This window comes from Legionella sp. 27cVA30 (assembly GCF_024160945.1).
GTDB classification, from domain to species: Bacteria; Pseudomonadota; Gammaproteobacteria; order Legionellales; family Legionellaceae; genus Legionella_A; species Legionella_A septentrionalis.
In genome coordinates, this window is the sequence record NZ_JAMYXK010000001.1 from 57672 (window position 1) to 288357 (window position 230686).

Genomic DNA, 230686 nt, shown 5'->3' on the forward strand with positions numbered 1-230686 from the left:
CATGCATGTTGCGCGCACAGCGGTTTAATAGAAATTGCCCAACATTGGTCGGTAAATCAAACCCTCGCTTTTGCGCGCGGGCGATTAAAGTATTAATTTTATTGTCATCGCTTAATTCGTGAAGTTGCAATGCAAGCCCCCAGCTCAAGCGTGAGCGTAAATCTGGCAAAGAAATGGGAGTGTGTGCCGGCGAATGTTTTCCTGACATAATTAATACGGCGCTTTCATTATCGCGAACTCGATTGTATAGATGGAAAAGAGCTTCTTCCCAAGCACGGTCTTTTGCTATGGCATCGACATCATCAATACAAATGAGTTTTTGTTCTTCCAAACCATCAAGTACTTGCGGCCCCCATTCTTTTAAGAGATTTAAAGGCAAATAAATGGCGGCATGCGATTTGCTAGCGTGACAACATGCTTGCAAAAGGTGGGATTTTCCGCTTCCCTCTGTCCCCCATAGAAACAGAAAGCGTTCGTTGTGGCTTTGCATGATGGCTGTTATGTGTTGCTGCAACAAAGGATTGCCTTCCCAACAAAAATCCGTAAGAGTTGCTTCATCATTCAGTTGAATTGCCAGGGCCAATTGTCGATTCATGTCTGTGAGCCAAACAACGTGTTAATAATTAATCAAGCCTCGGGATGCCGGCTTAGATAAGCTTTTCTTCCCCAAGTCCAAACATAGTCAATGTAAGTGGCGGCAGTCGTAAAAGCCGTGAATAAGACTAATATTTCCGTGAGGTAGGGTGAAAAGTTAAAATAAGCCAACTCAAAAAGACAGAGAGTTACCAGCAGTAATTGCAAGGCCGTATTGAGTTTACTTAAAAAAGTAGGATTAAAACTAAGCTTGCGCTGAATAAGCCAATACCAAGCCAATACGCCAAAGGAAATAGTTAAATCTCGTAAGAAAACTAATGCGACTAGCCACCAGGGTAATTTACCGATTAAAGCCAAGGAAATAAAGCTGGATGCAATCAAGAGCTTGTCAGCCAGCGGATCAATAAAGGAACCGAATTTGCTTTGCCAGCGAAAATGTCGGGCAAGCCACCCGTCCAAGCCATCGGTGAGGCCTGCAGAAAGAAAAATATAAAAAGCACCGTCATACTCTTGTTGATAAAGAAATACCAAAAATGGTGCAATCAAAACCAAGCGAGCAATGGTCAGGGCATTAGGTATGTATTGTAGGATCATGGGGTAAAACGGTAATTCATATATTGTTTTCAATCAAGATAAATTATTCTAATTTTTTTTAAAAAAACCAGGTTTTTATAAACAGGTGCAAAAATTCTTTGTGTGGTAAATAATGAAATCCTTATGTAAATTTGGTATGGCAGGTAGGGAGTGATACAAACAGGCATCGTTTGTAAAGCTTAGCAGTGCGCCTGCATTCCCATGCTAACCCATCACGCATCTGCGGCCTGTTCTCACGAAATATACATTGACCCGGTTTTAAATCGCATGTGTAAGCAGATTTAGCTTGGGTGAGATGTTATTTCTCATCATTCTTACGGTAAATTATCGCCGTATTTCCGATTAATTGTACCAGTTCAGCTTGCAATTGTTCACACAATTCAATAGCCATGGCTTGGCGATCTTCTTTTTCCGCGCCATTAATTTTAACTTTGATCAATTCATGTGCGAGCAGGGCCGCATGTGTTTCCTCAATTACAGCCGGAGTCAATCCCTTACTGCCTATCAGGATAACGGGTTTTAAGTGATGAGCTTTTGCTTTTAAGGTTTGTTTGAATGCGGTATCCACGGTTTCCAATTCCCAAAATGCTTGCAATTGCAAGTTTATTGCTGAAGAAATAATTAAGGTGTTTTTTTGTCTTTTGAGTAAAATGGTAAATTATTGCACGTTTTGCTGGGAAAAGATAGCGTTTTTCAGTATGATATAAAGGAACTTCCATAACATAATGATGGGTTATGCCGCGCTCCAAAAGCAGTAAACGCTGGTTGCAAGAACATTTTGACGATATTTATGTCAAAAAAGCACAAATCGAAGGCTATCGCAGCCGCGCTGTGTATAAGCTTAAAGAAATTGATCTTAAGGAAAATTTATTAAAGCCCGGTATGACGGTAGTGGATTTAGGCGCTGCGCCTGGAGGCTGGACTCAATACGTAACCGAAAAACTGAAAGGCTCCGGAAAAATTGTTGCATTGGATATATTGCCAATGGATGCACTTGCGGACGTGCAGTTTATTCTGGGCGATTTTCGTGAGGATGAAATCCTGCAAGAATTACAACAAGTCGTGCCGAAACGTGGAGTGGATGTTGTTTTATCCGATATGGCCCCCAATATGAGTGGTGCAAGTGCAATTGATATCCCCCGGGCAATGTATCTGGCTGAATTGGCTTTTGATTTTGCTAGCAACATGCTAAAGCCTGGTGGCGTGTTATTGATGAAGATTTTTCATGGCAGCGGGTTTGATGAATTGATAAAAAATGCACGGCAACAATTTGCACAAGTGGTGATTCGTAAACCGTTGGCGTCCAGGGCACGTTCGCGAGAAACCTATTTGCTGGCTAAGGGCTATAATTTATAGTAACGTTATAATTCTTACGTCGTAAAAAATTACGTCACAAGAGAGGTTAAGACTTTGAACGATATGGTAAAAAATTTATTTTTATGGTTGATTATAGCCATTGTGCTCGTTTCTGTATTCAGCAACTTTGGCCCTCGTCATGCCTCCACTGAAAAAATTTCATACACCCAGTTCCTCAAGGAAGTGGATCAGGGGATGGTCAATTCAGTCACCATTGAAGACAGCAAGGTTATTCGTGGCGTTAATAAAAATAACCACCGTTTTGTGACGTATATGCCCATGCAAGACAGTGCTCTTTTAGGTGAATTGCTAAAAAATAATGTAGATATTAGCGGGCAGGAAAAACAGCAAGAAAGCTTTTTACTGCATCTCTTCATTAATTGGTTCCCTATGCTGCTCCTGATTGGCGTGTGGGTATTCTTTATGCGGCAAATGCAGGGCGGCGGCGGCCGTGGTGCCATGTCATTTGGGCGCTCAAGAGCCCGCCTGCTGGGTGAGGATCAGGTTAAAGTCACGTTTGCCGATGTGGCTGGCGTAGATGAAGCCAAGGAAGAAGTTAAAGAATTGGTTGATTTTTTGCGCGATCCAACGAAATTTCAGAAATTGGGCGGGCGTATTCCGCGCGGCGTTTTGCTCGTGGGTTCCCCTGGAACAGGTAAAACCCTGCTGGCGAGAGCGGTAGCTGGGGAAGCCAAGGTTCCGTTTTTTACTATTTCCGGCTCCGATTTCGTGGAAATGTTTGTCGGAGTGGGTGCATCGCGGGTGCGCGATATGTTCGAGCAGGCAAAAAAACAAGCCCCCTGCATTATTTTTATCGATGAAATTGACGCAGTAGGGCGCCATCGTGGCGCGGGCCTCGGTGGCGGGCATGATGAACGCGAGCAGACTTTAAACCAATTATTGGTAGAAATGGATGGGTTTGAAGGCAATGAAGGGGTGATTGTGATTGCTGCAACAAACCGCCCGGATGTGCTTGACCCCGCGCTGTTGCGTCCCGGCCGTTTTGATCGCCAGGTGGTGGTGCCATTGCCGGATATACGTGGCCGTGAGCAAATTCTCAAAGTGCATTTGGGCAAAGTGCCTATCGATACGAATGTAGACGTTCTTTCCATCGCCCGCGGAACCCCTGGGTTTTCAGGTGCTGATCTTGCCAATTTGGTCAATGAGGCAGCCCTTTTTGCCGCACGTGCTAACAAGCGTAAAGTAGGCATGCTGGAGCTTGATAAGGCCAAGGATAAAATCATGATGGGTGCAGAGCGCCGCTCCATGGTAATGGATGAAAATGAGAAAAAATTGACCGCATACCATGAGGCTGGGCATGCCATCGTAGGTTTGCTGGTGCCGGAACATGATCCAGTTTATAAAGTCACTATCATACCTAGGGGCAGGGCGCTTGGCGTTACCATGTTTTTACCTGAGCAAGATCGTTACAGCCACAGCAAACGCCGCCTGGAAAGTCAATTAGCCAGCTTATTTGGCGGCCGTGTGGCAGAGGAATTGATCTTTGGCGCCGACAGCGTGACGACAGGTGCTTCTAATGACATTATGCGTGCCACCGAAATTGCGCGTAAAATGGTTACGAGTTGGGGTTTATCTAACTTAGGTCCACTAACATTTGGCCAGGAAGAAGGGGAAGTATTTCTTGGCCGTACGGTAACGCAAAACAAGGAAATTTCGGATCAAACCGCTCAGCAAATCGATGAAGAAGTGCGGCAAATTATTGATAGAAACTATCAACGCGCCGTGAACATTCTTACAGAAAATATGGATAAACTGCATCTAATGGCAGAAGGCTTGATTAAATACGAAACGATCGATGTGAAACAAATTAATGAAATCATGTCCGGGAGAGTTCCATCCCCGCCTGAGGATTGGGACAGCGTGAAACTGGATAAAACACCTCCTTCCGGTGATTTTCAGGATAAGGATTCCTCGGTGAAGCTTGCTAAAAAAGCTGTGGATGATCCCGCCCGTGAGCATTGACAGTGTCATCAGCATATATTCTTTCTAGCTAATTTTATTGAGAATAAATTGTGAATAGCGAGCAGTTTCGTCTTTGGTGTAAGGGCAGTACTTTCCCCCCGGTTTTTCCCGCCCAGTCACACAAGCCATTGATCATGGGGGTGCTGAATGTTACTCCGGATTCTTTCTCGGATGGCGGGCGATTTCTTGACCCGATTCATGCTTATGAGCAAGCAATGCGCATGGTTGCAGAAGGTGCTGATCTTATCGATATCGGTGGGGAATCTTCAAAACCTGGAGCAGAGCCAATTTCCGCGGCCGAAGAGCTTAACCGCGTAATGCCGGTGATTGCACGCATACGAGCTGCCAGCGATGTCTGCATGGCAATTGATACCTATAAAGCGGAAGTCATGCGGGAAGCAGTGGCGGCTGGCGTTGGCTGCATCAACGACATCATGGGGTTACGCAGTGAGAATGCTTTAAGTACGGCGGCCACATTGGGCGTGCCTGTTTGCCTAATGCATATGCAAGGGCATCCTCAATCCATGCAAAATAATCCCAGTTATGCTAAGGATGTAGTTGCGGAAATTAATGATTTTTTTAAAGAACGGATGATTGCTTGTCAGCAAGCAGGCATTCCGCCAGAGTATTTGATTTTGGATCCAGGTTTTGGTTTCGGTAAATCTGTGCAACATAATTTAAACTTAGTCAAGCGTATGGCTGAGTTCCACCTGCATAAGCGCCCTCTCTTATTGGGTGTTTCGCGCAAAAGTACGTTGGGTATACTATTGAAAAAACCTGTTTCAGAGCGGCTGGTTGGAGGTATTGCCATTTCTGTATTTGCAGCTTTGCAGGGGGTTACTATAATCAGAACGCACGATGTGGAGGAAACGCGCCAAGCGTTACATGTTGTCGATGCCATTATTAAGGGAGGCATAGAAAAGGAATGAGTCAGCGTAAATATTTTGGTACCGACGGAATTCGCGGCCAGGTAGGTTTATCCAGCATTAATCCTGAATTCATTTTAAAATTAGGTTGGGCGGTCGGCAGGGTTTTGGCAAATGGAGAGCGCAAAAAAGTACTGATAGGCAAAGATACTCGTATTTCCGGTTATATGCTGGAATCAGCTCTGGAAGCGGGGCTGTCAGCAGCTGGAGTGGATGTAAAACTGCTAGGCCCCATGCCCACCCCAGCTATTGCTTATCTGACGCAAACGCTGCGGGCCAATGCTGGAATTGTCATCAGCGCTTCGCATAATTTATTTGAAGATAACGGCATTAAATTTTTCTCGGCAGATGGAAGCAAATTACCTGACAGCATTGAATTGGAAATCGAAGCTGAGTTGGAAAAAAAATTGCAAACCGTACCTTCTGTGCAATTGGGTAAAGCCAGCCGCATCACGGATGCTCCAGGGCGCTACATCGAATTTTGTAAGTCCACTATCCCTTCTTTAACTCGCTTGTCTGGCTTAAAAATCGTCGTGGATTGTGCAAATGGGGCCACTTATCACATCGCACCCAATGTGTTTAGTGAATTAGGCGCTGAAGTAATTGCCATTGGCGATAAGCCAGACGGATTTAATATTAATCAAGGTTGTGGCTCCACTGCTCCTGAAAGTTTGTGCAAACAAGTGGTAGCTACAGGCGCCGACATTGGCGTTGGCTTAGATGGTGATGGTGACCGGGTGGTTCTCGTAGATGCTGAAGGTAATTTAATCAATGGTGATCAAATTATTTACATCATCGCCCGAGATCGCCATCAAAAAGGCTTGCTGTCGGGAGGAGTAGTCGGTACCTTGATGAGCAATTACGGCTTGGAAAAAGCAATTGCCGCTATGGGGGTTTCTTTCTTGCGGGCCCAGGTGGGTGACCGCTATGTACTTGAGGCTTTGAAAGAAAAAAATTGGCGTATTGGCGGTGAATCCTCAGGGCATGTGGTGTGTCTTGACAAAACCACCACCGGCGATGGAATCGTCGCTGCATTGCAGGTATTAGCCATCATGGTGAAGCAGCAGAAAACCCTGCAACAATTGTGCGAGGGAATAACCATGCTGCCGCAGGCCCTGGTAAATTTAAAAACCGAGCATGCAGGTATACTGGCTAAACATGCATTAGTTTTGGATGCCGTACAGGCTTTGGATAGAAAATTAAATGGTGACGGACGAGTTCTTTTACGGCCTTCCGGAACAGAACCATTATTAAGAATCATGGTAGAAGGCCAGAATGGTTCGCAAGTACAACATTATGCCAAAGAACTCTGTGCAGAAATCAAACACATTGAAACGCAACTTAAAAACACGAATGCCATCGCGTGACTAAGGCTTTTGCCTTAAGTCGTTTGCGATGGTCTATGGCTGTTACATCAGCAGGCAGCCCCCCGATTTTTTTGATTGAGTTTTAGTCGTTGCATTGGTTTCTTCGCAAGGTTCTGCAAGATCATCAATTTTGGTGAGGGTGTGATGGTATTGGTAGCGTGTGCCGCAAATAATTTTTAAGCTTTCTTCCAGTGATAAAGGTTTTTCCTCCTGGGGGAAGAAAGTTGTAGAATTGTTGTTATGGGGGTGTGATTTACGCAGCGACATAGCTGCATCAATCACCCATGCGCCAGGGATTTCGACTAAGCCGATAACAACACTGGGAAGGCTTTCAGTTTTTTTATGTAATTTGTTATATTCGAAATTCATCACTTTAAACGCATCAAAAATACTTTGATTGATATCAATACCCTGCTCATAGTTTTGTTTTATAAGCTCACCTTGCACTTCGAGTTTTTTTCCCGAAAATTGCTTCACTACATTGGGGGCAATGATCACTTGTTTATTGTGGCCATCAATAACAATTCCATGATAATCAGCGACTTCCAGGCGTTTTACAATAGAACGGCCTAACTCTTTAGCCAAAGAAATGGCAAGGCTTGGCGCTTTGTCCAAGTTGACTTTAAGGGAGCGCTTTTGCACAACGAAGACATCAACCACGTCTTTTTTTATTAAATCAACAAATTGTTGCATTTCATTATTATGTACCATCTTGGTCGCATGAAAGAGGGCATAATCACCATTGGTTAAGCGTGCAAAAACGATTTGGCAAGGACCAAAATCATTGGAAAACAGGAATTTTCCCCGCTTGCATTCTCCAATCCCGACTTCATCACATAAATTAAATTTCGCATCCGAAGCTAATACAGTTTCAACGGCGGCGCGGATAATAAGGTTTTGTAATAGTGGCATTTGTGGGGAGGCCGTTTTTGCCAGAATTTTTTTTAAATTTTCTACCGCACTTTTATTGGGGAAATCATCTGGATTTAAAAGCAAAGGCTCCGCTTCTGCATTAACATAAAAAATCTGCCAATCTGTTTTTTTTATCAATGCAAAAGAATTGGGTTTCAATGGGGAAGGCAAATCGGCGGCAATCGTTAAATCTTCTCGTGCCAATGCATTGACTAGAACTTGCTGCGGTTTTGCCTGCAGTGAATTTTTTTCTTTCGCAGGGAAAGAATGGAAAAAATGTTGTTCTTGGTTCTTAAAATAGACATTTTGCATAAATTTATCCAAAAAGCAAATTGTATAAAAAATATTCAGAAAAATCAATTTTTATATTTTAATAAAAAAATACAGCTTTTTGGATAATTTTTAAACGGTTTCAAAAATTATTAACAACTGCCTGCAGTTAAAAATTTTAATCATAAGATAGTAAATTTCGTCAATACCGTGGTTGCATTCAGGCAACGTTATTTTATGAGGTAACAATAGTCTTTAGTTGTTAACATAGCCGAAACACAGGATTCTAATAAAATATGATCAGGACTAGAAATTTGTTAAACGATTACAGCAAATTTATTAACTTTTATGCTGGAGATATAAAAGGTACAGGTATTTGGCATTTAGAGATTTACATAACCTGTTAAATGTAAATTCCGGCAACAAAGCATTAGATCCCTACTCTCTATATATATGTAAATGCTGAATAAGAATTACAATTTTATCTAATTTCCCCAGCATGTAGCCATGCCACATTCATTCCAACTTTCTATGTTTCCCTGCTTAGGAAGTATAGAAACATTGTTCATCCGCTTCTATCCATGAATTTCCAAAATTATCGATTGCGAAGGGAGCGAATGATGCATTGCAAATACGGTAGCGGGTGGCGAAAAATCAAACGGCGCAAGATCGATTGCGTTACGGGTATTGATATCCCGGTAGATGGATGTTCATAGGCATGCACATCTGGATCATTGTATACATCAACAATGGCCCCTTGAGTAAGCGTGAGTGGGGTATGCAAATCCGGGCAGGCTACTGAGAATTCCACAAGATTTAAATTTAAGACAGCTGCTGCTAATTTAAATAAACGTTTATTTTCTTTACACATAGATTTGTCAATGGCAGTAAAAGAACCTTGTCTATTTTGTTTTACGACGCCAAGAATTTTTCCATAACACACTAAAACCCGGTACCAAGGCAAATGATTGTATGATTCCTCAACGATTACGAATTCCGAAAATTTAAAAAATTTGGCAAGTTGTGCTTTTAATTCAGAGGGACCGTCCGCCAGAAAACATTCATAATTTTCCTTGGTTTTATGAAGTGGTTTTAAAAGTAACGGATATGGGCAATGAGCAAGTTTGTTATTAAATAAACCATCATTAAACTCATTGACATGTACATCAATGGCTTTGGGGACGGGGATATCCGCATTTTCCAATAATTTGTTAACACAATAGTTATTGCGGCTAACATCGGTGCTGACAAACGAGTTGAAGGGGGTTAAGCCTTGATAAAAATAAAAATGTCTGTTGCCAAGAGAAATTCTGCAAGCTTGTATTTCCGGTAATAGTTGTGCTGGCAAATGCAATTTTAAAGCACTTTGATAATAACAGTTAACCTTGTTCATGCAAGATACCCAAAACCATTTTAACTTGTTTCTTATGCTACTGGATTTTTAAAATAATAGGAAAAAATTTGTACTATTATGTAAGTTATGGGGTTTAAGTGAGAATAAAATGCCTGTTACCGTAACACCAACGACCATTATATCCAAACCTGATAGCGCCAGCGTACACTCATCTTTTCTAGGCGCAAACCTTGCAAGTGGTTTTTTCGAAACCATTGGCAAACGAAATAGCCAGGAAGACGCCCTGGCAATCCATCAATTAGATGAAAAATTCGATGCACTCAGCCCGGAGCAAGCCCGGCAGCGCATGTGGACGGCGCTTAAAGTAATTGATCAAGGGGTCCGCGAGCAGCAAATTGAGGATGGTACTACGGTATCAACGACGCTTAGCGATAAAAAAGGCAATTTTATCACAGCGACTTTGGGTGATGCCGTAAGTTTCGCTGTTTTTTATGACCAACAAGGCAAGCCTTTGGGGGTGAAAAGGCTTAATGAGATCACTCATAAACCCGGTGATGAAACTGAACAAAATAGAATCAAAGAAGCTGGGGGTTTTGTTGCAAAAGTCTTTGGGGAATATCGGGTTGGGGGCCGCCTCGCAGTTGCCCGGGCGCTTGGGGATCATGAGTTTACTGGAGTTTGTGCCGATGCCCGCATCGACATTAATAACGTACAGGATCTGGCGGGTGAGCTTAAGCTTGATGTAAAGCAAATTGCCTCAATCCAAGTAATCACCACATGCGATGGTTTTACAGATGGGGCCGGGGCCAATAAGCAGTCAAAAGAAGAACATGAAGCTTATCTGCTGAAATGTTTGCAACATTTAGACGAGCCTGGCTTCCAGTCGCCGGATAAATTATCAAGAAAGCTGGCTTTGCAAGCGACAAAGGATGGTTCAGGGGATAATATTTCCGTTGCCATTGCCAATGTGGGGGAAAACGCATTTGCCTTAGGTGTATTTGATGGCCATGGCGGCAGTGAGGCATCATCTTATGCTGCGGAAAATTTTTCTAAAGTGTTAGGTTCTGTCGACATTGATGATTGTGTATAATCTGCGATAGAAATGACATGGTGGTTTTATGCTTACAGATGATGAATGGAACAGGATTAAAGATTGCTTACCAGGTAAGTCGGGGGATCCTGGTCGGAGGGGATCAGACAACCGGCTTTTTGTAGAAGGTATAATGTGGATGGCTCGGAATGGTGCAAGATATTTATAAAGAACGCAACCTTATCGAACGCATGTTTAATAAACTCAAACATTTTAGAAGAGTGGCAACACGATATGATAAACTTGCTCAATCTTTTTTATCGTTCATTTATATTGCTGCAACCGCCCTTTGGTTAAGATAAATGTCGACAGAACCTAGATGAGGTGTTTGCATTGAGCGAAGAAGAATACGCCAGGCACCCTCATGGTGTTGCTCAAAACCCTGAAATTTATGCCAGGGATAATAAAACTCCAAGTGTTACTCATAATGATGAAAAGCAGGTTTCTTTGCAGGATAAAAGCACTCTTTTTGACCTTAAGGTGGCAAGAGGGCTTAAAGATTTGGAGGAGGATATTGCCAAGCTTTCGGTGACCCAGGATTTGCCTTTGCTGGGACAATTGTTTGCAATGCGCAAGGATGAGCAAGAGGAAAACCTTCGTATTAATTTGGAGAAACTACGCGATGAAGGTTTAGACAATGCGGCAAAAGTAATTAAATACCAGAATTACATGTATGAAAAAGTGCCCAAAGGCTACAACACCAACATTGGGCTGATGGATAATCTGCATCAACGGTTTACTGATCGTGCTGCGGAAGTTTTGGCGGTTGCGCAGAATTTAAGCCCTGATGCAGAGGCGCAGCGGGTGGGGGCAGACTTGGCTGTGCTCATGCAGCAAAACATAAGCCCACTGGAAAAACTTAAACAATGTGAAAAATATTTAGACGAAACAGCTCCTAACAGTAATAGAAAAAACGGTGATATTTTTAAGGAAGAATACCGCGCTATTAAAGAATTGCAAGATTTAAAAGCGAAGGTGACGGCTGACAATCGAATTTTAGAGAAAACCAAGCGGGAAGAAATAATACAAATTGCACAACAAGCAGCCCAGTTGCTGGAAGGTTCTGCAACTACCCAGGACAAAATTAATGCATACAAAGATTTTCTGGCCCAGTCATCTTCTACTGTAGGTCAGGGATTAACAAATGGCGAGCTCATTAACCGGGAAGTTGAAAAAAACAAAAAACTTAACTGGGCTGTAGATGAGTTGCTTGAGATGACCAATTCTTATATAAATGCATTAAAAAGCAATCATAAGGATGCTAGTCACTTAGCACCTTTGCAAGGAATTTTATATGATCACAACCGCTCTCCTGAAGCGAAAGTCAGGGCATTTTTTTCTCCGGAAAATGAGAAAAATTTTGCCCTTATCAAAGAAGACACAAGTTTGGCAGGACGAAAAGTTTTATTTGGGCTTGCAGTTGTGGGCATTATACTAACCGGTGTGCTTCCGGGGCTTCTGCTTACAGCCACATTTCATGCTTTCGGGTACAAGTTAACTGATTTACTGACAGACCCACCAGGCCCTACGCAAACTTATAAAGAAAAACTGAGCGGAGTAAAAACTGCGTTGGAGCCTTATTTAAATGAGGGTGGCATTAGGCCTGACGAAAACAAAGAAGAGCAAGAACTGCCCCAACTAAATAATAAGTAGCCGTAGTGAACTACATCTAAATAGGGTTTGCTCGATGGAGATATTTTTATCTATTTTTCCACCTTATTTTCAAGCCATGTTATTTTCTTTGTTGAAATTGGAAAGCTCTTCGCGGCCTATTTGGCATTGACTACAAACTAGCAGTCAATCATTCCCAATATAATTCTTACCGGATCGTTTTACTTGAATTTTTATTATTTGCATTATGCCGGGTGTTTGTTAAGATGCTGCGTTACTCAATGCATGAATTTAAGGAATCACGAGGAAGCGTCATGAAGCAAACCATGGTCATGGGCAATTGGAAAATGAATGGAAGCGCACAAACCGTTTCCCAATTATTAAAAGACATTTTGCAAATTTTGCCTGGCAATATGGATGCGCAGTGCGTGGTATTTCCTCCCGCAATTTATTTACCTTTGGTGCAAAGCTTGCTTGCAAACACGAGTTTGAGCTGGGGGGCACAAAATGTTTACCCTCGGGAAGCAGGTGCCTATACAGGGGAGCTTTCAGCTCCTATGCTTAGAGACTATCATTGTCGATATGTATTGATAGGGCATTCCGAGCGCCGCCATTTATTTCATGAGGGTGAAAAATTTGTTGCGGAAAAATTCCACCATGTAAAAGATCATGATATGATACCCGTTCTTTGCGTAGGGGAGACCCTGGAAGAGCGAAAACAAGGTTTGACTGAAGACGTGATAACTCGCCAATTGTTGGCGGTTACCCAAAATGGCTCGCATGTGTTCAGGAATTGCATCGTTGCTTATGAACCTGTTTGGGCAATAGGCACAGGACAAACAGCATTGCCGGAGCAGGCTCAGGAAGTTCATGAATTTATACGTAGCTTCGTTGCTCAGTACGACCAAGAAGGCGCGCAAAAATTGACTATATTGTATGGGGGCAGTGTCAATGATGAAAATGCTCGCACTCTTTTCGCCATGCCGGATATAGATGGCGGTTTGGTAGGGGGTGCATCGCTTAATGCCCAACAATTTGTGGAAATAGTGAAATGTATCAATTAGTATTAATGGTTCATGTGGTGATTGCCATTGTGATAATTGGCTTGGTGCTGATTCAGCATGGCAAAGGCGCGGACATCGGTGCGGCCTTTGGTTCGGGCGCTTCCAATACACTGTTTGGCAGTCAGGGCACTGGCGGATTTTTGTTTAAGCTTACGGGTGGTTTGGCTTTGACATTCTTTGTCACGAGTCTGTCTTTGTCTTATATGGTTTCTTCTCAATATCAAAAAGCTGAGCAGCAAGCTATACCTAAGCAAGCTACACTCCCGGACAATAAAATTCCTGTACCTGTTGATGGTACAAAGCAATAAATAGTATTTCTATTTCCTCATCAAGGATGGTGTTGGAGCACGGGTGACTTTGTTACAGTCACAGGATGAGATGAGATTTGCCGAAGTGGTGGAATTGGTAGACACGCCGTCTTGAGGGGGCGGTGGCGAAAGCCGTGCCGGTTCGAGTCCGGCCTTCGGCACCATTATATGAGCAATACGAATGATGTTATCTGAATATTTGCCTGTTCTTGTATTTATCATAGTCGGACTGGGGCTGGGCGCTGTTATGCTCGGTGCTGGTTCTTTGTTATCCACCCACAAACCCGATCCGGAAAAAAACGCTCCTTACGAATGCGGATTTGAGGCATTTGAAAATTCTCGCATTCCCTTTGACGTGCGTTTTTACTTGGTTGCCATATTGTTCATCATCTTTGATCTGGAAACTGCGTTTTTCTTCCCGTGGGCATTAGTATTGCGCAAAATCGGCTGGTTTGGTTTTTCTGCAATGATGATTTTCCTTGGTTTGTTGGTGATTGGCTTTATTTATGAGTGGAAGCGGGGGGCACTGGAATGGGAGTGATGGCTGCTTCAGAACTACAAAAAAATGGTTTTGTTACCACGTCGGTCGATAAATTGCTGGGTTGGGCGCGCAGTGGTTCCATGTGGCCGATGACATTTGGGTTGGCTTGTTGTGCAGTAGAAATGATGCATGTAGGTGCGGCCCGTTATGATCTAGATCGCTTTGGAATTATTTTCCGTCCAAGCCCCAGGCAATCTGATGTGATGATTGTGGCCGGAACCTTATGCAATAAAATGGCGCCTGCGCTGCGCAAAGTTTATGATCAAATGCCTGAGCCCCGTTGGGTAATATCCATGGGATCATGCGCCAATGGCGGTGGTTATTATCATTATTCTTACTCCGTAGTTCGTGGCTGCGATCGCATTGTCCCGGTTGATGTCTATGTACCTGGCTGCCCGCCAACGGCTGAAGCCTTGTTGTACGGGATTATCCAGTTGCAGAATAAGATTAAAAATAAAGCCGTTATTGAGGCTTAGGTTTGTTTGTAGAAGGGTCTGGAAATTCCATTCCAAGAGTTTGTATTAAAACTCTCTTGTTGCCGGCAAAGTAATCCATACTGAAAATCCAGAAGGCAGCGAGCTCTGAGCATATCAAGGTATAAATACATGACAAAAAGTGAACGTTTAATTGAATCCTTACAAACTGAGCTGTCTACATCCCTGTTATCCATCGAAGAAGCTGTAGGGGAAGTTACGATTGAATGCAGCTTACCTTCGTTGCTGAGTGTTTTGCAGCAATTACGCAATCATGAAATGTTTGCTTTTGATCAGTTGATGGATGTATGCGCAGTTGATTACTTGCATTATGGCGAATATGACTGGGAAACCGAGTCGGCTACCGAAAGTGGTTTTTCCCGTGGCGTGGAACCTTTAGAAGCCAAAGCTTACGCATTAAATAAGCCCCGCTTTGCTGTGGTATATCATTTTTTGTCAACCATTAAAAACCACAGATTGCGCGTCAAAGTTTTTATTGAAGAATCCCATTTGGTTGTGCCATCCGTACATCATATCTGGAAAAGTGCAAATTGGTTTGAGCGTGAAGCTTATGATTTATATGGTATTTTATTTGAAGGTCACCCGGATTTACGCCGCATTTTGACTGATTATGGTTTTATAGGGCACCCATTCCGCAAAGATTTCCCTCTCATTGGGCATGTTGAAATGCGCTACGATGCCCAGTTGCAAAAGGTTATATATGAGCCTGTGAGCATCGAACCCAGAACTCTGGTTCCGAAGGTTATCCGCAGTGACAACCGTTACGTTGATACGCATCAAGGGGTGAACCATGATTGAGTTGCAAAATTATACCCTGAACTTTGGTCCGCAACATCCGGCGGCCCATGGTGTGCTCCGTTTGGTTATGGAGTTGGATGGTGAAACCATTGTCCGCGCAGATCCGCACATTGGTTTACTGCATCGCGCCACAGAAAAGCTGGCTGAAAGTAAACCTTACATTCAAAGCATCGGTTATATGGATCGTTTGGATTATGTATCCATGATGTGCAATGAGCATGCCTATGTGCGTGCTCTGGAAAAATTATTAGGCATTGAAGCGCCACTCAGAGCGCAGTATATCCGCACCATGTTTGATGAAATAACCAGAGTATTGAATCATTTATTGTGGCTGGGAGCCACCGCACTGGATATTGGTGCGATGACAGTATTTTTATATTGCTTTCGTGAGCGTGAAGATTTGTTTGATTGTTATGAAGCCGTGTCTGGGGCACGCATGCACGCTACATATTATCGGCCAGGTGGCGTAGCGCGCGATCTGCCTGATTCCATGCCGCAATATAAACCATCACGCTGGCATAATGAACGTGAAGTCGAGAAAATGAATGCCAACCGCCAGGGCAGTTTGCTGGATTTTTTATGGGCATTCACCGAGCGTTTTCCTCGTTGCGTCGATGAATATGAATCCTTATTGACCGAAAACCGTATTTGGAAGCAACGTACAGTAGACATCGGCGTAGTTTCTCCCGAGCAGGCACTGGAGTGGGGTTATAGCGGCCCTATGCTAAGAGCTTCCGGTGTAGCGTGGGATTTGCGTAAGAAACAACCTTATGCAGCTTATGATAAAGTCGATTTTGACGTTCCAGTAGGTAAAACCGGTGATTGTTATGATCGCTATCTGGTACGGGTGGCAGAGTTGCGTCAATCCAACCGCATCATTAGACAATGCATTGAGTGGCTACGCAATAATCCTGGTCCTGTCAAACTCGATGATAACAAGGTCGTGCCTCCCCGTCGCAGCGTCATGAAACATGATATGGAAGCGTTGATACACCATTTCAAATTGTTTACAGAAGGCTTTACCCTACCGCGTGGCGAAGTGTACAGCGCCGTAGAAGCGCCTAAGGGTGAATTTGGTATCTATTTGGTTTCTGATGGGGCAAACAAGCCCTATCGGCTCAAAATTCGGGCTCCCGGATTTGCTCATTTATCAAGTTATGATGAGATGGTAAGAGGGCACATGCTTGCGGATGGTGTAGCTATTTTAGCCAGCCAGGATATTGTGTTTGGAGAAATTGACCGTTAGGTTATGTTTTGAGCTTAATGTCAAAATGGGTAACGGCTTAAAACAGAATTATTTAATGATAGGTTTAGAACATGTCTGCTAACTCAGAAAAATTACTGCGGCGGCTACTCAGCAGTGAACGCATGCAAGAGATTGATGCCTGGATTGCTAAATATCCGGCTGATCAAAAACAATCAGCCGTCATGAGCGCGTTGCGCATTGTTCAGGAACAATACGGATCCTTGACTCAGGAACTCATGGACGCAATAGCTGACTATTTAGACATGCCACCTATTGCAGTTTATGAAGTAGCCACTTTTTATACCATGTATGAGCATAAACCGGTTGGCCGCCATCTGCTTAATGTTTGCACCAATATATCCTGCCAACTATGTGGTTCTGCCAAGGTAGTAAATTACTTAGAAGCGAAGCTTGGCATTAATCTGGGTGAGACTACGGCAGATGGTCGTTTTACGCTGCGCTCGGTTGAGTGTTTAGGTGCTTGCGTAAATGCCCCCATGATGCAAGTAAACAAAGAATATCATGAAAATCTGACGCCTGAAAAAATTGACAAAGTGTTGGAGGCGTGTGAATGAACATACCAGTGCATGCAAGATTATATCCATTGTTGCTAAGCATGTGCATGGCGGATAGAGGTGGTTGTCATGGTTGAATTAAATCAAGTTTGTTACCGCACATTCCATTTGGAGAAACCTTGGACTTTGGAAGCATACCAAAGCCTGGGTGGTTACAGCGCCTGGCGGCGGATTTTGCAAGAGCAGACACCACCCCAGCAAATCATTGAAGAATTGAAACGGTCTGCTTTGCGTGGAAGAGGGGGCGCCGGTTTCCCTACCGGGCTTAAATGGAGTTTCATGAATCGCAATTCCCCTATCCAGAAATACGTGGTATGCAACTCGGATGAAGGCGAACCTGGGACATGCAAAGATCGCGATATTTTGCGTAAAAACCCGCACCAATTGATTGAAGGCATGGCGATTGCTGGTTATGTAATGGGTGCTACAGTCGGTTACAACTACATCCGTGGTGAATTCTGGGAGCCTTACGAACGCACAGAAGCGGCTCTTAGAGAAGCTTATGCTGCAGGGCTTCTCGGTAAAAATATTTTGGGTTCCGGTTTTGATTTTGATTTATACAATCATTTAGGCGCAGGCGCTTACATATGTGGTGAAGAAACGGCCTTATTAAATTCCCTGGAGGGGAAAAGAGGCATGCCGCGCTTTAAACCACCGTTCCCAGCCAATTATGGTTTGTATGGTAAGCCGACCACCATTAACAATACGGAAACATTTGCCTCTGTGCCGGTGATTATGGAAAGAGGCGGCGAATGGTTCTTAAACTTGGGCAAACCCAACAATGGCGGCACGAAATGCTTCAGCGTCAGCGGTCATGTGAACAAACCGGCTAATTTCGAAATTCCTTTGGGTACCCCGTTTAAAGTATTGTTGGAGTTGGCAGGCGGCGTACGGGAAGGACGCAAGATCAAAGCAGTCATTCCTGGCGGTACCTCTATGCCGGTACTGCCGGGAGATGTCATGATGAATTTGGACATGGATTATGACAGCATTCAGAAAGCAGGTTCAGGCTTAGGTTCAGGGGCTGTCATTATTATGGACGAAACCACTTGCATGGTGGATGCTCTTTACCGCATTTCCGAATTTTATATGGATGAATCGTGTGGGCAGTGCACTCCCTGCCGCGAAGGGACTGGCTGGATGGTGCGCTTGCTGCATCGCATCAAACATGGACACGGCGAGCCAGGTGATATAGAAAAATTGGTTAATGTAGCGGATAACATCGAAGGGCGTACTATTTGTGCCTTGGGGGAAGCCGCTGCCTGGCCTGTACAAAGCTTTGTAAAACATTTTTACCAAGAATTTGATTATTTCATTAAACATAAACAATCAAGTGTTGTTGGTGCAGGGGAACCCTTGCATTTTTAATCCATCAAATTTGCTGCTGCGCAAGATGAAATAAGCTTGGCGCAGGACAGACTGATGTATAAGTATCAGGTATAAAGCAATAATGCTGCATACAACGGCACTAGCCAATATTAATGAGTAAAGTTAAGTCTATTTAAGAAGGTTTAATAATGGCCACCATTGAAATCGACGGAAAAACATTAGAAGTAGAAAACGGTAAAATGATCATCGAAGTTGCTGATGAGGCTGGAATTTATATTCCCCGTTTTTGTTACCACAAAAAATTGTCAGTGGCTGCTAATTGCCGTATGTGTCTGGTTGAAGTGGAAAATGGCCGAAAGCCAGTGCCTGCATGCGCTACTCCGATTACCAATGGCATGAAAGTATTCACCAAATCCGAAGAAGCCATCCGTTCACAACAAGCGGTTATGGAATTTCTTTTAATCAACCACCCCTTGGATTGTCCTATATGCGATCAGGGTGGAGAATGCGAATTGCAAGATGTCTCCATGGGATTCGGTGCAGATGGTTCAGAGTACGACGAGAGCAAACGTGCGGTTGCTGATGATGATCTTGGGCCATTAATCTCGACTGAAATGACTCGCTGTATTCACTGCACGCGCTGCGTTCGCTTCGGCGATGAAGTGGCAGGACTTCGCGAATTGGGAGCCACGAATCGTGGTGAAAAAATGCAAATCGGGACTTATGTCAAACACAGCATCACTTCCGAAGTTTCGGGAAATATCATTGATTTGTGTCCAGTCGGTGCTTTGACGTCAAAACCTTACCGGTTCACAGCCAGACCTTGGGAGTTGGTACAGCATGAAGGTGTAGCGCCCCATGATTGCCTGGGTTCTAATGTGCATTTGCATGTGCGCCGCAATCATTTAATGCGCGTAGTCCCTAAAGAAAATGAATTGATTAATGAAACTTGGCTTTCTGATCGCGACCGTTTCAGTTATTTAGGATTAAACAGCCCCGCCCGTGCCAGTCGCCCGATGATTAAGCGCGACGGGCAGTGGGAGCAGGTAGACTGGGAAGTAGCTCTTAAATTTGCTGCAGAAGGAATGAGCCGTGTTATCAAGCAGCATGGGCCGGAGCAGATGGCTGCATTTGCATCTCCTTCATCTACTCTGGAAGAGCTTTATCTTGTGCAAAAATTAATGCGTGAATTGGGTGTCCATAACTTGGATCATCGTTTACAGCAAAGCGATTTCCGCGATCAACACCAGCAAGCGGCCATGCCCTCCAGTTCATTACGTTATGCTGAAATTGAAAACCAAAATACCATTTTGCTCATAGGCTGTAATATTGATCGCGAAGTTCCTCTGGCAGGAATCCGGGTACGCAAAGCATTTCGCAATGGTGGAAAAATCTATGCCATCAATGTCATGGATTATGATTACCACTTCGATGTGGCGGAAAAAATCATTGCGGCGCCGCAAGATATCCCTATGCAGCTTGCCAGCTTGGTGAGCGCTTTGATAGGCGATCGCGGCGAATTGCCCGCAGAGGTACAAAAATTAATTATTGGCCTGACTCCGGATGAAAAGGTGCATACCCTGGCGCATGCACTTAGGCAGCCTAATGCAGCGATAATCACCGGTGCTATTTGTGAAAACCATCCGGATGCTTCTTTGTTGCGCACTTTGGTTCATATTTTGGAAACCATGGGCGGGGTACGAGTGTTGCGTTTAACCACGGGCGCTAACAGTGCTGGTGCATGGCTGGCCGGTATGCTGCCACATCGCGCTGCAGCTGCGAAAATGAGTGAACCTGCAGGATTGGATGTGCAAATGGCACTAAATGCCAAGTTAAAAGGCTATTTTCTAATGGCTGCAGAACCTGCTTTTGATTTTGACAATCCATATCGTACGCGGCAATCCATGTTGGCTGCCGAATTTGTCGTAGTGATGAGCGCTTTTCAGAATGAAGCCATTCAGGATTATGCAGATGTAATTTTGCCGATAGCGCCCTATGCAGAAACGTCAGGAACTTATATTAATGTGGATCACACTTGGCAAACCGTAAAAGGTGCTTTAGCACCCCACGGTGAATCGCGTCCTGCCTGGAAAATACTGCGCGTGCTAGGTAATCTTTTACACGTAAGAGATTTTGATTACCTTTCCTCAGAAGATGTGCTAAAAGAAATCAAAGAGCAGGCGGACATGATGTTAGAAACCCGCTATACGCCGTTTTACCCTGAATCTCTGCCGCAAGCACAAGAGCAATTGGTCCGCGTGGGCGAGTGGCCTTTGTATCGCTGCGATGCAATTGTGCGCCATGCGCTGGCATTGCAAGAATGCGCCGCCGCAGAATCTGCCTGCATTCATATTCATCCGAAAACTGCAGATAAGCTTAAATTAGATGAAACGGCTACTGTATCTCAGGGAGATATTGAGATAACATTGCCGCTTAAACGCGATGAGCGCATGGCCCCCGATGTTGTCTGGGTAGCAAATGCAATGCCTGAAACAGCAGATTTAGGCCATGCTTTTGCTGCAATAACTATCAAGCGCTAAGGTAAAAACATGCTACAAGATATCGGCATATTGCTGTGGATTATAATTAAAATTTTGGTAATTGTTGTACCATTGCTCCTGGCTGTGGCTTATTTGATTTACGCTGAGCGCAAGGTTATCGGTTATATCCAGGTGCGTGTGGGTCCTAACCGTGTCGGATTCCGCGGTTTATTACAACCTATTGCTGATCTTATTAAGTTGATTTGCAAAGAAATTATTATACCTACTCGTTCTAATAAATACCTTTTTATTATTGCCCCATTGCTTTCTTTAGCGCCTGCATTGGCAAGCTGGGCCGTCGTCCCTTTTCAGGAAGGTATGGTTCTGGCCAATATAAACGCCGGCGTATTGTTTTTATTTGCGATGAGTTCACTCAGCGTATATGGCGTGTTAATTGCCGGCTGGGCTTCAAATTCCAAATATGCTTTGCTCGGCGCTTTACGCAGTGCGGCACAAACGGTTTCTTACGAAATTTCGATGGGTTTTGCACTGGTGGGAGTATTGCTTGCTGCCGGTAGCATGAATCTTTCGGAAATTGTTTATTCACAACAGGGCGGTATCTTGCACTGGTGGTTCCTGCCATTATTGCCCTTGTTCATGGCATTCTGGATAGCCGGCATTGCTGAGACCAACCGCGCGCCTTTTGATTTGGTCGAGGGTGAATCTGAAATCGTCGCTGGTTTTCACGTTGAATATTCTGCGATAGGCTTTGCCCTGTTTTTCCTGGCTGAATATGCAAGCATGATTTTAATTTCAACCATCATCAGCGTTTTGTTCCTCGGCGGTTGGTTGTCGCCTTTTGAAGGCATCCCATTTTTAAATGACATCTTCTTCTTTGTTCCCGGGATTGTCTGGCTTTTGCTGAAGATTTCATTCTTTTTATTTGTTTATTTATGGATTCGGGCAACATTTCCCCGCTACCGTTATGATCAATTGATGCGCTTGGGCTGGAAAGTACTCATTCCTGTCACTATCGTCTGGGTTATTGTGACAGCCTTGATGGTGATAGCAGAAGTTAAGCCCTGGTTTTAAAGATTATTTTAAGTATTGACAAAGCAAATGAGCCGCTAATGAAAAATGCATATCGATACATTAAGCACTATATCCGCAGTTTTACACTGATAGAGCTTTTGGTTGGATTGGGAGTAACAGTCAAATATTTCTTCAAGAAAAAAATTACTGTGCAATTCCCTGAGGAAAGAACGCCGATTTCTCCACGCTTTCGCGGGTTGTTGGCTCTGCGCCGCTATGCAAACGGCGAGGAACGCTGCATTGCATGTAAATTATGCGAGGCAGTTTGTCCGGCATTGGCAATTACAATTGAGTCAGAGCCCCGGGAAGATGGCTCACGCCGCACCACCCGATATGATATTGATACATTTAAATGCATCTATTGCGGTTTGTGTGAAGAATCTTGTCCGGTTGATTCCATCGTAGTTACGCCTATTCAACATTATCACTATACAGAGCGTGGCCAAAATATCATGACGAAAGAAAAATTGCTTGCTGTAGGCGACTTAATGGAAAAACAATTGGCTGCAGATAGAAAAGCCGACGAAAAATACCGATAAATGAGGTAAAAAAATGCACGAATCATTGCTGCAATGGGTTTTTTATATTTTTGCTGGAATGTCTATATTTTCAGCACTAATGGTGATTACGCAAAATAATCCGGTACGTTGTGTGCTTTTTCTGGTGCTCACCTTCATCTTAAGTTCAGTTTTATGGATGCTAGCGGGTGCGGAATTCTTGGCTTTAATTTTGGTGCTCGTTTACGTAGGAGCAGTCATGACGCTCTTCCTGTTTGTGGTCATGATGCTTAATGTCGACATAGAATCCATGAAGGCTCATTTCATGAAATATTTGCCTTTTGGTTTAATGCTAGTGGCCTTGCTGGTTGCGCTTTTATGGGTTGCTATCCCGCAGGGTGCGTTTCAAACTGGTGTTGAAATGTCAGTAGCGGTAGACCGTGTGGTTAATGAAAGCCTGGTGCCTGCGGGAGATGCATTGCCCGAAAATATTTCAAACACCGAAAGCTTGGGCATGGTGCTTTATACCGATTATGTGTTTGCTTTTGAAATTGCTGCAGTTATTTTGCTGGTCGCCATAGTTGCAGCCATCACCTTGGTGCATCGCCGTCCCATGCGCTCGAAGCAGCAGAATGTCGTTCGCCAAATCATGACTAGACCTGAAGACCGGCTAGAGTTGGTTAAAATGAAGCCAGAAAATACGTAAGCTTTTAATAAAGTTAGTTTCTTGATTGAACAATGAGAATTAATCCTTGGGGAATTCTGCATGATACCGGTTACACATTACTTGATACTAAGTGCTATCTTATTTGGGCTGAGTTTAATTGGAATTATTCTCAATCGCCGCAACGTGATTTTATTGCTGGTTTGCATTGAATTAATGCTGCTTGCTGTAAACACTAATTTTGTGGCTTTTTCGCATTATTATGGCAGCCAGGCCGGCGAAGTCTTTGTCTTTTTTATTCTGACCGTAGCAGCGGCAGAAGCGGCAATCGGTTTGGCCATTGTGATGTTGCTTTACCGTAACCGCGGCAATATTGATGTAAACAAGATGAACCATTTAAAAGGGTAACAACGTGAGTATTTTACAGTGCTGTGTGATCATTGTTCTGGCACCTTTATTCGGTAGTGTGGTTGCTGGTTTTTTGCGTAAACAAATTGGCCGCTCTGGAGCCCATAGTGTTACCATAGTCGGTGTTGCCCTTTCTCTCGTATTATCCCTTTATGTCGCTTACATGATTCTTACAGGAGCAGCTCCTGCACTGAATATGAATTTGTACACTTGGGCGAATGGTGGAGCTTTATTCCCTTACAGTTTCAACATCGGTTTTTTAATTGATCCCCTTACCGTCGTGATGATGGTGATCGTCACTTTTGTATCCTTGCTGGTGCATATCTACAGCATAGGGTATATGGCGGACGATAGCGGCTATCAGCGTTTTTTCAGTTATATTTCCTTATTTACTTTCATGATGCTGATGCTGGTTACTGCCAATAACTTCCTGCAATTATTTTTTGGTTGGGAAGGCGTGGGGTTGGTTTCCTATTTACTCATCGGGTTCTGGTATGAAAAGGAATCGGCAATCCAAGGCAATTTAAAAGCGTTTTTGGTGAACCGTGTCGGTGATTTTGGTTTCATTCTCGGTATTGGTTTAGTGCTGGCTTACACAGGCAGTTTGGATTATGCAACTGTCTTTAATGGTGTAAGTTCCCTGGCTAATGAAAGCATGGAAGTATTTGCCGGACATCCATGGTCGGTTATCACCGTAACCTGTTTGTTGCTGTTTGTTGGTGCTATGGGTAAATCTGCACAAGTTCCGTTGCATGTATGGCTGCCCGAATCCATGGAAGGTCCTACTCCTATTTCAGCTCTTATCCATGCCGCTACCATGGTGACCGCTGGTGTATTCATGGTCGCGCGCATTTCACCCATGATTGAATATTCGATGACGGCTTTGAGCGTAGTACTAGTAATTGGAGCCACAGGCGCTTTGTTTACTGGCATATTAGCGTTGGTGATGAATGATATTAAGCGGGTTGTCGCTTATTCTACCCTGTCGCAGCTTGGCTATATGATGGTTGCTATGGGTGCATCTGCATTCAGTGCGGGTATTTTTCATTTACTGACCCACGCATGCTTCAAAGCATTGTTATTCTTGGCTGCCGGTTCTGTTATCATTGGCATGCACCATGAGCAAGATATGCGTAAAATGGGTGGTTTGTGGCGAAAAATGCCGATTACTTATCTAACTTTTTTAATCGGTACTTTGGCACTTTGTGCAATTCCTCCATTTGCCGGATTTTATTCCAAGGATACGATTATTGAAGCGGCGCAATTATCAGAAATTCCAGGAAGTGCTTATGCTTACTTTTGTGTCGCTGCCGGAGCAATGGTTACCGCACTTTATTCATTCCGCGCCTTGTTCATGACATTCCACGGTAAGCCGCGCATGGATGAGCATACTTGGTCTCACGTCCATGAATCGCCTTGGGTAGTTTGGTTGCCTCTGGTTATTTTAGCTATCCCTTCGATTATCCTGGGCTTCATTTTGTATATGCCTATGTTGTTTGCTGCCAATCCTTTGCTAAAAAGCTCGCTATTTGTCTTGCCGCAATACGATGTGTTGGCAAAAATTGCCGAAGAAGGGGTTTCGGCTTGGGAAGCTATCGCGCATGCTTTCGTTTCTCCCGTGTTTTGGCTGACATTAAGCGGTGTGTTGCTGGCCTGGGTGGCGTACGTAGCAGTTCCAACTATCCCTGCCGTGTTCGCCCGCACTTTTTCCTGGGTTTATAAGGTTCTTAAAAATAAATATGGTTTTGATGCATTCAACGATGTGGTTTTTGTAAAAGGTTCAAAAACATTGGGTCAAATATTTTACCGCATCGGCGATCAAAAACTGATTGATGGCATGATTGTAAATGGTTCGGCTAAAACAGTGAAATGGTTGGCTGTGAAAAGCCGGGTAATACAAAGCGGATATTTATATCATTACATTACAGTAATGGTACTGGGGTTGTTTGGATTCCTTTGCTGGTTATTGCTCGGCTAAGTATTGCGATTTAGGGTTATGTAACCTGGGCTAAAAATAAGGTAAGAGTATGCATCATTTGCTCAATTTGTTGATTTGGTTACCCATTATAGGCGGGGTGTTTGTTTTTCTAACTGGTGATGATAACAATCCGAATGTATCTCGGTATTTATCTTTATTTACGGTTATCTTAACCTTGCTGATTTGTATTCCGTTAATGGCTGGCTTTGATATTGATTCACCAGGTATGCAATTTGTAGAAGACATGGCGTGGATGCCTGCTTTGGGAATTCGTTACAGCCTGGGTATCGATGGTCTGTCTCTTCTCTTAATTATTTTGTCTATCTTTACCAATTTAGTTGTCATCTTGGCTACCTGGCACAGCATTAAAAAGCGTATAGGCCAATACATGGCGGCTTTTTTAATCATGCAGGGCTTGTTGGTCGGTGTGTTTTCTGCTCTGGATGCCATTGTGTTTTATATTTTCTGGGAGGCAACTCTTATCCCTATGTATTTGATCATCGGGATTTGGGGTTCTGATAATCGCGTCTATGCTGCTATCAAGTTCTTTTTATATACATTTCTTGGCTCTGTGCTCATGCTTGCTTCCTTTTTATATCTGGGATATTTGGCAGGCACCTTCAAAATAGAAACATTGTATGCAGTTAAATTGGGGATGACTGCGCAAACTTTGATATTCATTGCATTTTTCTTAGGTTTTGCTATCAAGGTGCCCATGTTCCCGGTGCATACCTGGTTGCCCGATGCGCATACCGAGGCGCCGGCTGGCGGTTCAATTGTTTTGGCAGCCATTTTATTAAAATTGGGCGCATATGGGTTTATTCGCTTTTCACTGCCTATTGTTCCGGACGCATGTAATCAATATGCACCGCTCATGGTGGCTTTGTCGTTGATTGCAGTAGTTTATATTGGTTTGGTCGCAATCATTCAGCGCGATATGAAAAAGCTAATTGCTTACTCTTCCATTTCGCATATGGGATTTGTCACCTTAGGATGCTTTGCCATATTCGCCATTGCTAAAAACGGCGGATTGCAAAATGCAGGCCTGATTTTGGAAGGGGCTATTGTTGTAATGATTTCACACGCGTTTATCTCAAGCGCAATGTTCGCTGGGGTAGGTTATCTTTATGAGCGCATGCATACAAGGCAAATTAAGGATTTTGGCGGTGTTGTCAATACGATGCCGGTATTTGCCTCATTTTTCATGTTGTTTGCCATGGCTAATGCCGGGTTGCCAGGAACGTCTGGATTTGTCGGTGAGTTCATGGTGATCCTTGGCAGCATGAAAGCTGGTTTTTGGGTCGCCTTTTGGGCTGCTACTACATTAATTCTTGGCGCGGCCTACACTTTGTGGCTGTATAAGCGGGTAATATTTGGCCCAGTAGCCAATGAGCAAGTGGCGGAATTGAAGGATCTTTCCGGTTTTGAGTTTAGCGCTTACGCTTTATTGGCATTCATGGTTATTGTCATTGGCGTTTACCCTAAACCAATGGTGGATTATGTACATCATACGGTAAGTTATACCTTAGCTCAGGCAGAAAAATCCAAGTTGTAAGCGTCGTAACTTTTCGCATCTAATGAAGGCTAATTGAAATGGTTGAATTATTGAATAACATTCATGTCGCTTTACCAGAAATGATCATTTTGGTAACAGCATGTGTGGCTTTACTCGGTGAGCTGTTCATGAGCCGCCGCTTTCCAGCTATCGTTTTTCTTTGCGCCAGTGCCGGATTACTACTGGCAGCCATAGTCAGTTTTGTCTTCGTGGGGCAGTTTCAAATTTTAGCCTTTCAGGGCCTTTTTATTAGCGACGATGCAGCTCAGTTAATGAAGCTCTTTATATATATATCTGTCTTTTTGTGCTTCTTTTATTCAAGGGACTACATTAAGGAAAGGCAAATTCCAACTGGTGATTATTACATTCTCGGGCTTTTTTCGACTTTGGGAATGATGACATTGGTGTCGGCTCACTCATTGCTGACGGTATATTTGGGACTGGAGCTTTTGTCTCTGCCTTTATACGCCATGGTGGCGATTCGCCGCAACAACAGCGATGCTTCGGAAGCAGCGATGAAGTATTTTATCATGGGCGCCATAGCTTCCGGCATGTTGCTGTATGGCATTTCGCTTGTGTATGGAGCTACCGGTAAACTGGATTTATTACAAGTTGCTAATGCGATTGCAGCAAACTGGCGGCAGGAAAGCGGCATGTTGTCTTTTGCATTGGTATTCATCATAGCAGGCGTAGGATTTAAATTGGCTGCTGTCCCATTTCATATGTGGGCTCCGGATGTCTATCAGGGTGCGCCAAGCTCCGTCGCTTTGTTTGTCAGTACCGCACCTAAAATTGCAGCAGTCGGCATGGCATTTCGCTTGCTTACCTTAGGGTTAGTCGACTTAAGCGCCCAATGGCAGCAGTTAATTCTTATCATGTCTTTATTTTCTGTAGGTATAGGAAATCTGCTTGCCATCGCGCAACCAAACATCAAACGCATGTTAGCGTATTCAGCCATTTCACATGTAGGTTATGCGCTGTTTGGCATTCTTGCGGCAACGGCCGAAGGTTATGCTGCTGCATTGTATTATGTATTGGTTTATGTGCTTATGTCTGCCGCCGCGTTTGGCATGATCATCCTGATGTCGCGTTCAGGCTTGGAAATTGAGCAAATCGATGATTTAAAAGGGATAAACAAGCGCAATCCTTGGCTTGCCTTTATGATGATGGTAGTCATGTTTTCCATGGCCGGCGTGCCTCCGACCGTTGGCTTTTTTACCAAATTATTAGTGTTAAAAGCTTTGGTTGATGTGCATTTAACCTGGGTTGCTACTTTAGGCCTGGTGTTCGCTGTTATCGGTGCATTTTATTACTTGCGCATCGTTAAAGTTATGTATTTTGATGATGCACAAAATCCGGCGCCCATTACTGTATCGGCTGCTACTAAAGCTGTGTTTTCTGTCAATTGCTTGGCGCTCTTATATTTCGGCATATTTCCTGGTGCGTTGATTGCAGCATGTGTCAATGCATTTGCTAGATAATTGGACAAGGGTCTGGGATCAAAGAGAAATTTTATTATTTATTGATGAATGACTTGCTAAATGAGCTAGTCGTGCGTATAATTGGCCTCAGTTGATGCGGGGTGGAGCAGCCTGGTAGCTCGTCGGGCTCATAACCCGAAGGTCGTAGGTTCAAATCCTGCCCCCGCTACCACTATAAAACAAACCCCATTTATGGGGTTTTTTATTATGTGCATTTGCAACAGATTTGAATCATAGCAATTTTCACATTCAGCACAAGATGAAATCAGGTGATGGACTTTGCATCCCTCGCAGTGGCTTGACACCTTCATAAGTAAAGGATCTTTTCAGATGAGCGTATAAGTTTACTTGGGCAAGTAACAAGGATGTCATTAACTATGAGATGTGTATGAAACAAGACGAAATTGAACAGCTAATTACACCGACCATAGAAGATATGGGATATATACTGTGGGGATGTGAATATCTTGCACAGGGTAAACATTCGCTCTTACGCGTTTACATTGATCATGACAATGGTATTGGTATCGAAGACTGCGAACGGGTCAGTCGCCAAGTCAGTGCCCTTCTCGACGTTGAAGATCCAATACCTGGTAATTACAGTTTGGAAGTATCATCTCCTGGCATACCAAGGCCGTTATTCCACAGTTGGCAATACCAAAATTATCTAGGCCAAGGCGTTCAAATTAAATTATTTAAACCTGTTGCCGGCCAAAGAAAATTCACTGGGATTATTACATCAGCAGACGAAACCCGTTTGGTGTTAACCATTGATGATGAAGCCCAGGAGTTTCTTTTTTCTAATGTTGCGAAAGCAAATTTGACAGTCTAGTGAGGCGAACAATGAGCAAAGAATTGTTATTAGTTGCTGAGGCGTTATCCAATGAAAAAGGGGTACGGAAAGAAGTTGTTCTTGAGGCAATTCAAGCTGCTTTAGAATCAGCAACACGGAAGCTTTATGGGATGGAACTGGGTGTTCGAGTGAAGCTTGACCCGCGGACTGGCGAGTATGAAACCTTTCGTTATTGGGATGTGGTTGCCGAAGACGAGGACGTTGAATTCCCTGATCGTGAATTGACTTTGGTGCAAGCTAAAGAGCGCAACCCCAGCATTGAAATAGGTGGTCGCATTGAAGAGCAAATGCCTTCCATTGAGTTTGGACGTATAGCTGCCCAAACAGCAAGACAAGTTATCGCACAAAAAGTACGCGAAGCTGAACGTCGGCAAGTTGTGGAACAGTTTATGAGTAAACTGGGACAGCTTGTTTACGGTACGGTGAAAAAAGTTACGCGCGATAATATTATTATTGACTTGGGTGGAAAGGCTGAGGCTTTTATGCCGAGGACGGAAATGCTTCCGCAAGAAATGTTCCGGCCTAACGACCGCGTGCGCGCTTATCTGTATGATATCATTGAACAAGCCCGTGGCCCGCAATTAATGGTGAGCCGTACTCGTAAAGAAATGCTTATCGAGTTATTCAGAATTGAAGTACCTGAAATTGGCGAAAACGTCATTGAAATTAAAGCAGCTGCGCGCGAACCCGGTAGCCGCGCAAAAATTGCTGTCAAAACGAATGATGGCCGCATCGACCCAATTGGTGCTTGCGTGGGCATGCGTGGTGCTCGCGTCCAAGCTGTCTCCAGTGAATTGGGCGGCGAGCGTGTTGATATTATCCTCTGGGATGATAATCCGGCTCAATTGGTTATCAATGCCATGGCACCTGCAGACATTTCATCTATTGTTGTCGACGAAGATACACATGCTATGGATTTGGCTGTACAAAAGGATCAATTATCGCAAGCCATTGGCCGCAATGGGCAAAACGTGCGTTTGGCCAGCCAATTAACCGGCTGGACGCTTAATGTCATGACGGTTGAAGAATTTGAAGATAAAAGTCAGGCAGAATCAACTAAAATTATAAAATTATTTACTTCGGCCCTGGATATAGACGAAGAAATTGCGCTGCTTTTAGTTTCACATGGATTTTCTTCTTTGGAAGAAGTTGCCTATGTACCGAAAGAAGAATTGCTAGCCATTAACGAATTTGATGAAGAAATCGTCGAAGAATTGCGCAGCCGCGCTAATGATAACTTGTTGACGCAAGCATTATCTTCTGGGCAAAACACCGTTAGTTCCGAGCTTTTGGCACTGGAAGGAATGACGGAAGAGTTAGCTGAACGCCTTGCCGCAGCAGGTATTACGACTTTGGACGATTTAGCTGAACAGTCAGTCGATGAACTTCTGGAAATAGCAGGAATTACAGAAGAAAAAGCAGGTGCATTGATCATGAAAGCACGGGAACCGTGGTTTCATCAGAATAAAGCATGAGCACCAAAGGTGTAAGTTGTGCAGTAATGCCAGGTTCTAAAAATTGCAGGTGAAAATAAGTGCTACTGCTCGCAAGAGCTCATTTTTATCCAGACTAGAACATGGCTAGCATAAACTTAATGTTTAAGAATTTAGAACGTAAGAGCGATCCCGATGGATGGCTGGATGAGGATTAAATTATGGCGGATGTAACGGTTAAGCAATTAGCACAAGTCGTGGGTATCCCTGTTGAGCGCTTACTAAACCAGTTGCAAGAAGCTGGATTATCTTTTACCAATGATGAGCAAACCGTAAACGAAGAACAAAAACGGATATTGCTAAATCATTTAAAAGGCAGCAACGAAGCACGTACCGCTCCCGAGCGGATCACTTTGCGACGCAAAAGCGTCTCACAAGTGACTTTAGGTCATGACTCGCATAGTGGTAAAACAGTAAACATTGAAGTAAGAAAAAAGAAAACTTACGTCAAAAGAAGCCTCTTGGAGCAAACAGCAGAATCTGAGGTGGAAGAACAAGCAGTGGAACTTGAAGTTCCCTTGGAGGAAACTGCTACAGTTACTCCTGAAGCGGAGGTTGTAGAAGAACCCGTGATGGGCGAAGAGCAAAGCCCCGTGCAGGCAGATGACGAGGCGCCAGTTCAAGCTGGTGAAACTGATTCTGCAACGGGTGAAAACCACATTGAGGAAGTGGTTGCAACAGCTGCTGCGGCTCCTGGCCATGTTGCTGAGAAAAAAGAAAAACCTGTTTCGCCTGAAGAAAGTAAAGCTGAGAAAGCGAAGAAAAAAGCGCCTAAAAATGATTTTGAAGACAAGGCTGAAAAAAGCGACTTTAAAAAAGGCAAGAAAAAAAGCAAATACCAGCCAGTTATTCACGATGACGCTGAACATGATTTAATGGTGCCAAAACGCCATAAGCCTAAGAAACGCAAAACTGAAAAATCCGATAAATATCGCGAGGCAGAAGAAGCTTTGACGCATGGATTTGCAATGCCTACCATGCCTGTTGTCCGGGAAGTATCCATCCCTGAAACCATTACAGTCGCAGAACTTGCAAAACGTATGTCTGTTAAGGCCGCCGAAGTGATTAAAGTCATGATAGGTCTTGGTGCCATGGCGACCATTAACCAAGTTATCGATCAAGAGACAGCGATCATCGTAGTTGAAGAAATGGGGCATATTCCGCGACCGCTTAAAGAAGATGCCATTGAGCAAAATCTCGGCGATGTATTGAGTAAAGGAAGTCATGAAGAAGCGCGCGCACCTGTGGTAACGATCATGGGACATGTCGATCATGGAAAGACTTCGTTGCTCGATTACATCCGCCGTACAAAAGTAGCTGCCGGTGAAGCAGGTGGTATTACTCAGCACATCGGTGCCTACCACGTGCATACACCGAAAGGAAATATCACATTTCTGGATACGCCGGGTCATGCTGCGTTTACCGCAATGCGTGCCCGCGGCGCCCAGGTAACCGACATTGTAATTTTAATTGTGGCGGCAGATGATGGTGTGAAACCACAAACCATCGAAGCAGTCCAACATGCGAAAGCTGCCAAAGTCCCTATGATCGTTGCCGTGAATAAAATGGATAAACCGGGGGTTGATCCTGAGCGTGTGATGAATGAATTGTCCAATTATGAAGTGATTCCCGAAGCTTGGGGTGGCGATACAATGTTCGTAAACATTTCTGCAAAAACTGGCCAGGGTGTGGACGAGTTATTGGATGCGATTTTATTGCAGTCAGAAGTTCTTGAATTAACTGCGCACACTGATGGCGCAGCCAAAGGGGTAGTGATTGAATCCAGATTGGATAAGGGACGTGGTCCAGTTGCCACTGTGCTTGTGCAAAATGGTACTCTGCACAAAGGCGATATTTTATTGGCTGGACTGCAATATGGACGCGTACGTGCTTTGGTTGGCGACAACGGCATGCCGGTTGAATCGGCAGGGCCTTCCATGCCGGTAGAGATATTGGGCTTGTCTGCCATTCCCCATGCTGGTGATGAAGCTTTGGTTGTTCCTGATGAAAAAAGGGCGCGTGAAGTTGCGCTTTTCCGTCAAGGTAAATTCCGCGATGTAAAATTGGCCAAGCGTCAAAAAGCTTCTCTGGAAGGCATCATCGACACCATGAATGCAGCTGAGACGAAAATTTTAAATGTGGTACTGAAGGCTGACATGCAAGGCTCTGTGGAAGCGATAGCGGATGCATTGGTTAAGCTTTCCACCGATGAAGTAAATGTTAAAATTATTGCCAGCGGTGTCGGCGGCATCACAGAATCAGACGTGCATTTGGCTATAGCTTCTAATGCGTTGTTAATTGGCTTTAACGTGCGCGCCGATGCTGGGGCAAAACGTCTGGCCGAAGTAGAAGGTGTGCCACTGCACTATTACAGCGTAATTTACGACATCGTGGATCAAGTAAAAGGTGCTTTATCAGGCATGCTTGAGCCAACCTTTAAAGAAGAAATCATCGGGGTCGCCGAGGTTCGCGACGTGTTCCGTTCACCCAAACTGGGTGCTATTGCCGGTTGCATGGTCATCGAAGGCACTATTAAGCGTAATAATCCTATTCGTGTATTGCGTAACAACGTGGTGATTTATGAAGGTACTCTTGAATCCTTGCGCCGCTTTAAAGAAGACGTGGCGGAAGTGCGCCAGGGATTTGAGTGCGGTATCGGCGTTAAAAACTATAATGATGTTAAGACGGGCGATTTGATTGAAGTCTACGAGACCATTGAAATCAAGCGCGAAGCATGATGACTTATTAACCCGTTCGGCGCTGGATATAAATCCAGCGCAAAACCCATAATCGCTGTGGTTGATAAGGAAAGAATATGAGTAATGATTTTAAACGTACAGACCGGATTGCCGAGATAATCCTGCGCAAGTTAGCGCATATTATTCAACAGGAAGTAACTGACCCGCGTTTGCCTAAATTCATCACGATTTCTGCTGTGAAGGTGTCCAAGGATTTAAGCCATGCAAAAGTGTATTTCACGGCATTAAACCATGAGCCTGAAAAGACTGTGCTGATTTTGAATACTGCAGCCAGTTATTTGCGTACTATTTTGGCAAAGACAATCAAGCTGCGCACCGTTCCCCAGCTTCATTTCGTTTACGATGAATCGATCGAGTATGGAAAACGCTTAAGCCGTTTGATTGACGAAGTTAATCCTGCAAGTGATGAAGACGAATAAAACAGACAAGCAAAGCATAAATGGCATCCTCTTGGTTAACAAGCCGTTGGGTTTGACTTCTAATGGCGTGTTGCAGCGTGTAAAACGTTTGTATAATGCCAAAAAAGCAGGGCATACCGGCAGCCTTGATCCTTTAGCCACAGGCATGTTGCCTGTTTGTTTTGGCGAAGCAACCAAATTTAGTCAATATTTGCTTGATGCTGATAAATGTTACGAAGTGACGGCGCGTTTAGGCATTAAGACCACGACTGGCGATACTGCCGGTGAAATGATTGCTGTAGTAAATGATTTTTCTATTCCACTGGATGAATTGCAGCATGCCTTAAAATTTTTCATTGGGACAACGCAGCAAACGCCTTCCATGTTTTCTGCTTTAAAACACCAGGGGACACCGCTTTATAAGCTTGCACGGGCGGGGATAGAAGTCCCGCGGCAACCACGAGATATTCACATTCAGGAAATTGAGCTTCTGCATTTTGATGGGGTGGAATTCAAGCTTAAAGTATTGTGCAGCAAAGGGACTTACATCCGTAATTTAATTGAAGACTTGGGCGATAAGCTGGGCGCGGGAGCTCACGTGACCCAATTGCACCGGGTTTATACGTTAGGGTTTAAAGATGAACCCATGTATACTTTGGAAAATTTGCATGCACAACCGTCTAGCGAACTTTGCCAACGCTTATTACCAATGGATCGCGCCGTATGGCATTTACCTAAATCATTCTTGCAGGCAGAAGAAGTAGGTGCCTTGCGACAAGGAAAAATCATAGGCACGGCTGAACGCATCACTGGGTGCATACGCTTGTATCAGCAAACGGATGCCCAGTTTTTAGGATTGGGGGAAATTCAGGACAAAGGATTATTAAAGGTAAAACGCTTGTTAGCTGCCGATGCAATACAATAAACGTACAATAAACCTATTTTTAATACTTGTTTCCCTGCTCTCACCTTGGTAAAATCCCACCTTTTGAAAAACAGACGTTGAACAGCTTCGTTTTTTTTGCTAAATTTTGTGAAAACTGATTGTACCTGTCCTGTGGATTAAGTTTTTTGCAATAAAATTTTAAAAATGCTGTACAATATCGGTTGAAAAATTACTTAGCCTATTTCCAGGAGTAAACAATGTCGCTAACGAGCGCACAAAAAGCAGAAATTATCAATGAATTCAAACGTGCCGATCAAGACACAGGCTCACCTGAAGTGCAAGTTTCTCTGATGACCGGTCGTATTAATTATTTGACCGCGCATTTTAAAGAGCACAAAAAAGATTTCCACTCTCGTCTTGGCTTGCAAGAATTAGTAAACAAGCGCCGCAAGCTTTTAAAATATTTGAAAAGAAAAGACCCTGCACGTTATTCTACTTTAATTCAAAGTCTTGGTTTGCGAGATTCCTATTGATTATCAGCAACCAAATGTATGGGGTTGATACAAGGAACGTTTTTTAACTAGAAAAGCGCAGTACTCTGCGCTTTTTTTTTCTATGCTAACTGCAGCTTATTTTGTGAGGTTTTTAGGTTAGTAAATACGATGAGCTTTTGGCAATTCGTTAAGTCTCTAAAAGCAAATGAATGTTCATCAAGCATCTTGCCCGGATGCTTTCTCAGCGTTCTGGATGATAAAAGCTCTTGCCTAATCACAATCTTCTGTAGGAAATAATTAAGAGGTAACTCACGTGGCTAAATATATAAAAGAAATACAATTCGGAAAACACACGTTGCGGCTTGAAACCGGAGAAATAGCCAGGCAAGCCGATGGCGCAATTTTTGCTACCATGAATGGTACGCAAGTTTTGGTAACCGTCGTTGGTAATAAAAATGGTGCCGAGAAAAATAATTTTTTCCCGCTAACGGTTAACTATCAAGAAAAAACCTACGCAGCTGGGAAAATCCCAGGAGGATTTAACAAGCGCGAAGGGCGGCCAAGTGATCATGAAACCCTGGTTTCCCGCTTGATTGACCGTCCTATCAGGCCATTATTCCCCGATGATTTCTACAATGAAGTACAAATTATCGCTACCGTGATGTCGCTTAATCCCGAAGTGCCAGCCGATGTCGTATCCATGATTGCAGCTTCTGCAGCTCTGGCAATTTCCGGTTTGCCCTTCCAAGGCCCCATCGGTGCAGCCCGCGTTGGCTACAAAGACGGTATTTATACTCTGAACCCAAGCTATAAAGAGCAAGAAACTTCTGAACTTGATCTCATCGTTGCAGGTACCGAGAATGCAATTTTGATGGTGGAATCAGAGGCACGTGAACTCAGTGAAGAAGTTATGCTGGGTGCCGTGTTATACGGTCATGAAATGATGAAAGATGTAATCAAAGCCATCAAGGAATTGGCTGTCGAAGCCGGTAAACCTGCCTGGGTTTGGTCGGCGCCGCAAATTGATACATCTTTATTGGCTCGCATTGAAGCATTGGGGAAAGCACCTATCACTGAAGCTTATTTGCTGAAAGACAAACAAAAACGTTACCAGCGACTCAATGAATTGCGGGAAGACATTACGATTTCTTTAATGCAGGAATATGAAGAATTGGATGCAACTGCGGCAGCCAGTTTAATCAGTAATCTTGAAAAGAATATTGTACGCAACCGTATTTTGGATGGTGAGCCACGCATCGATGGCCGCGATTTAAAAACTGTAAGACCTATTGCCATCCGCACCAGTCTCTTAGAACGAGTACATGGCTCTGCCTTATTTACCCGCGGCGAAACCCAGGCTATTGTGGCCGCGACTTTAGGCAGCGAGCGCGATGCTCAGACGCTGGATAAATTGGAAGGCGAGACCAAAGAGCGCTTTATGTTGCATTATAATTTTCCGCCTTATTCCGTCGGTGAAACGGGGATGGTAGGCAGTCCGAAGCGGCGTGAGATCGGGCATGGAAGATTAGCCCGGCGCAGTTTGGCAGCGGTGTTACCTGGCGCCAGCGAGTTTCCGTATGTTTTGCGCGTTGTTTCCGATATTACGGAATCGAATGGTTCAAGTTCTATGGCTACGGTATGTGGAACCAGTTTGGCTCTTATGGATGCCGGAGTCCCATTAAAAGCGCCTGTCGCGGGCGTAGCCATGGGGCTTATCAAGGACGGCGAGCGTTTTGCAGTTTTAACCGATATTTTGGGCGATGAAGATCACCTTGGCGATATGGATTTTAAAGTAGCAGGTACCGATACAGGGGTTACTGCACTGCAAATGGATATCAAAATCACCGGCATTACCAAGGAAATCATGGAACAGGCTCTTGAACAAGCCCTGGCTGGACGCAAGCACATTCTTAATGTGATGAAAAATGCACTGGCAGAACACCGCGATGAGTTATCGCAACATGCCCCAAGAATTGTCACCATGAAAGTGGCTGAAGATAAAATCCGCACCATTATTGGTAAAGGTGGCGCAACCATTAAAGGCTTGATTGACAGTACAGGGGTGTCAATCGATATCGATGACACTGGTGTCGTGCAATTGTTTTCCCCTAACGCCGATGCATTGGAAGAAGCACAGCGCCAAATTAAAGCGTTGGTTGCGGAAATTGAAGTAGGGCAAACCTACCGTGGCAAGGTGAGCAAAATTGTTGATTTTGGCGCGTTCATCAACCTCCTCCCTGGCAAAGATGGCTTGCTGCACATATCGCAAATATGCTCAGAGCGATCTCAAAAAGTTGAAGATGTGTTGCAGGAAGGCCAAGAGATTGAAGTGTATGTTGCCGGAGTAGATAAGCAAGGCCGGGTAAAACTGGAGTGGAAGGACAAGCCAGCAGCTCCGGTTAAGCAGCCTGAAGAAAAGGCAGCTGCAGAGGCTCCGGCAGACGCAGCAGAGCCAGAAGAACCGGCTTCAGAAGAATAACGGTAAAGCTTTTTCCCTGCATGCCACGAGCAAAGCTCGTGGCATTATCCCTGCGAAATAATCAAAATTACACACCCGCGTCGCTTGTTTATCTGACCAAACTTTGCCTACAGGTCTTATTTGACGTTCACCTTGTTCCACCCTTTCTCTTGTTAAGGCTTGCTGCATGGAACGTTAAAGCAAATTTTGCCGTAATACCCCAAAATATTACTAGAGAAATTTCACATTTTCTGGGAGGTTATTTGCAATATTTTAAGTAACGAGAAAAAATTGGAAGTATCAAAATATAGAAAATTTCAATTGTTTCGTTGGCAGGCCAAATTTGGCCATCCCAAATTTAGAATTGCTTGGAATTTTGCTAAAAACCATGCGGAATGCTGCGGTCCGAAAATTTTTATGTATTTTCGAAATGGACATCCGCATTGCCGCAGCTTACTGGGCCGCTTTTTAACGACGTATCCACAAGTTAAATGATATATTCGAAAAAATTTGGGCCAACTCAGATGGTGTGGATAAAGCCGACGGCCAAAAGCCTGTAGAAGGCTTTTGGCTTAAGTGAAATTTATCTGGCTCTAACGAATCAAATTTAAAAATTCAATACGGCTGCTTGAATTGCTGCGCATCTCACCAAGCATCACAGAAGTGGTCATCACCGAATTTTGTTTCTCCACGCCTCTCATCATCATGCAAAGATGTCTTGCTTCAACGACAACTGCTACACCGCGGGCACCAGTAATGGTTTCTATACAGTGGGCTATTTCACTGGTCAAGCGTTCCTGGATTTGCAATCTACGGGCAAAGTAATCGACAATGCGGGCAATTTTAGATAAGCCAATCACTTTACCATTCGGTAGATAGCCCACATGGCATTTCCCCAAAAAAGGCAATAAATGATGTTCGCACATCGAATACATTTCAATGTCTTTCACGATCACCATTTCACTCATATCGGATTCAAACAAGGCATCATTGATTACATCGCTTAATTCTTCCTGATACCCTTTCGTCAGGTAGCGTAATGCGTTGGCAGCGCGTGCTGGCGTGTCGCGCAATCCTTCACGGTTAATATCTTCACCGATTTCGTTCAGAATTTCTTTAAATAATTCTTTCATGATTCAACCTTTATAATGAAATAGCTTCGGTTTTTACATACCATTTGCCGGGAGCCACAGAGTCCAAATATTACGCACCATATCCGGAAATTTATTTACTTCTCTTTAAGAAAAAAGACTAATTTTAGCCCAATTGGTGCCGCAGGAGCAATGCGCTTCTAGGTAGAAAGGGGATTTCGTTTAAAAATTATTAACCGTCGCCTTGAAGCACTAAAATTTAATCTGCTATACCTTGAAGAAAAGGCCGCCCAATGCCAATGACTAATTTATTCCATAAGCTATTATTCGAGATTTTGCAGCCTAGAAAGGCGCTTCGCTCGGCCAGTCGCTATAAGAGAAAAGCCGATGAGGAATTGTATAAAAATAAATTTGAAGATTTAATACAAAGAAACCTATTATTTCGCGACTTTAGAAGAACAATTAATTCCATAAAAACTCATCGAAATTATAGTAAAAATAAAGTTTCTCTATCGAATAAGTCCTTATCATTATTTGTTGCATCTACTAGGGCGTGTTTTTAAAGTTTCAGCCACAGCAAAATACCTATTACAATTAATGCACCTAAAAACATGGCGGCAGTTTTATCATACCGCGTAGCAATTCTTCTGAAACCTTTTATTCTGTTAAAAAATCGTTCGACATGATTCCTTTCTTTATAAATATGGGAATCATGCTCAATAAAAATAATTCGATTCTTTTTACTCGGAATAACGGCCTCAACACCACGTTTCGCCAACTCTTCTCTAAATTCATTGCTATCGTAGGCGCGATCAGCCAATAAATATTCACTTTTATCTTCACCCAATAAATCTTTTGCTGTCTTTAATTCATGCTCTTGACCGCCTGTTAGGATAAATCCTAAAGGTAAGCCAACCTTTCTTTATAAATATGGGAATCATGCTCAATAAAAATAATTCGATTCTTTTTACTCGGAATAACGGCCTCAACACCACGTTTCGCCAACTCTTCTCTAAATTCATTGCTATCGTAGGCGCGATCAGCCAATAAATATTCACTTTTATCTTCACCCAATAAATCTTTTGCTGTCTTTAATTCATGCTCTTGACCGCCTGTTAGGATAAATCCTAAAGGTAAGCCAAATGAGTCAACTTTTGCATGAATTTTCGAGCTAAATCCGCCGCGACACCGTCCAAGTGCTTGATGTTCTTGACCACCTATCGCACCAGCGGCATGCTGATGCGCTCGAACGATACTACCATCCATCATGTGCCATTCGTGATCGCCATCTTTTTTTTAAAATTTCAAGTATTCCATTGAAATTCCCTTTTTTTACCCACCGGTTGTAACGACCATAAACACTTTGCCATTTCCCATAATCTGGCGGTAAATCTCTCCAAGGCGCACCCGTCCTGATTATCCAACAAACTGCCTCAATAAATAATCGATCATTTTCCCCATGGCGACCTTTAGGAGATGGCAGTAATTGTTCTAATTTGTTCCACATTTTGTCATCTTTTTTTTAAAATTTCAAGTATTCCATTGAAATTCCCTTTTTTTACCCACCGGTTGTAACGACCATAAACACTTTGCCATTTCCCATAATCTGGCGGTAAATCTCTCCAAGGCGCACCCGTCCTGATTATCCAACAAACTGCCTCAATAAATAATCGATCATTTTCCCCATGGCGACCTTTAGGAGATGGCAGTAATTGTTCTAATTTGTTCCACATTTTGTCATCAATAACAAATCTTGACATCCATTTGCTCCATTTTCACTATGGAGGCTTTTTATCAGATTTTTAATAGTTTGAAAAACTTTAAAAACACGCCCTAGTCAGTAAGCTTTATTGTATTTAATGTAATCTACAATCTAAAAGATATGGAATTAGTTTTCAAGCCATTCCCGTGCATTCACAATGCGTGCTTGCCGCTTTCTGAGTTGACACTTATTTTTAAGGTTGTCTCTGTAGGATTATTTTATGATAAGCTGCCAAGCCTATTCTTTTGAATGACAAACATGGAAAAATTAACCAGAGAGTTTTATGCGCGTGAGACCACAATTGTAGCGCGGGAATTGCTTGGAAAGTACCTGGTGCATAAAAAAGATGGCATTGAGCAGATCGGAAAAATTGTAGAAGTAGAAGCGTATTTAGGTATTAAGGATTTGGCAGCCCATTCTGCAAAAGGTATAACCAAGCGAACGGCAGTGATGTTTGGCCCACCAGGTTATGCATACGTGTATCTGATTTATGGGATGTATTATTGCTTCAATGTAGTAACTGAGACAGAAGGAGAAGGCACGGCGATATTGCTGCGCGCTATTGAACCTGTTAAAAATATCCAAGGCCGTACCCAAGGTCCTGGACTTTTATGCAGAGCCATGCAGATTGATAAAAGCTTATACGGCCATGATTTGTTAAGTGATGATTTTTATATTGCAAAAGGGTCAGAAGCAGAAAGAATTCACGTCATTTGCAAGCCAAGAATTGGGGTACATTATGCGAAGCACTGGGCAAAAAGGCTATTAAGATTTTACATTAAAGGCAATCCTTATGTTTCTAAACAATGATTAAGACAATGGAAAAAGGAGTCATTCATGAAGAATAACATCGAGCAATTTTTAACCTCCAAAGCATATGCAGTGGCGGGGGCATCAACGAACCGTAGTAAATACGGCAATAAGGTTTTGCGTTGTTATTTGCAACATAATATGACAGTTTATCCAATTAATCCCAGAGCAACTCTTATTGAAGGCGTGGTTTGCATTCCTTGTATAGCCGATTTGCCTGATGATGTGAAAAGTCTTTCGATTATCACTCCACCTGCAATCACTGAAAAAATAGTAGAAGAAGCAATTCAAAAAGGTATAAAAAATATTTGGATGCAACCGGGTGCTGAAAGCGATAAAGCCATTCAAGATTGCCTGGATAATCAAATTAATGTGATTGCAGAAGGGCCTTGTATTTTAGTTGTTTTGGGATTTAGGGAATTTTAAGGCCACAACTATCTAATCGTTAAGGGCATTGTTATAAGTAGGCTAAGCGGCGCCTAGCATAGACGACTTTTGCAAGGTGTCATTTATTGAATCATTTGATAAGGTATTATTATTTTCACTCTCATTTTTGGGAGCATCCTTAAAAAATTTGAAAAAATTTACTCCTGCTGGCTTACCGGCTAGCGAGCCGCATTTTTGCCTTCCTTCTGACTTTTCATCCATATTTGATTGGGAAGTGTGCTGATTTTCTTTTATCTTTTGCACTGCTTCTCGAGGGCCAGACAGTAATTCTTCCTTTTCTGCAGAATCAGCATTTTTAACAGCTGTTTTATGTTCCTCAAGGAAGCCGGAAATTTGTTGACTCGGAAACCCTGGAGCGCTTAGCTCTGCCACCATTGCCCGTACTTCTGGATATTTAATTAGATAAAGTTCTTTCCTGGCTTGTTGCAGGGACAAACGTTTAGTAGCGTCTTCTTCGGTTAGTTTTTGAATTAATTCCTTAAATGTCTGGCCATATTCTGATGTAAAGATCGAATGATTAAGATCGATAGGGTCCATGTTAGGCGAGCGCTTGCTTAAAAAGAAATACAAGTTTCTTCCTAACGTATAGGCATGAAATTTATCCGCATTTAATTGTGAAGGATCATTTTTCCCCTTGCTGTGCTGTAGGTAATAATCTAAATATTCCGGCGGAGCAAACGAACGAGTGGAGATAACAAACGAGCTGAAGGGATTTTTTTCTTTTAGAAGATAACCATCCGAATTGGTAAATAGAAAGGATTTGGTGTCTGCAATAATTAATTTATTTTCATCGTTTACAAGCCAGTTGGCATTTTTTGCATCTGGGAAAATGCACCCAGCCTCTTGAATCCGCAGCAAAATTTCACTCATTTGCATGAAGTATTCCGCTATTTGTGCAACATGCAAAGATTTATTTTTTTGTGCATCTAACGAGCCTTGGGCTAAGAATTCAGTTACGGTAAGGAAACGGACTCGTTTTTGCTCTGTATTTTTATCAGAAATAACCCCCATGCGCTCAATAAAACCTACCAGGATGGTATCGCACATGGATTGCAGTAAATAATCTCTGACTTCAGTGGAATTTAAGCGAAATTCAACTTTTAAAACCCAGGATTTATTATTTACTAAGTTGGTTACCTTATAATTTAATGAGTTGGCTCCTCCTAAGAATTGTATCTGATGTTCGCTTAGAAATTTCTTAAAAACCGATGCATCTTGGGCATGTTTTTTTCCTTTATATAATTTTTTAATGGAAGGTTCGATTAGTTTACGATCGCTATAAATTAAAATGTCCAGCAGCTTATTTATTTTTTTAGAAGTGAGAGTCCCAAGAATATTCACAATAGGGGGTATGTTATTTGCTGATGTGAGCAAAGGCGTATTGAGTTTCTTGGCTTGTTTCAGTACGGCATCTTCGAGAGAGGCTTGTGCAGTTGTTAATACGATGGATTTTTCAAAATGCGCAGGTTGAAATTGATCATATAATTTTCTGATTTTTTGTTGAATGGAGAGGAGTGATTTTTTTTTATTCTCTAAATCAGCGAGAGATATGGCGTTATAATTCTCAATAAGCTTGTTAATTTCTTGGATGAATTGTTCTGCCGCTTTATAAAATTGAAGATGGTTTAATGCATCCACATCACCCACTGGATAGGCATTTAGTTTTTTTATTTTTTCAGGTAATTTGGGATGCTTAATTTCTTTAAAAATTAATTTTAATTGCTGCACAAGTTTCACGATATCTACTAGCCTAAAAAACTTAAACCATTATAGATCAAACATCACGTATCATACCTATAACATTAATAATTAATGCAACAATTCAAGTTTGTAAGCAATCAAAAATAGAAGTAAAGTTGATCAATTGGTTGTTATTTTGTGCTATAATGAATTCTATTAATTCAATTGGAATTAAAAACAAACTATATTTTGAGGATTAGTATGAGAAAAATGTTTAATGCGCTTCTACTGGTTTTAATTGGCTTCATGAGCGCACAAGCCTATGCACAAAAGGTAATAAAACTGGCTCCTAAAGAATCTCGTTCACTTACGAACCATTATGCCTGGACACTAAACGCTACTTGTAACATTCAAGGCTCTGAATCTAAAGGGAAAATTCGAGTAAGTATTCTGTCTAACAAAGGAAAAATAAATGGGCAACATTTATCGCAAGGACAAGCACGCTCCTTAACAGTCAAGAATAATGATAATATTTCCGTGAGTGCGGAACCTGGAACAAAAGTTCATTTGATTAATTTAGGTAAAACGCCGGTGCAAGCTATTTGCTCAGCTTAATACCCGTATAAAACAAATCCACCATAAAGCAGCTTAGTCTGCTTTTATGTGTTTTCTCGTTTAAAACTTTCCCAAGTTGGTTTTTTTATCTGGACAAATGTAGAAATTTTTACCAAAATGCGGCTTCAATTTAAAGCAAAGGTTGCATTCATGAAAACAATAAAATGGTTATCCTTTTTTTTATTGCTGATTAGCAGTATTTCCATTGCTGCACCAAAAAAAGAAGTAAGCAGCCCTGATTTACCAATGCAAAAACAAATTCTTTACTATGTGAATGAATATCGGATAAAGCATCATCGTGCTCCGCTTAAATTAATGTCGACCATTTCGGTTGAAGCGGTCAAGCATAGTCAGGCTATGGCATCCAAACGCATTTCTTTCGGGCATCAGCATTTCAATGAGCGCATCAAACATTTGTATAAAGAATTTAAAGATAGCCGCGGTGGGGCAGAAAATGTGGCTTATTATAAACTGAATGCGAAAAAACTGGTGGATGCCTGGATAGCTAGTCCCGGCCATCGTAGAAATATTCTCGGTAATTACACTATAACAGGCATTGGCATTGCGCATGCGAAGAAAGGTTGGGCTTACTATACGCAAATCTTTTTAAATACCAGTGGAATACGAGGATAAATTTCAGAAAGGCCGGACTCAATGCCCGGCATTATATTTTTTACAGTGCGGCATGATCTATCTTTATCCTTTGATACAAATTAAAGGCTTTAAACGAATTATTTTTTTAGCCAAACCGGCTTGATGGGCCGTTTCGATGACAGAATGGATGTCTTTATAAGCGTGCGGTGCTTCTTCAGCCACACCTCGAAAAGAAAGACTGCGGATTAAAATACCTTGAGATTTTAATTGCTCAATCACCTCTTTTCCTCGCCACATTTTTTTGGCTTGATGGCGACTCATGGCACGACCAGCTCCATGGCAAGCAGAGCTAAACGACTTTTTTTCTCCCTCTGCAGTTCCTGTCAGCACATACGAAGCAGTGCCCATACTGCCGCCGATGATAACAGGTTGTCCAATGTCACGCAGAGAAGAAGGCAAAGCCATATGCCCAGGGCCAAAGGCTCGGGTGGCACCTTTACGGTGTACATACAAGGACATTTTTCTGCCCTCCACTTCATGGTCTTCTTTCTTACAAGTATTATGAGAAACATCGTATAGCAATTTCATTTGCATGCCAGGCATCAGTTCCTGGAATACTTCACGCATGAAATGGGTAATGATTTGCCGGTTGGCTAAAGCGCAATTAATACCTGCTGCCATAGCACCTAAATAATTTTTACCGGTAACGGAATGAATGGGTGCGCAGGCTAATTCTCGATCGGCTAGTTTAATGTGATGCTTTTCAGCCTCAAGGATCATCGAACGCATGTAATCTGTACCAATTTGGTGGCCCAGGCCGCGTGACCCACAATGAATGCTTATGACCACATCGTGTTTTTTTAAATTTAAATGAGAAGCAATGTGCTCATCATAAATCTCGTTGACTTCCTGGACTTCGAGATAATGGTTTCCTGAACCTAAGGTGCCCATTTCTTTTTTCTGCCGCTCCTTGGCATGCTCTGAAACTTTATCAGGCAAGGCCCCCGGCATGCAGCCGTTTTCTTCGATGCGCTCCAAGTCATTTTCTTCACCAAAACCCTCACGCACAGCCCATTGGGCTCCACCTTGAAGCATGCATTCCATGCTTTTTTTATTTAAGTGAATATGGCTTTGGCTGCCTACCCCAGCTGGGATACGCTTAAATAAAGCATTTGCAAGGTTTTCTTTTAAAGGGGCGAGTTCGGTCGTGGTAATCCCGGTAGACAAAAGCCTTACACCACATGAAATGTCAAAGCCAACGCCGCCTGCCGATACCACGCCTCCTTGTTCAGGATCAAAAGCTGCTACTCCGCCAATTGGAAAACCATAACCCCAATGCGCATCGGGCATGGCATAAGATGCACTGACGATTCCCGGAAGGGCGGCTACATTACAAATTTGTTCATAAACTTTTTCATCCATCTCTTGAATGAGTTCAGCTGAGGCATAAATTATTCCAGGAACTCTCATTTTTCCATGGGTTGGAATAAGCCATTCAAAATCATTTATTTTTTCTAAAGAAGATAATTGCATGTCTGCTCCTGAATTCATTTATCAAACATCAACCACACATTGCGCAATCCATTGCTTCTTTTTTTTAACTACATGCAATTCATTATAGGTTGCGCCTTTCACGTCAACTGCAGGTTGGTGTTTTAAGCGATTGATTTTCTCACCTTTAATCACTGCGGTTAAGTGCATGGCAGGTGTTATATGTACTTGAAATTCTGAAAATAACATCTGTCTAGCATCCATTTGAAAAATAATGGCGTTTAGCCAATCAATGAATAAAATTTCAGCGTCAGGCGCTTTACAATTGATGGTGATGGCAATAGCTGGCTGTATTTTATCAGGCTCAGTAACTACACAGGTAAGTGCTTTTGCTGCCATGGCGAATGCCTCTGCCAGGGTAGAACCCATACCTCTTATTCCCACATCAGCGCCGTGAGAAAAGTGCTCCCATTTTATAATCGTCATTTATTTCCCGGTTAAAGTGCAAAAAATTATAATTGAGCTAATTTTAGTAGATGTTTTATTGCAATTTCGAGTAGCTGTTTATTCCATTAAAACAGATAAAGGATGTTCAGTCATGGGCAAAAAATATCTTATAAATCCATTGGTACTTGCTGAAAAAGCTCCAGCTGATCCGCAATTGGATACATTTTATGTTTATCAGGATGAGAGCCAAAATTGGCATTACATGTTTAAAACCGAAACAATGTTTTTGCAGCGGATCATTGAATTAGATAATCTTGGTCAGCAGCTTATAAGTTTGCTGCAAAACAAAGAGGAGCTTCCCAAGGCAACCGAGTTGGAAGCAGTTTATTTGCTGTTGCAAATAAAGCGCGCCGATGAGCAACCTGTTTCAATTCAGTTTGATTATGCCGAGCACGTATTCATAGGCGAAGCAGTAAAAGAATTGTTTCAACGCAATCAAACTTTTTTTAGAGAATTTTTCCCCGAAGAGTTTTTTGATAAAGGGTTGATAAAATTGGAAAATGGCATGTTGCTTGAAGTAAGTGAATTCTATGGACTTATGGGGGATTTTTTTGGAATACCTGGCAAACCAATTTCTTTCGGTAAAGATCCAAGTGAGCAAAAGGATTTTTTTGCTGCTTCGTTTAAAACGTTCTCGCAATGCTCACCTGAAATCTTGAAGAAAATTCTCACCATTGGTGCGATTCAAAAATATGCAGTCCACATTGCCATGCAAAATTGCTCTTGCCAATCCAGGGAAATTTGTCAATGTCCTGAGCAAGCTCTGGAGGAAGTATCTTCCCTTACCAACAAACTTTGGAATGAAGCCACGGGTGGTTCTTATTCTTTTTATCTGTTTGAGCATGGGGATTATCTGAAATTATCACAAAGCAATGTGGATCATTTTGGTGTGAATGCAAAAGAAACTTATCAGGCAGGGCACGAATTAGCGCTGGAGTATATTAAAAAAATTGCGGAAGAAAAGAAGAAAGAAGCCCCCGATTTTAAGCTAATACAAGCATGGATGCATCATGTATTTGCCTTGGAAGGCTCTGCAGGTCATTTCTTGACGGATGCTTTTTCTACAGGGCACGTGCGCGTACCACGTCAGGAATTATATGAACTCAAAACCATTTTTGGCATACCAGTACCTGCAGTAATTACCGGCCTTTTCACATTAGTAATGCACAATGAAGATGGCAAAAACGGGCTTATGTTGACGAATGGGAGAGGAGAAACTTTTAAAGCATATGGCGACGATGCATTGTTAACGGGAAAAGGCGCGGTTACCTTTAAAAAAGTAACGACTGCCGCCAGGGCAGGGATGCAAGAAATTTTTTCGGAATTGAAAAAAATTTTCCATGAAAATCGAAACGAAGAAAAAGCATCAGTTATTGCAGACAGGAGCTCGCCCACCTGGGGTGGCGTGTATGATTTATTTCCAGTAGCAAAAGAAGAAAATAATGTAGGGAATAATGCCTTATTTAAAATGCAAAGCGGTAAATTGCTGCGCAGGAAAGATATCCACGATATTGCCTGCACTGAGTACATTGAAAACTGGTGGGTATGGACAACTTTTTTACTGCTTCTGCCACAGATATGGCAGTATGCTTTTGGTACTGCTGCGAGTGCAGGGGTTAATGAAGAAATCTTGCATGACGAGGCCATGTTGGAACAAACCAACAATGCCCGTATGATGCAAATCTTGTCGCAGAATGACAACGGCCCTAGAACTGCAGTGGCATTTAAGCGTATTGAATCACCAACGGATGATGTGATCATTCACGTCCATCAACCCGGTTTCGAGGAAAATTATCAAAATAATTTAGGTGCAACAGAGCTTAAGATATTAAAAATATGATTTATTTTATTAACAAGTTGCCATCCTGGAATATCATTTTTTTGCTGGATATCGCCGTAATGCGCTCCCCTGGCAAAATAATGCCAGCCAGATTTAAAGGATCAGATGCCGAAAGAATCAAGTTGCCAGTGGCTTGATTCTGACGTTTACCCGATTTGCTCATGGTTCTTATGGATTCTACTGCATAGGGCAGGGCGAATTGTTCGCCCACAAACCCATTTACAAAGCGGCCACCGCGGATCTCCCCGCGATCTTCAAGCTTTCTAAAAGCTGTTAGCAATTCTCGCCAGCTTGGGATAATTTTTTCCCGTGTTAACAGTTCGCGGAAAACAATGCCATAACGTTTCAGCAACACCCAGCAGGTAGCTTCCAAACGCCGTTCATGATCTGCTGATTTCTTAATATTCAATAAGGACCAACGTCCCATTGTTTCCGGAGCACGTCGTCGTTTCCCTAAGCGTTTGTGTGGATCAATTAAAGAACGTAAATTGTCAAAGCCATCAGCGGTGATCATGCCAGCAGCGACTAGTTGCCAAAGACCTGTTTCAATTTCAGCACGTAAATGGCCCAAATCTTGTACTATATCGATAAAAAAAGAAGCCCCGCTTTCCTGTAAGTAGGCATAAATTTGTTGGGCAACATGGCTTAAAACATGCATGTTTCTTTTATCGAGAGCAGATATCCCTTGCATCCAGTCTGATTCTTGTCGTATGAAAAAAGTAATAGGTACCACGCTGGTAGGCTGGATGCGTTTTTTTAAAGTATCTTCTTCTAAAGCAGTCATGGCTGGATGCATCGACAAGCGTCCCCAGCCAATTACCCCGGTAAAGCACAGACGGTCTAAATATTCTTTCTGATAGCCATGGATTCGTGAGGCAAATATTTGCTTTTCCCAGGCATTGGCGGGAATTTCAAAACCTTGCAATTGTTTGATGACTTCCAACAGCCCTTGTTCTCCTTTCAATTGGGTGCCGGGTGCAATGTGCTGCCAAGTTAGCAGCCACTGAAAAAATTGTTGTGATGTAACCGGCTCAATTTCTTTTCGCAATTTATGCAAGGTCAATTGATGTATTCGAGCGAGCAACCGGCGTTCGCACCATTCAATTGCTTCTCTTGGTGAAGTGGAAAAATGCCCGCGCAAGATCAAACCGGTTGCTTCTAATTGAATTAAAATTTGCTGCACTTCTTTAGGCGGTAAATCAAGTGTGGCGGCCAAATGCTCGGCACGCACAGGCCCAAGGTAATGCATCCAATTTTTAAGCATGCAAATTAATGCTTCCTCGCGTTCCAATTCCTTTTGTTGAATTTTGATTGGAGGCAAAATGAATACAGTTTCCGGATAAATAACTTGAAAGATTTTGGTTTTCTCTGCAGCTACCCAAAAGGTTTTATCATGACAGGTCGCTTCTACAACGCGATGAGCAGTTTTTAATTCATCAAAAAAAGTAAACCATTCCTGCATGACTTTTTGTTGTGCAGAGAAAGCAGTATGAACCGGCAGGGCGATCACAGTTTGCAAGACATCGTGCAATTCATCTGCATTACGAATATCAGGCCAGGTTTGCTTTTGCACTTCTGAAATAACGTCGGCATCCAGTTTTCCAGCTTCCTGGAGAATAGATTCTGGTAATACACGGCGTAATTCGACTGCGCGTGCTCTTCTTTCTTCAAGAGGGGCATCATCCAAAAATGCATAAGGGTTTGCATTTAAAATTTCATGCGAAAAAACGGAGGGCACAGGTGTATCGACTGCGATGCATTGGATGCTTCCATTTTCTATATTTTTAAGTACTTGGATTAATCCCTGCAAGTCTAGTGCTTCGGTAAGGGCATCTTTCATAGTTTCTTCAATTAAGGGATGCGAAGGCAGCTCAACATCCCTCCCTCCCAGATTATCCTGACATGCCGCCGCATCAGGGAAAACCGCCGCTAAAAGATCATCTGCTTGCATCCTTTGTATATTTGGCGGCACTTTTTTGCCGCCGCGAAATCGGACCAACGCTAACGCGCGGGTGGCATCCCAACGCCAGCGGGTTGTAAAAAGAGGGGATTGTAAAACTGCTTGCGTTAGGACATCGGCAACTGAGTTAGAATGCAGAAAATGAAATACATCAGCAAGAGGAAAACTGTGTTGTTCGGCCAATGAAATATTGATGCCATCGTCCGTTGCCGCAGCTTGCAATTCAAAATTAAACGAACGGCAGAACCGTTTGCGTAGGGCAAATCCCCAAGCTTTATTAATTCTCGCACCAAATGGAGCATGTATGATGAGTTGCATGCCGCCTGCTTCGTCGAAAAAACGCTCTGCAATTATGGTTTCCTGCGTGGGAACCGCCCCCAATACGGCACGCCCTTGCAAAATGTATTGCACAATTTGCTCTGCTCCAAAGGAATTAACCCCACATTGCTTGGTTAACCAACTTAAAGCTGGTTGGGCATCTGGATGATTAAGGTGTTCACACGTTAAATGGTTAGGCAATAAATCATAAATGGTTTTACGCAGCCTGGCGACTTGCAAGGATAATTCATCCGTACGGGCAGGGGCTTCACCGCGCCAAAAAGGTACCGTAGGCGGTGCTCCATGAGCATCTTCCACTAAAATTCTTCCTTTCGCACTCTCTACACGTTTAATTTGCCAGGATGTATTGCCAAGAAGAAAAATGTCACCGCGGTTACTTTCCACCGCAAAATCTTCATCCAGCGTACCAATCATCACTTCATTAGGCTCAACAATGACATTAAATAAGCCATTTTCGGGGATGGCGCCGCCACTGGTAATTGCAGTAAAACGGCTGCCGCGCCTGCCTTTAACCAGGCCATTGACTTGATCACGGAACAAATAAGAGCCATAGCGTCCTCTCGAACCGGCTATCCCTTCAGCCAACATTTCCACCAGGGCAGCAAAAGTTTTACGTGATAAATGCCGATAAGGAAATGCCCCTTGTACCAGATGGAATAAGTCTTCTTCTTTAAAATCTTCGGCAGCACAGGCAGCAACGATTTGTTGTGCCAAAATATCCAAAGGTTCTTCAGGAATAATTAATTTATCCAGGTCTCCTTCTTGAATAGCATGAACTAAAGAGGCGCACTCCAGGAGCTCATTGCAAGTGGTAGGAAAAATTTTCCCCTCGGAAATTCCACCATGCCAATGCCCGGCTCGGCCTATGCGCTGCAAAGCGATGGAAATTGCACGCGTGGAGCCAAGCAGGCAAACTAAGTCAATAGAGCCAATATCAATTCCCAACTCCAAGGAAGCTGTAGCCACCAGAGCTTTTAATTCGCCCTGTTTCAGTTTTGTTTCTACTTGTAGACGTAACTTGCGGGATAAGCTGCCATGGTGGGCGGCAGCTTGCTCTTTGCCTAGCCGTTCACCGAGATGATAAGCGACACGCTCAGCCAGTTTGCGGGTATTTACAAAAATGAGTGTGGAGCGGTTTTCACGTGCCAGCTCTGCAAGACGATCATAGATTTCATCCCATAATTCGTTGGAGGCAATCGACGTTAGCGTTCGGCCAGTAAGTTCAATGTTTATATGTAAAGGCCTGGTATGTCCGATATTGATGATGTTCGGTAAAGGCCGTTGACTGCCTGCAAGAAATTGTGCCACCAGCTCAATTGGTTTTTGTGTGGCGGACAAGCCAATACGAGTAATAGGTTTATGCACAAGTGCTTGTAGTCGTTCCAGTGATAAAGCTAAATGAGTTCCTCGTTTATTATTCGCTAAGGCATGGATTTCATCCACGATAACCGTGCGGACACTTTGCAAAATGCGTCGGCTTTTTTCCGCAGTCAGTAACAGGTATAACGATTCAGGAGTTGTCACCAGGATGTGTGGCGGTTTTTTTAGCATCGTTTGCCTTTCGCCTGCCAATGTATCGCCTGTACGTACCGCGACACGAATATCCTTCATGAAAAAGCCCCATTCCTCACCCAGTGAGTGAATTTCCTGCAAGGGTTGCAGTAGGTTTTTTTGCACATCATTGGTTAAAGCTTTTAGCGGTGAGACGTAAAGTACACTGGTTTCATCCAGTAATTCTCCGGTAATGGATTGCCGCACTAACTGATCGATACATACCAAAAATGCAGCCAATGTTTTTCCGGAACCGGTAGGAGCTGAAATTAATGTTGTCTGATTGGCTAAAATAGAAGGCCACCCTTGCTCTTGCGGGGCTGAGGGTGAAGTGAATTTATTTATAAACCAATCATGGACAAGCGGATGTGCCCACGCCAAATGAGCGGATGCATTAAGATTCATACAAAAAGTATATACAAAATTAAAAAATTTTGCGGTTTTTTTGAAAATTAAAATTATTTTTTTTAAGATGGAAAATGATTTTAATGTAAAATAAAGCCGTAAGGTTCCGGCTTTATTTTAGGATAAAATAGAATTATTTATTGAACTCAGGATAAAGCTTGCTGATAGGTTCGACAGCAGTTAGCATCGTATATTTTTTCTCATTCTTTGAAAAAACTCCGTGGCGGCTGTAAAGCGGAGTTTTAATTTGCGTTTCTAATAATATCTCTGCTTGTTCGCCGCCAATATATGAAAGCTCGAAGTTATTTAGATAAAACATAGCTTCTTCCATGGTCTTAATTTTTTGCGGCGGAGCTGCTGGGAAACCGATGCGCAATCCTGCATATTGTTTCTCCAGTTTCTCCAATTCTGCTGATATTTCCAAGGCAGATTCATAACTGATTAACTCAACGTTAGACTTCTTTTGTATTCTTTTAAATTCTTCTGCATCCATAGATGGAATTTGTATGGTGAAACGATGGCTCTGAAAATCAGGGTTAATATAGACAGGCCCGTAAAAAAATTTGCCATATGTTTTTCTTACCATAAATACATCATTATGATGAATCACACTTTTATCATCCGGATTGGATGTTACACCGCTCAACTCGCTTTCGCCGCTTTCTTCAGTAATATCCCAATCACGGTCGCTGGCAGCAGCTGCAGGCATCTTCCCGCTTTGTAAAGAGATTACCGATTCTGCTACATTGACATGGATTCTAGGTTGATTAGTTACGAATACTTGCCCGGAAAGAAGACCGGAAAATTTCTCGGCTTGTATGGAGTGTTTGCTTGTGGAAACATAACTGTAATCGCCGCTAAAAACGGTGGCAAATTCTTCTATGCTTTTATTTTTACCTTGCGGGGTGAAATAATCCAAGACATCCAAATCTTTTTTAACACGCACGCCACGATATGCAACAGCTCCATGGCAATATTCAATATTGGTATTCCCTACTAAATTTGTAAAGTGTTCTATGTTAGCCTGAATAGCGCTTATTTTTTTGTGATGTTTTTTAGAACCCAGTGCTTTTTTACTCTCGGAAAAAAATTTTTCTTGGCCATGTTTATATAAGGTTTTTGTTGTCTGAGTTACTTTAAAGCGCATGTCTATCTCCACTGCTAACAACTAATTTTCCTGCACAGGAAATAGAATGATTTTACTGACTAATTATTAAGAAAAAATTAAGAATTATTATTTATAGAAGAGTATTTAATGTGAAATAGAAAAATTATTTATTTTACAGGGCATAATAAGGCATAAATTCTATTTTTTAATTTTAAAAAAATATGTATTTTTTTAAAATTTTAGTGGAATATATTAACAGCCTTCTGATGCTGCTGTTGACTGATGGTGCCGATTGTTTTAAAATAAACCAATTTTTGTTTGCTTTACTAAGGGAAAAATATGCTTAAAACAGGAAGGTATGTTCCAATTTTTTGGAAAAAGATAAATCCTAAAACCGCAATTATTGCAATGGTTGATCCAAAGGATGCGACTTTTGAAAATTTCAGCAAGTTGGAAGCTCATTTAGCAAAGCTTCAGGTTAAATTTTTTGCTCCTAATTCTAAAGACGTTAAGAACACGATTGGAGTAACTAATAGCACGCCCTTTTATCTTGTAAATGGAGACGAAGGCGCCTTGGAAGCTGACATTAATGAAGCATTGCAAAAATTTGAAGCTGGCCAATAAGGAAGAAGAATTGCAGTAAGCCTTCCTTTTTTAAATAAATTTATTCTTCAGGCTGGTGTGAGTTGAGTAGTTAATTTTCTTGTTAAGCCTGACATGGATTGAAGGATAAAATTTGGGTTATCTTAGCGTCTCTTCCTTAAAATGCACAAAAACTTTAATTGAGCATTATCAGTCCCTGGCGCATCTGCCTGGTTTCGTTTTGCTGGAAAGCAGCGATAGGAAATCAGGGCGTTATGATATTTTAGCAGCATATCCTTATGAGATATTTTCGATGCCGCGCCATGGACGGGATAGCAAAGAAACTTTTTCCTGCCTTCAATCTTTATTGCCTGTAGTTGAATCTAATAGCGATTTGCCTTTTCAGGGAGGGGCTATTGGGTATGTTTCATATGATTTTGGTGCAGAATTATATGGAATAAATGCGTCGCCCCATGCATTGCTGATAAATACTCCATTGATGGAATTCGGTTTATATGATTGGGCAATTATTACTGACCATCATCAACAAAAAACTTACTTGGTAGCGGCAAATCAACGTGCTGAAACAGCCTCATTAATCAAAGAAATAGAGCACTGCTGGTATGGTCAGCAAACCCTTGTAAATTCATTTACCCTGGTTAAGGAATTCAAGCCTTTAATTAGCCGAGACGCATATCAAAAGGCATTTTGTGCGATTCATGAAGATTTGCGGAAGGGAAGAGCTTACCAGGTTAATTATACTCAGCCTTTTATAGCGCATTTTAACGGCGATCCCTGGGAGATGTATAAACGCATCAGCCGATGCAATCCTGTCCCTTTTTCTGCTTTTTTACGTTTACATCAGATGGATGTTTTAAGTTTTTCGCCTGAACGTTTTCTTTTAATGGACAAAGAAAGCTTATTAACTTCGCCCATCAAAGGTTCAGCAAGGCGCTCTCCCGATGCCAGCGAAGATACCCGGTTAAAAAAAGCTCTGGCTGTTTGCGAAAAAAATAAAGCTGAAAATGTGATGATTGTTGATTTGATGCGCAATGATTTGGGTAAGATTTCAGTACCGGGTACTGTGAACGTAAATGCATTATGCGAATTACAGAGTTATAATTCCGTCCATCACTTGGTCAGCCATATCGAAGCACAGTGCCGCCAGGATGTAAGCACAATAGAAGCATTCATGTCTTGTTTTCCCGGCGGTTCCATTACCGGTGCGCCCAAAAAAGAAGCGATGCGCATTATCCATGAGCATGAACCCTTTGCGCGCGGAATATATTGTGGCAGCATCGGTTATTTTTCCGCCCACGGCCGCTTTGATAGCAATATAGCAATTCGTACCGTTACTGCTAAAGAAGAACAACTTTATCTTGTAGCGGGCGGTGGTATTGTAATGGATTCAACCTGGGAGGATGAATATGAAGAATGCTACACAAAAATTAAAGCGATAGTATCCGGTATTTAACTGGGCAATGCCCCTAAGCTTTTTTGAATATTCTTTAGGGTTTGTTCTGAATACAAATAATCTTAAGTTGCTTACTGCTGAATGTATAGGGAGAGTAATCATGATATTTGTAAACGCTTAATTTTACGTACCAGTTTTTATTGATATTACCCTAGAATAAGTAACTGAAGCAAAGAAGGTGTATGAAACGTAATATTAATCAAGATGAGTTAAAAGAACAGGCAGAAAATATTTATGATGCTTGGGAAAGCTCTTGCAAATAATGACATTGAAGGTCTTTTATGCAGATGACGCATAAAAACTTATTGCTAGCAATTCCTTCACGATTGTCATTGGCAGGTCCAGCGCGATCATGCTCTGGATAATTTTGAGGCAACTATTTAATAAGCATTAAGATACATTGTGTAATCAAGAGCATGCAATTTTGGGGATAATATGGCTGCCAAGTATTGATAGAGCTTCTGGCGACGATATTGAATCAGAAATCTATGATCAATATAGCAATGGTTGCACACTCCTCTTTGATCTCTCAAGATGTATTTAATACCACACATCAATTTTGAGCAACCTAACCGAGTTACCCGCTTTAAAGCAAAATAAGCTAATCTACCTATGTATTGCCTAAACTATTTACAATTGAACATGTTAAGAATCGCATCAGTGATTGTATTGCAGGATGAAGCAGCCGCTTCGCTTGTTTTAACGAAACGCAGTGCCAATTTACGCATGCATCCTGGAGAAATTTGTTTTCCAGGCGGCCTTTGGGAACCTCAGGATCAAAATCTTTGGATTACTGCTTTGCGGGAATTGCAAGAAGAGTTAGGGATAGCTGCTTCTCGAGTCCGATTGCTCAAGGAGTTACCTTTAGAGCGAACACTCTCGGGAACGGCCATACATCCTTGGCTAGGCTCAATTTCCGCTTTGGAGCCCTACCTCATCAACGAAAATGAGGTTTCCGAAGTGATTTTCCTACCCATACAAGATGTTTTGAATCCTAAAAATTATCAGGAGATTGAAATTGCGCGATTTGGGCAGCGCCTTACTTGTTGCCAATATACTGCAAGCAGTGAGCATTTTATCTGGGGGGCTACTGCACGTATTATGAAACAGTTATGTTTGGCCGGAAAAGGAAACTTTTAGCTTCTTTCCGGCTCGTATGGAAAAGAGATAAAATAGTAGCGTCACCTCAAGGCACGTCTTAAAATTTTTCCTACATTTGATTTTGGTAATTCATTATAAAATTCAACGACTTTTGGAATTTTATACGCTGTCAAATGCTGCCGGCAATGAGAAATGACTTCATCCGCGGTTAAATTGGGATCGCGCTTGACAATGCATGCTTTAACTTTTTCGCTTGCATCTTCCTCCTGGACCCCGATAACGCCGACCTCGAGTACGCCTGGCTGCATGCTAATAACTTGCTCTACTTCATTAGGATAAACGTTGAAGCCAGACACAAGAATCATATCTTTTTTGCGATCCACAAGATAAACAAATCCCTTTTCATCAACTGTTGCAATGTCTCCAGTGCGTAAATAGCCATCTGGCCAGAAAACCAAAGAAGTTTCATCGGGACGTTGCCAATAACCGGACATGACTTGTGGGCCTTTGACGCATAACTCTCCTTTTTCACCTAATGGTAGTTCATTTCCTTCATCATTGCGGATGGAAATGGATGTTGAGGGAAGCGGCAAACCAATGCTGCCATTATATTCATCCAAATACATGGGATTAATGGTGACAGCAGGACTGGTTTCGGTAAGACCATAAGCTTCTAAAATACGTGATTTGGTTTTTTCCCGCCATTTTAGAGAAACACTTTTTTGTAGAGCCATGCCGCCAGCCAGTGCAAGTTTAAGGTGTGAAAAATCAATTTCATCGGATTTTGGATGGTTTAGCAGTCCATTGAATAAAGTGTTCACCCCGGTAATCGCAGTGAATCCTGTATGCTTGATTTCATCAATAAACCGCGACAAATCGCGGGGATTAGTAATCAAAATATTTTTTGCCCCCAGTCTCAAAAATGTAAGGCAATTAGCAGTTAATGAAAAAATATGATACAGCGGCAGGGCGGTGACGATGATTTCGTTTTTGCCAATGGCTGATGCGGAAATCCAGGCGGAAGCTTGCAAAACATTTGCAATCATATTGCCATGACTTAACATGGCTCCTTTGGCTATACCGGTAGTGCCGCCAGTGTATTGTAAAAAAGCGATATCATCCAAGGTAATGCTTACAGGCTTAAACTGGCTTTGAGCGCCTTGACGCAGTGCTGTTCTGAATTCTACAGAATTGGGGATCCGGTAAGCCGGAACCATTTTTTTAACGTGTCTTACGACGTTATTCACAAGAATGCGTTTAAGAAAAGGGAAAATATCCCCGATTTGCGTGATCACTACGTATTTTAAGGTGGGAATATGAGGTAGAGCCTTTTCAACGGTGTGAGCAAAATTGGCTAGGACAACAATGAGTTCCACACCGGCGTCATTCATTTGGTGGATGACTTCGTCGCTCGTGTATAATGGGTTGGTATTCACAACAACCATCCCAGCGCGCAGCGCGCCAAACAATGCAATAGGATATTGCAGTAAATTGGGCATCATCAAAGCAATACGCGTGCCCCTTTTTAAACGCAATTGCTGCAGATAAGTTGCAAACTGCAAGCTTAATCTATCCAGCTCCTCATAACTAATTCCAGATCCCATGTTAGTATAAGAGATTTGTTCTTTGTATTTGCTGCAAGACTCTTCAAATAATTCCACAATCGAAGAATATTGATTCATATTAATTTCATGAGGTACGCCTTGCTGATAATGCTGCAGCCACAACTTCTCCACGTTACTAACCTTCTGTTATTGACTCCTGCGTGCTAGTATAAACAAAAATGAGAGGGATGGATATTACGGTATGACCGATAATGTGTTGAAATCACAAGCATTTAAACTGAAAGGCAGGCTTTATACATTGACTGTTTTATCAGTTCTTGATACAAATATTGAACTGTTTGCAAAACAATTGATAGAAACGATTCATAAAGCACCACGTTTGTTTCACCAAAGTCCTGTAGTATTAGATTGCTCAGCAATTCACGCAGACCAGCTTGATTTTCAAGCATTATACCAGTGCGTGCGCGACCTGGGGCTAATCCCTGTGGCAATCCAGGGGGGAAATCCACGCTTGGAAATGCTGGCGCAATGCCAAAATATGGCGGTGTTAAAGGCTTCCTCTGATCATGATAAACCTGTACTGGAAAAAGTAATGGGTGCTCCCGCCATCCCGATTGAGGCGCCTAAAACCAGGTTATTGACGTCTCCCGTACGCTCAGGGCAGCAGATAGTTAGTAAAGGTGACCTGATTGTTACGGCTGCGGTGAGTCATGGGGCAGAATTGCTGGCTGATGGGAACATTCATGTTTACGGGCCCTTGCGCGGGCGTGCTCTGGCCGGGATTGATGGGAATAAACAAGCCCGTATCTTTTGTCAAACACTGGAAGCCGAGCTGGTATCCATTGCCGGATTTTATCGATTAAGCGATGCAATTGGAAACCTCTCAGGTCCTTGTCAAATTTTTCTTCAGGATGATCATATACAAATAGAGCCGTTATGACTTCAGCACATCAAGGGTCGGATACGGTAGCTGTATGGCTTTCTTCCGCAGATAAAGTTCCTAAAAAGCCAATGGAAGCCGTGTTTATATCTGATTTGCATCTTCATCCGGGGGATAAAAACATCTCAAACCGCTTTGCCTGCTTTATTGCCTGGGCTACGCATAATACTCGTGCAGTTTATATTCTTGGCGATTTTTTTCACGTGTGGGCTGGGGATGATGCAATCGACGCCTGGAGTTCTTCCATCATTAACCAGCTAAAATATTTAACTTCGCAAGGGGTTGCGGTGTATTTTATGCACGGTAACCGCGATTTTTTGCTTGGCCCACGTTTCGCCAAGGCAGCCAATGTGAAAATGCTTACAGAGCCTACTGTAATAACCTTGGGGGGTATGCGGGTTTTATTAGTGCACGGCGATCGATATTGTACGAAGGATCGCGGCCATCAATGGTTGCGCTGGTTAACGCGTAACCGTTTTTTCCCGGTTTTATTTTTGAAAATCCCTTTAGGTTTACGCAAAAAACTGGTTCACAGCATTCGCCATCGCAGTGAATACAATCGCAACAAATTGCCGGAAAAACTGGCTATTGTGTCGGCAGCTATGCTGAATGAAATGCAGGCTTTCAATGTACAAACGCTAATTCATGGACACATCCATAACTCTGGTTTGACCATTCATAAACACCAAGGAGCATACTACAAGCAGTATGTATTAAGCGACTGGGATGACAATCCCATGCTCATGTGCTATGATAACGCAAATGGCCTATTTTTTAAACGATTTCCGGAGACGCAGCATGCCAGCCAATGATATCTTAAAGAAAGAATTGGAGAATGAACTTATTAGAAAAGCGAAAGCAGAACTTGCAGAGCTTAGAAATAAGGAGCGCCAGGAAGAAATCGCTACCAAAGCAGGGGATCGTGAAGAAGCCAATGCTGCAGCGGATGAAAAATGGGCGGAAGTGGATAAAATAGCCGAAGAATTTATTCGTTCCAGCCAGCGTGGTTTTGATAATCCACTCTCCCAATGGTTGGATATTCTATTTTTATGTATGAAACTTGCCGAGGCAGCAAGGAAATCAAACCCTGTAAATAGCTTGCTAAACCAAGGGCTTGATCAAATACAAGGTTTAATTGGACAATTCCGTTATTCCAAAGACATGAAAAATGCCAATAGTTTTGCGGAAGAAGATCCGGAAAAACGCGCCCAGATTATGAAGGAATTAAACATCACTCTTCCCAGAATCCAGCATTGCGTAACCATGAATGATAATGATGAGTTAGAGCTTGGCAGTATCGTTGGCGAAAATGGCAAGCCGATTTTCGAAAATCCCCAACTTCAGCAATATGCGGAAAGACAATATGCAGCCCTCGTAGTGGCCTGGTTACAGACTCATGGCTACACGCGCACCAATACTGGTACTTTTGTGCATCAAGACCCGCCACATAGACAATTAGACCGTGATACGTTTGAAGCTTTACGCGATGACTTGCATGCCGGGTTAAATCAGCGAGCCGAAGAACAGTTTGGTTTAGAATTCGTCACCAATCCTTCATTAAGGCCTTAAGTACATCGCTTCCTTTATATCGGTATTCCGCTATGGAAGCGGAATACTGAATCGTTGCCGCAAATCAATTCATTTTCAATATCCAAAAACCGGTTTATTTTTTCGTCAACATCACTTCCATAAAGGTAGGCAAGATTTAGATAGTCCCGGAAGTGCCGCGCTTCGGATTTTACTAAGGTACTGTAAAACTTAACTAAAACCGGATCATTTAAGACTGAAAGCAACGCCTTAAAACGTTCGCAAGAGCGTGCTTCAATAATTGCACCGATGATAAGTTGCTCGCTCAAGCGTTCTTGGTTGCAGCGCGTGGTGACTTCTTTGTGCAAGCATTGTGCATAAGAAGACGGATGCAAAGGTCCAAATCCAAGATTTCGCTCGTGCAGTAACAAGAGTACTTTTTCAAAATGCAGTAATTCTTCGCGGGCAAGGGGAGACATTACATTGACCAACTCCTGTTTTTCCGGATACTTGCTGATAAAATTTATTGCAGTGGCGGCTGCTTTCCTTTCACAATGCGCATGATCAATCAGCAGCAAAGGAAGATTAGTTTGCGCATGTTCAAGCCATTCACCAGGAGTTTCTACTCGTAAAAACCGGGAAAGGGCGGTCAAATCATTCATGTTGGTTTCAATCATCATTGCACTACTCTTTGTTGAACTATCTTTACCCAGGCTCGCATTTTAGCAAGCGGTAGGTATATACTTCAGAGAGACGCATTATACCTGTTATGCACGAATTATGAATGAAGAAACAAAAGAACTTGATTTATCGCAGTGGTTGTCCACCTACGGAATTTTAACAGCAGAACGCATCCTTGAGCGCTTCCAAATTCATTTGCAACAAGAGGAACTGATCACCACGATTAAGAACCCCCGCAGTATTTACTATCAGCTTTTGCGTGTGCCATTGAAAAATGTTTTTAACGGAATCATTTTGCAGCAGGGCCATGACTATCAGGTTTATGCACAAAAATTATTTATTGATTATTTATTATCTGGTCAAAATGATAAGGCACCCGAGGCACCGGGCGCCACCATCCGGGAAGATATAGAAAACGAGCGCACCACCTTGGCCAAGTTAAACGATGAATTTAATGAGCAGGAGTTAGCACAGCAAAAACTCATAGCCGAGAGCCAGGCAAAATTAATTCATTTATCGCGGCAGTTGAAAAAATCTTTGCAGACAGTAACTGCAAAAATAAATGAAGTTTTAAAAAAGCATGACATTATTAAGGCCGAACAGACTGTGCAGCGAGCTATCCGCTTGGGCATTATCCATGGCGATGAAACCGATCTCTTTTCTGAAAAATCTTTTTTTTGGACTAAGATGGAAGAAGTTCTGCAGGTTTCTCTGCATAAAGAGTTGCGTCATGAATCTGGCGAATTGTTGAAAGAATTTGCCGCACACCGACTTGAGATTGACAATATTTTGGCTACTTATCTCGAGCAAACACAAGAAATGACTTTGTCGTTGCGTAATTACCGCAAGCAATTTTATGAACTCATTTTGCGTGCCACTGAACTCATAAAATTATTACCGGACTATTATCAGGATACGGCGAAGCAGGCTGAAAATTTAGCTGCGCTGGATTTTGATGGCAGCATCGGCGAGCAGAATAACTCGTTTTAACATGCTGTAACGCCTGCCTTTAAAATTGAGCCACTCAATGTATAAGTGATTTAGTGACAGGCTTGCCGGCAACCCATGACTTCAGCCTTAAGGGTTGGAATTTGCAATTTTGTAATTAAAATGAAGTATGTTTAATTACAACTGATGCCCAAGCTTAATATATCCCTTAATTTTCGTCCCTTCTGGTTGAAATTCGTGTATAATGCCGGCTTTTTAAAATTATGACTGGAGTTCGCCATGACAACTGAATTAACTTTGTCTATTATTAAACCAGATGCAGTTGCAAAATCTGTAATTGGCCAAATATATAGCCGTTTTGAGCAAGCTGGCTTGAATATTGTTGCTGCTAAAATGACGCATTTATCCCGCGAACAAGCCGAAGGATTCTATGCAGTCCATAAAGACCGACCTTTTTTTAATGATCTGGTTTCTTTTATGATTTCTGGCCCAGTCATGATTCAAGTATTGGAAGGCGAAAACGCCATTGCTAAAAATCGGGAAATTATGGGAGCAACCAATCCTAAAGAAGCGGCTCCTGGTACCATCCGTGCTGATTTTGCCGATAGTATTGATGCAAATGCAGTACACGGTTCCGACAGTTCGGAAACTGCTGCTCAAGAAATCGCATTTTTCTTTGCACCTGGCGAAATAAATAGAAGAGCTTAATCCGTTGATTTCAGAGGTAACGATGAGCGGGAAAATAAACCTCCTCAATTTTAACTATCCAATGATGCGTCAATTCTTAACCGACATCGGCGAGAAGCCTTATCGCGCCCAGCAATTGTTGCAATGGATTCATCAGGTAGGTTGTCATGATTTTTCGCAAATGAGCAACATCAGTAAGGCATTGCGGCAGAAGCTTAACGATGTGGCTGAAATTCGTTTACCTGAAATTACAAGTTGCCAGCAATCCAGCGATGGTACGCATAAATGGTTATTAAAACTGGATTGCGGCAATTGCATTGAAACAGTATTTATTCCGGAAACCAAACGCGGAACACTCTGCGTGTCATCCCAGGTTGGTTGCGCATTGAATTGCAGCTTTTGCTCAACAGCCAAACAAGGTTTTAACCGCAATTTATCGGTGGCTGAAATCATTGGCCAAGTGTGGCTCGCCGTGCGGGAATTATCCAGGCAACATGGCGCTCATGACAAGCGTGTTACGAATGTGGTCATGATGGGGATGGGAGAACCGCTGCTTAATTTTGATAATGTGGTGGCGGCAATGGATATCATGATGGATGATTTTGCCTACGGCTTGTCGAAACGTCGGGTCACCCTAAGCACCTCGGGCGTGTTGCCAGAAATGGAGCGCTTACGGGAACAAAGCCCCGTAGCTTTAGCCGTTTCTTTGCATGCTCCAAACGATGCATTGCGCAATGAGCTGGTACCTATTAATAAAAAATATCCCTTAGCGCAGCTAATGGATCTTTGCAAACGTTATTTCAAAAACGAATCCAAGCGTAAGATTACTTTTGAATATGTGATGCTAAAAGGGGTGAATGATCAGCCTGAACATGCTGCTCAATTGATTAAGCTTTTGCATAATGTGCCGGCTAAAGTCAATCTTATCCCATTCAATCCCTTTCCGATGACCCAGTATGAACGCTCGTCGCAAACAACCATCAATGCATTTAGAGACCAACTGCTCGCCAGAGGGATTAATACCACCACTCGCAAAACTAGGGGAGATGATATTGATGCAGCTTGCGGACAACTAGCCGGTTCAGTAAAAGACCGAACCAGCCGGTCTCAACGTTGGCAAAAATTGCATTTTACCCCTCAGGAAAAAAAAGAAGAATAGTCCATTTAGCCTGTTAAGGGCTAAGCTCTTGCGAATAGCGCAATATGAGTATAAAAAAAATACAAAACAGGTTGCAGATTCAGCCAGCAGAAATAAAAGATTATTTAACCATACAAAATATGGCTGGATTTTATATCTATGACCTTTCCCGTGAATGCGGATGGGCATGCTCTGATGATGGCCTTTATGAAAGTTTCGACTTTAAAGCATATTTGACAGAGCCGACCAGGAAGGCTTTCCTTGTGAGAGCGGCTGATGAATTGGCAGGCTTTATCTTATTAAATCAACAGGGATTTTACCCGGAAACCACATGGAATATGAGTGAGTTCTTTATCCTTGCAAAATTTCAAGGCAAAGGAATTGGCAGCTTGGCCGCAGCGCAAATTTGGCAAATGCACCAGGGGGCATGGGAAATTTCTGTTCTTCCTGAGAATCAGCGCGCTTTATCTTTTTGGCGTAAAACGATTTCCAACTTCACTGGTGGTTCTTATTATGAAGAACTTAAACACGTTGATTACGATCCATCTCAACCTAAACGGATTATTTTTTGCTTTAATACCAATGCGCATCAAGAGCAAAATGTTTTATGTAAATTAAATGACTGCAAGATTCAATTAATTGATAAAATTGCTGCAGCAACTGAAAAAAGAATGATGAAAGATTTGGTTGCCTATGAAACAAGCCATGGCATCGATGTTAATTACCAACGTTTTGCCATCACCATTTCTAATGAGGATGACATCATTTTTGGTGTTTTGCACGCGTATACTGCCTTTGCGGAAATTTACGTGGATGATATATGGATAGACAGTGCTTATCGTCATCAAGGATATGGCAGGCAGTTATTAGTGGCTCTTGAGAATCATTTTAAAGGCCAAGGGTTTAATAATATTAATTTGGTTACCAGTGCTTTTCAGGCCCCTGAATTTTATAAAAAATGCGGTTTCCAAGCGGAATTCACCAGAATAAATAAAAAAAATCCAAAGTTAAGCAAAACTTTTTTTGTCAAATTTTTTAATGAAAAGGAAGAAACTCAGGGTATTGTTAAATAATTGTTATGTAAGGTGGAGATTTATTTGCATAATTTATATTCATTAAAATATAAATTAATTTTGAGAGCTTCCTATTCACGGTTATAATGCCTTGAATTTCCAATAACAAGTGAGTCGATGTTGAAACTTCATTACCTGTTATTACTTGTCGGTTTATTATTAATTCAGGCTTGTCAGCAAAAGCCTGAGAGCGAAACACAAGCAGCAGGGTCAGGCAAAGAATACAATCGCAGCGACGCTGCTTCCTACAATGTGCAATTAGGGTTGGCTTATTTAAAGCAAGGAGACAGACCAAGAGCAAAGCGTAAGTTATTGCTTGCCATTGAGCAGGCACCTGACTCCCCCAGCGTAAATGCGGCCATGGCTTATTTTATGGAAAAAACTGGCGAACTGGAGGAGGCACAATCGTACTACCACAAAGCAATGGCATTAGCGCCTGGCAGTGGCGCACAATTGAATAATTATGGGACTTTTCTTTGCCGACAAGGGCAGTATCAGCAGGCTGAAAAGTACTTTTTGCAAGCGGTAAAAGATGTTAAGTATGAAAATACAGCCGGAGCCTATGAAAATGCAGGTTTATGCGCCATGGTCATCCCTGCACATGCAAAAGCCATCGAATATTTCGGTAAGGCTCTCGAACAAGATCCCTCGCGGAAACAATCATTATACGAATTGGTAAGACTTGAATCCCAGCAAAACCATAATGACCAGGCGCTGGCTTATCTGGAAAAGTATCCTATGCTTTCTTTGCGTGATCGAGTCCTACTAACATTGGCGGCTGATGTCGCTCACAAAACTGGAAAGATTGAACTTGAAGCAAGCTACAGAGCGCGTTTGCATCAATTAAATAATTTTTCGGACAATACCGGAGTAAAACATGACAATGACAGCGACAATGGATGAAATCGAAGAACGCACCCAGGAGAAACCCGGTGCACGATTAGCTTCCGTACGCCAGCAAAAAGGCTACAGCATTGAATATGTGGCTGGAAAGCTGCATTTGCGGGTACAAATTATCGAATTATTAGAAGCCGATGAGTATCAAAATATGCCCGAACCTGTGTTCATTAAAGGATATTTGCGTGCTTATGCTAAACTGCTGGAAATCCCGGGAGAACCTTTATTGGAAACGTTCAAGAGTTTATATTCTCCTGAACGTAAACCAGAGCGTGCGCTTTGGCAAAGCAAACGCGAAACCAACCGGGCAGAACGCGTGGTGCGTTGGTTGACCGCCTTGTTCGCAATAGGGGTTGTTACTGCCGTAGCTATTTGGTGGAATAAAAATAAAGATGATGAACGCATTTTCCCAAGCGCTAGCACGGCTGTGCGCCAGGAAACAGCTGCAAATAAGTCGGAAAGTGAAATACGATTAACTGATTTATCAAAAATGCGCTCTTTATTGTCTTCACATAATCTATACAGTGCAGTGGAGAAGCAGGGTGAGTGAGCGTATTCAAGCAATCCGCGGTATGAACGATGTATTGCCAGAAGAAACTTTCCTCTGGCGCCAATTGGAACAAATATTCAGCCAATGTTTGATGCAATATGGTTATAAGGAAATCCGTACGCCTTTATTGGAAAGCACCAGTTTATTTAAAAGAACGATTGGTGAAGTAACCGATATTGTAGAAAAAGAAATGTATACCTTTACGGATTTAAATGGTGAAAGCATTACATTAAGACCTGAAGGAACAGCCAGTTGTGTGCGTGCCTGTCTGGAGCATGGTTTACTGCATAACCAACAGCAAAAGCTTTGGTATTGTGGCTCTATGTTTCGCCACGAAAAACCACAAAAAGGGCGCTATCGCCAGTTCAACCAGTTTGGCGTTGAAGCTCTGGGCATTCCCGGTGTTGGAATTGAACTGGAGTTAATCGCTATTTGTAAGCGCTTATGGGAAATTTTGGGCATTTCTGCTGCAGTTGAGTTGCAAATCAATTCACTGGGCGAATTATCGGAAAGATTGGAGTACCGCGAAGAACTGGTTGCTTACTTAAATAAACATTTTGAACAGTTGGATGAAGACAGCAAACGCCGTCTGGATAGAAACCCATTGCGTATACTGGATAGTAAAAATCCAGACATGCAAGCCTTAATTTCACAGGCGCCCAAATTTTTGGACAAGATGGGTGAGGCTAGCCGCCAACATTTTCAGTCTCTATGCGATGGCTTAAAAGTCCTTGGTATTCCTTACACCATCAATCCTTTTTTAGTGCGTGGGCTTGATTATTATGGCCATACTGTTTTTGAGTGGGTAACTGATAAATTGGGTAGCCAGGCAACTGTGTGTGCCGGCGGAAGATTCGATAAATTAATCGAACATCTAGGCGGCAACCCAACTCCTGCGGTGGGATTTGCCCTAGGTATTGAACGCTTATTATTGCTGCGTGAAACCCTGTCTCTTAATCAGGACAAGGAAGCATTTCCAGATGTTTTTTTTATTGTTGTAAGCGAAGATGCTTTGCAACGTGCGTTAGTTTTGGCAGAATCCTTGCGTAATGAAAATCCCCGGCGGCAAATTTTAGTCCACACCGCGGGTGGAAGTTTCAAGAGTCAATTTAAAAAAGCGGATAAAAGCGGCGCACGCTTAGCCTTAATCTTAGGGGAAGACGAAATGGCGCAGCAGACGATAGGGATCAAAGACTTACGCCATCCTACAGAGCAGCAAGTGATCAAGCAAAAGGATTTGAATCAATACTTACAAAGCTATTTGCAGTAGCAGGAGAGAAGAATGTCAGTTTATATGACAGAGCAAGAACAAATAGAAGCAATAAAAAAATGGTGGCAGCGTTATAACGGGATCATAACCGTTATTTTTTCCGTTATTTTATTAGCTATTGCTGGCTACAAATATTGGAGTTGGCACCAGTCTAAAATTACGCAGCAAGCATCGAATGCCTACGAGCATTTAATGATAGCGTTTTCCAATCACGACAATAAAGGCATTCGAGCATATGCGAATCAGCTTATTCAAGAGTACAATGATACGATATACGCAGATGCTGCCCGCCTTACTTTAGCAAAACTTTTTATTGCTAAAGAGAAATATTCACAAGCACAAACGCAACTGCAATATGTGGCAGAGCATTCAAAAATGCTGGCGCTACAGCAGGTTGCTAAAATTCGTATGGCACGTTTGCTGCTTGCCGAAAAGTTATATGATAAAGCTTTAACAGCACTAAATCAGGTCAATGATGAAGCTTACACGCCTCTTATCAATGAATTAAAAGGGGATATTTATGCTGCGACAGGCCAGTATCCGCAAGCTGTTGCATCGTATAGAAAAGCAATGGATGAGGCACAGACTCAGGGAATGGGTAATCTATTTTTAGAAATGAAAACAAATGAATTGGCGGCATTGACTCACTCAATGAGAGGCGATGAAGCACTTCAAGCTGCCTAGTTTTGTTTTAATAAAGAGGCTTTTAATAGCCTCTTTATATTTTTAAAGACAACCACTTTCGTGAGGTTAGTAACACCAATGAATAAGCCATTTGCTGTTTTAAGTTTTTTTCTACTGTTGCAAGCCTGCGCTCAAGTAGATGATTACATGTTGGGTAAGGATAATACTCCTAAGCCAGCAGTTTTAGAGCCTATTCATCCCAGGGTAAAGTTGGTCGAAACTTGGTCCATCGCCAGCGGTAAAGCCGCCAAGTCGAGTATGTATCTTAAGTTAAAACCTGCAGTTGTTGGTGATGTAGTTTATACAGCAGATGCTGCGGGCATGGTGCAAGCTGTTGATAAAAATTCTGCGCGTGTTTTATGGTCAAAGCAACTTAAAAATGGGGTGATTAGTGGCCCTACAGTCGCTCGCGGCTATATTGCCTTAGGAACCAATGCTGCAACCGTCATATTGTTAAATCAAACTAATGGCGAGCAGTTATGGGAGTCTAAAGTTTCCAGTGATGCCTTATCCAAGCCTGTCATTGCAAATAATAAAGTTTTAGTCAAAACCATCGATGGCAATTTGTTTGCTTTTGGATTAACCAGTGGTGAAAAGTTATGGGTTTCCGATCATGGTGCCCCTCCTTTGATTCTCAAAGCCAGCTCTTCGCCTGTTATAGTAGATAAAGTGGCATTAGTCGGTTTTTCAGACGGGAAGCTCGATGCGATTGATCTTGATTCCGGAAGTCTCGTGTGGCAACGCGGCATTGCTTATGCCAGTGGTGCAAGTGATGTAGAGCGCCTAGTTGATATAGATGCAGATCCTATCGTGCGGGGAAATGTTGCTTATTTGGCTGGATATCAAGGCTATATCGGTGCCTTATCCTTAACAGACGGTCAATTTATTTGGCGTAAACCGGCTTCCACGTATAAAAATTTGGCCATGGATGCAAGCACGTTATATATGACCGATAGCGATGATGTAGTGTGGGCTTTCGATGCTCATAATGGTCAAGTCAAATGGAAGCAAATCGCGCTAAAAGCACGCAGTTTAACCGAACCTGTGCTTATGGGAAATCGTTTGGTTATTGGCGACAAAACAGGTTTCTTGCATGTCCTTTCGGCACAAACCGGGGAGTTTCTCTCTCGAACCCAGCTTGGGGGTTCTATTGATATTGCTCCTGCTGTATCAGGAAACAATCTGTACGTGATGACTGCTAACGGCAAATTAAATCGCCTCTCTGTGAGTTAACTATTATGATCCCTGTTATTGCCTTGGTAGGAAGACCCAATGTAGGTAAATCCACTTTATTTAACCGTATTACCCATACGCAAAATGCCCTGGTTGGCGATTTTCCGGGTTTAACCCGCGATCGACAATATGGTGATGCACAATTTGATGAGAAAGCGTTTATTGTCGTAGACACTGGCGGAGTTGGCGTTGATGATCTGGCTGTCGATGCATTAATGTCCAAACAATCTGAAATAGCCTTGCATGAGGCAGACACTATCTTTTTTATGGTGGATGGCAGGGCGGGGTTGACTGGAATAGATGAAAATATTGCCGATCGCCTGCGAAAATTGAGTAAACCCGTTTATTTAGTTGTAAATAAAACCGATGGATTAAGTGAGGATATTGCCAGTGCTGAGTTTCAAGCCTTAGGGTTTTCTGCAGTGCATGCCATTTCTGCAACGCACGGACGTGGCATCCACTCCTTGCTGAGAAATGCCACTCATGATTTCCCTGCCATTGACAGCAAAGAAGCAGATGCAGAAGAGCAAGCCATAAAAATTGCATTTGTAGGGCGACCCAATGTGGGTAAATCCACTTTAATCAACCGCATGCTTGGGGAAGAGCGGGTTGTGGTTTACGATATGCCGGGTACTACGCGCGATAGCATCGCTATTCCATTTACCCGCGACGAGCACCACTATGTTTTAATCGATACCGCTGGAATTCGCAGACGCTCTCGAGTAGATGAGAAAATTGAAAAATTTTCCGTTATTAAAACCCTGCAATCAATTAAAGAATCCCATGTTTGCCTCATGTTATTGGATGCAAAAGAAGGATTAACTGAGCAAGACATGCATTTATTGGGCTTTATAATCGAAGCAGGTAAGGCATTGGTTATTGCTGTAAATAAATGGGATGGACTGGATAGTGAACATAAAGAAAATATCCGGCAAGAACTGGAACGTCGTTTACCCTTCGTCAGCTTTGCCAAGACACGATTTATCTCGGCACTTCATGGCAGTGGTGTAGGGTTACTGTTTAAGGATATTGAGCAAGCGTATGCATCTGCCATGCAAAATTTTTCGACACCGATGCTGACACGTCTGCTACAAGATATTACGAGTCAACACACGCCACCATTGGTAAAAGGCAGACGCATCAAATTACGGTATGCGCATTCTGGAGGACACAATCCGCCAATCATTGTCATTCACGGCAATCAGGTAGACTCTTTACCAGACAGCTATAAACGCTATTTGGCAAATTCATTTACTGAGCATTTACGATTGATTGGAACTCCCTTAAGGCTTGAGTTTAAAGGCGGAGAAAACCCTTTTAAAGATAAGAAAAATAAATTATCTGAACGACAGGTCAAGCGCAAAAAAAGATTGATGAAGTTTGTAAAAAAACGTTCTTAAATCTCGCGCTGCTGGCTCACGCAAGCTATAAATGGCTGCTAAGTCCAAAGTTTGCGTGCGTTAATTATTACGGTCGGTTCATAAAATAACCCTGCAACATGGAGCGTTTATGCAAAAAAAACCAAACTTTATTTCCAAAGAAGAAATCTATGCAGGACATTTATCTTTCTATAAGTGCGCCCTGGAGATTCCTAGTTTAATTCCCGACAAAACAGCCATAACGTTACGTCGTGAAGTGGTTTCCAGTGCGGATTCTATCTCCGTATTACTTTATGCACCCCAAATAGATAGTTTTATTTTATGCCAGCAGTTTCGTGCGGGTGTTTTTTTGAATGAAGCCGATGATGATCCTTTTATTTTTGAATGTGTTGCCGGTACCATGGAGCCTGATATGCAGCCGGAAGCGCTTGCACGTAAGGAAATCTTTGAGGAAACTGGGTTAACCGTCGATAGCCTGGAAAAAATTGCTGTGATTTACAAAAGCCCGGGCATCATGACCGAAAAAGCTTATTTTTATTATGCCGAAGTAGATGGGGAAATTAAGAGTGGTTTTTTTGGTGTTGATGATGAGGAAATTAAAACCCATCTTGTCAAGCGAGTGGAAGCGTATAAGTGGCTTGACGACATGAAAATTCGTGATGCTTCTACAGCATTTGCCTTAAACTGGTTCCGCGCAAAAAAAGATAAGTCAAAATAAACGTTTCAAGGATTTCCATGCAACTTTGCCCGTGTGGTTCTAATAAAATTTACTCTGTATGTTGCGGTTTATATTTGGATGGTAAATTTATACCGGAAACTCCTGAGCAACTTATGCGTTCGCGTTATACAGCTTATTCTTTAGCCAATATAGATTATATAAAAAAGACCATGTGCGGCAAGGCATTAGTAGGTTTTAACCCGCTTGCGGCTGAGCATTGGGCGAAAAAAATTCTGTGGATTGGCTTGCAAGTCATGAACACACGGCAAGAAACTCCGGAAAAAGGTTATGTCGAATTCATTGCAACCTTTTTGGAAGAGGATAAGTTAGACTCAATTCATGAAATAAGTGAATTCCATCGACTTGAGGGCCGATGGTTTTATGTAGATGGAATGGCTCCTAATGTTTCTTCTGCTCCCTCCAAACAAAAAATTATGCGTAATCATTCATGCCCATGTGGGAGCCAGAAAAAATTTAAAAATTGCCATGGTAGTGTAGGAAGATATTAAAACTTTTGTAGACTTAGCATTAAACTTATTACTGTAATTAAATATTGCGCCACCTAAAGGAAGTTCAGACTATATCCTACCCATCTAAACCTTAAGCTGATGCCAGTGAACATGTCATAATTAGAGCTGAATCTGGTTTAGGACAAAGTTATCTTTTAAGACCATCTCTGGAGCATGGAAATATGGTGAAGGCAAAATATCTATACCTGCCACAAAATTTTTTACTTTTTACCCCAAAAACCTACTCTACCAAATGATACTTTAAAGGCTGTTTTGGCTTATCCTGAGCCGGTAAATACACAATATATTGATGCCTTGCAAGCTGTGGGTAAAATGGATAAGTTTATTTCCTGATTAAGCGAAAAAAGCAACTGGTCAAAGAGCTATCCGGTGGTCAATAACAAAAAATTTCTTTTGGGCGAGAAATACCACGCTTCCGGCAAATATATCCTGTATCTTTAGTTTCAAGATAGCGATTTACCCATGTTAATCTGGCTTTAATTTGCTGTTTCATAAAACAGGTAAATCAATTCGCGGTAAGATTATTTTTAGAAGTGTCTGTCAGGTCAAATTTAGTTTATAAATTTTTCCATCCAGATTTGTTTGCTATCCATCAAAGTTTGTATTGGGAGTACGTCCACAACACATTTTGCCCTGATGAGTTCGCTCATTATTATAATATTGCAGCCATTCGTCCAGATCTTTTTGCAACTCATCGATAGTTTCGTAAATTTTCTTACGAAATGTTACCTGATAAAACTCTTGTAAAATCGTTTTATGGAAACGTTCGCATATCAAACTTGACGGATATGGCCTTATAACAACTAATTTAGTTGCGGTACTCCTGAAAATATATCAACTAACTATAGTTGTTTAGGAATGGCAAAAATAGATAAATTGAGGAAACGATTTCTCAGTAAAGAAACCCCTCGTTATTTCCTCTTAAATACTTGATTATAGGCTTGAATCTATATAGTATTTAACCTATAATAAAAAGGAGAGGGTATGTGGTCAATAGAAACGACAGACACCTTTGATATCTGGTTTGATACTTTGGATGATATAGATAGGACTAACGTGTTGGCATCAATGATAGTATTACAAGAGAAAGGGCCTATGCTATCAAGACCTATGCAGACACTGTTAAAGGCTCTTGTCATAGTAACATGAAGGAGTTACGAGTCCAAAGTAAAGGTGATCCAATCAGGGCGTTTTTTGCATTTGACCCAAAGCGGAGAGGTATTTTATTGTGTGCTGGCAATAAAACAGGAAATGATAAACGATTTTATGATGAAATGATTCCAATAGCTGATCGTGAGTTTACTGCTCATCTGAAAAAGTTAAATAAGGAGTAATTATTATGGCGAGAACCCTTGAACAAATTCTTGCAGCAGAAAAACCAGGAGTGGTTAAAAAGGCACAAGAAAAGGCAGAAGAAATGTTGCTCAATATCCATTTAGCTGAGCTTCGCGAGTTGGTACAAAAGACTCAAGTAGATATGGCAAATGTTCTTGGCATAAAGCAGCCCACAGTCGCTGAAATGGAAAAGCCTGGACGTGATCTTAAGCTATCATCTTTAAAGCGCTATATTGAAGCAACTGGAGGAAAATTACGGCTCGATGTTGAGCTTCCGGATGGGACACATTATGGTTTTGCTATTTAACTGGAAAACCAACAGACAACGCGTTCAGTGAATCATTTAATGGCAGTTTTCGGGATAAATGTTTGAATAGCCACTGGTTTCTATCTCTTGAAGATGCTAAAAACAAAATTGAAGAATGGTGGCAGGATTACAATGATTTCCACCCTATTCTTCAGTGAACAATTTGACTCCAAATCAGTTCAAACAGAGGGTGTTAAGCGCCAGTTTTTCCAGGTAAGGCCGGAGCAGTTTTGGGGAGAGGATCAAATTAGAGGACAAGAGATTAATAAACTCGCTTCGTCCCTTATCCGCATTTTATCAAGGTTTGTTGTGGTTGCGCGACATTTATATTTAATACAGATTTAAATGGCACGGAAGACAGCTTCGGTTCTGATACCATACATCGCGCAAGGCTATCGAAACTACAGCGAAAAAGTAGTTATCTTTTAACTACGGATGCGGTCATTCTTGACACACACGTTTGCTTTCCCTCTTCATTAAAAAGATCAATTTGCCAGACTTGAGTCGTGCGTCCTAAATGAATTGGGCGAGTGATTCCTACAATTATGCCTTCCCTTACTGGACGGATATGGTTTGCATTGATTTCCAAGCCAACGCAATAATAATGCTCCAGATCAACTACGGCATTGGCTGCAGTACTTGCAATCGTTTCAGCTAATACTACGTTGGCTCCACCATGCACAATGCCTATCGGTTGCTTCGTGCGTGGTGTGGCTGGCATGGTTGCTTTTAAATAGTCATCGCCAATTTCAATAAACTGAATGCCTAAAAAATCAGCCATGGTATTTTTTCCGCGGTTTGTTAAATCGTCTAAAGTAAAAGGTTTAAACCAGATAGCCATAGATATCCTTAAAATCAGATCAATTAAGTGCTGGAAACAATAGCAAATAAACTATTTTCCTGCGAGAAACATTTAAAACCATGCTTCATCCTATGTTAGTCAAACTCTCTATACTCATAAGACAATGTGCGAGGAAATATGATGGATCATAAAAAAACTTGCTGCCAACATCAACATCCATCTCCTGCCAAATTGGAGGCAACAGATGCGGATACAATTTATGTTTGTCCCATGCATCCTGAAATTAGACAGGCAGGGGCTGGAAATTGTCCTATTTGTGGCATGGCTTTAGAACCTGAGCTATCAGGAACTCAAGACTTGGATGATCCAGAACTTAAAACCATGCGCCTGCGTTTTTGGGTATCTTTGTTTTTAAGCGTGCCAATCCTAATTTTGGATATGGGCAGTCATTTGTATGGGAATCTCATTTCGCAACCCATGTCTTTTTTGACGCAATTTTTATTGTCTATTCCAGTAGTATTTTGGGGCGGGGGGCCTTTTTTTCAGCGTGCCTGGCATTCATTACAAAATAAGCGGCTGAATATGTTTACCTTGATAGGAATGGGTGTGGGTGTGGCGTGGACTTACAGCGCTATCGCTATTTTTTTCCCGAATCTGTTTCCAGAAACTGTACGTAATCATGAAGCAGTAATCCCTGTTTATTTCGAAGCAGCTGCGGTAATTACGACCCTGGTTTTATTAGGGCAAGTGCTGGAGTTAAAGGCACGGGCACGCACAGGCGATGCCATACGTAATTTACTAAACCTCGCACCTGAAATTGCCCATCGCCTCCATAAGGGAGATATTATCGATATTCCCGTTGCTGAGGTTTGCAGCGGTGATTTATTACGGTTGCGTCCGGGTGAAAAAATTCCTGTGGATGGAGTGCTTGCAGAAGGAAAAAGTTATGTTGATGAATCCATGATAACGGGAGAACCCATGCCGGTAGCTAAACATCCAGGCTCAAGCGTAATTGCCGGCACATTGAATCAAAAAGGTAGTTTTACCATGAAAGCTTTGCATGTGGGTAAAAATACCATGCTCGCGCATATTGTGCAGATGGTGAGTGAAGCGCAGCGCAGTCGTGCTCCCATCCAAAAGCTTGCGGATCAAGTATCTTCCTGGTTTGTACCCATAGTCATATTAATAGCCTTTATTTCTTTTAATGCCTGGCTTTGGCTGGGGCCGAAGCCATCATTAGGGTATGCGTTGATGGCTGCAGTTTCTGTTCTTATTATTGCATGCCCCTGTGCATTGGGTCTTGCCACCCCAATGTCTGTTATGGTTGCGGTAGGTCAGGGGGCTCGCCATGGCATTTTGATTAAAGATGCCGAAGCTTTGGAAATTATGGCAAAGGTAGATACTTTGGTGATAGATAAAACTGGTACATTAACCGAAGGGCACCCGGAGCTGATGGATATAGTGGTTGCAAAAGATTTTGATACGCAAGAAATTTTGTCATATGCCGCTTCATTAGAAAGCTATAGCGAACATCCCTTAGCAAAAGCGATCATTGCCAAGGCCAAGGAAAAAAAAGCACCGCAACTTCCTGTGCAAAATTTTAATTCTGCTACAGGATGCGGGGTGATGGGAATTATTCACGGGAAAAAAATAATGGTTGGCAGCATGAAATTCATGCAGGAAGGTGCAAATAATTTTCAGTTTTTTTCAGAGACATTAAAAAACATGGCAGCAGGCAATACTTTGGTAGGTATGCTGGTGGATGAAGTTCCAGCTGCCATTTTCATTATCGGGGATCCAATTAAAACCAGCAGCCTGGATGCCATACAAACCTTAAAGGCACAACATATTAATCCCATCATGCTTACCGGCGACAATCAAAATGCAGCATTAAAAGTGGGGGAAAAACTTAAGATTGCCAAAGTCTATGCGGAAATGTTACCCAAAGATAAATTTCATATAATAAAACAATTGCAAGAGCAAGGACATATCGTCGCTATGGCAGGGGATGGCATCAATGATGCGCCAGCCCTGTCTCAGGCGAATATAGGGATTGCCATGGGTACGGGTACTGCCGTCGCCATTGAAAGTGCTGGCATTACCCTTTTAAGAGGTGATTTGAGCGGCATTACCAAAGCCCGGCTTTTAGCAGAAGCTACTTTACATAATATTCGACAAAACTTATTTTTTGCATTCGTTTACAATGCACTAGGCATACCCATTGCAGCCGGCATACTTTATCCATTTCTTGGTATTCACTTAAGCCCCATGCTTGCAGCAGGCGCAATGTCTTTAAGTTCTATATCAGTCATCATAAATGCAACTCGATTAAAAAGAATGAATCTGGCATGAAAATGAGTATGTTTCATGAAGAAGTTTTTTTATAAAGCTGGATTAGGTTCTGTCGACATTGATGATTGTGTATAATCTGCGATAGAAATGACATGGTGGTTTTATGCTTACAGATGATGAATGGAACAGGATTAAAGATTGCTTACCAGGTAAGTCGGGGGATCCTGGTCGGAGGGGATCAGACAACCGGCTTTTTGTAGAAGGTATAATGTGGATGGCTCGGAATGGTGCAAAATGGAGGTCATTGCCTGAGAAATATGGTAAGTGGTCTACAGTTCATAAACGATTTATACGTTGGTCCAAGAAAGGAATCTGGCAAATGATATTTAATACATTGGCCGTCGACGCGGATACAGAGTGGCTGATGATTGAATGGGCAGATAAGAGGTAGATGACACAAGGATGGCTTATTAATAACCGGTTTCTTAACCTTCGAATTTTAAAGGGAGACAACTAGCAAGAAGACTATTAATACCCCATATTTAGAGTTAGTAAGACATCGAAAGGAAAATAAATGTCTGCTTTTAAAAAAGCTATTTCTCAACTGTGTCAAAGTGTTAGGAATATAGTATTCGAAAAAGAAGGGATGACAAAATATAGAAAGGTTCTCTTATTTTTCATATCAGATGGTTTGTTGACATCAAGTGAAATTGATCAATTAAATTTTTTAAAAGAAAAATATTCGCTTAGTACGGATGAAATAAATAAAATACATAAGACTGTTTTGTCTAATTATTGGAATTTATTAATTTCGGATTCATTGATTACTGAGAAAGAAAAACAATCTTTTGAAGAGCTCTTAACTTATTTTTCCCTCAAGACGACAGATATCAATTTTTCTCAGGCTGATTTCAATAAATTCTATGCGCTTGGTCTTCTTGCTCATGGGGTTCTAGTAGAAATACCTAAAGAGAGTCATAACCTCAACATATGTTTTAATAAAGAAGAGGTTCTCCATTATGGAGAAGATGCTTTTTTATGTAGAATAAAAAAATCGATTGCTCGGATAAATTATTCGGGTATCTCAGGATCGATAAAAATAGTAAAGGGTCTTCGCTATAAGTTTGGGTCTTTTAATTTGGTGCAACAAGTCAATGAATATGTAACCCCTGAGGATTCGGGTGTTTTTTATATTACAAATCAAAGGATTGGTTTTTTAGGTGCTAAAAAGCAATTCACTATCAAGCATAGCAAAATTATTAGTTTCAATTTAAGTCAGGATGGTTTGTTAGTGTTTAAGGAGGGCAAGGAAAACCCTTATATCCTAAAAATGGATGATTATGAGGTGATAGCAGGTATTCTTTCGTTTATTGTCAATCATTAATGATGCAGGTGTTAACTAGCGTCGATCGATAAACATTCTGCTGGATTCTACTTTATCGTTTTTAAAATATATTATATAGCGTCTTGAGCCATCAGATGAAAATATATAAGTTTTACCTGTTTCATATTGATTCCCCCATCCTTCTTTTAAAATTGGAGCGCCGCATTGGGATATGACAAAATCAACTGAATCACCGCGCTCAATCAATTGTCCCTTGCAACGCATCCTGTCAAATCCGTATTCTCCTAATGAAAATGGTGAAAACAGGATTAAGCATATGAAGATTATCTTTTTCATAGCAACGCTCCTTTGCCTATCATTTAAAATTGTAGACAAAAATGCGCTAAAAGAGAGCTTCTTTTCAAATTGACATCACCCCTTTCCAAGAGCGAATTATAGATATTGTTGCGGGAAAGAATTATCATTACTCCGCAAGGATTAGGGAATAATAACGACAAGGAGCGTCCGACTAAATTGGAGTAGGTTTTACAATGAGTTATATAAAATCTTTTGCAGGGATTGCTCTGCTATCTTTTTCATTTTCAACATATGCTGGCGTCTGGGCTCCAACCGCTCATAGTCGAGCAAATTGCGCTGGCTTCAATGAGTCTATTACTTGGCACGCAGGACATTCTTACTATTGGAGAGTTGAAAGTCATCATTATCCTAGTGGTTGGTCGCGACCTGTTCATATTCTTAATACAGGAACTCAATATACGTGGAGAGCTGCTGCTTATCATGCCACTGAAGCTTATTCCAGCCGAGGTGATAAATGGTGGGTCAACGGCTACCACTTCTACTACCCTAACGGCAAAGAACGTTTGGATGTAATGACCAGTGTAGGGGATTGTAGTATTTATGATGGTTGGTGGGATTAAATTAAGTAATAAGGAAAATTATGAAGAAAGCTGTGTCATTAATATTTGCTTTAGGGGCCAGTATAGTATTTGCGGATCAAGCTGAAGATGATTTGAACGCTAAACGTATGGCGTGGTCAAAAGCTTACTTAGAGAAACAAGGGTTACCAACACCTGATGGCGGAGTAACAATAGTACCCGAAAAGCAAATGTCTAGCTATGATGAAAAAAAGGAAGAGCGTCTTAAATTCAAAAAAGATATTCAAAAGTTCGGTTATATTAAATCAGATAACCCTTCAACTAATCAGCTTTTAACGCTTTCAATTACTGCAAAGCGTGATTTGAAGGGGCATGGCAATGATAGCGATCCTGAGAGTACTCATCTTAAGAGAAGTATCCACGATTTAAAAATGGCATATACACCAACTCAGGTTCCCTCTTCCGTTGCTGATACATATATTGGAGCAGCACCTTATCTAACCTATTTGCAAGCTCAGGGATGGGTTGGCGCTATACAATTCTTCAGAAATAATGCAGTAGGTAATTGCTCTTTTAGTGAAAACAATGTGAAGTTAAGCCATGGGGCAATTGTTATTGCACAAGAAGACGTTCGTAGTGATGTAAACGGTAAAACTACAACCATTGAGGTTATGGGAACTCCAAATGCTGGTTTTACTTATACTGTAGAATGGTTCGATGATGCATTTTTTAGAAAAGTAGAATGCGCCAATAAAAAATATTCTGCTGATTTAACTAATTCAGTTATCAAAATTGCCCAAGCGATTGATAGTAATTAAAAATTAATCAATGTTATGAAATTTTGATAAAGCCTATTTCTCGTATCTCCATGGATTGTTGAGATACGAGTGATTATATGAATTATTGTAAATTTTTTCTTTTTAAAGCTCTAATCATAGTGGCATGGATTTCCAAAGAATCATTACACTTAATACCAACCCTTATAATGGACTCTAAGGATTGGTATATCCCGTATTTATTTTGTGAAAGATAACGTACCTTAACCATCTCAAATGGGTGCTATGGGAAAAAGACTCGCGGAGGAAGCCTAGAGTTTCCAAGCCTGCAAAAATTCCCGTGTATGTTGCAATACAAAAAGCTTTCCATATAGACTGTGTCCTTGAGAGATTGGAGAGCTGCCAAGGATTGATTTGCTATATAAGCTGCTTGTCTATCTTTTTAAACATACATCAAATTCGCATAGAGCTATCTACAGATATTGTAGATAAGTCATCTATTCTTATGGGTATGTCTATGGTGAATATCTGGGTAATGTTGGTGTGAGTGAGTCAACTCTTCATGCTGATGAGGATGTGAGTGAGGCTCTTTGCCATTCCAATGAAAGTCATGAGTATGTTGATGGTGTTTATCATGACAATGCGAATGATTATGAAATAAAGATTCGTGATGATGAATATGGCCATGACCCTCCGTTAAATGTATCCAGACTCCTATACCCATTAAAGTAGCGGCTATCCAAAACAATCCCGATGTAGTCTCATGAAAAAATAGGATAGCAATACCCGCGCCTATAAAGGGTGCTGTGGAAAAATAAGCTCCTGTTCTCGCTGTTCCAAGTCCTCGTAAAGCAAGAACAAATAAGACAAGACTGATGCCATAACCAAGAAAGCCTAACAGCAGGGTATAGCTAATACTAGCCAATGCGGGAACTGTTAATCCTATAAAAAATGCAAGACTTAAGTTTACTACTCCAGCGACAAGTCCTTTACTTCCTGCAATAAATATCGCATCAGCAGCTGATATTTTGCGGGTAAGGTTGTTATCTATCGCCCAGCATAAACACGCGCCGGTAATGCTTAAAGTACCTAACCAATTTTGTGGGGCCGTTTGTCTTGGCCAAGATAATATAACCCCACCTGCTATGATGAGAAGCATGCCCCAAATAATGCGGCGATCCGTGCTTTCCTTAAAGAAACCCCATGCTAGAACAGCCGTGAATACCGCTTCTAGATTAAGAAGAAGCGAAGACGCGGCCGCACTTGTATGAACTAGTCCAATCATTAATAAGGTTGGGGCAATCACGCCACCAAATCCAATACCGGCCAATAACCACGGCCATTCATTTCTTAATAAGCCTGAAGCACTCCAACCCCTATCTCTAATGAGACGTAAGAAACCTAGTCCGAGCCCACTCCCTAAATAAAGAAAAGCTGCGAGGAATAAAGGAGAAATATCATCAGTTAATTGCTTGGCAAATGGGGTGCTACCTCCAAATAGGAAGGCCGCTCCAAGAGCTGCTAATGTGGCTGAGGAAAAATGAGGCTTAAGCATATAGAACTCACTTATTACTTTAAGATATTAACTTAGTTTAGAGGATGTTTTATTTATTGTGAGCTCTTTTCATCGGCGCCGTTTGAAAACCTCATTATTCTTTAAATCGATATCTGTAACTCTTTGTAAAAGGTTAAAGCTTCCTATGTGGGCTTACGGGCGCTTTTACAAGGCTTTGACAACATACCCCAACTGGGTATATACCTTTAGGGGTATATTGGAGAATTGTTATGCCCAAATATCCAGAACATCATCATGAATTATCCCGACTTAATCGAGTTACAGGCCAACTTGAAGGCATAAAGCGGATGATTGAAGAGCAGCGCTATTGTGTTGATATTTTGTCGCAATTACGTGCTGTTCGTAATGCGGTAAAAACCATAGAGCTTGGTGTGCTTGAGCGCCATGTTTTAAATTGCCTTAATGAAGTGGCGTGTCATGGAGATCAGGATTCTCGCCAGAAAAAAATGAATGAGATAATGGCCTTGCTTAAAAAATATGATTGAGGTGATGATGAGCACACACAAACATGGTTCCAAGCCCCACAAAAAAGAACACAGTTGTTGCACCCATCAGCATCCGTATACTCCTGTGTCTTCCGTTGAGCCGACATTAGAAAATGCAATGTATATTTGTCCAATGCATCCGCAAATCCGTCAGCTCAAACCAGGCACTTGCCCCATTTGCGGTATGGCGCTTGAGCCTGAACAAATGAGTTTAACGGAGCAAAAAAATCCCGAGTATCATGATATGTTTTGGCGCTTTATTTTGGCCTTTATCGCCAGCATTCCGATTGTAATCTTAGCGATGGGTGAGCGCTGGTTGATTGCATCGATTCCAATGTCCGTATCCTTGTGGCTGCAAGCAATATTGGCCACCTTGGTGGTTTTAGGTTGTGGCTGGCCATTCTTCAAAAGAGGCTGGCTATCGCTTCGCTCACGTCGCTTGAACATGTTTACCTTAATTGCCTTAGGCACAGGAGTTGCCTGGGGGTATAGTTTAGCAGTTGTTATTTTTCCCCAATGGCTTCCCCTTCATTTGCAAGGGGATGGCATGATCCCGGTGTATTTTGAAGCCGCAGCAGTCATAACAACACTGGTGCTTTTAGGTCAAGTATTGGAGTTAAAAGCACGTGAACGAACAGGAGATGCCATTCGCGCGTTACTTCATTTAAATCCAACGATCGCCCACCGATTAAATGATGAAGAGCAAGAGGAGGATATTACCCTTGATGAGGTGAAGGTAGGGAATAGATTATTGGTGCGTCCTGGCGAAAAAATTCCCGTTGATGGGGAGGTGATTAGCGGTCATAGTGATGTAGATGAATCCATGCTCACTGGTGAGCCTATGCCAGTGGCAAAAGAAATTGGCAATCAAGTCATTGGTGGGACGTTAAATCAACAAGGCAGTCTTATGATAAAGGCCGCCCATGTTGGTAAAGACACATTACTTGCGCGTATTATCACACAAGTCAGTGAAGCACAACGAAGCCAAGCTCCTATTCAACGGTTAGCGGATTCAGTGTCAGCCTGGTTTGTGCCCATTGTTTTAGGAGTGGCAGTACTTGCGTTTCTCGTTTGGCTGGTAGTAGGACCTGAACCTTCCTTAAGTTATGGGTTAATTGCTGCTATCTCGGTACTGATTATTGCATGCCCTTGTGCCTTGGGACTTGCAACGCCTATGTCAATAATGGTTGGTATAGGGGAGGGCGCGCGACGCGGTATCTTAATTAAAAACGCAGCCTCTTTAGAACAATTACGAAAAATTAATACCCTAGTGGTGGATAAAACAGGAACATTGACACAAGGCCATCCTACATTAACCCAAATTATTCCTAGTGGTCATTGGCAAGAAAATGAACTTTTAAATCTTGCGGCCTCCCTTGAGCGTCATAGCGAACACCCATTGGCTAGAGCGCTACGTGACGAAGCAATGAAGCGCCAAATGCCCCTAAAAGAAGCTCGGGATTTTATTGCATTCAGAGGTAAAGGCGCGAACGCAAAAATCGATGATACGAGTGTTGCGATTGGCAATGCTCACTGGTTGTCTATTCGCGCCGATGAAATTCCTATTGCTGCGTTAAAAGCTCAAGAAGAAGGGGCTACCTTAATTTATTTAACCGTTGACAAACAGTTTGCTGGTGTATTTGTGGTGGCCGACCGTATTAAAGAATCCAGTCAACAGGCCGTTGCTTCTCTCATAAATAAGGGCATTCAAGTTATCATGCTCACCGGTGATAATGCCGCGACTGCCAAAGCGGTAGCCCAACAAGTAGGTGTTCAAGAAGTCATTGCTGAAGTGCTGCCCGATGAAAAAAGCGAGGTGATTCGCGAATTACAACAAAAAGGGCTTGTGGTCGCTATGGTGGGTGATGGGGTGAATGATGCGATTGCCTTGGCAAAAGCCAACATTGGTATTGCAATGGGAACGGGTAGTGATGTGGCGATTGAAAGTGCCGGCATGACCTTATTATCTGGTGATTTAAATAAGCTTTTAGAAGCCTATGAGTTATCCGTGCATACGGTAAAAAACATTCATCAAAATCTCTTTTTTGCTTTTATTTATAATGCACTGGGTGTTCCGGTCGCAGCAGGCGTTCTATATCCCCTTACGGGCTTATTACTGAGCCCGATGATAGCAGGCGCTGCCATGGCGCTAAGTTCCGTGTCGGTGATTGTCAATGCGTTGCGTTTGCGTCAGAAACTGACATGAGAGAACAAGAAACCACATAAAACAATGTAATTTAGGGACAGAATCTACATGATGAATCAAAACTGGAACTTAAAGTACTTTTTATTGGGTATGATGACTCTAATGCCCATTCTAGTGCATGCCAAACCTCCTTTGGGTCTTAAAGAGCTCACGCAGTTGGCTATTCAAAATAACAAGGATTTAAAAGCAGCGCGTCTAAATATTGCAATTGCCGAAGCACGTCTTGTACAGGCAGGTTTATGGTCTAATCCCAGCTTAAATATAAATAACAATGATGACAGGGTATTTAATAACGAAGGTGAGTATTCTCGCAGCATTAATTTTAATCAAGCCTTTCCTATTTCAGGGCGAATTGGCAGACAAAAAACGGTTGCTCGCATTGATATTCTTCGTGCTCATGCTGAGGTTTGTGAGGCGATACGTCAGCTCAGTGCAAAAGTTGCCAATGCTTATTTTGCAGTGGTCGTTGCGGAAAACCGCATGCAACAATTGAATTATTTGCAACGTATCAATCAGGAATTGGTGCGCGTTATTCATAATCGCTACCATGCTGCTGAAATATCTGAATTGGATGATAACTCTGCTCGCATTGAATACGCCCGCATAAAACAAGAAAAACAACTGCTAGAAAGCCGGCTAATTAGCCAATATACGCTCTTAAATCAGCTCATAGGCCAAGCCCCAAATTCACCCCTAAAGGTTGAAAAAACCATTACGATAGCAAACAAAATTCCTTCATTAAGAGCGCTCATTCCTCATGCTTTAAATCATCGGCCTGACCGACAAAGCTTATTGCTTGCAGGACATCGTGCCGAGGCCGATAGACGTTTGGCTCAAACCGAGCGCTTTGCCGATTGGAATGTAGGTATTGGCGTGCAGCAAGATAAAATAGTGGTGGAAGGCGCACCTCCCCAACAAGCTGACCGTACCTTAGGCATTTCTCTATCGATTCCACTGCCTTTGCTTAATCGTAACCAGGGGCGAATTTTAGAAGCAAGTGCTACAGGCACTCAGACCATGATGACCATTGATGCTTTAAATCTTGCTATTGAGACAGATGTAACCAGCAATTATGGGCAGCTTAATATACTTAAAACAAGTCTTATACAAACACAAGGAACTTCTCTTCGCTTAGGACTTCAAAATGTGAAGCTTGCTCGTGAAGCGTATCAAAATGGGCAAGTCTCTTTTCTTAACCTCTTACAAGTTCAGCGCCAACAAAACGACGTACAAATGGCCTATTTAACGACCGTAGAGCAGTATTTTCAATCCTATGTTGCGTTATGTGCAGCAATGGGAGCTCCTCATCCAAGCGGGTTTTGCTCTTATTTATCTTTCACTAAGGAAGTGACTAAATGATTCATGGATACCATAATAAAAGCGTGTGGTTTATTTTTTTAATAGGATTTTTTGTTTATTCCCCATGGCTGATGGCGCATGGGGAGGAAATTGAGGTCAGCACATCAGGTCCTGCACAATCTGTTACACTGACATCCGAACAAACCAAGATGCTCGGTATTGAAGTTTCTGAAGCCACTGCACGTCCAATTGTTGAGTTTTTGACATTAAATGGCCAAATTAAATTATTACCCAATGCGCAAGCGGACGTAAGCGTACGCATTAGTGGTGCGGTAACGGATATCATTGCCAACCTAGGGGATTTAGTAAGCAAAGGACAGGTTTTAGCTACCGTGCAATCTCGTCTCATTGGTGACCCACCACCCAGTATTGCAGTAAAAGCACCTATTTCAGGAGTAATTGATGCTCGTAATGTCAATTTAGGTCAAGCAGTAGAACCGAATACGGTTCTTTTTCACATCAGCAACCGTGAGCAATTACTGGCTATTGTCCAAGTGTATGAAGAAGATTTAGGCAAGATTAAGCGAGGACAGAACGTTAACGTCCATGTTTTAAGTTACCAAAACCGAATTTTTCCAGGCAAGGTTACGCTAATTGAACCCAATTTAGACCCTTTAACGCGGAGTGTGAATGTACAAATCAGTCTTGATAATAAAGAAGGATTACTAAAGCCTGGGATGTTCGTACGTGCCAATGTGGTTTTGCGCTTTATAGAAGATGCGCTTACGATACCTAATAACGCAGTACTTGAAATTGACAATTCCACTTTTGTTTTCGTAAAAAATGGTACAGCGTATGACCGAACGGTAGTTAGTCTTGGTGCTCGTGATGATAAGTATATCGAAATTAAAAAAGGCTTAGTGCCAGGAGATGAAGTAGTGACTCAGGGAAATCGAGAATTGTACGCCTTAAGCTTAAGCGGTGGCGGTACTAAAAAATTCGGTGATAAGGAGCCTCACTAATGTTTAATCGCTTAATCGCCTGGTCGCTTCATAACCGCCTTTTGATTTTAGCCTTAACGGTTGTGCTTTGTCTTTTAGGTGGTTACACCTTAAAACAAATGCCGGTGGACGTCTTCCCCGAATTTGCCCCACCCCAGGTGGTGGTACAAACCGAAGCGCCTGGTATGGCAACGCAAGACGTTGAAACGCTCATTACCTATCCTTTGGAAAGCGCCATTAACGGCACACCTGGGGTTGCCAGCGTACGTTCTAAAACTTCCGTTGGCTTATCGACAATAACGGTAGTTTTTGATGATAGAACTGATATTTATCGTAATCGGCAATTGGTTAATGAGCGTATTTCGCAAGTCAGTAACCGACTGCCACCGGGCGTTAATCCCCCAGTCATGCTCCCTGTTACCTCCGCTGTGGGCTGGCTTGTTAAATACGCCTTAATCAGTAATACAGCAAGTCCTGAAACCTTACGTACAATTTCAGATTGGACGATTAGGCCTAGGATTTTGGCGTTAGGTGGGGTGGCTTCAGTGGTATCTATTGGTGGGGAGGTCAAACAATACCAGGTGCGTTTAATTCCTGAGCGTATGCTTGCCTATGGTATTACCATTGAAGAAGTACGCCAAGCCTTAACTACCGCGAACCAAAATGTACCGGGAGCCTTTGTTCACCAGGCCGGTAGTGAGCTTGTGGTAGGAACAATAGGCCGAATCCAATCTTTAGAGGACATTAAAAAAACCGCCATTACGGTGCGAAAAGGAGTTCCCATCACTATCAATAACGTAGCAATTGTCACCTTTGGTGGAGAAATAAAGCGCGGAGATGGTGCGTATAATGCGAAGCCCGCGGTGATTGGCACGATTTCCAAAGCCTATGGTGCTGATACGGTGACAACGACAGCCAAAGTGGAGCAGGCTCTAAACAACATCAAAAAGACACTGCCCTCAGGTGTGGAACTAAAAACTGAAGTTTTTCGTCAAGCCAATTTTATTGAGTCTGCGATTCATAATTTAACACGCGCACTTTTAGAGGGTGCCATTATTGTCATTGCGATACTGTTTGTCTTTTTAATGAATTGGCGTGCTTCGTTTATTACGTTTCTTTCCATGCCCGTATCCTTTGTCATTGGTTTATTGGTATTGCACTATTTTGGCATAGGGATTAACTCCATGACCTTAGGTGGGATGGCTATTGCCATTGGTGAGGTGGTGGATGATGGTATTATTACGGTAGAAAATGTGGTGCATCGCTTAAGAGTGAATCGCCAAGAAGTGACTCCACTACCTGCCATTGAAGTGGTTTTTGATGCCGTGCTTGAGATACGAAGTTCCGTTGTTTATGCCACCATCATTATCAGTCTTGTTTTTTTACCCATTTTCTTTCTATCAGGAATTGCTGAGCGCATTTTTAGTCCTTTAGCTATTGCCTATATTGCTTCGGTATTGGGTTCGCTTGTGGTGTCAATTACTATGGTGCCGGCACTTTGTTATCTCTTATTAGTTCGAGGCCAAGAAAAAAAGGAAGATGCTCACGTGAGCTTGCATGCGTTGTCACAGCGCGAGCGTCATTATGGTGTTGAGCAAAAGACAGAGCAAAGTGCTGAGCCTGAAACACGTTTTGTCCTGTGGCTTAAAGGACATTTTTTAACTGCATTACACTGGTCTTTGGCACATCTTAAAACGGTGATTGCTATGGCACTGGCCGCTTTTTTATTTGCCTTAGCGTTACTTCCCTTTTTTGGCACCTCTTTTTTGCCCGAGTTTCATGAGGGAAATTTCATTGTGGCCATGAGTACTTTGCCGGGTACTTCATTAGACGAGTCAATGCGTTTGGGACAACAAGTGCAACAAGCCTTAATGCGCTACCCGCAAGTCATCTCAATTTCTCAACGGGCCGGACGAAGTGAGTTGGATGAAGATGCGCTACCCCCCAATGTCAGTGAATTTGACGTGCGTCTTGATTTTAATAAAGAAAAATCATTGCCACCTGATGAACTATTACGGCGCATTCGCGCAGATTTAGCCAATATTCCCGGTGCCGTATTTAATGTGGGGCAATTTATAGCACACCGCATGGATGAGGTCTTATCAGGGGTGCGTGCACAAGTAGCAGTGAAGTTATTTGGTGATAATTTATCCACCTTAAACGAGTTAGGACAATCGCTAGAAACCGTGTTGAAATCAATTCCTGGTGTAGTAGATATTAATAAAGAGCAGCAGATTAACGTACCACAAGTCGTTATTAAAATTGATCGTGAAAAAGCCACACGTTATGGGGTGAATGTAGGGCAGATTTCAGAAGATGTCCAAGTGCTTTTAAACGGGGTGAGTGTATCGAGTGTTTTAGAAGGCCAGCGTACGTTTGATTTATATCTTCGTATGGATAAACCAGGGCGCGATAGCATTAAAGCCATTCAAAACATGCTCATTGATGCCCATGGTCAAGCCGAAGGAAGCTTAGGCAAAATTCCATTGCGTGCAGTGGCTGAAATTAAAGTAGAACCCCAACCCTTTGCGGTTAACCGGGAAAATGTGCAACGGCTATTAGTAATTGGTTTTAATGTGCAAGGACGTGATTTAGGCAGTGTGATTGCACAAGTTGAGCAAGAAGTGCAAGAAAAAATTAAACTCCCTGCGGGATACTTTATTCAATATGGCGGTCAATTTGAAAGTCAGCAACAGGCATCCAAAGTGATTCTTACCTTTGGTGCTTTAGTTATTTTTATTATGATTATTTTGCTGCATAAAGCTTTTGGTACCTTTAGAGAAGCATTGCTGGTTATGTTCAATTTACCCTTGGCTTTAATTGGTGGGGTCATTTCTCTCTTTATCGCTAGTGGTGAGATGAGTGTTGCGGCCATGATTGGTTTTATTACCTTGTTTGGGATTGCTGCACGCAACGGGATTATTTTAGTAAGCCATTACAATCAATTACGTTTACAAGGAAAAACACGCGAGCAAGTAGTGATTGATGGCACGTTAGATAGGTTAGTGCCAGTGTTAATGACGGCAGCAACTGCAGCACTTGGCCTTTTCCCACTGCTTTGGGGCTCACCTGCCGGTAAAGAATTAGAACGACCTTTAGCCCAAGTGCTATTGGGCGGCTTATTGACATCAACCGTGCTTAATATGTTTGTGGTACCGACAGTCTATAATGCAATCGAACAATGGCGGGAAAAACAAACTCTTTAATAGATATACAACTAGGAGAAACACCATGAAGGAACAGCAATATATTGGAAGATCGGTTTGGTTTAGTTTGTTGATGAGTCTTTTTATTTTGATAACACCCTTAGAGTTGTTTGCTAATACATCCGAAATTTCTAAAGTAGCTATTCCTTCCACTATTGCTGATATTTGGAAAGCAATCGATGAACATAGTGCCGCGATTAATCAGGCATTAAAAGAAAACCAGTTGGCAACGATTCATAAACACGCATTTGCCATCCGTGATTTATTCAATGCATTGCCTGCCAAAAGCTTGGATTTATCCGACGAGCAGAAAAAAACACTGCAAAGTAATTTAAGTTATGTAGAACAGCTAGCAACACGCCTTGATAAATCGGGGGATGCCAACGATAAAGAAGGAACTCAGGCGAATTGGGATAAATTGAAAAAAATATTAACTCAATTACGCGCGCTCTATCAAATTTCACAGTCTAATTAAGGATTTCAAGTATGAAGTTTTCTTTTTGCTTTCAAGGAGTATTATTAAGTTCAATGGTTTTGGGACAGGTTCTAGCTAATCCAGAGCCTTTGCTTCTTAAAAAGAGCGAACCTACAGTGCTGTTGATTAAAAAATACCAGACTGAAGTGAATGGTAAATTCACTGACTTATTCCGTATTGAACAGCCCGATGGAACATGGGGATATAAGGGAATAAAAGGTCAAGTATTTGATGCGATTGTAAAAAATCAAACGGATAAACCCACCGTCTTACATTGGCATGGTCTTATTGTTCCTAATGATCAAGATGGGGTACCTTATGTAACACAAGAACCCATTCCCGCAGGTGGGGAATATCATTATCGTTTCTTGCTCAAACAGTCTGGAACTTATTGGATGCATTCACATCATGATTTACAGGTACAGCAATTTTTATCAGCCCCCTTGGTTATTACTGATCCAAACGATAAGGTGAGTGCTAAAGAAGTCGTTTTATTTATTGGAGATTTTAGTTTTAAAAAACCTGAATTGATTTTAAGTGAATTAAAAAAAGGTCAAATGACACACATGCATCATAGCAATGGTACGTCTTCTATGCCTATGGATAATTCAGCACCTGATTTAAATGACGTTAATTATGATGCTTTTCTAACCAACTATAAAACGTTAAACAATCCTCAAATCGTTCCGATTCATCCAGGAGACACAGTTCGATTACGCTTCATTGTGGGTTCTGCAATGTCCAATTTTTTTATAAATACGGGTACCTTGAATGGAGAGGCAATTGCTATCGATGGTCAACCGATTAAACCTGTAAAAGCCAATCAATTTCAACTGGCTGTCGGACAACGATTAGATGTCTTGGTGACTATCCCAAAAGGTGAAATGGCTTATCCTATTCTTGCTCAGGGCGAGGGGACTAATATGCAAACTGGATTAATATTGGCAACACCTAAAGCTATTCTACAAAAGCTCAATGAAAAAGCATCTGATAAAGCTGGAGCCTTGAATTATGAGCAGGAATTTCAGTTCAAAGCACTAAAACCATTGCCGAATAAAACCCCTGGTCAAACTTTAACTGTTAATTTAGAAGGCGACATGATGCGTTATGTCTGGACCATTAATAATCAAAAATGGCCAGAAATTAAACCATTGACTGTTGCTGGTAATAAACGTGTTGAAATGGTATTTAACAATAAAACAACAATGGCTCATCCTATGCATTTGCATGGTCATGTCTTTGAGGTGACAGAGATTGATGGCAAGAAGATAAGTGAAGGGTTGTTACACGATACGGTCATAGTGTTGCCAAAATCAACGGTCAAAGTTCAATTTGATACCGATAATCCTGGCAATTGGATGATGCATTGCCATATGCTTTATCATCAAGAAACAGGCATGATGACCATAATAAATTATCAGGATATTAAAGTCCCTAACTTAACTATGCATCATTCGTTGTAAACTCGCTTGCCTTGATACCATTATGAAGCTGAAAGTTAAGCCATTTTTTCACATTCTTCAGCACATCGATAGCAAGCATCAGCACAGCGCTTACAATGCTCCATGTGCTGATGCTTGCTGCATTCATCGCCACAAGCACGACAAATTTTAGCGCATAACCGGCAAATTTCTTTAGTAAAGGATGAGCCCCGTGCCATCATCTCTATAGCAAGGGCACAGATTGCTATACAATCACGATCAAGGGTAATACAACGAGCTAAGTCTTTACAATTGTCCTCTTTGCTGCAGGCCGATGCGCAATGCTCACATACAACCATACATTCCTGGCAAGCTTTTATACAAGCCTCATACTGTTGGTGAGACATATTATTCTCCTTTTGATTGATCACTACCATACCATTGAGTCCGCCATGTCTTTAATTGCTCGATTTCTTTTTGTTGTGCATTAATGATTTGCTGAGCCATGTCTTTAATTTCAGAATGTGTTGCCTTTTGTAATGCATCTTTTGCCATCATAATGGCAGCTTCGTGGTGAGATATCATCAAATCAATAAAGCGTTTATCGTATTCGTTATCTTTTTTTCCTAATTTATCCATCATCATTTTATCCATTGCACTTTGACACTTTGTCATTGGGCCCATCATGCAAGAACAACTATCTTTTGCCCAAAGTACATTGGGTACAACAAGCGAAAGCGCAAGACTGGTGATTATGATTGATTTTTTAAACATAAGACTTCTCCTTGTCAGTATGAATGATTACGTGTTCCTTTTTAAATTATCAAGAAACTCAATAATTTTTATTACGTCTGCCTTTGTGAAGGGCTTACGAAAGACTCGCTCTTTCTTTTTTTCTATTAATACATAATCTTCTTGTGAAGATAAACCCATAATAGGAGCTTCATTGCTAATAAGTGAATTTTTCTTAATCTGATGAAACAAACTTCTTCTTTCATTAAGGGTTATATCAATTAATATTAGATCATATAATTTAAAAGTTATGTATTCTATTGCAGATTCAAAATTCCAAGCTATATCTAAATGATGTTCAAGATCCAAGAATTGTGAGCGAATAACAACTCGCGCTGCCAATGAAGGCTCTACTATTAATAAAGAATAAGGCTTAAGCATCGATTTCCTTAAGTTTTAAAGCGCATACTAAGTATATTTGTTTAATGATCATGGATGCGGCGTTATGGCAATAATAGTAATTTTTATGCGAGCCGTAGTACCAAAAATTCGATAAGCTGCTACGTTTTATTTTCTGCTTAGGATACTACATTTGTGGAATACAATAATGTGGTGAAAACATAAGTGGTTATGGTTATGAGTTTTTCCCCTTTCGATGACTTGTGTTTGAGATAGATAACGTACCTTATCTTTCACAAACAGGGTACAATGAGAAAAAAGCTCATGGAGATATGCTTGAATTATCTAGATCGCCAAAATGACAAAAATCGAAAGTTTGTGATAGATAAGATTTTACATCCATTGGATCCTCATTTCGATATAAATTCTTTAACTGCTTGGCTGTCTTATTATTACTCAGTCCATGTGAAAGGGGCACCTGACAAAACTGAACAAGCTAAAAAGAAAGATCTGTACAAATTCATGCAATTTTTTCAAAACGAAGTAGGGCATGACCAGGTTGATAGTTGGACACCAGCCGTTAGCAAACACTTTCAAAGAAGTTTAAGTAAAACCATTTCTGAAAAAACAGGAAAACCGTATAAGGCTACATCTATAAATCGCACCATGGCAACAATTCGTCATGTGGGGCGATGGTTACATAAACAACGGCCTTTATTAGCAGGTGATCCATTAGCACAAGTTAAAGATTTACAAATGGATGCACCAGATTGGAATGGGCTTAATTCTAGGCAACTCATGAGACTGAAATCAGCTTGTGAACAAAGAATGAAAAGTTGCACCCGTAAAAATCAAAATCCAGTCATGGAAGCGGCTTTATTTTATTTGCTAATGGGAACAGGGCTTCGAGAATCCGAAGTGGTTTCTTTAGATGTTGGCCAATACCGGCAAAAAGGATTGCATAATGTATTACGTCATAAATCGAAACGTATCAGTCAAAAAATTCCCTTACCGCAAGAGACAAGGAAGTATTTAGATGAGTATCTAGAGAAAAGAGAGGCAGATGAAAATGAGCCTTTATTTGTAAGTCGTTACGGAACACGTTTGAAAACCCTAGATGTTTACCGCATATGCCAAAGGGTTTTAAAACAAGCATTGGCATTTTTGCCAGAAGGGGAGAAGTTTGCATTTACTCCACACAAGCTACGACATACCTTTTTGAAAAAGGTTACTGATAAACATGGGGTACATTTTGCGCAGGAATTAAGTGGAAACGTTTCAATTAAGGAAATTTTCCGCTATGCGAAACCGAGTCAGGATGAGATGCAAGCAACGGTAGAAGAGCTTTTTGCATAAACTATGCATTAATTTTTAAATATCTGATTAGGTTGAACTTTCTAATGAATGTAGATCGCGCGATACCAAATGAACACATTATCGCTTCAGTCATTAGCTCAATGACGGGTGAGAAAGTCTTATCATCCATTCGCATGCCAACTGGAGATCAAAATTTTGTATATGCTGCAAAGACTTTGAAGGCAGAGTATGTGCTACGCATGACTGATTGTAGCAATAAATATAAATTCCAAGCCGCGATTGCTTGGCAAAAAATGCTTCTTCCACTGGGAATACCTCTCGCTAAATTTATTAGGTGGGATTTAGATTCCGAGTATTCACCATTTCCTGCCTTATTAATGATGCGCTTGCCAGGTGACGATTTAGTTAATGTCTATCCAGCTCTTACAAATGCAAATAAAAAAAATTTGGCAAATGAAATGGCATACATTCAGTCTCTATGTAACAGGCTTCCTAAGGGACCTGGTTATGGCATCCTCAATACGTATGATGATATTATCTCAGAAAAATCTTGGTATGATTTTTTGTCAAAAAGACTAGAGATATATAAAAAACATATAACGAAGTCTGCTGTTTTTAATCCCCAACTAGCTACCTTAGTTTTAAATATAGCTAATGAAATGAAAGGAATTTTAGAAACAATCCAACCCATGCCATTTCTATGGGATGCTAGTGAACGAAATGTACTTGTACACAACGGAAAAATAACAGGTATAGTGGATGTGGATGAAATTTGCTTTGGTGATTCACTATTAGTTATTGCATTAACGAGTACCTGTCTTGAACTTGAAGGTTATGATACTAAATATACTGAGTACTGGGCAGAAACCTTGAATCTTGATCATACAGCGCAGTCAAGACTAGACTTTTATCGATTGTTTTATGCCATAGCTTTTATGCGGAAACATTCAATGCAAACCCCAAATTGTAAGCATGTTATATTTGATACCAATCAGCTATTGAATATATTTCACCTCTCATTGGAGCGAATGAAGAAATACGGTTATTGACTTTATTCTTGTATTTCAAGAATAACTTGCATCGCAAGCTTCATCCTTAATATAAATAAATTCCGCTAAATGATGGGTTTGTGAACGAACACAAAAAGCGTTCAAAAATTTAAAAATCCTCGCGAAAACCAGTTCGAAAACTCTGTACATTAATCAAAGTTCATTTTAATATATTCTTTTAGTCTTTCTGAACATTAAGGGATAAAATGAGAGTAGGGTATGCCAGAGTTTCAACGCATGAACAAAATTTAGACTTACAACTTGATGAACTTAAAAAGGCAGGATGCGAGGAAATTTTTACAGATAAGATCAGTGGTTCGGTTTCCGAAAGACCAGGATTAGAGAAATTACAAAATTATCTCAGAAAGGGTGATGTGTTGGTGGTTTGGCGTTTGGATAGATTAGGGCGCTCGCTTAAGCATCTAATTGCTTATGTGGCGAAACTTGAAGAAAAAGGAATAGGCTTTCATAGTATTACCGAATCTATAAATACCGAAACATCATCGGGCAAGTTTATGTTTCATGTTTTTGGTGCGCTTTCTGAATTTGAGCGCAACTTGATTAAAGAACGAACTCTCGCAGGTCTTGAGGCAGCAAGGGCTAGAGGTCGACAAGGCGGAAGACCAGAAAAACTTACGGATGAGCAAAAGGAACTGGTCAAAACACTTTACGCCAACAAAAAGCATTCAATTCAATCGATTTGCAAGATGGTTGGTGTCGGGAAGACTACACTTTATAAATATATTAATCAGTAAAATTAAGGAAAATAGGTGGATTCCAAACTAAATGAGATCAAGAAAGATACAAGACTTAGATATCTTTTGACAAAACCTTTCACCAAACGATTAAAAGAATTTACAGCCACACATTCTTTATCCAAAGCGTTAAATGTTCTAGAGCAATCGCTTAATTATGATAGGCAGTTTCAGGAAATTCTTCCTGAAATTGAGTCGGAATTACATAAACAAAAAAAATTAAATTTGTCTAATCCGGAAAGTTTAAAACAAAAACTTGGCAAAGCAAAAATCCTTTTCTTAGCAAGGAGAATGGAAGAAGAACAATATTTTTTTTATTGTTTAATGCTGGTAGAAAGATTTTTTGATGACCAATGGAGTTCAAATAAATATAAAGAAAGCGTTCAACCTCTCGAGCAGCAGATGGCGAAAATAAGAAGTAACTATCAATTAAGAGAAGATGAGGATTGGAATATTAATGAAGGACCTAAAGAATATAAACAATTACAAAAAGAATATGATGATTTATATAATCATTATTTTATTAATACCTTACGAGAATTTGATTTAAATGAGATGGCAGATCTTAAATATAATAACCCCCAAAAATTTGACGAATTAAGAGAAAGGGGTAGGAGATCAATTTTTCATAAGGATTGCAAGAAAGAAGCTTTACATGAATTGGTATTAAATTATGAAAAAGAAGCATTAAGTGCTGCTGAATCAAAAGCTTTTCTTTCCGCTATTATATTGTTAGCTGCTGCACTTGAAGAATTATTAATTTTACGTTGTTACAAATCACCAAAGAAAGCACGTGAGGTGTATAATAAAGTAGGTGAGAAATTTAAATCGCGGCGGGATTCAAAGAATGATCCAAGTACATGGAAATTTGATTGTCTAATAGAAGTTTGTTTTCAAGCCCACTGGTTTAAAAAAATATATCGGGATGAAATGGAACTCAGGCCGGAAAAAATTGCGCACCATATAAGAATAATGCGGAACTATATTCATCCTGCTAAACATATTAAAGATTCTCCTTGGAGATCTACTACTCAACAAGATTTCGAACATGTAAAAAGTTTATATATTTTTTTATTATTTTCGTTAAAAAAATCCATAAATATCAAGTGAAAATTTGGTTTTTTGCGAAGCTGTCCCAAAAACCCATCTTTTAGCAATTCATGTTAAGAGAAAAGATAATAATTAATGCACCAATAACAAGTAGTAATTTGGCTTACCCTACCGGAATTCTACTATGGGGGTAGAAGGAATTAGACAGGATCAAGAATGAATCTTAATCATATTATGGAATTTTCAGAAGTACTAAAAGAAACAAGATCATCTCTCAAAAAACCTACATTACTTATCGGAAATGGTTTCAGCATCGCTTTTAATAAAAGTGTCTTTACATATAAAAGCTTATATGAACAAGCTCAAGAGAAGGGAATAGTAAATAAATTATCCTCGTCAATTCCAAAGTTATTTAAATCAGTAAATACTTTCGATTTTGAGTATATTATGCAGGTGTTGAAACACTTTGGCATTGCCGGAGCTTCTTATAATGTCGATAAAAATATTTTGATGCTGGCAAAGCAAGAAGAAGATCTTTTAAAAAGAGTCTTGGTAGAAGCAATCACCAACAACCATCCAGATAATCCTGTAAACCCTCCTTTTTTAGTGCCAAGCTAAACTAGAGGTTTCCGGGTTTCTGTTTAATCGGTATTGAACAGGCGTCATGCTGTTTAAAGCTTGATGCGGTCGTTCCTCGTTATATTCTTTGATCCATGCTTCTGTGATCTCTCTCACCTCCGTTAAGTTTCTAAATGCATACATATTTAATATTTCTGTTCGATAAGTTCGGTTGAATCGTTCAATATAGGAGTTTTGAGTCGGTTTTCCAGGCTGGATGAATTCAAGTTTAACACCATGTTCTTCAGCCCATTTAACCATCAGCTTTGAAATAAATTCAGGACCATTATCCAATCGCAGTTTTTTGGGATAACCTCTTACCTCAGCAATCCGATCAAGCTCACGAATTACTCGCAAAGAAGGAAGATTCAAATCGATGGCTATTCCCAACAATTCCCGATTAAAATCGTCGACAACATTGAAGGGGTCGTCTCAGAAAACGGAAAAAATCGTACGCTAAGCACCGCAAAGAAACTCGTGATGGACAGGCACGCTACGGTCGCGGGTCGTGCCTGCCCATTGCTCAGTTGCCCTTGACGCGCAACAGTGTCAGCGTACCGGCAGCCATCGATGATATTACTATGAATATTTCCCATGAATCCATTTATAAAACTCTGTATATCCAATCTCGTGGTCACCTGAAAAAAGAACTGCTGAAACATCTTCGAACAGAAAGAGTCATGAGGCAATCCAAAAAATTCAATACAAAGGGTAATGCGCGTGGTGGCATCATAGATGCTGTATCCATTCATGACAGACCAAAGGAGATTGATAACCATACTGTGCCAGGCCATTGGGAAGGCGATTTAATCTGTGGCTCAAATAAATCCTATGTTGCCACCCTGGTTGAAAGGACATCCCGATTTACTTTACTGGTTAAGCTTCCCGGTAACGATACAAACAGTGTTGTAAATGCGATTACAAACAAAATTACAGAACTTCCAGAGCAATTAAAAAAATCGCTTACCTGAGATCGTGGCATGGAGTTGGCTAAACATAAACAGTTTACAGTTGATACCGATATAAAGGTGTATTTTTGTGACCCTAAGTCACCATGGCAACGGGGAACCAATGAAAATACCAATCGTTTGCTGAGGCAATACATGCCTAAAAAAACAGATCTTAGTGTTCACTCTCAATTTGATTTGGATAAAATTGCCAGAGAATTAAATGAAAGACCGCGGAAAACATTGAACTTTCTAGCTCCGGCGGATAAATTGAGCGAGGTGTTGCAATGATCGATTGAATTTGCCCCCGCCTTTTTTAAAATTTCTTTTTCCATCTTCAGGCGCTGGTTTTCCTCCCGCAATTGCTCAAGCTGTTCAGCAATTAACTTACCATTGCCTCTGAATGCTTGACCCTCAACTGCCTTATGTTCTTTTAATCCAACAATTAGCACGTTAGAATTGAGCAACAAACTACGAGCTGCCTCGGGCCCCGACCGTAACTTTGGTTTTCACGAATCTAATCACATCAAGTTTAAAATTCTTGAAAATTTTTCTTCTATTTATCATCTTTTTTACCAGATAAAAGTTTTAAATTCACCCAAAATCCGCCTTCCTGCCGCGTCAGAAGTTTCACACTGTGCAAACTGCAAGGCTAATATTACAACATCACTCCTTTGAGATACCTGCTTGACCGCAAGTATGGTAATGAGGGTTTAAGAATATTGTTTCATACATGCTATAATGTTTATAAAAGTTACAAGGTGCTTGTTTATGTCTTTTATACAACTCGGCAAAAAATTAGGTTATTTTAAAGGCGACGAAAATTATTCAGGTTTTTTAATACGCTGGTTGGAAGCCTGTTTAGTTAATGAGGAAAAGGATTTCTTAGAGCGAATTAAAAGGATAGAACAATATCATAGCCAAGGCACACAATTCCTGGAAAAAGTCAGTACGTTAAAAAAGAAAGTCATAAGTTGGAAAAATTTAAGCGCAGAAGAAAAAATTTCGCAGACCTTAACGGCAGAAGAGCAAAATATTTTAGACGTTTTGGCGTTCTACGAGAGTATACTTTTATATGACGCGGCTCTACTCAATGGCAAACGCATTGAACAAACGTCCCACATCGCATCCTCTGAATCTATCCAAAGAGAAGGTGGATTGCTACGAATTCATTCCCAAGCTGCAATGCTCTCCTCAAAAGAAATAGACACGTACTTTAAAGAAATGGCAGGTATTCTCAATCTTAGTCTCGCTCCTCAGGAAACAGTAGGAATCACTTTACGTCTCTCATCATATCATAGCATCGCTTTAACCTATCAACCGCAGGCAGGTTGGACATTAGTTGATCATCGTGATATTTGTAATGATAATCTAAGCAATAACCGGCAAATCTTGGGATATGATTTAAGCTGTCTGGCTACCTTTTGTTCTGATCTTTCCAAGAACTATATTCCCTTTAGTATCGATCTCTTTACCACCGGCAGACACCCACAACTTGAACAATTAAAAACACAGTTTGCTGCATTTAAAACCCGGCAAAACACTAAGATAGTTGAGCGATTTGATGAGTGTGGTTATGGCGGTATCGATTTAGCTTATATGGCTGTCCAGAATAGAGATGCAAGCGCCCTTGTCAAGCTCGCTCAAAAAGGAGCTGATCTTAATATAATGTATAAAACGTATCTCTGGCAAGAAGATGACGATAGGTACAATCTTGCTTTTCTAGCTGCGATGAATGGGGATGCAGAAATACTTGATATCCTTGCGAAAAATAATGTGGATTTACATACACCAAGCCGCGGAGTGACTCCTATGGAGCTTGCTTCGTCCCATGGCCATGGGGCGGCTATTGCCATGCTGCACCAGCATGGGGTATCAGTCAATCAACGGGGTAATGGTGGATGGAGTCCGGCTCATTATGCAGCATCGAAGGGGCATGACTCGGCCTTAGCTACACTTAAAGAATTAGGGGCAGATTTAAACGCGCAAACTGAGGACGGCATGACCCCGCTATGCCTTGCAGCGTTTAAGAATCAGGGGCATATTGTAGCTCAGTTATTAAATGATAAACAAGTGGACTGTGACCTACGGGCTGAGAGGGGCTACCATGCCATCCATTACGCAGCTTTTGCAGGCAATGAGATTATTCTTAATCTTTTTAAAGATAGAGGATTTAATTTACACATGGAAGATGCTGAGGGAAGCACGATTGCCCATTTTCTCGCCCTAGGCGGACATAAAGCATTGATCGAAAAATTGATGACTCAAGAGTTAGATTTTAATAAGAAAAACGCACGTGGCTTTACGCCTCTTCATTATGCAGCTGAAGGTGGACAGCTTGATATAGTTGAGTTTTTCGCCACTAAAAATTTTGATTTAAATGTAGAAAATAATGAGGGACAAACTATAGCGCATATAGCTGCTATGGAAAACCAAACAGCTCTTCTTCCCTTTTTGGCGGCTCAAGGTGTAGACATGGCCAAGGAAGACAACCATGGGTTTGCTCCGCTCATGTATGCCGCGAAAAGCGGCTCTAAAGACGCTTTTACGGAACTGGCCAAATATGGAATAGGGAAAAATATACCCTACATCGCCATTGAGCACGAACAATCTGAAATCATTCAAGCCCTCACTGAATTCAAGATAGATTTTAAAGACGAAGCCTCAAAGAGCTACTCAGAAAACGAATTAAGAAAAATTATTGCCTCTCACTTAAATCCAGGGGAAACCATACCACAAAAAATAGAAACAAGGCTCCGAACATTTATAAAACAAAAATCTGATAAGGAGAAGATCCCTATTACCCCTTATGAATTTGCCCTCCTTTTGGGAAAAGATAAAATTGTACGAATATTCAATCAGCAGAATCCTAAAACTACCGAGTTATTAACCAGCTTGCAAACTTTAAGAGAACATGGCGAAACCATTAAAAACAAAAATAAAGAAAATAAAAAAGAAGAAGCAGGCAAGGAAAATGCTAAAGACCTAAATACCATAGAAGGGGAAAAAGCCATCTTAGCGGCTGATGCACTTGAGACACTGGCTTGCCTTTATTTCTCTGCGAAAAGTTCTCCTAATCCTGATAGCAAAGCCATAGAAAAAATTCAGGATAGTTTTAAACAACAACTGGCCCAAACTTACAAAGACCTAAGCACCCACCGAGCATTGTGGAAGCCTATTCTTGCCAATATTCTTATAGCAGCGACCGGCATCGGTCTTCTAGTTATCTTAGGCAAACTTTTAATCACAGGCAGTGCTTTCTTTGCTGAAACCAATCGTCAACAAATGGTTAAGGAAGTCTCCAATGAATTTGAAAAGTTGATTACCCCATGTAAGACAGCGTTTTAAAGTGCATGAACAATTAGGGCGTGTCATCAATTAAGCAAAATGACAGTTGCTGCCAAATAAATTCCTCCGAGGAAATTATTTGCTCTTTTATCGTATCTGGTTGCGATGGCACTAAACTGCTTTAATTTACAAAAGAAATTTTCTATAAGATGGCGTGAATAATATAAAAATTTATCGTATTTTCTTTTAATTTTTCTTACAGATTTCGGGGGTATAACAGCCTCACAAGCTTTCCCTTTAAGCTTTTTCAAAACTCTGTCTTCTGCATCGTAGGCTTTATCAGCAAGCAACGCATCGGCACACATGTTTTCAAGTAACACATCAGCGCCATCAAGGTCATGTGCCTGACCCCCTGTCAAATGAAAGCCAGTCGGGTTGCCCAGTGCATCACAAGTAGCGTGTATCTTGGTGCTTAATCCGCCACTGCTGCGTCCGATAGCTCATCTCCCTCTTTTTTTTAGCGCCGGCACTGTGCTGATGTCGCACTATGGTTGAGTCAATCATGACATATTCATTATCCGAATCTTCTGAAAGGGCGATAAAAATTTTTTCCCAAATGCCCGTCTTGCTCCAACGTGTGTGACGGGTATGGATCACACGAAAATCTCCAAAACGTTCCGGCAAATCCCTCCACGAAATACCTGCGCGATAGCGGTACAAAACTGCCTCGACAAAAAGTCTGTTATCCTGGGCTGTGACTCCCACACTTTGTTTGCGGCCGGGCAATAAATCTTTAATCTTTTCCCATTGCTTTTCTTTTAATCCGTAACGACGCATCTTTACACTTACATGGCTAACTTCAGGGCAGAATAAACAATCCATGGACTTTTGAAAAGACATGGAAATAAAATACATCTTTTTGGCTAAACAACGAATATCAATGATTTTACCAACAGAGATAATTAATAACTTATTGTTTATTAATGATACTTTTTAATTGATGACACGCCCTATTTTCGTCGCTAGTTTGTAATACTCTGCAGAATTATCATCGATAACAAATAATGGAGCTAAACCCTTCGCACTCTTTGCCAAAGCATAATCTTTGATTTCCCAAGGCTTTTGTTGCAGGAAGGTGAGGCGCTTTTTTATATTCTTGCGCTTTTAAATACCCCATGCGCCTGCAAAAAGAATAGGCGGCCCGCTGTCCGCAGCCTTTGCTGTTTTCATAGCACCAATCAACACGATAATGACCGATGCGCGGTGCAGCGAAGCGTCTGGAACGATAATGATATTTCGCGGGCGGTTGATGCTTTACCACCCCTACACATTGAATTAACTTAAATCCGTTACAGCGCCAACCCTGGCATTGTGCACGACTGTTTAAATAATTGCTTATACCGACATTGTGCTCCATAATTTGTGTACTGGCACGTTGATATCCCATTTTACGGCAATAACAATCGGCTACAGCAGCACCGCACTTTTTTCCATTTAAAGTACAATATGCCAATCTCTGGCCATGATAGGTGGGTGACCAAAAATCCCGATAAGCATTTTGTTCGCGCACATTTGCATGGCCGCTATGCATCATAGCCAATAAAGAAAACAAAATAACCAGCCGGCAAAACTTCTTCATGAAACCATCCTTAGATTTACAGCTTTTTAAAGGTAAAACAATAATGAAGCTTATGTTAGCGTATGGCCTTTGACAAAAAAAGCTTTCTTGAGCTGGAATACATAAGTTAAAATTGCAAAACAAATCCCCCGTTGTCTTTTTACCCTTCTTAATTAATTTATTAATATATTGTTTTGATGGTACAGTTAACATTTAGATGCTAAAATGGCAAAATTAAAACCATTTTGACTATTATGCATGCTTTTGATGTCGCAAAAAAACTAGGCTATGAGAGTAAAGATTCAAAAGGGATTTGTCAGGGTTTTTCCATACGTTGGCTTGAAGCCTGCTTGGCTGGTGAAGAAAAATTATTTTTAAAACGAATCGAAAAAATAGCGGAATATAACAATTTTGCCGAACCGCTCCTCAAGCAAGTTGCTATTGTCAAAAAAAGAGTGGCCAGTTGGCAAACATCTGCACCAGATTTACAACATTTAACTGAAGAAGAACAAGAACTTTTCGACGTCCTCGCCTTCTACGAAAGCCTTGTTTTATATCATCGCCCTCACAACCATTCTTTGCTTCCTGAAGGCGCATGTCAGGAAAATATAGAAAAAATTTCGCCAATCGCTTCCTCTGATTCCATACTTAAAAAAGGAGGCTGGCAACAGATTTACAAAGAAGCAATGATCCTGACTCGCGAAGAAATAAAAAAGTATTTCGATGAACTTGCAAACTTACTTGCTCAACATTTGCCACCTGAACAACAAGTGGGGCTCATGCTGGCAAACCAAAGCCATGCCATTGCGCTTACCTATCAACAGGAAGCAGGCTGGACGTTTATGGATATTAATCAATATCCGCCTAAAACCCTGGGCAAAGACACCGACAATCTTTCTTATTACATATCGCTAGCTTTTGGCTATGATTGGCACATACCATTAAATGCAACCCTGTTCACTACGGGTGATCATCCAAACCTCGTGCAGTTTAAAAAAGATTTTTCCACATTAAAATTTGGTAAGAATCTGGCGGAAATGGCTTTGCGAGCGAGTCGGGATGGCATCGATTTAGCTTATATGGCTGCAGCCCAGGGAGATGCAGCCATGCTCTCCGAGCTTGGCAAGGCTGGAGCCAATCTCCATAAAACATATAAGGAGACTAAACACACCCTTGCATGGATTGCTGCCCAAAACGGCCATATAAATATTCTCCATGAACTTGCAAAGAACAATGTGGATTTGGATAAAACCGATACGAAGGGCGTGGCTCCTGTGCATGTAGCTGCATTAACTGGCCAATACGAGGCAATTACGGTACTGCATCAATATAAAATCCCTGTAAATAAAAGAAACGAAAAAAACGGATTTACTCCATCCCACTATGCAGCCATAGGGGGGCAAAGCAAGACGCTGGATACCCTTAAACAGCTGGGAGCAAATTTAAATGAGGAAGCTGATGGAGGTGTTACTCCATTACATAATGCCATACTTAGACAGCAAGAACACATCGTGGTTAAGCTACTCAATGACAAGAAAATAGACTGCAACAAAAATGAGAATGGAGTGCATCCCATTCACTATGCTTCATGGGCGGGCAGCGATACGATCCTAGACCTCTTTAAGAAAAAAGGCTTTGATTTGGCTATTGAAGATGGAGATGGCAAGACTATTGCTCATTACCTGGCAGAGAAAGGCTACGCCGATTTAGTTGAAAAATATTTAGAACAAGGTTTTGATTTTAATAAAAAAGATAAAAAAGGCTTAACGCCTTTGCATTGTGCAGCCAAAGCTGGACAATTGGGGATTATTAAGCTTCTGGCTGAAAAAGGTTTTGATTTAAATCAAGACGATGAGAGCGGACAAAACATAGCGCACATAGCTGCCGCACACAATCAAGCGCACCTTATTCCTTTCTTGGCGGATAAAGGTGTGGATCTGGCTAAGAAAGATAAAGGCAATGTCACTCCCATCATGCGTGCTGCAATACAAGGCGCCAAAGAAGCGTTAATCAAACTCATCCCTTATGACTCGGGAGATCTCATTCCTTATCTAGCCATCCTGCGTGATCAAATAACCATTATCGAAACGCTTTTTGAATTAAAAATTCCTTTTAAAGACACAGCTTTTTGCAATTATTCAGCGGTTAAAGCAAAACTTATTGCCGAGGGCTCAGCAAAGACACAGGCAAGAATAGAAGATTTTCGTGCACAAAAAGAAGACAAGGAAAACCCCTCTATCACAGCTTATGAATTTGCCTTTCTTTTAGGAAAAGATGACATCCTGCGGTTATTAAACCAGCATGATCCCAAAACCAGGGAACTTTTAAGGAGCTTGCAAGTTTTAAGAGCACATGGCGAAGCCATCAAACAAAAAAACCTAAAAAATGAGGTCGAGGGGGAAAAAGCGATTGCAGCAGCTGATGCTCTTGAGAACTTGGCTTATCTTTACTTTGCCGAAAAAAATACCCTTAATCCAGATACAAAAACAATTGAAAAAATTCAGGATAGCTTTAAACAGCGCCTTGCTCAAACACATAAAGATTTAAGTACACATCGCTCCCTTTGGAAACCTGTTCTTGCCAACATCCTCATCGCAGCTACAGGCATCGGTCTTTTAATGATCATAGGCAAGCTTTTAATCACTGGAAATGCTTTCTTTATGGAAACCAAACGCCAGAAACTGGTTAACGAAGTGTCGGGCGAATTTGAAAAATTACTCGCGAACAAACCAACGTAAAATTAGCTTGTTTCAACTCATTATTTTATCATTAATCCAGTTGCCGCTCCTGCAGCACTTGGCGCAAAGATTTAGGTAAAATGGATTGTGCTTTGCGGGCCAGTTCTTTTTCATTTTTTTGCCATAACGTTCCCAAATATATAATTAAGGCACCAATGGCCGTCAATGCAACAGGAAAAAGCGGACTTTCAGGAAATACAGTCCATGCCAAATGTCCCAAATAAAAAGCACATCCTAAAGCTCCTAAAATGACAAAAACTTTCCTCACTAGTAAAACGCCAATACCAATCATGGCCAGGTTGATGCAACAATAGAAAAATTTGGATAACTCGCTGTCGGAACTTTGACATGATAAACCACCCCAAAAGGTAAACACGCCGAAAAGATACAGCCAAAATGCATAATCTGCGGCATATCGTGAACGCACATCCACCCAAAATGCAACAAGCGTCATAACCAACCCAAAATACATGGAAACAAGCGCACGCAATTCAAAATTAAAAATATCCTCCTGGCTTAACATAACCGCTACATCCATGGACAGGTACCAAAGGGTTACTGCGATAGGCAGCAGCATAAACGGATAGCGATAAATCCAGGCAAGAATAACTCCCATGGCTAATGTGCCTAATTCCATAAAAATCCAATGCCATTTTATATAGAGATGGTAATCACGATAGACGACAGCATCATCAGGCCACCATCCCATGGCTTTTTGTAATGCATAAAGAGCGAGCGGCGTTAAACAAATTACAAATGTTGCACAGATACCTGCAGGAATTTTCAAATTTTTTCTTTGGCAAACATGCGCCAGAGACAAGCCTAAAATTCCATATAAAACAGTAAGCCCGAATAAACCCCATCCACCAAAAGTTTCCCAGCCAAGATTCATAAATAAAGTCATGGCACCAATTGCCAGCAGGCCGCCTAAATAATATAAAACATTCGTAAAATTAAAATTTGGGCTTTGCTCTGTTTGCGCTTTTAAAAATTCCAGCAAATTATCGCGCTGCTTCGCGGTGATGATTTTAGCTTTGACCGCTTCATCAAGGTGGCGGTAGGCAACCTTCATACATCCCTCAAGCTAGGTAGATTACTCCGGTAAATTAAGTATAGGATGCACAAGCTTGGCCTGCTTCACTTTAGCTATAGCAAAGCTTGACTCGATCTTTATTAAGCAAACTTGCAAGTATGCTCAATGCCTCATCGCTCGGCACAATAGACCAGCCTGCTCCCAGGTTGAGCACTGCCTTGGCTTTTTTATTTTCATAATGAATTCTAATTCCGCATCCGCCTTGATGTGCTTTTAAGACTGATTGTAATGCGGGCAGTAGACTTGCATCTTGCTCAGTAAGCTTTATATGCAGGTATTTGGCAAATCGGGTTCTCGCTTCATGCAAATCAAGTAATGCGGTAGCAGTCATTTTTACGCCACCCGTGTAATCATCCTGGGCAAGCTCACCTTCTACCAATAAGATCTGCCCTGCCTGAATTGGATTTTGACACGCTTCGAATATTTCTGAAAAAGCCACCAGATCAAGATTTCCAGTGGAATCTTCCAAACCAATAATGGCTAGTTTCTTACCACGCTTGGTCAATATACGTCTAACATTCGTTACCAAACCACAAATAAGTACTTTTTTGGTCAATGAAGCCGATAATCTGCTGATAGGCTGGGTAAATTCGCTAAATTCTTGTAAATAAATACCTGCCGGATGCCCACTTAGGTAAAATCCTAAAGTTTCTTTTTCCCCTTCCAAGCGGGTTTTCTCATGCCATGGCGGACAAACAAGATAATCTTCTTGCTCTTCTTGCTCATCGAATAATGTAAAGAGGTTGGTTTGACCGCTGCTTTGGGTTTGGTGAAAATGTGCCCCTGCTTGCATGGCTTTATCTAGTGATGCATATAAAACAGCACGTTCTATGCCCCATTCATCCATTGCCCCACTTTTTATCAAAGCCTCAAGAACGCGTCGGTTTGCCTTGCGCATATCCAAGCGTTGGCACACACTAAACAATCCCTCATACAATCCCTTGCTGCGTTCATCAACCAAAATTTGGATTGCTGCTTCCCCTACACCTTTAATTGCCCCCAGACCGTAAACAATGGTTGTATCATCAAGCGTTGTGAAATGGTAATCGGAACGGTTAATAGAGGGCGGTAAAATAGTTAAATTCATGTGCTTGCATTCATGAATAAAATTAACCACCTTGTCCGTATTATCCATATCGGAAGACATGACCGCAGCCATGAATGCTGCGGGAAAATGAGCCTTTAACCAAGCGGTTTGGTAAGCCACTAAAGCATAAGCAGCAGAATGCGATTTGTTAAATCCGTAGCCCGCAAATTTCTCCATCAAATCGAAAATATACGTAGCTGTCTGCACGTCGACACCGCGTTTACTGGCTCCTTCAGTAAAAATTTCCCGCTGTTTTGCCATTTCTTCCGGTTTTTTCTTACCCATGGCCCGCCGCAATAAATCGGCCGCTCCCAAGGTGTAATTGGCTAATACTTGGGCAATTTGCATCACTTGTTCTTGATAAAGAATAACCCCGTAAGTTGGCTTTAAAATTGGCTCTAAATCCGGATGAGGGTATTCAACTTTAGCTCGTCCATGTTTGCGGTCGATAAAATCATCTACCATTCCCGATTGCAATGGGCCGGGGCGAAACAAGGCAACTAAAGCAATGATGTCTTCAAAGCAGTCTGGTTGTAAGCGGTGAATAAGCTCTTTCATGCCGCGTGACTCAAGCTGGAATACCGCTGTGGTTTGACAAGCTTTTAATAAATCAAATGTGGCGGCATCGTCCATGGGGATTTCATTAATATCAATTGCCGCAAGATTGTCTCTTTGCCTTTGCTGATTAATTGTGGTTAAAGCCCAATTAATAATAGTCAGCGTCCTTAAGCCTAAAAAGTCAAATTTCACCAAACCCGCAGATTCCACATCATCCTTGTCAAATTGACTAACTAATTGCGTGGAACCCTCTTCACAGTAAATTGCAGTAAAATCCGTTAACTCGGAAGGTGCAATTACCACTCCACCGGCATGTTTGCCTGCATTGCGGGTGATTCCTTCAAGCTTTAAAGCCAAATCAAATAATTCCTTAACTTCTTCCTCATCTTCATAACGGCGGCGCAATTCATCTTCTTGCTCAAGCGCTTTATTTAAGGTGATACCCAACTCAAATGGAATAAGTTTGGCTAGTTTATCCACAAAACCATAGGGATGCCCCAACACGCGCCCAACATCCCGCACTACGGCTTTTGCTGCCATGGAACCAAAGGTAATGATTTGCGACACGCTGTTGCGTCCATATTTTTCGGCTACGTAATCAATCACCCGATCCCTGCCTTCCATGCAAAAATCAATATCAAAATCGGGCATGGAAACGCGTTCGGGGTTTAGGAAACGCTCAAACAGTAAATCATATTGCAACGGGTCTAAGTCGGTTATATGCAATGCATAAGCTACGAGAGAACCAGCTCCTGATCCTCTCCCTGGTCCTACAGGCACATTGTTATTTTTAGCCCATTTGATGAAATCGGCAACAATGAGGAAATACCCTGCAAATCCCATTGAATTAATGACATTTAATTCAATCTTAAGACGTTCTTCATAGATAGGGCGCTTAGCTGACAAAACCTCTGGCTTGTCGCGAAAAATTTGCTGCAACCGTTCATTAAGCCCAAGTGTGGATAAATGCGATAAATAATTTTCAACCGTATCGCCGGCTGGTACAGGAAAATTTGGTAGATAGTTTTTACCTAAATCAAGCTTTACCGTACAACGCTTGCTAATTTCAACGGTATTTTGGATAGCTTGCGGGATATCGCTAAATAATTCGCTCATTTCATCGGCAGAACGCAAATACTGTTTTGCACTATAGCTACGTGGACGCGATGGATCCGCCAATGTACGGCCTTGATGGATACACACCCGCGCTTCATGGGCATGATAGTCTTCCTGCTGCAGGAAACGCACGTCATTGGTTGCTACAAGCGGCAAATTAAGCGTTTCCGCTAACTTTACTATTTTTTCATTGTAAGTATCTTCATCGGGGCGATCCGTTCGTTGTATTTCCAGATAATAACGATTAGGGAAAACGTCCGACCATTTTTTTGCCAACTCCAGTGCACGTTTCTCATCACCTGCCAGCAACGCCTGCCCGATATCGCCTAGACGTCCGCCCGATAAAGCAATCAATCCGTCTGCATATTGAGGTATCCATGCCCATTGGATACGCGGTTCACCCTGATATTGCCCTTCTTGATAACCTTTTGATACCAATCGTGTTAAATTGCGGTAACCCGTTTCATTTTGACACAATAACAACAAAGAATAAGTCAAGTCTGGTTTTTCAGGATCATGGCACGGTAAATCGCACCCAAGTATGGGTTTAATTCCCTCCGCAGTAGCGCTTTGAAATATCTTTACAGCGGCAAATAAATTGCAATTATCCGTTACAGCTACTGCATTCATCCCTTTTTCGGGCAGTGCTTTCATTAATGGTTTAATACGAATCAAACCATCAATTAGAGAATATTCACTATGTATACGCAGATGAACAAAACGTGATTGCATTGAGCCTAATCCATATTCTTGATGATTAAATTGTTATATCAATTTACAGGAAACAGGGATTTTAACTGAAGATGCTTAACTTGTTTATTATTTTTAAATGAAAGAAGCTAAACGCTCGCCTGCCTTGGATCAAAAGCATCCCTCACTGCATCAGCAAACAAGTTGCTGGCAAGAACCAAAATAAACATAAAAATAAACGCGGCTGCCATAGGCCACCAGACAATGGGATCTCTTGCTAATTCTAAGCGTGCGGTATTGATCATATTTCCCCAACTGATGGTTAACGGGGAAACCCCTACCCCAACGTAGGAGAGAACGGCTTCTGCCAACACCAAAAAACTGAAATCCAATACCAGCGTGATCAACACGATATGCATTACGTTTGGCAATAAATGTTTAAAAATAATTTTAATGGAACTGCTGCCTAAGGCCTTGGCCGCCATGACGAAATCAATTTCACGTATTTTTAATGCCTCAGCACGCAGCAAGCGGCATAAACTGGTCCAGCTGGTGATCCCTAAAATAAAACAGAGCGCGAGCAGACGGGCATCGGCCCGCTGCGCCAAAGTCGTGAATTGCTCCGGATGATTGGCTATGTAAGTTTGCATGGAAAGCACCGAAGCCGTGATTAACAATACCCCTGGTATGGAGCTTAACGTTGTATAAATGTATTGGATGGTGTCATCAATAACCCCCCCATAATACCCGGCTGCAATCCCTAGTAATAAAGCCAGGGGCATCATGAACAACGTGGTGAGCATACCGATGATTAAACCTGTACGGATACTCTTTAGCGCATAATAATAAATATCTTGTCCAATCTTTCCTGTCCCTAAAACATGGAGATATTGCGACAGCCATAAACTACCCATGGCAAAAATCAACAGCAGCAATAAGGTAGCGAGCGCGCTGACATTTGCCCGTGTGAAGAAAAAAAAGCCTTTCCCGTTATACCATTTTCTAAAAAGAGCAAAGAAAAACCATGAGATCATGATGGCCAAAAGGCTATAAGTCACAGATTTTAATATAATCCTTGCTAATAACTGTTTCACTTGGACTGCGTCTTTTAAATCGCGTGAGATGTATTTCAAGCGTGGGTAAATTTGTTGTGCATGGCCTGCTGAGAATACGGTTTCACTTGTGTACAATGTCAATGCTAAAGGGGCTGAATAAGTCTTTTCAAATGTGGAATCCAAGGGGGCCAATACATAATCCAGCAATGAACTGGATGTATCTCTTCCAGGTTTGTTGAAGTGCACTGAATCCAACAGGGCAATTAACAAGAAAAACAATAAAATAATTGCAGAGCCTACCGCGATCGGTTTCGAAAAAATTTGTCGATAAGCACGTCGCACATGTTCCTTGCGCAATGAGTTAGCAATAACTATCAAGCTTAAAATTAGAACGATTAGAAAACATTGATCCGTCCAAAGTAATTCAAGGTTCATTTTAATCTCACGCGCGGGTCCACCAATGTGTAGGAAATATCCGTTAAAATTAACCCTACAATATAAAGAACGGATCCAAGAAAAACCATGGCTCTTACAATGGCAAAATCCTGTTGTTGAATGGCATCGATGATATAACTTCCTAAACCGGGAATACCAAAAAACGATTCTAAAACAAGGCTTCCCATAAACAGCGTGGGAATAATGACGACAATCCCGGTCAAAATTGGCAGCATGGCATTTTTTAACACATGTCGAAATAATACGCGCACCTCGGATAAGCCTTTGGCCCGGGCAGTTTTAACATAATCTTTATCCATTTCTTCCAGAAATAAGGTACGATACCAACGGCTGCCAGCGCCCAGGCCGCCAATGACCGAAATTAATACAGGCAGAAAAACAAATTTAATGCTGTCGAAACCATCGTCGTAACCTGAAATCGGCACCAGCCGCAAAATTTTTCCAAAAATATATTGTCCCCCAATGATATAGAACATAGTGGAAATAGACATTAAAATAATGCAAGCAATTACCCCGCTTAAATCCAGATAACTTGAGCGGAAAAACGCCATCAGCATGGCAAACATGATGTTGATGATGACGCTGCATATTAATGCCGGAATGGCAATAGCAAGACTCGGCCACATTCGCTCCATGACATCGTAACTGATATCCCGCCCTGCATCCGAAACGCCAAAATCAAAAGCAAATAAAAGCAGTGATTTCTGGAAAAACAGGGTTTGCGTCAATTGCTTCGTGCCGGATGCTTCGGCATTATAGAATAAAGGCAAATCATAGCCGCGCTGCGCTTTCCATTCAGCTATAGCTTCCTCTTTAATGTGTTTTTGCCCCAGCTGCATCCGCGCCATATCGTCTGGGGAATTCACCATAAAAAATAATGCAAAGGTCAGGATATTAATTCCCAGCAAAATAGGAACCATGTATAGAATTCGTCTTATTAAATACTGGGTCATAAAACTATTCTCGGAGCACGATCTCTTTGTTTAAGAAAGTAAGCCACGATAAAAGGCAACAATAAAAACAAGAGCAATAATAAAAACAAACCGACAGGCCATAAAATGGGACGGTTCCAAATTTCCCTGAAGTGGTTTCGCATGGGAACGTCGATTGCGATGTATTTTAATGTATTTTGAGAAATGGTATTCGTTTTAATAGGAGCAACCCATTGCTGGCTCAAAATAAGGCTTTGACTATTGATGCCCCATATCCATGGCGCATCCCGACGCAGAATAGCAACCATTTGATCGATTAATTCCTGGCGTTTTGCATCATTATTACGGTTTTTCATTAAATCAAACAAGCGGTCATAAACTGGGTTATGGTAATTTGTGGCATTCTCGCCACCATACTTTACCTTACCATTAGGCCCATATAACAAAAATAAAAAATTCTCAGGATCCGGGTAATCGGCATTCCACCCCCAGCTAAAGATTTGCGCATTGCCATTCCGCATTTTTTCCTGAAAACGATTGTATTGTGTAGCACGTATGTTTAATGCAATGCCAATGCGTGCAAATTGCTTGTGCATCCAATTTAATTGTTCTTTATCATCCGGGCCGCCTGTAGCAGGCACATCATAATGTAAGATTAAGGGCTTACCTGTCGCCTTATCCATTCCGCCAGGGTAACCCGCCTCTTTCATTAAAGCTTTTGCATCTTGGATAGAACGTCGTTTAGGTTCGTTGCCAATCCATTTGTATACGTAGGGATTAATGCCTTCCTTTCCCTCGCGATGTCCAAAAATTCCTGGAGGAATTGGACCTTGCGCAGCTTGGCCGCGACCATTGAAAAAAATGGCAATGTTTTCGTCAAAATTAACCGCTATGGAAATAGCTTGCCTGAGTTTACGCGCACGCTCGCTGTTGCCGCCAACGATGGGGTCAAGCATATTAAAGCCTATATAATAAATCGAGGGATCGTCAACCTGCGTTAGACGGATCCCTTTTTCTTTCATTTCAGGCGTCAAGACAGTAGCGCCCGTATGGGTGATTTTAATGGCTTGATCAAAACTGTCTGTCCCAACCCCTGATAAATCAAAATAACCTTGCAAAAATTTATTCCAGCGCGGTATCGCTTCTTTTTCCAGGGTATAAATTGCTTTCTCAATTAATGGCAATTCCTGATTTTTATGGTGCAAATAGCCTTGCTGTTCATCTTCCAAACTGCCTTCTTCCGGAAAAAACTCTGGATGGTAGTTGGGATTTTTTTCCAAAACCATGCGGCTGTTCGGATTATTCTCACTCAGCATAAAAGGGCCGGTCCCCACAGGATACCAACTTAAATCCAGATTTTTATCATCCATTCCAGCTTGGGAATAAAACCGATCCGCTTCCCAAGGTATAGGCGCAAAAAAAGGCATGGCAAGCCAGAAAGCAAACTGTGGATATAATCCTTTGATGGTGATTTCAAAAGTATAATTGTCAATTTTTTTCACACCTCGCAGTGGATACGGGCGCAAGTCGATGTACTCATTTGGATTTTTTGCAACGGGAAGCGTTTTAGCAAACTCGCGAAAACCTTCGATGTATTCGCTTAAAAGCCCATAAATGGGCGAATTTACGGCTGGATTGGCAAGGCGCTTGATTTCATAGATATAATCATCAGCTATAAGCTCGCGCGTATCTGAAAACTCAAAATCCGCTAATGTATCAATATCATAGTCGTCCAGGAAATCGGCATCTAAATTATGATAGCGGTATTGCCCATCAGGAGCACGCGCAAAAGCGGGATGAGGTTGATACATAATGCCCGCTTTAAGGTGAATTGTGTACACTGAATATGCTATCGATGCAGCTTGTTGCGCCTGGCTCGGTGCTATTTCTTTACCGTTTTTATTGTAATAACGCACCTCAGGCATACGGACGGCCGTTAACGGGATCAAAGTATAGGGGCGGGTTAAATAATCATATTGCAAAACAGGCTCATAGATTTGGCCAATGAATTGATATTCATTACTTGAATAAGATTTGGCGGGATCGAGCGTTTTAGGTTGGCCGCTAAACGAAGTGTAATAAATTTTTTGTGTTGATTCTTCAGCAGGGTATGGATTGTTCAAAATAAAATTACCGGCAACTGCAATCCAATGATTTGTTAGCAGCAGCATAAGCAAGATTAACCTCAAAATATTCAATCTATTCTCCCTGACTGAATTAAGTGCTTCTAACCCTCACGCTAATTCACTTTATTTTCCAGCATGGCAATAAATTCTTGTTCAGTAAGAATGCTTACTCCCAATTTTTCCGCTTTATCCAATTTTGACCCAGGATCTTCCCCTGCCACCACATAATCTGTTTTATTAGACACACTGCCAGCAACACGAGCACCGATAGTCAACAATTTCTCCTTGGCTTCGTCTCGGCTCATGCTGGACAAACTCCCGGTTAAAACCAGTGTTTTAGCATAAAATAGATGCTCTGTATTTACTTTTGCAATTTGTTTCTGTGGCCAGTACACCCCGTAACCCTGTAATTTTTTAATTACTTCCATATTATGTCGTTGGGCAAAAAAATGAACGACGTGCGCAGCCGCCACCGGCCCTATATCTTTTAAAGTAGTGAGCTTGTCTATCGAAGCTTTGTGCAAGTCATCTATATCGCTAAAATGAGTCGCCAAGATATGAGCGCTTGCTTCACCAATTTCGCGAATACCGAGAGCATATAAAAACCGTTGCAACGTCGTATTTTTACTATGCTCGATGGCCTTGAGTAAATTTTCAGCTGATTTTTGGCCCATACGCGGTAAACTGGCCAACTGTTCCAAGGTTAAAGTATAAATATCAGATACATCATTTAATAAACCGGCAGCAATTAATTGCTCCACTAAAACGTCCCCCAATCCATCAATAGCCATTGCCCGGCGCGAAGCAAAATGCAATATCATTCTTTTAAGCTGCGCTTTGCAAAACAAGCCACCCGTGCAACGCGATACAGCTTCCCCTTCTTCGCGAATCACTTCAGCACCGCAAACTGGACAATGAGTTGGCATGGAAATCATTTGCGTATCGGATGGGCGCTTTTCCGCAACCACCGCCACCACTTCCGGGATGACATCCCCGGCACGGCGGACAACGACCACATCGCCAATACGCACATCCTTGCGTTCGATTTCATCCATATTGTGCAACGTGGCATTACTAACCGTGACGCCTGCAACACTGACCGGCTTTAAGCGTGCCACAGGTGTTAATGCACCAGTACGGCCTACCTGGAAATCCACCGCAAGCAAGGTAGTCATTTCTTCACTCGCTGGAAACTTATGAGCACAGGCAAAACGCGGGGCGCGCGCTACATACCCTAACTTTTCCTGCAAACGGTTACTGTCAACTTTGTAGACTACCCCATCAATTTCATACGGCAGAGCATCACGCTTTTTTAATATCGCTTCATAGTATTGCAGGCACCCTTTTAACCCTTGTACAACTTTAGTTTCTGAATTTACTCTAAACCCTAATTCCTTTAACAGTGCAATTTGGGCAATATGACTATCCGGGAGGCTAATTCCTTCATGCGCCCCAAAACCATAACAATAAATAGCTAATGGCCTGCGGGCAGTGATGGCAGGATTTAACTGACGAAGGCTCCCGGCAGCGGCATTGCGTGGATTTGCAAATGTTTTTTCACCTTGTTTACGCGCTTGCTCATTAAATGCCTCAAATCCAGCTTTGGGCATATAGACTTCACCACGTACTTCAATGAAGTTTGGCGTCTTTTCACTCATTAATTTTAATGGCACCGCTGCAATGGTTTTAATATTGTTGATGATATTTTCGCCGACAGAACCATCTCCGCGCGTAGCGGCGGATACCAGGGTCCCGTGTTCGTATGTCAAATTAACGGCAAGTCCGTCTAACTTTGGCTCGCAAGCAAAGATCAATTGCTCTTCAGGATGATGCAATCGATCGGCAACGCGTTTAATAAATGCATGCAATTCTTCCTCAGTAAACACGTTGGCCAACGAAAGCATCGGTTTGCGGTGCGCAATGGGCTGTAAAGCAGAAGCTGGCATTGCCCCTACCCGTTGAGTAGGTGAATCGGATGTTAAATATTGCGGATATTGCTCTTCAAGGGCTTGTAATGCCTTAAAGCATCGATCATATTCCGCATCTGGAACCAGCGGTTCGTCTAAAACATAATAATGATAGTCATAAAGCCTCACTCGCTCGCGTAATTCATTAATTTGTTTTAAAACCGCTTGGTCGTTCATATTGATTGATGGGAAATAGTCAGTTGCTGAATCTTTACATTTTTGCCATACACTAGCAACATACAACCCATCAGATTCTTATGGCTTTAAGCCGAATACAAAGGAATTTATGAATAATTTGCCTCTTATTACCATTTCTCTGGCTGCAGGCATCATCCTGCAATTTTTGTTATTACTGTTATTGTTTAGACGCTATGAAAAATTACAACAACTGTTAACGCAAATTATTCATAAACTTCAGTTAGATATCCACGAAACTTATCTAGCAAGCCAACAAACCATTTATGAAAAAATTGCGCACGGCCAGTTGCTAAACCAACAACTCATCACCCAAACCTTGCAAGGTCAAATGGCTGATGTCCGTGAACAAATACAGCATAGTTTTAAGCAACATGCCGGCTCTTTAAGCTCGCACTTGCAAACCTTGACCGAAGAAATACGCAATCATTTGCATAACCTCACCCAGCAAGTAAACCATCGTCTGACAGAAGGTTTCGAAAAAACTTCGTCCACCTTTACCGATGTAGTACGCCGCTTGACTATTATCGATGAAGCGCAAAAGAAAATAACCGAGTTATCTCACCACGTAGTCGACCTGCAAGATGTCTTGATGGATAAGAGAGCTCGCGGGGCATTTGGAGAAGTCCAGTTATCCACCCTGGTTGCCAATATGATCCCGAGCAACCACTATCGTTTACAATACACCCTTAGCAACCAAAAACGCGCCGATTGTGTTTTATTCCTCCCTGAACCTTCCGGCCATATTGTAATTGACGCCAAATTTCCTTTGGAAACGTATCAAAAAATAATGAATACTGCTGCCAATTCTGTAGAGCGTAAATCCTTGCAGCAACAATTCCGTACCGATTTGCAAAAACACATTAAAGACATAGCTGAAAAATACATTATTCCCAATGAAACCACGGATGGCGCCGTGATGTTTATTCCAGCCGAAGCTATTTTTGCGGAAATCCACGCTAATTATCCGGAAATCATCACCCTCTCCCAGCGTTTAAAAGTATGGCTGGTTTCTCCAACGACTTTAATGGCCGTTTTAACAACCGCAAGAGCTGTGCTAAAAGATGATGCCACCCGCAAACAAGTGCATATCATTCAAAAACATTTGCAAGCGCTTGCAGATGACTTTCAGCGATTTGAAAAAAGAATGGATAAATTATCCAAACATATCGATCAGGCTCATCAAGATGTCACTGACGTGAACACATCTGCACGTAAAATTACCCAGCGCTTTCAGCAAATAGAAGCCGTGGATTTGGAGATAAAAAATCCCAGTTTAACCGATGAAAACATTGGGGCATAAACGGGAAACATTTGCACAATAATGAAATTGATTTGCCATAACTATATGGTATTCTGATCGATATCTATTTAATGGAACTGGTAATGCATTCATTACGCTTAATTTTTGGGCTTTTTTTAATTGCTGCAGCCTTTGCTGTGCACGCGGTCAATATCTGTAAAACTCAACCTTGCACCAATCCGTGTCCGCCACCAGTTGCGCAATACAGTGCTTGCCCGAGTTGCTGTGAAAATATGGGGGGTATTAATTATTGCGATTCATCCGCAGGACGTTTTGTTTGTAACAATGGATATTATTCGTCTTGCTATTGTAGTCGCCATGCCGTTATGGATTTGCAGAAAATTCAAGGGTGTTGTCTGTGGCAAGGCGGCGTCATGGCAATTGATCCTGCCAAAGGAACCGTCATTTGTAATAATGGCGGAATTTCAGAAGTATGCAGCCTGCAAACGACTATTGACCGCGTTTCGGTTTGGTAGGGATTCGTTTTTGTGTTCCTGCTTGCTGTGTCGAGCCAAACAGCTTTGCTCAAGGCAAGCATGTCTTGCAAATCTCTATGGACAAATAATATGCCAGGCTTCATAATTCGACCTTTTTTAAATGCAAAGCCATGCCTATTCCATTGATTGAAATCAAAGAGGTTTATAAATCATATGGAGCAGCCGTTATCCTAAGCGATGTCTCCTTATCAGTGCACCCAGGGGAATTTCTGACGCTATTGGGTCCCTCAGGGTGCGGTAAAACCACGTTGCTTAGGATGATATCCGGTTTTGAACAACCTAGCTCCGGCAACATTTACATCAATGGCGAATGCGTCAATCATCTTCCGCCACAAAAACGGGATGTCCATACGGTTTTCCAAAGCTATGCTTTATTCCCGCATTTAAATGTTTTTGAAAATGTTGCTTTTGCCCTGCGCTGTAAGGGTATGGGTGAAACCGAAATCAAACACCGCGTCGCCGATGCGCTCAAGCTCGTGCGTCTGGAATCGTTTGCCCAGCGCTGGATAAGACAATTAAGCGGTGGACAACAACAGCGCGTCGCTATTGCACGTGCAATTATCAGCCGACCCCAAGTTCTGCTTTTAGATGAGCCGCTAAGTTCATTGGATTATCGCCTGCGCAAGTCCATGCAATACGAATTAAAACAATTACAAAAAACATTAAACATGACGTTCATTTTCGTCACCCACGATCAGGAAGAAGCGCTATCCATGTCGGATCGCATCGTCATTTTTAACCATGGGCACATAGAACAAATTGGCACGCCGCGACAAGTATATGAAACACCCATTAATTTACATGTGGCAAAATTCATTGGCGAGACAAACATTTTTGATATCAAAGTGCAAAGCGTCCACAATGATAGTTTGTATACGGAAATTGAATCCATCCGCTTGGAGTGTAAGAACACCGGGCGCTTTAAAATCGGTGAGAAGATCCATTTAATCATCCGCCCAGAAGATATCCGCGTATGGGGTGAAAACGAAATCACCCACACGGAAGGCATGTTGCCCGGCAAAATTGTAGATATTGTCTATAAAGGCTCTACCGTGGATTTAACGGTTAAATTGCCTTCCGGCAAGCTTGTTAATGCTTCTGAGTTTTTTGATGAAGATGATGATAAGCTAGAATACGCTATCAACGAGGCTGTTTGGATACAATGGTATCCAGGTTGGGAAGTGTTATTGCCTTATGAAAGCTAAGCCATTTTCCATTTATTTTTTATTTTTATGGCTCATCCTGTTTGGTTTTTTGCCATTAACCTTGATTTTATTAACCAGCTTTTTATCAAAAGATAGCACGCATCTGGTTACATTCCCGGTTACCTTGCATAATTACAGCGAATTGACGTCGCCATTTTTCCTTAAAGTTTTTTTACGTTCTTTTATTATTGCGGCATTTACAACACTAAGCTGTCTGTTGCTGGCTTATCCTTTTAGTTATTTATTGGTTAAATCAAGACAACAATCGCTGTTGCTGCTGCTCATCATTATCCCTTTTTGGACGAGTTCGCTAGTGCGTACCTATTCCTTAATTGCAATATTAAAATTTAAAGGAATTTTAAATTTAGTGTTATTAAAATTGCATCTTATCGAACAGCCTCTTTCCTTACTTTATACAAATTTTGCCGTCATTAGCGGCTTAGTCTATAACTTGTTTCCATTTATGGTATTGCCTATCTTTACAAACATGGAGCGCTTTGATTTCAGATTAATAGAAGCAGCCAAAGATTTGGGAGCAAACAAATGGCAAATTTTCTTTCGTGTCTTTTTACCCAATACCTTAGGTGGAATTATTTCAGGGTGCTTGCTGGTGTTTTTGCCGGCCATGACTTTGTTTTATATTCCTAATATTTTAGGGGGCGCCCGTTCCATCCTGCTGGGTAATATGATTCAAAACCAATTTCTAGTATTGGAAAATTGGCCACAAGGAGCTGCCACAAGTACCATTTTAACCACTTTACTGCTGCTGTTATTGTTTTTCTATCGTCGTCATGGCAAGGAGATCATCCATTGAAATCCTTCGTGCAAAAAACCTATCTCGCTTTAATTTATATTTTATTGTACTTTCCAATTTTGGTGCTTATTCTTTATTCCGTGAATAAAGCAAAGTTTTCCCTGCAATGGCATGGATTTTCAACGCGATGGTACGTAGAGCTTTTTCATGATCGCGAGCTATGGTTAGCATTCCTGCACTCAGTAATATTAGGGCTAAGCGCGGCAATAGTAGCTACCGTTACAGGTTTGTTGGCATGTACTTATTTATTTTTACACCGAACTCAGTACCGCATTACTTTATTTAGCCTGCTTATTTTACTGGTTGTAATACCGGATTTGGTATTGGGTGTGGCTCTTTTGACTTTCTTCAACATCACGGCAATTCCTTTAGGTTTCTTTAGTCTGTTGATTGCTCATATTACCTTTTGTATTCCTTTTGTGGTGCTTACCATAAATAGCCGTATCCATACACTGGATGCAAATATTTATTTCTGCGCCTTGGATTTAGGGGCTACGCGCTTTACTGCATTGACTAAAATTCTATTGCCGTTATTATGGCCGGCTGTATTAAGCGCTTTTTTATTGTGTTTTACCTTGTCTTTTGATGACGTAATCATCAGCTATTTCGTAGCCGGACCTGATTTTAATATTTTGCCTCTTACTATTTATTCCCTGGTGCGTGCAGGCGTGACACCGGAATTAAATGCTTTATGCACCATTACTTTTTTTATCTCGATGATTCTTGTGGTAATTGCTCACCGTTTGGCACGGAAAACAACATGAAACAGTTTTTCTTTTTCTTATTTTTTATCCCCACAGCACTGTTTGGACAAAAAACTGTAAATGTTTATGTTTGGGGAGGAGAAATACCTAAACAAGTCGTTCGTGAATTTGAACTTGAAACCGGCATTAAAGTAAATTTTTCGACTTATGACAGTAATGAGACAATGTATGCCAAACTAAAAGCCAGCAGAAACAATGTCTACGACGTGATTTTGCCTTCTGGCTACTATGTTGAGCGCATGAAAAAACTGGGGATGCTTACTAAGCTGAATCATGCCAACATTCCAAATCTTATAAATTTGGAACCCATGTTTGTCGACAGTGACTTTGATCCCAAAAACCAATACAGCATTCCCTTAACCTGGGGAGCTACTGGCATTTTTTATAATAAAAACTGGATAAAAAAAGCTCCGAAACGCTGGGGCGAATTCTGGGAAAAACAGTTTAAACGCCAGTTATTGTTGCTGGACGATGCCCGTGAAGTATTTTCCATTGCCTTGATGAGCCTAGGGTATTCACCCAACGATCATGATGCAGAACACATCAAAGCCGCGTATGAAAAATTGTTGCAACTTACTCCCAATATTAAATTGTTTGCCAGCGAAAGCATACAAGCCATTATGATTGATGAAGATGCAAATGCAGGCAGTGTGTGGAACGGCGATGCATTCAAGGCTCGATTGGAAAACAACCAAATCGAGTTTGTATATCCTGAAGATGGATTTGTGATCTGGTCCGATTGCCTCGCCATTCCGCGTAATCCTCCTCATGCAGAGGAAGCTTATCAATTTATTAATTTCCTACTAAAACCTGAAATAGCAAAGCAAATCGCATTGTTGGAAGGCCATGCTATTACCAATGCCCAAGGCAAAGCATTACTGCCTGAAACGATCCGTAACAATCCACTGACTTATCCCTCGCAAAAAACTCTCGAACGTGGTTATTTTCAACGCGATGTCGGCGATGACACGGTCACCCTTTACAACCAATACTGGGAACAATTAAAACTTGCCTTTTAAATCCCGTCCAGTGATAACATTATCCTGGTAGATCCTGATAAGCCATTACTGATTAATCCGGATTGTAAACCGGAAGTGCAAGGCGCTATAGAAAGCTTCCCAAAATGAAGGGCTTTAGGATGCGGATTATTCATTCGAAAATAGCGAAAATTGAGGCTGTAATGATCAATATTGCTCTTAAATATGATCTGAGTACGGATTCACCTTTACCCCGCACTGGTAATTTATACCAATGTAGAAAACCATTATGGAACAGAGGTGTTTTAAATATCCTGTTTGTAGAAAATGCGTTGACCTTTCAGTACCCATTTATAAATTTCAATAAAGTTATTTTGGTTGGGCATTCAAATGGAGGCGATATTTTTTGCTATTTGCTAAACAATATCCTTATTTAGTTCAATCTGTAATCTCACTTGATAGTTTGCGTATGCCTTTTCCCCGGAACAGTAAATTCCCAATACTATCTATTCGAGGGAATGATACCAATGCAGATCCCGATGTTTTGCCGGATCAAAGAGATTGTGGAGGATTAAATATGACTATTGTAAAACTTAATGAAGCAAAACATATTGAACTATGCGATAGGGGCAACAAAACCATTCAAAATCAAATAAATTTAATCATTGGTAGTTTCTTAAATAAGATAACAAGCCTCAATAATTTTTATCATTAGATCTACATACTCAAGCATTCCTGAGATTCCACCCCCAATTAAGTATTTCAGGATATTGTTATAACTTAACTGAATATTCATAAATGTAATTTTAAAGAGATTCATGCAATTTGCAGTTTTAAGCGAGATAAAGCGGCATGTTGCTGTAATCTTACTTCCGCTGAAAAATGGTAATTTTTACTTACTTGTTAAGTGCGCAGCAATAGTTTTCCATTGGTTATGGTTCGATTTAACCAGCTTACCTTGCAATACTCTTGACGGAATTTGCCGCGTTTAATGCAACTGTAGCCAACTTGCTCACGCCTGCTTTATCAGCTCTGCTTGGCTAGCCACAGTGACGCGTCAGGAGCCCGCGATAAGGGTTCATTTTAGTTCCTAGCAACTTCTTCCACATTAAATTCAAAGGAATTAACGGGTTCGGGCCGAATAGATTCCCCCAAACACAAAGCCATAAATAAAATAAAGAAATAGCCCGTACCTGAATAAAACAATAAAGAATCCGACAAATTTCCAGCCATGAATGGCAGCAATACGGCGATGGCAATTACCCCCATCGTTTTCAGTCTGAAAGCACTAAAAAAAAGGCTGCCAAAAAAGAAACCGAGCAAAACCAAGCCCGCAATGCCAAATTCCGAGGCTATCAACCAATACTGGCTGTGAGGTTCCAATAATTTTCTATCCCATGAAGGAACTGGTTTTTCTTTTGCAAATGAATAAGTAAATCCCCCCGTTCCATTCCCAAACCAGGGACGCCGTGAAAACAATTCTCTGGCAAATTCATGAAATTGCAGGCGATAACCAATGGATGTGTCCTTATTATCTTGTTGGTAATGCTGCCAATCCGCTGCAACTTGCGCCACACGCGCATGAAGATCTGCATTTTCATAATAAAGCATGGTTAGTGCAGCAAAACCTAATATCCCGGCTAATATAGCCTGACGCCACGATAAAATTTGCAAAATTAAAAGCATCATCAGTAAAGCATAGATGACATAGCCAGTACGTCCGGTATTTACAAACCATATTTGATAACTGAAAAACAAACATAAAACAGCATATAAAGCACGGTGTTTCCCGCGTGCCCGGACAAATAATAAAGCAGATAGATAGCTGGCAAATGCCATCATGTAGCCGGTCATAATATGATTGCGGAATACATGTCCAGGATCGTCCCCATGATACTTAACAAAACCTGCAAGTTTTAGGATGGAAAGTGTACAAGTGATGGTCATGGCTAATAAAAAAGCATGAATGGCTAAACTACGGGTGCGTTTATTTTGAAATCCGACTGCTAAAATGGGCAAATACAATAACTTGCTATATTTCTCAATGACAAGCATTTGATCATGATGCGAGGCACGGCTCCAAAAACATGCAACGAATGCAACAAAAAATAAACTTAAAGCCGCCTTACACCAGGGCTTGTTAAGAGTATTTAATAAATCTTGCCTATAAACAGGGGAAAAAACGATTGAAGATACGGATAAAAATAAAAATACACTTTTAGCGGTAGAACTGATTGGAATGGCAAACACGGTTAAAGCTAAAAAAAATGGCAACATGGATTGAGCCGTCAACTGCCCACGTGTAATAGTAATCCCTGGCATCATGCGCTGTCCTTAATTGATGGTAGTTCGTTAAGTGTAGAATCTGGATATAATTGTTTTAAGCCGCGGTAATAGGTTCCTTGTGCATTCAAAAGTGCAAATATGAACCCTTCCTTTCCATCCATAAAGCCGCGTTGCAGAATATAACAGCGAAAGAACATCCACCCCGTCCCTAATAACGTTTTTAAAAAGGTAGCATGTTTTTTCTCTTGTAACCGTATTTTAGCGCTGTAAGATGAATATCGGTTCAATTTATAAAGGGCATGACTTACATCCCGATAAGAGTGATGCCTAAGTGGTGTATGGATTTTCTCGATCCTGGCGCCTGCGGGTAAAATTACTTTTTCATGAACAATGTCATTACTGTAATAAGCTCCTTGCCGTTTGAACAAGCGTACGTGCCGCTTGGGGCTTGAAGAATAGCGCAAAGGTTTATCGTAGAAATACATGCGGATGGGAACTCGGTACGCATCAGCCTTGTTGCCAGCAATAGCAGCCACAATTTCTTGCTTCAGCACCGCATCTACGGATTCATCCGCATCCAAATTTAATACCCAGTCACCTGAAGCCGCAGCCAGTGCCCTTTGTTTCTGCACCCCATATCCTTGCCAGTCAGTTTGATAAACTTTCTCAGTATATTCTTTGGCAATTTCTACAGTTTGGTCCGTGCTTCCTGAATCCAATACAATAATTTCATCAGCCCATGCAATGGATTCAAGGCAACGTCGAATATTAATTTCTTCATTTTTAGCAATAATAACAACACTAAGCATGCAGGGTGTTTTGAAATTAAAAGTTTTGCTGGCATTTTACCCTAAACATGAAAGAAATGGTAAGTGCTGTTGAGAAAAGATTAAGCCCGGTTCGCTGCTGCACCAACCGGGCTTAATAAAGCTTGGGATTAAAAAACCAAACAAATTTTTACCGTGTTAACAAACCCCTTCGCGATAATCGTGATTATCAAAATGAAGCTTGTCATCTTTCATCTTTAAAGTTACATGGCCGCCATTGGCTAATTTACCGAACAAAAGCTCTTCAGCCAGAGGCTTCTTGATGTGATCCTGGATTAAACGCGCCATCGGGCGAGCTCCCATGGTTTTGTTATAACCATGTTCAATTAACCATTCACGAGCTGATTTTTCTACGGTAAACGTAACACCTTTACTACTCAATTGCTCTTCAAGCTCCATAATGAATTTGTCAACCACCAAGCCAATTGTTTCAACGTTAAGAGCTGTAAAATTGATGATTGCATCAAGTCGGTTTCTAAATTCCGGACTAAATTGCCGCTTGATGGCTTCCAAACCATCGTTGCTATTGTCTTGCAAGGAAAAGCCTATGGAATTGCGGCTGATTTCACTAGCACCGGCGTTGCTGGTCATTACTAAAATTACATGACGGAAATCGGCTTGGCGCCCATTCGTATCAGTCAAGGTGCCATGATCCATAATTTGCAGCAATAAATTAAACACATCGGGGTGTGCTTTTTCAATTTCATCCAATAACACGACAGAATGTGGATTTTTCGTCACAGCTTCGGTCAATAACCCGCCCTGATCATAGCCTACATATCCCGGAGGTGCACCAATCAAGCGTGATACCGTATGTTTTTCCATATACTCGGACATGTCAAAACGTAAAAGCTCGATGCCCAATACATTAGCAAGTTGGCGTGTGACTTCTGTTTTACCGACCCCGGTAGGCCCTGCAAATAGGAAACACCCTACTGGTTTTTCCGGGTCGCGCAACCCTGAGCGCGATAATTTGATGGCAGACGCCAAAGCGGTAATGGCATCGTCTTGACCGTAAACCAGCAATTTAAGATCACGTTCCAAGTTACGCAACGTATCCTTATCACGGGCTGAAACTTTTTTAAGCGGTATTCTGGCTATTTTAGCCACTACATTTTCAATCTCAGTAACACTAATGATTTTTTTACGTTTTGATGGTGGCATGAGATTCTGATAGGCACCCGCTTCATCAACCACATCAATTGCTTTATCCGGCAAGAAACGCTCATTAATATATTTAGCCGACAATTCCGCAGCGGCCCTTAAGGATGGGACAGAAAATTTAACGCCATGATGAGCTTCCAGGCGCCCCTTTAATCCTTTTAAAATTTCAAATGTTTCTTCAATGCTTGGCTCGGTGATATCCACTTTTTGGAAGCGGCGGGCCAGAGCTCTGTCTTTTTCAAAGATGCCGCGGTATTCTTGGTAAGTGGTTGAACCAATGCATTTTAACTCGCCGTTTGCCAGCAAGGGTTTGATTAAATTGGACGCATCCATTACTCCGCCAGAAGCAGCGCCGGCACCGATGATCGTATGAATTTCATCAATAAACAAAATACCACCATCTTGATCGCCCAATTGTTTTAACACAGCTTTCAGCCGTTTCTCAAAATCCCCACGATATTTGGTGCCGGCCAACAGAGCTCCCAAATCCAGAGAATAAACTACGCAGTTTTTGATTGCTTCAGGGACTTCACCATCGACAATGCGCCGTGCCAACCCCTCGGCGATGGCAGTTTTCCCAACACCCGCCTCGCCCACCAGCAATGGGTTATTTTTACGGCGACGGCAAAGCACCTGTACCGTGCGCTGAATTTCTTCGTGGCGCCCAATAAGAGGATCAATTTTCCCCATTTTTGCGCGCTTGTTTAAATTCATACAATAGCTTTCCAAAGGCGATTCATTGCCTTCAGCAGACATCATTTCTTCATCCATGGCAGAATTCATGCCGTCATGCATGTCGTTATTTTGATATTTGGAGACGCCGTGCGAAATATAATTGATAACATCCAGGCGCGTAATGTTTTCACGCCGTAAAAAATAAACAGCCTGGCTTTCCTGCTCGCTGAAAATAGCTGCAAGCACATTCGCCCCGCTTACTTCGGTCTTACCCGCTGATTGGACGTGAAACACAGCACGTTGTAAAACACGCTGAAAACCAAGTGTCGGTTGGGTTTCGCGATCCACTTCATCCTCTGGGATCCTTGGTGTGGTTTCGTCAATGAATTCGATTAAATCACGACGCAGCGCTTCAATGTTGGCATCACAAGCTTGCAATACATTCCCTGCAGCAGGATTATCAAGCAGCGACAACAGTAAGTGCTCAACCGTCATAAATTCATGACGTTTTTCTTTTGCTTCTTTAAAAGCTAGATTAAGGGTGAATTCAAGCTCTTTATTTAACATATCGCTGCTCCTCCTATCCAGCACTGCTACTTACTCTGGTTCCATGCTACACAGCAATGGATGGTCATTTTGTCTGGCATAATCATTAACCAAAACAACTTTAGTCTCTGCTATATCACGGGTGAATACCCCGCATACTCCCCTTCCTTGAAGATGAACCTGAAGCATAATTTGTACAGCAAGTTCTTCATTCAAATGAAAAAAACGCTTTAACACATCAACAACAAAATCCATGGGTGTGTAATCATCGTTGAGCAGAATGACTTTATATTTTCGAGGTTGTTTAAGCGCTGGTAAAGCTTTTGCTTCAGCCACCTTACGCTCTACAATCTCCCCCAAATTCCACCCACTCATTACATCACACCTTATACTAATTTATAGTATTTCATTACGATTTTGGCCAGTAAAAACAGTTTTAATCCCGAAGTAAGGAGCGATTCTTACCGCTCCTTACCCATGAAGATTACATATGTTTAATTATAGCGTCCGCAAACCCAGAGCAGCTGACACAAGTCGCACCGTCCATTAATCTTGCAAAATCATAAGTCACTGTTTTTGCTTCAATTGCTCCTTCCACACCCTTAAGAATGTAATCTGCCGCTTCCGTCCAGCACAAGTGGCGCAACATCATTTCAGCCGATAAAATGATTGAGCCTGGGTTTACTTTATCTTGGCCAGCATATTTAGGTGCAGTTCCGTGCGTGGCTTCAAAAACTGCAATGCTATCGCTTAAATTGGCTCCAGGTGCTATACCAATCCCACCCACCTGAGCTGCCAGGGCATCCGAAATATAATCACCATTTAAATTCAAGGTAGCAATGACGCTGTATTCTTCAGGTCTTAGTAAAATTTGCTGCAGGAATGCATCGGCAATCACGTCTTTAACGATAATGGTTTTGCCCGTTTTTGGATTTTTAATCTGCATCCATGGCCCGCCCTCATACTCTTTGGCAGCGAAATCCTGACGGGCTACTTCATATCCCCAGTCTTTAAACGCACCTTCAGTGAATTTCATAATATTGCCTTTATGCACCAAAGTCACCGAATCGCGATCATTATCGATGGCATACTGGATAGCAGCTCTTACCAGGCGAGACGTACCAGCCTTGGAAACCGGTTTAATTCCAATGCCACAATGCTCCGGAAAGCGAATTTTTTTAACGCCCATTTCTTGCTGCAGGAAATGAATGATTTTTTTTGCTTCCATCGTATCCGCTTGCCATTCGATCCCTGCATAAATATCTTCTGAGTTTTCTCTAAAAATAACCATATTGGTTTTCCAGGGCTCTTTAACTGGACTGGGAGTACCCTTAAAATAACGTACGGGACGCAAGCAAACATAAAGATCTAAATCCTGACGGATAGTCACATTTAAAGAGCGGATACCACCGCCTACTGGAGTTGTTAGAGGACCTTTGATGGAAACTGCAAATTGCTTTAAAGCATTCAATGTTTCTTTAGGCAACCATTCATTGTGCCCGTACACTTGCGTAGCCTTCTCCCCGGCATAAACTTCCATCCAAGCTATTTTCCTCTCGCTGCCATATGCTTTGTTTACTGCTGCATCGACAACTTTTAGCATGGCTGGTGTTACATCGACCCCAATCCCATCCCCTTCAATAAATGGAATAATTGGCTGATTGGGCACATGCAGTTTTCCGTCCTTGACAGTAATGGCTTCACCTTGCGCAGGCACCTGAATTTTTTCAAAGGTCATAGACTTCTCCATCAATTTTTAAAGCAATCATCATAGCATGGGCAGCAGGTTTGTCCCAAATAGGTCGGGCTCATTAGACAGGAAAATTTAAATAGGATGATGCTGGTAAGATGAGCTAACGATAGGATTTCGATAAAAAGACGCTGTCGGCAATTATTCGTATCCAAGGCCATAGAACCGTACCTAACAAAGCACTACTCAATGCAACGATAGGGTTATAATGATTTCCTAAAAAAGCATCCAACAACAGCAGCACAGCCTGATAAGTCAAACAAAAAAGGGCAATAAAAACCATTTGCTGCCCAAGGGGGAAAAAATTAAACCGCCTTCCTTTTTTGGCAGCCAGCCAACAGGTAATCAACAACGCAAATGCGTGTTCTCCAATGACGGTAGATAAAAGGACATCCAAGCATAATCCGATGATCAGCAAAAAAAGAACATTCATATGCCCTGACATTAAAAATTGTGCATAAAGCACCAACAGCAGAACCCACGCAGGCCGAATACCCATTAAAAACTCAGGCATGGGGAGAATGGTTAAAATTAAAGTGAGAAGCAAACTCAATAAAAATCTTGCCGTTACATAAATCATGTTATTTCATTATCCTTTATGCTCCGCTTGCACTCACCGCATTGGCCGCCAGATTTTTAGTCTTAGATACGGACTTATCATCCTCCAGCGCATTCAAGCGCTCGGTTATTTCTGCAGACAATTGAGCATATTCTTTTTCTGGCCATATCAATAATACCAATCGATTGCGATTTAACAGCGCTATTGGTTTGACACTTACCTTAATAAATTCTTCACCCGGCATGTTTTTAACTTCTTCAACTTCACCCACAGGATAACCCTCCGGGTAACGACGACCCAAACCGGATGTCACCAGTAAATCCCCTTTTACGATAGCAGAAGATTTTGGCAAATTAATGAGCGACAGCTGGCTGATGTTATTTTTCCCGACCAAAATGGCACGCTCACCGGTGCGGTTATTTTGCACAGGAACAGCGCTTTTGGAGTCAGAAATTAATAAAACCGTGCTGGTCATTACTCCTACATCGATGACTTGCCCCATAACGCCTTTGGCATCCAGTACGGGTTGTCCGCGGAACACACCATCACGTTTGCCTTTGTTTAAAACCAATATTTGACGGGAAACACTAGTATCCACTGCGAGAATTTGGGCAGCCATGGCTCTTGTATGGCCATTAACGGAAGCCAGAAGTAATTCTTTTAATTGCGAGTTTTCATTGCGGATGACGAGAAGCTTTTGTAATTGTGCTTCCAACATGGTTTGTTGATGGCGCAATTGCATATTTTCATCAATAAGTGCCTTTTTGGTGCTCATTAAGGATTTTCCCCAGCCTATAATGCGCACAGGATAGTCCACTGCGTATTGCACTGGAGCAACAAGTAAAGAAAAACCGCTGCGAACCTCGTCCAAATATCGGTAATGGTCGTCAGCAATCATAAGAGCCAATGAAACAGCCAAAGCAAACACAAAACTTAAGGAAGAGTGTTTGCCTTTGACAAATAACCGGCTATGAGAATTATTCAGTTGATAAGAAATCGCCACCACGCAAGTCCATGGTTTCTAAAGCTTTACCACCACCGCGAGCCACACAAGTTAACGGATCTTCAGCCACCAGTACTGGCAAGCCGGTTTCTTCCATTAACAATGTATCCATATTTTTCAATAAAGCTCCGCCCCCGGTTAACACCATACCGCGCTCGGCAATATCTGCAGCGAGCTCTGGTGGCGCCAATTCCAAAGCGGCACGCACTGCACCTACAATACCTGACAAGGGTTCTTGCAAAGCTTCCAGGATTTCTGCACTGGTTAAGGTAAAACTGCGTGGCACGCCTTCGGCAAGATTACGGCCGCGCACTTCAATTTCAAACAGATCGCGGCTTGGGAATGCTGAACCAATCTCATGCTTAATGCGCTCAGCGGTTGTTTCACCGATTAATGTACCGTAGTTGCGGCGAACGTAAGAGACAATGGCGTCATCAAACTTATCACCACCAATGCGTACGGATTGATGATAAACGATTCCGCTTAGCGAAATGATCGCCACTTCCGTGGTGCCACCGCCGATATCAACAACCATCGAACCGCTTGCTTCCTCAACCGGCATGCCAGAACCTAAAGCAGCTGCCATGGGTTCTTCAATTAAGAAGACTTCACGCGCTCCTGCTCCCATAGCTGATTCACGTATCGCACGGCGCTCCACTTGCGTCGAACCGCAAGGCACGCAAACCAATACGCGCGGACTTGGCCTTAAAAACCGATTTTCATGCACTTTATGAATGAAATGCTGCAGCATTTTCTCAGTCACAAAGAAATCTGCAATAACGCCGTCCTTCATCGGGCGGATAGCATTTATATTGCCAGGGGTTCGGCCTAACATGCGCTTTGCCTCAAGACCCACAGCAGCCACTCTTTTCTGGCCAGCTTCGTTTCTTAAAGCCACCACAGAGGGCTCATTCAGCACGATGCCTTTATCTCTAACGTAAATGAGTGTATTTGCTGTACCTAAATCGATGGATAAATCGTTAGAGAATACACCCCTAAGTTTCCTAAACATGAACTTTATTACCTCGTTCTTTTTTTGGGGAGCACTTTAACTCAAATTTGGATAAAAATCGACAGATCTTTACAAGATTTTTCTCATGCAGGATAAATGCTCATTACAGCCTGATGGTTTATTCAGGCTGTAATTTTTAGAACTTATTGTACAACAAATACTTCCTGTAATTGCGCCAAATGCTTTTGCACAAATTGCTTTCCTAAGCCGCGCACATGGGCCAAATCTTCCACCGCATGAAAAATGCCATGTTCATCGCGGTAACGCACGATGGCTTCAGCGCGTTTTTTACCAATTCCCGGAACGGAATGGATCAGTTCCTTAGCGTCGGCTTTATTTAAGTCAATCTTTTTTGTTGCCTGGACAATGGGTGGGGGTAAAGTTTTTTCTACTGCTTTATCTGCTGCAAAGAGTGGATTGGGGATAAAAAATAACGACAACAAACCCGCAAGAATACTTGCTTTCATATCAATCTCCTTATTTGATTGGACTGTTCTCTTTAATAAGAGAGAAATAAGTATTGCAATAATTTAAGTGGCTGTCGAGGTATTTATAGTATTATCAAAGGCTAACTATAGAATTCGTATCTACTTTGAATAAATTGTTTCCCTATTTATTTCTCAAAGCTTGAGCCATTCCAGAAACCCCAGCATAATGAACAAATATTAAACAAAATATTTAATTGTGAATCATATCCCCTTCAGAAGCAAGACAACAGCTAACCCAAGTTTGTAAGAATTATCTCCAACATAAAGAAGATTCAGTAAAAAAATTTTTAGACCCTGATAAGAAAGATACTACGAACTATCTCAAGGTGTGAGCTTAATGCTGCACCTTGAATGGGCACTGGGCGAATGTGAAAATCTGAGTAAAGCCGGCTTTGCCCCATCTTATTCTAACGAAAATTTTAACTTATTCAGTAAACGAGCAGAATCAAAATACATACCATAGGAACGCGCATATTATTGATAAAATAAAACGCAATCGGGCGCAGTATCAAGGTGCTATCAAATTTGCCGCCATGCAAGAACTTTACGACACAGTGAAACCTTCGCCTGAAACTGCAGATGATAACAAGCAGATCACTTAGTTTAAAAACAAACTTTTGGAACGTGGAACTGGCGAAGTTTTACAGCTTAACCGCCAATCCGATAAAGAAAAATTCCTAAAGGCTTTATCGGTGTTTAGCATTGTGTTTGGCGTAGGGATCCTAACAACCTTAGGGTTAATGATTAATACTGCAATACAAACCCAAGGTAAGAGCATAAATTTTTTTACCTCACACACTAATATTGCAAAAACTTCCTTTGCACAAACCATCAAAAGCATAAGCATTTAAAAGCGCTGTAGAATACCTTCATGCAGAATGCAAACTAACTGGTAATTTGCATTTCTTGTGAATGCAAAAATTGCTGATGCAAAACATAAGCCACACAGGCAGTTAATTTTTTTGCCATACCGAGATGTAAAAATTCATTTGGCCCGTGAGCATTGGCATGAGGGCCTAATACACCCGTAATCATAAATTGAGCATTTGGAAATTTTTCACCCAGCATGAACATAAAAGGGATAGTGCCTCCCTCCCCCATAAACATGGCCGGTTTTTGATAAAAAGAGTGGGAGGCATCTTGAATTGCTCTGGACAACCAATCTGCCAATAGCGGCGCATTCCAGCCCATGGACATACTGTCGACATGGAATGAAACTTTGGCGTGATAGGGTGCCGCCTGGCTTAATGACGACTGCATGGCTTTAGCAGCTGTTTCAGCATGTACAAGCGGCGGTATGCGCATCGATAATTTTAATACAGTTTTGGGACGCAGTACATTGCCTGCATCTGCAATGGCCGGTAAACCTTCTGCCCCAGTTATCGTTAAAGCAGGCCTCCAGGTGCGATTTAAAATCAATTGCTGCAGATTGTCTCCTACAGGTTCAACAGCAGGATGAAAAGGGAATTCTGTAAATACTCTGCTGCCAAGTACACCAGCGCAATTCGCAGCTTCATTGATACGCCCCGGAGGAATTTCGCATTGCAGCTCTGCCAGCTTAATCTCACCCGTTTTTTCCTCTTCAAGCCGGCTTAATAATTCCCTGGTTACGCGAAAACTGTCGGCAACAATGCCGCTTGCATTACCCGAATGCACACCTTCATGGATTAATTCTACGGAAAGGTTGCCTACAATATTGCCGCGCAAAGACGTCGTTATCCACAATTGCTCATAATTTCCAGCCCCTGAATCCAAACATATAATTAATTTGGGATCACCCATCTGTGCTTTTATCATCTCAAGGTAATAAGGAAGATCCATGCTTCCACTTTCTTCACTTGCCTCAATTAATATCAGGCAACGGGAGTGAGGAAGGCCTTGCTCTTGAATAGCGCGGATAGCCGTTAAAGCTGCATACACGGCATAACCGTCATCGGCACTGCCGCGGCCATACAATTTCCCATCCTGCAAAGCAGGAATCCACGGTCCTAATCCCTCATTCCATCCAGACATTTCAGGCTGCTTGTCTAAATGACCATATAACAAGACAGTCTCATGGGTTTGCCCGGCAATATCCATTAAAAGAAGCGGAGTACGCCCTGGAAGCCTGAGAATTTCTAACTTCATATTGTGGGGGGCGTGCGCTTTGCACCACTGCGCAATATGGCTTACAGCCTCTTCCATAAACCCATGTTCTTGCCATTTAGAATCAAAATTTGGAGATTTGTTAGGAATTTTGATGTAGTCGGAAAGGCTTGGAATAATTTCCTCCTCCCACTGTTTATCAATGTACTCAAGCAATCCTTGCGGATTTAACATGAACAATCTCCTTGATTAGGCTGATAATTTTTATGCTGGAAGATTGGATACCCAGTGCTTTTATCTTTTCTATCTGACTTTCGCTTTGCTCATCCATTTCTTGTAACGTAGTGAACAAAGTCTCGGGGCTTAATTTTTCATCCTCGATGACTTTACTTATCCCCAGCTTTTCAAAATAACGTGCATTTTGAATTTGATCGCCGCGGCTGCTTTGTTGAGGTAAAGGGATGAGAATATGCGGTTTTCCTAATGCCAATAACTCGTAAAGCGAGTTAGCACCTGCACGTGAAATTACAATTTGACTGGCTGCAAACAAATCGGCGAGTTCTTCTTTTGCATATTCGATTTGATAATACCCTTCCCTATCTTTAAGCGATGCATCAACCTTCCCTGGACCGCATACATGAATGACCTGGAAACGCGTACACAAAGACGCAAGGGAAAGTCGTACACATTGGTTCACCTTATTAGCACCCTGGCTACCGCCAATCACCAGCAAGCATGGTTTTTGATCGTTAAATCCACAACGTTGCAAACCTTTTTCCTTGTCACCCTGAAACAGGGAACGCCGTATGGGTGTGCCTGTGACTTCTACTTTCTCTTGTTTTTTAAAATGTTGTTTGGCTGCCGCAAAGGTCAAACAGATTTTATCGACGAAAGGAAAACTTAAGCGGTTTGCAAGCCCCGGCGTTAAATCGGATTCATGAGCAATGACTGGGATGCGGTTTAACCAAGCCCCTACGACTACCGGGAATGCTACAAACCCGCCTTTTGAAAAGACAATATCGGCTTTTAGTTTACGCAATAAGTAAAAAGACTGGACAATTCCAAGCAGTATTTTTACAGGATCAAAAAAATTCTGCCAGCTAAAATAACGTCTTAATTTGCCGCTGCTGATCCCATAAAAAGGGATCTGCATGGGGGCTATCATGTTTTTTTCCACCCCTTGGGCAGAGCCAATATAGGCAATCCCCCATCCTTCTTTCTGTAATTCATCGATCAATGCCATATTGGGAGTTACGTGACCTGCTGTACCGCCACCTGTCAATACAATTTTAGGATTCATCTTCGCATCGCTCATCTTAGTCGAGTACCTTGTCGATCAATAAACTCAAATCAACCGCCTGAATGGATTTGGTAATGGCCCCAATTGAAATATAGTCTACACCAGTTTTTGCCACTTCCGTCACAGTTGCCAGAGTGAGTCCACCAGAAGCTTCAAGCTCACATTCACCACGGGTCAAATCTACAGCTTCTACTAACATGTCTTTTGTGAAATTATCCAATAAAATTCGATCAGGCTTTGCATGCAGCGCTTCTTGCAACTCTTCCAGGTTTTCGACTTCGACTTCAATTAGCAAGTCTTTCTGCATATTTCTAGCCAAAGCCACTGCTGCTTTAATTGAGCCGCAGGCCTTGATGTGATTTTCCTTTATCAAAAATGCATCAAATAAGCCGAAGCGGTGGTTTGTACCGCCTGCACATGCAACAGCATATTTTTGTGCATATCTTAAACCGGGTATCGTTTTACGCGTATCGAGCAAACGAGTTTTATAACCGCTTAGCTTTAATAAATATTCACGGGTCTTTGTTGCAGTAGCCGATAGGGTTTGCAAAAAATTAAGCGCGCTTCTCTCCGCAGTTAAAATACTGCGCACCGGTCCTTCAATCTGGCAAAGTGTTGCAGGTTCAGGCAACCATTGGCCTTCATCCACTTGCCATTGCACATGAATAGCCAAATCCACTTCGGCAAAAATGCAATCCACCCATGGACGCCCACAAACCACCATAGGTTCACGCGAAATGATTTTTGCCATAACCACTAAATCCAGTGGCAATAAAGCTGCGGTTACATCGCCACTTCCTACATCTTCAGCCAAGGCCCGCTTTACATCGGCCAGGATTTTTCCGTGTTCAGGTGTCATTTGCTAACCTTCTTGCTCTTCATATAGAGCGATTTAAGCCATGGAGGGGTTATAAACGTCGTAACAATAACCATTAGAATAATCGCTGAGAACAATTGATCAGGGATTACACCCAATGTTCGGCCAATGGATGCAAAGACCAAACCAACCTCTCCTCGGGGAACCATCCCCACTCCAATTAAAAATCGATTATCGCGCCTGTTACCACCCCAGCCGCTCAAAAGCTTTCCTATAATAGCCACAAGGCTTAACGCCCCCGCCATTAATAAGACATGAGGGTCAAAAAATAATTCTATCTTCACCTGAATGCCAATCAGCATAAAAAACAATGGGGCCAGCAAAAACTCCAAGGGCGCCACCAGCTCTTGGATGCTTTTCTCGGCTTTATGCTCCCGCTCCGCGCCAAAAAAACCATCTTTAATGATAATACCTGCCGCAAAAGCACCGATTATACTGGCTAGCTGCACGACCGTAGCAAGCCAGGCCAAGGTCATTACAAATACAAATGAAATAAATAATTTTAATTCCCAAGCTTCCAGAAAGCGAAAATAATGCACTGCCTTACGAATTAGCCAAGGACCAACCAATAGGGAACAAGAAAAAAATAAAAGCGCGGAGACAATGATTTTTATAATTTTTATCATATCTACCACATCACTTATTACAATACTACTTACAATAGCGAGAATAATTAAACCTAAAATATCATCCATCATGGCGGCACCAAGAATGGTGCGCGCCTCACGCGTACGCAGCTTTTTCATTTCTTTCAAGACACGAGCAGTGATGCCAACACTGGTAGCACAAAGTGTCGCCCCTACAAACAGATCGGCCTTGAACGAGGAAGTTGGAACAAGCAGTTTCATCGTCAGCAAACCAAAAACGATGGGAGCCAATACGCCGATGATTGCCACTTGTATGGATTCACGTCCGGTATTTTTAAGCTCCTCAAGCGAAGTTTCCAATCCCACCATAAATAATAAAAAAATGACCCCATATCGCGATAAAATGTCAACAACATATGCTACCTTTAACAATTCATTCGCATTGGTGTCTGTCAATGCCTCGACAACTTCTGCGGCATAATCGGGATTATGAACCATGGAACTGACTGCCGGCTGTAAAGGAGTTCCTTTCAATATTTCCGGCACCACATCAAATACCGCCGTACCCTCGCGCAAAATAACCGCCAGTTCCATGCCGAAGTAATAACAAAGATTCCCAAGAAGCATACCCATCAATAATTCGCCGAGCACGCCCGGCTGATTTAAACGCGAAGCGATGTATCGCCCTAAAATCCCAAATAGGAAAATTAAAGTTACCCAAAAAATTACAGAAGCAACCGGATCCATGTGTTCAGGATTGCTGCCCGCATGCACAAGTACAGGAAAGAACAGTACTAATAGTATTAAGTAACTTAGTTTAGACATTTAGTGTTCACATGGCAGTTCAATGGATTCATGGGCTTGTACCCCGCCAAATTGCACATAATGTAATTTGGCGGCTTATCTTTGTCTCAGTTATTCTGCTTCTTGCCATGTTTTGCCAAAAACAGGCAAGTTTCCAATACCGAATCCGGGTTTAGCGAAATACTATCAATTCCTTTTTCCATCAACCACTCCGCAAAATCCTGATGATCAGAGGGGCCTTGCCCACAAATCCCTACGTATTTACCTTGTTTTTTGCAAGTCGCGATAGCCATAGCCAATAAAGCTTTAACAGCACCATCCCGCTCATCAAATTGCGACGCCACCAGCCCGGAATCCCGATCAAGCCCCAAGGTTAGCTGCGTCAAATCGTTTGAACCAATGGAAAAGCCATCGAAATGCTGCAAAAATTCAGAAGCTAACAAAGCATTTGCAGGTAATTCACACATCATGATGATGCGAAGGCCATGTTTGCCGCGTTCAAGATCATGTTGTTTTAATATATCGATCACTTGCTCTGCTTCTTTGACTGTGCGAACAAAAGGAATCATCACTTCGACGTTGGTTAAACCCATATCTTTACGCACCCGTTTTACAGCCTGACACTCCAGGGCAAAGCAATCAGCAAAAGCCGGTGAAACATAGCGAGCCGCCCCACGAAAACCCAACATGGGGTTTTCTTCATGGGGTTCGTAAACAGCACCGCCGATTAAATTGGCATATTCGTTCGATTTAAAATCAGACAGTCTTACAATCACAGGTTTCGGATAAAAGGCCGCCGCAATAGTGGCGATGCCTTCCTTTAAACGCTCGATGTAGAATTCTACCGGGGACGCATAAGCAGCCGTTTTTTCTCTAATGCATTGTTTTAATTTTTCATCCTGCAACGAATCGTATTGCAGTAAAGCTTTAGGATGAATGCCAATGGTGTTGGAAATTAAAAACTCTAATCTTGCCAGTCCGACTCCGGCATTGGGAATTGCCTGAAAGTTAAAAGCCCGCTCGGGATTCCCTACATTCAACATGACTTTTATGGGTAATTCCGGCATCGTATCCACGTCAAGGCGGTGCAATTCAAAAGGGAGCAACCCCTGATAAACATAACCAGTATCCCCTTCCGCACAAGAAACGGTAACTTCATCACCATCCTTTATCCTCTTAGTCGCATCGCCACAACCCACCACTGCCGGAATCCCTAGCTCGCGCGCGATAATGGCCGCATGGCAGGTACGCCCGCCGCGGTTGGTAACAATGGCAGCAGCGCGCTTCATCACCGGCTCCCAATCCGGATCGGTCATATCAGAAATTAAAATATCGCCCGGCTCGACGCGATGCATTTCTTCCACATCGCGGATTACTTTTGCTTTCCCTTGGCCGATGCGCTGGCCTATGCTGCGTCCTTCAGTTAAAACCTCGCCTTTCCCTGCAAGCTTATAGCGCTCCAATACTTGTTTATTAGCGCGGCTTTTTACGGTTTCCGGGCGGGCTTGCAGAATATAAAGTTTCCCATCAACCCCATCTTTCGCCCATTCGATATCCATTGGACGCCCGTAATGCTTTTCAATTACCAAAGCATGATGCGCCAACTGTTCGATTTCTGAGGTTAATAATGAAAAGCGACGTTGTTCTTCAGCTTCGACAGGGATTGTTTTTACGTATTCCTCTGTATTTGGATTGTCGCAGTAAACCATCTTAATGGCTTTCGTACCCAAGTTGCGACGAATGACTGCCGAATGCCCAGCCTGCAAAGCAGGCTTATAGACATAGAATTCATCAGGATTTACTGCGCCTTGCACCACCATTTCCCCCAAACCATAGGAGGAAGTAATAAACACCACTTGCTCAAATCCGGATTCGGTATCCATGGTAAACATAACACCGCTGACCGCCAAATCACTGCGCACCATTTGCTGGATACCTACGGATAATGCGACATCTTGATGGGCAAAACCATGATGAGTACGATAGGCAATGGCGCGATCATTATACAACGAGGCAAAAACCTGTTTAATGGCTGTCAGCACCGCTTCAATGCCTTTGACGTTTAGCATGGTTTCCTGTTGCCCTGCAAACGAAGCATCAGGCAAATCTTCTGCCGTGGCGGAAGAACGCACCGCTACGCTAAAGTCATTATGGCCAATTATTTGGGCAAGATTAATGTAAGCGGTGCGGACAGCATCTTCAAAATCGCCGGAAAAAGGTGCATTTATTATCATGCTGCGAATTTTTTTACCGACAGCAGTAAGCTGCTGCACGTCTTCAACATCAACAGTTTCTAACAATTCGTGTATTTTCTTATCCAGTTGATTGGTATGCAGAAATTCACGAAATGAATCGGCTGTCGTTGCAAAGCCTGTGGGAACAGCTACATTTGCAGTAGATAGATGACGGATCATCTCACCTAATGAAGCATTTTTACCGCCAACTTGTTCTAAATCCTGCATGCTCAAATGCTTAAATTCTATCGTATGTCCACTCACAGCCATAATTACCTCAGTCCTTATAAAAATGACCACCATTCTACTTAAATTGCCGGGCTATGTGAATTAGATACGCAAGTGCGTCAACAGAAGAAATGGAGTTTATCTTGGGAATTTGACCGCAGCTCTTATTCACATCTTGAGCTGCATTTACTATTATATGCGCTTTATCATTGCAGTGAATCCGCCCATGACACTATCTTCTTTAAATGCCGTTTCTCCCATTGACGGACGCTACTTGCAGAAAACAAATCCGTTAAGTCCTTACTTTAGTGAATTTGCCCTCATTTATTATCGATTAATGGTTGAAATTCGCTGGCTAGAATCCTTGGCTGCGCATGAAAAAATTTCCGAAGTACCTCGTTTGAATTCTGAAGAAATAGCTTTTTTAAATGATTTACTTAAAAATTTTAATGAAGAAGACGCATTGCGAGTCAAGGAATTTGAAAAACAAACAAACCATGATGTAAAAGCGGTTGAATATTATCTTAAAGAAAAACTGGAACAATCAGCCACATTAAAAAAGTTGACCGGGTTTATCCATTTTGCCTGTACATCAGAAGACATCAATAATCTTGCCTATGCTTTGATGATGAAAGAAGCCCTTGCACACGTCGTGCAACCCACATTAGCGGAAATAACAGGCAGCATCACCTTAATGGGTAAACAGCATGGCGATGTCCCCATGCTGGGCAGAACCCATGGGCAACCCGCCACCCCTACTACGTTAGGCAAAGAGTTAATCAATTTTGTAGCGAGGCTTAAGCGCCCGCAGCAGCAGCTTGCCGAAGTATTAATTTCAGCCAAATTCAATGGTGCTGTAGGTAATTACAATGCCCACGCCATTGCCTATCCTGAAGTGGATTGGCGCAAACATTGTGCCAATTTCATTTCTCATTTGGGCTTGTCATTTAATGCCTATACCACCCAGATAGAACCGCATGACGGCATTGCTGAAGTTTCACATTTAATGATCCGTATAAATAATATTTTATTAGATTACACACGCGATATTTGGAGTTATATTTCCTTAGGCTATTTCAAACAAAAAACGGTAGCTGAGGAAGTTGGTTCATCCACCATGCCGCATAAAGTTAATCCGATTGATTTTGAAAATGCCGAAGGCAATTTGGGATTGGCAAATGCCTTATTCGAGCACTTTGCCAATAAACTTACGCAATCAAGGCTGCAACGTGATCTTTCCGACTCCACGGTTTTACGCAATTTAGGAGTAGCTTTTGCCTATACTCTGATTGCTTATCAATCCATCGCAAAGGGCAATGAAAAATTACAATTGAATCAGGAGCCGTTGCGCGATGATTTAAATGATAATTGGGAAGTGCTTGCCGAAGCAATCCAAACCGTGATGCGCCGCTATCAAATCCCGAATGCCTATGAGCAATTACGGGATTTAACGCGTGGTTCTGCAATCAATCGTGAAAACTTACGACAGTTTGTTGAATCGCTCACGATTCCTGAAACAGCCAAAAAACAATTATTGGAACTTACTCCGGCAAAATACACAGGATTAGCAACGCAATTGGTGAAGGCTTTTTCATGACGTTATCTCAGCAGGGAAAAACCTACGAATTTGACGTTATTGTCATAGGCAGTGGCCTCGCTGGACTCCACTATTGCCTGCAATTACTGGACTTAAAGCCCAAGATAAACATTGCGCTTATAAGCAAAGTAGAAGCCAATGAATGCAACAGCCGCTATGCGCAAGGCGGCGTTGCGGCTGTATTCAATTCGGATGATTCCATTGCATCGCATATTGCCGATACGCTTAAGGCAGGAGACGGTTTATGCTATCGGCCTTCCGTTGAAAGCATCATCCGCCAGGGGCCGGATGCCATCAAACAATTGCAACATTATTCGATCCAGTTTAATAAAACAGCGGAAGGTAGCTACGTACTTGCAAAGGAAGGTGGGCATTCTCACCGGCGTATTTTTAATTGCGGCGATCAAACCGGTTTGAACATCATCGAAGCTTTGGTTAATACAGCGCGCCTTAAAGAGCAAATCCATTTTTTTGAGCATCACATTGCAGTAAATCTCATCACTCATTATCACCCGCATTGTGTCAGTGATCAGGGAGAAGTGCTGGGCGCATATGTGTTGGACAGTTTAAATAACTGCATTCATACTTTTTTAGCCTCTTGCGTGGTATTGGCAAGTGGGGGAGCAGGTAAGACTTATCGGTATACCAGCAACCCCATGGTAGCCACCGGCGATGGTGTTGCCATGGCTTATCGGGCTGGGGCACGTGTGGGTAATATGGAGTTTTATCAATTCCACCCTACTTTGCTGCATCATCATACCATTAATAATTTCTTAATTTCCGAAGCTGTACGTGGTGAAGGCGGAATATTGAAAAATGCAGATACTGGCGAGCGCTTCATGGCTCGTTATGCGCCGCAGCAAATGGAATTGGCAACCCGCGACGTGGTATCTCGCGCGATATTCAATGAAATCGAACAGAGCCAGAATAGTTTTGTGTATCTTGATATCACCCACCAGCCCAAGTCTTTCCTGAAAAAACGTTTTCCGCAAATTTATAATACCTTGCTCTCCATTGGAATTGAGATGAGTCAAGATATGATCCCGGTGGTACCCGCGGCGCACTATCAATGCGGTGGCGTGCTAACCGACGTAAATGGCCAAACGGATTTAAAACGGTTATATGCCATCGGTGAAGTAGCTTTCACCGGTTTGCATGGCGCCAACCGTTTGGCCAGCAACTCGCTGTTGGAAGCAGTCGTAATGGCTGGCAATGCGGCCCGCAATTCTATAAAAGATATTGCTACCCATTGGGAAACCACAACCCATATTCCTAATTGGAGCTCGCCTAGCGAAGTCAATGCCCGCCGTGCCAGTCAGATCAATGCTCATTGGCGAAGCCTGCGCGGGGAAATGACTTCTTATGCTGGCATCATCCGCACTGAAGCAGGCCTTGAAGATCTTCTACAATTAATAATAAAGAGACATAAAATTATTGAGGAATATTATTGGAAACATAGCATAACTCGTGATTTTATCGAGCTGCGTAACATTATTCTGAATGCTGAACTCATTGTGCGGGCAGCATTGTCGAGAAGAGAATCCAGAGGTGGTCATTTCCGGGAAGATTTCCCGCAAAAGAATAAAGCAACTCAAGAAAGTATAGCGCGGTTAAATTCACCGCAAAATCCGTTTATATAGTAAGGTGTGTGATGTTTAAGACTGATATTTCCTACCAACCTGAAAAAACGCTGATGCGCATTACCAATGACATGAGCATTTGTCAAAGCGATTACCCATTGGATTGGTACCAAGAGGAATTTATTCCTTACGCCGAAGAATATCTGGCGTTGCCCGATCGCAAGCTCACTACAGTTTTAGCTTGGATGAAACCTTACCTTCAAAAAGCGCAGGATTATTTTGGCGATAAATTATTGCTGCTTGCTCATTATTATATGGGCGGGGATATTGTACGTCTGGTGGAACAATTTGGTGGTAAGATTGGTGACTCCTACCAATTGGCATTAATGGCTGCCAATCATCCGGAAAAATCGGTGATTATTGAATCCGCCGTGCATTTTATGGCGGAATCCATTGCAATTCTCGCCCAACCGCAGCAACACGTGTACATCACTAATCCTAAATCAGGGTGTACCATGGAAATGCTGGCGAAAGATTTTATGGTGGAGCCTGCGTTTATGGATTTAAATGAACGCTATGGTGCGGAAAATATTTTACCCGTCTGTTATATGAACACATCCGGACGAGTAAAAGCGATGACTGGCGCACAAGGGGGCGCAGTATGCACCAGTTCAAACGTTAAAAAGATTTTTCAATGGGCGCAAAAACAAAACAAGAAAATCTTGTTTATCCCAGATCAGCATATGGGCGAAAACGTAGCCTGGTGGCTCGGCATGCAAAACATAGCCTATTGGCCCGGCGGCACCGCGGGTGCACAGTATTCCCTGGCGGACCAAGATAAACAGACTCTGGCTGAATTTGATAAAGCAGAATTGATCCTGTTTGCCAGCCAATGTGCGGTGCATACTTATTACCAGCCTGAAATGTGTGAATATTGGCGAGAAAAAGGGTTTACTACCATCGTTCATCCGGAATGCCGCAATAACGTCGTGCGTATTGCGGATCATGCGGGCTCCACTGCTTTTATTTGGGATTATGTGGTGCATGATCGTGCAGGTACCTGCCAATATGCCATAGGCACTGAAAACCACATGGTCGAAAATTTAAAGCAATATTGTAAAGCACTGGGAATCACCGTAGTCAATTTGGCAGAAATGCCGAAACCGCATGATGAAATCAACTTGGGGTGCGGTTGCGCCACTATGTCGCGCAATGATCCACCGCATTTGGTAGGCTTGGTTGATTTGCTGCGCCAAGGTAAACCGATGCCATACAATGAAGTGAAGGCAGGTGATGTGGTGAATGAATTTAGTGGCACCAGGAACCGTTTAAGCAGCGGTGATCAACAATGGGTAGTTGAAAATGCTAAGAAAGCATTACAAAAGATGATTGATATCACCGAAGATAAAATTTAAACAAGCTGGCTCGCAATTTTAAAGAATTAATGCACCTTTACTGCTGGGTCTTGCGGCCCAGCTTACTTACCTAGCCTGGTTACGGTTATCGTTTAGTTTTAATTAAATTATCTGCTTCCGCAATATAAGCCGCACGCTTGTGTCGATCAAATAAGCACAATACGCGGCTTGGCTGATTTTTCATATGCGCTTGTGGATAATTACCTTGCATAAGCAGTGCATCCATTCCTGCCTTATCATCATAAGTGACGATACTTCCGACTGCTTTTACATTGCTTAAATGGGCAGCTGCTGCACATTTGCTCATGACTTCTTTTTCGTGTTTTGCCCAAGCATCTGCGCTGGAAGCTTGCATACTAAAAGGCAAGAGCAGTAAAAAAGCATAAATCAAAAAAAGTGTACGTTGCATGAAAAACCTTGTAACTTTTAGGCAACTCTTATGATAACTGGAAATTTCTTCGTTGTAATCAAATCGGCGTTGCTTTCTATCCAGAATAAATTTTTTTGAAAAATAATCCTGCCGTTTCTCCAGAAATAGGCTTACTGAAATGATAGCCTTGAATGACATCGCATTGGTGTTCTTTTAAGAAATTAATTTGTTTTTGGGTTTCCACTCCTTCAGCCATCACATCGAAATTTAAATTTTTTGCCATGCTGATGATGGCTTTAATAACGATTTCATCATTTTCATCTAAAGAAATATTTTTTATAAAAGAAGGATCGATTTTCAAGCCATCAATCTGTAAAGTTTTTAAATAATTTAAACTTGAGCGTTCTGTGCCAAAATCATCTACAACAATGCGCACTTTTAACTCTTTTAATTCATTGATCATATGCAATACTTCGCGGTGACTTAAAATTAAATTTTCAGTGATTTCAACATCGATAAATTGCGGCGGGACTCTGTATTTACGTAAAATACGCCCCAACTGTTTGGCAAAATCAAACTGCCTTAATTGTTGCATGGCTACATTGATGGCAATACGGATGGGCGGCAGGCCCATTGCTTTCCAGTCTTGAAACTGCTTGCAAGCTGCTGCTATCACCCATTCACCCAGTGGTATAATTAAGCCGGTTGATTCTGCAACAGGGATAAAATCAAGTGGTAATATTACCCCTTTCTGTGGGTGCGCCCAGCGAATCAATGCCTCTGCTGATAAAATATCAGGCTTATCCGGGTGTAGCTGCGGCTGAAATAATAAGAAAAATTCATTATTCTCAATAGCACGCTGTAATTCTTCTTTCTGGCTTAAGCGCTTCATACTTTGTTTATTAAGCGCATTAATATAGAAACGAAATTGGTCTCCACCTCTCTCCTTGGCATAATACATAGCCAAATCTGCATTGCGTAACAATTGTTTCGCAGTCTTGCCGTCTTCTGGATAAAGAGCTATGCCAATACTTGCATGCTTTGCTCGATGCGATCAAAAAGGAGGATACGGTTCGGCAAACCGGTTAAATAATCATGAGTAGCACGAAATTTCAATTTTTGTTCTAAATGCGTGCGCTCGGTAATATCATGAAAAATCCATACACGCCCTACTATTTTCCCTTCTGTTTGATACGGTTGTGAGCGACACTCAATAATTGCCCCATTTTTACAGCGCACAATTTGGCGAAACGACTCTGTAATATGTTTCCTTAATTGTTGCATTTGATATAAATACGTTCCTGGGTCATTCAGGCATTGCAGAATATACTGGCAAATTTCTTGCTCATTTTTATTGATGGCTTCAGGAATTTTCCAAATTTTCAAAAAACTTGTGTTATAAATTAAGATTTTCCCGTGTAGGTCGACTACTAAAATTCCTTCTGCCGTGGATTCAAACGTTGCTTTTAATAGCGATAGGGATCCATTCGGGTTAATCTCGCTCGCTTGCTCGGTCAGAACAGAAAAATAACGCTCAGCTTGTTGCAAGAGCAACCATTTTTTAATTAATGTGCGCGCGAGCTCTTGGATAGAAAAAGCATCCACTGATTTTTGCAGAATCAGCAAATTATCATACAAGTTTAAATCGTGTCGTACCCTGTTCCCGTTCTTCGCGGGATCTTGTATGAAAAGAATGACTTGCAGCGTATCATCCGCAGTTAACATTTGCCGAATAACATCCAAGCCTTTAATGACTCGCGAGTCACTAATATCAATAAAAACCAGAGAATACCCTTTCTTTTCCTGGGTAGCCGATTGTATTTTCTTAAGGCCTTGCTTCAGGGTAGATAATTTTTCAATTTGCAATGAGGGGAAATTTTTATCAAAATCTGCAACTTTCGCTTTGTTTTTACCCAAAATATCAGCCATGTCCCTTTGGGTGACTTCATCACCCTGAATGATGACAATGCGAAAGTGATTTTGATCCATTTTTCCCCCGTACTCATGGAAATTCCCAGCACAGAGGAAATCCATTTCCTGCTCGGGAAACACGAAAATACCTTATATGCAGTATAGTACAGGCATCAACCATAAAGGCGGGATAAAATTATCAAGCGGGATAGAAGACACACCCCACAATTGAATGGGTGCATTCATAGCCGGCTGTGCTGCGGCGCCAATTATTTTCTGCAGGTGCAGGGATTTTTACAGGAACTTGCCACCAGATGGAATAATAACCAATGGAAATAGCATAAGTACAAACTATGCCGCGCCCGCTTCCTGCCAGTAAAATATTCGCTCGGATAAAACATGCGTTTTCCTCCCCCTGCGGCTGATGTTCGGAAAATGGATTAACTTCCCAAGGCAGAGGCACTTCCCCCCATTGCAATGAACTGTGGTTAGGATCAGGACATATGGTTGCGACGCTTGATAATGGAGTTAATGAGCACAGAGCAGCTAGTAAAATAAGTATTTTTTTCATAATCTTGCATAATTGCATAAAATAAGGTTTTTATTTTATAGGAAATATAAAATATTTACCGCAACCCATTGTGTCTATAATGTTCTTTGCTATAATGGGCGCCTGTGCCGGGGTGGCGGAATTGGTAGACGCGCCGGATTCAAAATCCGGTGGTGGTGACACCGTGTGGGTTCGAGTCCCACCCTCGGTACCAAGATTTTAATGTGTCTGGACAAACATCAGGTTTGTAAGGTCCAGAATACATTCAAAGCATCGCCATATTGTAAGGGTTTGATAATATGGCCTCTTACGTTCATACCCTCCATTGCCAACTTATCTTCTGTGCCAAATGAACCCGTTAAAATAAACACGTCAATGTCGGTAAAATCTGGATTCGAACGCAGGGTTTGCAAAAATTCAATGCCGCTCATTTTAGGCATGTTAATGTCGAGAAGAATAATTTTGGGATGTATTTTGCTTTCTTCATTACGGCCATAAAGCATGTCCAACGCTTGGCCTCCACTCCTAGCTACCACAATTTGCAATAAATCATTTACCTTTTTAAATTCCCGTTGCATGTTTTTGATATCCACTTCGTCATCTTCCACATACAAAATATCAATGTCGCGTTCTGTAACTCCCATAATCAACTCTCCTTGCGGCACGCCTACTAGTGCATAAAGCGAACATTGATTAATATTCTATCCTTAGGCACTCTACATGAAGGGGAAAATTTTTAATTTTTTGCAGTATTCTTTAATTAACTGCTTTTCTAAAGTATAACATACTAGAATAAATGCGTGGCTTTGAGTAACTTTCATAGCGAGAGGTTAGGATGACCTTATTTGACATGGCAGTACATATCTTGTTGGTAGAAGACGATGAAGTGGATATTCAAGATATTCAAAGAACATTTAGGAAAAATAAAATCTCAAATCCGCTGCATATTGCCCGTAATGGTGTGGAAGCTTTAAATATGTTATTAGGGCTAAATGGCGAGCAAAAACTGTTCCCTACGCCACAAATCATCTTGCTTGACATCAACATGCCGAAAATGAACGGCATTGAATTTCTAAAAAAAATGCGCAGCAATCCGGATCTTAATTCCCTTCATGTATTCATATTAACCTCGTCTAATGCCGAAAGGGACAAAATGGCCGCTTACAAGCTGGATATTGCCGGTTATATCGTTAAACCATTGCAATTTTCAGATTTTACCCAAGCGATTTCTTTTTTTAATCTTTACTGGACCCTGCTCGATTTTGCGCACAAACCGGAATAAATTAAGCCTCTGGATATTTAGGCCATGTAAAGGAGAAAGTGGTACCCTCTCCAACTATAGAAGCCACTGAAACCATCCCACCTTGTGATTCCACTATTTTTTTTACAATGCTCAAACCAATCCCGGTAGCTTCCAATTCATCCCTGGAACGCAAAGTTTGAAAGATCATGAAGATTTTATCAAAATATTCAGCTTCTATACCGGGGCCATCGTCGGTGACAAAAAACTCATAAAACCGACCCCAATCTCTGACATCAACACTGATCACTCCATGCTTGCGCTTGTGATGTTTAATGCTATTGGCTATTAAATTGGAAAAAACCTGGCTTAAGGGAACTTTTGCAGCCCGGAATGTAGGCAAATGTTCGGAGTAAGTTATTTTGAATTTTTTATCCGGATCTAATAAATCAATGATTTCATCTAATAATTCTTTCGTATTCACCACGTGAATATCCAAATCCACGCGACCTGCTCTTGAATATTGTAAAATCCCATCAATTAAATTGGACATGCGGTTAATCCTTTGCCGTAACAAAAGGAGATTTTCTTTGGAAGCATCATCCAAACGTTCTCTATTATCTTCTTCAATCCAGGTGGCTAAACGGTCAATCGCACGCAAAGGCGCTTTCAAATCATGAGAAGCCACATAAGCAAATTGCTCCAGCTCTTGATTGGTTTTTAACAATTTTTCTTCCGTGCGCTGTTTTTCTGTGATGTCTTTTGAAATGATGACGTAACCAATGGGCTTACCTTCATCGTCACGACGTACGCTTACGGTAACCGAAGCGGTAAATCGCGTACCGTTTTTGCGAATGCGCTCAAACACGCCTTCGGCTTTGCCATTTTGATAAGCCGTATCGAATAAAGTTTTAACTGCACCTGATGCAATATCTTCGGGTGTATGCAAAATATTTATGGTTTGCTTCTTCACCATTTCATCAGCAGTATAGCCATAATTACGCCTGGCTCCCTCATTCCATACTAAAATAAGCCAATCCAAATCGATGGCGATGATGGAATATTCAATAGAACTTTCTAAAATATTTTGTAGAGTACCCTTAGCGTAACGCTCGTCTGCAGGTTGGGTTGACGTACTCTCTAATTCCAAAATACGTTCATTTAATGTTTGGTTGATTTTATATTGTGCTGAGAGCGTTTCTTCAAGTTGCTGCTTTAATTGGTAGAGTTCTGAAAGTTTTTTTTCGCAAATTTCTTCAACTTGTCTCCTCGCTTGCATTTCTTCTTCGAGATGTCGCTGCAAACGCTGTAATTCATTCATACTCTTGCCGCCTTATGGTCAATGCCCCTGGTGATGGATTGTGTCCCTTCTGTCTTAAATTATAGGTTAAATTTTGTCCAATTCTGGCAAAGTGTCTGCCTCTTTAATCCCTTCCGTTGAATTTGTAAAATCCCTAATCAAAAGCAAGAATGGCAAAAAGCCTAATGCAAATACCACAGAGAGTTGATATAAACCGATCCAACCAAACATGGATTGCAAACCGGCTGCAAATGGACCCGAAATAATGCGCGGCAATGCGGACAAGGAAGCCAGAAGCGAAAATTGCGTCGCCGTGAAACGTCTGTCCACAATGCGCATCAATAGTGCTACCAATGCAGTAGAACCCATGCCTGCTGCAAAGTTATCAAAAAAGACGGCAACGGCGAACAGTACAAGATTTTTTCCTACGATGGCCAAAGCTACAAATAAAATATTCGTCAATGCCTGTAATAATCCAAAAACCAGCAATGCGCGATAAAGAGACCAGCGCATGAGTAGCACACCGGCAATCAAACCGCCTAACACGATAGCGCCAATCCCGCAAATCTTATTAATGTATCCGATCCAATCTAAGGAAAACCCAATTCCCTGAATTAAGAAAGGCATGACGATCCCACTCGTTGTCGCAGTAAACGCTTCCGCTAATTTGTAAAAAAAAATGAAAAACAATAAAGGGATAATATTTTTGCGCGTCATTAATTCTTTAATTGGCGCCGCCAAACCGCCAAATCGCATGTCTTGGGCATGATAGTCTAATGAAGGCTCCGGGCTATAAATTGTGGCAATCACGCCGATCAACATCAGAAAACCCATAATGCGATACGTGCTAGCCCAACCCAATTGCTGTGCCATTACCAAGGCCAACCCTCCGGAAAGCAGCAATGCCAAGCGAAAACCTAAGACCGCTACCGAGGCACCCAATCCTTGTTCAGGAGGCGGCAAATATTCCGTACGATGCGCTTCAATAGCCATATCCTGCGTAGCGCCGACACATGCCAGGACAAAGGCCAGGACACCTAGCATCATGGGCGTGCTATCTGGTGAAAACCAAGCCATTATATTAAATCCAAATAACAGCAAGAGTTGTGTTGTAAGTATCCAACTGCGTCTTTTACCCATGGGTAAAATCGAGTACTTATCTAAAAAAGGGCCCCAAATGGTTCGGTATAAATAAGGCAACCCCAACAAACTTAATGTACCTGTGGCTAAAACAGACATCCCAACTTCAGCAAACCAAGCTTGCAATGTGCTGCTGAGTAGCGACAAAGGGAGTCCTGAAGAAAAGCCCAAGATAAAAACAATCAAAAGGCGCTTGTTCATGCTTGAAGGCTCATAAAATGTGGGTATTTGCGGGTTAATGAGACAATCTTCTTTTAAGTGGGACCAGAAATCTGGTCCCCCAATGATCAATCCGAGTTTAGCGCTGGCGGCTCACTCTTTAAGCATCACTTTTCTTAACAGACAATAAGTGGATTTTAAAAATTAAGGTTTCATTAGGACCAATTGGACCACCTACCGTACGAGGACCATATGCCAAATCGGCAGGGACATAGATTTCCCAGGTTGAACCGGAGGGCATTAACTGCAATGCTTCCGTCCATCCAGGAATCACTTGCGACAATTTAAACGTAGCTGGTTTACCCGCTTTATCTGTGCTGTCAAACACTTCACCATTGATTAAACGGCCGGTGTATTCCACCGTAACGGTATCGTCTTTTCCTGGCTTATCGCCCGTACCTGCTTTAATGATTTTATATTGCAAGCCGCTTGGCAGAGTAACAACCCCCTCTTTAGCCTTATTTTCTTTTAGAAATGCTTCGCCTTTAGCTTTATTTTCTTCAGCTTTTTTATTGAATTCGGCGGTACGTTTTGCCATTAAATCGTGTTGAAATTTGCTTAATACTTCCCGCATTTGCTGCTCAGTCAACAAAGACGGAGCGTCATTGATTCCATCTTGCAAACCTTTAGTCAGAGCCTCAGGATTTATATCAATCCCCTGCCGTTTAAAATTTTTACCCAAGTCAATTCCTATACTATATGACAATTTGTCTACGTCGCTATTCAGCGAAGGAGCAGTGGTTGCAGCCATTGTCGTGGACATGGCTAAACCCATGGCAGCAGCGACCAGTTTCATTTTCATAAACAGTTCCCCTTAGTCTTTCCATAAATAATGTAATACCGCTCTGACTAAATGTTTTAGTTACAACATTTTAATTCTGAGGTATATTGCAAAATGCCCAGCTATTTTGCCTAAATTCAAATAGAATTGCTAGCACAGCCTTAAATCAAAAACTGAACTTTATTGCCTATGTCAACATCCAGTACAGTGCTCAGTGTGAGCCAATTGAATCAGCACGTACGTCAGCTGCTCGAATACGACGTGGGTGAAATCTGGGTCGAAGGGGAAATTTCAAACTTAAGCAAACCTTCTTCTGGGCATTTTTACTTCACATTAAAAGACACGCATGCACAACTGCGTTGCGTTTATTTCCGCAATCGGCATGGTAATGGATTTAACGCATTGCAAAATGGCCAACAAGTCATTGCCGCAGGAAAATTGAGCCTCTACGAAGCTCGCGGTGATTTCCAACTTATTGTGGAGCAGTTAAACGAAGCCGGACAAGGAAATTTATACCGGCAATTTGAGCTATTGAAAACCAAACTGGCTGCTCTAGGCTTGTTTGATTCTGCACGCAAGAAAATCATTCCAAAATTTCCACAATGCATCGGGGTGGTAACTTCAGCAACTGGAGCAGCCTTGCATGATATTTTAACTACTCTGGCGCGGCGTTTTCCAATTACACCCATCGTGGTGTATGCGAGCGAAGTGCAAGGGAAGCACGCAGCGCCGCAGTTGATTGCGGCTTTGCAAAAAGCCAATGCGCATGCGCGTTGTGATGTACTTATTTTGGCTCGAGGCGGCGGCAGTCTCGAAGACTTATGGGCATTTAATGAAGAAAGTTTAGCTCATGCAATTGCCAGCAGCCAAATACCCATTGTCTCAGGCGTTGGTCATGAAACTGATTTTACTATAGCTGATTTTGTAGCGGATTTACGGGCGGCTACCCCTACGGCCGCAGCGGAAGCTGTTACCCCAAACCTACTGGATATAATTGTGCGCCTGGAAACCTTGCAAGCACGCCTTATTGCAGCGATCGTCCGTTTGCTCCAATATAAGCGCTTGTTGGTTAATCATGCCATCCATAAAATTTCATCGCCGGGCAAATTGATTATTAGCCACTGGCAATCTTTGGACTATTTAAAAAACTGCCTCGGGTATCACATACAGCAATATTTAGGAGTGCAAAAACACCGCGTGAATATTGCGCTTAAACATTTGCACGCACAAAACCCAGTGATCTTGGTACACGAAATGCGGGCGCGAGTGCAACAGCTTGAAAATAAACTAATTAAACAAACGGAATTTTTATTTCAGCAATTGAAACAGCAATTTATTAAAAAACTAGCTACATTGCATGCGGTAAGTCCTTTAGCTACACTCGATAGAGGCTATGCCATTGTGACGCATAAACAACAAATTCTCTTTGCTTGCGAGCAAGTAAACTTAGACGACATCATCCATATCCAACTGGCTAGAGGTAAACTCATCGGCAAGGTAATTGATAAATAAGCCATAGACAAGAAAATAGCCTTAAATCTTAAGCGCGGACAGGAGAGTAAAATGAATTTTGAATATCGCTTTTTAACTAAACTACTCGCTTTTTTCTGTTTAACCTGGATACCGATAAGTAACGCAAGCTCGCTTCCTGAAAATCATGCCGTCAACGGCGGCCTAACCATTATCCCTATTGATGCTGCAGAAAAGCCGGAAGTATTTTTCGATAAGCACCGCATTGCAGTGGCCAAAAGCCCTAACCCAAATCAATGGCTTTTAATCGTAGGTTTGCCGCTTGAAAATACTCAATCAGTCCGCGAATTGGAAATGCAAAAACCCCACTCCGCCAAAATTCCTTTTTACATCAGTGATAAGTTTTATAAAACACAATATTTAACCATTGAAGACAAACGGAAAGTTGAACCATTGCCAGAGGATCAAAAACGCATTGATGAAGAAAATAAAAAACTGGCGGAAATTTTTTCTCATTACAGTTTGGCAAATCCATTTGCACAAGAATTTAAAGCCCCGGCCAATGGCCCTATCAGCAGTTTTTTCGGCTTAAAGCGGGTTTATAATAAGCAGCCGCGACCTCCTCATGTTGGACTGGATATTGCAGCGCCAGCCGATAGCCCAGTGCATGTCATCTCCCGTGGTACGGTGGTGGATGCCGATGACTATTTTTATACGGGTAATACCGTGATTGTGGACCATGGTATGGGGATTTTTTCCTTATATGCTCATTTAAATAAAATGAATGTAAAAAAAGGAGATACTGTAGAACAGGGTGCAGCCGTAGGTACTATTGGCATGACTGGACGTGCCACCGGCCCTCATTTGCATTGGTCAATAGTAATGAATCAAACTTATATTGATCCTTTGTTGTTTGTTCCTTTACGCAAGATTAGCATTGCATCTTCTCCCCCTAAAAAAAGTAATAAGGCACCAGCCAAAAATGAAATCAATGCAGAGGCAAGCAAAGAAAAAAGCAGTTAAAGTATGGTAGAAGAATTAAATACAAGTCTGAATTTGATTATTGACCAAACAAAAAATAATTTTCATACGTTAGCAATTATTTTAACGATTCTCTGGTCAATTTTTTTTATCAGTTGTCTTAATCAGCAAATACTGACGCTGGGTATCATTCCCAGACGAATAAAAGGTCTTCGCGGCATCTTTTTCGCACCTTTTCTTCATGTCAATTTTAATCATCTTTTTTTTAACTCCATTCCATTAGTCGTTTTGAGTAATTTTTTATTAATGAATGGATTAAATTATTTTTTATGGATTACTTTGGCGATTGGACTTTGCAGCGGATTATTGCTGTGGCTATTTGGAAAAAAAGGATTGCACGTTGGGGCAAGTGGCATCATCGCCGGCTACTGGGCTTTGTTGGTGAGCGATATTTTTCGCCAGGGAACATTAGTGGCTATTATTCTTGGCGCTTTGAGCGCTTATTATTTCGCCGGAATTTTTTTCAGCGTCTTTCCTAAAAAAGGCATTTCCTGGGAAGGACATTTATTTGGTTTGGTTTCAGGACTCTTCTTAAGTTATTTAATTTCTAATACTGAGTTAGTTAGTTTTTTTCGCTAAAAAATCCTCATGGTAACTAATTTGACCTATAGATGTTGGGTTTAACTATTATCTAATTGCCCGTTTAGGCTGAATAGGCGGTAAAATCTAATGTGGTTTGATATCGATATAAATCGGATTCAAATGCAAAAAACAATAAATAATGACATTTTTTGAAAAGAAAATTGTGATGCCAACAATTAAAATAACTTAAAATTTTCCTCAAAAAAGGCAAGTAATTTCCTTATGAAATACTAAACTATACTTTTTCCTTCCTAATGTTACCTTAATCAAGGAAGTATATACTTAAGATTTTACCAGTTAAGTACTGTTTATGCACACCATATTAATTCAATTAGCCGAAGCTTTTGGGCATCCCCATCCGGAGGGAATCTGTAATAGCATTTCTATACGTTGGTTAGAAGCTTCCCTGTGTGGAGAAGAGCACATATTTAATGCGCGTATGCAATATTTAAAAAATTTTTATAATAAGGTAATTTCTGAAGAATTGAGCATAAGCGAGTTTATTAGTGCACTAAAAAGCAAAAAAAATTCACTTTCGTCTGCAGACCAATTGAATTGGGACATGCTAGCCTTTTTTGACAGCCTGGAGCTTTATCAAAATCCTTATATTCATTCCGAATTATTTAATAAAAATATCTCTCAAGATAAACCACATTTAATTTCCCCGTTTGCCTCATCTGAGTCAATACTTATGCATGGTGGACTTGCTCGTATTTTAAATGATTCAGGACTATATACGGAAACAGAACTAACCAATTACTTAAATAAAATATTTTTATGCTTTATAAAACATCTTTCTCAGGGTGATGTGATTGGAATTATTTTAAAAAACTACAATCATACTTTAACCTTAACATATAAAGCAGGAGAAGGATGGACTTTATTGAATATCAATGATTATCCTGCAAAAAAATTTTCAATAAAAAATACTGATTTGTTAGCCAAAGAAATCATTTCAGGTTTTAAAACCCTTGGCGTGGATACTGTAGATTATACGGCGTGTAATGCATCAGTTTTTGTTACTAACAATTATAATAAAAAGAATGAATTGACAAAATCATTTATAGAATTTCAAAAAAATAAGATCTTTACACCCGAAATTGCAAATCGAAAAATTACTCAGGATTTAAACTTGGGTATCGCCTATCTAGCTGTACTGCTCAATGACGTGAATACACTCGCGCGTATTGCGAAATATGTTGAATTAAACAATACATCCAACGGAAACACATTAGTTTCAATAGCCGCGGCTCATAATTTTCCCGAAATTTTGGCGGTGCTTGGAGCCCATGGAGCCAATATGAATGTATATGATGCCAACAGCTTTACCCCCTTACATACAGCTATTCTTTTAGGGTATGAAAATATTGTTAATATACTTTTAAAGTACGGCGCAGATTTACATCAAACTGATAGTAAGGGTCGGAATTTATTGTTTACAGCAATCGCTTCACAGCCATCCTTTATTTCTTTGCTGCTGGAAAAGGGAATTAATCCTAATCAAGAAGACAACAATAAAACTACAGCATTATCATGGGCTGTATACAATGATTCCCAAGAGAGCGTGAATAGGCTTTTAGAAAATAAAAACCTCCAAAATATTAATAAAGCCAATAATTATGGTTGGACACCGGCTCTTTTTGCAGCACTGAATGGAGATCCTCAAATCCTCAGTAAGCTATTACTGCGTGCTAATTTTCTATACTCTCATAAAGTTACAAACACCTCCCTGCTTCTTTTCGTGCGAGAATATTTTAAAAAAAGAGATGAGGAAATACCGTCAACGATAAAAACAAATTTAAATAAATTGTTTAGCCGACAGAATAATGATCAATATACCTTCATTAGTCCTGAAGAATTAGCTGAAATGATGGGTCATGTAGGGGTGGCACAACTTATTAAAATTACAAATGTAGTAGCGCAAAGTTCCAGTGCTTCATCATCCTTTTTCAAATCTAAAACGGAGGAGAAAGATAAGAATTCTTCCAATGGAAATAATCTCCATACACTCTCACGTTGAGAATTGTTTAAAAGGTATAGGGCGTTGTCCTAAACGATTGCTTTTTAAAGGCTCATCATGAAATCCGGGGGCAAACAAACCATCATGAGCAATCGAGGCAATCCAAGCTGCTAACTTAAGTGCAATATGAATTGGGGTATTTTTTGTAAATCTCGCTGTGTTTTTTTTGTAATTATAACGGTATATATGTTCACGCTTTAAAGTCCCAAACCTACAGGCAGACTGCACTCTAAATTTGGGTACAATCAAGTGAGTTGATATTTAGAGGTTAAATAAACAACCGTTTTGTGGGCAAGACAATTCTCATGCAGAGCGGTCACCGCAATTGACTCGTATTTCGTAATCTCTTTGCATTAATTTAATTAAAAGGTAATTTATACTATAATTTCCCCCTTTTTTGACTTATTTATTAGCCATATGACCACTGCACCGATCCTTTTACCTAAAGAAATTAGCTCCAAGGAAAGTTGGGGACAGCTATATGGTTGCAGCCTCACATTGGCTTTGGCTGAATATTGCCAACAAAAAAAAGGAATTAAATTATTAATTGCTCCTGATCACTTAAGCGCAGGACAAATGGAAGCCGAACTGCGTTTTTTTCTGGGAGAAAATGAAAATCAACAAGAAATACTCATTTTTCCAGACTGGGAAACCCTACCTTACGATCAGTTTTCTCCTCATCAGGATATCATTTCAGAGCGTCTTTTTACGTTAAGTCGTTTGCAACAAACAACCGATGCCATTGTAATTAGTGCAGCAAGCACCTTGATGCACCGTTTATGCCCTCCTGAATTCTTGCACCAATATGTTTTAGTATTGCAAGAAGGACAAACGCTGAACATAGAACATTTCCGACAGCAACTGCAACAAGCTGGCTATCATTGCGTCAATAAGGTACTGGAACATGGCGAATTTGCAATCCGCGGCGCTATTATCGATCTTTACCCGATGGGAAGCCCCCTGCCTTTTCGTATCGAACTATTTGACGATGAAATAGAAAGTTTGCGCCGCTTTGATCCTGAGAATCAACGTACTATTGACAAGATCACCCACATCCATGTTTTGCCTGCGCGGGAATTCCCCCTAAATGAACAAAGCATTACCTTTTTCCGGCGAGCTTTCCGCGAGCAATTTACAGGCAATCCCAGTCAATGTCCTGTCTATGAAGCCATTAGCGAAGGACAATTCCCCAATGGAATCGAGTATTATCTACCTCTTTTTTTTGAACACACGGCAACTTTTTTTGATTATCTGCCTAAAGACGCCACTGTCTGTTTAATTGAAAATACTCCAGAGAGAGCTGAACAATTCTGGCACGAAGTGCAAACTCGCTATGAGCAACGCAGTTATGATATAACCCGGCCGATTCTCAAACCTTCCAGAGGATTCTTAACGCCAACGGAACTGCTTACATTCGCCAACCAATATACACAATTAAGAGTTTATCATTCCCCCATTGAGCGCAAAGGACGTATCGTTAATTTTAACGTAGGCAATCCCCCTGCTTTGCCTATCGAACGCCATTTGGAACAACCACTTTCGCGCCTTTGCGACTTTTTAGCAGATAATGCACGGCGTTATCTTTTGGTGGTTGAAAGTGCCGGCCGCCGCGAAGTTTTGCTGGATTTGCTAAAACAAAGCAATTTATTTCCAAAAATCCAGCCTTCTTGGTCTGCTTTCTTAAAAGACGATGCAAAAATCAATATTGTCACGGGGCCGCTTATCCAGGGAGCCGAGCTTTTAGAACAAGCCCTTTCCATTATTGTTGAAGCCCAACTCTTCGGAGAGCAAAGTATCCCGCAAAGGCGAAGCAGCCAAAAAAGTATCGACCCGGACTTAATCATCCGTGACTTGGCAGAATTACGCCTTGGAGCGCCGGTTGTGCATTTGCAATTCGGAGTGGGACGCTATCAGGGATTGCAAACTTTAGAAAGCCAGGGAGAAGTGAGCGAGTTTCTGGTTTTAACCTATGCAGGCGATGATAAAATTTATGTTCCCGTAACTTCCTTGAATCTGATTAGCCGTTATACCGGTGCAGACAGTGAACATGCGCCTTTACACCGGTTAGGCAGCGATCAATGGCAGAAAGAAAAGAAAAAAGCCGCGGAAAAAATTCATGACGTCGCCATTGAATTACTGGATATTTATGCCAAGCGGGAAGCAAAACCCGGACATGCCTATCAATTGGATGCCGTGGATTACCAACGTTTTGTCAGCGGTTTTCCTTTTATTGAAACTCCAGATCAAATACAAACCATCAATCAAATCATTGAAGACATGCGCTCTGCACGCCCCATGGACAGATTGATTTGCGGCGATGTGGGTTTTGGAAAAACGGAAGTTGCCATGCGTGCTGCTTTCATTGCAGCGCAAGATGGCAAACAAGTTTGTGTGCTGGCACCTACAACTTTGTTGGCTGGGCAACATTTTGAAACCTTCAGGGATCGTTTTGCTGACTTCCCAGTGCAAATTGAATTGCTGTCTCGTTTCCGCAGCGCTAAAGAATCTGAAAAAGTAATTGCATCCTTAAAAAATGGCAATGTGGATATTGTCATCGGCACGCATAAGCTTTTTCAAAAAAACATAGAATTTAAGAACTTGGGTCTGTTAATTATTGATGAAGAACATCGCTTCGGGGTGAAGCAAAAGGAGTACATCAAATCTTTGCGCACACACGTGGATATTCTTTCCATGACGGCAACCCCTATCCCTCGTACCTTGAATATGGCGATGGCAGGCATTCGCGATGTCTCTTTAATCTCCACTCCCCCTGCCAAACGGTTGGCCATTAAAACCTTTTGGCAAGAAAGGAATGACGTGGTGCTGAGGGAAGCTATGCTGCGTGAAATTCTGCGTGGCGGGCAAGTATTTTTCTTACATAATAATGTGCAAACCATCGCTCGCATCGCCCAGGAACTCGAAGCACTGGTTCCCGAAGCGAAAGTGCAAATAGCACACGGACAAATGCGCGAGCGCGAACTCGAGCGTATTATGTCTGATTTTTATCACCGCCGCTTTAATGTTCTTGTCTGCACTACAATCATTGAAACAGGCATCGATATCCCTACTGCAAATACAATTATCATTGATAGAGCCGATAAATTTGGCTTGGCGCAACTCCATCAGTTACGCGGTCGTGTAGGGCGCTCGCACCACCAGGCTTATGCCTATCTCTTAACCCCTGATAAAAAATTACTAACTACAGATGCCGTTAAACGGCTGGAAGCCATTGTCTCCCTGGAAGATTTGGGAGCAGGATTTACTCTCGCCACCCATGATTTGGAAATTCGGGGTGCAGGAGAATTATTAGGGGAAGAACAAAGTGGTAATATGCAAGCTATTGGCTTCAATTTATTTATGGAAATGCTGGATAGAGCCGTCAGCGACTTGAAAGCGGGCAAAACCCCAGAGTTGGCCGCCCCCATGCAGCAAGGGCCTGAAATCGAACTTAAGATAAGCGCTATTATTCCTGAAGATTATATTGGAGATATTCATACCCGCCTAATCATGTATAAACGCATTGCTAATGCGAAAAACAAACAACAATTGCGCGACTTGCAGATTGAAATGATTGACCGTTTCGGTTTATTACCACAACCGGTTAAACACTTGTTGTTGGTTACTGAGCTGAAATTGCTGGCTGCAAAGCTTGGCATAGCACGCATCAGTTTGGCAGGGCAAAATGGAAAAATTGATTTCAATGAAGCTCCAAATATTGATCCCGCTACTTTAATTAATCTGATTCAAGTTCACGCCAAACGCTATCAATTGGAAGGGCCAACCCGTCTAAAATTTGCATTGGATAGCACGGGTAATGAAGAAAAAATTCATGAAATCAGCTCATTGCTGCTGAAATTGATGAACAAGGAACTGGCAGCAGAAATACAAAGCCATTAAAAGCCGCCTACTGCTGCTTTATTTTAAAACTCTACAATGATTATGAATAGCCGTTGCTGCAATGGCGGCTTGCCCTTGCGCAACACAGACTTGATTTAAGCTGGAAACAATATCGCCGACGGCATATAAACCTTTGAGCGAAGTTTGCTGATGTTTATCCACGATAAGGCAACCATCTTTTTGCTTCACCTCCATGTGTTGCACCAGTTTATTATTCTTAACTGACCCGAGTGCCGAATAAATACAATCAAACCGCAAGGTTTGCCCGTTTTTGAACGTAACATGAGTGCAATCTGATAAATTAATTTCCACGATATCTTCTGTAATGATTTTTAATCCTGCTTGCGTGATTTTTTGTAACTCCGCCCTGCTCCATGCAGGTGATTCCCCCATGGTAATCAAGGTAATATGCGGGCTATAGACTCTTATAAAAAGAGCCTCGCCAAGACCCATGGCTCCTCTTCCTAAAACAGCGATGTCCTTATCGATCACTTCAAAACCATCACAAATAGGGCAATGGCGAATAAGGCCACACTGCACGGCATTTGTGACATTCGGTAAATTAGGTTCTACATCTTCTACCCCTGTTGCCAAAATGATATGTCTTGCCGTTTGCGTACTGGTTTCACTGGCTATGTAGAATTTTTCTGCATCCAATTGCTTCAATTCCTGTACTGGCTCATAAATGATGGGAACTTCATACACGCTTAATTGTTTTTTAAGTCGTCGCAATAATTCTTCGCCCGCAATACCTTTCGGGAAAGCCGGATAGTTGTGAGAAACCGGAATGCGCAGAGCGCGGCTTTGATTTGCATCATAAATCACTACTTTGCGCCTGAATCGTGCCAAATAAATAGCCGCAGTAAGTCCTCCAGGACCACCGCCAATAATGATGCAGTCATATTCTCCTTTTTGCTTGCTCATCTTTCCCTGTATCTATCTTCCCTATACCATACTTATGCTAAAGTATAGTCCGTGCAAATTTTTTTGTTTATTTTTTTGACAATCACTCATTTACTTTCTATAGTCATAATGTAGGCCGAATGAATTTTATAGTTCTTTATAGTTCTTTCGGTCACAGCAAAACCACCTTTCGAGGTGGTTTTTGCTATGCTGAACTGGAACGCTGCCTCATCACTTGTTAGTTATTCTTAAGTCTTACATTTCAATAATCACTTTTAACGCTTTGGAAGTAGCGGCATTACTAAATGTTTCATAGGCTTCTACAATTTCATCAAATTTAAAGCGGTGACTGATGAGCATGGCTGGATCGATGACCCCGGATTGCATGGTTTTTAATAGCATGGGAGTAGAAAAAGTATCGACTAGCCGGGTGGTAATCGTAATGTTATGTGACCACAGCCGTTCTAAATGCAGATCCGCTTTAACGCCATGTACACCTATATTGGCAATCACCCCGCCCGGTGCAACGATGTCTTGGCAAAGCACAAAAGTGGCAGGGATACCCACTGCTTCAATAGCAGTATCTACGCCCACGCCGCCAGTCAATTCCATGACTTTTTGAGTTGCATCACTAAGGCTGCTGTTAATGGTTTTAGTAGCGCCCAACTTTTTAGCCGTCTCAAGGCGATGCGCATCGATGTCGATTAAGATCAATTCACTTGGTGAATAAAATTGTGCCGTTAATAAAGCCGCTAAACCAATGGGACCTGCACCCACTATCGCCACGGATTGGCCTGGCTGTATTTTGCCGTTAAGCACACCACACTCAAATCCGGTAGGTAAAATATCGCTCAACATAACCAGGCTTTCGTCCGCCAAGCTGGAAGGAATTTTATAAAGGCTGGTGTCGGCATGAGGGATGCGTACGTATTCTGCTTGAGTTCCATCCACCGTATTCCCAAGCATCCAGCCACCCTGCGTGCAATGGGAATACATACCCTTCCGGCAATACGGGCACTTACTGCATGCGGAAATGCATGAGATCAATACGCGATCCCCTTTTTGCAAATTGATAACGCCAGCACCTACATCTTCAATAATTCCCACGCCTTCATGTCCCAGGATGCGCCCTGGAGTACAACTGGGTACATCTCCTTTAAGAATGTGCAGATCAGTCCCGCAAATAGTCGTTTTAATTACCTTTACCAAAGCATCATTTGCATCCGTCAAATTCGGCTTTGGGCAATTTACCAACTCTTTTTTACCAGGGCCTCGATAAACAAGTGCCTTCATAGTCTGTCCTTGCTTCATTTTTATGTTCCATTTATTTTATTCATTGGGTGAAAGGCTAATATTAATTATAGAGGCAAATAAAAATAGAAAGTAAAGTAAATCACATGCCACCAAGGAGGGAAGCATGCCATCATTTCACCACATCTTATTTGTAAGCCATGGCGTTAGGGATGAAACTCAGGCAATCGGGCAAGCAATCAAACTTGCTTGTGCCAATCAGGCACAACTGGACGTATTGATTACCTGCCCTCCTTTTCCAGATACTCTTAAGGAATACCGCGCGTCTTATGAAGAATCTTTGCTTGAACGAATGCAAAAAACCATTAAGGCTGCCAAAACAAACCTCCACATTTCGAAAAATAAAATACCGGTGCATATTGAACTTGAATGTGGGAATACTCCGGCTGTCCGCATTATTCGACATGTGCTGCGCAATAACTATGATCTCGTGGTAAAAGAGGTAGAAACCAATGAAAGCAACAAGGGATTTAAGGCACTTGATATGGAATTATTGCGCAAATGCCCTTGCGCGTTATTTTTATATCGCCCTTTTAAACAGGAGTCTCATAAAACCCGTATTGCCGTAGCAATTGATGCCAGTGAACAAGAAACCGCAGGACAAGATTTGGCCTTAAGATTATTGGATATTTCTCAGTTGCTGGCAAAACATTATGAGGGGAACTTAACCATTATTTCCTGCTGGGATTTTGCGCTCGAAAATTACTTGCGCAATAACCTGTCGGCCGCCATATCCAATGCCGATTTGGATGCAGTGATTGCGGAAGAAAAAATCTCACATGCCCGAGCCCTGCAAGTGCTCATTAAGCAATCAAAAATTAGCAGCACCTGTCGCATTGAACACTTGAAAGGACGCCCCGAAAATCTTATTCCTGCATTTATTACGGAGAAAAAAATTGATGTTTTGATCATGGGTACGGTAGCCCGTACCGGCATTTCAGGTTTTTTCATTGGCAATACTGCAGAAAATATTTTGCAAAAAATTGATTGTTCGCTACTGGCTTTAAAACCTCAGGGCTTTGTCTCCCCTATTAAAGCCTACTGATAAATGAGAGCGGCAACCATGGAGAGCCCAGAGAACAGCAAACATGCTATCTGGCATGCGATAGAAGCAGAAGCCACACTGACAGCATTAGAAACAACTTCCATGGGTTTAAAAGATAAAGAAGCTCAGGAAAGATTGCGTATCTATGGCCCCAATCGCTTGAAAGAACTTAAAAAACGAGGGGCATTGCGCCGTTTTCTTATGCAATTTCATAACATTCTAATTTATTTACTCCTGGGTGCAGCGATCATCACTGCCATGATGCACCATTTAATTGATACTTTGGTCATTTTAGCGGTAATACTTGTTAATGCTTTGATAGGATTTGTCCAGGAGGGGAAAGCAGAAAAATCCATAGGGGCCATTCGGAAGATGTTATCCCCCACTGCCACAGTGCTGCGGGAAGGACAACGCCGCAGCATCACAGGAGAATCACTTGTCCCAGGTGATGTTGTTTTACTGGAAGCTGGCGATAAGGTGCCTGCTGATTTACGCTTGCTAAAAACTCATGGATTAACCATTCAGGAAGCCATTCTCACTGGTGAATCCATTCCAATTGAAAAAAATATAAATCCAGTTAGTGCCAATACCCCGCTTGGCGATCGGTTTTGCATGGCCTTTAGCGGTACATTTGTGACCAATGGCCAGGCTAGAGGTGTGGTTGTCGCAACCGGACAAGCTACTGAACTTGGGCGCATCAGCGGCTTGTTATCAAGTATAGAAACACTTACTACTCCCTTGGTCATGCAGATAGGGTTATTTGCCAAATGGCTCACAACCATGATTTTGCTGTTTGCCATCTTGCTACTAACTTATGGTTATTTTATTCAACGTCATGATTTCAGCGAGTTATTCATGATTGTGGTAAGTTTATCTGTTTCAGCCATTCCCGAGGGAATTCCTGCAGTCCTCTCCATTACGCTTGCCATTGGCGTACAAGCAATGGCTGCCCGTCATGCGATTGTGCGCCGTCTACCCGCCATTGAAACCTTAGGGGCTGTATCTGTTATTTGCACGGATAAAACCGGCACATTAACTCTTAATGAAATGGCTGTGGCTTCTGTGGTGACCTGCAAGTCCGTCTTTAGCGTGGAAGGTTCAGGTTATGAGCCAGCGGGAGCCATTAAATTAAGAGAACAAACCATAGACTGCGGTATTCATTCAGTGCTGCTGCAGATAGCATGGGCAGCAGCGCTTTGTAACGATGCTGTACTTCGCGAACACGCCGGCAATTGGACGGTAGAAGGCGATCCAATGGAAGGAGCGTTATTAACGTTTGCGGCAAAAGCAGGTGTTGGCCTGCAGGAGATAAGGAACATCTGGCCACGTACTGACACAATTCCTTTCGATGCCAAGCACCGGTTCATGAGCACATTGCATCACAATCATTTACAACATGCTTTTATTTTTGTCAAAGGAGCTCCCGAACAAATCTTAAGCATGTGTATAACACAACAGAGCGACACGGGTAAAGAAGAGCCATTAAATGAGGCCTACTGGCAAGAGCAATTAGAAAAAACTGCAGCCAAAGGGCAGCGTGTGCTGGCTTTTGCTGTAAAAGGAATCAAAGCCGAACATACGGTGCTTGAATTTGCCGAAGTCAACACAGGCTTAACATTACTGGGTATGGTTGGACTGATAGACCCGCCACGTCCGGAAGCCATCGCCGCAGTTGCTGAGTGTCATAGAGCCGGCATCCAAGTTAAAATGATTACGGGTGATCATGCCAGTACTGCCCTTGCCATTGGCCAGCAAATAGGGCTAAAAAATATCAGAAACGTGTTGACGGGCGCCGAGCTGGATAAAATGTCCGATGCATCGCTTGCAGATTCGGCATTAAAAGTTGATATTTTTGCGCGCACGAGCCCTGAACATAAACTGCAGCTGGTTATGGCATTGCAATCCCACGGCATGATTGTCGCTATGACTGGCGATGGCGTGAATGATGCGCCGGCGCTCAAGCGTGCGGATGCTGGTATCGCCATGGGTAAAAAAGGCAGTGAAGTAGCCAGAGAAGCGGCTGATTTAGTATTGGTAGATGATAATTTTGCTTCCATTGTTTCTGCCGTGCGTGAAGGGCGCACAGTTTATGATAATCTGAAAAAAGTCATCAGCTGGACTTTGCCTACCAATGCGGGTGAAGCAATAATTGTGATCCTGGCATTGCTATTCGGCATGAACCTGCCGATAACTCCCATTCAAATTTTGTGGATTAATCTAATCACTACCATCACGCTTGGCATTGCCTTGGCTTTCGAACCGACAGAAGAAAATACCATGTTTCGGCCACCGCGAGCGCGTAACGAGCCGCTGCTAAGCGCTGTTTTAGTATGGCATATTATTCTGGTTTCCATCCTTTTTATCTGCTGCGTATTTACCATATTTTTTTATGCCCTGGGGCAAGGGTATCCTCTTGAGCTGGCACGCACCATGGCGCTTAATATGGTAGTGGTTATGGAAATTTTCCATTTATTTTTTATCCGCAATATGCATGGCACTTCATTAACCTGGAAAGCTGTAAAAGGCACAAAAATTGTATGGCTTTGCGTTTCGATCATCCTCCTGGCTCAATTGGCTATTACTTACCTGCCTATTTTACAGAAAGCTTTTGTTACCGAACCGGTTCCGATTTTTGCCGGGGCGCTCATCATTGCCTTAGGCGCAATCTTCTTTGCTATTCTTGAAATCGAGAAACAATTGCGTTTAAGTATCCAGCGCAATCATTCCGACTATTCTAAAACGGTATAACCAACATGTCGGTATTAATGATCCGTAAAAGCCGATTGGTCACTCTGCCCAGCAAAATATAATGCAACAAAGAACGTCCCCGGGTACCTAAAACCACCAGTTGAGCATCCCAGGTGGCTGCATACTTTGCAATGTCATCGGCAGGATAACCGCTGATAAATTTCGTGGAGAAACGGCTGTGATCCACAGCGCACTCTGCCAAAGAATGTTTTAATCTATCCACTAAGGCTTGACTCATTTCATCGTCAAAATGCTGGTGATGCTTCGTATCATCAAGGTATTTTCCATACCACACGTCAGCCACATGCAGCATTAAAAATTCTGCATGTGGATAAAGCTGATAAGCTGTTTCAGTTGCCTTCTTGCTAACCTCGGAAAAATCAGTGGTCACTAAAATACGCTGGTAAGAAAAAGAGGGTTCTTTTTTTATCAATTGCACTGGAATTTTAACTTGATTGACGACTGATTCTGCATTGGTGCCTAAGATGTAATCATTAAGGTAATAAGTGCCATGCGCTCCCATAAAAACAAGCTCAATAGCATGCTCATGAATATATTGATTAATCCGTTCAGGTACCCGCCCCACCAACACCAAAAAATTTACTGGATACCGAGCAACGATATTTCGCATTGCTTCGGCATGAGCAAGTTCTGCTTTTTTAATGAGTATTGGAATTTCAGGGTTTTCTTTCTTTGTCAGATCACTTAGCCAGCCTTGATTAATTACATGCAAACAAGTTAGTTCCGCCTGAGCATGCTCTGCAACCTGAATTGCTCGCTTAAGTGCATAAGCGGCATGTCTGGAAAAATCAGTGGTGATCAACATCCTTTTAAAAACCATTAGTTTTCCCATGTATTAATGTTGTTCTTTTAGTATAGAATAAAACAACTTGTGCTATGAGTTATTCTTTCTTCTGAGCCGGGATGTTTGATACATGCTAAGCAAGATGCAAAAAACCAGCGTGCACAACACAATGCCTAAAGCGATGAATACCGGGATTTTAACCCAGTCGGCAATAAGCATTTTTACTCCAACAAAAATTAAAATAAAGGCAAGACCATATTTGAGCAAATGAAAGCGATTGTGCATGTTGGCAAGTAGAAAATACAGCGCCCGTAAGCCAAGTATTGCAAAAATGTTTGAAGTAAAAACAATAAACGGGTCGTTTGTTATGGCAAAAATGGCAGGGATACTATCCACGGCAAAAATAAGATCGCTTATTTCAATCAGCACCAAGACCAAAAACAAAGGCGTAGCATACAAAAGATGATTTCGGAAAACAAAAAATCGCTCAGTCTGCAAGGTATCCGTAATGCGCATATGCTTTCGCATCCAAAGCAGCACAGGATTTTTTGCAAGCTCCGGTTCTTGCTCTGCAAAAATAAACATTTTAATCCCGGTGGTTAGCATCAATATTCCAAAAAGATAAAGAATCCAGTGAAATTGATTAACCAGCCAGATGCCCAACACAATAAGGATTAAACGCATGACGATAGCGCCTAATACTCCATAGATTAAAACCCGGCGCTGATATTCTGCAGGAATGGAAAAATAATTAAAAATCATAAGAATCACGAAAATATTATCGATGGATAAAGATTTTTCGATAAGATAGCCGGTGAGGAATTCCAGTGCTTTTTCATTAGCGATTTGTGTACTGGAAGTGAGGGTAAGATACCACCATAACATTAAATTAAAAAAGAGCGCTAAGGCAAACCATAGAAAAGTCCACAATAAAGCTTCTTTTGTGGAAATACGGTGCGCCTTTCGCCCGCCTAATAAAAACAAATCAATTGTGAGCATTATAGCCACAAAGGCCAGAAAGCCTAGCCACATCCACCATTCACTGACTGTAGCCATCCCATTATTCCCTAATCAGATTACTAAATTATAACTTATTTTAATTTCTAATTTTCTTTAAAGACCTTGGTGAAAGATTAAATGCAAATGGGTAAAAAAATCTATTAGCCACATTTGTGTATTTTTTGACAAAATTGAGTTTATTTTCTATAGTTAAAGTGTAGGCCGAATGAACTTTTTTGGTTTATTCAGCCACAGCAAAACCACCCTTGCGGTGGTTTTTGCTATTGGACATGGCTGAGTTTATTTTTATTTTGATATTAGGAAGAAAAAACAATGTTATATAGACTCTTAGTTAGCTATCTGCGCTTAAAAATCATGCAAATTATTTTAACCCGCATTTTTGGCAATAAAGTTGCAGGTGGTAAAAATTTGAAAAATATGAGCCTTAAAACCTATCTCTTGGAACTACTGGCCGTTAATTTTTTAAAATATTATAGAAAAACAAAATAAATCTGATGTCAAACCAGAGCATACAGACGGGAGAATTTCCCCCAGGATTTAGTTATTTTCCTGCCTTTATTTCATCTGCAGAAGAAAAAATCTTACTGGATGAATTCAAGCGATTAAATTGGCAAGAAGTAAGAATGCATGGCCAAACCGCCAGGCGTAAAGTGGTACATTTCGGCTTAAACTATGCATATGCGACACGCCAGGTAAATCCCACGTTCCCTCCTCCTCCGTATCTACATGATTTAATGGATAAAACAGCAGGTATTTTAGGCGTTACTTTCAGGGAAATAGCAGAAATTTTAATTTCAAATTACCCATCTGGTGCAGGCATCGGCTGGCATCTTGACGCTCCTGTGTTTGCCAAAATTGTAGGTGTTTCATTAGGTAGCGCCTGCACGATAAAACTCAGAGCCACATCAGACCATAAAACAGTTTTAAAAAAAGAACTTCACCCACGCTCGGCTTACGTTTTATCAAATATCGCACGTACCCAATGGCAACATTCCATTACCGCTGTAAAAAATCTGCGCTATTCGATTACGCTAAGAACCTTGCATAAACTTTAATTAAAGAAACCAATTTAAATCTTGGCACGCTTCTTTGAGAGAAACATATGCAATGGATACATAAATGTCTGGCCATAAAAGAAGAAGGATTGTATTGCATTCCCGGCAACTTCTACATTGATCCATTTCAAGCAGTCCCTGTTGCCATCATTACGCATGGACATACGGATCATGCGCGTGCAGGCCATGGACAAGTCATTGCTACCCCGGAAACAATCGCTATTATGCAATTACGCTATGGCAAGGAAAGTACAGAAAAATGGCTGCCTTTACCTTATGAAGCACCTCTACCCATGAAGCAAACATCCATACGTTTGATTCCGGCAGGACACGTTTTAGGCAGTGCGCAAATTGCCATTGAACACAATGAGCATAAAATTATTATTTCAGGAGATTACAAGCGCAGATTGGATCCTACCTGCACCCCATTCAAGAGCGAAACGTGTGATGTATTTGTGACCGAAGCTACTTTTGGCTTGCCTATCTTTAAACATCCACCAATTGAAAGCGAGCTTGCTAAGTTGCTTGAATCCCTGCTTATCTTCCCGGATTTTTGTCATTTAGTGGGAGTTTATCCATTAGGAAAATGCCAACGAATCATTAAAACCTTACGCATGATGGCATATGATGCACCCATTTATTTGCACAATTCTCTCTCAAAATTTTGTACTCTTTATGAAAATTTCGGCATCAAATTAGGCGAATGGCGCGGCATTACCGATGCAAATAAACAAGAATTAAGCGGGAAAATAGCTCTATGTCCGCCCAGCGCCTTGCATAGCCGCTGGACGCGGAAATTGGGGAAAATCCGCATAGCCAATGCAACCGGCTGGATGCAAATCCGAGCACGCGCCAAACAGGGTCGTATTGAACTGCCGCTGGTAATTTCTGATCATGCCGATTGGACAGAGCTTACCGAAACAATTCGCGAAATAAATCCCTTAAGCCTTTGGGTAACGCACGGGCAGGAAGATGGATTAGTCTATTATGCCCGCCAACATGGTTATTCTGCTTTACCATTAAATTTACTGGGCTTTGCCGATGAGGGCGAATCGTTATGAAAAGATTTGCGCAATTACTCAATGCTCTTTATTTTACTTATGGTAATTTGGCCAAGCTTAATTTACTAAAAAACTATCTGGCTGCTACGCCTGATCCAGAACGTGGCTATGCACTGGCTATTCTAGCCAATGCTCTGGAATTCCCTACGTTTAAACGATCGATTATAAGAGATGCCATTCATGAGCGCATCGACCCTTTTTTATTTAATCTGTCTTATGATTACGTGGGCGATTTATCAGACACACTTGCATTATTATGGCCTGCATCTTTGCAGGAACAAGCTGAATTACCACCCCTATCAGAAGTCATTCATACTTTTAATCAATTGCCAGAGAATAAAATCCCGGATTATTTGATTCAATTGCTGAATCGCAGCAACCCTACTGAGCGCTGGGCCCTGTTGAAACTTGGTACCGGCAGTTTAAGGATAGGAATTTCTGCACGTTTCGTTAAAAAAACATTGGCGGAATATGGGCAAGTAGATGTCAAACAAATTGAAAAACTTTGGCATGGAATTAACCCTCCTTATACGGAACTTTTATCTTGGCTGGATGGGAAAAATTCGCATCCTGTAATTACACAATCCTTATTTTTTCATCCGGTAATGCTTTCCCACCCCCTGCAAGAAAAAGACCACCCACAGATTACGCCCGATGATTTTTTAATAGAACCAAAATATGACGGCATTCGTATACAAATCGTATGCAATGAGCAAGGGAAAGCACTTTTTTCAAGAACAGGTGATAATATTAATACTGCATTTCCCGATGTGCTGCAGGCAATTAACACCACCGTCATCTTAGATGGAGAACTTATTGTAGGCTCCCCGGCTGAAATCGGCAGTTTTAATGAACTACAGCAACGCTTGAACCGCAAAAAGCCTGATAACAAAATTCTTGAAAAATATCCTGCTGGGGTCATCTTGTTTGATATCTTATCCTCTGAGGGAACTCCTTTGGACACTTTGCCGTTTGTGAAACGGCGTGCTTGCCTGGAAGCCTGGTTCGCTAAACACCATCCGGCAAACATGTGGCTATCCGAAATGATTTCTTTTCGGGAGCAAGATACGCTGGCGCAAATCAGAAGCAATGCCTTAAAACGCCCCCATATTGAAGGTCTCATGCTTAAAAGAAAAAACAGTCCTTATATTCCGGGTCGTCCTAAAGGTCATTGGTATAAGTGGAAGCGCGAGCCTTTTTTATTAGACGCCGTATTGATGTATGCACAACGCGGCCATGGTAAACGTTCATCCTATTATTCAGATTACACGTTTGGTTTATGGAGTGATGACAAATTACTGCCTATTGGCAAAGCTTATTTTGGATTCACGGATGAAGAATTGTATCAATTGGATAAATGGATTCGTGCTCACATTATGCAAAGATTCGGACCAGTGCTTGAAGTGAGTAAAGAATTGGTCTTCGAAATTGCCTTTGATGCGGTGAACTTTTCTTCACGACATAAATCTGGAGTTGCTTTACGCTTCCCACGCATCCATCGTATTCGCTGGGATAAACCAGCTTTGGAAGCTGATCACTTAAGCACCCTATTAACCTTGATAGACTCCCGTAACCCTAATCAGAACAACCCGCCCGCGCCTTAGCCTTTGTCCAGATTGACAACAATTCTTCTGATGCTTTTCCCTGCAAACTTACCAAGCCTTGCTCATGAGCAATTTGTTTAACCTCTTGCAACCGTTTTTCAAATTTGTTCAAGGCAGCTGCCAAGGTGCTTTTGGGATCGAATTGGCAAAACAAACACAAAGAAAATACAGCATGTAAAAGATCACCAATCTCTTCCTCTAATTTAAATAAATTCCTCTCCTCGCTTGGTGGCAGCAATTCGTTTATCTCAGCACATTCACTCTGAATCTGCGCTAAAATCTGCTCAGCCGATTCCCAACGGAAACCAAATGCAGAAGCATTAGACTCTAAATGGATTAATTTTTTGAAGATGTTCATCGTGCTTTTTTCTAATTTAATATTTACTTAAGTTTTTTTTGTTAAAATCGTCAATCATTTTCATTGTTTAGTCTGTCGCTATGCCCATTGGTGTTTTCTCCCTTGATTTTGATGGTTGCTTATTTCATCAAGACTTCTGTACATCCGGGAATAAAAATGTAATCCATCATAACATTCCATTTCTTCGCGATCATTTATTGGAATTAAAGAAAACATTTTCAAAAACTATAGCCTTTGTAGGTTCAAATAGGCAATCTTATACAATTGATATAGGGAATGCATGGGGAAAAGGCTCCTGTTTCCCGGCCCTGGAAAAAATTTGTATCTTTTTAGGCCTGGATTTGGATACTTTTTTGCTGGCGGATATTTATGGAAATTTGCCGGCAGGAACCTCTTTTAACCGCGCCATCGAGGCATATACCGAGGCCTATGAAGGAGAACACGCCGACTGGCTGTTTGATGAAACAAAAGTCAGCATCCTTTATGCCCAAATGCATAAAATTGCTCAAGAAAACCCCAATGAAGACATTCGCTTTCATTTTTATGATGATAAAGATTCTATTTTAAAAAGCGTCAGTGAATTTTTTACACAATATCCAGAATTAATGCCTAAAAATGTTAGCTTAATCATTAGCAAATATGCTGGCGATGTGCAGGCATTGCAACAAATAGCAACTATCACTGGATGCGGGATAATTGATAATGATTACCGAGCAACTGTGAAGAAGATGGGATATCTGGCGAACGGTGAGCAAGAGTTCAAACAAGACAAAATCTATGTGGCTGATAAATTTACCCCTCAGCAACATCAACGTACTGAATTTAAGCAACAAATCGACCATGCTAATAAGAATGTTCCGCTACTCCCTCAATCAAAATATCTTGCATACCAGAAAGCAAAAGAAAATTTTGAACAACATTTTGTAATTCTTGAGGATAAAATAAAGGATTTGCAACAAAGAAATGAACTTAAAGCAGTCCATGCGGCTGAAACGCTTCTTAAAAATTTAAAAGAAGCTTATAACCAGCATATATTAAACGGCGGGTGCGCTGCATCTGAATTTAAAAAAGATTGCAATCTAGCCTTGGACCATGCGAGTGCTGAGTTAAGCAAACATCGCGGTTGGGGGGAGTTTTTAGGGAATTTAGCCCTGGCAATTTGCAGTTTCGGCTTGTTAGTAATCGTCAAAGGGGTGGTAAACGTCAGGCAAAACAGGAATTTTTTCTTTTTATATCATACCGATTCCGCTAAGAAACTGCATGCTATTCAAGAAACAGCCAATGCAGATGGTTTTAACTTGTTACAGTCTACGGGGCTGCCTTGCCAGCCTGCCTAACATTTTGTAAGCTTAAACTTGCTTTTTTAGACAAATGTTTTAATAAAATGATATACTGTTAATTAACCCAACAGTAAGATTTTTGAACCGATAAGCACATTGTTAGGGGCGTGTTCTGTTGCCTGTGTTGTGCTATACCACAATGTATGGGAAGCCTGATCCGGCACGAATGCATCCCACCTGAACCCCAGGGTTCAATTCTTACACTGTTGGGGGTTTACTTTTAACCTTCTGCTCCAGCTCTGCCTTTAAATGCGAAATTATTCCCACACAATAAGATGATGATCGGTAACCGCTTGTTGAATAAACGCATGGTAATGCGCTTCAACTTGCCGCCGCCTCACCTTCAAAGTAGGCGTTAATAAATTGTTTTCAGGTGTCCAGGGTTCCTTGACGATTAAAATATGACTGATTTTTTCATAGCTTTTTAACGTTTGATTGGTGGCATGCAAACGTACCTGCAAGTATTCTTTAATTTCTTCATGCGGTTTGCGGCGGCCCTCGTTAGTCAAGCTGACTAATAATACATTTCGAGCCAACTCACGGCCTACCAGACACACATTCTCAATTAACTCGGGTTCAAAAAATTCTTTTTCAATGGGAGTTGGAGCTATGAATTCACCTTTTAAATTTTTAAAATTCTCCGACACACGTCCTAAAATTTTCACACGGTTTTGAGCATCAATTTCGACAATATCACCGGTACGCAGCCAGCCATCCGCAGTAAACGCCTCTGCAGTTGCTTCTTCGTCTTTATAATATCCACGCATAAGACAAGGGGACTTCATAATCAACTCATTATTTTCGCCATATTTAATTTCTACCTGAAGTCTTGGTGTACCTACAAATCCAGGTTTGCGCTCATTTAGTAGGGATAGCGTCGCATAAGCAAAATTTTCTGTCTGACCATAACCTTCCTGGATAGGAATATTTATTTTGTCAAAAAACCTCAAAATAGAAACAGGCAAATGCGCCGCTCCGGAGATGTTTGCCTGACTGTTTTCCAAACCCAATTGCTGTTTTATTTTCTTTTTAATCAAACCAGAAATTATTGGGAGTTTTAATAAAATATTGAGCAATTGCGGTGAAATTTTTTGTTCAATTTTGTGCTGAAACACATCCCAAATCCGCGGCACTGCAGCAAAAATATTGGGTTTTACCGTACGTAAATTTTCCGCAAAGGCATCGAGGCTCTCAACAAATGACACATCGCTTGGAATTGCCAAACTCCCCAATTGAATCGCCGAACGCTCATATACATGTGCTAAGGGTAAATACGATAAAAGGTGATAATAGGGCAAATCAATCATGCGCCGAATATCAGTCGAAAAGATGTTAAGATAATTGGCAATTGCCTCGTGGGTATACATGGCGCCCTTGGGCGTGCCGGAAGTGCCAGACGAGTAGATAATGGTGAATAAATCGCAAGCCTTAGGCAAAATAACTTCCTGCAATGGCTCGCTTGCCAAAACAGCAGCCCATTGATAGGTAGTTTGCATGTCGGGGTGATAATCAAAACTTATGGTGCGCACATGCTCAGGGATGGAACTTCGCATGTGCGCATGATTATCAAGCTTGCCAAGGAAAACCAGCTCCACTTCCCCATGGTTTAAAACGTATTGAATGCTCGATGCATGTTGATTGGCAAAAAGTGGGATATTGACCATCCCGGCTAAACTCACTCCGAAATCGGCAATAAACCATTCAGCACAATTTTTTGATAAAATTGAGACGTGTGCACCCTTTTTAAGTCCTAAAGAGTGTAAAAACGAAGCCACCTGGCGGGCTTGGTGCATTACTTGCGCCCAGGTAAACTCATGCCAGCAACCTTCGCGGGGCTGTCTTAAATAGATTTTTTCTGCATGCTCTCTTTCGTGTTCTAATAAAAGATGAATAATAGAATGATTTAAAATCCCTTTTTTCATTGCCAACCCCGCTGTAAATAGCAGTTGTTATATCCATACCATATCAGGCAGGCTTTTAAAAAGCCAATTTAGTACGACGCTGCACTCAATCTGTCCTGTTGGTTGCAAAACTGGAAACAGCCTTTTCAATTTAATCATGGCGTCTTCGGTTGTAAACTGCCAATCGATAGCCGCCTCCTTAGCGTCTCTGTTTTTATGCCACTCAACTATTTCGTGAATGAGCATACTTTTATCTGCAACGCGTCTATTCAGGCATTCCCTGCTCAACGGAAAGTTAGCAGACTTTCATTTTCACAGGACAGATTCAGTGAAACGTCGTACTAGAGTTATAACTGATTTCCTATCATTCCATGTAGAGTTACGCAAGCACAAGGTATGTTTTTCTTAATAAGAAGCCATGGTCCAATCAATAGATTGAGGATTTATTAGAGCGAAAGGAATAGTAGATAGGTAGATTAATGCTACATAGGTTTGGTATTGAGCAATTTATCAAACTCGCCTGCCACTTGCCCGACCATTTTTTGGCGCCTGGTTTCAGCAAAGAATGCGCTGCCAGTGATTAAGAGCTTGCCCACGATAACCAAAAGGCCGATGCCTGTGGCTGCGATGAGGATGTTGGCAAGGAAGGGTTTCCAGCGGGCCCGGTGGGTGCTTAAGTCTTGATAAGTTTGCGCCAGTTGTTGTTTAAAGCTGTTTTGGATTGTTTCTATGGCTTTGTCATCTGGATTGGGGGCATTTTTCGCCGCGAAATAAAGGCAGGCAAGGTTTTCCAGTGCATCGGCGGCTGCCATGGCTTTTTCCCCTTCCAGGGTATTTTTATCGGTAGCATTTTGCATGCCTTTTTCTTGCTCTTGCTTTTTATTTTCTTTATTTTTGTTTTTAATGGTTTCGCCGTATTTTCTTAAAGCTTGCAAGCTCGTTAACAGCTCCGTAGTTTTAGGGTCTTGTCGGTTGAATAATTGCACAATCTCATCTTTTCCTGCAAGGAAGGCAAGCTCGTAGGGAGAGATGGGGATGTTTTCTTTATTGGCTTTTTGCTCCAGGAATGTCTTAATTCTTGCCTCTATTTTTGGTGGGATGGCTTCCCCAGGGGTTAAGGGGGGGGCAATAAATTCTCTTAACTGATTTTCTGAACTAAATCGCCATGCTTTATCTTTAAAATTTATATTTAACTCAAGGAGCGTTTCAACAATCGTTGGTTGATCCTGAAGAATGGCAAAAAGGTATGTGTCATTGCTTACCACTTCATATTTAACAAGTTCCAGGAAGGTTTCTTTTGAACCATGATACGCCGCCCAGACAAGAGGCGTATTGCCACCCTTATCTTTTTTTGTCATATTGACACCTTTAGCCGCCAATGCAGGTATGAGGTGCGCCTGGTTAGTTAGGGCGGCCATATTAGCTATGTTTTGTCCCAGGCTATCCTCTGCATTTAAATCGACTCCTTTAGCCGCGAGAAATTCAATTACTTCAAGTTGTCCGTCTAGGGCTGCATGGTACAGAGGTGTCAAACCATTTTTATCTTTCTTATTAAAATCAATCCCCTGAGCCATGAATTTTTCAATCAATTCTTTATGGCCTTTACCGGCAAGAATATGGGCAATGGTTCGCCCATTATCATCCTCAAGCAATAAATCCACTCCTTTTTCTTTAAAAAGGTCCAAGATAGTTTCGCTGCCCACATCAGCTGCATAGTGGATGGCGTGACGACCATTATTACTCTTTTTATCGCGGTCTATCTGTTCATCATTTAATAATTTAACTACAAGGTGCTCTTGGTTCCCCCATGCTGCATAATGAAGCGGGGTCATGCCGGATGCATCGGGTTCATTTAAATCCGCCCCTAATTGCTTAAGGGTATCCAGAGCTTTATCGTGCTCACCGAAAGCGGCTATATGGGCAGGTGTTAATCCATCTTTATCTTTTATATTAATAGGAACTCCTTGTTGCTGCAGTATTCTAATGGCTTCGCATTTACCATTTAAAGCAGCGGCATGCATGGGAGTCCTACCATTAACATTGGCCTTATGCAAATCTACCTTATGATCGGCAAGTATTTTCAGAGCTTTTGTATGGCCCTTCTCGGCAGCTAGCCAGGCAAGATTTTTTTTATACTTCCCATAGGTTTTATTGAAGTTCGCCCCTGCCTCACCAAGCTTTAAGAGAGTATCGGTATCTCCATCTTGGGCAGCGATATAAGCTAAATCAATTGCATCGGCTCCTGTTCGCTGAATCATTTCCGCGCTGAGGTTATGTGCGGATTTAAACGCAGCAAATTGTCCCTTAAATTGTGCGAGGTTCGCATGATCACCTGTAGTGAATAGCTTTACATTAAAAGGTGTATGGTATGAAAAATCAAAAGCAAGCCTTATATGGTCAGTCAACAAATCTGTGTCATTTTTTACAGCTTGAGGTGGATATTGGTTAATATCCATGAATGTCCAACCTTCTCCTGTTTTATAGGTGAGTGCGATGGCATGATTGTAATTCCCCAGCATGAAGCCGACTGTTTGTTCGGGATTTAGGTTCTGTCGACATTGATGATTGTGTATAATCTGCGATAGAAATGACATGGTGGTTTTATGCTTACAGATGATGAATGGAACAGGATTAAAGATTGCTTACCAGGTAAGTCGGGGGATCCTGGTCGGAGGGGATCAGACAACCGGCTTTTTGTAGAAGGTATAATGTGGATGGCTCGGAATCTTAGCGCAGATTTGTCCATTTCCCTCTCCCCAACCCTCTCCCGCGAAGGGCATCATCATACTATCAAAGCTCCTATCGCGGGAGAGGGGGTAGATCGAAGTGAAATAGAAAAATTTGTGCTCAATTTAAGATGAAATCTTGTCTAAAAAACTTTAGGGACGTTGCCTAATTATTTTGACTAATAATTTACTACGACCAGAAGATATTTTACCGAATGGAGTTGATAATACGACCATCAATGGAAAAACGATAAGAAAGGGTACAATTGCCGCTTTTTTAGCAAACATAGATTGTTTGGGAAATGCAAATGCGAGTGAGCAACAAAGGCAAGAAGCAATTAATATAATGAAAGAATTAGCACCAGCCGTTGTTTCTATAGGATTGCATAAGCATGTTGTATTTAAAAACAATCAGGTTGAACAAATTCTTGTTGCTGCTGAATAACTACTGGCAGAGTGGCGGAAGGGTAAAAATGCCTCGTGGAGTACTTAATTTAAACTGACCATCTTCAGTTCTTAATATTTTCTTGCTATATCCGTTGCGGCTATTTGATGTGCTGGATTTTACATGCTTTTCATAACCCAAGATGCTCATCCAGTTCAGCAGTAAGCGCTGCCTCAATTGTAATCTTGGTTAACAGTTGACTGAAATCATTTAGATCTTTTTCTGTCTTTAATGTCTTTGCCGCTTCGCGAGCAAAGGCTTCTAATGCTTCTCTATTCAGTACTATCTATCCTTAGCCTCAAAGGCTCTTGTCATAGACAGTTACACAATTTTATCTACAGTCTCATATGAGTGATGCGTATTGCTTAATTCATAAAAAAAATTAAGCAATTTTATCTTTTAATCGCCCTACTATATGTTTGGGTAGCAACAACCAATAGTGTCCTGGATTTTTCATGTGGCCAGCAATATAAGCCGCTTCTTTCCCCGGCCCCCAATATACGTCACCACGAACTGCTCCACGAATCGCACCACCTGTATCCTGGGCAACCATAAGGCGTTGGAAAGGCGCTTCTTTCTTGGCATTATCAGGGCGGGTAGTATTCAACCAAATTGGCGTGCCTATAGGAACCCATTTCAAATCCACCGCTAGCGAATAGCCCGGAGTTAAGGGAACACCTTGCGAACCTAAAGCAGCTTCTTGCTTTAAAACATTAAAAAATACAAATGATTTGTTTTTGTTTAAAACTTTATCCACTTCTTTGGGGTGTTGTTTAAAGTATTTGCGGATACGCTGCATGGAGGCATTATCCTTAGTCATCACGCCTTTATCGATTAGAACTCGAGCTATGGAAGTATAGGGAGCCCCATTTTCACCAGCATAACCCAAGAACAGATTTTTGCCGTCTGGTAATTGCACCACACCAGAACCCTCAATTTCCAAAAATTGCAAATCTACTTTATTGCTTATCCAAGCAAGTACGGGAGCTGATTTGGCGATAGCACCTTTGGAAATTTGGGCGCGAGTATAGTATGGAACTAACTTTTTACCCTGCAATCGTCCAATTAACTTACGATGGTGTTTTAAGCTTGGATCAAAAAGACCCAGATTTATAGTAATCCTATCGTTAGGCAAACCATAAATCGGGGTATTAAACTTAGCAGTTTTGGTCAAATTGCCTTCCAGGACGGGCATGTAATATCCTGTAAACAAACCGCGTACGGGCTGGTTCTCGTGAAAAAGAACAGGTGTAAACCAGGTTTCAAAAAACTCACGGGCTTCTTTATCCGTCGCAGGCTCTTTTATGGATAAAGCCTGACATGCAGAATGCCAATCTTTTGCTTTAACGTCAATGTAGGGGCTGCCCACTGATTTTTCAGGCTTTTGCTTTAAAAATGTTTTACAGGAAATTTTAAAAGCCTTGAAGGATTGCAAAGCATCAGCTGCATCCCACCCCGGCAGTTTTGCGAAGGAAAATGTCTTAAGGTGCAAGGGCTTTGCTGGCGCTGGAGAATAAAATTTCCACACCCAGAAACCGCCTACAGACAAACACAATATAATAACGCTGATATAAAGTAATTTTCTCATAACTGGACAAATTTTACACTAAACAAGATTAAAAGCAACCCAAAACTGTTTAAAGTTATTTCATTTTATCAAAAATAAAATCTAATAAATTGTTTTCCATGAAGAATTTTGGTTGAAAAATTTAGCTTATTTTGGGGCTAAATTACAAAACAGCAAACGCGAACCAGGCCAAGCATGCTTCATTAATTTTTTTTGCAATTTGAAGATCCTGTATTGCTAAACCCGTTAAATCAGCAATTGTTATTTGAGTATCGTTTGTACGACCAACGCTCTCCCCTGAAATAATCTGCCCTAACTCAACTAAATTCTCCGCTCGAATTATTTTTTTACGAACAGCATGAGCGGTATTTCCTCTCTCGACACACTGCGCCACACTATCAACAACAACCATATCCGCCACGCCGAATATGGATACATCGAGTTCTTGTTTGTCGCTCGCTCCAATAGCAGTGATATGCGTGCCAGGCTTAATATTTTTAGCAAATAAAATGGGCAATGTTGATGGGGTTGTTGTTACAATAAGATTACAAATTGCTGTTAATTTTTCCATGACCTGGGTGATCTGCACATTAAATCCTTCTTTTTGCATATCTTCCTGCAAGTGCAGAAGATTGCGATAATTTCTTCCAAAAGCCAGCACATTGCTACAAGGCATTATTGAGCGTAAGAAGGACAATTGTAATCGTGCTTGTGTGCCAGTACCAAGAATACCAATGCAATTGACTGTGCCGGGTGCAAGATATTTTGCTGCAATTGCACCAGCTATGCCAGTTCGTATATTAGTCAAGTATCCTTCATCGAGAAGAATTGTTAGCAGTTCTCCTGTTTTCTGACTAAAAAGCAGCATAAGTCCATTGTTGGAGGATAAATTGAATGCTTGATTATCATAAAATCCGGAAGCAATTTTAATCACATAGTAATCATCACCTCTAATATAACCGGACTTAATGTGTACTTCGCCGGGAGGTGTTTTAAATAACAATTCTCCAACGGGCGGAACGACGCAATTTCCTTTTGAATAGTTAACAAATCCTTCTTCAATAGCCGTCATAATATCTACAGATTTCAGGATGTTTTTTATCTCATGCAGGTTAATAATTCGCATAAGATTACTCAATGACGCATTTTAAGGTTTCTAAACTAATGTTGGCGCCGCTTAAAACTGCCACAACATTTTTATCTTTATAATGCTCAGCACACTTGAGTATTGCCGCAAATGCCATAGCGGCAGCCCCCTCAATTAAGAGATGCTGAGTTTTAATGATCGCTAATATTGCCCGTTGAATTTCACGCTCAGAGACTAAAATAAAATCATCTACATACGTGTTGCATAAGTCAAAAGTCATTGAATTAGGCTCTATTCCTCCAGCTGTTGCGTCTGAAAGGGTCTGCAATGTGGTCATGGAAATAATTTTTCCTGCCTTGATGGATGCAGACATAACAGGAGAGTTTTCTGGCAGGCAGCCGATTATCTTTGTTTTAGGGGAAACAGCTTTTATGTATCCGGCAATCCCTGCAATTAAGCCACCACCACCGACAGGTACAAAGACTACATCAACAGAATCTAATTGACGCAGAATTTCCAGGCCAATGGTACCTTGGCCACCAATGACTTGGGGATGATTATAAGGTGAAATATAGGACATGCCTTGATGCTTTGCATAATCTAATGCATAAAGCTCTGTTTCTACACTATCAGTTCCATGAAATTTAAGAGGAATGTTGTAATTACGAATATTTTCAACTTTGGTAAGGGAGACATTTTCAGGAACAAAAATAATACCAGGAATATTTAATTTACTTAGACTATAGGCAATTGCAGCCCCATGATTCCCAGTTGAAGCGACCACAACTCCTTTCTCTTTTTGTGTTTTTGTTAAAGATAATAAGGCGTTAAATGCCCCGCGAACTTTAAAAGACCCTGTATGCTGTAAATTTTCATGCTTTAAATAGAGGTTTAAGTTTGTGATTTTGCTAAGAGGTAAGGAAAAATCCAGAGGCGTTTCACGCACAGATAAACGGATTCTTTTTTCAGCGTGCAGTACTTCACTGTGGATATCTAACATTTACAATCCTTAATTACGATTCTAAACAGCCTAAATAGTTATAAATAGTGGCCCGTGATACATTGAGAATCTCAGCAATATACTGTGCTGAATTCTTCCCAGAAAAAGCACCTACCCTATGCAGGTGAATTACCAATGCTTTTTTTTCTTTTCTATTTAAAGTATCAAATGTTAATTTTGATCCCTCCTCGATTAGCCGTACACCTTGTTTAAGAGATATAATCTCATCAACAAGGAGTAGCAATGGTCAGAAGTATCTACACAAAAGAGTTCAAAGTTAAAGCAATTGAATTTCTAGAGCAAAGTAATAAGCCATTAAGACAAGTAGCGAGAGAGCTTATCATACTTTGAAAGTGGAGACCATTTATGGGATGACTTATAAAACCAGAAAGGAGGCTCAATTAGCTCTATTCGATTATATTGAGGTGTTTTACAATCGCAAACGCATCCATTCAACTTTAGGGTTTCAGACCCCTAGCAAATTTGGCATGGTTGCATAAAGTGGGTGTCCGGTTTTTCGAGGTAGGATCACTTGGATAATTTCTCTGAAATCTCTGGAGATATAATTTTTGCAGGCGGACATGGTGAAGTAATCATTCGTGGTAATTCTAAAATTGGTGGGAAGGTCGTTGGTGGAAAAATATTATTTAAATAAGTATCCGTATCGGATGTACGTGCAGGGCAAGCAAGACCATTGCATAGCTGTTTTCCGATCGTTTATTTGGATGGTATTGTTGTTAAAGTAAAGACGGATAAAGGCATTATTAACAAGTGCGTCTATTTAACGTTAGGTGTTTAATACAGACGGCTACAAGGAGCTTCTGGGCATGTGGATTAGTCAAAATGAAGGGGCTAAATTTTGGCTTAATGTACTCACGATAAAAAAATCGTGGCCTAGATGAGATATTTATTGCATGTATTGATGGACTTACTGGCTTCCCGAAGCCATTGAAATTGATTATGCAAAAATTCATAGGATTTCTAGCGTTCATATGGATTTTTACAAGCCCTATATGTCACATCCAAACAGCTACATTCTGCATGGCACTAAATTCTGTTATAAGTTTGTTGGAAGCCGCTTTGATTCATTAATCGATGAGTTTTAGAGTAAATAATAATCTTTATTATTCAGTGGCAGCTATGAGAATCATGAACAAGTGGCTCTAATTTATTAAGCAATGCCAATGCTGCAAAACGCCCCATTTCTTCCTGCGGATAAAAATCCATGGCGACTGCGAAGCCAATATGCTCCTCTGGGGGTAAAGTTAATTTTTTAGACAAAACAGCCTTAACCTTATTAATCATCGCTTGCATTGCTACATCATCAATTGATGTGAAGTGTAATTTGCGGCTCGATATCATTTCTTTTAACGTAACATGCAACGCATATTTCAACATTTCCATAGCATAAGCAATGATAGGATTTTCATTATTAAGGTGCAGTGGGTTAGGGTTTATCTCATTATATAAATGAGTAAATTCATAGTCATCTGCGGAAAAATCACCGGTAACTAGATCATTTTGTGAGGCATGGATAGATTGGCATCTGAAGAAGAAAAAAGTGATATTTTCTTCGTTCAGCGCCGTTATTTTAATACAACCTTGGAACACAAAAGGTTCTTTCCATACAGCAACCAACACAAGAGTTTCTACATTAATCATATGCTTCTCTGAATAAGATACGCTGCGTAAGCTGTTTTATGTTGTAGGAAAATTTAGCTTTTCATACAACCCATGCAACCATCACTTTCGCACCAAACGTTTATCCATGAATAAACGTTAAGATTACTTACCCGGACAAGCCTTAAAACAACCGGTCTGGTGATCATCCACCATACCGACTGCCTGCATGTAAGCATAGATTATCGTGGAACCGACAAAACTCATCCCGCGTTTTTTCAAGTCTTTGGAAATAGCATCGGAGATTGAAGTACGGGTGGGCACATCCTGCAAACTGACATAGCGATTTATCAGCGGATTGCCGTCTACGAAAGCCCATAAATAGGCAGAAAAAGAACCAAATTCTTGTTGCATGGAGTGGAATATCCGTGCATTTTTACGCGCAGAAAATACTTTTAACCTATTACGGATAATGTCTGCGTTATTTAAAATACTCTCTAATTCTGCATCAGACATTTCCGATACTTTTACTACATCAAAATCCTTAAATGCTGCACGGTATCCCGCGCGCCTTTTCAGTATGGTGTACCAGCTCAAACCGGCTTGTGCGCCCTCAAGAATAAGCATTTCAAAAAGCCGCTTATCATCATGCACGGGCACTCCCCATTCTGTATCGTGATAACAGACATAATCAGGCTTATCCAATGGCACCCAATCGCATCGCTTCCTATCAATAGCCTTTAAAGGTTTTTCCATACATCATTCTCCAAATACATCACCACCCTACAACCTAGGATGGCGGGTTCATTAGCAAGGGATTTTATATGCGAAACCATGAGCAAATATCACAATAATCCCGCGGGTGACGCATAACATTGCCCGCTCAACCAATGACGGACACTAAACAATTTTTATTGCGCAAAAGAAGCCCCAGCTACTCTTTTGGCAAATATACCGCGCTTTTTGAACTGGCTCCGCTATTTCACAAGGGTAAGAACAGCTGCCATCCTTCAATCCATATTGAAAAAACAAATAGGAATTAATTTGTTACAGGATTTAAGATCCATTCATGATCTTCATCCGGGACAAATACAGTCGTAGCGGTTGTACCCCCACCTGTATAAACCAGCCAGCCATGAGGTACGCTTAGCCGATAAAGACCGACTCCCCATGCAGGGCTTGGTATCGCTTCCCATGGGCTGCTTACTACTTCTGATGAGGGTGACTTGGAAAAAGACAACGAGGGCAAGATAAGCAGAATAGCCAATATTTTTTTCATAAAGTTCATTTAAAAATAAAACTTGGCGACGATTATATCGGAGTGGAAATAGGATTCAACATCAGCAAAAATTTACTCAAGCCAATTGTCTTTCTTCCCTGCCAGGTATCCGGAATATGCTTTTAATCAATGGGAGCATACGAATTTCTTTTCAATTTAAGTTGCTCACTTTTTACTTGTTCATTTATTTCAACGCGGATAAGATAATTTTCAGAGTATGAATTAAACGGCGCTCCTGCTCTTACCTGTTCATCCTCCCATTTCAAGGCTGAAATCTTTAATGATAGGGAAATTATTCATCCATATGTTAAAACTCTTCACCATCATGTCCTGCTTATTGCTCAGCGCCTGTATGGTGGGTCCTGATTATAAAGAGCCTAGAAAAAAAATTGCTGGCACATGGCTTCCTGACAAACCGGTCTTTAAAGGGAAACCTCTTCATAATGCCGATTGGTGGAAAACTTTTAAAGACCCCACCCTCACCGCTTTAATCCATAATGGCTATCACAATAATCTATCTTTACAAATTGCAGGAGTGCGGGTTTTACAAGCCCGCGCGAAACTTGCGCAATCCGTTGGGCAACTGTATCCACAACAGCAAGCGTTGATTGGCAATTATACGTATAACCGCATTGGTGGCGGCATGTTGCAAGATGTAATTCCCTCTACTTTTGATACGGCATCTCTGGGCTTTACCGCAAGTTGGGAACTGGATTTTTGGGGAAAATACCGCCGGGCTATTCAAGCCAATGATGCTTCTTTTTTAGCATCCGTTGCGGCTTATGACAATGCCCTGGTCAGCCTCACGGCAGATATCGCAAGTAGCTATGTTAAAATTAGAACGAATGAGCAACTGATTCGGATAACGAGACAAAACCTTGAATTGCAAACTATTTCCTTGCAAATTGCCAAATCACGGTATAAAGGCGGGCAAACCAGTTTATTGGACGTTGAACAAGCTGAAACACAATTAGCTGAAACGCAATCTACCTTGCCGACTTTACTTAGCGATCTTCGCATACAAAAAGATAAGCTTGGGGTTTTGTTGGGTATTACCCCGGATGCTGTGGATAAGCTTTTAGTAAAAAGCCAAGGTATTCCCAAAACCCCAGCCATGGCGGCGGTAGGCATACCCAGAGAAACTCTGGCACAACGCCCAGACATTTACCAAGCCCGCATGGAAGCTATAGCTCAATCAGCCAACATTGGCGTAGTAAAAGCGAGCCTTTACCCAGCTTTTACTCTTGCCGGGACTTTTGTGTTTGCTGCCAACAATATTGATAATAATTCTCTAAGCGATATGTTCAACTGGTCAAATCGCGCGATTACCGCAGGCCCATCTGTTACCTGGCCATTATTGAATTACGGTCAAATTACCAATGCGGTACGCATGCAAGATGCTGCATTTCAACAAGCTTTGTTAAATTACCTGCAGGCAGTCTTAAAAGCACAACAAGAAGTACAAGATAACATCACCCGTTACATCGAAGGACGAAAGACAGAAGCTTATCTCATTAAGGCCAGTCAGTCTGCCACGCAGTCAACCAAACTAGCTTTAATCCGTTATCGTCAAGGAGAAGCGACCTATACCACAGTAGTTGATGTTGAGCGGCAAGAGTTAAGAGTGCAAAGTTCACTTATCAATGCTCGCGGAGAAGTCGCCCAGGCACTCATAGCGCTTTACCGTGCCTTGGGAGGGGGCTGGCAAATTCGCTGTGGCAAGGATGTTATACCGCAACAGGTTAAGGCCGAGATGGCTGCGCGGACAAATTGGGGTAATTTACTGGAACCGCAACATCATCTACCACCGGTTACAAGTTCGCAAAAAATAAAGCAATTGTATTTACCTAATTGGTGAAGCCATGAATTTTAATAAAAAATTGACATTGAAAACGACAGCCGTCATTGGGGTCATCGTGTTGCTGGCGATTTATTTTATGCTTCACCCCAGAAATAAAAATATTGCGCCAACACCCCCTACTGCGGTCGTGGTTGTCAAGAAACCACAATGGCTTAAGCGCACAGAATACATTACCCAAACCGGGAACACCGTGGCTTTTAATTCAGTAAATTTAGTCGCCCGCGTGGAAGGATATTTGGAAGAAGTTAAATTCGTGGATGGAGCAGCGGTTAAAAAAGGCCAAGAATTATTCATCATTGAACAAGAACCCTACAAACAAAAACTGGAAGAAGCGCAAGCGTCAGTCGCAGCGCAAAAAGCAGCATATGCTTATGCCAAAGCTGAATACGAGCGGCAACGCCAAATGTATAAGGAGAATGCAACGTCGCTTAAAAACGTGGAAAAATGGGAAGCTAAAAGCGAAGAATCAAAAGCTGAAGTAGCAAAAGCCGAAGCCAATGCAGAAGTGGCGGCCATCAATTATAGTTATACGCGCATCACCGCACCGTTTGACGGAAGAATTGGCCGGCATCTCATTGACCCTGGAAATTTGGTCGGGCATGGCGAAACGACGAATTTAGCTGTTATCGAACAAATAGACCCGATCTATGTATATTTTAATTTAAATGAACTGGATTTAATTAAGCTGCGCGAAGCGGCGAAAGCCCACGGATTTAAGCCTGCAGAAATTACTAAAATTCCCGTGTATGTAGGCATGCAAAATGAAGCCAATTTTCCCCATCAAGGAAAACTGGATTTCGTAAACACAGGTCTTAATTCCTCTACAGGGACCATTGAATTCCGTGCCTTATTAACGAATAAAAATTATCCTCTTTTGCCAGGTCTTTTTGTGCAGGTGCGAATACCGATTACCAAACCCATGCCACAGTTAACGATACCGGATACGGCTATCCAATATGACCAAATTGGGCCTTATGTGCTCACGGTTAACCAAAACCATGAAGTAATCATGAAACGTGTGGTTTTGGGCAATCTGGATCAGGGAGTGCGCGCCATTTCAAAAGGATTGAACGCCGAGGATAATGTCATTGTGGACGGCATACAAAATGCCGTGCCTGGTTATCCTGTCACACCTAAAACCCAAGCAGAATAAGCCAATACTATGAATGTGGGATAACTGGAAATGATTTCTAAATTTTTTATTGAACGGCCCATACTGGCAAACGTCATCGCCTTGTTACTGGTTTTTCTGGGAGCAATAGCAATCTGGGTTTTACCGGTAGCGCAATATCCAGCCATCGTACCACCCACTATTCAAGTCACCACGACTTATCCGGGTGCAGATGCCAAAACACTCATCAATACCGTAGCTCTTCCCATTGAGCAACAAGTCAATGGGGTTGAGAACATGTTATACATGCAGTCAACCAGTACGAATAGCGGCAACTATAACCTAATTGTAACCTTTGCTATCGGCACCGATTTAAATTTCGCGCAAGTCTTGGTGCAAAATCGGGTGCAAGCTGCCATGGCACAACTACCTGTACCAGTACAAAAACAGGGAGTTTTGGTGCAACAAAAATCAACCGCCATTTTACAATTTATTACCCTCACCGCAGAACATGACGAATATGATGGCTTGTTTTTAAACAGTTACGCAACGATCAACATGCAAGACGAACTGGCGCGCCTTCCTGGTGTGGGGAATGTGGTTATCTTCGGCTCGGGCAATTATGCGATGCGCGTCTGGCTTGACCCAAAGAAAATGTATGCTTTTTCACTAAATCCAAGCGATGTATTAAATGCAATCAGTAAGCAAAACAAGGAAGTTTCCGCTGGCCAAATTTCCGCCCCTCCTACAGTAGGCACCCCATCCTATCAATTGACAGTCAATGTGCCGGGCCAGCTCGCTAACCCGGAACAATTCGGCAATATTATTGTCAAAACGATTGAAACAGGCCCAAACGAGCAAGCCAATGCCAGCAGCAGTGCGCAAATCGTGCGCATCAAAGACATTGGGCGCGTTGAGCTAGGCTCTTCCAGTTATAGTCAGCTGGCAAAATTGAATGGAAAGCCTACGGCAGCCATTGGCATTTTCCAGCTACCGGGTGCCAATGCATTGCAAGTGGCACAAGAAGTGCGAAAAACAGTCGCCAAAATGGCTAAAAAATTTCCACCTGGAATGCAGTATTCCATTCCCTTTGACACCACCATGTTTGTTAAAGCTTCGGTAGATGAAGTGTATAAAACCTTATTTGAGGCAGGAATTCTAGTCTTATTAGTTATTGTGGTTTTCCTGCAAAATTTCCGGGCTACCCTGGTACCAGCAACCACAGTTCCTGTCACCATCATTGGCACATTTTTTGCCATGATGCTCATGGGTTATAGCATTAATTTACTCACCCTGTTTGCTTTGGTATTGGCAATCGGCATTGTGGTTGATGATGCCATTGTGATTGTGGAAGGAGTCACTCAACACATAGAACGCGGCATTCCTCCCAAAGAAGCTTCTATTTTGGCAATGAGAGAATTATTTGGCCCCATCATCGGGATTACTCTGGTATTGATGGCCGTATTTGTACCTGCGGGATTCATGCCTGGTTTAACGGGAGCCATGTATGCACAATTTGCGTTAATTATTGCAGCCACGGCACTCATCAGTGCGATCAATGCGATGACGCTAAAACCCACTCAATGCGCACTATGGCTGAAACCATTTGATGCGAACAAACCAAAAAATATTTTTTTCAAGACATTTGACAGAATTTACAACCCGCTCGAAGCTCGATACGTACGTTTTATCGACCGCCTCGTCCATCGCAGTTTTCAGGCAGGAATAATCGGAGCCATTTTAATAGCGCTTGCTATTTTTGGGTTAACCCGCATTCCTACTGGTTTTATACCTATGGAAGATCAGGGATATTTAATTATGAATGTATTATTGCCTGATGGAGCCACCTTAAACCGCACTGAAAAAATTCTAGATGAATTGCATAAAAAAGTAGCTGCAATACCAGGAGTCGAAAACGTAATTGCCATCGATGGGATTTCTCTTCTTGATAACAATTCAAGTCTGGCTAATGCGGGTGTTTTATATGTGATATTTAAAGATTGGAGCTTACGAGGTAAGGGGGAAGATTTGCAATCGCTTTACACAAAGTTAAACGATATTGCGCTTCATACCTTGAATGCAAAAGTATTAGTGGTTGTTCCACCCCCTATCCAAGGCTTGGGATTATCGGGAGGCTTTCAAATGCAAGTTGAATTGCAAGATGGAAGTTTCAACTATCAAAAACTGCAGCAAATTACCGATAAAATGATTAACGTCGGTAATGAGCAACCTGCTTTGCAAAGACTGATGACTTCTTTCCGTGCTTCTGTGCCGCAAGTAGCGGCGCCCTTTGATCGTTTAAAAGCGGAAGCATTAGGCGTACGCATTGGTGACGCGTTTGACACGCTGCAGACTTTTCTAGGCTCTTCTTATGTGAACCTTTTCACTAAATTTGGACAAGTCTTTCAAGTGTACGTGCAAGCCGATGCTTCGTCGCGCACCAGCATCGAAGACATCCGTAACTATTATGTAAAAAATCAAGCTGGCGCCATGGTACCTCTCGGTACCTTAACAGATATTAAGCCGGATGTGGGTCCTGCGATTATCTCACTTTATAATTTGTATCCTTCCAGCAACATTACCGGTGTAGCTGCTGCAGGGTATAGTTCAGGGCAAGCCATGCAAACCATGGAGGAGCTCGCCAAGAAAGTACTGCCACCCGGATTATCCTATGAATGGACAAGTACGGCGTATCAGGAAAAAATTGCCGGAAACATGAGTTATTTTATTTTTTTTCTTTCCCTGATTTTGGTTTATTTAATTTTAGCAGGTCAATATGAAAACTGGCTTACACCTGCCTCAATCATTTTAAGCGTGCCGCTGACTTTAATCGGTACGGTTTTGGCCTTATCAAGCCTTGGACTTGCTAATAATATGTATACCCAGATTGGTTTGCTATTGTTAATTGCACTGGCTGCGAAAAATGCCATTTTAATTGTTGAAATGGCAAATGAACAACGGCAAATACACAATAAAAGCATTCTTGAAGCTGCTGTCATTGGCGCCAAAACGCGTTTTCGCCCCATCCTTATGACTTCTTTTGCATTTATTATGGGTGTACTGCCATTAGTGTTTGCCACAGGAGCAGGGGCGAATGCGCGCCGCTCAATTGGTATTGCAGTATGCAGTGGCATGCTGGCTTCCACCTGCCTTGCGGTTGTATTTGTTCCTATCTTTTACGTTATATTAAAAAGCTGGCAGGAAAAACATCATGCAAAAAAAAGTAAGAGTACTACAGAGAGCATAACTCTTAGACATTAAGTTCAAAGCGGAAGATGAGCTAGTTACTTAGTCTTCCTGTTAACCAATCACTATAGGTGAGCCATGGGTAAATTCTTAGGGTTACATGAAATCTTAGATTATGACCTTTATCTCCGCGGGATATTCATTACATTGTATGCCATTGTTATTTTCAGAATGAATTTATCCAGACTGTATGGTAATCATACTCCTTTGGATTTCATCATTTACATTATTTTAGGAGCGATATTAGGCGAGGCGATCGTTAACAACCTCCCACTTTTGCCCTCTATCCTAGTATGCAGCTTGATTGTTCTACTTTATCGGGCGCTAGCCTACATTACTTATAAAAGTCATACAATCGGCAAATACATTAAAGGCGACAAAGTTCCCATTATTCGTGATGGCAAATACATAAAAAAGAATTTGCAATGCTGCCGAATTACCCCAAACGATATCCTGCAAGCGTTAAGACTTCAGTATGGAATAAACACTATTAAATCAGTTAAGCATGCCATGCTCGAACGCGGAGGCCAAATTTCTTTTCAAATGAAGCCTACCTCGCATAAAAAATCTAACTCAACCGCTAAATAATTCACCCACATGAATTAAACATAAATTTGAAGGGAAAAAATTGACTACTATTTTTGCAATGGTTGAATATACTGGCATCAAATATGAGCGTTTGCTTAAAAAGCTGACCCAACCCTTGCAACACTTTGAGATTAATTGTTTTTGCTATCAATTTGTCTCTCCTAATGGTGCCTTGACGTGGTCAATGAGGGCACCCCAGTTTAAGCAGCATTCTTTGATTCTTAAGCCCCTATATTCAAATTCAAATTGATTTGGAAATTTTCTGATTCATGCTCCTTTATCCAGCGAGTAAGCATATTGGCATTAATCGATAGGCTATGGGCTGCTATCTCCAGTTAAGTTAATTACCTCTTAACTGGTATGTCCAAATCCATTTGACCACGCCAGCTCCCAGAAGCGGGAGATTAGGTTTAGTTTTAGGTTTTATATGCTAAAGCAGATTATTGAACAGCTTAAATATTTTGTCATACATTTATAAATGCTACATATTTTATAACATAATTATTTTTCAAATTGTACTATTTTCACCAATTCTTCCCGTAGGGCAAGAATGCAACAATTTTGGATGAATAATGATGTAAAAATGGAAAAAAGGGCACATATCATCTAAATTCCTTTTACTCAGTTCTTTTCTTGTTGCATATAAATTTTCCAGGGACGCTGTTCTTGAGGGTTATCCCCGAGCTTTTGCAGGTATTAAGGACGATTCATGAAAATTTTACAAATTAAGACGTTAAAAGGTCCCAATTATTGGTCTAACTATCGTAAAAAACTCATTGCACTCAAATTGGATCTCGAGGAATATGAAAATTTCCCCACTAATTTATTAAAAGGATTTCCACAAGCCTTGGCAAAACTTCTCCCCTCTTTGTATAGTCACCGCTGTTCGCGGGGGGTAGAGGGAGGATTTTTACAGCGGCTGGAAGAAGGCACCTGGCTTGGGCATGTGGTAGAACATATTGCTTTGGAATTACAGACTCTAGCTGGGATGGATTGTGGCTTCGGTAGAGCTTATGACGCCCATGAACATGGAGTTTATCATGTCATCTTTTCTTATGAGGTTGAAAACGCGGGCCTCTATGCGGCTAATGCAGCCGTCCATATTGCAAACACGCTGGCACAAGGTAAAAAATACACTAAGCTGAATCAAGATTTGCAGGTGTTAAAAAATTTATATGAGCGAGAAAAGTTAGGGCCAAGCACAGAAGCCATCGTCAAAGAAGCTGAAAAAAGGAATATTCCCGCAACTCCGGTACAAGGAGCTATCATTTTGGGTTATGGTTGCCGGCAAAAAAAAATCAATGCCACCTTAACCTCACACACCAGCTCTATTGGAGTAGATATTGCAGCTGATAAAGAATTAACAAAGCAACTTTTACTGTCGCACTTTATTCCTGTTCCCCGCGGCGTATTGATTAGTACGATGGAAGAATTGGATGCAGCGATACGGGAATTGGGTTTCCCTTTAGTTATTAAACCCTTTAATGGGAACCATGGGCGAGGCATCACCAGTAACATCATTGACAAAGAAAAAGCCCTGCTGAGCTTTAATTTAGCGAAGACCTTTTCTGCCAAGATTATCGTAGAGCGCTTTATTGAGGGGAGTGATTATCGCTTCCTGGTGATTAATTACAAAGTGGCGGCCGTCGCCCAACGCACCCCAGCTATGGTCATAGGCACTGGTACGCAAACCATTAAACAATTGATTGATGAAGTCAACAAAGACCCCCGTCGCGGTGAACTACATAGCAATGTCCTAACGCTCATTAAAATTGACAAAACTACCCGAACTATTTTGGCTGAAAAAAATTTGTCCCTGGACTCCATCCTCCCTGCCGGTGAAATTCTTTACTTAAAAGATGCTGCTAATTTAAGTTCAGGGGGTACAGCCACCGATGTTACTGACGATGTGCATGTGGACAATATCAAACTGGCTGAACGCACCGCAAGATTAATGGGCCTTGATATCTGCGGCCTTGATGTCATTGCAAAAGATATAAAATCGCCTATCAACTGGATGAATGGCGCCATCATTGAAGTAAACGCTGCCCCGGGATTGCGCATGCACTTAGCACCCAGCCAGGGGGTCACACGCAATGTAGCTGCTCCTATTATTGACATGCTTTTTCCACAAGGTAAATCCGCACGCATACCACTTATTGCTGTGACTGGGACCAATGGTAAAACTACAGTGGTCCGCTTGATTGCCCATCTGGCAAAACATGCCGGCTATCGGGTTGGCTTTACCACCACCGACGGTATTTATATCAATGATGATTTAATCCATGAGGGCGATTGTAGCGGCCCTTCAAGCGCTGCCACTATTTTGCATGATCCATGGGTTGAATTCGCCGTTCTTGAATGCGCCAGAGGAGGTATTTTACGTTCCGGTTTGGGTTTTGATGAATGTGATGTGAGTGTAATAACAAATATTACAAGCGATCATCTTGGATTAAACGACATCCATACTCTGGAAGAACTGGTGCGAGCTAAAGGAGTCGTCGCGCGCAGCACTAAAAAAGACGGTTATGCCTTGCTCAATGCCGATGACGAGCGGGCGTATCGTATTAAGGAAGAATTAATATGCAATGTGGCGCTCTTCGGTTTGCGCAATACTTCCCGCATTCAATCTCACTGTGAAGCCGGCGGGCTTGCTGCTTACGTTAATAACAATACGATTGTAGTGCAAAAAAATCATGATAAAACCATTATTGCCTCCTTAGCTGACATTCCCATTACCTTTAATGGCAAAGCATCATTCATGGTCCTTAATGTGCTGACTGCAGTTTTGACCGGGATAATTTTTAATATTCCTATACAAGAGATTGGTTCTGCCCTGCAAAAATTTTCCTCTTCTCCGACGAATACCCCGGGGAGAATGAATCTTTTTCAGTTCGACAATTTTCAAGTCTTATTGGATTATGCTCATAATGAAGGGGCTTACATTGAAATCAAGAAATATCTCGATTCGATTAAATGCAACCGTAAAATAGGCATTATCAGCGCTACCGGGGACAGGAGGCCTGAAGACATACAACAACTTGGGTACCAATCAGCGCAAATGTTTGATGAAATCATCATACGCCACAATGTGGATGGGCGCGGCCGAACGAATGAAGAATTAACTGATTTTTTAATGGAAGGGATTGAGCGCTTTAATCCTGATGCCAATGTAAAAATTATCTCGGATGAATTTGAAGCCCTTCATTATGCGATGGATCATGCCACTCCGGGTACATTTATCTTTTATTCCATCGATGATGTTTTAAAAGTAGTAAACTATATGAAGGAGTACTCTGCCAAGTGAGGACTGCTTATCATGATGCCTAAAGCCAAATTGCTTATTATTGGCGGAGCCGAAGATAAAGTCGGCGAGCCGCCGGATATTATTGAAAAACGCAAAGAATTTACGCGCTATGAAATATTGAATGAACTGCTGCCAGGTTCTTCAGATAGAAAAATAGAAATTATTACCACAGGCTCTGAAGTACAGGATGAAGTGAAAAAAATATATCAAAAGGTTTTCCGCAAAATTGGCTATAACAATGTAGGGTTCATGCCGATTAATGATCGCATGGAGGCACGTAAAAAAAATTACTTATCTCGTGCCGAGGATGCAGGTGCCATATTTTTCACGGGCGGTGATCAATTCCGCTTATCCACTATCCTTGGCGGTACCCCTTTCATTGATATCATTCGTGCACGTTATTTTGAAGATTCCGAATTAATTATTGCAGGCACCAGTGCCGGTGCAATGGCAATGTCCACCGTCATGATTATGGAGGGAGGTCTTACCGAAGCCTTGCTTTACCGCAATCTGAGTACTTCAGCCGGACTAGGATTTTTGCCCAATTGCATCATCGATACCCATTTTATTAAACGCGGCCGCTTTGGCCGCTTGGCGCATGCCATCATTATGAACCCTGAAAAACTGGGCATCGGTCTTGGGGAAGATACGGCACTCATTATTAAAAACGGCACGGACACGGAGTGCCGCGGCTCAGGCATGGTGGTCATCATTGATGGGCGTGAAATCTGTCAAACCAATATAACCAGCGTCTCTGAAGGAGAAGCAGTATTTGTGGAAAACCTGCGCGTGCACTTGTTAGTGAAAGGATGTCAGTTTTCCATGGAAACCCGTAAGCTTGCGAATCCTGCGATACCTATACAGCGAGCATGAATTAGATAAGGAAACGTGCTATGAGTAAAATTGCTTTTGCAGTTCACGGCGGGGCCAGTAACAGTTATCCTTTTTTAAAAAAAAATCTCAAAGAATATGAGGAAGGTTTGGCGGAAGCCGCACAGGCTGGATATAAAATTCTTCGCCGCGGCGGCAGTGCCCTAAATGCCGTGGAAGAAGGTGTAAAAGTGCTTGAAGATAATCCTATATTCAACGCAGGACGTGGTTCTGCTTTAAATTGCCAAGGCGAGATAGAAATGGACGCTTCCATTATGGATGGCAAAACCTTAAAAGCGGGAGCTGTATCCATGGTTAGAAGCGTCAAAAACCCTATTTCCCTTGCCCGCATCATCACTTATAAGACGAAGCATGTATTTCTTTCAGGATATGGCGCCTTGGAGGTGGCTAGAAATGAAGGTATTTATCTTGAAGCCGACTCTTATTTTTATACCGATCACATGCAGGAAATTTTCAGAAAACTGAGCAAGCATGAAACCATTCAAAAAATTATGGAAAAAAAAATCTATGGTACCGTAGGCGCTGTTGCACTCGATAGAAGAGGCAATCTTGCGGCTGGCACATCAACTGGTGGTACTAGTAATTGTTTACCGGGAAGAATTGGCGATAGTTGCGTCATTGGTGCAGGTTGTTATGCAAATAATAAAACTTGTGCTGTTTCCGGGACCGGTGAAGGCGAATATTTAATCCGCGGCGTGATTGCACACACAATTTCCATGATGGTGGAATTAAAGCAAATGGGTATGCAGGAAGCTTGTGATTATGTTTTGCATAAGCGGCATAACAATCGAAGAGGACATATCGGTGTCATTGCAATTAATGCTGCCGGAGAAATTGGCATTTCTTTTAACACCCCAATCATGAAAAGAGCCTGGATCTCAGCGGATGAACCGCTGCAAGTGAAAATTTTCCCATAAAGTCAGGTTTATTGCCTCTTGAGGCTGATGATAAGATACAATGACTGGACAGCGGTATTTGGATAAAATTATGAGCAAGCAAGTTGTCAATGAAATAGAAAACATCATGAGTGATTCTGAATTAGGTAAGAAATCGACATACATCGCTACTTATGATCCAACCCGTCTATTCCCTATTTCAAGAGACGAGAAACGTAGAGAAATCGGCATCGATCCAGCCTCCCCTCCTTTTTTTGGTTTTGATTGCTGGAATCATTACGAAGTTTCCTGGCTTAATGAAAAAGGCAAACCCATGGTTGCCTTAGCTGAGCTAGTGTATGACTGCAATTCGCCTAAATTAATAGAATCCAAATCCTTAAAGCTTTATTTTAATTCTTTCAATAACACCAACTTTCGTTCTGTTGCGGAACTTGAAGCAATTATTGCCGAAGATTTAACCAAGAGTATTGGCGCGGAAGTTTTTGTGAAAATTTTTTCATTGGCAGAATCGAAACAGTTTGAGATAAAAGATATTTATTGGGGAGAATTAATTGATGAGCTTGATATTGCCTGCTCCACTTACTCGGTCGAGCCTTCTTTTCTTTCTGTACAAAATGAGATAGTCGAAGAAACCCTTTTTTCCAACCTATTAAAATCAAATTGCCTGGTCACGCACCAACCGGATTGGGGAAGCGTGCAAATCGCCTATAAAGGAAAAAAAATCAACCGGGAAGGTTTATTAAGATACATTGTCTCTTTCAGAAATCACAATGAATTCCATGAGCAATGCATTGAGCGCATTTTTGTGGATATTTTAAATCATTGTAAACCGGATACACTTACTGTATATGGACGTTACACCCGGCGCGGCGGCCTTGATATTAATCCGTTTCGCTCCACCCAAAAAACCAATGCATTGGGAAAAAACATCCGCTTGATTAGGCAATGATAGAAGCGGTGAATATACCGTATACCCAATGGCCTGTTTATGCGGCTGGCTTGTCTATATAGTACAGCTTTTCATATCATTTTTACTATTCTCTCCATCGAAAGCCCCCCTGGGCTCATGAAAGAAACGGTAATGGTGCAAGCCTTGCGGTTCATTTTGGTTAAGTTCTGTAAACATCTGCCAAAGCCAATTGTTTGCTGAATTTTGAGCATTGGCATCAAATAAGCCAACCGCATGACTTATCATGGCAGCATAATCTACACGTGGGTAGGCCGTATAAATTTTTCGAAGAAGCTCCGTGTCTTGAGAAACACATGCTTGCGCCATGAGTTGCACGCCAAGACACGTATTGCAGTAAGGATGAAAAAAATTAATTCCAAATTGCAAAGCCTGCCTCAACCGATTTGCATCTGCCTGCCTTCCCTTTTGCAATTCCATTAAAATTATTTCATGCGCAAACCAGTTTTTTATTTCTTCGCCTAATGGCGATACTAATTGGCTACCTATCTTTTGCACAATGGTGAACCAGTTCACCTGGGAAAAATGATTCATAAGCGTTGCCAGTAATTGAGAATCCCGCACGGTAAAAACCAGAGCTATGAGTTCTTCACCTATGCATGAATTACCCTGATATGGATAATAAAAATCGATTCCCAATTGCACAATAGTTTGCAGGAGCACACGATCTGCATTGGCAGTTTTTTTCAATTCATCTTTTATAATTTCATGGCAAAGTCTATATTTAACCCTGGCTTGCAGTGATGCATCAAATACACGAGTGAATTGCGCAATCAGCGCTGCTGCATCAGTATCCCCATATTTCCTATAGCGTATTATCAGGGTGCAAATTGCCTCGCATAACGTTTCCAGTGTTTGCTTTTGACTGTTTACATTCATCGCCTGGATATAAATTTGATATAGGCTCATGGTTTGTTGTAGTAATTGAGCTTCATCTTGACAAGCAATTCCAAATTGAATTTGCAAGAGATTACTTTTCATAATTTCCTGGGAAAGCCAATGAGCGACCTCCGTTGCAAAAAACTTGCCAAAACTATTAGCTATTCGCGGAATTACCATTGCATAATCCACATTGGGATATTTTGCCTTCATTACGGAAATAATGTTCGTGTCTTTACATAGAAATGCTTGTGCTAAAGCCTGTTCGCCCAAATATAAAACCTGGTCATAGGGTTCAAAAAAATCCAATTCCTCGGCTAATAACCCGAGTACCAATTCCATGTTGACATTGACTGTCTTTTTAAGCTCAATTTTCAAAAACTCTTGATAAAACCATACCCTGAGCATAGTTTTCACTAGCGGCGAAAAGTCCTTGAGGGCATTTTCAATTACAGCGAAATAATTAAGATTCGGATTTTGCATGCTTATTTCTTGAAGAATGCGCGGCTCTTTGCAGATATAGGCTTGCAGTAATGCCCGCTCCCCCAAATTTAAGGCATATTTGTAAGGGTGAAAAAAATTTATCCCTGCACGCAACGCAGCTAAAATAACAGCTAAATCGCCCCCATCTTCTTTTTCAAATTCACACGTTAATATTTCTTGATAGAGCCATTTTTTAGCGAAAGCTTGTGAGGAAGGAGAAAATTGCAGTACGGTATTTTCAACAGCTTGAATATAGTTGACGTGGGGATTTTTTTCATAAAAAGCAGAAACCAGGCGCGGATTTTGAAAGACGCAAGCATATGCGAATGTGTTTTCCCCAAAAGTACTTGTTTCATTAAAACGATGGTTAAAATCCACCCCGTTTTGAATGGCAGACATTATTGTTTCCATATTAAGGTAAATGTTTTTTTTAAGTTCATTACGCATGACTTCCTGATAAAGCCATTTTTTAACTTGCGGCTTTTCAGCACTATCAAACTTATGGGCTAATTGCTCAATCAAAGCCACATAATTTACCTTAGGATATTTTTGAAAGATGCTGGCAAATAAATCTGCGTTTTTCTGCTCAATGCATTGTCGGATAAGCTCTATGTCTTTTGAATTATTAATCAATAAAGTATCCACGCGTTCTTCAATAATTTTCTGATTTTCAAATTCAACCAAGAGCAGGATTTCAGGTAAAAATCCTGTTAGCTGACGCTCATTGTGCCTAATCAAAATAGCATCCCTTCCAAAAGCTGGGTTAATTATTTGTAATAATTTCCCTTCATTTTTTAACTGTAAGGTTGGATGTTGCCTAGCCTGTATGGCGGATAGCAATCCAGAATCCAAATTAAGCAGGGAAAGAGGGATAGGATTCATATAATTGGGATCCACGTGCCATGCTAATGGCACAATAAGTGAATCATCATGGATGGAAATAGAATTGGATGAGATAATTTGATCCACATATTTTGGCAATAATTGCGAGTCGCTGGAGCTTCTTGTCAGCTTTGAAATTAAAGAATCTTTTACTCTTTTGAAGCGATGGTCTAAACATAATTCCAATGATTGTAAATAAACTGCATTCCCTTTCGTCCTCACTTCAAAAAAATTACTATTGGTTACTGGAATAGTTGCTGCATTATCTCCTGCTACAAAATCGCTAAGAGATTTCATGCCGCCATAACACACTCCTTGCGAAAAATTTTTCATTTGCTCATAAGTAACATCTACCGTTGAAGCAAACGATTTGCTAATAACTCTTGTTTTAGATATCAATCCCCCTTCCACGTAAAGAGCTGTATTAAGAATTTCATTTTGCTCATTAACCACTGCAAAAGAACTTAGCAAAAGATGAACATTATCCGGCAATTTTTTAGATATTTGTTCTATTCCAGCACAAATAATTTTAAACTGCTGTTGGCTCAACGGCTGATTTGTATAAAGAGAAAATTCATTGAGCGACAGCCGGGTAATCTTATTCAGGCAATCATCTTTTAATACGTGTTCGCCGTTTTCAGCCAAGGTGCAGTAACTGTTTTGATGAATGCTGTTGGTTAGCTCTGCCAAAAGTGCAATATGAGCCAACAGACGTGGCGCCGGATCATCAATCGTGCTTTTGTCAATGGCAGCACTTTTTGCTTCGCCATAAGAATCTGCGGCATAAACCACCACTTCCTGAATAAAAACGGGAGTCATTTCTTCATTATTTTTACGCAATCGCTTAAGCAAAAATTGGCGCAATTCGTTCGCTTGTTCTTCTAAAGGAAAGTTGTTTTGATTTTGATTTTTCATCACTCAGTATAATTTATTAAAAAAAATTCCATTTATTATAAATTAAGTTCGATAAAAAAACATAAATTTTGATCATCTTGCGTTTTAATATAACAAGCAATATCTTTTTTATAAAATTGCACAGGATGCGTTGCGCATGGATTCAAAGGAAGGTGATGCTGCAACAGCAAAAATACTGTTTTTTTGCAAAGGAGTTTTAGCTAGAGGATACATAGCAGGCATACAGATTACTTTTGCTTCCTCGGGATGATCGTAAGCTGCTTGCAACCAAAAATCAGCCCAAGCCAAACTGGGCGGCATACGTAAAGACTCAGGAATTTCTTCATTGCATTGCCGGCAGGCATTATGGATTATCGCTAAAACAAATTCGTGGCAGCTTATTTTCTTAATGGTTTCTGGTGCAGCATCAAAATCACACACGTTAAATCCAGCGGCTAAATTCTTTAATGCGATGCTTAGCATTTTTTCGCGGTAGGGTAATGATTTTATATGCTGATCTTTAATAATGTGTTTAGTAATAACAAATTGCTTCGACTGTAATGCTTGTTGCACCAAATCGACGATCTTGGCCCTTACCTGCTCACTGAACTGATAATGAATCAAAAATAAATCTTTGCCACGATTTAATGTTTCACTTATTAATCCCGGAAGATTATTTTTATTATGGAATGTCATATGCGCGACGATGGGATACCCTTCCTTCACGCCCAAAACAAGCATTACGTGATGCCTTGTATTGAAAGTTTCGCTCTCAGGATACCACCCACGCATATCAATTTTTAGGAGTACATCTCCCGGTGAATAAACCACACGGTCAGTAAGCATACAAAATCCATTTTGTTCGTTACCCAAAACACGCGCATAGAATCTTTCCTGTTATGCACAAGAAGCTGGACTAATCCCTTGCCCTGCATGCGGCTCCTCCTCGACGTTCACTTGCGCTTGCGCTAAAGCCAGTTGCAAATCATGTTGATGCACGTGCACATCGGAGCGGTTTAAAAGCGCGCTTAATGATTCTAAGTTAATGCATTGGTAAGAATTTAACCTTCTCGCATCCCTAATCGTCATCCAGCCCCGCTGAATCCAAGGAGTAGCTGCTTTTACCCCGCGGCATTCGGCAACCGATAATGCTTTGGCTTCTTCGATGCTGATATGGCCTGATAAAATCAACTCCGTAACATCTCTTAAATTCCAAGCCTCTTGTGCAATTTTAAACTGTTTAATTTCATCGAGAGAAATTTTTTCATGCATATATAAGTCGCCTAGGTTTTCCAAATACCAACAAACCTTTGCATCAAGCCCTCTGTCTTTATGTAAATTAATTTCTATTTCAATTAAGTGAGGGGCCCTGTTATCTTTTAAAAGTTGCGGCATAAAGGCTTTGACATTTTGTCTTTGGCTATCCGTATATCGCAATGCCTCAGCTAAAGATAATTTTTTCTGACAAATCAAAGGGTTTAAACTTTGTAAATTTTGAATTTGCGTAAAAGTTAATTTTAATGCGCGGGCTTCCTCAATTGACAAGATTTTTTCTTTAACCAGCATAAAAGCAGCCTGCAGGACCATGCATTCATCCAGGTTTAAATAGGCTATTTCTCCTTTATGCAAAAAAAGGTGGAGCACCAAATCGATTACATATTCCAAGTTTCTTGAAACCGGTAATGGTAACCTCTTCCCCTCTTCCAGCGTGAAAATTTGCGCCATGATCAAAGGAGCGCACAATTTCAAATCGTTGCTTTCCTCCAGAGTTAATTTTTTAGCCTCTTCCAGGGAAATAAGTTTGGCACCAATCAATTGCGCGACATTGTTTACAATATCACATTCTTTTGGGCTAAGTTTTTCCAACTCATCTTCCAACAAAATGCTTTTCTGCACCAAAGCTAACTTTGTCGCCAGTTCCTTGCGCTTTTCAATCGATATATCATTATCTTGTATAATAATATCCGCTAGCTGCTGTGCCTTATACTTAGCAAACCATTCGCGACCGTGTGCATCAATTTGCACGTTTTTGCTACGCAGCTCAGGATGTTTTTTAAATCGTTGTATTGCAGATTCCTGAGGTTTTTCCGATTCTGACTCTATGGCAAAATTGGGTTCTGGATCATTGCTGGGTGAGTAATCAGAACTGTATACACGGAAATCCTCTGCGAGAAATTGATTCCAGATTCTGTTGGAATCAGCCAGTTTTTTTACTTGCTTCGTTGAAAGACGGGGAACATTAAGCTCTTGGGGCTGCAAGAAGGTCAAACTTAAAATTGCAACATCTTTTTTTTGAAAAAAATTCATCAGTTCTCCTTTTGTTTCTTACAACGGGTAAAAATTGATGTTCTTCCTAACCGCCTCGGTTGCGGTAAATTTAATTCATGTTGCAGAACAAACAGTTTAACTAAGAAACAACTTAATAAACCTAAAAGATCAAATAAATATCCACAGATTACATGAGGATTTTAACGAGGAAATTCGATACTAGCAAAATACCCACTTAAAAAATACCCTTCTTTAGTTCTGTCAAAGTCAATTTTCTCCAACTGATGACACCGGAGTGAATGATCCGCTTATCGGCTATACACGCCAGCTGGTGAATCGGTTTCGCGATCCTTAATTGTAAAATGGTATTTTGCTCATCTTTTACACTGATTAACCAATGGTGGCTGGAGAATTCACTGGAATTTTGCTGGATGGATAAACAGGGGTAACTTCCTAAATCCACTAAAGCATAAACATAAGAATGCCCGGCCAGCTTATATATACAGCCATGATTATTTTCTAAAAGCAAAGCCAGAGCCCTCACATCATCCCCTTGCACCACACAAGAATCGTTAATGGCTTTGCTTGATAAACCCAAATTACGCGCAGCAGCTTCTAATGCATACAAATCATGGTGGCTTTTAATTCGCGAGGCGCTTGTTTTTGCATACAATTGTATTTCCTGCAGCATCCATAAAACGAAGCCCGTAAGTAGCAGCAACAGGCTAATGGTAGTAAGCAAGACTATTCCCTCATTATGTGCGCACCGTGGTTTGCAGGATGATCCGCTTCCCATTGTTAAGCTCCAGGTCGGTTTGCAATAAGATTTGCTCAAAATTTTCCTGCACGGAAAAATGAATTTTTTTTACCGCTGTCGTCAATTCGTCGGTATGTTTTAATCGATACAACAAGGAAGTTTTTTGCGGTTTATTTTGTATAAAAAATTTTTCTTGCAGCCATTCTCCAACATATACGGGCGAATGGTAAGTAAACATCAATGGTTCTTTAAGCACGATTGTTTGATGTTTACCTTGTGTTCTTAAAGATTGCACTTGCTTCACTTCGCCATGATAACAGTCTGCAATTAATACAAATTGTTGCGGTTTTATATTTAGAGAACGCACCTTGATTTCCGTAGGGGTTAAAATTTCCTCCACCACACCAAAATACTCGCTCATGCGGTTTACTTGCAAAGTATGTGGATCGACAAGCTGTAAGGGGCGTAAACCTGGATGGGCAGTCGTGAGATAATCTACTCGAAGACAAGGCGTAAAACCTGCCTTACGCACACTCCCCTGGATCAAATCGGTTATTAATAGCATTTCAAATGCATCTTCCAGCTCGGCTTGCAATCGTATGAATTGTTGTTTGCTTCCCAGATAATAAGTTAAAAGCGCAGCTAGAATAAAACTGGATAGCAATAATCCCAGCAAAATTTCAGTCAAACTAAAACCGGAACTTTTTTTCATTGCAAGCTTAGGTCACGTTGTAACGAAAACGCCTTCGCCTCGATGGGATCTTGCCATTGGAGATATAATCGCTGCGTGTCAGACAGCATTTTTTTTGTGAATTGAAATGGCTTGCCTGGCAATGGTGTGGGTTGTTGATAAGCCAACAACTGCTCAGAAAGATTATCAAGTTCAATTAATGCCTGGGCGCGCCAATGAAGCTGATTAAACAATTGCTGGATCTGCCATTGCTGTTTTAATAAAGCCAAAGCAACTGTAGTAAGCAAAAACAGTGAAATTAACACTTCGGTTAAAGAAAATCCGTTCATATTTTTATCCTGAGGTTGGCTTAAAAAGCGTACGCTCGAATAAATTAGTTTGCAAGTGATTGAATATTTTATTTTTTAATGAAGCTTGGCTAAGATAAAAATTCCATAATAAAAAGGAGCTTGTATGCCTTGCGATTATCATTTGCTTCCCCATGAAGGAATTCAAACCTTATCCCCCTATATCCCTGGCAAATCAGCAGAAGAATTGGCAAGAGAACAACATTTGCACAACATTATAAAATTGGCGAGCAATGAAAATCCTCTCGGCTGCAGCCCAAATGTAATCAAAGCCTTAGCTGAACTGTCCGGACACCAATTAGCTACTTATCCCGCACCAGCCACACATCCTTTAAGAAAAAAGATCGCACAAAAATTAGGGCTTGATGCTGAAATGATTATTTTGGGAAATGGTACCGATTTGTTATTTCCCCTCATGTTAACTTGCTTCGCCCTACATAGGGATAAGCATCTGTTATTACATCAATATGCGTTTATTTCCTATGCAATTCATGCAAAAACCCAAGGCATACCGGTGCATCAAGTTGAATTAAAAGAAAATTGGGAAGTTGATATCAAGGCGTTTATTAAAAATTGTACCGAGGACACAGCGCTTATTTTTCTTGCCAACCCAAACAACCCGACAGGCTCCATGGTAAGCAGCAAAGACATTAAATTTTTACTGGAAAATATTCCTGAATCGACAATCCTGGTTCTCGATGAAGCTTATTACGAATACGTAAGCCAGACGCATAACCACGATTCACTGCATTTGTTGTCTGCTCATTCGAACCTCATCATTACCCGCACGTTCTCTAAAGCCTACGGTTTGGCCGGCCTTCGCATCGGTTATGCAATAGCGCACCCAGATATTATCAGTATATTGCTTAAAGCCATGCCGCCTTTTACCGTCAGTCAAACCGCGCTGGTTGCGGCTGCGGCGGCTTTAGATGATGATGTGTTTATTAAAGAAAGCGTATTAAATAATACTTTAGGACTTGAACAAATGATTCAAGGTTTAAAGCATTTGAATTTAAGTTATCTGCCGCCTGCCGGAAATTTCATTACCATAAATTGCACAACGGATGCTGCAGCGATTTACCAAGCTCTGCAGCGCCATGGAATTATTGTCCGTCCTTTGCACCCTTACGGGCTGAATCATTACTTGCGGGTAACTATTGGCACAGCCGAGCAAAATGAACGGTTTCTTGCTACACTTGCGCTTTGTATGGCAGAAAGTAAGGAATTTAAACTATGAAAAGCGATCTTAGCAGTAAACATTGCGAAGCATGTGAAGGTATTGGTTCATCCTTAACTGCGGAGCAAATTCAAAATTTAATGCCACAATTGGCAGAGGGTTGGCAAATTTCCCAAGACCATAAAGAAATTCACAAGTCATTTTCCTTCCATAATTTCTATGAAACGATGGCATTCGTGAATGCGATTGCCTGGGTAGCCAATATAGAAAATCATCATCCGGACTTAAAAGTGGGGTATAACTATTGTCACGTGCATTTTACTACCCACGCGTTAAACGGCTTAACCCACAACGATTTTATTTGCGCCGCTAAAATAGATAAATTAATCGAAAATTAAAAAGGGGCTGTAAGCCCCTTTATTTGTTCTTTAAGGTCTATCGTCAATTTCCTTACGCTGGGAAGGCATAAAATCTTTTCTATCCAATCCCATGACCACGGCTAATGCGCCTGCCACATAAATCGATGAATAAGTACCAATCATAATACCGATAATTAAAGCCAGGGAGAAACCACGGATAGTTTCACCGCCATAAACAAACAAAGCCACTACCACCAACAAGGTCAAAACGGAAGTCATGATGGTGCGGGACAAAGTTTGATTTATGGAAATATTCATAATTTCGATGGGGGATAAGCGTCTGATTTTAATAAAATTCTCGCGCACGCGGTCAAATACCACAATCGTATCGTTCAGGGAATACCCAATGACCGCCAGCAATCCTGCCAAAGCTTTCAAATCAAACTCAATGCCAAACATGGCGAATATCCCTAAAATCAATATCGGATCATGAATCAGCGCTACAGCGGAGCTGAACGCCAAACGATATTCAAAGCGCATGGCAATATAAATCATCGTTGCCAGCAACGATACTACAATGGCCAAAACGCCTTTTGTTGCCAATTCTTGCCCAACCTGCGGCCCGACGAAGTCGACTCGCTGCTTGACTGCACCCGGCAACTGCTGCATTACTCGCTCAACCAGTAAAGTTTGGTCCAAATCAGCACGTGGGGCAATGCTGATCAATACGTCCTTGGACGTACCATAACTCACCACTTGTGCTTCCTTGAAGCCTACTTTATATAAATTATCGCGAATGGCTTGCAAATCCGCGGCTTGAGGATAGGAAACCTCAATCTGGGTACCGCCAGTGAAATCAAGTCCCCATTTCAAGCCATTTATTGCCAAAGCTACGAGCGAAACTACAAAGATTAATATGGAGAACAAGGCAGTCCATCTTCTCGCCCCCATGAAATCCACTTTTGAATTTGGATTAAAAAATTCCATGCCTACCTCTTTTATGGTTCTGCAGCAGCCGCTGTCTATATACCAATGGATAACTTTTTAACATTGCGGCCACCGTAATACCAATTTACCAGTGCCCGCGTAAAGGTAATCCCAGTGATCATCGATGTCAGCAAGCCTAACGACAAAATAATTGCAAATCCGCGAACAGGCCCCGTCCCAATGGAAAAAAGCACAATGCCGACGATTAGCGTGGTCAGGTTTGCATCAATGATGGTGGCAAATGCCCGATCATAGCCAGCATGAATAGCGGCTTGCGGCGACATGCCGTTACGCAGCTCTTCACGAATACGCTCATAGATTAATACGTTGGCATCAATCGCCATGCCCACGGTCAATACGATGCCCGCAATGCCTGGCAAAGTGAGTGTGGTACCAATAATAGACAATAATGCCCCCAGCAAAACCAGATTCAACAACAGCGCAATGTCTGCGACCAAGCCGAAAAATTGGTAATAAAACAGCATGAGGATTAAAACCAATCCCATTCCTACTTCCAGAGAAATCATGCCGCGGCGAATATTTTCCTTGCCAAGCGTTGGCCCTACTGTACGCTCTTCAATTGGATAAATTGCCGCTGGTAAGGCGCCAGCACGCAGCAATAGCGCCAGATTACTTGCTTCTTTGCTGTCTGCCAAACCGGTAATCTGGAAATTATTCCCCAACGCATTTTGAATGACTGGCGCGCTAATCACCCGTTCTTCGCGTTTAGTAACCCGCTTGCTGGTCCCATCAACATTCTCCATGGTGGTTTTCGTTTCAACGAAAACGATCGCCATGCGTTTGCCAATGTTTTCCCGGGTGACCTTGGTAAAAAAGGATTCCCCACCGCCGCCAAGCTGCACTTGCACCGCAGGGGAAGCTGTTTGCTGGTCAAAGCTGGATACAGCACTGGTGATCGAATCGCCGCTTAAAACCACTTGCCGTTTAAGCAACAGCGGCTGACCTTCCATCATATATAATTTACTATTGATGGGAATCGCACCCGTTTGCTTGGCAATTTGCGCATCATTCTCGTGATCCACCAAATGGAATTGCAAGGTTGCCGTTCCGCCAAGGATTTGCTTGGCGCGTGCAGCATCCTGAATACCAGGTAAATCCACAGCAATGCGGGTTGCACCCTGTTGCTGGACTACCGCTTCACCAACGCCCAATTCATTTACCCGATTGCGTAAAATCCCCATGGTTTGTTCAATGGTATTTTGACGAATGGTATTTAATTCGCTGGGGGACAAAGCAGCATTTAAACTATTAGTCACCTTGGATTTTGTAAAAACCAACCCGGGTGATTTTTGCTTGAGTTCAGCTAAAGCATCTTCCATCAGTTGTGCGGAACGAAAGCGGATATCGATGCCTTTATCCACGACATAGCGCATACCCGCATAGCGCATATTTGCATCGCGTAAATCTTGGCTGATATTTTTCATCAAGCCTTCATAGCGGCGATTAATTACGCTATCCACATCCACTTCTAAAAGAAAATGCACTCCACCGCGCAAATCCAAACCTTGCTTCATGGGCTCCGCTCCAATAGCAAGCAACCACTCAGGCGTAGAAGTAGCCAAATTCAAAGCCACCGTGTACTGTTTATCAAGGCCATTGCGAATGGCATCGCGGGCAAGCAATTGGGTGTCCGTAGAAGCAAAGTGAATTTCCAAAGTTTCCCTGTTGGTTCTCATTGATTCATACGGAATATTCGCCTTATCCAATATGTTCTTGACTTCCTGCTCCAGTTCTTGCGGTTCCACAGGCGCTTGCGAAGAAACTTGCACAACAGGCTCTTCCGTGTACAAATTTGGAATTGCGTAGATTAATCCAACTACGGTAACTGCAATAAGTAGTAGATTTTTCCAAAGAGGGTATTTATTTTGCATTTGCATGGTCTCTATGGCTTAAAGTGATTTTAAAGTACCTTTAGGCAAAACTGTGCTTACAGCATGACGTTGCAAACTGATTTCAATTCCTTCGGCCACACTAACTTTAATGTATTGCTCGCCTATTTCCGTAACTTTTGCAAGCATGCCGCCGGAGGTAATGATTTCATCGCCTTTTTTCAGTTTGTTAATTAACTCGCGGTGTTCCTTGGCTCTCTTGTTTTGCGGACGAATGAGCATAAAATAAAAAAGTACAAAAATAGCCACAATCATGATTAATGAAAATGTGCCATCTTGTGCTGGTGGTGTCGCCGCCGCAGCCATTGCATCACGAATAAAAAAACTCATTTTTTTCTCCTAAATTACATAATGCGCCTTGTGCCAACCCTAAACAGAGCCAGAGCAAGTTAATGGTATAAATTTGCGTGACATAATATCGGTATTTTGCGTTGCCGTAAATGAAGTCGCGGGAAATTCACTTAAGGCACCATTTGGATCCATCAGAAAATCAGCCATCCAAATGCTGATTTATAAAAAACACATTATGCTGTAGCAAAAATCGTTGGCATAAAAGTGGGGTATGGGCGAAGAGATGATGCAAATAAGCGCGCGTGTACTTACTTTTGCAAGTTGGGCAACAGCAATCTTTACTGATTGGCGCAAAATCCAGCGCGTAGCGGCTGTCTGTTAATAAAAAAGGCCCTGAAGAATCATAAACGCGCCCTGCAAATGCATCAGCGGCAGGATGATCCGACTCAATCAAGTCAACAGCATGTTTTAGGCTTGCAATGGATGCGAAATCTAATTCACCGGCGATGTAACGTAATTTATTCTTATGGGCACTAAAATCAGGGAATGGTTTATTCACATCTTCCTGTACCGCATAAACTCCGAATTCCCTGTCATCGTTTTGTGGTAAATCAGTAATAGGAAATAAAGGAACTATGTGCCCATGCAAAATTTTTAAGATATCTATGCCTGTTGCCTTCATGCCTGCAGGCAACAAAACAAATTTCGGCCGCAGATGATTGATTAAATCGAACAACTCCTGCACAGAAATCCTCACATGGCTGCCATCGTAAGGAGAGCGTAAATTGAACAAACCCTCTTTAGCGGGTGGCAGAATGGCATTAAGCACAAATTCACCTTGCCAGCCGGTGTATTCACCTAAGGCAGATAATTCTCTTAATAAGCGATAACCAGGCTTATATAAAAGAGAAGCGAGTGAATACGAAACCGTTTTAATACCGATTTCCTGCCAATTCGCAGCGGTTAAAGAATTCCCGGCTGCTGTAGTTAAAATAGGAATCATGGGAACCTGCAATCAGAATACTCAAGAAAAAATCTGCATTATAACAGCAAGCATGCGTCGCCATAACTAAAGAAACGATAGCGGCTCTCGACTGCGACGCGATACAGTTCCATGGTTTGCGCATGACCTATAAAAGCAGAAACCAGCATCAACAAAGTGGATTCCGGCAAATGAAAATTGGTAATCAGCCCATCGCATACCTGAAATTGATAGCCAGGGTATATAAAAATGTCGGTATCACCGCTGCACGGCTTAAGCTCGCCTCCTTGTACGGCGCTTTCAAGACTGCGTAAGGCGGTTGTTCCCACGGCAACCACCCGTTTCCCTGCCGCACGCGTCGCCCGTACTGCGGCACAGAGTGTTTCACTGACCGTGAAAAATTCCCGATGCATTTTATGTTCAAGCACATTGTCAACGCGCACAGGCCTAAATGTACCAGCGCCTACGTGCAGCGTTGAATAAGCAAATTGAATTCCTTTCGCTTTCAAGCGAGCCAGCACTTCTTCATCAAAGTGCAACCCGGCAGTAGGAGCAGCCACTGACCCTTTATGTTCTGCATAGACGGTTTGATAACGATTTAGATCCAGAGCTTCATCGGTTCTCGCAATATAGGGAGGGAGAGGAATATGGCCAATTTCATGCAACATGGCGTCTACATCCCCATTTACCTTGCAGCAAAACAAATCATCGTTACGCTCAGTAATTTCTATTTGCCAATTGTTTTGCAACATGATTAAACTGGACGGTTTAGGAGCTTTACTTGCCTTGATGTGAGCCCAAAAAGAATCAGTGCCAAGAATTCGCTCGACTAATAATTCAACTTTACCACCACTCTTTTTATGCCCATACAATCGGGCAGGAATAACTTTACTGTTATTCATCACTAAAAGATCGCCTGCTTCAAGAAAATCAGCAATTTGCTTAAATTGATGGTGCCCGCAATGCTTGGCATCACGGCGGTAATACAGAAGGCGCGAATCGCTGCGCTTCTCTAAGGGGTACTGAGCGATTAATTCAGAGGGTAGGTCAAAATGAAAATCTTGTCGTTTCACAGGTCTTGCTCGCAATTATTACAGCTTGGCACAGGACATATACCATAAATTATTAATTTGCCAATATGAGCTACAAATCATCTGATTATAGCCGATTAATTCTTGCGCCTCTATGCCGAATTTGCAGTTTTCATAGCTAAGGATTGCTGCCTGCTTCATATACCTTTATATTAATGGGGATTATTTGCGCAATTTTATTCTTATGGAGAGCATCATATGCACCGCTTTTTAAAAATTTTTACAGCAGCCGCCTTGAGCGTGACCGCAACCGCCGCTTTGGCAGCCCCGCAAAAACTGATTACCCATAACACCACGTCGGTGGAATCAAATGCTTATGTTGCAGGCGTTGTGCCTTCCACCCATCCTACCCGCGCAAAGAGCGATGGCGTAGTTTCTTGGGTCGAAGTAAAAATGGCATGCTTTGGACATGACGCCGGCGGTAAATGTTCAGCATTGGTTAAAATGGAAACCAATACGCCGCATCCCGTGGATCTGGGCTGGGTTACCATGGATTTGAGCACAGGAGAAATTTCACCCAAGGTGGTGAAAGGAAACGGCTACACCCTAACCGTAAATAATATTGGCGAAGTTACCTTAACAAAAGATTGACTACAGCCTTAAAGTGCTACTGTTGCTTAACACAGCGATAGTCAAGAGTCATATCCCGGATACCATGTCGTTATCCGGGACACTGCAACTTGAATTATTTAGTTTCTTTATCGATAGTCCAAACCGCTTGCAAGCCCACTAATTGAGCGTGAGCATTCGCCCGGGCATTAACGGTATAGGATGAGCTTCCCAGAGCATCCGTCTTATTAATCGGGATATCATCTTGCCCAAATAAATAAGCATAACCTGCGTCAATTCCAACTGCTGGCCACATCTGGTAATGTGCGCCGATTGCCAATGCCCAACGATTGCCATCAGGCAAACGAATATCGCGTTGACCATCAATGGTTGGTGTCTGATCATAACCACCGCCGACTCGCAACATCCATTTCTCATTAAAGTGATAGTTTGCCCCAACTGAGAAACGCCAAGCATTGCGATAATCCTGCACGCTGGTTGAATTAACCACCACACTGCCGGCTAGCGGGGAAAAAGCGGCCACATTATTCAATTGAATAATGTTAAAAACATCCCAGCCGGTATACACCACCGATCCTAACAAAGCCAGCTTGTCAGTAATATCCTGATAAGCGCTCAAGGTCACAATATCCGGAAACTCAATATCATTACTAAAAAGTGAATCGCTGCGGAAAACACCCAATTGGTTAAACGTGGCTGGATCAGCCAGCGGCCCGGTTAATTTGCTGTAACCGTGGAAGGTGTGTTTGATTTTAGATTGATAATTCAAACCAATGCGCGTGTGATTATCATTAAACATACCCATCACACCGGCATGAAAACCTAAACCAAATGAATGACCCTTGTTATAACTTAAAGAATCAAACAAAGTTGGATCCAAGCCACCGGCTTGCAGTAAGGTAGGTGCACCCAGCATACGGTTGAATTTGACTTGCGACCACTGCAAATCAAGCGCACCGCCAATCGCGAAATTATCCGTTAATCTTCCGGCTATTTCAGGTGATACATTTATCGTCAAAAGTTCAGTAAAGGTAGCGGAATAACGGACGGGAGAAACTGTTGAGTATTCGGTCGACAAACCAAATGGAGAAACAATGCTCAAACCAAATGCTGAATTTTCACCCAGCGGCAAAGCATAGTGCACAGAAGGAACGAACCCATTTTTTGCAGCTTGCAGATCGCTGAAATTCTGCACATAAGAAGGTAATCCCTCAGTCGCAAACGTTGTAGTACCGGTAAGCTTTGAGCTTGGAAAAACTCCGACGCCGCTGAATACTGCTTGTTGTTTGCCCAGTAATACCAACCCTGCCGGGTTATACCAACCAATAGAAGCATCGGCAGCTTCCGCAGCCACACCGGCCGCATAATTTCCGACGGCAGCAGCACTTCCTTCCGTGTACAGAGAAAAGCCACCTGCATACACATTACTGGCTAACAAAGTACTGATGGCAGCACTAATAACCGTCCTCCGGGGACTTTGCATGTTTTTCACTCCCTACTCCTCATTCCGACCATTGCAAAATAAATCGATGATAAAGGAATGCAGGTTTTTTTTAAATAATTAATTAAATTTCAATGCTATTAGGGTACAAACTTGCAATAACATGCTCATAAAATAATTACTCTATCGTCAAAAAATACAGCGTGAATGAACAGCAAACATGCAAACCAATTGGACACTGCGATTAATGCCATGTATTTCTGGTAAATCTTGTCTGTCCCCTTCGCTCCATGGTAATGTGCTCTTTTTTTGCCCGAGACTCTTTATGCAACAAATCATCAGCAAATTTGGCGGCACCAGCGTTTCTTCCCGAGAAAACTGGGAGTACATCACGGCAATTACACAAAAACATATACAAAATGGTGAGCAACCCATTATCGTTTGTTCTGCCCTTGCCGACGCTTCAAATAAATTAGAAAAAGCAATAGACGCGGCCTTGCTGCATGAACATCAAGGCATCGAAGCACAAATTTGTACAGGTTATCTGGAATTGGCAAGTGCCCTGGAAGTAAACGCCGATCTCATCCACCCTGAATTGCAACAATTGCAGCAGTGGTTAACAGGCATCGCTTTGCTAAAAGAAGCATCCCCGAAAACACGCGCACAAATCTTGAGCCTGGGCGAATTAATGATGACTCGCCTGGGTCATGCTTTTTTGCGGAAAAAAGGGATAAATTGTCACTGGTTTGATGTCCGCGAAGCATTGAATCCCATACCAGTTGCAGGCGGTGATGCGGTTAATTACCTGGCTGCACGTTGCAGCAGCGATGCCAATCCAAAATTGGCCAGCCAACTTTTACAAACAGGAGCTGCTGCTATTATTACCCAGGGATTTATTGCCGCAAATCAGCAGGGAGAAACAGTACTGTTAGGCCGCGGCGGCTCAGATACATCTGCCGCATTGCTTGCCGCCATCCTGCAAGCCAAAGCTTGCGAAATTTGGACGGATGTACCCGGCATTTATACGGCAAACCCTCACCAACTTCCCAATGCCCGTCTATTGAAACAATTGAATTACGACGAAGCCCAGGAAATTGCCAGTATGGGGGCGAAAGTTCTGCATCCAAATTGTTTGCCGCCTGTGCGCAAAGCCGCGATTCCAATGGTTGTAAAATACACACACATGCCTGAGCATTCTGGAACGCGGATTTCCAGAGAAAGCGATGACACAGCACCACCTATCAAATCCATTCAGGTTAAACATAATATTATTTTGATATCGATTGACACACTTCATATGTGGCAGCAAGTCGGTTTTCTGGCGGATGTGTTTACAACATTTAAAATGCACGGTTTTTCAGTGGATTTGCTATCTTCCTCCGAATTTAACGTCACTGTCTCCTTGGATGCCAGCGCCAAATTGCGCAACCGCATGGCTTTAGAAGCACTGCTTGCCGCTTTAAACCAATTTGGACGGGCCAAAATTATTGAGCCCTGCAGCGCTGTGAGTTTGGTCGGGCATCATATTCGTACAGTGTTACCGCAATTAGGACCGGCCCTGGAGGTATTTGATTCTCAGCAAATTTATTTAATGTCGCTTGCATCGAACGATTTGAATTTGACCTTTGTTGTGGATGAGGTGCAAGCCGATAAATTGTGTCAGAAACTTCATGCCTTGCTCATTGAAAATAATCCGCAAAGTTTTTACTACTCCAAAAGTTGGCAAGAAGAATTTGGAAGTAAAGAAAATCGCATGATCCCCTGGTGGGAAGAAGAACAACAAGCTTTGCTGCAGTTAGCTGAAACTCAGTCCCCTTGTTACGTATACAATTGCCGCATAATTGCTGAGAAGGCGAAAGACTTGCAGAGCTTGCAAGCCATTGACAAGCTTTTCTATGCCATTAAAGCCAATCCGCACCCAGATATTTTGCATACTCTTTATACAAAAGACATTGGTTTTGAATGTGTTTCCTTACCCGAATTACAGCACGTATTTAAATTATTCCCAGACATTTCTACAGATCAGGTACTGTTTACCCCGAATTTTTCCAGCAAGTTGGAATATGAACACGCTCTTGCCCTTAACTGCTACGTCACGATAGACAACATCCATCCTTTGGCACAATGGCCTGAATTATTTCGCGGAAAATCAATCCTGCTACGCATTGATACCGGGTGCGGCACCGGCCACCACCGTTATGTTTGCACAGGTGGCAACGAATCAAAATTCGGCATACCGCTTGCAGAACTTAAGCGCGTTACGGAATTTACGGAGCAGTATGATATTAACGTGATAGGACTTCACGCCCATTCAGGAAGTGGGATTTTGCTTCCCGATCTTTGGCAGCAAACTGCTTTAACCTTGACCAGCTTGCTTGGCCAATTCCCGCATGTACGCATCATTAACCTGGGAGGCGGGTTGGGCGTAGCAGAAAAACCAGGCCAACGCGCCCTGGATCTCGGCTCGCTTGATGCCTCCTTGCTTGCTGTAAAATCACGCCATCCAGAAATCGCATTCTGGCTCGAGCCCGGACGTTTCTTTGTTTCTGAAAGCGGAGTACTTTTAGCTAAAGTTACGCAATGCAAGGAAAAAGGCAAGGTGCGTTTCATTGGAATTGAAACCGGCATGAATTCTCTGCTGCGCCCGGCGCTGTACGGAGCGTATCATGAAATCGTTAATTTAACCCGGCTTAGTGAAGAAAAAGCAATGTTTGCACACGTTGTTGGCCCCATTTGTGAAACAGGGGATACCCTGGGATATGATCGCCTCCTGCCGCACACCTTTGAACAAGATGTCATGTTGATTGCCAATGCCGGAGCTTACGGGTATTGCATGGGTTCTTCTTATAACTTAAGACCGCCTGCACAAGAAATCATTTTTACAGCAAGCAAAGCTTATGTTAAATGACAGCGGACAACGGCTGCGGGCAACGAACCCGGAAGAATCCTATATTGTGCAAGCCCCGGCGGGCTCAGGCAAAACGGAAATTCTAACGCAGCGTTATTTAAGATTGCTGACGCGGGTGAGTGCCCCAGAGCAGATTGTTGCACTCACGTTTACCCGTAAAGCTGCCAGTGAAATGCGCGAGCGCATCTTAATGGCCTTGCAACGGGCAGCCCAAGGGATACCTCCCGGCAGTGAGCATCAGCAACTCACTCAAAATTATGCAACCGCCGCGCTAAAGCAAGATCAGGCATGCAATTGGCAATTATTAAACAATCCAGGCAGCCTGCGCATCTTCACCATTGATTCGTTATGTCAAAAGCTTGCTCAAGCTATCCCGTTGCACGAGAAGCACGTTCCTTACGCCAAAATTACTGAACACGCGCAACAACTTTATTTAAATGCCGCGAAAGCATGCCTGCAACATACCCTGCACGATGCACAGTATCAGCCCGCCCTAAAAAAATTGCTGCATCACGTCGATAACCGCCAGGATACCTTGCTTGAACTGCTTGCCGAACTACTGGCCAATCGCGATCAATGGATGGAATTGGTACTTAAAGCTCGTGCACAAAATCGCGAACATTTTGAACAAGCTTTAGCCTGGATAGAAGCACATGAAGTATCCCGCTTTTGTCAAAGTATTTCTAAAGAATTGGCGGACGAGTTGCTGATGCTGGTAAAGCAACTCGTCTACCTTGATGCCCAAGTCGGATCTCCTTTTTTCCCTTTGCGCGCATGGGAGCATTTTACCCAATTAGACAGTGCCTTGTGCGCCGCTTTAGCCTCCCTGCTGCTTACCTCGCAAAATACCTTGCGAAAAAGCTTTGATCACCATGTGGGGCTAAAAAAAGGAAGTTGCACCGATGCAGAATATAAACATTTAAAAGAAGCGAGCAAAAATTTACTCAGTAAATTAAACGAAACTCAGGAGTTCCTGGATGCTTTACTGCGCGTAAAAAATTTACCGCCCCCTCAATATGAATTGGAACAATGGCAAGTCTTGCAAGCTTTGTTCACCCTTCTGCCCTTACTGGCAGCCCATCTGCATCTGGTATTTACGGAGCAAAATGCAGTTGATTTTACTGCGATCGCCCAACAAGCTTTGCATGCATTAGGTGAAGAAGATAATCCTACGGAATTAGCTCTTTATCTTGATCATCAAATTCATCATTTACTAATCGATGAATTCCAGGATACCTCAATATCCCAATTTCAACTGCTGGAGCGCCTGGTGCAAGGGTGGCAGCCCAACGATGGAAAAACTTTATTTGTAGTGGGCGATCCCATGCAATCCATTTACCGGTTCCGCTCTGCAGAGGTCGGGCTTTTCCTGCGAGCGCAACAACAAGGGGTTGGTACGGTGCGCCTTACTCCTTTGCAATTGACAAGTAATTTTCGCTCATCTTCTACCCTGGTTAATTGGGTCAATGAGCAATTTAAAATAATTTTTCCGCCTGTGGATGATATCGAATCTGGGGCAATCTCATTTCATGCATCGACTCCCACCCAACCTGCAACTCCCGGGAGTTTTTTGACCGCATGCGAATTTGCCGACGCAGCCGCAGAGGCTGCTGCCGTTTTGGACATTATTAAAAATGAAATGGAAACATTTCCTCACGATGAAATAGCACTTCTGGTGCGTTCACGCACCCAACTTCGGGAAATCATTCCGTTATTGCGTAAAAACCACATCCCTTTTCGCGGTGTCGATATCGATCTCTTAACACATCTTCCCCATTTAAGCGATGTTTGGTCTATTACACAAGTTTTACTGAAACCTGCCAATCGTTTGGTATGGTTGGAATTGCTCCGCAGTCCCTGGTGTGGCTTGGCTTTGCATGATATTCACTGCATCGCCAATTTTGATAAAAGAAAATCCATTTATTTCGCCTTAAGCCGCCTTCAGGAAATTGCGGGATTAAGTGAAGACGGCCGCCTTCGCGCTCGCTTTATTTACCATGTCTTGCATAATGCACTTGCTGTACGCCATCAATTGCCCCTGACAGATTGGATTATCAATACGTTAAAAGCCTTGCAACTGGATTATATCCTAAGCGCTGATGAGCAAGCTGATCTTGAGCAATATTGGGTTTTACTAGAGCAACACATGGAGCGGGGCTTGCTTGCTGATGAACGGCAGTTTATCGCAGAGCTTAATAAGCTGTATTCCCAACGCGTCAGTTCTTCCCGTTTGCACATAATGACTATTCATAAATCGAAAGGCTTGGAGTTTGATTGCGTTATTTTGCCAGGCTTAGGCACAAAACCGGCAAATAGAGATCTGCCCCTGCTTCGCTGGCTTAAACTTCCCAGTCGCGAGCAAGACTTATTATTGGTATCCCCGATGAAAGCGGCACATCAAGAGCAATGCGTGCTTTATGATTATCTGGGGAAACTTGACGCGCAAAAAAATGTTTACGAACAACAGCGCTTACTGTATGTAGCGGTAACCCGCGCTAAAAAACGACTTTATCTGACTGATGGCTCTGAAAAAGCCATACGCGGCACGTTTCGTGATTTATTGCACAAGCAAGAATTTACTAATCCATCTGCAGTCTTAGAAAAAAAAGCAATGGATGAAGTCGCGGTTTTCCCAACACTTCTTCAACTTCCAGTCGCTTATTACGAGCAGGCGCCGGTGCTTAACGTAAATTCAACGAATACTCAATTATTTACTTCCGATTATACGAAGGCTCGCAGCATGGGTATAATCGCGCATGAATTATTGCAATGGATTTGTACGCATCATCCGCAGCAGTACGACGAGATTCCTTGGGGATTGGCAGAAACACAGTTAGTGAGCCTGGGATTTACGGGAGCAACATTGGAAAATGCTTTGCACATTATTAAGCAGCAAATAAACAAATTGTTTGACGATCCCATTGGCCAATGGCTAATAAAGCCCCATGAAAACGAACAAAACGAATATGAATTGCTAGCTTATCAAAACGGCGAAATCATCACGCAAATTATTGATAGGACATTTTGTGAGCAGGGCGTACGCTGGGTTATTGATTTTAAGACGGGCAGCATGGAAGCAGATGCACAAACACAGCATCGCAAACAAGTCGATCAATATGCTGAATTTTTATATAAAAAACATCAGGAACCCGTTCGTTGCGGTTTATATTATCTGGCTTACTCATCTTGGGTAGACTGGGACTATAATCCTGTGAATGAATATGCAAATATGCTCGTAAAATAGAAGCGCAGGGAGTATGATTTCTTCTTTTTTACCAAAAATGCCATGAAACCCGAAAAGATAATTACCAACATTCTTAGCCAAACGATTGATCCATTGTTGGGGTTAAGCCTGTCAGATTTACCCATTAAACCTTTAATCACTCTGGAACAAAACCAATTATCCCTGAATTTATGCGCCGGTTTTCCTACCCATTTTTTACAAGATACCCTGCTCGCAACCGTACAGACTGCATTACAACAAGCACTGCCAGATTACGAAATTCAAGTCACTCTTGATCAGTTCATCAAGGCGCACCGTACGCAATTGCCAGGTAAAGGATTGCGTGGGGTTAAAAATACAATCGCCATAGCTTCCGGCAAAGGAGGGGTGGGCAAATCGACGGTAGCGGTTAATTTAGCCATTGCTCTGGCGCGCGCAGGAGCACGGGTAGGCATTCTGGATGCAGATATTTATGGCCCAAGTATCCCCCTGATGTTGGGCAAAGCTCCAGCCGTGCAAGTGCAAGGCGAGCATTATCTCCCGGTCATCGCGCACGGTGTGCAAGCCATGTCTATCGGCTACCTAACGGAAGGAGAACCTGCACTGATATGGCGGGGCCCAATGCTTGCCAAATCGTTACTGCAAATGCTTGATATCACGCAATGGGATGAGCTTGATTATTTGTTTATTGATTTACCCCCAGGCACAGGCGATATTCAGCTTAGTTTGGTGCAAAAAATTCCCTTAAGCGGTGCAGTGATTGTAACTACTCCGCAAACGGTAGCGACGCTTGACGCCCAAAAAGCCATGAAAATGTTTGAAAAAACAAACATTGATGTGTTAGGAATTATAGAAAACATGGCGCTTCACATTTGCAGCCGCTGCCATCATCAAGAACATATTTTCGGCACGGGCGGCGCGCAGAAACTTTGTGAACAGCACCATTGCAAATTCTTAGGCCAACTTCCTTTAGATAGCCGCATTGGGTTGGATTGCGACCAGGGCGCTCCCACTGCTGCAGCAAATCGTGACGAACTTTCTAAAGTCTTTGTTAAAACCGCTTTGCTAACCGCTATTGAATTAGCTAGAAAACCATTAAATTATGCCGATGTATTTCCGCCAATCGTCGTAGAATAAACTGCTGGCTCAACTACTTAAAAACCGACGATGTTGCAGGAAGAAAATCCTCATGCGAAGATCATGCCGCAAAGCATGAGGATTTCATCATTTAAGGATGAACTATGAAACAGCATTCTCCGCAATTTTTAAAAATAGTAAATGAAGCCAAGGGGCGCATTAAAGAAATAACTCCCGCCACGCTTAAGAAAAAAATAGACAACCAAGAATCCTTTCATCTCATCGATGTGCGGGAAGACAACGAGTGGCAAACTGGCCATATTCCTAATGCTATTCACTTGAGTAAAGGGATTATCGAACGTGATATTGAAAAGAAAATTCCAGATCCGCTCGCCGAAATTGTTGTGTATTGCAGCGGCGGCTTCCGTTGCGCCCTGGTTGCCAATAGTTTACAAAACATGGGCTATCAAAATGTCTATTCTTTACAGACTGGCTCGCAAGGTTGGCTAGACGCAGGCTATGCTTTACTTAAATGATCCTTAAATGATCACTGAGTATTTGTTACTCAAGCAATTAAATTCACCCAAGAACTGCCGTTTCATCCAAAATTTCATCAACAGCAAGAATGGAATTATTAATTTTTTTCTCTGTATCCGTTGCAAAAAAAGTATGCGCTATGTTCATGCTTTTTTGCACCACATAAGTGATTGGATAAAATATCACTAAACTGGCAAGAATGGTTAGTAACGTATCAATATACCCTAATATCCCGCGGTGAGTGGCGTAAAGAATGTAATTTTCCTGCCTATGCCGCTGCAGGGTATTCTGTATTCCTTTAAAATCAATTTTATTTTTATCTGGCGTTAAAATGGTTTGCTGTAAAGCTATAAACAATTCATTGAGTTTGCCATAAACTTCCTTATTCGTCGTTTTAAATCGATAGCGCTTTTCGTTTAACTCGGCGAACGTGCGGTATAATTTACAAAATCCATTCATACAATTTTGTTTTTTAGCTAATTCAAATGCCATACCCCAAACATCATTCACCAATGCATCAAAGTAATGCTCAGGCTTAGAGCGAAGTGCATATAAATCGTCAAAAAGAAGTACCTCTGCAGGGCCTACATGGTTTTTTTGCAAATAATCACGTAATCTTTTCTGATTTTCTTTATTATCGGTAGCTAATAATTGCATTTCCTTGCCCAGTTTAAGGGGCACGCGACTTCTGTACTCATTCTCAAATTCTTCTATGGTCTTTGCTTCAGTGACAAATACTACTGGAAACGGCTTGGCAATTAATTCATCTTGCTCATCGTAACGAATGAATTCTTCGTCACGAGCATCCAATAATGCCTTACATAATGCAATTCTATTTTGCAATGCTTCTATATGAGACAATACTTTGCTGTGAAAATTCTCAAAATCAGGAAAAACATTTAACAATACTTCAGCCTTGCTTTGGGCACGCATGTAGCTTTGGTAATACCTTTCAAGATAATATGCGAAAGAATAAGATGGGTGATTAGTAAATAAATACCCCCCTATTTCTTCATAAAACACTTCCCCTGATTCAGGTTTTTGCGAGCTAAAAAAATGATAATCACGTTTGGCTGCAAAATTATCCTCCCCGCAAGGATTTCTTTTAATTTTTTCCTGATAACCTTTAGGGATTTTAATAAAGTCCAAGAGTTTGTTGATATTCTCAAATGATGGTGAATTATAAATTTCCTCCATATTAAATTGCGTTTTCTTAAGCTTTTCCAAAAAAGCCTCAAAAGAAAAGAAATGTTCTATGTAGTCGCCCGCTGCATAGTCACCCTGCAAATCATTTTCCTTTTTAAACTCATCTATTGCCGCCCCATGGATATAGATATGTTTTTGCACGCACATTAAAAAATAATAAAATTGTACGGTAGCGTGCAAACGCTCTCTCAATGTGTTTATTTCATCTGCGGGGACTACGTCTGTTATGTTTACGCCAAACTGCCGTAACCGGACCAGATAAATCATGAGTAAATTTAAATCGCTAAATGCTGATTTATGTGTGGATTTTAGAAAATTTTTGAAGTATTCCTGACAAACCTGCAAATTTGTGTCATTGGGATTTTTAGCATAATTTCCAACCACTTTATCAAGATCATAATGAGTATGCTCAATACGGCCGAAGGCTGGGGCTCCAGTAATGGTATCAAGATTGGAGCCATGACCTATGATGGAAAATCCCCCTTGCGTCAGTTCCCCTACCATCGGAGCTACTTTAAAATTATTTAACATTGCAACGATGGGCATAAGCTGAAAATCAGTATGCTGCATCATGCTTAAGGTTTGCGAGGAAGTACCGTGGATAAAGGGATTAAAAGGCATGAGAAATCGTGGTCCAGGCAAATAATGTTTGCATTATACCAAGGCATACCGGAAAACATAATGAAAAAATATAGAACATATTATCTATGCCTAAAACTGAACCGTATAACCCGTGTTAATTATTGAAGTTGCGACGTGTTAAGCACGCACCAGCTTACTTGCTGATAAAAGTGTGCATTTTAAAATCCAAGGCAAATCTAGCTGCACACCCATACCAGCATCGATGCAACAAGCAAACCTAATAGCAAGTTAATTATCCAGAAACCATAACTTGCTATTAGGGACAGGTAAGCGTATCAGTGAAACGAATGCTGTTTCGGTTCTTTCACCCAATACAATAAAATCGTTCCAATCAATAAATAAATTGGCAATAATGATAAGGCCAAATGATAGCTTGGGAGGGAAAATTGCTGGATGCCATCCACCATACGGCCATCCCACTGCACATCTAAAACTTTCCCTATCAGCGGTTCAGTCAGTGCATCAAAAATCGCATCGCTGGTATTAAACATTGCAATAACTGTGGCGGTAAGGGCTAGCGGATTCATTTCTTTTCCCATGGCAAAAACCAGCATGAATGCTCCCAATCCAAAACCAAAGAAAAATAACAATAGGCTCAAAATCTGAATAGACCATGTATTGCAATATAACAGCAAGCTCAGCGCTACAGTTGATCCCAGCGTACTAATCAACATCACATAACGTCTATTCCCAAGCCGATCGGAGAGGGCCCCAAGAATTGGACTTCCTAACCCCAAACCTACAAATACCAACGAAGTCAGCGAAGCTGCTTGCGTTTTGCTTAACTGATAAGCTTGTTCCAAAAATGGATTGCCCCACAACCCACCAAATACAGCTACTGGCGAGAAAGCAAAACCACTATATAAGGTCAGTAACCAATTTTGCTTATTCTTTAAAACTGCAATTAAATCTTTAATTGAAATCGAAGCAACCTTATCTTGTTTCCTGCTCGTACCGGGCGCATCGCGTACGATTAGAAAAAAAAGACAAGCTAAAGCCAAACCTATAATGCCAACACCAGATAAACATTGACGCCATCCCCAATGCTCCACCAGCCAGGCTAACGGCGCCTGCCCAAATACAGCGCCAGCCATTGCAGCAGTTGCCAAAAGACCGCTTACCAAAGCATAGTGCTTTGCAGCAAACCAGTTTGCTGCAAGTTTCATATAAGAAACGGTAGCAAACGCAACGCCAACACCCATCAGTGCCCGCGACACGCTGGCAACAAAAAGAGTTTCTGCCCTGGAAAATAGGATAACACCAAGCGCACAGCAAAAAATTGCCATTGAAGTCAGGCGCTGCGTGCTGTATTTATCGAGAAGAATGCCTACCAATAACTGCGTAACCATATAAGAATAATAAAAGGTTGCAGCCAAACTTCCGAGCCCTGCACCCGTTAAGTGAAATTGTTTCATTAAAGGTGCCGTGATGATGCTCGGAAAAATTTGTAAGACGTATTTATAAAATAAGAAGCAAGCCGCCAGGCTGATGACTAAAATCGGGTAGGCAAACATTTTTTTATTTTTTAAAGGCATTAACATGATTCATCTCTCATTACGGTTAGAAGACTAGCGAAGACGCATTGAGCGAGCATGGTCTTTGAGAGATCGCCCTGCCTTAACGGGCGTAGAATCCGCTCACCGTTAAGACAGGCGAATAATGCTGATAATAATGGTGGCGAAAAACGAAGGAATTACAGATGCAACCGTACACCAACTTAAGTTGATAGCAAAAAATGGTGAGGTACTGTTTCTTTGCATCATTGGAGATTTTTGACCGAATACAGAAAATACACAACTTATCTTAACATAGGATTAATAATTTACAAAAGTTATTTTATAAACACATTGTAAATAATTATAATTACAGCCAAATTCAAGCAAACTATTTATAAAAATAAAGTTGTTCGTCAAGTCTTTTTTTTAGAAATTTATCTTGCTAAGATGCGCATTTCTCTAAAAAAAGATCCTCAGCTTTCCTGTGGATATCTTTTATATATTTCCTCTTCTCCCTCTTACCAACCCTATTCCAAAAGTAATAAAGCCCAATAACTACAAGCACTTATGAGCCATCGGCATTCTCAAGCAAGTTAGAGCTTATCCACAAATTCTGTGCATAACTCTGTGAGTAGCTTATTAAAAACCTTGTGAAAGAACCCTTTGATAAGATGAACAAAAATCATCCATTTCATTTCAAGCAGGCAAGGATAATGGCTTTGCATTGATAAATTCTTTAAAGTCATGCCAATATAAATAACAAACCACCAATATGGTTATTTTTTGACCTTTTTATTCGCGGTTAACCTACTAAAATACTTCTTTTTCATGGTAAACTGGCAGCAATTTATTGATTGAGTTTTAGCCATATGTCTGAACACTATACTGCCGAAGCAATTGAAGTCCTAAATGGCCTTGAACCTGTTCAACGTCGTCCCGGCATGTATACGGATACCACCCGCCCAAATCATTTGGCGCAGGAAGTGATTGATAATAGTGTGGATGAAGTTCTCGCAGGCTTCGCAAGTCACATTATGGTTACCCTGCATGAAGACGGTTCTGTCGAAGTTGAAGATAATGGCCGCGGCATGCCGGTTGATATCCATCCACAGTTAGGGTTGAGCGGCGTTGAGGTGATCATGACCCGTTTGCATGCGGGCGGTAAATTTTCCAATAAAAGCTATACGTTTTCCGGCGGATTGCATGGTGTCGGGGTATCCGTGGTGAACGCTTTATCGCAACGCCTTGAAGTCACCATCAAACGCAATGGGATTGTTTATCAAATGTCTTTCGCCAATGGGCACAAACAAAGCGAACTAATTGAAACCGGCACAACAAAAAAACGGGATACTGGCACCATAATTCGTTTTTGGCCCAACACAACGTATTTTGATACTACCCGGATTTCAATCAAACAATTAACCCATTCCCTACGCGCTAAAGCAGTACTTTGTCCTGGCTTGTCCATGACATTCATCAATAAATTGACTCATGAAGAAATAAACTGGTGCTATGAAAAAGGATTGGTCAATTATTTAAACCAATCTTTAGCCGCTGACTATCTTCCGGAAGAACCATTTTGTGGCGAATTCACGAGCGAAGAAGCTACGGTGGATTGGGCACTCGTCTGGACACCTGCTGCTGCCACGCTGGTAAATGAAAGCTATGTCAATTTAATCCCTACCATTCAAGGTGGTACCCACGTCAATGGTTTGCGCTCCGGTCTTTTTGAAGCATTGGCTGCATTTTGTGAATTACGTAATTTACTCCCCCGCGGCATAAAATTAGCAGCCGATGATTTATGGGAACCTTGTCAATATGTTTTATCAATTAAAATGAAAGAGCCCCAATTTGCCGGGCAAACCAAAGAAAGACTGAGTTCACGGCAAATTGCAAGTTTTGTAAGCAACATCATCAAAGACTCTTTCGCACTTTGGCTGAATGAACATCGAACGCAAGGAGAGGCGATTGCAGTTCTAGCGATTGAGCGGGCGCAAAAGCGTCTGCGGCAATCCAAACAAGTGGCTCGTAAACGCGTGCAGCAAGGACCCGCATTGCCAGGTAAATTAGCTGATTGTCTGCAACAAGATTTAAGCCAAGCGGAGTTATTTTTAGTAGAAGGCGACTCAGCCGGTGGCTCTGCCAAACAAGCTCGCAATAAAGATTATCAAGCCATTCTACCTTTGCGGGGCAAAATATTGAATGCATGGGAAGTTGACTCCTCGCAAGTGCTTGCTTCACAAGAAATCCATGACATTTCCGTAGCAATTGGTGTTGATCCAGGCAGTGATGATTTAAACGGCTTGCGTTATGGAAAAATCTGCATTCTAGCGGATGCAGATTCTGATGGCGCTCACATTGCCACCTTGATTTGCGCCCTTTTTCTTAGGCATTTTAAACCTTTGGTCAAAGCGGGACACATCTTTGTCGCCATGCCCCCACTTTATCGTATAGACGCTGGGAAAGCAGTGCATTA

At 41.8% G+C, this 230686-nt stretch carries 199 protein-coding genes, 3 tRNA genes and 9 pseudogenes (2 of these 211 only partly in view); 126 read left to right on the forward strand and 85 right to left on the reverse strand.

The features are described 5' to 3' along the window. The 3 genes from hda to yhbY form a co-directional block, all read right to left on the reverse strand. Positions 1-595 carry the 5' portion of a DnaA regulatory inactivator Hda gene (gene hda / locus NKV53_RS00245; protein ID WP_126953406.1) on the reverse strand. 95 nt of this gene lie to the left of the window's left edge, so the window shows 595 of its 690 coding nt (coding positions 1-595); the start codon lies at positions 593-595; its stop codon lies beyond the left edge, outside the window. A gap of 32 nt (positions 596-627) precedes the next feature. Further along, positions 628-1188 (reverse strand): CDP-alcohol phosphatidyltransferase family protein, encoded by a 561-nt coding sequence (locus NKV53_RS00250; RefSeq protein ID WP_127057171.1) that lies wholly within the window; start codon positions 1186-1188, stop codon positions 628-630. A 298-nt stretch (positions 1189-1486) separates the two neighbouring features. Beyond that, the gene (gene yhbY, locus NKV53_RS00255) at positions 1487-1756 is read right to left on the reverse strand and encodes a ribosome assembly RNA-binding protein YhbY (protein WP_126953461.1); all 270 of its coding nucleotides are present in this window, start codon (positions 1754-1756) and stop codon (positions 1487-1489) included. 167 nt (positions 1757-1923) lie between these two features. Between yhbY and rlmE the strand changes: the two genes are divergently transcribed. The 4 genes from rlmE to glmM all read left to right on the forward strand — a co-directional run bounded on the left by rlmE (position 1924) and on the right by glmM (position 6820). Then, positions 1924-2544, forward strand: coding sequence for a 23S rRNA (uridine(2552)-2'-O)-methyltransferase RlmE (rlmE, locus tag NKV53_RS00260; RefSeq protein ID WP_127057146.1), 621 nt, complete (start codon positions 1924-1926; stop codon positions 2542-2544). 63 nt (positions 2545-2607) lie between these two features. Further along, entirely contained in the window at positions 2608-4527 is a 1920-nt protein-coding gene (gene ftsH, locus NKV53_RS00265; RefSeq protein WP_199737636.1) for an ATP-dependent zinc metalloprotease FtsH, read from the forward strand. Positions 4528-4577: 50 nt separating this feature from the next. Continuing rightward, the gene (gene folP, locus NKV53_RS00270) at positions 4578-5456 is read left to right on the forward strand and encodes a dihydropteroate synthase (protein WP_233579712.1); all 879 of its coding nucleotides are present in this window, start codon (positions 4578-4580) and stop codon (positions 5454-5456) included. Beyond that, positions 5453-6820, forward strand: a complete 1368-nt coding sequence (glmM, locus tag NKV53_RS00275) for a phosphoglucosamine mutase (protein ID WP_127032708.1) — start codon at positions 5453-5455, stop codon at positions 6818-6820. The genes folP and glmM overlap by 4 nt, the downstream gene beginning before the upstream one ends. Before the next feature lie 42 nt (positions 6821-6862). Here glmM and NKV53_RS00280 read toward each other — a convergent pair whose 3' ends face one another. Together NKV53_RS00280 and NKV53_RS00285 are read right to left on the reverse strand one after the other, a co-directional pair. Then, positions 6863-8056 carry a hypothetical protein gene (locus tag NKV53_RS00280; protein WP_253350502.1) on the reverse strand — a complete coding sequence of 398 codons (1194 nt, stop codon included), beginning with the start codon at positions 8054-8056 and terminating at the stop codon, positions 6863-6865. Between the two features lie 541 nt (positions 8057-8597). Then, positions 8598-9395: a hypothetical protein gene (locus tag NKV53_RS00285; protein WP_127057144.1), complete on the reverse strand. Its 798-nt coding sequence runs from the start codon at positions 9393-9395 to the stop codon at positions 8598-8600. Positions 9396-9504: 109 nt separating this feature from the next. On the opposite strand from NKV53_RS00285, the gene NKV53_RS00290 reads away from it, so the two are divergent. The 29 genes and pseudogenes from NKV53_RS00290 to pnp all read left to right on the forward strand — a co-directional run bounded on the left by NKV53_RS00290 (position 9505) and on the right by pnp (position 37929). Then, positions 9505-10446 (forward strand): hypothetical protein, encoded by a 942-nt coding sequence (locus tag NKV53_RS00290; RefSeq protein WP_253350504.1) that lies wholly within the window; start codon positions 9505-9507, stop codon positions 10444-10446. Positions 10447-10474: 28 nt separating this feature from the next. Then, positions 10475-10609 (forward strand): annotated as a pseudogene (locus NKV53_RS00295) (transposase); the annotation flags it as partial. After that, a pseudogene (locus tag NKV53_RS00300) lies at positions 10608-10748 on the forward strand (transposase); the annotation flags it as partial. The pseudogenes NKV53_RS00295 and NKV53_RS00300, both read left to right, overlap by 2 nt. A 31-nt stretch (positions 10749-10779) precedes the next feature. Continuing rightward, a complete protein-coding gene (locus NKV53_RS00305; RefSeq protein ID WP_253350506.1) occupies positions 10780-12099 on the forward strand; it encodes a hypothetical protein in 1320 nt (439 codons plus the stop codon). 272 nt (positions 12100-12371) lie between these two features. Further along, positions 12372-13121 carry a triose-phosphate isomerase gene (gene tpiA, locus NKV53_RS00310; protein WP_127032705.1) on the forward strand — a complete coding sequence of 250 codons (750 nt, stop codon included), beginning with the start codon at positions 12372-12374 and terminating at the stop codon, positions 13119-13121. Beyond that, on the forward strand, positions 13109-13429 hold the full coding sequence (gene secG, locus NKV53_RS00315) for a preprotein translocase subunit SecG (RefSeq protein WP_127032704.1): 321 nt from the start codon (positions 13109-13111) through the stop codon (positions 13427-13429). The genes tpiA and secG overlap by 13 nt, the downstream gene beginning before the upstream one ends. Before the next feature lie 79 nt (positions 13430-13508). After that, a tRNA-Leu gene (locus tag NKV53_RS00320) sits at positions 13509-13593 on the forward strand. A gap of 20 nt (positions 13594-13613) precedes the next feature. Further along, positions 13614-13970 carry an NADH-quinone oxidoreductase subunit A gene (locus NKV53_RS00325; RefSeq protein ID WP_126953459.1) on the forward strand — a complete coding sequence of 119 codons (357 nt, stop codon included), beginning with the start codon at positions 13614-13616 and terminating at the stop codon, positions 13968-13970. Further along, positions 13970-14446, forward strand: coding sequence for an NADH-quinone oxidoreductase subunit B family protein (locus NKV53_RS00330; RefSeq protein ID WP_126953396.1), 477 nt, complete (start codon positions 13970-13972; stop codon positions 14444-14446). Before NKV53_RS00325 ends, NKV53_RS00330 begins: the two co-directional genes overlap by 1 nt. 129 nt (positions 14447-14575) lie before the next feature. Beyond that, a complete protein-coding gene (locus NKV53_RS00335; RefSeq protein WP_126953395.1) occupies positions 14576-15262 on the forward strand; it encodes an NADH-quinone oxidoreductase subunit C in 687 nt (228 codons plus the stop codon). Further along, positions 15255-16508 carry an NADH-quinone oxidoreductase subunit D gene (locus NKV53_RS00340; RefSeq protein ID WP_127032703.1) on the forward strand — a complete coding sequence of 418 codons (1254 nt, stop codon included), beginning with the start codon at positions 15255-15257 and terminating at the stop codon, positions 16506-16508. The genes NKV53_RS00335 and NKV53_RS00340 overlap by 8 nt, the downstream gene beginning before the upstream one ends. Before the next feature lie 71 nt (positions 16509-16579). After that, complete coding sequence (gene nuoE / locus NKV53_RS00345) at positions 16580-17083, forward strand: NADH-quinone oxidoreductase subunit NuoE (protein WP_127032702.1); 504 nt, start codon at positions 16580-16582, stop codon at positions 17081-17083. A gap of 69 nt (positions 17084-17152) precedes the next feature. Then, positions 17153-18451, forward strand: a complete 1299-nt coding sequence (gene nuoF, locus NKV53_RS00350) for an NADH-quinone oxidoreductase subunit NuoF (protein ID WP_126953392.1) — start codon at positions 17153-17155, stop codon at positions 18449-18451. Between the two features lie 149 nt (positions 18452-18600). Next, the gene (nuoG, locus tag NKV53_RS00355; protein WP_253350508.1) at positions 18601-20952 is read left to right on the forward strand and encodes an NADH-quinone oxidoreductase subunit NuoG; all 2352 of its coding nucleotides are present in this window, start codon (positions 18601-18603) and stop codon (positions 20950-20952) included. A 9-nt stretch (positions 20953-20961) separates the two neighbouring features. Then, positions 20962-21984: an NADH-quinone oxidoreductase subunit NuoH gene (gene nuoH / locus NKV53_RS00360; RefSeq protein WP_126953390.1), complete on the forward strand. Its 1023-nt coding sequence runs from the start codon at positions 20962-20964 to the stop codon at positions 21982-21984. Positions 21985-22022: 38 nt separating this feature from the next. Continuing rightward, the gene (gene nuoI / locus NKV53_RS00365) at positions 22023-22523 is read left to right on the forward strand and encodes an NADH-quinone oxidoreductase subunit NuoI (protein ID WP_126953389.1); all 501 of its coding nucleotides are present in this window, start codon (positions 22023-22025) and stop codon (positions 22521-22523) included. Between the two features lie 13 nt (positions 22524-22536). Then, positions 22537-23187: an NADH-quinone oxidoreductase subunit J gene (locus NKV53_RS00370; protein ID WP_126953388.1), complete on the forward strand. Its 651-nt coding sequence runs from the start codon at positions 22537-22539 to the stop codon at positions 23185-23187. A 60-nt stretch (positions 23188-23247) separates the two neighbouring features. Further along, entirely contained in the window at positions 23248-23553 is a 306-nt protein-coding gene (gene nuoK, locus NKV53_RS00375; RefSeq protein WP_126953387.1) for an NADH-quinone oxidoreductase subunit NuoK, read from the forward strand. A gap of 4 nt (positions 23554-23557) precedes the next feature. Continuing rightward, on the forward strand, positions 23558-25531 hold the full coding sequence (gene nuoL / locus NKV53_RS00380; protein ID WP_127057140.1) for an NADH-quinone oxidoreductase subunit L: 1974 nt from the start codon (positions 23558-23560) through the stop codon (positions 25529-25531). A 49-nt stretch (positions 25532-25580) separates the two neighbouring features. Next, positions 25581-27086 carry an NADH-quinone oxidoreductase subunit M gene (locus NKV53_RS00385; RefSeq protein ID WP_127057139.1) on the forward strand — a complete coding sequence of 502 codons (1506 nt, stop codon included), beginning with the start codon at positions 25581-25583 and terminating at the stop codon, positions 27084-27086. Between the two features lie 38 nt (positions 27087-27124). Beyond that, positions 27125-28567, forward strand: coding sequence for an NADH-quinone oxidoreductase subunit NuoN (nuoN, locus tag NKV53_RS00390; RefSeq protein WP_253350510.1), 1443 nt, complete (start codon positions 27125-27127; stop codon positions 28565-28567). A 95-nt stretch (positions 28568-28662) separates the two neighbouring features. Further along, positions 28663-28739, forward strand: a tRNA-Met gene (locus NKV53_RS00395). Between the two features lie 216 nt (positions 28740-28955). Further along, the gene (rimP, locus tag NKV53_RS00400) at positions 28956-29399 is read left to right on the forward strand and encodes a ribosome maturation factor RimP (RefSeq protein ID WP_126953383.1); all 444 of its coding nucleotides are present in this window, start codon (positions 28956-28958) and stop codon (positions 29397-29399) included. Positions 29400-29410: 11 nt separating this feature from the next. Continuing rightward, a complete protein-coding gene (gene nusA / locus NKV53_RS00405; RefSeq protein WP_126953382.1) occupies positions 29411-30895 on the forward strand; it encodes a transcription termination factor NusA in 1485 nt (494 codons plus the stop codon). Between the two features lie 179 nt (positions 30896-31074). Further along, on the forward strand, positions 31075-33651 hold the full coding sequence (infB, locus tag NKV53_RS00410; RefSeq protein WP_126953381.1) for a translation initiation factor IF-2: 2577 nt from the start codon (positions 31075-31077) through the stop codon (positions 33649-33651). Positions 33652-33728: 77 nt separating this feature from the next. Continuing rightward, positions 33729-34091 (forward strand): 30S ribosome-binding factor RbfA, encoded by a 363-nt coding sequence (gene rbfA, locus NKV53_RS00415; protein ID WP_126953380.1) that lies wholly within the window; start codon positions 33729-33731, stop codon positions 34089-34091. Further along, positions 34078-34995, forward strand: coding sequence for a tRNA pseudouridine(55) synthase TruB (gene truB / locus NKV53_RS00420; RefSeq protein ID WP_127032713.1), 918 nt, complete (start codon positions 34078-34080; stop codon positions 34993-34995). The genes rbfA and truB overlap by 14 nt, the downstream gene beginning before the upstream one ends. 218 nt (positions 34996-35213) lie before the next feature. After that, positions 35214-35489 (forward strand): 30S ribosomal protein S15, encoded by a 276-nt coding sequence (rpsO, locus tag NKV53_RS00425; RefSeq protein WP_126953379.1) that lies wholly within the window; start codon positions 35214-35216, stop codon positions 35487-35489. 274 nt (positions 35490-35763) lie between these two features. Beyond that, entirely contained in the window at positions 35764-37929 is a 2166-nt protein-coding gene (pnp, locus tag NKV53_RS00430) for a polyribonucleotide nucleotidyltransferase (RefSeq protein ID WP_127032699.1), read from the forward strand. 572 nt (positions 37930-38501) lie between these two features. Here the strand turns inward: pnp and folE are convergent. The 5 genes from folE to NKV53_RS00455 form a co-directional block, all read right to left on the reverse strand. Further along, the gene (folE, locus tag NKV53_RS00435; protein ID WP_126953377.1) at positions 38502-39041 is read right to left on the reverse strand and encodes a GTP cyclohydrolase I FolE; all 540 of its coding nucleotides are present in this window, start codon (positions 39039-39041) and stop codon (positions 38502-38504) included. Positions 39042-39558: 517 nt separating this feature from the next. Continuing rightward, a complete protein-coding gene (locus NKV53_RS00440) occupies positions 39559-39846 on the reverse strand; it encodes a transposase (RefSeq protein ID WP_371923143.1) in 288 nt (95 codons plus the stop codon). A gap of 53 nt (positions 39847-39899) precedes the next feature. After that, the gene (locus NKV53_RS00445) at positions 39900-40268 is read right to left on the reverse strand and encodes a transposase (RefSeq protein WP_253350512.1); all 369 of its coding nucleotides are present in this window, start codon (positions 40266-40268) and stop codon (positions 39900-39902) included. Then, a complete protein-coding gene (locus tag NKV53_RS00450; protein ID WP_253350514.1) occupies positions 40255-40506 on the reverse strand; it encodes a transposase in 252 nt (83 codons plus the stop codon). Before NKV53_RS00450 ends, NKV53_RS00445 begins: the two co-directional genes overlap by 14 nt. A 4-nt stretch (positions 40507-40510) precedes the next feature. After that, entirely contained in the window at positions 40511-40759 is a 249-nt protein-coding gene (locus tag NKV53_RS00455; protein WP_371923144.1) for a transposase, read from the reverse strand. Positions 40760-41019: 260 nt separating this feature from the next. Here NKV53_RS00455 and NKV53_RS00460 point away from each other — a divergent pair, with 260 nt between their 5' ends. Both NKV53_RS00460 and NKV53_RS00465 read left to right on the forward strand, forming a co-directional pair. Continuing rightward, positions 41020-41571 (forward strand): DNA-3-methyladenine glycosylase, encoded by a 552-nt coding sequence (locus tag NKV53_RS00460; protein ID WP_253350515.1) that lies wholly within the window; start codon positions 41020-41022, stop codon positions 41569-41571. A gap of 27 nt (positions 41572-41598) precedes the next feature. Then, a complete protein-coding gene (locus NKV53_RS00465; protein WP_126954562.1) occupies positions 41599-41997 on the forward strand; it encodes a CoA-binding protein in 399 nt (132 codons plus the stop codon). A 42-nt stretch (positions 41998-42039) separates the two neighbouring features. Here the strand turns inward: NKV53_RS00465 and NKV53_RS00470 are convergent, their stop codons facing one another. Continuing rightward, positions 42040-43755: a hypothetical protein gene (locus tag NKV53_RS00470; RefSeq protein ID WP_126954561.1), complete on the reverse strand. Its 1716-nt coding sequence runs from the start codon at positions 43753-43755 to the stop codon at positions 42040-42042. 204 nt (positions 43756-43959) lie between these two features. On the opposite strand from NKV53_RS00470, the gene NKV53_RS00475 reads away from it, so the two are divergent. Further along, positions 43960-44313, forward strand: coding sequence for an S-Ena type endospore appendage (locus NKV53_RS00475; protein ID WP_126954560.1), 354 nt, complete (start codon positions 43960-43962; stop codon positions 44311-44313). 150 nt (positions 44314-44463) lie between these two features. Continuing rightward, positions 44464-44946, forward strand: a complete 483-nt coding sequence (locus tag NKV53_RS00480) for a CAP domain-containing protein (protein ID WP_233579858.1) — start codon at positions 44464-44466, stop codon at positions 44944-44946. A 63-nt stretch (positions 44947-45009) separates the two neighbouring features. On the opposite strand, the gene NKV53_RS00485 is transcribed toward NKV53_RS00480, so the two are convergent. Beyond that, positions 45010-46440: an RtcB family protein gene (locus NKV53_RS00485; protein WP_253350517.1), complete on the reverse strand. Its 1431-nt coding sequence runs from the start codon at positions 46438-46440 to the stop codon at positions 45010-45012. Positions 46441-46461: 21 nt separating this feature from the next. Further along, the gene (locus NKV53_RS00490; RefSeq protein WP_126954558.1) at positions 46462-46884 is read right to left on the reverse strand and encodes an archease; all 423 of its coding nucleotides are present in this window, start codon (positions 46882-46884) and stop codon (positions 46462-46464) included. Positions 46885-46900: 16 nt separating this feature from the next. Between NKV53_RS00490 and NKV53_RS00495 the strand changes: the two genes are divergently transcribed. Continuing rightward, on the forward strand, positions 46901-48745 hold the full coding sequence (locus NKV53_RS00495) for a hypothetical protein (protein WP_253350519.1): 1845 nt from the start codon (positions 46901-46903) through the stop codon (positions 48743-48745). 1 nt (position 48746) lies between these two features. Here the strand turns inward: NKV53_RS00495 and NKV53_RS00500 are convergent, their stop codons facing one another. Both NKV53_RS00500 and NKV53_RS00505 read right to left on the reverse strand, forming a co-directional pair. After that, positions 48747-53000 (reverse strand): DEAD/DEAH box helicase, encoded by a 4254-nt coding sequence (locus tag NKV53_RS00500; protein ID WP_253350521.1) that lies wholly within the window; start codon positions 52998-53000, stop codon positions 48747-48749. A gap of 133 nt (positions 53001-53133) precedes the next feature. Then, positions 53134-54147, reverse strand: coding sequence for a hypothetical protein (locus tag NKV53_RS00505; protein ID WP_253350524.1), 1014 nt, complete (start codon positions 54145-54147; stop codon positions 53134-53136). Between the two features lie 300 nt (positions 54148-54447). Between NKV53_RS00505 and NKV53_RS00510 the strand changes: the two genes are divergently transcribed. The 3 genes from NKV53_RS00510 (at position 54448) to NKV53_RS00520 (ending at position 57304) form a co-directional block, all read left to right on the forward strand. Then, entirely contained in the window at positions 54448-54732 is a 285-nt protein-coding gene (locus NKV53_RS00510; protein WP_126954554.1) for a hypothetical protein, read from the forward strand. Positions 54733-54844: 112 nt separating this feature from the next. Then, positions 54845-56164, forward strand: a complete 1320-nt coding sequence (gene pabB / locus NKV53_RS00515; protein ID WP_253350526.1) for an aminodeoxychorismate synthase component I — start codon at positions 54845-54847, stop codon at positions 56162-56164. A gap of 642 nt (positions 56165-56806) precedes the next feature. Next, complete coding sequence (locus NKV53_RS00520) at positions 56807-57304, forward strand: CoA pyrophosphatase (protein ID WP_127033348.1); 498 nt, start codon at positions 56807-56809, stop codon at positions 57302-57304. A gap of 41 nt (positions 57305-57345) precedes the next feature. On the opposite strand, the gene NKV53_RS00525 is transcribed toward NKV53_RS00520, so the two are convergent. Then, the gene (locus NKV53_RS00525; protein WP_253350805.1) at positions 57346-58947 is read right to left on the reverse strand and encodes an AMP-binding protein; all 1602 of its coding nucleotides are present in this window, start codon (positions 58945-58947) and stop codon (positions 57346-57348) included. A gap of 124 nt (positions 58948-59071) precedes the next feature. Between NKV53_RS00525 and minC the strand changes: the two genes are divergently transcribed. Genes minC through NKV53_RS00540 form a run of 3 tightly spaced genes read left to right on the forward strand, consistent with a single transcriptional unit; the run spans position 59072 to position 61339 of the window. Further along, on the forward strand, positions 59072-59770 hold the full coding sequence (minC, locus tag NKV53_RS00530; RefSeq protein WP_126954550.1) for a septum site-determining protein MinC: 699 nt from the start codon (positions 59072-59074) through the stop codon (positions 59768-59770). Continuing rightward, complete coding sequence (locus NKV53_RS00535) at positions 59767-60582, forward strand: UDP-2,3-diacylglucosamine diphosphatase (RefSeq protein WP_233581884.1); 816 nt, start codon at positions 59767-59769, stop codon at positions 60580-60582. The genes minC and NKV53_RS00535 overlap by 4 nt, the downstream gene beginning before the upstream one ends. Then, positions 60569-61339: a hypothetical protein gene (locus NKV53_RS00540; protein WP_126954549.1), complete on the forward strand. Its 771-nt coding sequence runs from the start codon at positions 60569-60571 to the stop codon at positions 61337-61339. Before NKV53_RS00535 ends, NKV53_RS00540 begins: the two co-directional genes overlap by 14 nt. Positions 61340-61353: 14 nt before the next feature. Here the strand turns inward: NKV53_RS00540 and NKV53_RS00545 are convergent, their stop codons facing one another. Beyond that, on the reverse strand, positions 61354-61974 hold the full coding sequence (locus tag NKV53_RS00545; RefSeq protein WP_126954571.1) for a tRNA-(ms[2]io[6]A)-hydroxylase: 621 nt from the start codon (positions 61972-61974) through the stop codon (positions 61354-61356). A gap of 103 nt (positions 61975-62077) precedes the next feature. On the opposite strand from NKV53_RS00545, the gene NKV53_RS00550 reads away from it, so the two are divergent. The 12 genes from NKV53_RS00550 to NKV53_RS00605 all read left to right on the forward strand — a co-directional run bounded on the left by NKV53_RS00550 (position 62078) and on the right by NKV53_RS00605 (position 73064). Further along, on the forward strand, positions 62078-62968 hold the full coding sequence (locus tag NKV53_RS00550) for a hypothetical protein (RefSeq protein ID WP_126954548.1): 891 nt from the start codon (positions 62078-62080) through the stop codon (positions 62966-62968). Between the two features lie 237 nt (positions 62969-63205). After that, positions 63206-63634 carry a nucleoside-diphosphate kinase gene (gene ndk / locus NKV53_RS00555; protein ID WP_126954547.1) on the forward strand — a complete coding sequence of 143 codons (429 nt, stop codon included), beginning with the start codon at positions 63206-63208 and terminating at the stop codon, positions 63632-63634. Between the two features lie 22 nt (positions 63635-63656). Further along, entirely contained in the window at positions 63657-64772 is a 1116-nt protein-coding gene (gene rlmN, locus NKV53_RS00560; RefSeq protein ID WP_127033354.1) for a 23S rRNA (adenine(2503)-C(2))-methyltransferase RlmN, read from the forward strand. A 44-nt stretch (positions 64773-64816) separates the two neighbouring features. Beyond that, on the forward strand, positions 64817-65824 hold the full coding sequence (locus NKV53_RS00565) for a GNAT family N-acetyltransferase (RefSeq protein ID WP_126954545.1): 1008 nt from the start codon (positions 64817-64819) through the stop codon (positions 65822-65824). Positions 65825-65941: 117 nt separating this feature from the next. After that, positions 65942-66727 carry a type IV pilus biogenesis/stability protein PilW gene (gene pilW / locus NKV53_RS00570; RefSeq protein WP_127033358.1) on the forward strand — a complete coding sequence of 262 codons (786 nt, stop codon included), beginning with the start codon at positions 65942-65944 and terminating at the stop codon, positions 66725-66727. Continuing rightward, complete coding sequence (locus NKV53_RS00575) at positions 66702-67271, forward strand: RodZ family helix-turn-helix domain-containing protein (protein WP_126954543.1); 570 nt, start codon at positions 66702-66704, stop codon at positions 67269-67271. Before pilW ends, NKV53_RS00575 begins: the two co-directional genes overlap by 26 nt. Positions 67272-67293: 22 nt before the next feature. Continuing rightward, the gene (hisS, locus tag NKV53_RS00580) at positions 67294-68541 is read left to right on the forward strand and encodes a histidine--tRNA ligase (RefSeq protein ID WP_233579816.1); all 1248 of its coding nucleotides are present in this window, start codon (positions 67294-67296) and stop codon (positions 68539-68541) included. A gap of 12 nt (positions 68542-68553) precedes the next feature. Beyond that, the gene (locus NKV53_RS00585; protein WP_126954541.1) at positions 68554-69225 is read left to right on the forward strand and encodes a tetratricopeptide repeat protein; all 672 of its coding nucleotides are present in this window, start codon (positions 68554-68556) and stop codon (positions 69223-69225) included. 78 nt (positions 69226-69303) lie between these two features. Continuing rightward, positions 69304-70458 carry an outer membrane protein assembly factor BamB gene (gene bamB / locus NKV53_RS00590; protein WP_126954540.1) on the forward strand — a complete coding sequence of 385 codons (1155 nt, stop codon included), beginning with the start codon at positions 69304-69306 and terminating at the stop codon, positions 70456-70458. Between the two features lie 5 nt (positions 70459-70463). Continuing rightward, positions 70464-71858, forward strand: a complete 1395-nt coding sequence (der, locus tag NKV53_RS00595; RefSeq protein WP_126954539.1) for a ribosome biogenesis GTPase Der — start codon at positions 70464-70466, stop codon at positions 71856-71858. A gap of 109 nt (positions 71859-71967) precedes the next feature. Then, positions 71968-72555, forward strand: a complete 588-nt coding sequence (locus tag NKV53_RS00600) for an NUDIX domain-containing protein (RefSeq protein WP_126954538.1) — start codon at positions 71968-71970, stop codon at positions 72553-72555. 17 nt (positions 72556-72572) lie between these two features. After that, the gene (locus NKV53_RS00605) at positions 72573-73064 is read left to right on the forward strand and encodes a YchJ family protein (RefSeq protein ID WP_127033362.1); all 492 of its coding nucleotides are present in this window, start codon (positions 72573-72575) and stop codon (positions 73062-73064) included. Between the two features lie 572 nt (positions 73065-73636). Here NKV53_RS00605 and NKV53_RS00610 read toward each other — a convergent pair. After that, positions 73637-73859, reverse strand: a pseudogene (locus tag NKV53_RS00610) (integrase core domain-containing protein); the annotation flags it as partial. A 371-nt stretch (positions 73860-74230) separates the two neighbouring features. Between NKV53_RS00610 and NKV53_RS11950 the strand changes: the two are divergent. From NKV53_RS11950 to NKV53_RS00625, 3 genes and pseudogenes are all read left to right on the forward strand, one after another. Further along, positions 74231-74419, forward strand: coding sequence for a type II toxin-antitoxin system RelE/ParE family toxin (locus tag NKV53_RS11950; RefSeq protein WP_127033306.1), 189 nt, complete (start codon positions 74231-74233; stop codon positions 74417-74419). Positions 74420-74424: 5 nt separating this feature from the next. Further along, complete coding sequence (locus tag NKV53_RS00620; RefSeq protein WP_058459049.1) at positions 74425-74727, forward strand: XRE family transcriptional regulator; 303 nt, start codon at positions 74425-74427, stop codon at positions 74725-74727. A 2-nt stretch (positions 74728-74729) separates the two neighbouring features. Beyond that, a pseudogene (locus NKV53_RS00625) lies at positions 74730-74944 on the forward strand (transposase); the annotation flags it as partial. Positions 74945-75145: 201 nt separating this feature from the next. Here NKV53_RS00625 and NKV53_RS00630 read toward each other — a convergent pair. Next, positions 75146-75568 carry a hotdog fold thioesterase gene (locus tag NKV53_RS00630; protein WP_126954888.1) on the reverse strand — a complete coding sequence of 141 codons (423 nt, stop codon included), beginning with the start codon at positions 75566-75568 and terminating at the stop codon, positions 75146-75148. Between the two features lie 141 nt (positions 75569-75709). Here NKV53_RS00630 and NKV53_RS00635 point away from each other — a divergent pair, with 141 nt between their 5' ends. The 3 genes from NKV53_RS00635 (at position 75710) to NKV53_RS00640 (ending at position 79205) form a co-directional block, all read left to right on the forward strand. After that, complete coding sequence (locus NKV53_RS00635) at positions 75710-77881, forward strand: copper-translocating P-type ATPase (RefSeq protein WP_253350528.1); 2172 nt, start codon at positions 75710-75712, stop codon at positions 77879-77881. A 103-nt stretch (positions 77882-77984) separates the two neighbouring features. Then, positions 77985-78272: a transposase gene (locus NKV53_RS11955; RefSeq protein ID WP_371923145.1), complete on the forward strand. Its 288-nt coding sequence runs from the start codon at positions 77985-77987 to the stop codon at positions 78270-78272. A 123-nt stretch (positions 78273-78395) separates the two neighbouring features. After that, positions 78396-79205, forward strand: coding sequence for a hypothetical protein (locus NKV53_RS00640; RefSeq protein ID WP_126954203.1), 810 nt, complete (start codon positions 78396-78398; stop codon positions 79203-79205). A 15-nt stretch (positions 79206-79220) separates the two neighbouring features. Here the strand turns inward: NKV53_RS00640 and NKV53_RS00645 are convergent, their stop codons facing one another. Continuing rightward, positions 79221-79502 (reverse strand): DUF2845 domain-containing protein, encoded by a 282-nt coding sequence (locus NKV53_RS00645; RefSeq protein WP_126954204.1) that lies wholly within the window; start codon positions 79500-79502, stop codon positions 79221-79223. A 194-nt stretch (positions 79503-79696) separates the two neighbouring features. On the opposite strand from NKV53_RS00645, the gene NKV53_RS00650 reads away from it, so the two are divergent. Together NKV53_RS00650 and NKV53_RS00655 are read left to right on the forward strand one after the other, a co-directional pair. Continuing rightward, a complete protein-coding gene (locus tag NKV53_RS00650) occupies positions 79697-80083 on the forward strand; it encodes a hypothetical protein (protein WP_126954205.1) in 387 nt (128 codons plus the stop codon). A gap of 20 nt (positions 80084-80103) precedes the next feature. Beyond that, positions 80104-80859: a hypothetical protein gene (locus NKV53_RS00655; RefSeq protein WP_126954206.1), complete on the forward strand. Its 756-nt coding sequence runs from the start codon at positions 80104-80106 to the stop codon at positions 80857-80859. Positions 80860-81310: 451 nt separating this feature from the next. Here NKV53_RS00655 and NKV53_RS00660 read toward each other — a convergent pair whose 3' ends face one another. Beyond that, entirely contained in the window at positions 81311-82372 is a 1062-nt protein-coding gene (locus NKV53_RS00660; RefSeq protein WP_126954207.1) for a DMT family transporter, read from the reverse strand. Positions 82373-82602: 230 nt separating this feature from the next. Between NKV53_RS00660 and NKV53_RS00665 the strand changes: the two genes are divergently transcribed. From NKV53_RS00665 to NKV53_RS00695, 7 genes are all read left to right on the forward strand, one after another. After that, positions 82603-82878: a metal-sensitive transcriptional regulator gene (locus NKV53_RS00665; RefSeq protein ID WP_126954208.1), complete on the forward strand. Its 276-nt coding sequence runs from the start codon at positions 82603-82605 to the stop codon at positions 82876-82878. A gap of 4 nt (positions 82879-82882) precedes the next feature. Beyond that, a complete protein-coding gene (locus tag NKV53_RS00670) occupies positions 82883-85084 on the forward strand; it encodes a copper-translocating P-type ATPase (protein WP_371923146.1) in 2202 nt (733 codons plus the stop codon). Positions 85085-85174: 90 nt separating this feature from the next. Then, positions 85175-86443, forward strand: coding sequence for a TolC family protein (locus tag NKV53_RS00675; RefSeq protein ID WP_253350530.1), 1269 nt, complete (start codon positions 85175-85177; stop codon positions 86441-86443). Beyond that, the gene (locus tag NKV53_RS00680; RefSeq protein ID WP_126954210.1) at positions 86440-87405 is read left to right on the forward strand and encodes an efflux RND transporter periplasmic adaptor subunit; all 966 of its coding nucleotides are present in this window, start codon (positions 86440-86442) and stop codon (positions 87403-87405) included. The genes NKV53_RS00675 and NKV53_RS00680 overlap by 4 nt, the downstream gene beginning before the upstream one ends. After that, positions 87405-90590, forward strand: coding sequence for an efflux RND transporter permease subunit (locus NKV53_RS00685; RefSeq protein WP_126954211.1), 3186 nt, complete (start codon positions 87405-87407; stop codon positions 90588-90590). Before NKV53_RS00680 ends, NKV53_RS00685 begins: the two co-directional genes overlap by 1 nt. A gap of 73 nt (positions 90591-90663) precedes the next feature. Then, entirely contained in the window at positions 90664-91065 is a 402-nt protein-coding gene (locus NKV53_RS00690) for a transporter (RefSeq protein ID WP_253350532.1), read from the forward strand. An 11-nt stretch (positions 91066-91076) separates the two neighbouring features. Further along, entirely contained in the window at positions 91077-92528 is a 1452-nt protein-coding gene (locus NKV53_RS00695) for a multicopper oxidase family protein (protein ID WP_126954213.1), read from the forward strand. A gap of 35 nt (positions 92529-92563) precedes the next feature. On the opposite strand, the gene NKV53_RS00700 is transcribed toward NKV53_RS00695, so the two are convergent. The 3 genes from NKV53_RS00700 to NKV53_RS00710 are packed head-to-tail and all read right to left on the reverse strand — an operon-like array spanning position 92564 to position 93659. Beyond that, on the reverse strand, positions 92564-92893 hold the full coding sequence (locus NKV53_RS00700; protein WP_126954214.1) for a four-helix bundle copper-binding protein: 330 nt from the start codon (positions 92891-92893) through the stop codon (positions 92564-92566). A 1-nt stretch (position 92894) separates the two neighbouring features. After that, entirely contained in the window at positions 92895-93260 is a 366-nt protein-coding gene (locus NKV53_RS00705) for a DUF305 domain-containing protein (RefSeq protein WP_233581879.1), read from the reverse strand. Positions 93261-93287: 27 nt separating this feature from the next. After that, entirely contained in the window at positions 93288-93659 is a 372-nt protein-coding gene (locus NKV53_RS00710; protein WP_126954215.1) for a response regulator, read from the reverse strand. A gap of 294 nt (positions 93660-93953) precedes the next feature. Between NKV53_RS00710 and NKV53_RS00715 the strand changes: the two genes are divergently transcribed. The 5 genes from NKV53_RS00715 (at position 93954) to NKV53_RS00735 (ending at position 98406) form a co-directional block, all read left to right on the forward strand. Next, positions 93954-94973, forward strand: coding sequence for a site-specific integrase (locus tag NKV53_RS00715; RefSeq protein WP_233581880.1), 1020 nt, complete (start codon positions 93954-93956; stop codon positions 94971-94973). Positions 94974-95017: 44 nt separating this feature from the next. Continuing rightward, positions 95018-95983: a phosphotransferase gene (locus NKV53_RS00720; RefSeq protein WP_126954216.1), complete on the forward strand. Its 966-nt coding sequence runs from the start codon at positions 95018-95020 to the stop codon at positions 95981-95983. Between the two features lie 206 nt (positions 95984-96189). Continuing rightward, positions 96190-96738, forward strand: coding sequence for a recombinase family protein (locus NKV53_RS00725; protein WP_126954217.1), 549 nt, complete (start codon positions 96190-96192; stop codon positions 96736-96738). A gap of 15 nt (positions 96739-96753) precedes the next feature. Continuing rightward, on the forward strand, positions 96754-97848 hold the full coding sequence (locus tag NKV53_RS00730; RefSeq protein ID WP_126954218.1) for a hypothetical protein: 1095 nt from the start codon (positions 96754-96756) through the stop codon (positions 97846-97848). Between the two features lie 156 nt (positions 97849-98004). Continuing rightward, positions 98005-98406 carry a DUF4917 family protein gene (locus NKV53_RS00735; RefSeq protein ID WP_253350534.1) on the forward strand — a complete coding sequence of 134 codons (402 nt, stop codon included), beginning with the start codon at positions 98005-98007 and terminating at the stop codon, positions 98404-98406. Here the strand turns inward: NKV53_RS00735 and NKV53_RS00740 are convergent. Next, positions 98392-98829 (reverse strand): annotated as a pseudogene (locus tag NKV53_RS00740) (integrase core domain-containing protein); the annotation flags it as partial. The gene NKV53_RS00735 and the pseudogene NKV53_RS00740 sit on opposite strands and share 15 nt — an antisense overlap. Positions 98830-98987: 158 nt before the next feature. Between NKV53_RS00740 and NKV53_RS00745 the strand changes: the two are divergent. Continuing rightward, a pseudogene (locus NKV53_RS00745) lies at positions 98988-99644 on the forward strand (IS30 family transposase). On the opposite strand, the gene NKV53_RS00750 reads toward NKV53_RS00745, so the two are convergent. After that, on the reverse strand, positions 99542-99805 hold the full coding sequence (locus tag NKV53_RS00750; RefSeq protein ID WP_148110524.1) for a hypothetical protein: 264 nt from the start codon (positions 99803-99805) through the stop codon (positions 99542-99544). The pseudogene NKV53_RS00745 and the gene NKV53_RS00750 overlap by 103 nt on opposite strands. A gap of 319 nt (positions 99806-100124) precedes the next feature. Here NKV53_RS00750 and NKV53_RS00755 point away from each other — a divergent pair, with 319 nt between their 5' ends. Beyond that, positions 100125-102701, forward strand: a complete 2577-nt coding sequence (locus NKV53_RS00755; RefSeq protein WP_253350535.1) for an ankyrin repeat domain-containing protein — start codon at positions 100125-100127, stop codon at positions 102699-102701. A gap of 26 nt (positions 102702-102727) precedes the next feature. Here NKV53_RS00755 and NKV53_RS00760 read toward each other — a convergent pair. Then, a protein-coding gene (locus NKV53_RS00760; protein WP_371923147.1) for an IS5 family transposase occupies positions 102728-103478 on the reverse strand; the annotation gives its coding sequence in 2 pieces (ribosomal slippage) (positions 102728-103142 and positions 103141-103478; 753 coding nt in all). Positions 103479-103689: 211 nt separating this feature from the next. Then, positions 103690-104280, reverse strand: coding sequence for a hypothetical protein (locus NKV53_RS00765; RefSeq protein ID WP_127033143.1), 591 nt, complete (start codon positions 104278-104280; stop codon positions 103690-103692). Between the two features lie 233 nt (positions 104281-104513). Between NKV53_RS00765 and NKV53_RS00770 the strand changes: the two genes are divergently transcribed. Then, positions 104514-106997 carry an ankyrin repeat domain-containing protein gene (locus NKV53_RS00770; RefSeq protein ID WP_253350538.1) on the forward strand — a complete coding sequence of 828 codons (2484 nt, stop codon included), beginning with the start codon at positions 104514-104516 and terminating at the stop codon, positions 106995-106997. Positions 106998-107028: 31 nt separating this feature from the next. Here NKV53_RS00770 and NKV53_RS00775 read toward each other — a convergent pair whose 3' ends face one another. The 6 genes from NKV53_RS00775 to ligA form a co-directional block, all read right to left on the reverse strand. After that, complete coding sequence (locus NKV53_RS00775) at positions 107029-108069, reverse strand: DUF2157 domain-containing protein (RefSeq protein ID WP_126954108.1); 1041 nt, start codon at positions 108067-108069, stop codon at positions 107029-107031. 70 nt (positions 108070-108139) lie between these two features. Further along, on the reverse strand, positions 108140-111583 hold the full coding sequence (gene dnaE / locus NKV53_RS00780; RefSeq protein WP_253350540.1) for a DNA polymerase III subunit alpha: 3444 nt from the start codon (positions 111581-111583) through the stop codon (positions 108140-108142). 107 nt (positions 111584-111690) lie between these two features. Further along, positions 111691-113031, reverse strand: coding sequence for an ABC transporter permease (locus tag NKV53_RS00785; RefSeq protein WP_253350542.1), 1341 nt, complete (start codon positions 113029-113031; stop codon positions 111691-111693). After that, positions 113028-114005, reverse strand: coding sequence for an ABC transporter permease (locus NKV53_RS00790; RefSeq protein WP_126954111.1), 978 nt, complete (start codon positions 114003-114005; stop codon positions 113028-113030). Before NKV53_RS00790 ends, NKV53_RS00785 begins: the two co-directional genes overlap by 4 nt. Then, a complete protein-coding gene (locus NKV53_RS00795; RefSeq protein WP_253350544.1) occupies positions 114002-116155 on the reverse strand; it encodes an ABC transporter substrate-binding protein in 2154 nt (717 codons plus the stop codon). Before NKV53_RS00795 ends, NKV53_RS00790 begins: the two co-directional genes overlap by 4 nt. A 68-nt stretch (positions 116156-116223) precedes the next feature. Beyond that, positions 116224-118254 (reverse strand): NAD-dependent DNA ligase LigA, encoded by a 2031-nt coding sequence (gene ligA / locus NKV53_RS00800; protein WP_253350546.1) that lies wholly within the window; start codon positions 118252-118254, stop codon positions 116224-116226. A gap of 109 nt (positions 118255-118363) precedes the next feature. Between ligA and NKV53_RS00805 the strand changes: the two genes are divergently transcribed. The 7 genes from NKV53_RS00805 (at position 118364) to NKV53_RS00835 (ending at position 124547) form a co-directional block, all read left to right on the forward strand. Then, positions 118364-119575 carry a DNA recombination protein RmuC gene (locus NKV53_RS00805; protein WP_126954114.1) on the forward strand — a complete coding sequence of 404 codons (1212 nt, stop codon included), beginning with the start codon at positions 118364-118366 and terminating at the stop codon, positions 119573-119575. 83 nt (positions 119576-119658) lie between these two features. Further along, complete coding sequence (locus NKV53_RS00810; RefSeq protein WP_126954115.1) at positions 119659-120051, forward strand: neurogenic locus notch; 393 nt, start codon at positions 119659-119661, stop codon at positions 120049-120051. Between the two features lie 131 nt (positions 120052-120182). After that, positions 120183-121277, forward strand: coding sequence for a spermidine/putrescine ABC transporter ATP-binding protein PotA (gene potA, locus NKV53_RS00815; RefSeq protein ID WP_126954116.1), 1095 nt, complete (start codon positions 120183-120185; stop codon positions 121275-121277). Beyond that, a complete protein-coding gene (locus NKV53_RS00820) occupies positions 121267-122091 on the forward strand; it encodes an ABC transporter permease (RefSeq protein WP_126954117.1) in 825 nt (274 codons plus the stop codon). The genes potA and NKV53_RS00820 overlap by 11 nt, the downstream gene beginning before the upstream one ends. Continuing rightward, positions 122088-122855, forward strand: coding sequence for an ABC transporter permease subunit (locus NKV53_RS00825; protein ID WP_126954118.1), 768 nt, complete (start codon positions 122088-122090; stop codon positions 122853-122855). The genes NKV53_RS00820 and NKV53_RS00825 overlap by 4 nt, the downstream gene beginning before the upstream one ends. After that, complete coding sequence (locus tag NKV53_RS00830; protein ID WP_126954119.1) at positions 122852-123874, forward strand: PotD/PotF family extracellular solute-binding protein; 1023 nt, start codon at positions 122852-122854, stop codon at positions 123872-123874. The genes NKV53_RS00825 and NKV53_RS00830 overlap by 4 nt, the downstream gene beginning before the upstream one ends. Positions 123875-124238: 364 nt before the next feature. Next, entirely contained in the window at positions 124239-124547 is a 309-nt protein-coding gene (locus NKV53_RS00835; RefSeq protein ID WP_126954120.1) for a hypothetical protein, read from the forward strand. A gap of 368 nt (positions 124548-124915) precedes the next feature. Here the strand turns inward: NKV53_RS00835 and NKV53_RS00840 are convergent, their stop codons facing one another. The 9 genes from NKV53_RS00840 to NKV53_RS00880 all read right to left on the reverse strand — a co-directional run bounded on the left by NKV53_RS00840 (position 124916) and on the right by NKV53_RS00880 (position 134121). Continuing rightward, positions 124916-126157, reverse strand: coding sequence for an O-antigen ligase (locus tag NKV53_RS00840; protein WP_126954121.1), 1242 nt, complete (start codon positions 126155-126157; stop codon positions 124916-124918). Further along, a complete protein-coding gene (locus NKV53_RS00845) occupies positions 126154-126927 on the reverse strand; it encodes a glycosyltransferase family 2 protein (protein WP_126954122.1) in 774 nt (257 codons plus the stop codon). The genes NKV53_RS00840 and NKV53_RS00845 overlap by 4 nt, the downstream gene beginning before the upstream one ends. Positions 126928-127083: 156 nt before the next feature. Then, positions 127084-129351: an ATP-dependent Clp protease ATP-binding subunit ClpA gene (gene clpA, locus NKV53_RS00850; RefSeq protein ID WP_126954123.1), complete on the reverse strand. Its 2268-nt coding sequence runs from the start codon at positions 129349-129351 to the stop codon at positions 127084-127086. A 30-nt stretch (positions 129352-129381) separates the two neighbouring features. Further along, entirely contained in the window at positions 129382-129705 is a 324-nt protein-coding gene (clpS, locus tag NKV53_RS00855) for an ATP-dependent Clp protease adapter ClpS (protein WP_126954124.1), read from the reverse strand. A 109-nt stretch (positions 129706-129814) separates the two neighbouring features. Next, positions 129815-131068 carry an NADP-dependent isocitrate dehydrogenase gene (gene icd, locus NKV53_RS00860; protein WP_199737721.1) on the reverse strand — a complete coding sequence of 418 codons (1254 nt, stop codon included), beginning with the start codon at positions 131066-131068 and terminating at the stop codon, positions 129815-129817. 115 nt (positions 131069-131183) lie between these two features. Continuing rightward, entirely contained in the window at positions 131184-131660 is a 477-nt protein-coding gene (gene mreD / locus NKV53_RS00865) for a rod shape-determining protein MreD (RefSeq protein ID WP_126954126.1), read from the reverse strand. A 16-nt stretch (positions 131661-131676) separates the two neighbouring features. After that, positions 131677-132642: a rod shape-determining protein MreC gene (gene mreC / locus NKV53_RS00870; RefSeq protein ID WP_233581870.1), complete on the reverse strand. Its 966-nt coding sequence runs from the start codon at positions 132640-132642 to the stop codon at positions 131677-131679. Next, positions 132617-133654, reverse strand: coding sequence for a rod shape-determining protein (locus NKV53_RS00875; RefSeq protein ID WP_126954127.1), 1038 nt, complete (start codon positions 133652-133654; stop codon positions 132617-132619). Before NKV53_RS00875 ends, mreC begins: the two co-directional genes overlap by 26 nt. Positions 133655-133797: 143 nt before the next feature. Then, the gene (locus NKV53_RS00880; protein WP_126954128.1) at positions 133798-134121 is read right to left on the reverse strand and encodes a helix-hairpin-helix domain-containing protein; all 324 of its coding nucleotides are present in this window, start codon (positions 134119-134121) and stop codon (positions 133798-133800) included. Between the two features lie 638 nt (positions 134122-134759). Here NKV53_RS00880 and NKV53_RS00885 point away from each other — a divergent pair. Beyond that, positions 134760-134993, forward strand: a complete 234-nt coding sequence (locus tag NKV53_RS00885) for a hypothetical protein (RefSeq protein ID WP_126954129.1) — start codon at positions 134760-134762, stop codon at positions 134991-134993. A gap of 34 nt (positions 134994-135027) precedes the next feature. Here NKV53_RS00885 and NKV53_RS00890 read toward each other — a convergent pair whose 3' ends face one another. The 5 genes from NKV53_RS00890 to ppsA all read right to left on the reverse strand — a co-directional run bounded on the left by NKV53_RS00890 (position 135028) and on the right by ppsA (position 142299). After that, positions 135028-136461 (reverse strand): M20 family metallopeptidase, encoded by a 1434-nt coding sequence (locus NKV53_RS00890; protein ID WP_253350548.1) that lies wholly within the window; start codon positions 136459-136461, stop codon positions 135028-135030. Next, a complete protein-coding gene (locus NKV53_RS00895; RefSeq protein WP_126954163.1) occupies positions 136436-137527 on the reverse strand; it encodes an undecaprenyldiphospho-muramoylpentapeptide beta-N-acetylglucosaminyltransferase in 1092 nt (363 codons plus the stop codon). The genes NKV53_RS00890 and NKV53_RS00895 overlap by 26 nt, the downstream gene beginning before the upstream one ends. Positions 137528-137543: 16 nt before the next feature. Continuing rightward, positions 137544-138386 carry a carboxylating nicotinate-nucleotide diphosphorylase gene (gene nadC, locus NKV53_RS00900; RefSeq protein ID WP_126954131.1) on the reverse strand — a complete coding sequence of 281 codons (843 nt, stop codon included), beginning with the start codon at positions 138384-138386 and terminating at the stop codon, positions 137544-137546. Beyond that, positions 138383-139816, reverse strand: coding sequence for a cation:proton antiporter (locus NKV53_RS00905; RefSeq protein ID WP_126954132.1), 1434 nt, complete (start codon positions 139814-139816; stop codon positions 138383-138385). The genes nadC and NKV53_RS00905 overlap by 4 nt, the downstream gene beginning before the upstream one ends. Positions 139817-139902: 86 nt before the next feature. Beyond that, positions 139903-142299, reverse strand: coding sequence for a phosphoenolpyruvate synthase (gene ppsA / locus NKV53_RS00910; protein ID WP_253350551.1), 2397 nt, complete (start codon positions 142297-142299; stop codon positions 139903-139905). Between the two features lie 184 nt (positions 142300-142483). On the opposite strand from ppsA, the gene purB reads away from it, so the two are divergent. The 3 genes from purB to nadA are packed head-to-tail and all read left to right on the forward strand — an operon-like array spanning position 142484 to position 146849. Then, complete coding sequence (gene purB / locus NKV53_RS00915) at positions 142484-143854, forward strand: adenylosuccinate lyase (protein ID WP_253350806.1); 1371 nt, start codon at positions 142484-142486, stop codon at positions 143852-143854. Continuing rightward, a complete protein-coding gene (nadB, locus tag NKV53_RS00920; protein ID WP_126954134.1) occupies positions 143851-145494 on the forward strand; it encodes an L-aspartate oxidase in 1644 nt (547 codons plus the stop codon). The genes purB and nadB overlap by 4 nt, the downstream gene beginning before the upstream one ends. A gap of 11 nt (positions 145495-145505) precedes the next feature. Continuing rightward, on the forward strand, positions 145506-146849 hold the full coding sequence (gene nadA / locus NKV53_RS00925) for a quinolinate synthase NadA (protein WP_127057273.1): 1344 nt from the start codon (positions 145506-145508) through the stop codon (positions 146847-146849). Positions 146850-146934: 85 nt separating this feature from the next. Here nadA and NKV53_RS00930 read toward each other — a convergent pair whose 3' ends face one another. The 5 genes and pseudogenes from NKV53_RS00930 to NKV53_RS00945 all read right to left on the reverse strand — a co-directional run bounded on the left by NKV53_RS00930 (position 146935) and on the right by NKV53_RS00945 (position 149701). After that, complete coding sequence (locus tag NKV53_RS00930) at positions 146935-147258, reverse strand: hypothetical protein (RefSeq protein ID WP_199737719.1); 324 nt, start codon at positions 147256-147258, stop codon at positions 146935-146937. Positions 147259-147334: 76 nt separating this feature from the next. After that, a complete protein-coding gene (locus tag NKV53_RS00935) occupies positions 147335-148111 on the reverse strand; it encodes a bifunctional diguanylate cyclase/phosphodiesterase (RefSeq protein WP_253350553.1) in 777 nt (258 codons plus the stop codon). 90 nt (positions 148112-148201) lie between these two features. Beyond that, a pseudogene (locus NKV53_RS11960) lies at positions 148202-148249 on the reverse strand (hypothetical protein); the annotation flags it as partial. Then, a complete protein-coding gene (locus NKV53_RS00940; protein ID WP_126954137.1) occupies positions 148240-149271 on the reverse strand; it encodes a PAS domain S-box protein in 1032 nt (343 codons plus the stop codon). The gene NKV53_RS00940 and the pseudogene NKV53_RS11960, both read right to left, overlap by 10 nt. A gap of 58 nt (positions 149272-149329) precedes the next feature. Next, positions 149330-149701 carry a DUF3757 domain-containing protein gene (locus tag NKV53_RS00945; RefSeq protein ID WP_127057272.1) on the reverse strand — a complete coding sequence of 124 codons (372 nt, stop codon included), beginning with the start codon at positions 149699-149701 and terminating at the stop codon, positions 149330-149332. A 106-nt stretch (positions 149702-149807) separates the two neighbouring features. Here NKV53_RS00945 and NKV53_RS00950 point away from each other — a divergent pair. Beyond that, positions 149808-149894: transfer RNA gene (locus tag NKV53_RS00950), tRNA-Leu, on the forward strand. A gap of 25 nt (positions 149895-149919) precedes the next feature. On the opposite strand, the gene NKV53_RS00955 is transcribed toward NKV53_RS00950, so the two are convergent. After that, the gene (locus NKV53_RS00955) at positions 149920-150324 is read right to left on the reverse strand and encodes a response regulator (RefSeq protein ID WP_126954139.1); all 405 of its coding nucleotides are present in this window, start codon (positions 150322-150324) and stop codon (positions 149920-149922) included. Positions 150325-150530: 206 nt separating this feature from the next. Here NKV53_RS00955 and NKV53_RS00960 point away from each other — a divergent pair, with 206 nt between their 5' ends. Beyond that, positions 150531-150962 carry a response regulator gene (locus tag NKV53_RS00960; RefSeq protein WP_233579728.1) on the forward strand — a complete coding sequence of 144 codons (432 nt, stop codon included), beginning with the start codon at positions 150531-150533 and terminating at the stop codon, positions 150960-150962. Position 150963: 1 nt separating this feature from the next. On the opposite strand, the gene NKV53_RS00965 is transcribed toward NKV53_RS00960, so the two are convergent. The 3 genes from NKV53_RS00965 to NKV53_RS00975 form a co-directional block, all read right to left on the reverse strand. Then, on the reverse strand, positions 150964-152241 hold the full coding sequence (locus NKV53_RS00965; protein ID WP_127057271.1) for an ATP-binding protein: 1278 nt from the start codon (positions 152239-152241) through the stop codon (positions 150964-150966). 66 nt (positions 152242-152307) lie between these two features. After that, entirely contained in the window at positions 152308-153561 is a 1254-nt protein-coding gene (locus NKV53_RS00970; RefSeq protein ID WP_253350555.1) for an MFS transporter, read from the reverse strand. 118 nt (positions 153562-153679) lie between these two features. Further along, positions 153680-154381: an FKBP-type peptidyl-prolyl cis-trans isomerase gene (locus tag NKV53_RS00975; protein ID WP_199737717.1), complete on the reverse strand. Its 702-nt coding sequence runs from the start codon at positions 154379-154381 to the stop codon at positions 153680-153682. Positions 154382-154549: 168 nt separating this feature from the next. Here NKV53_RS00975 and xseA point away from each other — a divergent pair, with 168 nt between their 5' ends. From xseA to mfd, 5 genes are all read left to right on the forward strand, one after another. Then, positions 154550-155872 (forward strand): exodeoxyribonuclease VII large subunit, encoded by a 1323-nt coding sequence (xseA, locus tag NKV53_RS00980; protein WP_253350557.1) that lies wholly within the window; start codon positions 154550-154552, stop codon positions 155870-155872. A 51-nt stretch (positions 155873-155923) separates the two neighbouring features. Beyond that, entirely contained in the window at positions 155924-156853 is a 930-nt protein-coding gene (locus tag NKV53_RS00985; RefSeq protein ID WP_127111407.1) for a M23 family metallopeptidase, read from the forward strand. A gap of 3 nt (positions 156854-156856) precedes the next feature. Then, on the forward strand, positions 156857-157450 hold the full coding sequence (locus tag NKV53_RS00990) for a rhomboid family intramembrane serine protease (protein WP_127057269.1): 594 nt from the start codon (positions 156857-156859) through the stop codon (positions 157448-157450). Between the two features lie 313 nt (positions 157451-157763). After that, positions 157764-159473 carry an ankyrin repeat domain-containing protein gene (locus tag NKV53_RS00995; protein WP_126954147.1) on the forward strand — a complete coding sequence of 570 codons (1710 nt, stop codon included), beginning with the start codon at positions 157764-157766 and terminating at the stop codon, positions 159471-159473. 417 nt (positions 159474-159890) lie between these two features. After that, the gene (gene mfd, locus NKV53_RS01000; protein ID WP_127032841.1) at positions 159891-163370 is read left to right on the forward strand and encodes a transcription-repair coupling factor; all 3480 of its coding nucleotides are present in this window, start codon (positions 159891-159893) and stop codon (positions 163368-163370) included. An 18-nt stretch (positions 163371-163388) separates the two neighbouring features. On the opposite strand, the gene NKV53_RS01005 is transcribed toward mfd, so the two are convergent. Both NKV53_RS01005 and NKV53_RS01010 read right to left on the reverse strand, forming a co-directional pair. Further along, on the reverse strand, positions 163389-164294 hold the full coding sequence (locus NKV53_RS01005; RefSeq protein ID WP_126954149.1) for an NAD(P)/FAD-dependent oxidoreductase: 906 nt from the start codon (positions 164292-164294) through the stop codon (positions 163389-163391). A 234-nt stretch (positions 164295-164528) separates the two neighbouring features. Next, on the reverse strand, positions 164529-165566 hold the full coding sequence (locus NKV53_RS01010; protein WP_126954150.1) for a zinc-dependent alcohol dehydrogenase family protein: 1038 nt from the start codon (positions 165564-165566) through the stop codon (positions 164529-164531). 124 nt (positions 165567-165690) lie between these two features. Between NKV53_RS01010 and NKV53_RS01015 the strand changes: the two genes are divergently transcribed. Continuing rightward, positions 165691-166629 (forward strand): universal stress protein, encoded by a 939-nt coding sequence (locus tag NKV53_RS01015; RefSeq protein ID WP_126954151.1) that lies wholly within the window; start codon positions 165691-165693, stop codon positions 166627-166629. A gap of 18 nt (positions 166630-166647) precedes the next feature. Next, a complete protein-coding gene (locus tag NKV53_RS01020; protein WP_126954152.1) occupies positions 166648-169377 on the forward strand; it encodes a cation-transporting P-type ATPase in 2730 nt (909 codons plus the stop codon). Here the strand turns inward: NKV53_RS01020 and NKV53_RS01025 are convergent. Next, complete coding sequence (locus tag NKV53_RS01025; protein ID WP_158614983.1) at positions 169364-170218, reverse strand: universal stress protein; 855 nt, start codon at positions 170216-170218, stop codon at positions 169364-169366. The two genes, NKV53_RS01020 and NKV53_RS01025, sit on opposite strands and share 14 nt — an antisense overlap. Positions 170219-170272: 54 nt before the next feature. After that, positions 170273-171238: a TerC family protein gene (locus tag NKV53_RS01030; RefSeq protein WP_126954154.1), complete on the reverse strand. Its 966-nt coding sequence runs from the start codon at positions 171236-171238 to the stop codon at positions 170273-170275. A gap of 318 nt (positions 171239-171556) precedes the next feature. On the opposite strand from NKV53_RS01030, the gene NKV53_RS11855 reads away from it, so the two are divergent. From NKV53_RS11855 to NKV53_RS01045, 4 genes are read left to right on the forward strand one after another with little or no spacing between them, the layout of a single operon-like run. After that, positions 171557-171691 (forward strand): hypothetical protein, encoded by a 135-nt coding sequence (locus tag NKV53_RS11855; protein WP_256478706.1) that lies wholly within the window; start codon positions 171557-171559, stop codon positions 171689-171691. A 5-nt stretch (positions 171692-171696) separates the two neighbouring features. After that, a complete protein-coding gene (locus tag NKV53_RS01035) occupies positions 171697-172257 on the forward strand; it encodes an alpha-ketoglutarate-dependent dioxygenase AlkB (RefSeq protein ID WP_126954155.1) in 561 nt (186 codons plus the stop codon). Positions 172258-172304: 47 nt separating this feature from the next. Next, the gene (locus NKV53_RS01040; protein ID WP_126954156.1) at positions 172305-173318 is read left to right on the forward strand and encodes a ligase-associated DNA damage response exonuclease; all 1014 of its coding nucleotides are present in this window, start codon (positions 172305-172307) and stop codon (positions 173316-173318) included. Next, a complete protein-coding gene (locus NKV53_RS01045; RefSeq protein WP_126954157.1) occupies positions 173315-174922 on the forward strand; it encodes a cisplatin damage response ATP-dependent DNA ligase in 1608 nt (535 codons plus the stop codon). Before NKV53_RS01040 ends, NKV53_RS01045 begins: the two co-directional genes overlap by 4 nt. On the opposite strand, the gene NKV53_RS01050 is transcribed toward NKV53_RS01045, so the two are convergent. Then, entirely contained in the window at positions 174894-175280 is a 387-nt protein-coding gene (locus tag NKV53_RS01050) for a MazG nucleotide pyrophosphohydrolase domain-containing protein (RefSeq protein WP_126954158.1), read from the reverse strand. The two genes, NKV53_RS01045 and NKV53_RS01050, sit on opposite strands and share 29 nt — an antisense overlap. A gap of 80 nt (positions 175281-175360) precedes the next feature. Between NKV53_RS01050 and NKV53_RS01055 the strand changes: the two genes are divergently transcribed. Continuing rightward, complete coding sequence (locus tag NKV53_RS01055; protein WP_126954159.1) at positions 175361-176617, forward strand: hypothetical protein; 1257 nt, start codon at positions 175361-175363, stop codon at positions 176615-176617. Positions 176618-176877: 260 nt separating this feature from the next. Here the strand turns inward: NKV53_RS01055 and NKV53_RS01060 are convergent, their stop codons facing one another. Together NKV53_RS01060 and NKV53_RS01065 are read right to left on the reverse strand one after the other, a co-directional pair. Further along, on the reverse strand, positions 176878-178542 hold the full coding sequence (locus tag NKV53_RS01060; RefSeq protein ID WP_126954160.1) for an AMP-binding protein: 1665 nt from the start codon (positions 178540-178542) through the stop codon (positions 176878-176880). Between the two features lie 461 nt (positions 178543-179003). Continuing rightward, complete coding sequence (locus NKV53_RS01065; protein WP_253350559.1) at positions 179004-181040, reverse strand: ankyrin repeat domain-containing protein; 2037 nt, start codon at positions 181038-181040, stop codon at positions 179004-179006. Between the two features lie 84 nt (positions 181041-181124). Here NKV53_RS01065 and NKV53_RS01070 point away from each other — a divergent pair. From NKV53_RS01070 to NKV53_RS01080, 3 genes and pseudogenes are all read left to right on the forward strand, one after another. Beyond that, positions 181125-181247 (forward strand): annotated as a pseudogene (locus NKV53_RS01070) (transposase); the annotation flags it as partial. After that, positions 181236-181382, forward strand: a complete 147-nt coding sequence (locus tag NKV53_RS01075) for a hypothetical protein (RefSeq protein ID WP_253350816.1) — start codon at positions 181236-181238, stop codon at positions 181380-181382. The pseudogene NKV53_RS01070 and the gene NKV53_RS01075, both read left to right, overlap by 12 nt. A 40-nt stretch (positions 181383-181422) precedes the next feature. Further along, entirely contained in the window at positions 181423-181692 is a 270-nt protein-coding gene (locus NKV53_RS01080; RefSeq protein WP_253350561.1) for a hypothetical protein, read from the forward strand. Between the two features lie 382 nt (positions 181693-182074). Here NKV53_RS01080 and NKV53_RS01085 read toward each other — a convergent pair whose 3' ends face one another. The 4 genes from NKV53_RS01085 to NKV53_RS11965 all read right to left on the reverse strand — a co-directional run bounded on the left by NKV53_RS01085 (position 182075) and on the right by NKV53_RS11965 (position 185590). After that, positions 182075-183280: a murein transglycosylase A gene (locus NKV53_RS01085; protein ID WP_126954892.1), complete on the reverse strand. Its 1206-nt coding sequence runs from the start codon at positions 183278-183280 to the stop codon at positions 182075-182077. A gap of 142 nt (positions 183281-183422) precedes the next feature. Next, positions 183423-184385 (reverse strand): hypothetical protein, encoded by a 963-nt coding sequence (locus NKV53_RS01090; RefSeq protein ID WP_253350563.1) that lies wholly within the window; start codon positions 184383-184385, stop codon positions 183423-183425. 4 nt (positions 184386-184389) lie between these two features. Next, a complete protein-coding gene (locus NKV53_RS01095; RefSeq protein WP_253350564.1) occupies positions 184390-185346 on the reverse strand; it encodes a threonine/serine dehydratase in 957 nt (318 codons plus the stop codon). Positions 185347-185359: 13 nt separating this feature from the next. Further along, positions 185360-185590: a helix-turn-helix domain-containing protein gene (locus tag NKV53_RS11965; RefSeq protein WP_371923148.1), complete on the reverse strand. Its 231-nt coding sequence runs from the start codon at positions 185588-185590 to the stop codon at positions 185360-185362. A gap of 70 nt (positions 185591-185660) precedes the next feature. Here NKV53_RS11965 and NKV53_RS11970 point away from each other — a divergent pair, with 70 nt between their 5' ends. The 3 genes and pseudogenes from NKV53_RS11970 to NKV53_RS01100 form a co-directional block, all read left to right on the forward strand. Continuing rightward, entirely contained in the window at positions 185661-185846 is a 186-nt protein-coding gene (locus tag NKV53_RS11970) for an IS3 family transposase (protein ID WP_371923163.1), read from the forward strand. A gap of 32 nt (positions 185847-185878) precedes the next feature. Further along, a complete protein-coding gene (locus tag NKV53_RS11860; protein ID WP_256478708.1) occupies positions 185879-186001 on the forward strand; it encodes a hypothetical protein in 123 nt (40 codons plus the stop codon). 27 nt (positions 186002-186028) lie between these two features. Beyond that, positions 186029-186306, forward strand: a pseudogene (locus tag NKV53_RS01100) (transposase); the annotation flags it as partial. Positions 186307-186474: 168 nt separating this feature from the next. Here the strand turns inward: NKV53_RS01100 and NKV53_RS01105 are convergent. From NKV53_RS01105 to NKV53_RS01115, 3 genes are all read right to left on the reverse strand, one after another. After that, a complete protein-coding gene (locus NKV53_RS01105; RefSeq protein WP_127032828.1) occupies positions 186475-187008 on the reverse strand; it encodes a hypothetical protein in 534 nt (177 codons plus the stop codon). 123 nt (positions 187009-187131) lie between these two features. Further along, positions 187132-187722, reverse strand: coding sequence for a DNA-3-methyladenine glycosylase I (locus NKV53_RS01110; protein ID WP_127032826.1), 591 nt, complete (start codon positions 187720-187722; stop codon positions 187132-187134). Positions 187723-188005: 283 nt separating this feature from the next. Further along, positions 188006-188245 (reverse strand): hypothetical protein, encoded by a 240-nt coding sequence (locus tag NKV53_RS01115; RefSeq protein ID WP_126953660.1) that lies wholly within the window; start codon positions 188243-188245, stop codon positions 188006-188008. 304 nt (positions 188246-188549) lie between these two features. On the opposite strand from NKV53_RS01115, the gene NKV53_RS01120 reads away from it, so the two are divergent. The 8 genes from NKV53_RS01120 to queF all read left to right on the forward strand — a co-directional run bounded on the left by NKV53_RS01120 (position 188550) and on the right by queF (position 201094). Beyond that, positions 188550-190103 (forward strand): efflux transporter outer membrane subunit, encoded by a 1554-nt coding sequence (locus NKV53_RS01120; protein WP_127032839.1) that lies wholly within the window; start codon positions 188550-188552, stop codon positions 190101-190103. A gap of 4 nt (positions 190104-190107) precedes the next feature. Beyond that, a complete protein-coding gene (locus tag NKV53_RS01125; RefSeq protein WP_126953659.1) occupies positions 190108-191259 on the forward strand; it encodes an efflux RND transporter periplasmic adaptor subunit in 1152 nt (383 codons plus the stop codon). 30 nt (positions 191260-191289) lie between these two features. Continuing rightward, positions 191290-194478: an efflux RND transporter permease subunit gene (locus NKV53_RS01130; protein WP_127057297.1), complete on the forward strand. Its 3189-nt coding sequence runs from the start codon at positions 191290-191292 to the stop codon at positions 194476-194478. Positions 194479-194634: 156 nt separating this feature from the next. Further along, on the forward strand, positions 194635-195051 hold the full coding sequence (locus NKV53_RS01135; RefSeq protein ID WP_233588845.1) for a DUF421 domain-containing protein: 417 nt from the start codon (positions 194635-194637) through the stop codon (positions 195049-195051). Positions 195052-195760: 709 nt separating this feature from the next. Further along, positions 195761-198358, forward strand: coding sequence for a cyanophycin synthetase (gene cphA / locus NKV53_RS01140; protein WP_127032822.1), 2598 nt, complete (start codon positions 195761-195763; stop codon positions 198356-198358). Positions 198359-198370: 12 nt separating this feature from the next. Then, entirely contained in the window at positions 198371-199231 is an 861-nt protein-coding gene (locus NKV53_RS01145) for a cyanophycinase (RefSeq protein WP_126953655.1), read from the forward strand. A gap of 20 nt (positions 199232-199251) precedes the next feature. After that, positions 199252-200166 carry an isoaspartyl peptidase/L-asparaginase family protein gene (locus NKV53_RS01150; protein ID WP_126953654.1) on the forward strand — a complete coding sequence of 305 codons (915 nt, stop codon included), beginning with the start codon at positions 199252-199254 and terminating at the stop codon, positions 200164-200166. 70 nt (positions 200167-200236) lie between these two features. Then, entirely contained in the window at positions 200237-201094 is an 858-nt protein-coding gene (gene queF / locus NKV53_RS01155; RefSeq protein WP_127032820.1) for an NADPH-dependent 7-cyano-7-deazaguanine reductase QueF, read from the forward strand. Between the two features lie 54 nt (positions 201095-201148). Here the strand turns inward: queF and NKV53_RS01160 are convergent, their stop codons facing one another. The 6 genes from NKV53_RS01160 to NKV53_RS01185 form a co-directional block, all read right to left on the reverse strand. Further along, the gene (locus tag NKV53_RS01160) at positions 201149-204271 is read right to left on the reverse strand and encodes a hypothetical protein (protein WP_253350566.1); all 3123 of its coding nucleotides are present in this window, start codon (positions 204269-204271) and stop codon (positions 201149-201151) included. 108 nt (positions 204272-204379) lie between these two features. Continuing rightward, positions 204380-205096, reverse strand: a complete 717-nt coding sequence (locus NKV53_RS01165) for a hypothetical protein (RefSeq protein WP_127032816.1) — start codon at positions 205094-205096, stop codon at positions 204380-204382. Positions 205097-205147: 51 nt separating this feature from the next. Continuing rightward, the gene (locus tag NKV53_RS01170) at positions 205148-206557 is read right to left on the reverse strand and encodes a hypothetical protein (RefSeq protein WP_126953650.1); all 1410 of its coding nucleotides are present in this window, start codon (positions 206555-206557) and stop codon (positions 205148-205150) included. Between the two features lie 196 nt (positions 206558-206753). Continuing rightward, entirely contained in the window at positions 206754-207260 is a 507-nt protein-coding gene (locus NKV53_RS01175) for a hypothetical protein (protein WP_127032812.1), read from the reverse strand. 13 nt (positions 207261-207273) lie between these two features. Next, the gene (locus tag NKV53_RS01180) at positions 207274-207987 is read right to left on the reverse strand and encodes a hypothetical protein (RefSeq protein ID WP_127057295.1); all 714 of its coding nucleotides are present in this window, start codon (positions 207985-207987) and stop codon (positions 207274-207276) included. Further along, complete coding sequence (locus tag NKV53_RS01185; RefSeq protein WP_126953647.1) at positions 207984-208295, reverse strand: prepilin-type cleavage/methylation domain-containing protein; 312 nt, start codon at positions 208293-208295, stop codon at positions 207984-207986. Before NKV53_RS01185 ends, NKV53_RS01180 begins: the two co-directional genes overlap by 4 nt. A 124-nt stretch (positions 208296-208419) precedes the next feature. Here NKV53_RS01185 and hisC point away from each other — a divergent pair, with 124 nt between their 5' ends. Both hisC and NKV53_RS01195 read left to right on the forward strand, forming a co-directional pair. Then, the gene (gene hisC, locus NKV53_RS01190) at positions 208420-209550 is read left to right on the forward strand and encodes a histidinol-phosphate transaminase (RefSeq protein WP_126953646.1); all 1131 of its coding nucleotides are present in this window, start codon (positions 208420-208422) and stop codon (positions 209548-209550) included. Next, positions 209547-209888, forward strand: a complete 342-nt coding sequence (locus NKV53_RS01195) for a 4a-hydroxytetrahydrobiopterin dehydratase (RefSeq protein ID WP_127032808.1) — start codon at positions 209547-209549, stop codon at positions 209886-209888. The genes hisC and NKV53_RS01195 overlap by 4 nt, the downstream gene beginning before the upstream one ends. Positions 209889-209918: 30 nt before the next feature. Here NKV53_RS01195 and secF read toward each other — a convergent pair whose 3' ends face one another. From secF to queA, 5 genes are all read right to left on the reverse strand, one after another. Next, the gene (secF, locus tag NKV53_RS01200) at positions 209919-210836 is read right to left on the reverse strand and encodes a protein translocase subunit SecF (protein WP_127032806.1); all 918 of its coding nucleotides are present in this window, start codon (positions 210834-210836) and stop codon (positions 209919-209921) included. A gap of 35 nt (positions 210837-210871) precedes the next feature. Further along, entirely contained in the window at positions 210872-212728 is a 1857-nt protein-coding gene (secD, locus tag NKV53_RS01205; protein WP_126953643.1) for a protein translocase subunit SecD, read from the reverse strand. An 18-nt stretch (positions 212729-212746) separates the two neighbouring features. Next, the gene (gene yajC / locus NKV53_RS01210; protein ID WP_126953642.1) at positions 212747-213076 is read right to left on the reverse strand and encodes a preprotein translocase subunit YajC; all 330 of its coding nucleotides are present in this window, start codon (positions 213074-213076) and stop codon (positions 212747-212749) included. 160 nt (positions 213077-213236) lie between these two features. Continuing rightward, positions 213237-214040: a queuine tRNA-ribosyltransferase gene (locus NKV53_RS01215; RefSeq protein ID WP_127057294.1), complete on the reverse strand. Its 804-nt coding sequence runs from the start codon at positions 214038-214040 to the stop codon at positions 213237-213239. A gap of 38 nt (positions 214041-214078) precedes the next feature. Then, entirely contained in the window at positions 214079-215092 is a 1014-nt protein-coding gene (gene queA / locus NKV53_RS01220) for a tRNA preQ1(34) S-adenosylmethionine ribosyltransferase-isomerase QueA (protein ID WP_127057293.1), read from the reverse strand. A gap of 216 nt (positions 215093-215308) precedes the next feature. On the opposite strand from queA, the gene NKV53_RS01225 reads away from it, so the two are divergent. Continuing rightward, a complete protein-coding gene (locus tag NKV53_RS01225; protein ID WP_127057292.1) occupies positions 215309-215701 on the forward strand; it encodes a hypothetical protein in 393 nt (130 codons plus the stop codon). Between the two features lie 94 nt (positions 215702-215795). Here NKV53_RS01225 and NKV53_RS01230 read toward each other — a convergent pair whose 3' ends face one another. Further along, positions 215796-217172: an OmpP1/FadL family transporter gene (locus NKV53_RS01230; RefSeq protein WP_371923149.1), complete on the reverse strand. Its 1377-nt coding sequence runs from the start codon at positions 217170-217172 to the stop codon at positions 215796-215798. 274 nt (positions 217173-217446) lie between these two features. Between NKV53_RS01230 and NKV53_RS01235 the strand changes: the two genes are divergently transcribed. The 4 genes from NKV53_RS01235 (at position 217447) to NKV53_RS01250 (ending at position 224865) form a co-directional block, all read left to right on the forward strand. Further along, positions 217447-220029 (forward strand): bifunctional aspartate kinase/diaminopimelate decarboxylase, encoded by a 2583-nt coding sequence (locus NKV53_RS01235; protein WP_127057291.1) that lies wholly within the window; start codon positions 217447-217449, stop codon positions 220027-220029. Further along, complete coding sequence (locus NKV53_RS01240) at positions 220019-223273, forward strand: exodeoxyribonuclease V subunit beta (protein ID WP_127032796.1); 3255 nt, start codon at positions 220019-220021, stop codon at positions 223271-223273. The genes NKV53_RS01235 and NKV53_RS01240 overlap by 11 nt, the downstream gene beginning before the upstream one ends. A 42-nt stretch (positions 223274-223315) precedes the next feature. Next, positions 223316-224389, forward strand: a complete 1074-nt coding sequence (apbC, locus tag NKV53_RS01245; RefSeq protein WP_127032794.1) for an iron-sulfur cluster carrier protein ApbC — start codon at positions 223316-223318, stop codon at positions 224387-224389. 104 nt (positions 224390-224493) lie between these two features. Continuing rightward, positions 224494-224865, forward strand: a complete 372-nt coding sequence (locus NKV53_RS01250) for a rhodanese-like domain-containing protein (RefSeq protein ID WP_126953634.1) — start codon at positions 224494-224496, stop codon at positions 224863-224865. A gap of 43 nt (positions 224866-224908) precedes the next feature. Here the strand turns inward: NKV53_RS01250 and NKV53_RS01255 are convergent, their stop codons facing one another. Together NKV53_RS01255 and NKV53_RS01260 are read right to left on the reverse strand one after the other, a co-directional pair. Then, positions 224909-226693, reverse strand: a complete 1785-nt coding sequence (locus NKV53_RS01255) for a hypothetical protein (protein WP_127032792.1) — start codon at positions 226691-226693, stop codon at positions 224909-224911. 296 nt (positions 226694-226989) lie between these two features. Next, positions 226990-228255: an MFS transporter gene (locus NKV53_RS01260; RefSeq protein WP_233579725.1), complete on the reverse strand. Its 1266-nt coding sequence runs from the start codon at positions 228253-228255 to the stop codon at positions 226990-226992. 824 nt (positions 228256-229079) lie between these two features. Here NKV53_RS01260 and parE point away from each other — a divergent pair. Then, positions 229080-230686: the 5' portion of a DNA topoisomerase IV subunit B gene (parE, locus tag NKV53_RS01265; RefSeq protein WP_126953632.1), read on the forward strand. Its footprint extends 271 nt past the window's final position; the window shows 1607 of its 1878 coding nt (coding positions 1-1607); the start codon lies at positions 229080-229082; its stop codon lies off the right edge, out of view.

Coding starts and splice junctions, on each gene's coding strand:
- NKV53_RS01090 (WP_253350563.1), bottom strand. CDS start 184,385: ATGCGAATTATTAACCTGCATGAGATAAAAAACATCCTGAAATCTGTA.
- NKV53_RS00975 (WP_199737717.1), bottom strand. CDS start 154,381: ATGAAAATGAAACTGGTCGCTGCTGCCATGGGTTTAGCCATGTCCACG.
- NKV53_RS01215 (WP_127057294.1), bottom strand. CDS start 214,040: ATGATTCCTATTTTAACTACAGCAGCCGGGAATTCTTTAACCGCTGCG.
- NKV53_RS01165 (WP_127032816.1), bottom strand. CDS start 205,096: ATGCTTACTGACCGTGTGGTTTATTCACCGGGAGATGTACTCCTAAAA.
- clpA (WP_126954123.1), bottom strand. CDS start 129,351: ATGTTAAATAAAGAGCTTGAATTCACCCTTAATCTAGCTTTTAAAGAA.
- NKV53_RS00520 (WP_127033348.1), top strand. CDS start 56,807: ATGTTAAGAATCGCATCAGTGATTGTATTGCAGGATGAAGCAGCCGCT.
- secF (WP_127032806.1), bottom strand. CDS start 210,836: ATGGAATTTTTTAATCCAAATTCAAAAGTGGATTTCATGGGGGCGAGA.
- NKV53_RS01225 (WP_127057292.1), top strand. CDS start 215,309: ATGCACCGCTTTTTAAAAATTTTTACAGCAGCCGCCTTGAGCGTGACC.
- NKV53_RS00340 (WP_127032703.1), top strand. CDS start 15,255: ATGATTGAGTTGCAAAATTATACCCTGAACTTTGGTCCGCAACATCCG.
- apbC (WP_127032794.1), top strand. CDS start 223,316: ATGAAACCCGAAAAGATAATTACCAACATTCTTAGCCAAACGATTGAT.
- NKV53_RS00755 (WP_253350535.1), top strand. CDS start 100,125: ATGTCTTTTATACAACTCGGCAAAAAATTAGGTTATTTTAAAGGCGAC.
- nusA (WP_126953382.1), top strand. CDS start 29,411: ATGAGCAAAGAATTGTTATTAGTTGCTGAGGCGTTATCCAATGAAAAA.
- NKV53_RS01030 (WP_126954154.1), bottom strand. CDS start 171,238: ATGGCTACAGTCAGTGAATGGTGGATGTGGCTAGGCTTTCTGGCCTTT.
- bamB (WP_126954540.1), top strand. CDS start 69,304: ATGAATAAGCCATTTGCTGTTTTAAGTTTTTTTCTACTGTTGCAAGCC.
- NKV53_RS00945 (WP_127057272.1), bottom strand. CDS start 149,701: ATGAAAAAAATACTTATTTTACTAGCTGCTCTGTGCTCATTAACTCCA.
- NKV53_RS00335 (WP_126953395.1), top strand. CDS start 14,576: ATGACAAAAAGTGAACGTTTAATTGAATCCTTACAAACTGAGCTGTCT.
- hisC (WP_126953646.1), top strand. CDS start 208,420: ATGCCTTGCGATTATCATTTGCTTCCCCATGAAGGAATTCAAACCTTA.
- NKV53_RS01170 (WP_126953650.1), bottom strand. CDS start 206,557: ATGAATTTTTTTCAAAAAAAAGATGTTGCAATTTTAAGTTTGACCTTC.
- NKV53_RS00955 (WP_126954139.1), bottom strand. CDS start 150,324: ATGGGAGTTACAGAACGCGACATTGATATTTTGTATGTGGAAGATGAC.
- rimP (WP_126953383.1), top strand. CDS start 28,956: ATGAAACAAGACGAAATTGAACAGCTAATTACACCGACCATAGAAGAT.
- clpS (WP_126954124.1), bottom strand. CDS start 129,705: ATGAGTGGGTGGAATTTGGGGGAGATTGTAGAGCGTAAGGTGGCTGAA.
- NKV53_RS00895 (WP_126954163.1), bottom strand. CDS start 137,527: ATGAATCCTAAAATTGTATTGACAGGTGGCGGTACAGCAGGTCACGTA.
- cphA (WP_127032822.1), top strand. CDS start 195,761: ATGAAAATTTTACAAATTAAGACGTTAAAAGGTCCCAATTATTGGTCT.
- NKV53_RS00665 (WP_126954208.1), top strand. CDS start 82,603: ATGCCCAAATATCCAGAACATCATCATGAATTATCCCGACTTAATCGA.
- rlmN (WP_127033354.1), top strand. CDS start 63,657: ATGAGCGGGAAAATAAACCTCCTCAATTTTAACTATCCAATGATGCGT.
- NKV53_RS01195 (WP_127032808.1), top strand. CDS start 209,547: ATGAAAAGCGATCTTAGCAGTAAACATTGCGAAGCATGTGAAGGTATT.
- NKV53_RS00705 (WP_233581879.1), bottom strand. CDS start 93,260: ATGTTTAAAAAATCAATCATAATCACCAGTCTTGCGCTTTCGCTTGTT.
- NKV53_RS00725 (WP_126954217.1), top strand. CDS start 96,190: ATGAGAGTAGGGTATGCCAGAGTTTCAACGCATGAACAAAATTTAGAC.
- NKV53_RS01005 (WP_126954149.1), bottom strand. CDS start 164,294: ATGAGCAAGCAAAAAGGAGAATATGACTGCATCATTATTGGCGGTGGT.
- NKV53_RS00820 (WP_126954117.1), top strand. CDS start 121,267: ATGAAAGCTAAGCCATTTTCCATTTATTTTTTATTTTTATGGCTCATC.
- NKV53_RS00550 (WP_126954548.1), top strand. CDS start 62,078: ATGAATGAAGAAACAAAAGAACTTGATTTATCGCAGTGGTTGTCCACC.
- NKV53_RS01040 (WP_126954156.1), top strand. CDS start 172,305: ATGCAATGGATACATAAATGTCTGGCCATAAAAGAAGAAGGATTGTAT.
- nadA (WP_127057273.1), top strand. CDS start 145,506: ATGTTTAAGACTGATATTTCCTACCAACCTGAAAAAACGCTGATGCGC.
- NKV53_RS00565 (WP_126954545.1), top strand. CDS start 64,817: ATGAGTATAAAAAAAATACAAAACAGGTTGCAGATTCAGCCAGCAGAA.
- NKV53_RS01145 (WP_126953655.1), top strand. CDS start 198,371: ATGATGCCTAAAGCCAAATTGCTTATTATTGGCGGAGCCGAAGATAAA.
- NKV53_RS00695 (WP_126954213.1), top strand. CDS start 91,077: ATGAAGTTTTCTTTTTGCTTTCAAGGAGTATTATTAAGTTCAATGGTT.
- NKV53_RS00545 (WP_126954571.1), bottom strand. CDS start 61,974: ATGATTGAAACCAACATGAATGATTTGACCGCCCTTTCCCGGTTTTTA.
- NKV53_RS01020 (WP_126954152.1), top strand. CDS start 166,648: ATGGAGAGCCCAGAGAACAGCAAACATGCTATCTGGCATGCGATAGAA.
- NKV53_RS00670 (WP_371923146.1), top strand. CDS start 82,883: ATGATGAGCACACACAAACATGGTTCCAAGCCCCACAAAAAAGAACAC.
- NKV53_RS01045 (WP_126954157.1), top strand. CDS start 173,315: ATGAAAAGATTTGCGCAATTACTCAATGCTCTTTATTTTACTTATGGT.
- NKV53_RS00605 (WP_127033362.1), top strand. CDS start 72,573: ATGCAACTTTGCCCGTGTGGTTCTAATAAAATTTACTCTGTATGTTGC.
- NKV53_RS00690 (WP_253350532.1), top strand. CDS start 90,664: ATGAGTCTTTTTATTTTGATAACACCCTTAGAGTTGTTTGCTAATACA.
- NKV53_RS11855 (WP_256478706.1), top strand. CDS start 171,557: ATGCAAATTATTTTAACCCGCATTTTTGGCAATAAAGTTGCAGGTGGT.
- secD (WP_126953643.1), bottom strand. CDS start 212,728: ATGCAAAATAAATACCCTCTTTGGAAAAATCTACTACTTATTGCAGTT.
- NKV53_RS01015 (WP_126954151.1), top strand. CDS start 165,691: ATGCCATCATTTCACCACATCTTATTTGTAAGCCATGGCGTTAGGGAT.
- NKV53_RS00510 (WP_126954554.1), top strand. CDS start 54,448: ATGCTTAAAACAGGAAGGTATGTTCCAATTTTTTGGAAAAAGATAAAT.
- dnaE (WP_253350540.1), bottom strand. CDS start 111,583: ATGCAATCACGTTTTGTTCATCTGCGTATACATAGTGAATATTCTCTA.
- nuoK (WP_126953387.1), top strand. CDS start 23,248: ATGATACCGGTTACACATTACTTGATACTAAGTGCTATCTTATTTGGG.
- truB (WP_127032713.1), top strand. CDS start 34,078: ATGAAGACGAATAAAACAGACAAGCAAAGCATAAATGGCATCCTCTTG.
- NKV53_RS11950 (WP_127033306.1), top strand. CDS start 74,231: ATGAAGGAGTTACGAGTCCAAAGTAAAGGTGATCCAATCAGGGCGTTT.
- NKV53_RS00285 (WP_127057144.1), bottom strand. CDS start 9,395: ATGAACAAGGTTAACTGTTATTATCAAAGTGCTTTAAAATTGCATTTG.
- NKV53_RS00840 (WP_126954121.1), bottom strand. CDS start 126,157: ATGATGCCAGGGATTACTATTACACGTGGGCAGTTGACGGCTCAATCC.
- NKV53_RS00465 (WP_126954562.1), top strand. CDS start 41,599: ATGAAGAATAACATCGAGCAATTTTTAACCTCCAAAGCATATGCAGTG.
- NKV53_RS01055 (WP_126954159.1), top strand. CDS start 175,361: ATGCCCATTGGTGTTTTCTCCCTTGATTTTGATGGTTGCTTATTTCAT.
- NKV53_RS01050 (WP_126954158.1), bottom strand. CDS start 175,280: ATGAACATCTTCAAAAAATTAATCCATTTAGAGTCTAATGCTTCTGCA.
- NKV53_RS00475 (WP_126954560.1), top strand. CDS start 43,960: ATGAGAAAAATGTTTAATGCGCTTCTACTGGTTTTAATTGGCTTCATG.
- ppsA (WP_253350551.1), bottom strand. CDS start 142,299: ATGGCTGTGAGTGGACATACGATAGAATTTAAGCATTTGAGCATGCAG.
- NKV53_RS00685 (WP_126954211.1), top strand. CDS start 87,405: ATGTTTAATCGCTTAATCGCCTGGTCGCTTCATAACCGCCTTTTGATT.
- NKV53_RS01255 (WP_127032792.1), bottom strand. CDS start 226,693: ATGCCTTTTAATCCCTTTATCCACGGTACTTCCTCGCAAACCTTAAGC.
- tpiA (WP_127032705.1), top strand. CDS start 12,372: ATGAAGCAAACCATGGTCATGGGCAATTGGAAAATGAATGGAAGCGCA.
- NKV53_RS00765 (WP_127033143.1), bottom strand. CDS start 104,280: ATGAAGAAGTTTTGCCGGCTGGTTATTTTGTTTTCTTTATTGGCTATG.
- NKV53_RS00655 (WP_126954206.1), top strand. CDS start 80,104: ATGAAGAAAGCTGTGTCATTAATATTTGCTTTAGGGGCCAGTATAGTA.
- rlmE (WP_127057146.1), top strand. CDS start 1,924: ATGCCGCGCTCCAAAAGCAGTAAACGCTGGTTGCAAGAACATTTTGAC.
- NKV53_RS01130 (WP_127057297.1), top strand. CDS start 191,290: ATGATTTCTAAATTTTTTATTGAACGGCCCATACTGGCAAACGTCATC.
- ftsH (WP_199737636.1), top strand. CDS start 2,608: ATGGTAAAAAATTTATTTTTATGGTTGATTATAGCCATTGTGCTCGTT.
- NKV53_RS00785 (WP_253350542.1), bottom strand. CDS start 113,031: ATGAACCTTGAATTACTTTGGACGGATCAATGTTTTCTAATCGTTCTA.
- icd (WP_199737721.1), bottom strand. CDS start 131,068: ATGACCTTTGAAAAAATTCAGGTGCCTGCGCAAGGTGAAGCCATTACT.
- NKV53_RS00585 (WP_126954541.1), top strand. CDS start 68,554: ATGTCAGTTTATATGACAGAGCAAGAACAAATAGAAGCAATAAAAAAA.
- NKV53_RS00500 (WP_253350521.1), bottom strand. CDS start 53,000: ATGAATCTTAATGCATCCGCTCATTTGGCGTGGGCACATCCGCTTGTC.
- secG (WP_127032704.1), top strand. CDS start 13,109: ATGTATCAATTAGTATTAATGGTTCATGTGGTGATTGCCATTGTGATA.
- NKV53_RS00830 (WP_126954119.1), top strand. CDS start 122,852: ATGAAACAGTTTTTCTTTTTCTTATTTTTTATCCCCACAGCACTGTTT.
- NKV53_RS01025 (WP_158614983.1), bottom strand. CDS start 170,218: ATGGTTTTTAAAAGGATGTTGATCACCACTGATTTTTCCAGACATGCC.
- NKV53_RS01185 (WP_126953647.1), bottom strand. CDS start 208,295: ATGAACGGATTTTCTTTAACCGAAGTGTTAATTTCACTGTTTTTGCTT.
- NKV53_RS01180 (WP_127057295.1), bottom strand. CDS start 207,987: ATGAAAAAAAGTTCCGGTTTTAGTTTGACTGAAATTTTGCTGGGATTA.
- glmM (WP_127032708.1), top strand. CDS start 5,453: ATGAGTCAGCGTAAATATTTTGGTACCGACGGAATTCGCGGCCAGGTA.
- ligA (WP_253350546.1), bottom strand. CDS start 118,254: ATGAACGACCAAGCGGTTTTAAAACAAATTAATGAATTACGCGAGCGA.
- NKV53_RS00535 (WP_233581884.1), top strand. CDS start 59,767: ATGACTTCAGCACATCAAGGGTCGGATACGGTAGCTGTATGGCTTTCT.
- NKV53_RS00620 (WP_058459049.1), top strand. CDS start 74,425: ATGGCGAGAACCCTTGAACAAATTCTTGCAGCAGAAAAACCAGGAGTG.
- nadB (WP_126954134.1), top strand. CDS start 143,851: ATGACGTTATCTCAGCAGGGAAAAACCTACGAATTTGACGTTATTGTC.
- NKV53_RS00460 (WP_253350515.1), top strand. CDS start 41,020: ATGGAAAAATTAACCAGAGAGTTTTATGCGCGTGAGACCACAATTGTA.
- NKV53_RS00790 (WP_126954111.1), bottom strand. CDS start 114,005: ATGACCCAGTATTTAATAAGACGAATTCTATACATGGTTCCTATTTTG.
- NKV53_RS01240 (WP_127032796.1), top strand. CDS start 220,019: ATGTTAAATGACAGCGGACAACGGCTGCGGGCAACGAACCCGGAAGAA.
- NKV53_RS00720 (WP_126954216.1), top strand. CDS start 95,018: ATGAATGTAGATCGCGCGATACCAAATGAACACATTATCGCTTCAGTC.
- der (WP_126954539.1), top strand. CDS start 70,464: ATGATCCCTGTTATTGCCTTGGTAGGAAGACCCAATGTAGGTAAATCC.
- NKV53_RS00455 (WP_371923144.1), bottom strand. CDS start 40,759: ATGTCAAGATTTGTTATTGATGACAAAATGTGGAACAAATTAGAACAA.
- NKV53_RS00770 (WP_253350538.1), top strand. CDS start 104,514: ATGCATGCTTTTGATGTCGCAAAAAAACTAGGCTATGAGAGTAAAGAT.
- purB (WP_253350806.1), top strand. CDS start 142,484: ATGACACTATCTTCTTTAAATGCCGTTTCTCCCATTGACGGACGCTAC.
- NKV53_RS00970 (WP_253350555.1), bottom strand. CDS start 153,561: ATGAACAAGCGCCTTTTGATTGTTTTTATCTTGGGCTTTTCTTCAGGA.
- NKV53_RS01060 (WP_126954160.1), bottom strand. CDS start 178,542: ATGAAAAAAGGGATTTTAAATCATTCTATTATTCATCTTTTATTAGAA.
- NKV53_RS01010 (WP_126954150.1), bottom strand. CDS start 165,566: ATGAAGGCACTTGTTTATCGAGGCCCTGGTAAAAAAGAGTTGGTAAAT.
- NKV53_RS01260 (WP_233579725.1), bottom strand. CDS start 228,255: ATGTTAATGCCTTTAAAAAATAAAAAAATGTTTGCCTACCCGATTTTA.
- hisS (WP_233579816.1), top strand. CDS start 67,294: ATGAACGATGTATTGCCAGAAGAAACTTTCCTCTGGCGCCAATTGGAA.
- NKV53_RS01125 (WP_126953659.1), top strand. CDS start 190,108: ATGAATTTTAATAAAAAATTGACATTGAAAACGACAGCCGTCATTGGG.
- pilW (WP_127033358.1), top strand. CDS start 65,942: ATGTTGAAACTTCATTACCTGTTATTACTTGTCGGTTTATTATTAATT.
- NKV53_RS00485 (WP_253350517.1), bottom strand. CDS start 46,440: ATGCAATTATCTTCTTTAGAAAAAATAAATGATTTTGAATGGCTTATT.
- NKV53_RS00385 (WP_127057139.1), top strand. CDS start 25,581: ATGCATCATTTGCTCAATTTGTTGATTTGGTTACCCATTATAGGCGGG.
- NKV53_RS00330 (WP_126953396.1), top strand. CDS start 13,970: ATGGCTGCTTCAGAACTACAAAAAAATGGTTTTGTTACCACGTCGGTC.
- NKV53_RS00635 (WP_253350528.1), top strand. CDS start 75,710: ATGGATCATAAAAAAACTTGCTGCCAACATCAACATCCATCTCCTGCC.
- yajC (WP_126953642.1), bottom strand. CDS start 213,076: ATGAGTTTTTTTATTCGTGATGCAATGGCTGCGGCGGCGACACCACCA.
- NKV53_RS00735 (WP_253350534.1), top strand. CDS start 98,005: ATGAATCTTAATCATATTATGGAATTTTCAGAAGTACTAAAAGAAACA.
- NKV53_RS00845 (WP_126954122.1), bottom strand. CDS start 126,927: ATGCTTAGTGTTGTTATTATTGCTAAAAATGAAGAAATTAATATTCGA.
- NKV53_RS00450 (WP_253350514.1), bottom strand. CDS start 40,506: ATGTGGAACAAATTAGAACAATTACTGCCATCTCCTAAAGGTCGCCAT.
- infB (WP_126953381.1), top strand. CDS start 31,075: ATGGCGGATGTAACGGTTAAGCAATTAGCACAAGTCGTGGGTATCCCT.
- NKV53_RS01085 (WP_126954892.1), bottom strand. CDS start 183,280: ATGAGAAAATTACTTTATATCAGCGTTATTATATTGTGTTTGTCTGTA.
- nuoG (WP_253350508.1), top strand. CDS start 18,601: ATGGCCACCATTGAAATCGACGGAAAAACATTAGAAGTAGAAAACGGT.
- NKV53_RS00480 (WP_233579858.1), top strand. CDS start 44,464: ATGAAAACAATAAAATGGTTATCCTTTTTTTTATTGCTGATTAGCAGT.
- mfd (WP_127032841.1), top strand. CDS start 159,891: ATGACCACTGCACCGATCCTTTTACCTAAAGAAATTAGCTCCAAGGAA.
- xseA (WP_253350557.1), top strand. CDS start 154,550: ATGTCAACATCCAGTACAGTGCTCAGTGTGAGCCAATTGAATCAGCAC.
- nadC (WP_126954131.1), bottom strand. CDS start 138,386: ATGACACCTGAACACGGAAAAATCCTGGCCGATGTAAAGCGGGCCTTG.
- rbfA (WP_126953380.1), top strand. CDS start 33,729: ATGAGTAATGATTTTAAACGTACAGACCGGATTGCCGAGATAATCCTG.
- NKV53_RS01110 (WP_127032826.1), bottom strand. CDS start 187,722: ATGGAAAAACCTTTAAAGGCTATTGATAGGAAGCGATGCGATTGGGTG.
- NKV53_RS00890 (WP_253350548.1), bottom strand. CDS start 136,461: ATGTTAAATCCGCAAGGATTGCTTGAGTACATTGATAAACAGTGGGAG.
- NKV53_RS01095 (WP_253350564.1), bottom strand. CDS start 185,346: ATGTTAGATATCCACAGTGAAGTACTGCACGCTGAAAAAAGAATCCGT.
- NKV53_RS00650 (WP_126954205.1), top strand. CDS start 79,697: ATGAGTTATATAAAATCTTTTGCAGGGATTGCTCTGCTATCTTTTTCA.
- NKV53_RS00990 (WP_127057269.1), top strand. CDS start 156,857: ATGGTAGAAGAATTAAATACAAGTCTGAATTTGATTATTGACCAAACA.
- NKV53_RS01035 (WP_126954155.1), top strand. CDS start 171,697: ATGTCAAACCAGAGCATACAGACGGGAGAATTTCCCCCAGGATTTAGT.
- NKV53_RS00600 (WP_126954538.1), top strand. CDS start 71,968: ATGCAAAAAAAACCAAACTTTATTTCCAAAGAAGAAATCTATGCAGGA.
- folE (WP_126953377.1), bottom strand. CDS start 39,041: ATGAAAGAATTATTTAAAGAAATTCTGAACGAAATCGGTGAAGATATT.
- NKV53_RS00930 (WP_199737719.1), bottom strand. CDS start 147,258: ATGCAACGTACACTTTTTTTGATTTATGCTTTTTTACTGCTCTTGCCT.
- NKV53_RS00985 (WP_127111407.1), top strand. CDS start 155,924: ATGAATTTTGAATATCGCTTTTTAACTAAACTACTCGCTTTTTTCTGT.
- NKV53_RS11955 (WP_371923145.1), top strand. CDS start 77,985: ATGCTTACAGATGATGAATGGAACAGGATTAAAGATTGCTTACCAGGT.
- mreD (WP_126954126.1), bottom strand. CDS start 131,660: ATGATTTATGTAACGGCAAGATTTTTATTGAGTTTGCTTCTCACTTTA.
- NKV53_RS01105 (WP_127032828.1), bottom strand. CDS start 187,008: ATGATTAATGTAGAAACTCTTGTGTTGGTTGCTGTATGGAAAGAACCT.
- NKV53_RS00370 (WP_126953388.1), top strand. CDS start 22,537: ATGCACGAATCATTGCTGCAATGGGTTTTTTATATTTTTGCTGGAATG.
- rpsO (WP_126953379.1), top strand. CDS start 35,214: ATGTCGCTAACGAGCGCACAAAAAGCAGAAATTATCAATGAATTCAAA.
- NKV53_RS00490 (WP_126954558.1), bottom strand. CDS start 46,884: ATGACGATTATAAAATGGGAGCACTTTTCTCACGGCGCTGATGTGGGA.
- NKV53_RS00680 (WP_126954210.1), top strand. CDS start 86,440: ATGATTCATGGATACCATAATAAAAGCGTGTGGTTTATTTTTTTAATA.
- NKV53_RS01075 (WP_253350816.1), top strand. CDS start 181,236: ATGGCTCGGAATCTTAGCGCAGATTTGTCCATTTCCCTCTCCCCAACC.
- NKV53_RS01135 (WP_233588845.1), top strand. CDS start 194,635: ATGAATTTATCCAGACTGTATGGTAATCATACTCCTTTGGATTTCATC.
- NKV53_RS00775 (WP_126954108.1), bottom strand. CDS start 108,069: ATGAAGGTTGCCTACCGCCACCTTGATGAAGCGGTCAAAGCTAAAATC.
- NKV53_RS00325 (WP_126953459.1), top strand. CDS start 13,614: ATGTTATCTGAATATTTGCCTGTTCTTGTATTTATCATAGTCGGACTG.
- NKV53_RS00630 (WP_126954888.1), bottom strand. CDS start 75,568: ATGGCTATCTGGTTTAAACCTTTTACTTTAGACGATTTAACAAACCGC.
- nuoF (WP_126953392.1), top strand. CDS start 17,153: ATGGTTGAATTAAATCAAGTTTGTTACCGCACATTCCATTTGGAGAAA.
- NKV53_RS00965 (WP_127057271.1), bottom strand. CDS start 152,241: ATGAATGAATTACAGCGTTTGCAGCGACATCTCGAAGAAGAAATGCAA.
- nuoI (WP_126953389.1), top strand. CDS start 22,023: ATGAAAAATGCATATCGATACATTAAGCACTATATCCGCAGTTTTACA.
- NKV53_RS00640 (WP_126954203.1), top strand. CDS start 78,396: ATGTCTGCTTTTAAAAAAGCTATTTCTCAACTGTGTCAAAGTGTTAGG.
- minC (WP_126954550.1), top strand. CDS start 59,072: ATGACCGATAATGTGTTGAAATCACAAGCATTTAAACTGAAAGGCAGG.
- NKV53_RS00540 (WP_126954549.1), top strand. CDS start 60,569: ATGCCAGCCAATGATATCTTAAAGAAAGAATTGGAGAATGAACTTATT.
- NKV53_RS00880 (WP_126954128.1), bottom strand. CDS start 134,121: ATGAAAGCAAGTATTCTTGCGGGTTTGTTGTCGTTATTTTTTATCCCC.
- NKV53_RS00935 (WP_253350553.1), bottom strand. CDS start 148,111: ATGAAGCGCTTAAGCCAGAAAGAAGAATTACAGCGTGCTATTGAGAAT.
- NKV53_RS01115 (WP_126953660.1), bottom strand. CDS start 188,245: ATGAAAAAAATATTGGCTATTCTGCTTATCTTGCCCTCGTTGTCTTTT.
- NKV53_RS00575 (WP_126954543.1), top strand. CDS start 66,702: ATGACAATGACAGCGACAATGGATGAAATCGAAGAACGCACCCAGGAG.
- NKV53_RS00290 (WP_253350504.1), top strand. CDS start 9,505: ATGCCTGTTACCGTAACACCAACGACCATTATATCCAAACCTGATAGC.
- NKV53_RS00445 (WP_253350512.1), bottom strand. CDS start 40,268: ATGATGGATGGTAGTATCGTTCGAGCGCATCAGCATGCCGCTGGTGCG.
- potA (WP_126954116.1), top strand. CDS start 120,183: ATGCCTATTCCATTGATTGAAATCAAAGAGGTTTATAAATCATATGGA.
- NKV53_RS00675 (WP_253350530.1), top strand. CDS start 85,175: ATGATGACTCTAATGCCCATTCTAGTGCATGCCAAACCTCCTTTGGGT.
- NKV53_RS00525 (WP_253350805.1), bottom strand. CDS start 58,947: ATGAATCAATATTCTTCGATTGTGGAATTATTTGAAGAGTCTTGCAGC.
- NKV53_RS00660 (WP_126954207.1), bottom strand. CDS start 82,372: ATGCTTAAGCCTCATTTTTCCTCAGCCACATTAGCAGCTCTTGGAGCG.
- NKV53_RS00700 (WP_126954214.1), bottom strand. CDS start 92,893: ATGTCTCACCAACAGTATGAGGCTTGTATAAAAGCTTGCCAGGAATGT.
- NKV53_RS00505 (WP_253350524.1), bottom strand. CDS start 54,147: ATGCGCTTTAAAGTAACTCAGACAACAAAAACCTTATATAAACATGGC.
- NKV53_RS00960 (WP_233579728.1), top strand. CDS start 150,531: ATGGCAGTACATATCTTGTTGGTAGAAGACGATGAAGTGGATATTCAA.
- NKV53_RS00250 (WP_127057171.1), bottom strand. CDS start 1,188: ATGATCCTACAATACATACCTAATGCCCTGACCATTGCTCGCTTGGTT.
- NKV53_RS01065 (WP_253350559.1), bottom strand. CDS start 181,040: ATGCTGGGGAATTACAATCATGCCATCGCACTCACCTATAAAACAGGA.
- NKV53_RS01250 (WP_126953634.1), top strand. CDS start 224,494: ATGAAACAGCATTCTCCGCAATTTTTAAAAATAGTAAATGAAGCCAAG.
- NKV53_RS00795 (WP_253350544.1), bottom strand. CDS start 116,155: ATGCTGCTGCTAACAAATCATTGGATTGCAGTTGCCGGTAATTTTATT.
- nuoH (WP_126953390.1), top strand. CDS start 20,962: ATGCTACAAGATATCGGCATATTGCTGTGGATTATAATTAAAATTTTG.
- NKV53_RS01150 (WP_126953654.1), top strand. CDS start 199,252: ATGAGTAAAATTGCTTTTGCAGTTCACGGCGGGGCCAGTAACAGTTAT.
- NKV53_RS00645 (WP_126954204.1), bottom strand. CDS start 79,502: ATGAAAAAGATAATCTTCATATGCTTAATCCTGTTTTCACCATTTTCA.
- queF (WP_127032820.1), top strand. CDS start 200,237: ATGAGCAAGCAAGTTGTCAATGAAATAGAAAACATCATGAGTGATTCT.
- NKV53_RS01120 (WP_127032839.1), top strand. CDS start 188,550: ATGTTAAAACTCTTCACCATCATGTCCTGCTTATTGCTCAGCGCCTGT.
- NKV53_RS00875 (WP_126954127.1), bottom strand. CDS start 133,654: ATGTTTAGGAAACTTAGGGGTGTATTCTCTAACGATTTATCCATCGAT.
- NKV53_RS00905 (WP_126954132.1), bottom strand. CDS start 139,816: ATGTCTAAACTAAGTTACTTAATACTATTAGTACTGTTCTTTCCTGTA.
- NKV53_RS00805 (WP_126954114.1), top strand. CDS start 118,364: ATGAATAATTTGCCTCTTATTACCATTTCTCTGGCTGCAGGCATCATC.
- NKV53_RS00995 (WP_126954147.1), top strand. CDS start 157,764: ATGCACACCATATTAATTCAATTAGCCGAAGCTTTTGGGCATCCCCAT.
- ndk (WP_126954547.1), top strand. CDS start 63,206: ATGACAACTGAATTAACTTTGTCTATTATTAAACCAGATGCAGTTGCA.
- NKV53_RS00710 (WP_126954215.1), bottom strand. CDS start 93,659: ATGCTTAAGCCTTATTCTTTATTAATAGTAGAGCCTTCATTGGCAGCG.
- nuoN (WP_253350510.1), top strand. CDS start 27,125: ATGGTTGAATTATTGAATAACATTCATGTCGCTTTACCAGAAATGATC.
- nuoE (WP_127032702.1), top strand. CDS start 16,580: ATGTCTGCTAACTCAGAAAAATTACTGCGGCGGCTACTCAGCAGTGAA.
- NKV53_RS00810 (WP_126954115.1), top strand. CDS start 119,659: ATGCATTCATTACGCTTAATTTTTGGGCTTTTTTTAATTGCTGCAGCC.
- NKV53_RS01160 (WP_253350566.1), bottom strand. CDS start 204,271: ATGAAAAATCAAAATCAAAACAACTTTCCTTTAGAAGAACAAGCGAAC.
- NKV53_RS01235 (WP_127057291.1), top strand. CDS start 217,447: ATGCAACAAATCATCAGCAAATTTGGCGGCACCAGCGTTTCTTCCCGA.